This is a genomic window from Burkholderia sp. AU31624, from assembly GCF_020420065.1.
Lineage (GTDB): Bacteria > Pseudomonadota > Gammaproteobacteria > Burkholderiales > Burkholderiaceae > Burkholderia.
On record NZ_JAIZRT010000001.1, the window covers coordinates 973,402 to 1,150,760 of the forward strand.

The following is a 177,359-nucleotide window of genomic DNA, read 5'->3' on the forward strand; positions in this document are numbered from 1 at the left end:
AGTTGCCGACGTCCTCGAACAGCGCGCCGTGCTCGACGTGCCACTCGTGCACGCAGGTCTTGCGGATCGGGTCGAGGAAATCGCCGAGCTCGCGGCCTGCGAACGTGCCGAACGACACGGGCGTGTAGTTCGGGCGGAACGTCGTCGTGCCCGTTTCCGGAATCGTCTTGCCGAGCGCCCCCGCGAGGATCGCCATCCCGTTGATGTTGCCGAGCTTGCCCTGGTCGGTGCCGAAGCCCATCGCCGTGTAGCGCTTCACGTGCTCGACCGACTCGAAGCCTTCGCGTGCGGCCAGCAGGATGTCCGCGGCCGACACGTCGTTCTGGAAGTCGACGAACTGCTTCGGCCCGCGCGCCGCGGCTTCACGGCTGCCGACCAGCCACAGCGGCTGCAGTGCGCCTTCGACGGTTTCCGCGACCTGCGGCGCGACCGCGCGCTGCTCGGCGGTGAAACCCGCCGCCTTCGCGGCTTCCACGCCTGCATCGACCGCGAGTCGCAGCGCACGGGCCAGGCCGAATTCGCCGGCTGCTGCGCCGATGCTCGCTTCCGCCTGCACGGGCTTGCCCGGCAGGAAGCAGGCCTTCTCGTCGTTCCAGCAGGCCTTGCCGCCCGACTGCGCGAACAGGTGCAGCACCGGGCTGAAGCCACCCGACATCGCGACGAGGTCGCACGGCAGCGTCTGCAGCTTGCCGCCGGTCTGGCCGTTCGAGTAGGACGCGACGTCGACCGACGATACGCGCCACTTGCCCGATGCACCCGTCACGACCGCGCCGCTCATCACCGTCACGCCCTGCCGCTTCGCGGCGGCCGGCAGCGCGCCGTTCGACGATGCGCGCGAATCGACGACCGTCACCTTCGCGCCGCACGCCTTCAGGTCGAGCGCGGTCTGGTACGCGCGATCGTTGTTCGTGAACACGACCGCGTTGCGGCCCGGCAGCACGCCGAAGCGATGCACGTAGGTGGACACCGCGCCGGCGAGCATCACGCCCGGCAGGTCGTTGTTGCCGAACACGATCGGCCGCTCGTGTGCGCCGGTCGCGAGGATCACGCGCTTCGCGCGGACCTTCCACAGCAGCTCGCGCGTGCCCTTGCGCATCGACACCGGCAGGTGATCGGTCAAACGCTGCGTGACCGTCACGAGGTTGTGGTCCTGGTAGCCGAACGCGGTGCTGCGCGACAGGATCGTCACGTCGGGCAGCTTGCGCAGCTCGGCCTCGATCTTCTCGACCCACTGCAGCGCGGGCTTCGCGTCGATCTCGGCGCGGCACGACAGCAGGCTGCCGCCGAGCTCGCGCTGGTCGTCGACGAGGATCACGCGCGCGCCGGCCGTGGCCGCCGCATGCGCGGCCGCGAGGCCCGACGGGCCACCGCCGACCACGAGCACGTCGCAGTGCGCGTAGCATTTGTCGTAGCGATCGGCGTCGAGCGCTTCCGGCGCCTTGCCGAGGCCGGCCGCTTCACGGATCTTCTCTTCGTACTTCGGCCACATGTTGCGCGGCCACATGAACGTCTTGTAATAGAAGCCGGCCGGCAGGAAGCGCGACAGCTTCTGGTTGATCGCGTACTTGTCGTTCTCGAGCGACGGCTCCGCATTCACGCTGGACGCAACGAGCCCCTGGTACAGCTCGATCTCGGTCGCGCGTGCGTTCGGCACCGTGTACGGGCCCGATTCGAGCTGCACGACGGCGTTCGGTTCCGCGACGTCGGCCGTCACGATCCCGCGCGGGCGGTGGTACTTGAAGCTGCGCGCGACGAAGTGCACGCCGTTCGCGAGCAGCGCGGACGCGAGCGTGTCGCCCTGGAAGCCCTGATACGTGCGGCCGTTGAACGTGAAGGTCAACGGAATCGCGCGATTGATGCGGCCACCGGTGCCGAGGCGGTCTTTCTGGCTCATTTGCTCGTGCCCTCTTCGTGTGCGTTGCCGGCAGCTTCGCCACCGAACTTTTCGTAGCCCTTGATATCGTAGGTCACCGTGTCGCGGGTGGCCTTGAACCAGCGGCGGCAGCCCTGCGTGTGCAGCCACTGCTCCTTGTGCAGCCCGCGCTTGTTCTCGCGCATGAACACGTACTCGCCCCATTCGCGGTCGGTCATGTTCTCGTTGTTCACGGGGCGCACGATGTCGGCTTCACCGCCGCACGAGAACTCGGATTCGGCGCGCGGCCCGCACCACGGACATTCGATCAGCAACATGTTTCTTTCTCCTGTGTCTGTGCGGTAGCGGTCAGTGCGCGACGGCGGCAGCGCCGTGCTCGTCGATCAGGTGGCCCGTGTAGAAACGGTCGAGCGCGAACGGCGCGTTCAGCGGGTGCGGTTCGTCGCGGGCGATCGTGTGCGCGAACACCCAGCCCGAGCCGGGCGTCGCCTTGAAGCCGCCGGTGCCCCAGCCGCAGTTGAAATAGAGGCCCTTCACGTCGGTCTTGGTGATGATCGGGCACGCGTCCGGCGACACGTCGACGATGCCGCCCCACTGGCGGTTCATCCGCACCCGCGAGAACACCGGGAACATCTCGACGATCGCCTGCAGCGTGCTTTCGATGATGTGGAAGCTGCCGCGCTGGCCGAAGCCCGTGTACTGGTCGATGCCGGCGCCGATCACGAGATCGCCCTTGTCGGACTGGCTGATATATGCGTGCACCGCGTTCGACATGATCACCGAGTTGACGACCGGCTTGATCGGCTCGGACACCAGCGCCTGCAGCGGGTGGCTTTCGATCGGCAGGCGCACGCCGGCCATGTCGGCGAGCGTCGTCGTGTTGCCGGCCGCGACCACCGCGACCTTCTTCGCCTTGATGAAGCCCTTCACCGTGTCGACGCCGACGACTGCACCGCCTTCGCGGCGAATGCCCGTCACCTGGCAGTTCTGGATGATGTCGACACCGGCACGGTCCGCGCCGCGTGCGAAGCCCCAGGCCACCGCGTCGTGACGCGCCACGCCCGCGCGGCGCTGGATCGACGCGCCGAGCACCGGGTAGCGGCTGTTCAGGTTGATGGTCGGCTCGATTTCCTTGATCTGCGCGGGCGTCAGGAATTCGGCGTCGACGCCGTTCAGCCGGTTCGCGTTCACGCGGCGCTCGGTGTCACGCACGTCCTGCAGCGTGTGCGCCAGGTTCATCACGCCGCGCTGGCTGAACATCACGTTGTAGTTCAGGTCCTGCGACAGCCCTTCCCACAGCTTCATCGCCTTCTCGTACAGCGCGGCCGATTCGTCCCACAGATAGTTCGAGCGGACGATCGTCGTGTTGCGCGCGGTGTTGCCGCCGCCGATCCAGCCCTTCTCGAGGATCGCGACGTTCGTGATCCCGTGCTCCTTCGCGAGGTAGTAGGCAGTCGCGAGGCCGTGGCCGCCGCCGCCGACGATCACGACGTCGTATTCCTTCTTCGGTTCCGGGCTCTTCCACTGCTTTTCCCAGTTCTCGTGATACGAGAGGCCGTTGCGGAACAGGCTGAATATCGAGTAGCGGCTCATGTGAGTGATCCTTCGTTTAGCATTCGATGACGTTCACGGCCAGACCGCCGCGCGACGTTTCCTTGTATTTCGTCTTCATGTCCGCGCCCGTCTCGCGCATCGTCTTGATGACCGAGTCGAGCGACACGTAGTGCTGGCCATTGCCCTTGAGCGCCATGCGCGATGCGTTCAGCGCCTTGATCGCGCCCATCGCGTTGCGCTCGATGCACGGGATCTGCACGAGCCCGCCGACCGGGTCGCAGGTCATCCCGAGGTTGTGCTCCATGCCGATCTCGGCCGCGTTCTCGACCTGGTCGGGCGTGCCGCCCATCACCGCGGCGAGCGCGGCCGCGGCCATCGAGCACGCGACGCCCACTTCGCCCTGGCAACCCACTTCCGCGCCGGAGATCGACGCGGTTTCCTTGTAGATGATCCCGATCGCCGCGGCCGTCATCAGGAATTCGACGATGCCGGCTTCGTTCGAGCCCGGCACGAACTTCACGTAGTAGTGCAGCACCGCGGGAATCACGCCGGCCGCGCCGTTGGTCGGCGCGGTGACGACCCGGCCGCCCGCCGCGTTCTCCTCGTTGACGGCCATCGCATACAGGTTGACCCAGTCGAGCATCGACAGCGGGTCGCGCAGCGACTCTTCCGAACGCGCGCGCAGACGATTGTTCAGCTCGGCCGCGCGGCGCTTCACGCGCATCGGGCCCGGCAGGTCGCCCTCGACCTTGCAGCCGCGCTCGACGCAGGCGGCCATCGTGCGCCAGATCGCGAGCAGCCCGGCGCGCACTTCGTCGGCGGGACGCAGCGCGCATTCGTTGCGCATCATCAGCTCGGCGATCGACAGCCCGTGCTCGCGGCACTGGCGCATCAGGTCGTCGCCGGTGCGGAACGGATACGGCACCTCGACCGCCGCGCGCACGCCGTTCACGCGATCGCCGTCGCGGTTCACGACGAAGCCGCCGCCGACCGAGTAATACTCTTTCTCGACGAGCAGCTGGCCGTGCTCGTCGAATGCCTGGAAGCGCATCCCGTTCGGGTGCACGATGCTCGTGCCGCTCATCAGCTTGCGATAGAAGCCGATGTGCTCTTTTTCCTCGAAACGGACGGTCTGCTTGCCGAGCAGCGACAGCGCCTTCTCCGCGCGGATCGCGGCGAGCCGCGGCTCGATCAGGTCCGGATCGATCGTGTCGGGCAGGTGGCCCTCGAGACCGAGCAGCACGGCCTTGTCGGTGCCGTGGCCCTTGCCGGTCGCGCCGAGCGAGCCGTATAGTTCGACCCGCACGCGGCGCACGAAACCGAGCAGGTTCGCGTCCTCCACGTGCGACGCGAAGCGGCACGCGGCGATCATCGGGCCGACCGTATGCGAACTGGACGGGCCGATGCCGATCTTGAACAGGTCGAAGACGCTGACGTTCATCTGGCTTCCTCTGGGTGGGACACACGTGAAATGACGTTGGCGCCAGTACATCAAAGCGTAAAATCGGCCGATAGAACAAAAACGGCATCGGCGTGGGATACCGCCGCCAAGCACCCCTCCGGCAGGCCCGAAAGTGCGTTTTGGCGATGGTTCGCGACGGAAAACCACAAGTCGTGCCGGAACCGATCAGCGACGCTGGCTGCATCCGCCCCGCCCGGCCGCCGTACCCGCATGACCCGTATCAACAGACTGAGTGAGACCGCCCGCCCGGCGTGAAGAGATTGGCCGCGATGACAACCGACGTACCCGCTTCCCCCCTCGCAGAACCCGCGCCGCGGCGTATCCGCTTCGGCATCGTGCTGCTGCCGAACTTCACGCTGACGGCCTTCTCCGGCTTCGTCGACATGCTGCGGCTGTCGGCGGACGACGGCGACTACAGCAAGCCCGTGCGCTGCGCGTGGAGCGTGATCGGCGAGACCCTCGCGCCGGTGCGCGCGAGCTGCGGGATCCAGATCACGCCGTGGGAAACGTTCGACGCGGCCGAGCCGTTCGACTATGTGGTGGTGGTCGGCGGGCTGCTGCATTCGGGGCCGCAGGCGGGCCCCGAGACACTCGACTTCATCCGCCGCGCGGCGGCGGGCGGCGCGACGGTCGTCGGCATCTGCACCGGCGTGTTCACGCTGATGCGCGCCGGCGTGCTCGACGGCTACCGCACCTGCGTGAGCTGGTTCCACTACTGGGATTTCATCGAGCGCTTTCCGTCCGCCGATCCCGACCTGCTGATCGCCGACCGGCTGTTCGTGATCGACCGGCGCCGCATCACCTGTTCGGGCGGCCGCGCGTCGATCGACGTCGCCGCCGCGATCCTGCTGCGCCACTTCGATCACGCAACCGTGCAGAAGGCGCTGCGCATCCTGCTGGTCGGCGAGATGCAGAAAGGCAATGCGCCGCAGCCGCATCCGCCGGGCCTCGAGCCGGCGACGCACCCGAAGGTCAAGCGCGCGATTCTCCTGATGGAACAGCATGTCGGGCGTGCGCTGTCGCTCGACGAGCTCGCGAGCAAGCTCGATTTGTCGACGCGGCAACTCGAGCGGCTGTTCAAGGCGGAAACGGGCAAGAGCCCGCAGGCGTTCGCGAAGCAGGTACGGCTGCGCACGGCCGCGTGGCTGCTGACGAGCTCGGACCGCACGGTGGCCGATATCGCGTCGAGCTGCGGATTCGCGGATGCGTCGCACCTCGGGCGCGAATTCCGCAAGCAGTTCGGCGTGCCGCCTGCGACGTATCGGGAGCGTGGCGGGGAAGTGGCGGAAGCCGGCGCGGCAATCGCGGCGGACGCCGTCGAGGACATCGCCGACTGACGGCGACGGGCCCCCGCTCCTTTTCCAGCCGATCGCGACACGACACTCGAACGCATCGGTTTCGATTCAATTGGAACCGGTTCCAATCAACTTAACCGACGTTGCGCCCCACTAACCGAGGGTTATCCCGGATGCTGTCACGCATTCAAATTTGTATGATGACCACATAACCTTACAAGTCAGAGCACCATGTTCGAGAAAATTCCCGCCCGCGCGATGAGCGACCATGTCGCGCAGCAACTGCTCAAGCAGATCGAAGTCGGCAGTTTCTCCGCCACCGGCAAGCTGCCGACGGAGGCCGTGCTCGCGCAGGAATTCGGCGTGAGCCGCACGGTGATCCGCGAGGCGATCTCGCGGCTGAAGAACGAAGGCGTGGTCGAGCCGCGCCAGGGCAGCGGCGTGTACGTGAACCAGCACGGCGCGATCCGGCCGCTGCGGATCGACTACGCGGAAGCGGTCGAAGCCACGTCGCTGCCGCACCTGCTCGCGGTGCGCCGCGCGATCGAGGCCGAGGTCGCGGCCGAAGCCGCGCTGAACCACACCGATGAAGACATGGCCGACATCGACGATGCACTGCGCAAGATCGACGATGCGGTGGCCGAAGGGCGCGACGGCGTCGCGGAAGACGTCGCGTTCCACCGCACGATCGCGGCCGTCACCGGCAACCCGTATTTCCTGAAGACGCTGCAGTTCCTGAACCAGTACCTCGAAGCCGGCGTGAAGGTCACGCGGCGCAACGAAGCGACGCGCGAGGACTTCTCGCGCCAGGTGCGCGAGGAACACGCGGCGATCGCCGACGCGATCCGCGCGCGCGACCCGATGGCCGCACGCAACGCGGCGCGCACGCACATGTACAACGCCGCCCGCCGCCTCGCGGAAGCCGGTATCTGCTGAACCCGGCGGCCGCCGCGCCGCCCCTCTCCCGAATCGATCAAGGTTGACCATGTCACGAAATGTTGGAGTCATCGGCCTGGGCGCGATGGGCCTCGGCGTCGCCCGCTCGCTGCTGCGCGCCGGCCTGCGCGTGCACGCATGCGACGTGCGCGACACCGTGCTGCAGGCGTTCGCCGCCGAAGGCGGCATCGCCTGCGCGACGCCGGCCGAACTCGGCGCGCAGTGCGACGTCGTCGTCACGCTCGTCGTCAATGCCGCGCAGACCGAAACGGTGCTGTTCGGCGAGCACGGCGCGGTCGCGGCGATGAAACCGGGCAGCGTCGTGATCGCCAGCGCGACCGTCGCGCCCGAATTCGCGGTCGCGCTCGGCGCGCGGATCGAGGCGGCCGGCCTGCAGATGCTCGATGCGCCGGTATCCGGCGGCGCCGCGCGCGCGGCCTCCGGCGAGATGACGATGATGACGTCGGGGCCGGCGGCCGCCTATGCGGGCTGCGAGGACGTGCTCGCGGCGATCGCCGGCAAGGTCTATCGCCTCGGCGACGCGCACGGCATCGGCTCGAAAGTGAAGATCATCAACCAGTTGCTGGCCGGCGTGCACATCGCGGCGGCGGCCGAGGCGATGGCGCTCGGCCTGCGCGAAGGCGTCGATGCCGACGCGCTGTACGACGTGATCACGCACAGCGCCGGCAATTCGTGGATGTTCGAGAACCGCGTGCCGCACATCCTGAACGGCGACTACACGCCGCTGTCGGCCGTCGACATCTTCGTGAAGGATCTCGGCCTCGTGCTCGATACCGCGCGCCGCAGCAAGTTCCCGCTGCCGCTGTCGGCCACCGCGCACCAGATGTTCATGAGCGCGTCGAGCGCCGGCCACGGCGGCGAGGACGATTCCGCCGTGATCAAGACTTTCCCCGGCATCACGCTGCCGCCCGCCCGCTGATTCGACCGACGTACTTGCCATGACCGCTTCCGCTTCCCTTCCCCTGCTCGGCTGCATCGCCGACGATTTCACCGGCGCGACCGATCTCGCGAACATGCTCGTGAAGAGCGGCATGCGCACCGTGCAGACGATCGGCGTGCCCACCGACGGCGCCGCAGGCACCCCGCTCGACGCCGACGCGATCGTCGTCGCGCTGAAGTCACGCACGATCCCCGCGGCCGACGCCGTCGCGCAATCGCTCGCCGCCTACGAATGGCTGCGCGCGCAAGGCTGCCGGCAATTCTTCTTCAAGTACTGCTCGACATTCGATTCGACCGACGCGGGCAACATCGGGCCCGTCGCCGATGCGCTGCTGGATGCGGCCGGCGGCGGCTTCACGATCGCGTGCCCGGCGTTCCCCGAGAACGGCCGCACGATCTATCGCGGCCACCTGTTCGTCGGCGACGTGCTGCTGAACGAATCGGGGATGGAGAACCACCCGCTCACGCCGATGGAGGACGCGAACCTCGTGCGCGTGCTGCAGCGGCAGACGAAGTCGCCGGTCGGCCTGATCCGCTACGACACGATCGCGCTGGGCGCGGCCGCCGTGCGCACGCGGATCGAGCAACTGCGCGCGGAAGGCGTGCGCTTCGCGATCGCCGACGCGCTGTCGGACCGCGACCTCTACGTGCTCGGCGAAGCGTGCGCGGGCCTGCCGCTCGTCACCGGCGGCTCGGGCATCGCGCTCGGCCTGCCGGCGAATTTCCGTCGCGAGGAGCAACTGCCCGAGCGCGACAACGCAGCGTCGCTGCCGCGCATCGAAGGGCTCTCGACGGTACTCGCCGGCAGCGCGTCGAAGGCCACCAACGCGCAGGTCGCCGCATGGCGCGCCACGCGGCCGGGCTTCCGCATCGATCCGCTCGCGGCCTCGCGCGGCGAACCCGTCGTCGACCAGGCGCTCGCGTTCGCGCGCGCGCACCTGCCGCAGCCCGTGCTGATCTACGCGACCGCGACGCCCGACGAAGTGAAGGCCGTGCAGCAGGCGCTGGGCGTCGATGCGGCCGGCCATCTCGTCGAAGCCACGCTCGCGGCGATCGCGCGCGGCCTGCGCGATCTCGGCGTGCGCAAGTTCGTCGTCGCCGGCGGCGAAACGTCCGGCGCGGTCGTGCAGGCGCTCGACGTGAAGTCGCTGCAGATCGGCGCGCAGATCGATCCGGGCGTGCCGGCGACGGCCACCATCGACGCGCAGCCGCTCGGCCTCGCGCTGAAGTCCGGCAACTTCGGCACCACGGACTTTTTCGACAAGGCGCTGCGCGCGCTGGACGGAGCCGCACGATGAGCGACGAAGCGAAACTGCGCGAAGAGATCTGCGTGGTCGGCGCAAGCCTGTATGCGCGCGGCCACGCGGTCGGCAGCGCCGGCAACATCAGCGCGCGCCTCGCCGACGGCTGGCTGATCACGCCGACCGACGCGTGCCTCGGCCGGCTCGACCCGAACGACATCGCGAAAGTCGGCCTCGACGGCCAGCCCGTATCGGGCGGCAAGCCGTCGAAGACGCTCGCGCTGCATCGCGGCATCTACGCGCGCAATGCCGAAGCGAACGGCGTCGTCCACACGCATTCGACGCATCTCGTCGCGCTGACGCTCGCGGGCGTATGGCGCGACACCGACGTGCTGCCGCCGATCACGCCGTACTACGTGATGAAGGTCGGCCACATTCCGCTGATCCGCTACCGCCGCCCCGGTGATCCGGGCGTTGCCGCCGAAGTCGCGGCGCTCGCCGACCAGGTGCGCGGCGTGCTGCTCGAGCGCCTCGGCCCGGTGATGTGGGGACCGTCCGTGTCGCATGCGTCGTATGCGCTCGAGGAACTCGAGGAAACGGCGCGACTGTGGCTGATGACGCACCCGAAACCCGAGCCGCTCGACGCCGTCGCGCTCGACGAGCTGCGCGCCAGCTTCGGCGCGCGCTGGTAGCGACGCGCCGCGCAACGATTCCCATGCCCGCCGTGTGCGCGGGCCCTTCCGTCAGCACACACACGACCGGCGACGTACGCGCCGCCGGCACACGACATCATTGGAGACGACGATGACTGCTCTCGACGCGGCCGCTGGCCGCTCGCCCGCCGCGCCCGCCCATGCCGCGGAACTCGACCGCACCTACAAGAAAGTGTTCTGGCGCATCGTGCCGTTCCTGATGCTCTGCTACGTGGTCGCGTATCTCGACCGCGTGAACGTCGGCTTTGCGAAGCTGCAGATGTCGCAGGATCTCGCGTTCAGCGAAACGGTGTTCGGGCTCGGCGCCGGCATTTTCTTTCTGGGCTATTTTCTGTTCGAACTGCCAAGCAACCTGCTGATGCACCGCATCGGCGCACGCATCTGGATCGCACGAATCATGATCACGTGGGGCCTGCTGTCCGCGTTGTTCGCGTTCGTGCAGACGCCGACGCAGTTCTACGTGCTGCGCTTCCTGCTCGGCCTCGCGGAAGCCGGCTTCTATCCCGGCGTGATCCTGTACCTCACGTACTGGTTCCCGTCGCATCGCCGCGCGAAAATCATCGCGGTGTTCATGTCCGCGATTCCCGTGTCGGGCATCTTCGGCAACCCGCTGTCGGGCTGGATCATGGAGCGCTTCCACGGCGGCTCGGGCTTCCACGGCTGGCAGTGGATGTTCATGATCGAAGCCGTGCCGGCCGTGCTCGTCGGCATCGCGACGATCCTGTATCTCGACAACAGCATCCGCGGCGCGAAGTGGCTCGACGAGCGCGAGAAGCAGCTGCTGGAGGACGAGATCGCCGCGCAGCCGCAGGAACAGCAGCAGCACGGCCATTCGTTGAAGGCCGTGTTCGCGGACCCGCGCATGTGGTGGATGTCGCTGATCTACTTCGCGTTCGTCACCGGTCAGTACGGGCTCACGTTCTGGATGCCGACGCTCGTCAAGTCGACCGGCATCACCGATACGCTGCAGATCGGCCTGCTGTCGGCCATTCCGTTCCTCGTCGCGATCGTCGTGATGAACCTGTTCGGCCACAGCGCGGACAAGCGCCGCGAACGCCGCTGGCACCTGATCGTGCCGGCGCTGATGGGTGCAATCGGGTTTACGGTCGCCGCGTCGTACTCGCACAATACGGCGGTGTCGATCGTGTTCCTGTCGCTCGCGGCGGGCGGCGTGCTGACCTGCGCCCCGCTGTTCTGGTCGCTGCCGACCGCGTTCCTCGCGGGCTCCGCGGCCGCGGCCGGGATCGCGATCATCAACTCGGTCGGCAACCTCGCCGGGTTCGCGAGCCCGTACGTGATCGGCTACCTGAAGGACGTCACGCACAGCACGGCGTCCGGCATGTACGTGCTCGCCGCGATGCTCGTGATCGGCGCGATCGCGGTGTGGCTCACGCCCGCGAAACTCGTGAACCGCTGATTCGGCTCACGAACGATCCGGCCGCCATTCGACGCGGGGCGCCGTGCGCGCCCCGCCCCATTCATTCACAGGACCCGCTGCCATGCCACGCTTCGCCGCCAACCTCTCGATGATGTACACCGAGCACGCGTTCCTCGAACGCTTCGCTGCTGCCGCCTACGACGGCTTCAAGGCCGTCGAGTACCTGTTCCCGTACGACTTCGCCGCCGAGGACATCCGTGCACGCCTCGACGCGCACCACCTCGAACAGGCGCTGTTCAACGCGCCGCCCGGCGACTGGGCCGCGGGCGAACGCGGCACCGCGTCGCTGCCGGGCCGCGAGGACGAGTTCCGGCGCGGCATCGACCAGGCGCTCGACTATGCGCGCGTGCTCGGCAACAGGAAGCTGCACGTGATGGCCGGCATGGTGCCGCCGGGCGCCGACCGCGCACGCCATCGCGACACCTACCTCGCGAACCTGCGGCATGCGACGCAGGCCGCCGCCGCGCACGACATCACGATCCTGATCGAGCCGATCAACCAACGCGACATGCCTGGTTATTTCCTGAGCCGTCAGGACGACGCGCAGGCGATCCGCGCGGAAGTCGGCGCGCCGAACCTGAAGGTGCAGTTCGACTGCTACCACTGCCAGATCGTCGAAGGCGATCTCGCGATGAAGCTCAAGCGCGATTTCGCGGGCATCGGCCATATCCAGATCGCGGGCGTGCCCGAGCGCCACGAGCCGGATCTCGGCGAACTCAACTACCCGTATCTGTTCGCGCTGATCGACGCGCTCGGCTACGACGGCTGGATCGGCTGCGAGTATCGCCCGAAGGCCGGCACGACCGAAGGGCTCGGCTGGCTCAAGCCGTACCTGTAATTCCAGCATTCTTCCGAGGGTAAAGAACATGAAAGTACTGATCACCGGCGGCGCCGGCTTTCTCGGCCAGCGTCTCGCACGCAAGCTGCTCGAGCGCGGCGAACTCACCGGCCCCGATGGCCGCAGCGAGAAGATCGACGAGCTGGTGCTGCTCGACGTCGTCGCGGGCAGCGATTTCGGCGACGCACGCGTGACGTCGATCGTCGGCGACATCGCCGAGCGCGCGGTGCTCGACCGCGCGATCGACACGCAGACCGGCGCGATCTTCCACCTCGCGGCAATCGTCAGCGGGCAGGCCGAAGCCGATTTCGATCTCGGCATGCGGATCAACCTCGACGCGTCGCGCACGCTGCTCGACGTGTGCCGCGCGCGTGGCCATCGGCCGCGCGTCGTGTTCACGAGCTCCGTCGCGGTCTATGGCGGCACGCTGCCCGACGTCGTGCAGGACGACACCGCGCTGAACCCGCAATCGTCGTACGGCGCCGAGAAGGCGATCGCCGAGCTGCTGCTGTGCGACTACGCGCGGCGCGGCTTCGTCGACGGCCGCGTGCTGCGGCTGCCGACGATCAGCGTGCGGCCGGGCCGCCCGAACGCGGCTGCGTCGTCGTTCGCGAGCGGCATCATCCGCGAGCCGCTGAACGGCGAGGAAAGCGTGTGCCCGGTGCCGGGTTCGACGCGGCTGTGGCTGCTGTCGCCGCGCGGCGCGATCGAAGCGCTCGTCGCGGGCTGCGAGATCGACAGCGCGAAGCTCGGCAACAAACGGGTGATCAATCTGCCCGGCCTGTCGGTGTCGGTCGACGAAATGATCGCGGCGCTGCGCGAAGTCGCGGGCGATGACGTCGTGAAGCTGATCCGCCATGTGCCGGACGAGCGCGTCGAGAAGATCGTCGGCAGCTGGCCGGGCCGTTGGGATACGTCGCGCGCGGAAGCGCTCGGGCTGACGGGCGATACGTCGTTCGCGGACGTGATCCGCAGCCATCTCGCCGACGAACGGCGCTGATTCCCGCGCCGCCCGCCGAGTGTGGCGGGCACGGGCTGCCCGGTCGCATCAATGCGGCCGGGCCGATTCCCCGATGGGCAACGACGCGCGTTTCGTTCCGCCCGGCCGCTTCGCCGAACCGGCCGCCCACTGCCATGCCAGCAGGCCCGGCAGATAGAACAGCAGGTCGCGCACGCGGCGAGCGCCGGCCAGTGCGAGACAGGTCGGCGGGTCGAACCCGAGCAGCCCGCCGATCAGCACGAACCCGCCCTCCTGCACACCAAGGCCGCCCGGCATCAGGAACGCGATGCTGCTCACGAGCTGGATCAGCGCCTCGATCGCGAGCGCCTGCGCGAAGGTTGGCTCCGCGCCGAGAAAATACAGCGCGAGCCAGATTTCCAGCGCATAGCCGACGAACTGCAGCGTCTGCCAGATCACGAGATAACGCACGACGATGCCGGTCCTTCTCCAGATCATCCGGATCGACTGATCGGTGCGCGCCGATTCGCCGACCAGCGCCACCACCTTGCCGCTCGTGACGCGGTTGAGCACCCGCATCGCGCGTTCGAACGGCCGCGCGTGCTGCACCAGCGCGAACAGCAACAGCACCGGCACCAGCGCGGCCATGCCGATCGCGAGGTTGCCGGCCACCCGCGCGGCGTCGGACGACACGTGCTCGAGCACGTAGCCGATCGCGACCAGCGCGTACACCAGTTGGCTGATCAGCGTCAGCTGCATGTCGGCGACGAGGCTGGCGACGGCGGTCGCCGGCCGCACGCCCGCCTGCCGCAGCAGGCCGAACGACACGATCTCGCCGCCGATCCGCGCGACCGGCAACAACCCGTTGATCGATTCGCGGATCCACACGAGCTTCAGCATCGTCGCGAACGACGGCCGGCGCGGGCCGCGGATCAGCATCCGCCAGTCCCACGCATTCGCGAGCATCGGCAGGATGTGCGCCAGCGCCGCGAGCAACAGCCCGGCCCCGGCGATCTGCAGGCGATGCAGGATGTCGAGCGGATGCTCGCGCCAGATCAGCCACACGGCGAGCGCGAGCCCGCCTAGCGCCGCCGCCTGCCCCACGTGGCGCAGCCGTGCGTCGCCCCGCGCGGCGTTGCGCTCCGCGGCATCGGCAGCGGGGTTCGTTGGGGTCGTCATGATTCGCTCGCGGGCGACAGCAGCCCTTCCCGGTCGACACGAAAACGCGTGCCGCGCCACACGACATGCGACGAGAAGAAGCTCGACACGAACACGAAGAACTGCAGGAGATCGACGAACGGCAGCCACAGCGCGCCGCGCAGGCCCGCGCCGGTCGCCCGGCTCGTGTTCAGCATCAGCAGCGCCCGCGCGCCCAGCGCCGCGACCGCCAGCCCGCACGCGACGGCCGTGCCGCCGGAGAACAGCAGCGCCAGCAGCGCGAGCGGCACCGGGTGCATCAGCACCGAGCCGGCGTGACCGAGCCGGTCCGCCGCGCGGATCGTGCAGCTCCAGCGCAATTCGTGCGCGTACAGCTTCGCGAACGTCTCCTCGACGCACGCATGCCCGACGACGAACGGCGGAATGACGACCTGCGCGCCCACCTGCCGCACCGCCTCGCCCAGCGCATGATCCTCGGCCAGGTGATGCGCGAAACGCGTGAGCCCGCCGATGCGTTCGAGCGTCGCGCGCGTGATCGCGATCGTCTGGCCGAAGCAGGGCCGTGCGCGCCCGATGAAGAGCCCGGTGATCACGCCCGGCAGGAAATGGTAGTTCGTCATCGCGACGGCGACGCCGGGCCAGAAGCCCGGCGAGGCGATGCCGCGATACACGCTCGTCACGATGCCGACCTCCGGCTGCTGCAGCGCACCGACGACGGCGCGCAAATAATCGCGCTCGACCCGCACGTCGCTGTCGGCGAGACAGAGCACCGAATACTCCGCGTGTTCGAGCATGTTCACGAGATTGGAAATCTTGCGGTTCGGCCCGTAGAGCCGCGCATCGGCGACGACCTTGATGTTCGCGTCGGGGTAGCGCGCCCGCAACGCCTCGACGGCCACGAGCGCCTTGTCGTTCGCATCGTGCACGCCGAACAGGTGCTGGACCGGCCCCGGATAATTCTGCACGAAGAAGCTTTCGAGATGCTGTACGAGTTGCCACTCGTCGCCGTGCAGCGGCTTCGCGACGGTGACGCCCGGATAATCGCGCGGCTCGGCCGCCGCCCGGGAAAAGAACCGGCCGACCAGCACGCTGGCCGTGATCGTGTAGGCAATGCCCAGTAATACGCCCAGCCCGCAGACGATCGACATTGCTCCGGCCAGCTCGCGCAGCACATGCAGCAAAACCATGCTTCTCCCCAGTGGTGACCCGTGCGACCACGACACCCCGGGAGCCGCCGCGCGCACGCAGGGTCACCCGTGCACGCCGCCGTATCGATTCCCGTGGAGCCGGATGTGAAGGACGACCAAGCGACGATACGCGCAATCAGATGACACAACTACCGTGCGGTGATCGATTCCTGTCACGCGCACGTAGCCGCAGGCGAGCGCCGCGCGGAACGCGACGTCGGCAAGCTTGCGGGCCGAAAGGATCGCGGTGGCCAACGCGATGGCGACCCATATACGAAACGTCATCGTGGTGAAAAATGCTTCGGGCACGTGCCATGCAAGCAACGACACCAGCATGAAACACTGGATGAACACGCCGGCCAGCGCGGCGATCAGCAGGTGGGCACGCCATCGCTCGATCGTCGAAGGTGCCATGATGAAAGAGTCTCCCGTGCGGACGACCGCTATCGATCTGAAAGATTCGAAAGGTCGCGTGGGTCAGGATGAAGAAAAGCGACAGTCCAGCGGAGAACGATTGTGGCGACGCCCGCTTAACGTTTCGTTAAGAAAGCGAACGTAGAATCCACTCGACCGATATCGTCCCCGTCGTCCGCAGGAGTCTCCATGTCCACGCCCGCCCGATATGACACCGTTGCGCGCTTGCTTCACTGGCTGATCGTCGCGCTGGTCATCGCGCAATATGCGACCGGCTGGACGATGCCCGACGTGCATCGCGACACGCAGCCCATCGGCCTGATCGCCGCGCACCTCCTCGTGGGCACCGCGCTGCTCGCGGCGATGGCTTGCCGCGTGCTGTGGCGCGTGACGCATCGCCCGCCCGCGAGTGACCTGCCGCCCGCGATGCGCGCACTGTCGGGCGCGACGCATTTCGCGCTCTACGCACTGCTGATCGCGGTGCCGCTGCTCGGCTGGATCAACGCGTCGTCGCGCGCCTGGAGCGTGACGTTGCTCGGGATCGTGCCGTTGCCCGCGCTGTCGGCGGCCGGCTCCGCATTCGGCCACGCGATGGGCGACGTGCACGGCATCCTCGCGTGGGCACTGTTCGTCGGCATTTGCCTGCACGTGGCGGCCGCGCTCGCGCACCGCTTCGTGCTGCGCGATCAGGTCGTGCAGCGCATGATGCCCTGGTGATCGCCACGCTGGCGGCACCGCATGCCATCGCGCGCATGAGCCGGATTGCCGCCGATACCGATACCGTCTTCGTTCCGGTTCATCGCACGCCTGGCCAGCCGCTCATCGCACGCGGCCAATGAGATGATCGCGCCGCCGCGCGAAGCGGCGCGCGATGACGGGCAGCGCGGCCGGCGCCCTTCTGCCGCGTCGAGCGGCGCGAAGGGCTGCCGTACTGCCGTGCCGCGAACACGCCGGCCTGAAGTCGCACAAGACCATGTCGACACCTAGTTGCAGGTCTGCGCCGGCATACCGGAGGCCGGTGCGTGCGCGGCGGCTGCCGCCATCCGGGCCCGGTCCTGCTCGGCAAGCTTCGCTTCCGCCGCCTGGATGTCCGCCGGATACTCGCCGTCGTCTCCCTTCGCCGGGTCGTACCCGGCCGCTTCCAGACGCATCAATTCGTCGCGAACCTGCGCACGCGTCAGCGGCGCGGCCGATTGCGCGAAGGCCGACTGACCGACGATCGCGCCGATCATCGTCAGTACTGCGATATATGTTTTCATCATGAACTCCTTCAATGTTCCGTATCGATCAACCGTGTTGAATCCCTCGAATGCCTGACCTGCAAACGCAGGCGGCTGCGTCAGCTTCCGAAATAGACCGCGCAGAAGCTCGCGGGGCCGACGCAGGCGGCAGAACCCTGGCGCGGCGACATCGTCGCCGGCCTGCCCGCGTCGGATGACGCGGCCGGATCGCGGCCGACCGCCGTGCTGGCCTGATGCGCCGGCATCTGTTCGGCCTGCCGCTGGAACAGCGGGCTCACGTCCGGATACGACGTATCGGTCACGAAGCGCAGCCCGTTGTTTTCGGCGTCGATCAGTTCCTGCCTGACCTGCGCGCGCGTCAGTTCCTGTGCCGACGCTTGCGTCGCGATACCCGCGAGAGAAATCGCCGCCACCGCGGCGGCCACCAGCCAATGCGTGTTCATGTTCCACTCCTTGAGAAGTCAACGAGACGATGTGCTACACCCGTATGACGACGGAGCACGTGCGTTTATTCCCGCGCGTCGCGCGACTCGGATCACGCGGCTTCTCCGGCGCCGGGCGCCCGGGAGGGACGTTCATGCAACTGTCATTCTTTCGTCAGCCGGCGTAACCTGACGTAACGCAGCGCCCGCCGCGCTTCGGGCAGACTGACGTCACCCCTTACGGATCGCCCTTCGATCGATCATGTCCGTCGTTTACGACTATGCCGCCGGCTTGCTGCGCACGCTGTACGACCGCCATATCGACGGCGGCGCGGTGCTCGATCCGGCCGCGTTTCCCGACGCCGAGCGTTTCGTCCGGGCGTGGACCGACATCCAGGCTGAGGCATTCGCCGTGGCGCGCGACATGCCGCGCATCCCGCGCTTTCACGAGATCATGCGCGAGCAGTACGACATCTCGGCCAACGATGCACGCGACTGGCGGATGTTCATCATGCAGGCGTACGGCCAGCCGTTCCCGCGCAACCTGTCGCGCTGCCCGACCGTCGCGTCGATCGTCGCGGCATCGCCGGACGTGCTGTCCGCATCGCTGTCGTTCCTCGCGCCCGGCAAGCACATTCCACCGCATCGCGGGCCGTTTCGCGGCATCCTGCGCGGCTATCTGGTGCTGTCGATGCCGACGCGCGCGGACGGTACGCCGGCCGCCGTGCTGAAGGTCGACGGCCACGAATACCGGCTCGAGGAAGGACGTTTCCTGCTGTGGGACGACACGTTCATGCACGAGGTGTGGAACGACAGCGACGCTGTGCGGATCGTGCTGCTGCTCGATATCCGCCGGCGCGGAATGCCGCGCCTGCTCACGTGGCTGTCGAATGCGGTGATTGGCGTCGTGCGGATCGGGATCAGGATGCGCGGGCGATCGATTCCGGTTTAGCGCGTGTGAGGGGCGTGGCTTCCCGTCACGCCATGCGCGGCGAATCGTCCTGTGCCAGCTCCGTCAGGATCGACGTCAGCGCGCGTATCTTGGGCTGCATCGCACGCGGCGACGGGTACACGAGGAAATAGCCGAGACCGTTGTCCACGACGTCGCCAAAGGGGGCAACCAGCGACCCGGTCGCGAGCCGGTCCCGGGCCATGCGCGGGTCACCGATCGCCACGCCGTGCCCCCGCTCGGCGGCGGTGAGCGTCAATTCGAGCGTGTCCAGTACGAGCCCGGTTTCCGGGTCGACCTGCGTCGCGCCGACGGCCGCGAGCCAGCAGCGCCACTCGTCGTGCCCGGGGGCGGGATGAAGCAACGTGGCCTGCGCAAGGTCGGCGATCGATCTCAATGAAGCGGCCAGCGTGACGGTGCACATCGGTGTCAGCCGCTCTGCAAAGAGCGGAACCGACACCATGCCGGCCCAGTGCCCGGCGCCTCGTACGACGATCGCGTCGACGTCGGTTCCGGCGAAATCCGGCGTGTCGTCCGCCGACGTCTGGATACGCAGCTCGGTCCGCGGGAGTGCGCGATTGATCGCCGGAAGACGCGGCAGCAGCCAGCGGATCGCGAAGGTCGACGGCAACCGCAGCGTGAGAACCGGCGCGACGCCGCTATGCGCCTCCGCGTGGCGTGCCAGTTGCGTCAGGACGTCGACCGCCACCGTCAGCAACGCGCCGCCTTCCGCAGTCAGTGTCAGCCCCGACGCATGACGCACGAACAGCGCGCACCCGTAATGCACTTCCAGTTGCTGCACCTGACGACTCACCGCACCCTGGGTCCGGCAAAGATGATCGGCGGCACGGCTGAAGCTGCCGAGTTCGGCCGCGGCAACGAAGGCCTGGAACGCCGTCAACGGCGGCAGCGCCCGCGTGAGTTCGGCCAGTGGGTATGCACGGGCCGCATGCCCGGGTTGCGGATTTTTCGATTGTTCGGACATCTGTGCATCGCTATCGTGGTTGCGCCGGCTCCGCCTCACCTGTCGCGGCCCGGCTCGTCAACAACCAGCGGAGAAAGAGAATGGACCCATCGTCGAAGGCACTATACACGCGGCAGGTCGACACCTACCTGAAGGCGCTCGAGGGCGGCGACGTCGCCGCGATCTGCGCATTGTTCACGCCGGATGCGCGGATTTTTTCGCCGTTTCTCGGCTGGATGCAGCCGACACCGTTCTTCGAAAAGGTCGTTGCGGCATCCGGACAAAGCCGCATCACGGCGATCGACATCTGTGTCAGTGCGACCGGCGCACGACGGGCAATCGGTTACTTCGTGTACGACTGGGGGCTGAAGGACGGCTCGGCGGTGCAGTTCGAATGCGTCGACGTGTTCGAATTCAACGAAAGCGGACTCGTCGAGCGCATGGTCATCGTCTATGACACGCATCCGATCAGGGCGGCGGTGGGTGACAAGTACGCGTAGTACGACTGCACGATATCTGTCCGGCAAACCTCACCAATGGCTCCGTCGTTCCCGGGCACGGGAGTCAGGATGCATGACGCTGCGGGGTCTCCAGTGCATAGACCCCTCGTTTCGCTGCACATCGGAATGGCGGATCGATCGCCCGCACGTTCGTCAGTTCCCAGCACACGTATCCGGCACACCATTGCTTGCCTTGCGCGCGGGCTTCATCCGGCGTCCAGTCGTGTACCCCCACGACGTCGACCAGCGCGAGCGCGATCCCGTCAGGGTCCTCCTGTCCGTCCTCTCGCAGGAAGATCGTGTTCTGCACCAGCACGAGATCACGCAACGGTATGACCGGCGGCGCCCACGACCGGATTTCGATCCGCTTGCGGCCCGCGACGATATCGTCGACGGCGGGTTTGACGATCGACAGCGCGGATCGAGGCATGGCACGTATTTCCTTCATCGGCCAATGGAAAGCGTACGACTGACGGTCGGCATGGCGGTCGATTCCTGTATGCGATGACGATCCGGCAAGGATTGTTGCCGATTCGCCGGAACGTGTCGACCCGGCCGGATCGGACACGCCGGCGCACCGCGACTACGCGATGCCGGCTTTCCGCCCCCGACGGATCGCCTAAACTACAGACCGTCCCCTCAGCGAGGCTCCTGCCAGCCACCGCCATGGCGCACCTCTTCTTCGCCGCCTCGATCCAGCGGCATATCGAAACGCCCGAGCGCGAAATCGACGCCCACTCGGTCGGCGAAGCATTCGACACCGTTTTCGGCGAGCAGCCGCGGCTGCGCGGCTACATCCTCGACGACCAGGGTGCGCTGCGCAAACACCTGTCGGTATTCATCGACGGCCAGCCGATCCGCGACCGGCAACACCTGTCCGATGTGCTCGGCGACGCCAGCCGGGTCTATGTCGTACAGGCGTTGACGGGCGGATAAGGGGACGTATGCACCAGCACCGACCGCGCACACCTACGTCAGGCCCGCCCATCAGGAGACATCTCACATGAACGATCGACTGCTCGTCGCCACCCGCAAGGGCCTGTTCGTCCTGCAGGCCGACGGCCACGGCGGCTGGACGCTCGGTGAGCCGCACTTCGCCGGCGAGCCGGTCAGCATGGCGCTCACCGACCCGCGCGACGGCACGCTGTATGCAGCGCTCAATCTTGGCCATTTCGGCGTGAAGCTGCATCGCCTGCGCGCCGGCGCCACCGACTGGGAAGAATGCGCGGTTCCCGTCTATCCGCCGCAACCCGCCGACGCCCCACCCGCCGGCGCCAGCGTGAATGCCGGCACCGGCGACGACGACGACGCGCCACCCGGCCCGCCGCAGCCGCCATGGACGCTCCAGCAGATCTGGTCGCTCGAAGCCGGCGGCGCCGACGAACCGGGCGTGCTGTGGGCCGGCACGATTCCCGGCGGCCTGTTCCGCTCCGACGACGGCGGCAGTTCCTGGGTGCTCAACCGGGCACTGTGGGATCGCCCGGAGCGCGCCGAATGGGGCGGCGGCGGATACGATGCGCCGGGCATCCATTCGGTGATGGTCGATCCGCGTGACAGCCGGCACGTGATGGTCGGCATCTCGTGCGGCGGCGTCTGGCAGACAGCCGACGGCGGCGCGACGTGGCGCGTGACCGCCGACGGCATGGAAGCCGACTACATGCCGCCCGAACGACGCGGTGAGCCCAACGCGCAGGACCCGCATCGCGTCGTGCAGTGCGCGGCCAACCCGGACGTGCTGTGGACGCAGCATCACTGCGCGATCTTCCGCTCGACCGACGGCGCCGAACACTGGCGGCGCATCGAGGCGCAGCCTTCGAGCTTCGGCTTCGCGGTAGCCGTGCACCCGCATGAACCGGACACCGCGTGGTTCGTGCCGGCCGTGAAGGACGCGTGCCGGATTCCGGTGAACGGCCGGTTCGTCGTCACGCGCACGCGCGACGGCGGGCGCAGTTTCGAGCAATTCGCGAACGGGCTGCCGAGTGCGCCGGCGTACGACCTCGTGTATCGGCACGGGCTCGCGATCGATGACACCGGCACGCGCCTCGCGATGGGATCGACCACCGGCGGGTTATGGACGTCCAGCGACGGCGGCGAAAACTGGCAACTGGTGTCTGCGCATTTGCCGCCGGTTTATTGCATCAGGTTCGGGTGACGGTTGGCGAGCGGGTCGGTTCGCATCCGGCCCGCTCGGCCCGCTTTACCGCTCAACGCCCGCCATCCGCCCCACCGCCTCCCGCGTCAACGCAATTTCCGCTTCGAGCCAGTCGAGAAACGACCTGACCTGCGGCTCCCGCTCCCGCCCGGGCCGGCACAGCGCGACAAAACGCGCGCCCTCGATCCGCACCGCCGGCTCGATCGGCGTCAATGCCCCATGCGCGACATGCTCGGCAGCCAGCACGGAGCTGAGCAACGCGATGCCCTGCCCGTGCAGCACCGCCTGCAACGCGTAATGCTCGTCGTCGTAGTGACGAAACACCGCGCGCTCGAGCCAAGCGTCGCGGCCGGCCGCGCGACACCACGACACCCAGTCGACCGACACCGGCAGCGGCGTATCCCACACGGTCTCGATCAGGTCGAGCGGCTCGTCCGTGCGATGCGCGTCGAACCCGGCAGCCGCATACGCGCCGAAATACTCGTCGATCAGCGCAATCTCGTGCAGCGCCGGAAACGTGCGCGACGTCGCGCGAATCGCAAGATCGATCCGCGCATCGCGCTCGAGATCTGCGAGCGTGTTGCCGGTTTCGACCTTGATGTGCAGTTGCGGATCGATGCGACGAAACCGGCCGAGGCGCGGAATCAGCCACATTGCGGCGAACGCGGGCGTGGTGGTCAGCACGAGCGTGCGCTCGCCGGCCGCCTCGGGCCGCACCGCGTCGAGCCCGCGGCTCAATGCGAGCAGCGCATCGTGACTCGCACGAAACAGGCGCTCGCCTTCATCCGTGAGCCGCACGCCGCTCGCACCGCGCTCGAACAGCAGCACGCCGAGCCGGCTTTCGAGCGACTTGATCTGGTGCGACACGGCGGCCGGTGTCACGGACAGTTCGTCCGCGGCGGCCTTGAACGCGCCGAGCCGTGCCGACGACTCGAATACACGCAATGCAGTCAGGGGGATTTTCGAGAACACGGGGCCTCGCGGGCCGGATCGGGCCGGGTTGAATTCAATTGAATCGGGGTGAGATTAGGTGAATTGAAGCGGGCGTGCAACGCGAATAGCCTTGCGGGACGTCGCGGTACGGTGCCGCGGCGAGTGACGTCCCACCGGAGCAACAACGTGCAAGGCCTACCGCGCAGGATCACGCAAGCGGTGCTCTACGAAGCGATCGCGATTTCCTGCATCTCGCCCGTGATCGCGGCGATCTTCAAGCAGGACCTCGTCTATTCGGGCGCGCTGTCGGCGACGATGTCGGCGATCGCGATGCTGTGGAACATGATCTTCAACGCGCTGTTCGAGCGCTGGGAAGCGTCGCGTCGTCAGCCGACGCGTACGCTCGGGCGGCGGATTCTGCATGCGACCGGATTCGAAGGCGGGCTGATCTTCATCCTGGTGCCCGTCGTGGCGGGGTGGCTCGATATCTCGTGGCTCGACGCGTTCGTCGTCGACATTGGGCTGTTCGCGTTCTTCTTCTGTTACGCGTTCGTGTTCCAGTGGGCGTTCGATCGCGTGTTCGACGTGCCGGCGGCGACGAAGGGGTCGTGAGTGACGCTGCTGCTATTGCAAGGCGCCGGCCGGGATACACCCCGCCCGGCGTCACGAGGCGCATTACTTATTGACGCAACAGTTGTCGGGGCAGCCAGGGAGCAATGTTATCTCAGCGCGTTTCGCATTTTCATCGTCCTGAACGCTCATGCGCTTATAAACGTAACTATGAACTGCGTAGCGCTCCTGATTCAGCCCGAGATGCACCAACAACTGCCGGGCGGACTCGGCGCGTCTGGCAGACAGCTCTTCAGGATCGGTTTCCACAGGCTCGGCTACGCCGCTCACCCCTACACCTTCGCGAATCGGAAACTGCAACAACATTTTAGATACCCAGCCTGCCAGCTTCTTCGCCTGCTCTTCGCTCACCGTTGCAGAGTTCTGCTCAAACATCAGGTCAAAATTTTGCCCCGGCAAATTCTCCGACCCAACGCAAGCATGCGCGTTTGCCCCCACAAGGAGTAAGACTGCGGCGCTAATCCAGCCAGATAACATATGCCGAAATACTGTCTGCATTCTTTATCGCCATCTCCGGGTTGCTTTGCCCCCACTCTGGGAGAAATCGCGTGATTCCGTACTTTGGATCGCTCGCTCCAAACGTATCCTTGAAGTGAGTACACTCGTGAATAATAGTCGACAACTTCGAGGTAGCCGCACGGCTTCGATCGCGAATCGTACAAAATTCCTCGTGGATGCTTATTGTGTGTGTTTCAGTGTCGGGACCACATACGTGCGCTACAGTGCCAACGTTCTTGTTGGTCGGCAAGCATCCAAGAGACCGATCCAGATCGGGATGGGCCCTCATAAAACTCCCAGGGCCGAGCGATCGCATGACGGCAAGAGTAGCCGTCAATCCAGTGATAAGACTATGACGAATCTCGTGGTCATTCGCGCCAAACCAAGTCCAGACACGTCTACGCTCCTGAGGTGCCCATTCGGCCAATCTATTAAGCCGCTCCTTCACCAGATCGGCTCCTTCATCACGAAGTTGCATCATCAGCTTTCTAAATTCTGCGTCGGTCATGGCCGGGCAGATTGGCGGGCCGTTGAGCGTAAGGAAAACTTTCAGCTTCGATCCCGGCGTGGTGTTCGTCACCGCAGAATCGTGGACGCAAACGTATTCGTTACAGGACATTGCTATTGTCCTCCACGACCTCGAGCCTAAGTTTCTCGGCGCGACGCGTTGTTACTCGTTGGGTATTTCCCTCGAAATCCGTGACACCGCTGACGATCTGACCTGATGCCGTGTAAATGCGGTACTGAACACGCGCGAGCGGGCGGCCACTCTGCTCATCGCACAAGACATACTGCTCGCTGTGCTCATCGTCGGTTGCCAGTGCAGAATCCGTGTGGTTTCGGATCTGCCCGGTCAACGCCGCCGCTTGTTCAGCCGTAAATCGCATCATCATGCCGCGCTGGGCATAGAACACCGGCTGTGGATTGCAACCACAGACGTTGACGTCGCCGCTCAGCGCCCAAGGTTTGCCGTTCGGCCCGGTTCCCGGCCACCGCGGCCCTTTCGGAGCAATAAAGCCCTTCCGTCCGCACGCCGTGCAGTAGGTCTGCATATCCAGTGTCGCGATATGCACGCGCGGGGGCGGATTGGAACAGGTGACGGTTGGCAGGCCTTCCGTGATTGTCGCGCTGCCACCTCGATCACCTTGAGCAAGAAAATAGCGGATCATGCGCCATCCCCCCGCGCGCCGCGTGTGACGGCAAGCTCCGCGACCGTCCATTCTCTATTGGTAGCGTCACCGCGCCAGTTGCTCTCGAGATGCGAGTCGACAACGGCAAACAAATGCGCGGGCAATTTCTGCGTATGCGGCATCCTGATTCCCCTTCGTGAAATTGGTGAGATTAACCAACACCAAAATGCGCGATTCCGAAAGGTTTTTCAATAATACAAGTTCTAAATTCGTATAACTAATTTTTCTTATATTTCTGTCATTCAAATGCCAAGTCGCTCGACCACGGCGCTTGGCAAGCATACAAAAAACCCCCGAACCCAGATAACAACTCTGTCGTTCGGGGGCGCAGGACCACCGTCAAACCGTAGGCTCAGGTGGAAAAAGCCAACACACCTCGCTCAATGCACGCCGAGATAAGCCTTCACCGCCGGCAGGCCCGGCTTGCCGTCGAGCGTCGTCACGCCGGCGAGCCACTTGTCGAGCGCCTGCGGGTTCGCCTTCAGCCACTCGGCCGCCGCCTTGTTCGGATCTTCCTTGTTCATGATCGGCATCATCACGTGGTTCTCGATCGACGTCGTGAACTGCAGGTTCGACACGAACTTCGCGACGTTCGGGCAGCGCTGCGCGTAGTCGGGCGGCGTCGCCGTCAGCACCTTCGCTTCGCCGTAGTTCGGGCCGAACACGTCGTCGCCGCCGGTCAGGTAGTCGATCTTCATCTGCACGTTCATCGGATGCGGCTCCCAGCCGAGGAACACGATCCACTGCTTGTCGCGGATCGCGCGATTCACCTCGACCAGCATCCCGGCCTCGCTCGACTCGACCATCTTGAACTTGCCGAGGCCGAACTGGTTGCCGTCGATCATCTTCTTGATCAGCAGGTTGCCGTCGTTGCCCGGTTCGATCCCGTAGATCTTGCCGTTCAGCTTGTCCGCGTACTTTTGAATATCCGCGAACGACTTCAGGCCGCCCTGGTACACGTAGTCGGGCACCGCGAGCGTGTATTTCGCACCGGTCAGGTTCGGCGTCGACAGCACCTTGATCTGGCCGGCCTTCGTGAACGGCTGGATGATCGGGTCCATCGTCGGCGACCAGTAGCCGAGGAACACGTCGATCTGCTTGCTCTTGATGCCGGCGAACGTGATCGGCACCGAGGCGATCGTCTTCGTCGGGCTGTAGCCGAGCCCCTGCAGCATCGTCGATGCGAGGCCCGTGGTCGCCGCGATATCGGACCAGCCGACGTCCGCGAAGCGCACGTTCTTGCACACGGGCGGATCGGCCGCATACACGGCCGACATCGGCGCGGTTATCCCGATCCCGCACACCGCTGCGATCAATAGGCGCTTCATCTTGCTTCTCCTCAAAGTGATGTCGTTTGCTTGAATGCGGGATCGTTTATTGAAGCCGCGCGCCGCGATCCCGGCAGCGTCGCGGACCATTGGGTCGGTCAGCGCCCCGGCAACCGGCGCTCGTAGCTCGGCGCGTGGCCGAACTGCGCACGATAGGCCTTGCTGAAATGGCAAGGCGAATGAAAGCCGCAGACCGTCGTCACGCGTGCGATCGACGCGTCGGTCGTGCGCAGCAGGTCGCGCGCGCGCTTCAGGCGCAGCGTCAGGTAATAGTGGGTCGGCGACACGTTCAGGTACACCTTGAACATGCGCTGCAGGTGCCGCTGCGACAGCCGCACGAGCCGTGCGAGTTCCTCGAGCGACAGCGGCTCCTCGATGTTCGCCTCCATCAGCCGCACGACCTCGATCAGCTCCGCGCGCGAGAAGCCGACGCGCGCATCGACCGGAATCGGCTGCGTGTCGGTCGAGCTGCGGATGCGCTCCAGGATGAACTGCTCGGATACCTGCGCGGCCAGTTGCTGGCCGAAGCGCATCCCGACGAGGTTCAGCATCAGGTCGAGCGGTGCGGTGCCGCCGGTGCAGGTCAGCCGGTCGCGATCGACGACGAACAGTTCGTCGGCGAAACCCACTTGCGGAAACTCGGCATGCAGCGCGGACAGGTTCTCCCAGTGCACCGTGCAGCGATAGCCGTCGAGCAGCCCGCTCGACATCAGCGCATACGCGCCCGTGCAGATGCCGCCGAGCGGCAGGCCACGTTCGGCGAGCGCCGCGAGCGTATCGCGCGCGCCTTCGTCGACCACGTCGCGAATGCGGATGCCGCCGCACACGATCATCACGTCGGGCAGGTTCGTGTAGTCGAGCGCCTGCGTGGGCCGTACCGCAATGCCGTTGCTCGCGTGCACCGGACTGCCGTCGAGCGAATAGATCGACCACTGGTAGTGATCGGCACGGCCGACGTAGTTCGCCATCCGAAGCACTTCGACGGCGCTCGAGAACGCGATCATCGAAAAGTTCGGCAGCGTCAGGAAGCCGAAATGGGCGAGCGATGAAACCGGTGAAACGCAGGCTGCGGGCGCGACAGCGACGGCGGACGTCACATCGGTCTCCTGGCGAGGAGGTTGCAGGGGGCCAGCCCCGCGGCCGAAACCGCGGAAGCCGTTATTCATTCAGGGTGAGCGGCCGGGGGTGCCGGCCGCCGGAGGCCGGGGGTGCCGGCCGCCGAAGGTCAGGCCTGCGCGGGCGCGGCCTTCACGCGAAACAGCTGCTTGAGGCCCGAGAACAGCGGCGCCTTCACGGTGCCCGGCGCACGGCCGAAGCTTTCGGTGATGCGGTCGAGAATGATCGCGAGCAGCACGACCGACAGACCGCTTTCGAAACCGAGGCCGATGTCGAGGCGCTGGATACTGGCGAGCACGTCGTTGCCGAGGCCGCCTGCACCCACCATCGACGCGATGATCACCATCGACAGCGCCATCATGATCGTCTGGTTCACGCCCTGCATGATCGACGGCAGCGCATTCGGGAACTGCACCTTGTACAGCAGCTGCCACGGCGTGCAGCCGAAGGCCTGGCCGGCTTCGACGATCTCGCGGTTCACGTGGCGGATGCCGAGGCTCGTCAGGCGCACCGCCGGCGGCATCGCGAAGATCACCGTCGACAGGATCCCCGGCACGCGGCCGAGACCGAACAGCATCGCGGCCGGAATCAGGTAGACGAACGCGGGCATCGTCTGCATCAGGTCGAGGATCGGGCGCACGATCGCGGCAACCCACTTGCTCTTCGCGGCCCAGATGCCGAGCGGGATCCCGAGCACGAGGCTGATGATCGTCGACGACAGCGTGAGGCCGAGCGTGATGACCGTCTGGTCCCAGAAGCCCGTCGCGAAGATCAGCAGCAGCGACAGCGTCGTGAACAGCGCGAAGCGCCAGCCCACCCGCCACAGCCCGACGCCGATGAAGATGGCCATCATCAGCCACATCGGGATCGCCTGCAGGCCGTGCTCGACGAATGCCGCGAGCCCCTCGATCGCCTGGCCGATCGCGTCGAACGTCTTGGCGTCGTGGTCGAGCAGGTAGTGTACGGACTGGTCGACCCAGGTACCGAGCGGAATCATTTCAGACATGGGAACCTCGCGAACGCGTGATGGCCTTCAGGATGAGCGCACGATCGACCGAGCCGCAGTAGCAGCCGTCGTCGTCGACGACCGGCAGCGCATTCGGGCTCGCGACCACACGCGCGACGACATGTTCGAGCGACGCGTCGCGCCGGATGGATTCGATCGGGCTCACGGACGGCGTCGCCTGGCCGATCGCTTCGCGCGTGACGAAGCCGCGGATCTTGCGTTGCGCATCGAGCACGAACGCATAGTCGGCACTGCCGTTCAGCGTCGCCGCGACGTTCGCGGCATCGCACTTCGACACGATCGGCACGGCGCCCGTCTGCATCAGGTCGCCGGCCGTCAGGTAGCGGCTGGTGTCGATGCCGTCGAAGAACGCGCGCACGTAATCGTCGGCCGGGTTCGCGATGATGTCCTGCGGCGTGCCGACCTGCACGAGCCGGCCACCTTCCATGATCGCGATGCGGTTGCCGATGCGCAGCGCTTCTTCCAGATCGTGCGACACGAACATGATCGTGCGGCGTTGTTCCTTCTGCAGTTGCAGCAGCACATCCTGCATTTCCCGGCGCTTGAGCGGATCGAGCGCGGAGAACGCCTCGTCCATGATCATCAGCGACGGGTTCACGGCCAGCGCGCGGGCGAGGCCGACGCGCTGCTGCATCCCGCCCGACAGCTCGGACGGCAGCTTGTGCGAAAACGGGGCGAGGCCGACCTGCTCGAGCACTTCCATCGCGCGGCGCTCGCGCTCCTTCTTGCCGACGCCCGCGACTTCCAGGCCGAACGCAGCGTTCGACACCACCGAGCGATGCGGCATCAGCGCGAACGACTGGAACACCATGCTCATGTCCTTGCGGCGCAGCGCGGTCAGCGCCGAGCGGCGCGCCGACGCGACGTCGAGCCCGTCGATCATCACCTTGCCGGCGCTGGGATCGACCAGCCGGTTCACGAGGCGGATCAGCGTGGACTTGCCGGAGCCGGACAGGCCCATCAGCACGAAAATTTCGCCTTCCTGCACATCGAAGGAGACGTTGTGCACGCCGACGACCTGGCCGGTGCGCTTGAGCACATCGTCCTTCGTCGCGCCGGCGGCGAGCATGTCGAGCGCCTGCTGCGGGTTGCTTCCAAATACCTTGCACAGACCTTCGACCACGACCTTGGGGGCATCCATCGAAACCTTCTCCTCGTGTAGCGGGGACTCGCGCTTGTCTTAGCGTGCCTACATAGTTGCCAGAAAAAACCCCGACCTGCCGACGAATTACGACAAACGCTTGCGCAAATACGACACGGCTGCCAGCCCCGCCGGGCGGGCCGCGGCACGCGGCGGCCCCCGATTGCGGCGGCGCAATACGCGCACGGCCAGCAACGGCGGGCATCGCGCGTCGGACTTGTGCGCAGCAGCGCGGCGCATATCGCGTCGCGCGTTGCGCCAATTCGCATCGGGCACGCGTCGCTTTACGACAATTTCACGTCCGATCACGCGCCGATCTGCTCAGACGAAAGCGCCTCGCCTCCACCAATAAAAAGCATGACCGTGCAAAAAGCCGCGCGGCGACACCGGACGGTGCACGCCGCGATACCGCGCCAACCCGGAAAATCCCCGACAGCCGCTGTGATACATTCCCCGCCAACAGGCTGATCGCGACGCAGGCCGCCACGCGGCCACCGTGGTCAGCAGCGCATGCCGGTTCGCCTGCCGGCCATGCCGATACCGCCTCGATCGGCGAACATCCGATCGCAGGCCGATAACGATACGAGAGAGGGAGCAAGGCGAGATGAACTGGGCTTTTACCGCAATCGGCTTCATCGTGGGCGGGATTGCCGCATTGATCGGGGATGTCTCCGCCATCACCGGCGCAGTGCTCGGCGCCGCGATCGGGTTCTGCCTCGACAACACGCTGCAACAGCGCAAGCGCAAGAACAAAGGCACGGCCCCCGATGCGTTCGCGATGCAGGCACCGCCCGCCCAGCCGCCGGTTCCCCTGGCCGAGCGCGTCGCGCGCCTCGAGGCGACCGTCGAGACGCTGACGCGCGAAGTCGCGTCGTTGCGCGGCCAGCTGGCCGGCGCGAAGGCCGGCTCGGCCGCGACCGTGTACACGCCCGCCGGGGCCGCCTCTGCCTCTGCCTCGGCAGCCCCATCCGCATCTTTCCCGCCTTCGGCCGCCCTGCCGCCGCGCGCGCCTGCCCAGCCGGCCGGCGCACGCGCGGACGCACCGGCGTCCGCCTCGGCACCGGCTCCCAGCCCCGTGCGCGCCGCCACGCCGGCACCGACACCGGCCGCCGCGATCCGCGCGAGCGCAACACCTGCCGCCCCGGCCCCCGCACCGTCGGCGCCTCCCGCGCCGCCCAAACCGCGCGAACCCGACCTCGTCGAGCGCGCCTTCCGCGCCGCACGCGACTGGCTGCTCGGCGGCAACACGGTCGTGCGCGTCGGGATCATCGTGCTGTTCTTCGGCGTCGCGTTCCTGCTCAAGTACGCGGCCGACAACAACATGCTGCCGATCGAATTCCGCCTCGCCGGCACCGCGCTCGCCGCGGCCGCGCTGCTCGCGATCGGCTGGCGCGTGCGTGCGCGCCGCGCGGCGTACGGGCTCGTGCTGCAGGGCGGCGGCGTCGGCATCCTGTACCTGACGATCTTCGCCGCGACCAAGCTTTACGCGCTGCTGCCCGTCGGCGCCGCGTTCCCGCTGATGGTGGCCGTGTGCGCGCTGAGCGCGTTCCTGGCGGTGCGGCAGAACGCGCTGCCGCTCGCGTTCATGGGCACCGCGGGCGGCTTTCTCGCGCCGGTGCTGCTGTCGACCGGCCAGGGCAACCATGTCGCGCTGTTCAGCTACTACGCGCTGCTGAACGCGGGCATCTTCGCGATCGCGTGGTTCAAGGCCTGGCGTCCGCTGAACCTGCTCGGCTTCGTCTTCACGTTCACGATCGGCTCGGCATGGGGCGTGACGGCCTACCGCCCCGCGCTGTTCGCGAGCACCGAGCCGTTCCTCATCCTGTTCTTCCTGATGTACGTCGGCATCGCGCTGCTGTACGCGGTGAAGCGCGAACTCGCGCTGCGGCACTACGTGGACGGCACGCTCGTGTTCGGCACGCCGATCGTCGCGACCGCGCTGCAGGCGTCGCTCGTGAAGGACATGCCGTTCGGGCTCGCGTGGAGCGCCGTTGCGCTGTCGGCGTTCTACGTCGTGGTCACCGCGTGGCTCGCGCGGCGCCGCGACCGCCTCGCGCTGCTGTTCGAATCCACGCTCGCGCTCGCGGTGATCTTCGCGACGCTGGCCGTGCCGCTCGCGTTCTCCGGTCCGACGACCAGCGCCGCGTGGGCGATCGAAGGCGCGGCCGTCGTCTGGCTCGGCGTGCGCGAGAAGCGCATGCTGCGGTTCGGCTTCGGCTTGCTGATGCAGGTTGCCGCGGCCGGCGCGTTCTTCACGAGCCTGCTCGGGCCGGCCGACGCCACCGCGCTGCCGGTGTTCAACAGCCCCTACATCGCGATGCTGCTGATCGGGCTCGCCGGCCTGTTCACCGGCTGGTGGCTGCACGGGCGCGGCGAAGCACGTGCGTGGCATGCGTGGATGCCCGAGATCGGCGCCGCGGCCGCCGCATGGGGGCTGCTGTGGTGGGTGAGCGGCGGCCTGCACGAGATCCTCGTCTACGCGAGCCGTCACGTCGACCTGCATGCCGACCGCTTCGTCGTCGATACGACCGCACTGTTCGCGGCCGGCACCGCGTGGCTCGCGCACGTCGCGCGCCGCCGGCTGGCGTGGCCGCTCGCCGAATGGCCGGCGCTCGCGCTGACGCCGGTGCTGGCGTTGCTCGCGCTGCGTGCGTTCGATGCGCACGAAGCGCCGCTGTCGGGGATGGGCGCATTCGCGTGGCCCATCGCCGTCGGCGCAGGCCTTGCGCTGCTGTGGCGTCAGTCGCGCGGCACAGCAGGCGTCGATGCCGCACCGGGCTCGGCGCGCGGCGTCGCGCCATCCCTCTCCGCAGGCATCGTCGCGCCGCTGCATACGCTGATGTTCTGGACCGTCTGCGGGCTGCTGTCGCTCGAAGGCTTCTGGCGCCTGCGTGCGTACGTGCCCGAAGGCGCGTGGAGCTGGAGCGCGTGGGCCTACGGCTTCGGTGCGCTGCTCCTGCTGGTGTCGGGCCCCGGCTCGCGGCTGCGCTGGCCCGTCGCGGCGTTTCCGCGCGCGTACCAGGTGTGGGGTGCGGCGCCGCTCGCGGCGTTGCTGTGGCTGTGGAGCATCGCCAGCGTGATCAGCGACGGCAACGCGGCGCCGCTCTTCTGGCTGCCGCTGCTCAACCCGCTGGACATCGCGCAGTGCCTGGTGTTCATTGCATTCGCCGTGTGGCTGCGCCGGCTGAAGACGCTCGGGTTCGCGTGGCATCCGCGCGTCGTCGACTACGCGGCCATCGCGACCGTGTTCCTGTGGTTCAACGCACTGATGCTGCGCACGCTGCATCACCGTTTCCACCTGGCCTACGACATCGATACCGTGCTGTCGTCGTTCGGCATCCAGCAGGTGTTCATGATCGGCTGGAGCCTGTTCGCGTTCGCCGGGATGTGGCTGACGCGCCGCGACGGCATCGCTCGCATGTGCGCGCTCGCGTCGCTGCCGCTGATCGTCGTGATGTGGGTGTGGACCTTCTACGCGAACTTCACGCAGGACGGCGGAAGCTGGGCACGCGTACCGCTCTTCAACCCGCTCGACCTCGTGCTCGCGGTGGTCTATGCGCTCGCCGCATCGTGGTTCGTGCGCGCACGCAAGCTCGGCTGGTCGTTCGGCAAGTATCGCGTCGAGCTGCTGAGCGCGGCCGGCGCGACCGCGTTCCTGTGGCTCAACGCGATCCTGCTGCGCACGCTGCATCACTGGGCCGCCGTGCCGTACGAACTCGGCGCGATGGCGGAATCGACGCTCGTACAGGCATCGGTGTCCGTGTACTGGACGCTTTGCGCGCTCGCGATCACGATCTGGGCTACGCGCCGCGGGCTGCGTCCGCTGTGGTTCGTCGGCGCCGCGCTGCTCGCGCTCACGGTCGTCAAGCTGTTCCTGTTCGACCTGTCGCACGTGACCGGCATCGAGCGCATCGTGTCGTTCATCGGCATCGGCGTGCTGCTGCTGTTGATCGGGTATTTCTCGCCGCTGCCGCCGAAGGCCGCCGCGCCGCAGGACGACACGCCATGAAACGACTCGCCGCCCTGCTCGGACTGAGCCTGCTCGCGTCGTTCGCGGCGGCCGACGGGCACGTCGCGCAACGCTTCTCGCTCGACCTCGACGGCACCGCCGCGTATTACCAGCTCACCGTGCCGCAGCCCGTCTACGCGGCGAGCCGGCGCGACGACCTCGGTGACGTGCGCATCTTCAACGGCGCGGGCGAGCCGGTGCCGTATTCGCTCGACGCCCCGGCGGCGGCCGCACCCGCCGTCCCGCCGAAGCGCACGCCCGTGCACTGGTTTGCGCTGCCGCCCGCCCGCGCCGACAAGGGCAACGCGCCGCTCGGCGTGACGGTCGGCCCGGACGGCGCGCTGCGCGCGGGCGTCGCCGCACCGGTGCGCGCGAAGCACGGCGCGGATCTCGTCGACCTGTCGCATGCGGACGGCGAGATCGACGCGCTGCTCGTGCACGTGAGCGACGACAGCTACCAGGGGCGTGTCGCCATCGAAGCCAGCGACGACCTGCGCAGCTGGCGGTCGCTCGGCAGCACGCAACTGCTGAAGGTGGGCCACGGCGACGCGATGCTGGTGCAGGAACGCATCGCACTCGAAGGCGCGGCGCCGCGCTACCTGCGGCTCGACTGGCTCGACGGCGCACCCGCGATCGCGTCGATCGACGTCGAAACGCACCCGCGCGACACGCGCGAGACCGACACCGCGTCCGTGCCGCGCCAATGGCGCGACGCGGTGCGCGTGCGGGCCGGCGGTGCCCCCGGCGAATACCTGTTCGACACCGACGGCGCGTACCCGGTCGACCGCGTGCGCATCGACCTGCCGCAGCCGAACACCGTCGCGCGCGCGACGCTGCAGAGCCGCGCCGACCCGCAGGCGCCGTGGCGCGACGTCGCGGGCGCCGTGCTGTTCCGGCTGCAGGGCAAGGCCGGCGAGCAGCGCAATCCGCCGCTCGAATTCGCGGCGAATACGGATCGCGCGTGGCGGATCGTCGTCGACATGCGCAATGGCGGATTCGGCGGCGGCCAGCCGGCCGTCGCGATCGGCTGGCATCCGGCGGCGCTGACGTTCGTCGCGCGCGGCACGCCGCCGTTTACGCTCGGCGTCGGCGACGCGTCGCTCGTGTCGTCGGCCGTGAGCCGCGACGCACTGCTGGTGGGCATGGCGCCCGAAGTGCGGCCCGCGCGGGTCGGCGCGGCGCTGCCTGTGTCGGCGGTAGCGCCGGCGCCGGCCGCCGATACGGATGCCCCGCGCCGCTACGTGCTGTGGGGCGCGCTGGTCGTCGCGGTCGGCGTGCTCGGCACGATTGCGTGGCGCCTCGCGAAAGGCGGCGGCGATACGCGCGGCCACGACGGTTGACGCCGCGCAGCCATGCACACCACCCGTCCACCCGTCTTTACGCGCCGTTTATCTCGCGCGCCGGTTTCTTTCGACGGTCGCAATGCATAACTGCGTACAGTCGTCGCATCGGAACCACGATGCGACGACATGCAGGAAACCTATCCATCGTATGACCGGCCGGTGCCGCGCACACGCGTGCGCCCGGCCCTGCGGCTGAAGCGGCTTTTGCTGCTCTTCCCGATCGTGCTGCCGCTGTCGATCGCATGGCCCGCGCATGCCGACGACACGCCCGCAGCGCCGATCACCGCCGCCAGCACGCCCGAACCCTCGCTTCCCCCGACGCTCGACACGATCGTCACCGCGCTGCGCAACCGCTTTCACCTCGCATACGCCGACGCGCGCACGATCGCGCTCGCGGTGCAGACCGAATCGGATCGCTACGGGCTTGCACCGGCGCTGCTGCTCGCGATCATCGCGGTCGAGTCGGGTTTCGATCGCCACGCAGTCAGTGTCGCCGGCGCGCGCGGGTTGATGCAGGTGATGCCCACCGCCCATCGCGATCTCGTCGCGCATGTGAAGGATCTCTCCGATCCGGCCACCAACGTGCGGATCGGCGCCGCGATCCTCCGCGGCTATCTCGACGATGCGGACGGCGACGTCGAAACCGCGCTCGTGCGCTACAACGGCGGCACGAAGCGCTATGCGCAGCGAGTCGCGCTGCGCGTGCAGCAATTCGATGCGCAGTTGCGTCGTTCGAACGGCGCGGCGAGCGACGCGCTGCGGACGGCCGCGAACCCCTGAGCGCGGCGCTACCGCGCGCCGTCGAGCCGGTAGCCGGCGCCCGTCTCCGTGACGATGTACGCGGGCCGCCGCGAGTCGCATTCCAGCTTGCGCCGCAGATGGCCGACATACACACGCAGGTCGTGCGCATCCTTGCCGTGCGCCGCGCCCCACACCTCGCTCAGCAGGCGGTCGTGCGTCAGCAGCCGGCCCGCGTGATGCGCGAGCGCGGCCAGCAGCCGGAATTCGATCGGGCTCAGATGCACGCGCGCCCCGCCGCGCAGCACCTGGCGATCGCCGAGATCGACGGTCACGTCGCCGAAGCGCACGCATACCGCATCGATGCGCCCGCCGCCCGCTTGCCGCCGCAGGTGCGCACGCATCCGCGCGATCAGCTCGGCGGCACCGAACGGCTTGGTCACGTAATCGTCCGCCCCCGCATCGAGCGCGGCCACCTTGTCGCGTTCCGCGCTCAGCGCCGACAGCACGATCAGCGGCGCGGCCGAGCACGCGCGCAGTGCACGGATCAGGTCGGTGCCGCCAAGGTCGCGCAGGTTCGTGTCCGCGACGATCAGGTCGGGACGTCGTGCGCCGACGGCCGCCACGCCCGCCGCGCCGGTCGCGGCCTCGAAAACATGCATGTGCTCGGCCTTCAGCGCGACACGGACGAATCGCCGGATGAACCTGTCTTCGTCGACGATCACGATGACGATGCCCGATTCGCTCATCCGGCAGCGCCTTCGTCCGGTGCGTGATGCGCGCCTGCGCAAGCGGCACGGTACGCGCCCATGCTCAGGCCCATCCGCATGCCACCAGCACCATGTCGATCAGCTTGATGAACGGGAACGGCAGCAGCACGCCGCCGAGGCCGTACAGCAGCAGGTTCCGGCGCAGCAGCGGCGCCGCGCCGAGCGGGCGATAGCGTACGCCCTTCAGCGCCAGCGGAATCAGCGCGACGATGATCAGTGCGTTGAAGATCACCGCCGACAGGATCGCCGACGCCGGCGACGCGAGATGCATCACGTCGAGCACGCGCAGTTGCGGGTACGTCGTCGCGAACGCGGCCGGGATGATCGCGAAATACTTCGCGACGTCGTTCGCGATCGAGAACGTCGTCAGCGACCCGCGCGTCATCAGCATCTGCTTGCCGATCTCGACGATCTCGATCAGTTTCGTCGGGTTCGAGTCGAGGTCGACCATGTTTCCGGCTTCCTTCGCCGCCTGCGTGCCGGTGTTCATCGCCACGGCGACGTCGGCCTGCGCGAGCGCCGGCGCGTCGTTGGTGCCGTCGCCGGTCATCGCGACGAGGCGCCCTGCGGCCTGATGCTCTCGGATCGTCGCGAGCTTGGTTTCCGGCGTCGCTTCCGCGAGGAAGTCGTCGACGCCCGCTTCCGCCGCGATCGCCGCGGCCGTCAGCCGGTTGTCGCCCGTCACCATCACGGTCTTGATGCCCATCTTGCGCAGTTCCGCGAAGCGCTCCTTGATGCCGCCCTTCACGATGTCCTTCAGCTCGATCACGCCGAGCACGCGGGTGACACCGCCGACGCGCTCCGCCACCGCGAGCGGCGTGCTGCCGCGACGCGCGATGTCGGTCACGACGGCTTCGACTTCGCGCGTGACGTGGCCGCCGTGGGACTCGACGTAATGCTTGATCGCGTCCGCCGCGCCTTTGCGGATCTCGCGCCCCGGCGCCCCGGCGGAAGTCCCCGTGGGGAACAGGTCGACGCCGCTCATCCGCGTCTGCGCGCTGAACGACAGGAACACCGGATGCAGCGCCTGCATGTCGCGCTCGCGCAGGTTGAACCGCTGCTTCGCGAGCACGACGATGCTGCGGCCTTCCGGTGTTTCATCGGCGAGCGACGACAGCTGCGCGGCATCGGCCAGCGCTTCCTCGGTCACGAACGGCGCGGGTACGAATGCCGACGCCTGGCGGTTGCCGAGCGTGATCGTGCCGGTCTTGTCGAGCAGCAGCACGTCGACGTCGCCGGCGGCTTCCACCGCGCGGCCCGACGTCGCGATCACGTTCGCCTGCATCATCCGGCTCATCCCGGCCACGCCGATCGCGGACAACAGGCCGCCGATCGTCGTCGGAATCAGGCACACGAGCAGCGCCACCAGGGCGGTGATCGTCACGACATGGCCAACCTTCATCGCCTCGACCGCGAACGTCGAGAACGGCAGCAACGTGGCGGTGGCGAGCAGCATCACGATCGTCAACGCGACGAGCAGGATCGTCAGCGCGATCTCGTTCGGCGTCTTCTTGCGCTTCGCGCCCTCGACCATCGCGATCATCCGGTCGAGGAACGCCTCGCCCGGATTGACGGCCACGCGCACGACGATCCAGTCGGACAGCACGCGCGTGCCGCCCGTCACCGACGAGAAGTCGCCGCCCGCCTCGCGGATCACCGGCGCGGATTCGCCAGTAATCGCCGATTCGTCGACCGACGCGACGCCTTCGATCACGTCGCCGTCGGCCGGGATCGTGTCGCCGGTTTCGACGAGCACGACGTCGCCCTTGCGCAGGTCGGTCGACGCCATCACTTCGACGACCGCCTTCGCGCGCGGCGCCGCGAGCTTTTTCGCGACCACGTTGTGCTTCGCACTACGCAGCGACGCGGCCTGTGCCTTCGAACGCCCTTCCGCGAGCGCCTCGGCAAAGTTCGCGAACAGTACGGTGAACCACAGCCACAGCGCGATCGCGACGATGAAGCCCGCGGGGGCTTCGGCCTGGCCGAACAGCGCGGCGATCCACAGGATCGTCGTCAGGATGCTGCCGACGTACACGCAGAACATCACCGGGTTGCGGAACTGCGTGCGCGGCGTGAGTTTCCGGAACGAATCCGCGATAGCCGGACGCACGAGTGCGGGATCGAACATCGAGCGCGCGGCCGTGCGCGCATGGCCCGGCTGCGTGGGGCGCGGGCCTGTCACGGGTGCGAGAGACATGGCGGTTTCCTTTTGCCGGCACGCCTCGCGCAGCAGCACCCGGCATCGGTCACGCGAGCCGGCTGCCTGCGCGCGATCTCGCGTGCGGCTTCCGTTTCCATGCAACCATCTTATGAAGGTTCGCGTGAAGATCGCGGCAAAGGATCGCGTCAGGGTATAAAAAGCGCGTAAACGTCCGTTTCGCCGCGGCGCGGCGGGGGTGTCTCAAGGGCCGTACACGAGCGGGAGCGCCACACTCCGCTCATCCGACGCTTACGCGGCAAAGCAGGAAAACGAACCGGCGCGCGACGGTCAGCCGAACGTATAGCGCCCATGCTGACGCGGACGCCACGGCGTCGAGCGGCAACTCGCGGCACCGGCCGCGCGTCGTGCCGCCCAGCCTGCGCCACGGCGCACGTGCTGGCCGCGCCGGGCCACGGCGACCACGCGCGACGGCAACGCATACGCAAGACGCCGCACGGCCGCCACGCGCGCGGCCATGCGCGACGCCGGCGACACGCGGCGCGCCACCTGCGCGACGGGCCGCTTGCAGAGGATCGCGCTGTCGTAGCGCTTGCCGTCGAAGCGCATCACGTCGACGACGTCGAAACCCTGCGCGCCGTAGAACGCAAGCAGGTGCGAAGCGGGATGCGGCGTATCGAGCGCGAGCAGCGCATAGCCGCGCAGCGCGGCCCACTGTTCGGCGAACGCGAGCAGCAACGCGCCGATCCCGCGGCTCTGGCAATCGGGGTCCACCGCCACCTGCCGCACGCTCGCGACGCCTTCGCGCCGGTACAGCGAGCACGCCGACGACGGATCGGTCGCATACAGCGTGGCCGTGCCGATCACGCGCCCGCCGCACACGGCGACGTAGCACTCGCCCGCTTCCGCGCGGCGGCGCGTGACGTCCTCGCTCTGGTCGACGCACGTGCAGTTGAGTCCCATCGCGCCGAGCCGCGCGAACGCGCGATGCAGCATCGGCGTGAGTTGGGCATAACGGTCGAAGGCCGGATCGAAACGCCGCACGATCACCCGATCGGCGCACACGGAAGGCGGCGCGGTGGGGGTGTGTTCGGCGATCGCGTTCCAGGGTATCGACATTGCCTTGCTCCGTGGTTGGGATGCCCGAAGTCTATGAGCGCGCCAGCTGCCCTCGCAAGAAAAAATGTCGTAAAAGTTTGGGGAAATGCATGCGGGAGCGAGGGTTGCGACGGTGCGCGCCGTGGCTCTGCGTGCGTCGGTGCGAACGCATGACGGAACGCCGATCGTTGTTTGCGCAAGCAATGCATCCCGTGACCAGATCACGCGTTGGCGCGTGCCGTTGACACATGCGACGGCACCTTCCAGACTCGCGGGTTCCTTCCCTCACCGAGCGCGCTCATGATCACCTGCTACCTTCGCTACGTCATCGATCCGTACAAGCTCGATCAGTTCGAAACCTACGGCAGGATGTGGATCCCGCTCGTCGAAAAGTTCGGCGGCACGCATCACGGCTACTTCCTGCCGTCCGAAGGGGCGAACAACATTGCGCTCGCGATGTTCTCGTTCCCGAGCCTCGCCGAATACGAGCGTTACCGCGAACGCTCGATGGACGATCCGGCCTGCCAGGCCGCGTTCCGCTACGCGGAGGAAACACGCTGCATCGTCAGCTACGAGCGTAGCTTCTTCCGGCCGGTGTTCGAGTAATAGGTAACGGGCGACGGGCAATGTCCCGACGCATCGCGCCCCTTTTTCCTGACCGGGACGAAAAAAAGCCCCGCCTGCATCCGCGCGGCGGGGCCAACCCATGTCAGTAGAGACATCATGGAGGAGACGACCCCATCTTATCGACCGCGGCCCGCCGTCCCAACCAAGCATTTCTGCTATCGATCTGGGCAGCCGCGCACACGATTGCCCCTGTCGCGCGGCATATCGATAGAACGAAAAGTCGTTTTCAGAGTGGCGGCGGGGTCGTTACCATCTGGTTTTAAGCCTGTGCTTAGCCGGGCAAGCCATCCCCAAGGAGCGCCCCTTGACTGCATTCGATCAACACCGCCGCCCATTCGTCGTCGGCATTGGCGGTACCACCCGGGCAGCGTCGTCGACCGAACGCGCACTGTCGTTCGCGTTGCGCGGCGCGCAAGCGGCCGGCGCGCGCACGCGGCTGTTCGACGGCCCGTTCCTGCATACGCTGCCGCACTACGCGCCCGAACACAAAACGCTGACCGACGCGCAGCGCGAACTGATCGACGCCGTGCGCCAGGCCGACGCGATCATCATCGCGACGCCCGGCTATCACGGCGGCGTCTCCGGCCTCGTGAAGAACGCACTCGACACACTCGAGGAACTGCGCGCGGACGATCGGCCGTATCTCGACGGCCGTGCGGTCGGCCTGATCGTCACCGCCTACGGCTGGCAGGCGGCCGGCACCGTGCTGACGTCGCTGCGGTCGATCGTGCACGCGCTGCGCGGCTGGCCGACACCGTTCGGCGCCACAGTGAACACGCTCGAAACGCGCTTCGACAGCGCCGACAGTTGCTCGGATCCGAAGGTCGTCGCGCAGCTCGAGACGGTCGGCACGCAAGCGGCCGAGTTCGCGCTCGCGTTCGCCTCGCATCGCGCGGCCTCGCACGCGGCATCGGTCGATGCGCTCGCACCCGTGCTGAAGATCGCCAACCAGTAATTCTCCCGCCTTCCACCGCCCGCGCCCGGCCGATTCCATTCGCCGGCGCGGGCGGCGCGCATTCGGACGAGCGGCCACGCGCCGTGCATGTCGACGCCTCTCCCTGCCGCCCTTTCCCCGCACCGATAAGAATTCGGCCCGCCGCGTGATTTGCATTGGCCGAAAGATTGGTTCACGCCGCGAGCGGGTTTTCGTACGCTGAACCTCCGAACTTTCTCCGCGCACGCCATGAACCGTACGATCCGCTACAAGGGCTACGAAGTCGCCCCCGCTGCCGCCCGGTTGCCGAACGGGCTGTTCGCCGCCAACCTGACGATCGAGAAAGCGAGCGGCGGCCCGTCGCCGCGCGCCGTGTCGTTCGACGCAATCGATTTCTTCTTCGAGGAAGAACACGCGCTGGCCTACGCGTCCCGCTGGGGCCGCCTCTGGGTCGACACGAACGCGTGACGCACGCCTTGCCGGCGCGCTATCGTTTGTCGGTAAAGTTGAGCGACATACACCAATAAAATCAATGGCTTACAAAACATATTGCCATGATTGCTCGCATCATTTTGCCATTCAAGAAGAGCAAAAGCCGCTGAATTGACAGGAAATTCGAATACGCGCTAATAGGTTTGATTCCCCCCTCGATGTGGCGAACTAGCGACCGATTTCCGTCAAGATGAGCGGAGCGCTAACAGGCCGTTGAAATACCTCGGCCCGTCCTGCACGCTGTAGGTTCCCGAGAGCCAGATGCAGGTAGCAGAACACGATGTGATGCGAGCGGATGTGGGCGCGTTCGCTGTCCTGCGGCGCCTTGGCCTTGACGATCAGGTCCGCGTGACTGAATACGTCCGCGCCATTCGCGGCGATCCGCGCACCGGCGGCGAGAAAAGCATCGTCGTTCGCGCCGATCCCCTGGCCGGCCCCGGTTTCAATCACGACCTGATGTCCACGGGCGGTCGCTTCGCGCACCGCGACGGGCGTCATTCAGATCCGGTACTCGTGACTCTTGATCTCTTTCGGTACGCCGATACGCATGTCATCCCCCATGGGCGGATTGCACTGCGCATCCCTTTTACATCGCGGGCGGGAATCATCGAGAAGGACGCGCGCCGGCCTCGCACGGCACGCACCTATCGCGATGGGAAAACGTGCTCCGCCAGGAAATCGACGAAGGCACGGACCTTGGGCGCGGGCTGCTGACCGCTGGGCCAGAGAACCCGATATTCGACCGACGGCGCGGCATCCCAATCGAGAATCGCGCGCAACGCACCGCTCGCCAGTCTTTCCTTGACCTCGTAATCGAGCAGGCAGGCGATGCCGAGGCCCTCGCTCGCCATCGCGAGCAGCGTCGTGCTGGAGTTCGACACCATGGTGACCGGGAATCTCGACGCATCCGTCGGCACGTCGTCCGCGAGCGGCCATTGCTGAATCTTTCCGTTGCTCGGATACCGGTACAGCAGCAGTTTGTGATCCTTGAGGTCATGGGGATGCTCGGGCGTGCCGTGCTGGTCGAGGTAAGCCGGCGCGGCGACGATCACGCGACGACACGTCCCAAGCTTGCGCGAGATCAGGCGCGAGTCGTCGGGATAGCCGGTGCGCAGCACCGCATCGAAACCTTCCTCGATGACGTCGACCAGACGATCCGAGTAATCGATCTCGAGTTCGACTTCGGGATAACGCCGCAAAAACGCCGCGATCAACTGCGGCGAGAGCATGCTGATCAGCGGCAGGCTGACCCGCAAGCGGCCTCGGGGCGCCTCGACCGACTGCTGCAACTCGATTTCGGCGGCCGTCAGTTCGTCGAGAATGCGCCGGCATCGCTGAAGAAAGAGCGTGCCTTCCGCCGTGAGGCTGATACTACGGGTGCTGCGATGAAACAGCCGTACGTTCAGGTGTTCCTCGAGACGCGCGACGCTCTTGCTCACGGCGGAGGCGGACACGCCCTGAAGCCGCGCGGTCGCGACGAAGCTTCGCGTCTCGGCAACCTGTACGAAGGACTGCACCCAATTCAGATTGTTCATTGGCAAGAGTCAATCAAACGAGCGATGAGCATGATGCCATCCCGCGAGCGGATCCCATCGGCCATGCGCGTGGCCGCGCGGCTCACCTCGACCGACGGGCCGAACGCGCGCACCACGTGATGAACGGACAGCAGCGGATGAGTGGCTCAATCACGGATACGACGCGTGAAGACCGGCCGACTCCCTGAGCGTAGCGACGACACTTGGAAATGGAGAATACGACAAAGACCCGTTTCGCAACGCGAACGTAAGCGCGCTTTTCATCATGAAGGGTTCAGCGCAGAATCTTATCGTGAAATACCACGAAGCGTTCCCCCGTTCTGCTGCCATGAATGGGCATTGCATCCGGGCAAGAAGGAATTCAGCGCCATACGTCGAGCGTATATCGGATATACGACATCGCGACATCATTCGGATGCTTGAATGAATCGACGCATCGGCGCAATCGATTCCGAATCGAAATCGATGCATGTCCCCGCGCCTTCACATCGAGGCGTCCGGACGTCGAATCATGGGATTTGAGAGAAACCACGTCCGATCCCGCGTGCGAGGCGGAAACCGCTGATTCGAGCGCACGGCGCCGAGTCGCCGCGATACGCGACCACAGTCGAACCGGCATGTCGAGGCGCTCGCCTCGACGCCGCATGCACCGAGAAAAAATGTTGCGGGTGGCTCGTCAACGAACCAGCCCGCAACCAAGCAAAGCACCTGCGATACCTCTTGTCATGCCGTCATGATCGCGCTGCCATTGCCCATTTCAACGGCATATACGAGCGCCAGCCGGCCGAGTTTCAACGCATGATTTCCGGTCGGATCGGAATTCGACAGCGTATCGTTCACGGTATGGATATACGGGCTATCCTCCAAGGCCGGGTTGAACGGAAATGACGCCGGGTATCCTTGGCCATGCCACGAGGCATGATCCGAGGAAGCGAATCCGCTCTCCGCGACCAGAATTTCCTGATCCGGGAAGTAGGTTCGAATCAAGCGTTCGATAAACAGATTCTGCTTTTCGTCCGTGAAGTCGTAGACCAGGCAGAAGTTGTGCTCGTCGCCGACGTAATTCGTCACATCCAGTTGCAGCACGCCCGCCACCTTCACCTCGCGCACCTTGAAATCCTTCGCGATGATGGCGGAGCCCAACAGGCCGAGTTCATTCGCCGAATACGCCATGAACTTGATGGTCAGCACCGGCCTGTAGTCGTTATCCAGCATCACCCGCAGCGCTTCCGTCAAGCTCGCGATGCCGGAAGCGTCGTCGTCTGCGCCGGGCGCCACCGTATCGCTTTCCATCTCCTTCAGATTGCCGACCGTGGAATCGAGATGAGCGCCGAGAATCACGGTGCCGCGCTCCGGCTCCGAACCGGGAATCGTGAGGATCACGGACGACTGCGGCCACGGATGCGTGTATTGCTCGACCACCACGTCCGGACGATGCCGCGCCATGTTGCGCCAGTGATCCGCCAGCCAGTTGGACGAGGCCACGCCATGCGACGTGTTGAAGAACCGGTTGGGGAACGACTCCAGCGCAGAGATCGTCTGCACCACGTTCTCTGCCGACATCTCCTCCATCCACTTCCGAATCTTCGGCGAGTTGGACACTTCGTAATGACGCACGATCGGTGGCCGTTTCATGGCGAACATACTTTCAGACATAGCAAAACTCCTGTGAGGTAAGGTGTTTTTCGTCCAACAAGCAAGGAAAGACTGCCGGACTCACGCATCGAATCCCCGGCATTTCGTCCAACCGAACAAACAACGGAATGACCTGCTTCCGATCCGCGCAACGCGAGCCCGAGCACGCAACGCCAGCCATCGGGTACGCCGTCAACTGCCGACGCCATCCAATCCGATCCTGCTGATGTATTTCCTGAATTGCTCGGCATAGGCGTTATGCCATCGCGACAACGCCGGGCGATTCTTGATCATGTCGTCGATCGACCATTGCAGGCGGCGCTGGTCGAGTTCCCACGTCACCTCGTTGTCGGGGCAAAAGATGTAGAAATCCCCGCTCTCCATGCCCTCGATCATCCGGTCGGCCACCTGATCCGCCTCCCAGGCGCCTTGCGGCTTCGGCGTGTCGGGCGTCATGCCCGGGAAATTCATCGGCGTGAACGTGAAGCCGGGAATCAGCAGATGCGCCGAAATCTTCTCTCCGACGCATTCGCGCAATTCGTGCGCCAACTGCTCCGTCAGAACACGCACGGCGGCCTTCGAAACGGCATAAGCCGCATTCCCGGGCGGCGTCGTGATGCCCTCCTTCGATCCCACGTTGACGATCGCCGACTTCTCCGCCTGTTCGAGCATCACGGAGACGAAAAGACGCTGCATCTCCAGGACCGACCAGAAGTTGACGTCCATGACGTTGTGCCAGGCCTGGTCGTTCCCCCACGGCCCCGCCCGATGCAGGATGGCGGCATTGTTGACCAGCAGCGATATCGGCCCCGACGCGCGCACGAGCTTGAGCAACTCGAATCTCGACTCGTATGCCGTGACATCGCCCTGTAGAACTTGAATGACCGATTCGCTCGATTCGCTTTTCAGCTTCTCGGTCGCCGCCGCCAGCGCGGCCTTGTTCTTGTCGAATAAAACCAGATTCATGCCCCTGCGGGACAGTTTTGCGGCGATCGCCAAACCGATTCCCGATGCGCCGCCCGTGATCACGGCGAGCTTCGCCTTTTGAATGACAGAGTGCGGAGTATTCATGACGTTCGAATAGAAAGTTATTGCATCAGTCACATGACCTCATCCCTGGACGGCACGTCATCCGACGATTCCCCGGGTCATCGGTTTCCCGATGGAATACCACCGGACGATCGATCGTGCCGCGCGTATTCGGCTACGACGTCTCGCGGAACCGGCGGAGCGCCTCCCGCCGGACGCGTTGCCCCGTCAGTTCTTGGCCGCGGTCAACATGTCGGGTTGCGGAACCCCCTGCAGCTTGCCGCCGAAGATCAGGCGGCTGATGACCGCGAGGACCGCGGCGCCCACGCCGCCATACAGCATCACGATGCTGAACCCGTGCACCAGCGCGGCGTGCGTGATGGCCCCGGACGCGTCGGCCGACATCAACGCCGGAAACGCGCGCCGCAATTCGTCGCCGCTGCCCGCCGCCACCTTCCCCGCCATGGCGAGCACCTGCGCATCGTCGAACGACGCCGGCAACGCATGCCTGAGATTGGCCCGGATCCCCTCGAGCAAAATGAATCCCATCAGCGAAATGTTGACCGCGAAGGTAATGAGCCGCGCGCTCATGTCGATTCCCGACGCCATGCCCGCCCGTGCCGCCGGCACCGATCCCGTCACCGCGTTCGTGACCGGGGTGTTGGTGAGACCGAGCCCGATGCCGGCGATGATGCAGCCGGGCACCATCGCCGCCCAACCGGCCTGCAGCGTCGTATTGCCGATCAGCATCAGGAAGAAGCCCACACCGATCGTCATCAGCCCCGCCGGAATGATCACCCTCGCCTGGTAACGCAGCGAAAGGCGCTCCGCCAGGGGCGGAATCAACAGCGTGGGCAGCGTGTAGGCGAGCTGCAGCATCCCCGCATTCACCGCGTCGTACCCCAGCACGGTCCGGAAGTAGATGGGCAGATAGATGTTGAACGGCCAGAAGCTGAAGTTCATCGCGATGGAGCCCATCAGCGCGCCCGATACGTTCCGGATGCGGAACACCGAGAACATGAACATCGGATGCGCCGAACGGTTCTCGATCACGATGAACGCGATGAACAGGATCACCACGGCCGCGATGCCGCTCATGCCGGTCGCCCCCAGGCCGGGCCGCTGCGTGATCAGGTAGGTCAGGCCGAACACGGCGGCGGACAACGTGGCCATCCCGCCTAGATCCAGCTTGCCTGCCTGGGGATTGCGGGATTCGTCGATGCCGACGTAGGTCAGGACCAGGGTCAACGCGACGAGCGGCACATGGACCAGGAAGATCCAGCGCCAGTTCAGCAAGGTGACGATGACGCCCCCGATCAGCGGTCCCAGGCCGAGTCCCACGCCGAATACGAAGCCCCACATCGCGAAGGCCTGACTCCGCTCCTTGCCCTCCTGGAACTGATGGGACAGATTCGCGATCTGGCAGATCATCATCGCGCCCCCGCCGATTCCCTGCAGGAAGCGGCTCGCGATCAGCGTGTAGGTGTTTTCGGCGAGCCCGCAGATCAACGACGCCACGCCGAAGATATTGAGGCTCAGGACGAAGATGCGCCGTCGGCCGTACCGGTCGGCCAGCGTCCCGACGGCCATCAGGACGGTGGTGCACGCGATGGTGTACGCGTTCATGATCCATTGCAGATCGGCGAAATCCGCACCGAGCTTGACCTCGAGCGTCGGCAGGATGATCGGGACACTGGAGATTTCCAGGTGGAACATGACGCCGGCCAGGCATATGGCCGCCAGGGCGAGCATGTTCCGGTAGGCATGAGTGGTAGAAGTCATTCGCATATTCCCGGTGGACGTCGCGTGCGCCACCGACAGCAGGCGGCACACCAGCATGGAATCAACGGCGACGTGGGCAGAACTCGAGCTGGATCGATTAAGGGCGCGACGCGCCGCCGACAGGACTGCACGGCGGAGCATGCCGCTGGAAGTAGCGTATCGCCGGCGGCCCCGACGAAAAACAGGCTCGCGCTCCACACACCCTGAACCGATCAGTCAGCAATTCCGGGCGATCCGCCGCGCTGGTCGGCCATTCGGACCCGCCCGCGCCCCACGGACCGCGGCGCGCCTGCCGTCGGATCGCTCATAGCGCCACATCCCGAGACGCGTGCTCGCGGTCCAGGTCGGACAACTCGCCCGCGCCGGACGCGTCGCCCACCGCCGACAGAGCGTCGAACGCCCTCGCGGGCTCGGCCCCGATCCGGCCGAAGGCGAGCGGATCCGCATAGCGTCGGCCGGGCCCCCGCGTCAGCAGCGCGGGGGCCCGCACCACCCATCGGCCGTCGACCAGCACACCTTGCGGTGCATGACGCACGAGCATGTCGAGCACATCCGCGCACGCGAGACGCATCGACGCCTGCCCTGGGAGCAGACGCAGGTCGTACAGCAGCAGATCCGCTCGCAGGCCCACGGCCACGCGCCCGGTCTCCGGAAACTGCAACGCCTGCGCGCCTTTCCAGGTCAGCACGTCGATGACGTCGCCCGCGCGGTCGTCGTCACGCGCGGGCGCCAGATCGCCCGGCCCCGGCAGCGGCCCCGCGCCCCAGTGCAGCGACGCGCGCGGCCGACCGGTGATATCCGTCCGCGCGATCTCGCCGCGTCGTCCCGGCCGCCCGTCGAGTTCCTGGATGTCGTGAACGACGTTGGTGTGGCACTTGCGCAGATGGCTCCGCTCGAGCGGCGACATCTGCGCCGTCGGCACGATCAGCGTGTGCGCGTCCACCACGTACAGGCTCCGCAGCAACGCCAGCCCCGAACAGCCATAGGCGTCCCGGAACGATTCGGCCCACGGCGCGCCGCCGTCCACGCGAATCACGAATCGCCCGTTGCGCTTCTTCGCGGCCTCGTGCAAACCCGTGAGCAACTGCGTCGATGCAGCGAGCTGAGACCCGACGGCCGGCTGGATCGCCAGCAGCGCGCCGTCGAACCGTCGCATCAGCTTGTCGTAATCGCGCAGACACGCCGCCACGTCGTGTTCGACCGCGCGCGGCTCCGGTCCCAGCCAGATGTCCATGTATTCGCGATAGAGGCTCGCGCGCACGCCGGCCTTCGTGATCAGCGCGATGTCCGCCTCCGCCCGGCGACTGAACACGCCCACCGTCGTCACGCCGCGCATGACCGCCTGACGCAACGCGTCGCCCAACCGCGCCGCGCGTTCGACGCCGCTTGCCGCATCGGACGTGCCGTCGCCATCGACGAGGCAGCCGTTGACGAGGCCGGGCGTGCATACGAGCCCGTGCCCATTCATTCGCGTCGGCACCGACGACGTGGTCGGCGGCGTGATTGCGACGATTTCGTTGTCGCAGATCTCGATGTCCGCGCGCTGCAGCGCGCGGTGTTCCGTATCGAAATAGAGCACGTTCGAGATCGCCCAGACGTCATCGATCACCGCGCCCCATTCCGGATTGTCGGCTGCTGAGAACAATCTGATTCCCCTCTTTCCAAGGTCAAGCGTGAGAAACCGCGACCGCGGCCGCCTCGTCCAACCGTATCGCGCCGGCGGACAGGCCGTCTTCCCGGCGTCGCGCGGCAGCATCCTCGGCGCGGTGCGCGAGTTCCGACAATTCGTCGGGGTCAGCGCGTCTGAGCAGATCGATGACCCGCAGGAATGCATCCCGATCGACCGGTTGCCCGCATCGCGGATGACAGACGTACCAGGCGTCTCCATGACGGAAAAGGTAGCCCGCGTGTTTCGGCAAGCGTTCGAAATCCGCCTGTTCCAACGCCCAGCCGTCCAGCGCTCGTCGATCAAGGTTCATGTCCATTCTCGATATCGAAGGTCCTGGCGAATCAGCCAGATCACCATTTACAAAGGATGACTAACCGATCGTCACGGTGCTCGCACCGATTCGAGCGATCGTGACGAAGCGCGCGTTTCGCCGCGCGCCCCGTCAAACGGCGCGGCCCACGTTCGTGAACGCCGCCGGACCGGCCGCCCTATCCGGCATCAGCCCAGCTCACGCGCGAGGACCCGGGCGAACATCGACACGACCTGCTGGACTTCGTCTTCCGAAATCACGAATGGCGGAGCGAACAGGACGTGCTCGCCAAGCTTGCCGTCGATCGTTCCGCCCAGCGGGTAGCACAGCAGCCCCGACTCCAGCGCGGCGGCGCGCAATTTGAGGCTGCGGTTCGGATCGAACGGGAGCGGCGCCTTGGTCGCGCGATCCTGCACCAGCTCCACGCCGACGAACAGCCCGCGTCCGCGAATGTCGCCGATGTTGGGATGATCGGAGAAGGTGTCGTGCAGCGCCTGCCGCAGTTGGGCGCCGCGCGTCCTGACCGCCTCCAGCAGGTTCTCTTCCTCGATGACGCGCTGCACCTCCAGCGCGGTGGCGCAGGCGGTCGCATGAAACGCGAACGTCTGTCCGTTTCTCAGCGCGCCCGAACCCGCTTCGATCGCGTCGTAGATGGGCTGACGGACCAGCATCGCGGAAATCGGCTGATAGCCGGCGGCCAGGCCTTTCCCGACCGTCAGGATGTCGGGCCTCACGTCATCCTGGCTACAGGCGAACAGGGAACCCGTTCGACCCATGCCGCACATCACTTCGTCGAGTATCAGCAAGACGTCATACTTGTCGCACACCTTGCGGATACGCTGAAAGTAGCCTTTCACCGGCGGCACGGCCCCCGAAGTCGACCCCACCACGGTTTCCGCGATGAACGCGGCGACGTTGTCCGGGCCCAGTTCGAGGATCTTCGCTTCCAGTTCGTCCGCCAGGCGCTGCGCGTAGTCCGCCTCCGTCTCGCCCGCGCGTTGATTCCGATACGCGTAGCACGACGAGACGAAGTTGCCGCTCGCGAGAATCGAATCGAAGATGTCGCGCCGCTGAATGTTGCCCGAGATGCTCAGCACGCCGAGCGTGCTGCCGTGGTAATTCTGCCGTCGCGATATCACCAGCCGCTTGCTGGGCTGATTACGCTCCACGAAGTACTGGAGCGCCGTCTTGAGCGCGATCTCGACGATCTCGGAACCGCTGCAGAGGAAGTACGCCTTGTCCAGGCCCGGCGAGCGTTCGATCAGAAAGGTCGCCAGTTCCTCGGCCGCTTCGTTTCGGAACACGCCGCCATATACGTAGGCGAGTTTGGCCGCCTGCTGCTGCAAGGCCGTGATCACGCGCGGATGGTTGTAACCGAGATTGGTCACCGCCACGCCGCTGCAGGAATCGAGATAGCGCCGGCCCGCGTCGTCGGTGACGTAAATGCCCTCTCCGGACGCGGCCATCGGCATCTTGGTTCGCGGAGAACGATAGAAAACGTGCGTCATCAGTGTGCCCTCGACATGCATGCTGATCCGTTGACGAAAACGATGCGCCCGATCAGCGGCGGCGCATCCCTCAGCCGTGCGTCTCAGTCGCCGACCGGCACCGGCACCGGCGAGAAGAATTTCCGGTAGTCCACCTCGAGAACGGGCTTCAATGTGTCCACCTGCGGCCGCTTGATGTACGAGATGCCGAAGAGCGGACAGTTGGTATGATCGAGCGGCTCGTAATACAGCAGACCCGGCGCGAGAAAATCCTTGAACGCCTCGTGGTCCGGAACGTGATCCTTCGTCACCATGCCCTCGCCGTTGTAGCCGACCACGCAGGCATAGCTCTCGGTCTTGCCCTGCCAGACCGCTTCCGGGGCGAGATTTTCCCCCTCGAAAAAGGCCCGATACGGGTTGATTCCCGCGACGTAGTACATCAGATCGGCCAGACCGTATCCGCCGAACCGATACGGGTTAACCTCGATCGGCACCAACGCGCCGCGATGGACCTTGAACTCCGCATGCATCGGAAACGATCGAAGGTCCAGCCCGAGGCCCTGCAGCGCCGTGAAGAACTCAATGACCTTGCCCGCATAGCGCCGGAAGATCTCCGCATTCGAGTAATACAGGGTGTGGAAATAGGCGGCGCGCGTCGGGTGGGGATGATGGTACAAACCCACGATGCGCGGCACGCCTTCCCGGTCGTAGAAGAGATCCGCCGCCAGTTCGCACGACTCCAGTGACAGCGAATTCCTGATGTCCTCGCCGATGAATTCCTCGACGATGACGGCGTTCCCCGACAGCATGCTGTCCGGGTAGTAGCGTCCGCGCTCGGCCAGCTCGGCCTGAATGTCGCGTTGCACCGCGTTCAGATCGCTGCGATGATCGATCTCCCGCACCCCCGTCGCGTAATACCCCCGGCGCGGTTTGATCACGAACTTCCTGCCGTCATCGAAATTCAGATCGAGCTTCCCGATGTCGCCCGTCGCGCATTCCGCGTAAAAGAAATCGGGAAACAGCGTCGCCACCTTCGTCCTGAACGCGCACTTGTCCTTGAACAGGCCGATGGCGCGTCTGATCGGCGCGCTTTCGCTGCGCGCCGCGACCAGATTCAATCCATCCTCCGATGGGACATACAGGATGTCGTCGACGCCGAACGAAATGTCCCGCCGGACGATCTCGTCAACCGACAGGATCTCGACGTCCTCCCCAGCTTGCCGGAGCCGCGCACTGGCGTATCCATCACTCAAAATGGCGAATTTCTTCATGTTTCGATGTCCTTGAATGGCTGTCGAATGCGATTGACGAGGTGCGCTCCGGCTTGCCCCTTACCTCAGCGGATAGATGGAGTTGCTCGCTTTCTTTTTCTTCGAGAACAGCTTCCTGATCAAGGCGATCAGCAGGTTCTGTTTCCGTTGCGCGCCACCGTTCATGGCGCGCGTGTCAGCATGGCTTCTCGGGTTCATGGTCGGGCCTCTTTGTGGACAATCTCAGGAAATGATGTGGTGTTGGATCAGGCGGGCGATTTCCGCATAGCCCTGATCCGTGCAGTGAACCCGGTCGACGAACAGATCCTCGTGCGCCAGCGGCGAATCCTTGAGCAGATCGTTCATGTCGAAATAATCGACGCCGGCCTCGCGGCAGCCGTCCGCGATCAGCGTCGAGAACGGGCGATGGACTTCCTTGCCCAGGATCTTCCCGAACAGCCGCCAGAAATTGTTCGGACAACTGTCGATGGCATTGAAGATCTCGTTCTCGAACGGCGTCATGTGATCCTTGCTCCAGTACGTCAGGGGCTGCAGCACGAAAACGGGCTTCACCCCGAACGGCGCCAGCAGTTCCTTCCACAACGCCGCCGATCTGACGATTTCACCGGACGCGCGCCGCAGCCGCTCCTCGGCGGGACTGTCGCGGTCGTCGATCACGGTCGCGGTCGGATCGCCGTCGTCCACGTACTCCTCGATCAAGTTGGTCAGCCTGCCCAGCACGCCCTTCTTCGCGCCCGCCTGGGTCCCGCCGCCGCTGCGTCTCCGGAGATCCTGCGAGTACTTGTTCATGTACTGGGTGTACTCGTAGGAGTAGTAGAAGCGCCCGTGATCGGACGATAGGCTGTCCGGCAGTCCCTCCAGCGTGAGCGTGTTCATCCCGCTCAGGATGACCACCCGCTTGAGGCGATCGTCGAAACGATGCCGATGCATGAGGAACAGCAACGCCTCCTGAATCGAGTTGTAGCCGCGGCTGCCGAAATTGAGCCAAGCCTCGCGCGTGATCTCGGACAGGCACGCCGACGTCGTGTAGGCGTCGTGCGTGGCGCCCGTGCCAACGACGTTCGAGCCGCCCACGAGCAGATTGATGGGTCCCGTCTCGGGCAGCGCGCCGACACTGAGGCTGCGGCCGTTCCAGGGACTGTCGCGAAAGCCGAGCGAATCGGTGTTGACGACTTCCGAACGATAATTCGCGGGATGGAAGAACATGGTGTACGGAAGCCAACGCACCTCGGAGATGAAGTCGTCGTAGATCTTCATCTGCGGCGTCAGCCGATACACCTCCTCCAGCGCTTGCTCCGGCGTCATTTTTTTCAAGGTTGCCTCGTCAGAATATCGATTGGATAAATGGAGGGATCAGCCTGTCCCGCCCATGCATGTCGACACTGCACTACCGCCTGAAATTGAAATACGTCTCGCTCGACACCGGCAGACGTATCCTGTGACGATCGTTGAATGTCCGGAACAGCGCTCCGAGCGGCACGACCACGACCACGAACAACACGGAGAACGCGAGCCATCTGATCAAGCTGTTGATTGTCACCATGGGAACTCCCTATTCGAATCGTCGCATCGACGAGAGGCGACGCGCCTCGACATCAATCCAGCGCGAATTCCTCGCGCCAGTCCTTTTCCTCGATCAGTTCCGCCTGATCCGTTTTGCGCAGGATGTACCGCCCGATCACCAGATAATCCATCTGTGTTCTCATGAAGCAGAGGTAGGCGTTTTCGGGGCTTTCGACAATCGGCTCGCCGCGCACGTTGAAAGACGTGTTCACGAGCACGGGGCAGCCGGTCTGTTGGTAGAAGGTCTCCAGCAGGCGCCGGAACGGCACGTTGCCGCTCTTTCCCACGGTCTGCACGCGTGCGGAATAGTCGACGTGCGTCACGGCGGGAATGCTCGACCGGATGCACTTGAGCAACTCGATGCCGTCCAGCGCCTTCTCCTGCTGAGTCAACGCCCGGCGACGCGACTCCTCGACGCCGACCACGAAGAGCATGTAGGGGCTCGGCCCATCCGTCTGGAACCACTGCGATGCATGTTCCTCGAGAACAGCCGGCGCGAAGGGGCGAAACGATTCGCGATTCTTGATCTTCAGGTTGAGCACGCTTTGCATCGTGAGGTTGCGCGCATCGCCGAGAATCGCCCGCGCGCCCAGGGAACGCGGGCCGAACTCCATCGCTCCCTGGAACCATCCGACCACGTTGCCCTGCGCCAGCAGATCCGCCACCTCGTCGTACATCGCCTGTTCGTCCACGCGCCGGAACACCGCGCCGCAGGCCGTCAACGCCGTCTCGATCTCGGCGTCGTCATAGCTCGAGCCGAGCAGCGCGGACTTCATCGAGTCGCGGCCGGCGGCGAGCTTGCGCGGCTGCTTCTTCTCGCCGTGCCAGCCGGCCAGCGCGGCGCCCAATGCGCCGCCGCTGTCGCCCGCGGCCGGCTGGACCCAGATGTCGTCGAAGATGCGTGTCTTCAGCAGCCTGCCGTTCGCGACGCAATTCAGCGCGACGCCGCCCGCCAGGCACAGCGCCTTCTGCCCGCTCTGCATCCGCACCGATTTCGCGAGCAGGATCAAGGTCTCCTCGAGCACGAGCTGGATGGACGCCGCCAGGTCGAATTCGCGCTTGGTGATCAACGCCTCCGGTTTGCGCCGGGGTCCGCCGAACAACTGCTCGAATTTCGGGCTGATCATGCAGTCCCCGACCGCATAGTCGAAATACGCCATGTTCAGCCAGAAGCTGCCGTCCGGCTTGACGTCGATGAGATGGTCGCGGATCGTCTTCGCGTAACGGGGCTCGCCGTAGGGCGCGAGGCCCATCAGCTTGTATTCGCCGGAATCCACCTTGAAGCCGCAGAAATAAGTGATCGCCGAATAGAGGAGTCCCAAGGAATGCGGAAATTCGATATCCCATACCGGGTTGATCGCGTTTCCATCACCGATCCACGCCGAAGTCGTGGCCCACTCCCCGACTCCGTCGATGCACAGCACGGCCGCGCGCGGGAACGGGCTCGGGAAGAATGCCGCGGCGGCATGCGAGACGTGATGGTCGATGTATTCGATCGGCGGCAAGGGTGCATTCGCGCCGAATTGCCTCATCAGCTCCCTGGACAGGGTCTTCTTGACGTTGACCTTTTCGAAGAGCCAGGACGGCAGTTCGGAAACGAACGAGCGATAGCCCGGAAGACCGAAATGGAGATAGGTCGACATGATGCGCCGCAGCTTCTTCTTCGGATTCTCGTAGTAGAAAATCTTCTCCACGTCGCCGATCGAGATGTTCGCGCGCCTCAGGCAAAAATCGAGTGCATGGGCAGGATAGTTCTTGTCCTGCTTGATTCGGGTGAAGCGTTCCTCCTGCGCCGCGCCCAGGATCTCTCCATCGGCCAGCAACGCAACCGCACTATCATGGTAGTAGGCGGACAAACCCACGATGTATGAAGTCATTGGCGGGACTCTCGATGTATTGGGAAGATAAAGTCAGTAGGCGTATACAGCGGGCTTGAATATCTCCGTCCACTTCCTCGCGCGCGGCGTCAATGCCCGGTACCCGGTCCAGACCCTGCGCCATCTTTCGGCGACCAGCCGCGCGTCGCCGGTTCGCACCGCTTCGTCCATGTGCAGCTCGATCGCTTCCAGCGCCAGCGCCGAGTGCCCGGTCGATACGTTGTCGATCGTGTTGTGCAGATCGACGAACAGGGTGCTGAATCCGTAATGCCGAAGCTCGTCGTGCGCGGTCTTGTACGAGCCGCCGACGCCGGATAGTTCCATCGCGAGATTCAGGCCCAGCGTTTCCGCGAGATACGTGCGCGGAAACAGCGCGATGCTCAGCCAGAAGACGGGCACGTCGAACGCCGAATCGCGAAAGCCCGGCCACTGCGCGAATTCCGGCGTTCTGAAATCCGGAAGATCGACGCCCATCTGGCCAATCAGATTCCGGTATATGTTGGGGTGGTTCCAGTCGACGTTCCCGTTTCCGATCTCATCGGCGTATATCTTGAACAGATGCGATCCGATCTGCGTTTCCACCAGGCCGACATTTCCCCACTTCTGCAGCCAGGCCCCATCGATGAAAATCATCGGGCACAGCTGCAGGGCTTCGTCCACGACCTCCTCGCGCGTCTTCTGAACGGTTCGATCCGATTCCGCATAGCTTCTCAGCTGCGCCACGGTCTTCTCGTCGAACCAGCTCCGCAGCCTGTCGCGGGAGTAAGTCTCGAACGGGATCGCGCTGTCGTCGCGCGCCATGCCCGCCGCGCTTCTCGCCAGCCAGCACCGCGCGAAATGTCTCGCGTCTCGATGCGTGCCCGGATCCTGCTCGTTGTTGAGGAGCTTCGTGTACATCGCGCGCGCGCACAACCGGGCCGCCGCAGCCTCTCCCGTGGCGTCGGGATGCATGCCGACGCCACGCGGAGCATCGCGGCCCGGGAACCGCGCCCCGCCCCCGACGCTTCGCCCGATCGAGAGCGACGTACTGGTGCGCGTCGCTGTATCGTCGGGAATGGCTGTGATCCATTTTCGAATCGTCTCGATCTCGGAATCCGAGAACACCCGGAACATCGGTCCGCCGAACTCGATCAGCTTCGTGATCAACAGGCTCTTTTCCGGATGTCCCGGCGCGATCCATCGTGAGCGTTCGAGGGCGCGGACGAAGGCCGACGGATCGTCGATGATCAGACGATCGAATGCGGCCTCGCCTACCTTCAATCGCTCATGGTAGCCAACCGCATGGATGCCCTTGCGCTCGATCAGCCGGATCATGGCGCTGCGCGGCGCGAGGTACTCGCCGTCGAGCAAGGTCCGCAAGGCGTGCTGCCACGCGGTCGAGCACAGCGCGGAGGTCCGGAATCCCGTCAGGATCCGCCGGCGGTACGCGACAGCGGCGGCTGGCGCGCCATCCCCTGTCTGCCGCGCCAGCGCATGCGCGATCACCTGCCGGACGACCCGGTTCAACTCATCACGCACCGCACGCTTGTGCTGGATGTAAGGGCTGTTCGACACGCCGGCCAGCCGCGTCAATGGCTTCGCGATCGTTTCCGATACGTCGAATAACGCCGCGCCGAAAAGCTCGGCGTCGAACCGCTTCGGAAACAAGGACAAGCTCAACTGATACGCAGGCAGATCCCATGACGATGCAACGATGTCGGGATGCGCGAAGAACTTTTCCGACAACACATCGGGCGCATCGAGACCGTACTGCGACAACAGCAGGCGGTAGAGATTCGCGGAATTCTCCCTTATCTGGCCATCGCCGACTTGCATCGCGTGTAGACGATGCACGAGGCTCGCGATGACCTCGTGGGAATTCGACGCATTGCAAAAGTTCTGCAGCAGCGCGCCACGCAGGAGTTCGCGCGGCGCGCATTGCATCAACACGAACCGGACGACATCATCCGTGTTCGCGCCGGCGTCCCATGGCAGCTCCGCAGAGGCCGCCGCCATGGCGTCGAGACTCGCCTCAAATGCCTCGGCCGTCAGGCTCGCGCATTCGTCGACCCAATGGGATTGCCCCGCCATGGCTTCGTCCTGTTTCTGCCGGACGTAATGCTCCGCATGCGCCGACATCCGGCACGGATCGACCGTCACGCTCAAGATGGCGCGACACGTCTGAACCGCCGCGACATGCGAACCATCGGCCCGTGCGTGGATTTCTTCCCAATCCGATTCAGGCTGAATCGCAGCGTGCCTCAACTCTCGATTCGACGAAACTTGGTTCAGATTCAATGGATCGCTCCTTAATCTTCATTTCGACCGAAAAGCACGATTCATCTCCGATATCCATCAATTAGGATACCGTAGAATAAAACGAATTCGGATGACGATTCTCTACGTCTCGACGAATCAGGAAACAACAAGCGCCGCACATGAGGAGCATGTGCGTCGTCAAGTACTCGTCAGCGGGAATCTCTCAATGGTTGCTCGGCGGATGACGCCACTCGGTCACGATCCGGTCTCGCCTCGCCTCGATCGTCTCGAGTCATCGGGACGATGCCATCGATCTACTCACCTCTCGACACAATGCGCGAACGAATCCTGCGCCTTGGTGAACCGATACTAATGGATCGTCCACCAGTTCGGTAGGCGAAGTTTGCGCATAAATGTTATTCACGAAACATCGCCTTGCATAAATTCAGGTAGCGTCGCCATCTGCTCGTTGAATCGAGCAACACTGCGTGATTCAGGACGCGATGCTGAAGTGCACGCGCGAACGCTGCACGCTTCATTGAAGATGTGGGGATTATTTCCGGAAAGCGACGAGTGTCGCCGCTTGAAGGAGACTGCAGCGACGGAATCGCGAAATGCAGCGATCGCGTCCGCAGCTGGATGGGTGGTGGCCGGTCATCCTGGATCGATTCCGCGCATTGCTCTGTTCTACTATACAGCCTTGAACGCGCGCGGAACGAGGAATCATCGCGCCAAGGGATATCTGATCACGCTTGCCTGGCCCGATCGGCTCGATGGGAGTGTCTCCATATACCCGACCATCGGCATTGATGTCGATGAATGGCATGCGCCCAAACCGAATATCGGTGTAGCGTACGAACAGAAATTCAATCCAATGGCGTGCGCGAACCGCGTCGACGCGCCCGGCCACCCCGCATTGCAAGAACTAGACGCATGCGTATCGCCCGCGCCGACGCGCTCATTCACACAAATACACCGACAGATCCATATCGGGCGGATCCGCGTCGAACTCGTAGAACATCTGCCCCACCCAACCGCGATGGTAGGTCTTGTGATTGCAAATATGCAGCAGCACCGCGCCGCGCTGCATGCGGGTGGTTCGTCCCGAAATGAAACGGATCGGGATGACTTCGGCGAGATCCCGTTCCCGCTGGACCTCGACCCACGCGCCGAGCCATTCGTTCACCCCGGACTGCGCCGCGCGCAGTTCGCCCAGATCGGGATACAGCATGTCGCGCCGGGAAGTGAATCCATGCGCCTTGCCTTGCAGGTGGGCTTTCCAGATGAGATCCACCTGATAGTTGTGATTCAGCGTCCCGATGACCGAGCCGAACAGCGTGACTCTCGATCGATGAACTTCTTCCACGGGAACGGCCGCCAATGCATCGAACAGTATCCTGTCCGCCCATGCGTTGTAGCGGACGAGCATGCGGGCGGCTTCAACATCTAACATGTGGGCTCCTGAGCGGGTCCGCTATCGATACGATGCATTGGAACGCCACTGCAACCTCTTCGCTTCGTGGTTGCGTGGCTAGATCGACGCCCGAACGCCGTCAGCCCCGATACGAGCGGGGCGCTGACACCCCGGGCTTGTCCATGCAAGGAACAGGGTCACGCGAGACCGCCTTCGCAGCGCGCGCGTCCTAGACGTGACCGGACCGCCACGCATCACGATGCCATCAAGCTGGTCATACTGTAGACGCTCGCCCGAGGCATGGCTAGGCGTTCCAGACAGTCATGCCTCGAGAGTCTCGAATCTCCTCGGGTGAGCACGCGCATGCGTCTCGAGCGAGCAACGAACCCGCGCGATGTCAATGGTTTTTTTCGTCGATTCGCACGCGATCGGCGCATTCCGCCCGACGCCGATCGTTCCGTCACGCCATGCTCACCGCCCCTCGATCGGTTGTTCGAGCTCTCGCGTGCGCATCCGCTCGGCCAGCACTTGTGCCCGGCCGAGATGCCTCGCCACCACGTCCTCGGCAATGCCGACGAACTGCCTGAGCTTGGCCGGATAGAATTTTGCCTTGGGATACACGGCGTAGAGCGGCAACGACGTGCCCCACCAGTCGGGCAGCAGCCTCACCAGCTTCCCGTCGTCGAAATCGGCGAGCACCATCCACTCCGAGATGAGCACCGCACCGATGCCGAGGCGCGCCGCGACCTTGGCGCCGAGCACGTGATCCAGCGCGAATCGCGGAGAGATCTCGACGCGCTTGATCCGGTCGGAGCGATCGCGCAGATCGATGCCGTTGATGTAGTACGACGTCATGGCGATCCAGGGCAGCTTGCTCAGGTCTTCCGGGGTGAGAATCTCCCCATAGCCGCGAACGACGGACGGGGCGGCTGCCAGCACCCGGCGCAACTCGCCCAGGGGGCGCGCCACGTAGGAATTCTTTTCCGGTTCGCCTGCCCGGATAACGCAATCGATCGCATCCTCCTCGAAGTTCACGGAGCCGTCGCTCAGTCGCCATTCGAGCCGCATCTCCGGGCACGCCTTGAGATACTGATCCGCGAGTTCGATCAGCCACTCCTGCCCGATCGCGGTCGGCACGACGACTCTCAACGTGCCGCTCGACACGAACGCCTGTCCCCGCATCTCCTCCTCGAACTCCGCCATCTGTCCAATCAGACCTCGCGCATATTCGTAATAGCGCTTCCCCGCCTCCGTGAGGTTCATGCCATGCGTGGAGCGGATCAGCAGTTGCGTCTCCAGGTGATTCTCGAGCGCCCTGAGATGACGGCTTACGGTTGGTTGGCTCGTGTTCAACTGCTTGGCTGCCACGGACAGGCTACCCGCCTCGACTATTCTGACGAATGTGCTCATCTGAATAAGGTGACTTCCGATCTCGGACATAGATCTCTCACATATTGGAATTCGCAATGGAGGTGATATTCGAATTAACAACCAATCCCGGCATATTAAAGATCCGGGCAATTCAAAACCCCCAATTCCCGAATGAATCGACGACATGGCGATCAGTCGTCCAGCACCGATTCGGGATGGAGGCTGCCGCTCGCCATTTACGGTATGCGCACTTGTTTAATGGATGCAAAAGCCTTGATTTCGACATCTGGCTCGGCATATGGAGCCATAACGAACGAATCGACGGCGTACGCGCCGTGGCGCCGGCGCATCACGATATGGCGAAGAGAAACGCCCCTCAAGCCGGAACGGTGCGTTTGCGCACATGGTGGGAGGTGTCCATGCGTCCAGGCAACGCTGGGCCATTCGGCGGGAAACCGCATGGCAGGCTCGATATTACGATTAGCCAACGCATGGCGACTTGAAGTCTCCATGGGATCGCCACGCGTCGCACTCGACATCCGCACGGTGAAAACGGTGGCCGACATCGCGCCGGCCCTCGACCATGAATGAGAAATGCGCGGCACGCGGGAGTTTCCTCGCTTCATGATCGACCCTGCAAAAGACTCCGGACGAGAAACACGCCGATGCCTTTACGGGTTCACGAACGGCACGAACCCGCGACAAGGACTTCGGATGGTCGGGTGGGGAAGTCAGGCAATGTCAACAAGCTTTCGAAGAGATTCTACCTGATTCCAATGAAATACAACGTACTTCCAACCGCAAACTCGAGGACGCAGGAAGTCGACGCGCTGTGCGTGCCAGGTCCTGTTCACATTCTCACCAGCGGCCCAAATGCGCAGGCAAGCACGGCGAAGGCGAGATAGTTGCCGGCGAGTTTGTCGTAACGAGTGGAGACGCGGCGAAATGGTTGATGCGATTGATGACGCGTTCGACAATGTTCCGAGTTCGATACAGCATGCGGCTATACCGCCGCCTGGTCTTTCGATTCGACCTAGCGCGCAGCGAGCCCGTGCGCCTCGCGATCGGTTGAGATTTGGTCGTTTTATAAGCCCCTCTGGTTTGTCCAGCCGAAACTGCAACGCAATGTTCTTCGGATGAGGAGGGTTCACGGTGGCGGGCCCGTATTGGGCAGATGGGCGATCGGCCGGCCTACTTGCCGAGGCGCCTTTGCATATCAGCCAGATCACGTCGATTGATCTGAAAAACACCGATCAGCGTGACCCTTATTGCATCTCGCCGTCGTCAAAAGTCGAGTCAAGTTGAGTTGGCTCGGCGTCTCCGCGTGGCTCGCCAGTACATCGGAAAGATGGAGAGTTGTGGTAATTGAGTCTCAAAGATATGGCGATTATCCCGGCTGACATGCACAAAGGCGCACGATGAATAACGCTTATACAAGAATTTCATCTACCGAGTTTAAGGTCGGTCCATTACTATTGAGTCGCCGCAGGGTTGTGCAACATTTTTCTGTAAAAAACGGATCAATCGCGAGTTCAAGCGTCAAACTCGCGTCGCCTCGATCTTCCCGAATGCCCCATGCTGCTTTCGTCTCGTCTCTGCCTTGCTGGCCGAGTGCGACGAAGAGTGGATGAGCGGAAAAATCTATCTCAACATGAACGCGTGATCTGCGCATCTCCGTGGAATTGCCTGAACGGTCTTACAGAAGAAATGTTGCACAACCCTGCAATAGGCCGACAGCGAAACTTGTTGGCTCTGTGCATGCTGCATAAACGCAATGCAAATCGAGTCATTACATTCCAAAGATTGTGTGATGTAGCGAACTGGCCAGACCATGAGGTTGCAGCCCGGCCGCCCGACATCGTCTGGCCGTATCCGGTGGTTGGTGCTAGCGACGTGCCGATTTTGACGCGCATGCGCCAAGACGTCGGTGAGCCCTCTCTGGTTGCGGTTACGGGAACGGAGCGGCAGACCGACCAGCCAATTCGCGCCTGATGGCGTTTACGACGAAGGATGTGTCAGATGATGACGTCAGTGTGCGGCGGTGCAACCTGTGGCTCCACAGTGCGTGACGGCAGCGCGCAGTTGTGATTCGGGCCTCAAGGCAGCGAGATTGGCATCAGGAGCGATCTTGGACGACGGGCGGGTTTGGCAGGCTGTCACGGTGGCCAAGTTGCGTGGGTCGCGACGGCGATGAGGGGTTGCACGGTGTTGCTGGTGCGCGACCCGAGGACGTGTCATCCCTCGTGGCCCGGCAGACCAATGCGGACATCGGCATTGCGATGCTCGACAGGATGTCAGGTGCCGTACAACTGGAGTCTGTTCGCTGTCAGGTACGTATCACAAAAAATTGGGAAGGGAGATATTGCCGTCATCTCCAGCACCAATGCCATTGATCATTCCAATTCACACCGTGATTGGGAATGTATAGCGCAACCAGCCACTGGAGGACGATATGCGAATTGGTGTACCGAAGGAAATCAAGAGCCACGAATATCGTGTCGGGATGACGCCGGTCGCCGTGCGCGAGGCGACGGCCCGCGGACATCAGGTCATTGTCGAAACGCGAGCGGGTCATGGGATCGGCGCCGCCGACGATGATTATCTTGCCGCAGGGGCGCGGATCGGTTCCAGCGGGGAAGAAGTTTTCGGCAGCGCCGACTTGATAGTCAAGGTAAAGGAGCCGCAGGAGAGCGAACTGGCCAGGTTCGCGCCTCATCACATCGTGTTTTGTTACTTGCATCTGGCCGCAGATCGGGAGCTGTCGATGAGTTTGGCTGCCAGCGGCGCGACGTGCCTTGCGTATGAGACGGTGACCTCGGACGAAGGAGGGTTGCCGTTGCTTGCCGGCGGCTCGGAAGTGGCCGGACGCATGTCCATCCAGGTTGGCGCACGCGCGCTCGAGCGGGCGAACGGCGGCCGGGGTTTGCTCCTGGGCGGTGTGCCTGGTGTTGAACCTGCCACGGTAGTGGTGCTGGGAGGAGGGGTAGTTGGTGCGAATGCGGCCGCGATGGCAATCGGTATGGGCGCGAGAGTGGTCGTTATCGATCGATCACTTGACGTGTTGCGACGGCTCACGGTGCAGTTCGGTAGCCGAATCGAGACGGCCTATTCGACTCAGGACGCGATCATCCGCCACTTGCGCGATGCGGACTTGGTGATCGGCGGCGTGCTTACGCCGGGAGCAGCGTCACCGAAGCTGGTGACGCGGGCGATGCTGAGTCAGATGAAACGGGGCGCGGTGCTGGTCGACGTGTCGATCGATCAGGGCGGCTGCTTCGAGACGTCCAGACCGACCACGCATGCAGAACCAACTTATGTCGAGGATGGCATCGTGCATTACTGCGTGCCGAACATGCCCGGCGCGGTTCCGCTGACCTCGACGTATGCATTGAGCAATGCCACCTTGCCTTTTGTTCTTCAGTTGGCTGATCTCGGCTTGAACGAGGCGCTACTGTCAAATCCCCATTTGATGAATGGCCTGAACATCACTCGCGGTAAGATCACCAACCGAGAAGTCGCGAAGTCGATCGACCAGCCATTTGTCGCGCCGGAGACCGCGCTGATTTGAGTGCTAAGCTCGACCGTAGGTTGACGGGCGTATATTTATGCGTGCTCGACTGTCCAAGACAGTCGTCAACCCATCCAGCCGAGTGATGCGAGGCGCGTTCTATTCCGTGCGCTGCAAATCGACATTACTCAGTTTCGCAAAGCAACGCTTCAGGATGTCACTTCTCACCGAGAACACGCGATGCGCATTCCTTATGTCAGCAAGAACCTAGTAGCGTTGGCGGCAATCTGCTTGGCTGCACTGATGTTCGGTCTGGAGATATCGAGTGTGCCCGTCATCCTGCCCGCTCTTGAAACCGTATTGCACGGGGATTTCAAGGACATGCAGTGGATAATGAACGCTTATACCATTGCCTGTACAACGGTTCTGATGGCGGTTGGGACGCTCGCCGATCGCTACGGGCGACGACGCGTCTTTGTCGTCAGCCTGCTGATATTTGGAATTACCTCGCTGGCGTGTGGATTGGCAACGAGCCCGTCCATCCTGATCGCAAGTCGGTTCTTGCAAGGCATGGGCGGGGGCGCGATGTTCATCTGCCTCGTGGCGATCCTATCGCATCAGTTTCAGGAGGGGCGAGAGCGCAGCCGGGCGTTCGCCGCGTGGGGGATCGTTTTCGGCATCGGCTTGGGTTTTGGGCCGATCATCGGCGCAGCGATCATCGCCCTGTCCAATTGGCAGTGGGTGTTCCTGATCCATGTTCCGCTGACGATTGTGACGCTGTGTCTGGTGTTCGGCGGCATGACGGAATCGCGGGATCCCGAAGCTAAACGCCTCGACATACTGGGAATCATTGCACTTTCGTTGTCGGTGTTTGGATTGACCTATTACATCACGCAAGGATCCGACCTCGGCTTCTGGAGTCCGCCCGCGATCGCGATTCTTGCCGCAACGGCCGCAGGGTTCGCAATTTTCGTGCTGGTCGAGAAACTGTCTTCGCGGCCAATGTTTGACTTCTCGGTGTTCAAGATTCCCAATTTCTCTGGGGCGATCATGGGCTCCATGGGTATGAATTTCAGCTTCTGGCCATTCATGATCTATCTGCCCATCTATTTTCAGGGCGCGCTGGGCTACCAAGCAGTACCCGCAGGCCTTTCGCTGCTTGCCTATACGCTGCCTACCGTTCTGGTCCCCCCGCTGGCGGAGCATCTGTCTCGCAGCTATCAGCCACGCATCGTCATACCGTTTGGATTGTTCACGATCGGCCTCGGCTTCATGCTGATGTGGCTGGGTTGCGATGCGGATCATGCGAGTTGGCTGACGATGCTGCCCGGTTTGGCGCTGTCCGGTATCGGTTTGGGATTGACTATCACGCCGGTCACCAACACGACCACAGCGGCCGTACCCAGCAACCGTTCCGGCATGGCGTCAGGGATCGACATGAGCGCCCGCCTGATTTCGCTGGCCATCAATATTGCGCTAATGGGATTTATCTTGTTGAGTGGAACGCTGTCGTACCTGACGAACGCATTTTCCAAAACCTTGGGGCCGGCTCAATTGCGGCTACTCGCGGAGAAAGTGGCAGCCGGAGATTTTTCGTCGTTCCAGACGCGCTTTCCCGAACTGGCTCACCTGGATACGGGCGGTATCGTTCGCTCGGCCCTCGTACACGGTTTCAGTCTTGTCTTGCTGTATGGGGGGATCGGTGTCTGGATCTTGGCGACGCTCAGCTTCGTGATCTTCAACACCGGAAAACGAACGGTCCAGGTTGCCTCGTGAACGATCGATCGAGCCGGCGGATATGACCGGCTTCGCAAGTTCCGAGTACCACCTTCTTGAATGTCCGGTGCCTGACACGTCACTTTTGACCACCGCTGAATCAGCAGTTACGCGATTCGGGCAACGGGCAACATTCGTCGCCTGCGAAGGACTTGCAAATGTTCAGTCACGTCACCGTTGGTGTTAGCGACATCAACCGCGCGTCGTTATTCTACGATGCCCTTTTAACTCCGCTTGGCCTGAAGCGTCGACCAGTGACGCCCGACGGCGGGCCGGTCGCCGTTTGCTGGGTTGAGCAAGGCCGCCCGTTGCCACGCTTTTACGCATACTTGCCGTTTGACGGGCGGCCCGCCGGGGTCGGCAATGGAAGCATGGTTGCGTTCCTCGCCCCGTCGAACGACGCGGTTGCGGCATCATTCGCTGCAGGTCTTGAATCGGGCGGAACGAGTGAAGGGGAACCTGGGCCTCGCCCTCAATATGGCGAGGGGTACTTTGGTGCGTATCTCCGTGATCCGGATGGCAACAAGATTCACATCGTTCATCGTAGCGATGTGACGTAGTCCTATTTGACAAGGTCCGTCGAATGGAGGGCTTGGGCGAGCGATTGCCGCAACTTTCCCGAGACCGACAACGGGCCGACGTCGACCAATCATTCCCCAAGCTTTTCTCGTCGGATCTGGAGACGAGCTCCACACCGGTGTTTCTCCACCGCATACTGTCAAGACCCAGCAATGGTAAAGGCTAAACCTATTGCGGTTGGTGAAATAGTCGCGACCGCCTGGTCGGGGCTAACCACCCACATCAGGAGCCTCGTTACTTGATCTGCACATTGGACGGGAAATATCACTGCCTCAAGATGAGGGAGCGCCAGTACAATTTCTCGCGCCTGATTCGGTGCTTCATTCAGTGCGGTGACTATGCCATCCCAACTCTTGGTTTGGAATATAGATTCGAGCATCGGCAACAGGAACCGCGGATATCGGCCCTGCCGCAGATCGAGAACTGATGTATCCACGTGTTTCCATCGATCAATTGAGTTTTTGGTGTTGGTCGCAGGATTCGAAAAATACGCAGTGATCTCGAAATAAGCAAACTGATGTGTCGGGACCCGGGTGGGGCCAGGTCGGTACCCGAGGTCCGCGTCCGCCTTGACGAAGTCAAGTGCGGCACTACCGTAGTACGCACAAAAACCGGGCAACGTCTTTCCAAACACTGGGGATAAATCGAGTCCCTCCCAGGAAGTAGGTTGATGCGGTATCACATGCAGTGGCCATCGGTACGTACCATACAGGCGGACTTTCGTCTTTTTTGATCCTTTCATTCGATTGTTGACCCTGTTTTCACGGATCGCCGTAAAGAAGCCGGGGTTGATCGGCGTAAAGAGATCAGCAGAAACGGGGTAAAACTCGGATTCGAACGGCTTCAAGATTGCGGTTTTTTGCCGTTTTTCGCAACCCCATTTTGGCTAAAAGCGCCCAATACCCATAAATGGAAAATCCCGGACAAAAACCGCGTCAGGCTGGGCTCTGGACACGTGCGCACATGCCGCTATGCGGTCGGCCGTCGTGTGAAGATCCTCTCGATCCGATGCGCGCGCTGTACCTCGTCATCGTCGAGATAGATTGAGGTCGTCGAAATCGATGCGTGGCGCAGGTTATCACGCACGGTTGTGAGCGTTGCACCGTTGACCAATGCGTTCGTCGCATGCGCGTGGCACATCCAGTGCGGCGTGGCCCGTCCCAGCTTGTCTGCGAGCGGTGGATGTTCAGCCTCGATGGAATCGGCCGCACCATCGAAGAACCGGCGCAGCCTCTGCCGCAAACGTGGCGTGGTGATGCCCCGGGGCTCATCGAGGTGGCCAAGTAGCGGCGTATCAGGCGCCCATCGGGAGGGCGTGATTGGCTGGATCGGCAGCCTTGCATTCGCACGACTCGTGCGAAATCCGATGCGAACTGACTGCTGAGCTCTCAGCATCAAGCCAGACCGCGACGCAAGCGGTTTGGATGTCGCGTCGATCAGGCCGCTACATCGCATTTGGATAATGCGTCATGTCGGTATCAAAACAACACGCCGAGTGTCGTGCAGGATTCGCCCCACTTGGCGATCTATCGACGATTATTCGCTTTTGTATTGTGCGTGGAGCCACACCGATTGCCTGCGCCAAGGTGCCCTTGGACGGGCGTGCATACTCTCCTGGCCTCCACCAGTAACCAGCGAGGTGAATCAAAATATTGATATCGAGCGGAGTAAGCCCCAACGCCTGCTGACGCTCGAAAATGACGTTCGGGAAAGAAGTCCAGCCCGCCTTCGCCAACGGCGCCGACCACTTGGCCGCAACATCTTGTCTACTGCATGGTTGCCTGCGGTTTTGTCGCGACACTCATTTCGTGCTCCCCCGACGTTCATTGCGTTGAGTTAAGTATCGCGACGACGCATCGGTCTTGCAAGATCAGAAGAACGCATACGGGACGCCCTATGCATCTCCCCCTGCGCGTAGTTTGCTGTGTATTAGGCCCCTGCATCGAACTGGGTTCATCTCGTGATCCAGGTATGTGTTTTGGGAGGTCTCCAGTTCCCCCTGGGGCCGACCTAAAGGCCGCCCGGTACAGCTCTCCGAAACGCCCCTGCAAGAACACGAAGCCTCCCCCTATTCGATCATATGGGTTCGCCTTGTTGACTCCGTGACCATTTCGCAACATCACCGGAGACCCAGGGGGTCATGTGCGTATGCCCAGCCGGCTTACCGAACGTCGGGGGCACGACATTCAGTACCGCGCAGGGGCCCCCTCGCTCGTCTTAGATGTCAATCCGCTCGGTTTTACGACCAACGACACCGGCGTGCCCATGGCCGCTCGAAAATACGCGTTTACGGAAGCTATGCAAGAATCTTTCGACCCGTAAACGCATAGCTACGCCATGAGTGACACGCTGCAGGAAGAGCATGCAGCCGCAGATCACGCAATGCGCAACTGGACCTTCGAGAGGCAAGGTCCGGTCCGGATCGGTTCCGATGCGCACATGCAGATGTTCTGCCGCATGCTGCTCGACACACACAATCCGTACAAGCCGGCCGTGATCGACTGGCCGGCGCTCACACCCGCCGAGCTCAAACGGCTCACGTCGCTGCCGATCTGGGACATCGCGGTGCAGACCGAAGGCCGCGCATCGATCCGCGTGGCCACCTATGCGGCGACGATCGGCGATCCGCTGCTGCGCCGCGCACTCGAGATGGACGGCGGCGAGGAAGCGCGCCACAAGGTCGTGCTGTCGAAGCTCGTCGAGGCATACGGCATCCGGCTCGCCCCCGAGCCCGCCTACCCCGCGCCGAAAGATCCCGAGTGGTGGTGGATCGTCACGGGCTTCAGCGAATGCATCGACAGCTTCTTCGCGTTCGGCCTGTTCCGTTCCGCGCAGCGCTCCGGCTATTTCCCGCCCGAACTCGTCGACACCTTCGAGCCCGTGATTCAGGAAGAAGGCCGCCATATCCTGTTCTTCGTGAACTGGTACGCGTGGTACTGGCGCTCGCTCCCGTGGTGGCGCCGACCGTGGTTCTTCGCGCGGGTCGCGGCCGTGTGGGTGCATTTGATCCGGGAGCGCATCGGCATCGCGCGCGGCATCGATTCCGACGGCGTCGCACGTGACGCGAACTTCCCGGCAACCGGCACCGCCGACATCGGCGACGCACTCAATCCGCGCGAGCTGATCGAACTGTGTCTCGCCGAGAACGACCGGCGGATGGCCGGCTACGACAAGCGCCTGCTGCGCCCGACGTTCGTGCCGCGCATGGCGCGGTTTGCGCTGCGGTTTCTCAAGAAGTAAGGCTACCGCGCCGGGCAGACGTCCGGTTGGCCCCGTTGTCCGGCCGGGCAACCGGACAACGCCTTCGTCGACGCTCGAAACCTCGGGCCGCTGAATTCCACCGGGATCCGGGCGCCGGCAACGGCATCGCCAGTATCCGGCGCGCACAGCAAGCGGGACACGACGATCGACGCACCCGTGCTGTTCGGCGGCCCGCGCCCGGGTCGCGTTCGACCTTCGCTACGCGTTCGTCGCACTTCCATGGCGAGCCGCCTCACTGGGGTTACTGCCCGCCACCCACTCGAAGCCGCCCCATCGCATGCGGTGTGGAACCTTGCAGACCTGCATCGACCCGCCGGATGTGGCGCGGCTGACACACTCACTCCCGCCCTTTTTTCTTCAGCGCTTCGGCGCGCGCGGACAAATTGTCACACCCCGGATTTGACAATTCGGGGACGTCGCCACCGAGGCCGGACAGCCCCTTTAACAACCTGTCGCCGCCGGGCGCACCATCGACGCAGGTCACGCCTGCCAGACGGATTTGCCCCGTCGCCGAACCCCATCCGATTGTCACAATCTCCGAAATAGTCAATAGGACAAATTCGAAAGATGAATGGTGACGGTCTGGTTCACCGCCCTGTAGCACTTTTTTACAAATTCAATGGGCCAACCGGCCCGAAACGCCCGTCTCGCGGGCCATTGCGGCGGCCCGGACGCGCAAATCAGCACAGCCCGATGTTCGATATTTCAAATTAAATCTATTTTAAGATAATCCGCAAAATCAATTAAAAACCAAAACATAAACCATAAATTAACAAATTAATGAGATGAAGAACACTTTAACCACTTGCTCACCCCAAATACATTACATTGACGAAAGGATTGCTTAACTCGCAAACGTTTGCTATTTCATTTGTCTTACATTTCGATGCTTTTGTTGTGTAATCCATCACACAAAACAACCGTAACATCATGATTTTTATAAGAAAAATCTAGACACTCGCGGAAGTTTAAAGCCCTTCACTAAACATTCTTACATCTTACAAATACATTCAGAGTCAATGCATCAAAAACGATCTATTAACCATCCTTTAACTTTCAAAACACTCTATTTATCACTTTTTATCAATCTGAAAAATCCTCCTCCAATAAACTCCGCCCATCAATTTTGAGATTCGCGCGAGCGCACGGAGCAATCCTCTAACAAAAGAGACCGGTGTGTGGCGTGCATATTTGGAGGTAGCAGGACATGAACCGCACATACCGCTCGATCTGGAACGAAGCCCTCGGCGCGTGGGTCGCCGCATCGGAACACGACTCGGCACGGGGCAAGCCGAACAAGTCGGCTGTTGCCGTCATCGCAGCAGCTGTACTGGCGATCGGCCTTCCCGGGCTGGCCCAGGCAAACACAATCACCACAAGTAGCTCGTGTCTGACTGGTAGCAACGGCGCAGTCGGCCGCGTCAATCCGGGCGGCACTCAAAACCAGGCCAGCGACGGTTCCGGCACGTATTCGGTCGTGGCCGGCTGTAACGCCAACGGCAACGGCTGGACCGGTGTCACGGTATATGGCTCATTCGCACAGGCGAACGGCAACGGCGCGGTCGCCACCGGCATGCAGTCGTCGGCGGGCCTGTGGGGCGTCGCCGCCGGCCTCGAAACCACCGCGAGCGGCACCGGCGCGACAGCCCTCGGCTTCGGCTCGACGGCGAGCGCACTGAACTCGGTCGCGATCGGCGGCGCGGGCGGCAATGGCTCGACGCCGCTGTCACAGGCAAACTCGACCCTCGCATCGGGAGCGGGTTCGATTGCAATCGGCAGCAATGCGACGAAGGGCGCACAGTCGGCAGCGTCGGATGGCATCGCCATCGGCGGGCAGTCGTCCGTCGCATCGAGTGCCACGTCAGGGATCGCAGTCGGCCGTGGCGCGACCGTCAATGGCGCGTACGGCATCGCTCAAGGCGACGGTGTCACCTCCGGCGCAACGGGCCAGAACGTGGCAATCGGTTCGTCGGGAACGACGGCGAACAGCGGTACGACTGCCGGCGGAGCCGTGGCGATCGGCCGCGGCCAAACGGCAAACGGCAACGGTGCAGTCGCAATCGGCGATCCGAACATTTCGAACGGCACGGGTGCCGTGACGATGGGTGCCAACAATACGGCAGCCGGCAGCGCGGGCGGCACCACCGCCGCGAACGGGGCCGTGGCCATCGGCAATACCAACAGTGCAATCGGTCAGGGTGCGGTCAGCCTTGGCAACAATTCCACTGCAATCGGGCAGGGAACTGTCGCCCTCGGCGACAGCTCCAGCGCAACCGCGCTGGGCGCGACGGCGATCGGCGTCTCCGCAAGCGCCGCCCAGGATTCGACGGCAATCGGCAGAGGCGCGAGCGGCACGGCAGTTGCGTCAGTCGCAATTGGTACAAATGGCCTCGCTGGGCAGCAAGCTGTCGCCGTCGGGAACAACACCAAAGCGACGGGTCAATCCTCCGTGGCGCTCGGTGATACCGCGAACGCTTCAAATCAGCAGGCGCTGGCAATCGGCGCCGGCGCGAACGCATCAGGCGACCGGAGTGTTGCGCTGAGCACGCTCGCCTCGGCGACTGGCAGTCACTCGGTGGCGATCGGCTACCAATCGACCGCGCAGTACACCGACGCGGTCGCGATCGGCAAGGGCAGCGTGACGGGCTCGGCAGCACCGACCACCACCGGCTACATTACGAACCAGGCAGCGCCGACCTCCGAAGTTTCGGTGGGCGGCGGCACAGCTGCGACCAACCGGCGCATCACGAACGTCGCGGACGGCTCCGCCCTGACCGACGCCGTAACGGTTGCGCAGCTCAGCACGAGCAACACCAGCCTTTCCACCGGTATCGCTTCGCTGTCGACTTCCGCCTCGACCGGCCTGTCGTCGGCCAACAGCTCGATCACGTCGTTGTCCACGTCGACTTCGACCGGCATCAACTCGCTGTCCACCGGCATCAGCTCGGTCAACAGCTCCGTGACGTCGCTGTCGACCTCCACGTCGACCGGCCTGTCGTCGGCCAACAGCTCGATCACGTCGTTGTCCACGTCGACTTCGACCGGCATCAACTCGCTGTCCACCGGCATCAGCTCGGTCAACAGCTCCGTGACGTCGCTGTCGACCTCCACGTCGACCGGCCTGTCGTCGGCCAACAGCTCGATCACGTCGTTGTCCACGTCGACTTCGACCGGCATCAACTCGCTGTCCACCGGCATCAGCTCGGCCAACAGCTCCGTGACTTCGCTGTCGACTTCCACGTCGACCGGCCTGTCGTCAGCCAACAGCTCTATCGGTTCGCTGTCCACGGGCCTCAGCTCGACGAATAGTTCGGTGACGTCGCTGTCGACCTCCACGTCGACCGGTCTGTCGTCGGCAAACAGCTCCATCGGTTCGCTGTCCACGGGCCTCAGCTCGACGAATAGTTCGGTGACGTCGCTGTCGACTTCCACATCGACTGGTCTGTCGTCGGCAAATAGCTCCATCGGTTCGCTGTCCACGGGCCTCAGCTCGACGAATAGTTCGGTGACCTCGCTGTCGACTTCGACCTCGACGGGTCTGTCGTCGGCCAATAGCTCGATTACTTCGCTGTCCACGTCCACGTCGACGGGCATCAACTCGCTGTCCACGTCCACGTCGACCGGTCTGTCGTCGGCCACCAGCTCGATTACCTCGCTGTCCACCTCGACCTCGACTGCGATCGAAGCCGCGAAGACGCACTACTACAGCGTCAACGACGGCGGTGTGCAGCAAGCCAACTACGACAACAAGGGCGCAACGGGCATCAACTCGCTCGCCGCCGGTGTAGCCGCCACTGCCGCGGGCGCCAGCAGTGTCGCCGTCGGCAATGCTGCCAACGCAGCCGGCGCAAGCGGCGTCGCCGTCGGCAATGCTGCGAACGCGAGCGCAAGCAACGCGGTCGCGATCGGTCCGAATGCCGTCGCGAGCAACGTCGGCAGCGTCGCGCTGGGCAGCGGCTCCACTACGGCCGCAGCCAACCCGACGCCTACCGGTACCGTCGGCGGCGTAACCAGCACGTTCGCGGGCGGTAATCCGACGAGCGTGGTCAGTGTTGGCAGCTCGACCAACCAGCGCCAGGTCACGAACGTTGCGGCCGGCGAGATCTCCCAGACCAGTACCGACGCAATCAACGGCTCGCAGCTCTTTGCAACCAATGTGGCCGTGAATTCGCTGTCGACGACAGTGTCGTCGTCCAGCAGCGCGATCTCGTCACTGTCGACTGGCCTGAGTTCGACCAACAGTTCGGTCTCGTCGCTGTCGACTTCCACGTCGACGGGGCTGTCGTCGGCTAACAGCTCGATCGGTTCGCTGTCCACGTCGACCTCGACGGGGCTCTCGTCGGCCAACAGCTCGATCGGTTCGCTGTCCACCGGCCTCAGCTCGACGAATAGTTCGGTGACGTCGCTGTCGACTTCGACGTCGACCGGCTTGTCGTCGGCGAACAGCTCGATCACCTCGTTGTCCACCTCGACTTCGACCGGTCTATCCTCGGCTAACAGCTCGATCACGTCGCTGTCGACTTCGACCTCGACCGGCCTCTCGTCGGCCAATAGTTCGATCACGTCGCTGTCCACCTCGACCTCGACCGGACTCTCCTCGGCCAACAGCTCGATCACCTCGCTGTCCACGTCGACCTCGACGGGTCTGTCGTCGGCCAATAGCTCGATCGGTTCGCTGTCCACCGGACTCAGCTCGACGAATAGTTCGGTAACGTCGCTGTCGACCTCCACGTCGACGGGTCTGTCGTCGGCTAACAGCTCGATCACGTCGTTGTCGACTTCGACCTCGACCGGCCTCTCGTCGGCAAACAGCTCGATCACGTCGCTGTCGACTTCCACGTCGACCGGCCTGTCGTCGGCCAATAGCTCGATCGGCTCGCTCTCGACCGGCCTCTCGTCGACCAATAGCTCGGTCACCTCGCTTTCGACTTCGACGTCGACGGGTCTGTCCTCGGCTAACAGCTCGATCACCTCGCTGTCCACGTCGACCTCGACGGGTCTGTCGTCGGCCAATAGCTCGATCACTTCGCTTTCGACCTCGACCTCGACCGGCCTCTCGTCGGCCAACAGTTCGATCACCTCGCTTTCGACCTCCACGTCGACCGGTCTGTCGTCGGCTAACAGCTCGATCACGTCGCTGTCGACTTCCACGTCGACCGGCCTCTCCTCGGCCAACAGCTCGATCACCTCGCTGTCGACCTCGACCTCGACGGGTCTGTCGTCGGCCAACAGCTCGATCGGTTCGCTGTCCACCGGACTCAGCTCGACGAATAGTTCGGTAACGTCGCTGTCGACCTCCACGTCGACGGGTCTGTCCTCCGCTAACAGCTCGATCACTTCGCTCTCGACTTCGACCTCGACCGGCCTCTCGTCGGCAAACAGCTCGATCACCTCGCTGTCGACTTCGACCTCGACCGGTCTGTCGTCGGCTAACAGTTCGATCACGTCGCTGTCGTCTTCCACGTCGACCGGCCTCTCATCGGCCAACAGCTCGATCACTTCGCTCTCGACGTCGACCTCGACGGGCCTGTCTTCGGCAAACAGCTCGATCACTTCGCTGTCAACTTCCACGTCGACTGGTCTGTCGTCGGCCAACAGCTCGATCGGTTCGCTGTCCACCGGCCTCAGCTCGACGAATAGTTCGGTGACGTCGCTGTCGACTTCGACCTCGACCGGCCTGTCGTCGGCCAACAGCTCGATCACGTCGCTGTCGACTTCCACGTCGACCGGCCTCTCGACGGCCAACAGCTCGATCACGTCGCTGTCGACTTCGACCTCGACCGGCCTGTCGTCGGCTAACAGCTCGATCACGTCGCTGTCGACTTCCACGTCGACCGGCCTCTCGTCGGCCAACAGCTCGATCACGTCGCTGTCGACGTCGACCTCGACCGGCCTCTCGTCGGCTAACAGCTCGATCACGTCGCTGTCGACCTCGACCTCGACCGGCCTCTCATCGGCCACCAGCTCGATCGGTTCGCTGTCCACGGGCCTGAGCTCGACGAATAGTTCGGTAACCTCGCTGTCGACTTCGACCTCGACCGGTCTCTCGTCGGCTAACAGCTCGATCGGTTCGCTGTCCACGGGCCTCAGCTCGACGGATAGTTCGGTGACGTCGCTGTCGACCTCGACCTCGACCGGCCTCTCGTCGGCTAACAGCTCGATCGGTTCGCTGTCCACGGGCCTGAGCTCGACGAATAGTTCGGTGACCTCCCTCTCGACCTCGACCTCGACCGGCCTGTCGTCGGCCAACAGCTCGATCGGTTCGCTGTCTACGGGCCTCAGCTCGACAAATAGTTCGGTGACCTCCCTCTCGACCTCGACCTCGACCGGCCTGTCGTCGGCCAACAGCTCGATCGGTTCACTGTCCACGGGCCTCAGCTCGACGAATAGTTCGGTGACCTCGCTGTCGACCTCGACCTCGACCGGCCTGTCCTCGGCTAACAGCTCCATCACGTCCCTGTCGACTTCCACGTCGACCGGTCTCTCGTCGGCCAATAGCTCGATCAGTTCGCTGTCCACGGGCCTCAGTTCGACGGATAGTTCGGTGACGTCGCTGTCGACCTCGACCTCGACCGGCCTGTCTTCGGCTAACAGCTCGATCACGTCCCTGTCGACCTCCACGTCGACCGGCCTCTCGTCGGCGAACAGCTCGATCGGTTCGCTGTCCACGGGCCTCAGCACGACGAATAGTTCGGTGACTTCGCTGTCGACTTCGACCTCGACCGGCCTGTCCTCGGCTAACAGCTCCATCACGTCGCTGTCGACGTCGACGTCGACCGGCCTCTCGTCGGCCACCAGCTCGATCGGTTCGCTGTCCACGGGTCTCAGCTCGACGAATAGTTCGGTGACCTCCCTGTCGACTTCGACCTCGACGGGCCTGTCCTCGGCTAACAGCTCGATCACGTCGCTGTCGACCTCGACCTCGACCGGCCTCTCGTCGGCCAACAGCTCGATCACCTCGCTGTCCACGTCGACCTCGACCGGCATCAACTCGCTGTCCACCGGCCTGAGCAGCACGAACAGCACGATCCTGTCGCTGTCCACGTCGACCTCGACCGGCATCGGCTCGCTGTCCACCGGCCTGAGCAGCACGAACAGCTCGGTGACGTCGCTGTCCACGTCGACCTCGACCGCGATCAACGCCGCGAAGACGCACTACTACAGCGTCAACGACAACGGCGTGCAGCAAGCCAACTACGACAACACGGGCGCAACGGGCACCAACGCCCTGGCGGCCGGCGTGAACGCCAGCGCGGCAGGCGCCAGCAGCGTCGCGGTCGGCGACGGCTCGAACGCGCAGTCGGCAGGCGCGGTCGCCATCGGCCAGAACGCATCGGCAACGGGCGGCAAGGCCGTGTCGATCGGCTCCGGCAACACGGCAACCGGTGACGGCGCGGTCGCGATCGGCGACCCGAGCATCGCAACGGGTACCGGCGCGGTGGCGATGGGCGCGAACGACACGGCGACCGGCAACGGCGCAGTGGCGCTCGGCAACGCGAACACGGCCAACGGCGCGAGCGCACTCGCCCTCGGCAGCTCGAACCAGGCCACCGCGGACAACACGATCGCGCTCGGCAACCAGGCCACGGCAAGCGCCACCGGCGCGCAAGCGTACGGCTCGGCAGCGCAGGCAACCGCCGCCGACGCACTCGCCTTCGGTACGAACGCACAGGCCAACGTCGCCAACTCGATCGCACTCGGCGCGAACTCGGTCACGAGCGCCGCGAACCCGACGTCGAGCGCCACGATCGGCGGCGTCACGTACCCCTTCGCAGGCGGCTCGCCGGTCGGCGTGGTGAGCGTCGGCGCACCGGGCCAGGAACGCCAGATCACGAACGTCGCCGCGGGCCGGATCTCGGCCAGCAGCACGGACGCGATCAACGGCAGCCAGCTCAACGCGACGAACAACGCGATCAACACGCTGTCGACGTCGACCGCGTCGAACGTCGCGTCGCTGTCGACGGGCATCAACTCGCTGTCCACCGGCCTGAGCGCGACGAACAGCAACGTGGCCTCGCTGTCCACGTCGACCTCGACCGCGATCAACTCGCTGTCGACGGGCCTGAGCGCGACGAACAGCAATGTCAACTCGCTGTCGACGTCGACCTCGACCGGCATCGGCTCGCTGTCCACCGGCCTGAGCACGACGAACAGCAACGTGGCCTCGCTGTCGACCGGCGTGACCAACATCAACAACACGTTGAACTCGCTGTCGACGACGATCAACAACAACACGATTCGTTCCAACAACAACAACGGTGTTGCCGCCGACCTGAACGGCAAGGGCAACGACCTTCCGGTCGTCACCGCCGGTTCGAACTCGGTGGCGATCGGCGCGGGCTCCAACGACGGCGGCCGCTCGAACGTGGTGTCGGTCGGCAACGACACGCAGCAGCGCCAGATCACGAACGTCGCGCCGGGTACGCAAGGCACCGACGCGGTGAACGTGAACCAGCTGACGCAGGTGCAGACGACGCTGTCGACGGCACTGTCGGGCCAGCAGGCGCAGATCAACTCGCTGGGTTCGCAACTGCAGCAGACCGACCAGATGGCGAAGCAGGGTATCGCGGCCGTCGGCGCGATGGCATCGATCCCGCAGCTCGATCGCGATGCCAACTTCGGGATGGGCGTGGGTACGTCGACCTTCCTCGGCCAGAAGGCGATGGCGGTCAACATGCAGGCTCGCATCACGGAGAACCTGAAGGCGTCGATCAACGGCGGCTTCAGCGGCGGTCAGAAGGTGATCGGCGCCGGCATGCTGTACCAGTGGAAGTAACGCGTCGCGTCGAGCCGCCAGGCCGCCCGGCCGCCCGGCTCGCCAGCCGTCCGGCCCGCGGCGGCCCCGACGGCCGGACGAGCCCGCCGCGCCACCCGTGGCGGGCTTCAGTCAACCCAAGCATTGAGGATGTAACCGTGAACAAACTCGCTCTTGCGCTCGCACTTTCCGCAACGGCCCTCGCCGCGTGCTCGACCGCATCCGGCCCGACCTTCAGCGCTTCCGAACTGCAGCCGCGCGACGGCGTGCGGACCTTCCAGGTGGACTGCCACGGCCTGCTGTCGGGCCCGCAAACCTGCATGAAGGCCGCCCGCAAGATTTGCGGCGAAGAGCCGGTGCGCGCCGTCGACTCGGCCCGCGCGCTGCGTGACAAATCCGATCCCGCGACGCTCGTGTTCCAGTGCGGCGCGGCGCCGGTCGAGGCGGCTTCGGCCCCGGCCGCCGCGCCGGCGGCAGCCGTCGTCGAACAGGTGAACCTGTCGGGCGACGCGCTGTTCGCGACCGACCACGCAACGCTCGCCCCGACCGCGCGCGAATCGCTCGACCGGTTGCTGAGCGAGCGCGCCGACCACACGTACTCGCAGGTGAGCGTCACCGGCTTTACGGATTCGGTGGGCAGCGACGACTACAACCTCGCGCTGTCGAAGCGCCGCGCCGAATCCGTCGCGGCGTACCTGAAGGCGCACGGCCTGAAGACCGACTCGCTGACGGTCACGGGTCGCGGCAAGGCCGATCCGGTCGCGTCCAACGCGACGCCGGAAGGCCGCGCCAGCAACCGCCGCGTCGAAATCCGCCTGCAGCACTGAGCGGGCCGCCGCCGCGCGCGGCATCCCGCTCCGGTCGCCAGCGCGGCGCCGGGCGCGCACCCGACCGCCGCCGGACCGACCGGGCGCCGCTTCGCCGGCGCCCGTTTCCGTTGGTCGTCGGCTATGTCAAAGTTCGTCACGTCCCGCCAAAACCGGTGGTTTCCGTGCCACAATCGCCGCAGACAGTCGCCGGGGCAGCCTGCCCGAATCGCACGCCGTGCCAGGCGTGCCCGACGACACGCCGGAAACCGGCTGCCGCCCTCGCGAACCCGGTCGCCCGATTCGCCCGCCGCGGCGCACCGGCGCACATGCAACCATGACAATCCACGGCGCGCCGCTTCCAGGCCAGACGCTCGACGCGATGCCCGGACGCACGACGCCGCAGAGGAAACCAACCGGTGACGGACATCAATGAAGCCGCCTCGGGCGGCACCCGCAAGCAACGGCCGGCGGTCGGCATCTCGCTGTTTGCGCGCGACGGCCAGGCGATCTGGGAAAACGGCATACACCAGAACATCGCGTTCCTCGCGATGATGCTCAAGCGCTCGGATCGCGTCGGCCCCGTCTACTTCCTGAACGGCGGCGACGCCAACGCGCTGCCGGCCGGCCTCGAACTCGACGGCCTCGACATCCCGCTCGTGAAGCCCGCCGACGTCACGCACGAACTCGACGTCGTGATCGAAATGGGCGCGCAGCTGCCGGTGGAATGGCTCAGGCACATGAAGGCGCTCGGCAAGAAAATCGCCGCGTTCTTCTGCGGGCACGTGTATGCCGGCCTGTGCGAAACCCCGATCTTCGGCAAACCGTCGGGGCACATCTTCAACGGCGCGCCGTTCGACGAAGTGTGGCTGCTGCCGCAATACGACAAGACCGCCGCGCCGATGCTGCAGACCATCCTGCGCGCGCCGGTCCACCTGATGCCGCACATCTGGTCGCCGTACTTCCTCGATCGCCGCGTCGCCGCGCTCGCCGCGGAAGGCGCGACGTTCGGCTATCGGCCGGGCCGGCGCCCGTGGCACCTGGCGATGCTCGAACCGAACATCTCGGTCGCGAAGTCCTGCCATTACCCGATGCTCGCGTGCGACGAGTTCTACCGTGCGCGGCCGGACGCGGTTCAGCACATGTTCGTCGTGAATTCGCTGCACATGAAGGAGCATCCGACCTTCGTGCACTTCGCGAACAGCCTCGACCTCGTGCGCCAGCACAAGGCGACCTTCGAGCCGCGCCTCGACCTGCCGGGCTTCATGGCGCGCCATGCGGACGCGGTCGTGTCGCACCACTGGGAAAACGGGCAGAACTACCTGTATTACGACGTGCTGTACGGTGGCTACCCGCTGATCCACAACTCGACGCTGATCGGCGACGCCGGCTACTACTACCCGGACTTCGATTCCGCCGCAGGCGGCCGAGCACTGCTCGAGGCCTGGCTGCATCACGACGAACGCCTCGACGACTACCGCGCGAAGGCCGGCCGGCTGCTGCAGTCGGTCTCGATCGACAACCCCGCGAACCTCGACGCGTTCGTCTCGCGTCTGGTCGCCTGAACCGGAGCATACGCATGTCGGACTCCAATGCCCGTCAAGCGCCCGGCGAGGGCAAGCGTCTCGTCGTCGGCGTGTCGCTGTTCGTGCGCGGCGCCGGCCAGTCGCTGTGGGAAAACGGCATCTTCCAGAACTGCCTGCTGCTGATCCTGCTGCTGCGCCAGTCGCCGCTCGTCGCGGAAGCCGTGATGGTGAACGGCGGCGAACAGGTCGCCGATCCGCAGATGATGCTCGGCGAATGGGACGTGCCGCTGCTGTCGATGGACGAAGCGCTGGAACGCTGCGACGTCCTGATCGAAATGAGCGCGCAGTTCGGCGCGGACTACCTGCGCGCGTTCCGCGAGCGCGGCGGCAAGGTCGTCACGATGCGGGTCGGCAACGACTACGTGATCGACATCGAACGCGCGATGTTCAACAAGCCGTCGGGGTTCCTGTTCTCGGGCGCGCCGTACGACGCCGTATGGACGATCCCCGAATTCGAGCGCTCGTGCCTGCACTATTACCAGACGGGCCTGCGCGCGCCCGTCACGATCGTCCCGCACATCTGGCACCCGATGCTGTTCGACAAGGCGCGCGCGACGCTCGGCGCCGGGCTGTCGTTCGGCTATGCGCCCGGCAAGCCGCGCTGGCGCGTGACGATGTTCGAGCCGAACATCTGCATGGTGAAGACGAGCGTCATCCCGATGCTGGTGGCCGAGGAAGCGTATCGGGCCAAGCCTGATTTCCTCGAGTTCGTGCGCGTGTGCAACACGCTGCACCTGAAGGAACACGCGACGTTCGTCCACTTCGCGAAGAGCCTCGACATCGTGAATCACGGGATCACGACGTTCGAAAGCCGCTATGCGGTGTACGAGTTCATGGCCGCCTACGGCGATGCGGTGGTGTCGCACACGTGGGAAAACGCGCAGAACTACCTGTACTACGAGCTGCTGTACGGCGACTACCCGCTGATCCACAACTCGCCGTTCCTCGGCAAGGCCGGGTATTTCTATCCGGACTTCGACTGCCAGGCCGGCAGCCGCGCACTGCTGAAGGCGTTCACCGAGCACGACGCGAACCTCGAGGCGTACCGCGAGCAGTCGAGGCACGTGCTCAGTTCCGTCAGCATCTACAACCCCGAGAACGTCGCCGCCTACACGGACGCGATCGCCACCCTCTATCGCGACGCGTGACGCGCCACCCTTTCCGGACGCCGACATGAACGCACGCCCGTCCCTCACCCGCGCCAAATGGCTGATCGGCTGTGCCGTCGGTTCGATCGCGCTCGGCGCGCACGCGCAATCCGCCGGCGAATCGGCCGACGCGCTGCTCCGCGACTCGGATGCGGTGTTCAAGCAGCTCGATGCCGGCCAGTACGGCGCGGTATGGACCGACGCGGCTCCGTTCGTGAAGGCGCGCATCAAGCAGGACCAGTTCGCGGCCGACATGCAGCATGCACGCCAGTCGGTCGGCACGGTCAGCCGTCGCGGCTGGGCGCAGGTCACGCGCATCCGCTATACGAATGCGGCGACGACGCCCGACGGGCTTTACGCGAACGTCGACTACACGACCACGCTGACGAGCGGCGCGACGGTCTACGAGAAGCTGAGCTTCCGCCTCGAAGATGACGGCCGCTGGCACCTGACCGGCTACGTGCCGCACCAGTCGCAGAATTTCGCGCAATAACCCGCGCGCCGCGCCCCCACGGAGCCGATCCGATGAAACTCAATGTCGCGATAACGATGAACGTGCAGCGCGACGCGACGCAGTCGATCTGGTACAACGGCGCGAACCAGCACTGCGTGTTCCTGTACATGCTGCTGAAGCAGTCGCCGCTGATCGGCGAGGTCTGGCTCGCGCACGACGACGGCATCACCGACTATCCGCAAGCGCTGATGATGGACGCGTTCGGCGACGCGCTGCGGCCGCTGTCGGCCGTCGTCCACCAGACCGACCTGCTGATCGAGATGAATGCGTTCATCGATCAGACCCACACGGATGCCGTACGCCGGCGCGGCGGCAAGTGCGTGTCGTACCGCTTCGGCAACGACTACGTGATCGCGGTCGAGACGATCAACTTCGAGAAGAATCCGTGGCGGCCGAACCCGAACCGCGTGCAGTTCGACGAGATCTGGACCAACCCGCAGCACATGCACACGTGCGCGGCGTATTTCCGGGCCGTCTATCGCGCGCCGGTGATCGAGCTGCCGCACATCTGGTCGCCGTATTTCATCGAGCGCAGCCTCGACGCCGATCCTGAACTGAAGGCGCGCTTCGGCTATCGCAACCACGGCACCGCGAAGCGCATCGCGTTCTTCGAACCGAACCTGAACGTCGTGAAGAGCTCGATCGTGCCGATGCTCGCCGCGAACGCGTGCTACGTCGAGCATCCGGAGCTCGTCGAGCACGTGTTCATGACCAACACGTTCGACAAGAAGGAAAACGTCGCCTTCAAGCATCTCGCGCTCGGGCTCGAGATGGTGCGCGACGGCAAGGCGACCGCCGACGTGCGCGCGCCGTTCGTCGCGTGGGCCGCGCATCACACCGACATCGTCGTGTCCCATCACTGGGAAAACGGCCTCAACTACCTGCTGTACGACGCGCTGTACGGCAACTATCCGCTCGTGCACAACTCGCCGTTCCTGCGCGACGTCGGCTACTACTACCCGGACTTCGAGATCTTCGATGCGGCGCGTGCGATCGCGACCGCCGCGCAGACGCACGATGCGCGGCTCGACGACTATGCGGCCGCGGCCCGCCGCTGCCTGCACCAGGTCGACACGCTCGCCGAGCACAACGTCCACGCGTATTCCGCGCAGATCCGGCAGCTGTTCGACGGCCGCGCACTCGGCTGACCTCCTTCGCACACGGCCCGCCCCTGAATCAGACCGTCCGCAATTTCGTCGGGATCGATTCGATGCAGGGCCCGTTCGTCATCAACCGGCACTGCGCGCTTCAGGCCGAAGCGCTGATCAAGACGGCCGGCCGCCTATCCGGGGCGAGCTCGACACGATCCTGCACGTGATCGCCCCGTTGCCGGACGATGCGACCGCGGTGGACGGCGGCGCAAATGCGGGGCTCGTGTGCGTGCCGATCGCGCATCGGCTGCGTGCGTGCGGCGGCCGCGTGTAGGCGTTCGAGCCGCAGCGCACGCTGTTCCATGCGCTCGGCGGATTGATCGACGGGATGCGGATCGGGGCCACGGCGCGCGGATGATGTCGACGCGGGCCGCGCGTCTCGCGCTGTGGCCCGTGACTGACGTGAACAGGCGCTAGACCAGCACCCGATCGCCGCTTTGCGCGGCGAACGTACGGCCATGCCGCCGCCCCATCCGCGCGAGCACCGCGAAGCAATGCGCCACCGGCCGGCTGGCGCCGCCGGATGACTTGACGAGGCTGTCGGACACGCCACGCGCGATGGCCGAATCGTCGCCGCACGCGCCCGCGATGACGGCCGCGTAATAGTGCCGTGCCGCCAGCTCGCGGCCGCCGGCGTCGAGCAGCGTCATCCGCTGAATGCGGCGCGCAACGGCTTTCAGGCCGTCGAGATACGGCGTGACGTCGATCGGCACCTCGGTCGATTCGGCGCCCAGTTGCCACAGCATGTCGGTCAGCTCGGTGATCGCGACGAGGTCGCGCGCACCAGCCGCCTGCGTGCCCGTTCCGCCTCCGGCCTTCGTCCCTGCCATGCTCAGCCCCTTTGCGATTCGCCCCGGCCACGCGCCGATCACGCCCGACATCGGCGTGCATCCTGCACGCCACCTCGCCGGTTCCCGCGCCGTCACGCGGCGGCCGGCGGCCGCCACGAAAAACGGATGCCCTGCGCCCACGCGACGCCGGCATCCAGGATGATCTGCCGGTCGACCTCGCTCTCCACGCCTTCGACGACGACGTGTCGCGCCCCTTCATGCGCGAACGCGATCAGCCGGCGGAGCTGGTAACGCCCGATCGCGTTGCGCTTGATCATCGACAGGATCGACCGGTCGAGCTTCACGATGTCGGGATTGCCGACCACCAGGTTGTTCAATGCGCTGAAACCGACCCCGAAATCGTCGATCGCGATGCGGCACCCGGCCTGCCGGAAGCGGTTCACGAACGATCGCCCCGCGACGGGATTCAGCGGCCCCGTCTCCGTGATCTCGACCACCAGCCGCGCCGCGACCGACGGCTCGCGCTCGAGCCGCCTGAAGATGGCCAGCCACGCGTCGTCGACCACCGCGCTCGCCGCCGCCACATTGCAGCCGTAGACGGCAGCCGGATCGGCACGCAGCGCGTCGATCGTGCGGCCGACCACGAGCCGGTCGAACCACCGCATCAGCCCGAGCGCCTCGAGGCGCGGCAGGAATGCGACGGGCGGCAGCGCATCGCGCTCGCCCCACCGCAATCGCGCCAGGCATTCCTGGTACAGCACACCACCCGACAGGTCGGCCCGGCACACGGGCTCTTGTGCGAACCCGAGCCGGCTTTCCACGAAACTGCGTACCGACGCAAGGTCGGGATGATCGTCGGGGGCGCCGAACACGAGATCGATTTCGTCACGATTCGCTTCCCGATTCGCCTCCAGGCGAGCTTCGACCGCATTCATCCGGCGCTCCGGCAAATGGCGAGCCGCCGATCGCGGCTCGACCTCAAGAAACATGCGGAGCAAGCCGACCATGACGCGCTCCGCCGCCTACCCGGCCCATCCTGTTATGTCGATCTTTTCCGGGAGCGTACTGTTCGCTTCGGCGCGCCGTCAAAATTCGATATTTTTCAACGATATTCAGTTACTGGAAATACACCATGCGCGCACGATATCGAATGTGCGACAGGCCACACTAACGCAAATTACGGAACCCCGATTCGGATGCTGTTTATTGTTCTCACCTAAACAACCCGATCCGATTCAGATCCCGCAATTTACGGATCTCGAAATCAGGAAATCCTGAATTGATCAGATAAATACCGGCCCGTGAAGCATCGTGTCATCGCCCGCTGCCGGGCCCATCGCGGAGGCCGGCAGCGACATCGAAAATCGGTCGCCGCATGTCATTCGATCATCGCAGCATCCAATTTTATTGTTTCAAACGAATTATTAAATTTTCAAACAGAATCAAACAGCCCTTAATCGATAATATCAATTTAATTCATACGACGAATATCGATTGAACCATTTTTAACAATTTTAAATACTTGTTAACCTCTAAAATGATTTCCGACGGACTTCCCTCGGAGCCGTCAAATTCGTGCCTTCAAAACCGTCGAACCGATCGGGTTCGGCGGTTTCTTTTTTAACGGCACGATTTCGTCAGACATTAGGGCGGGACTATCCCGATGGCGGAATTCGGCGCGACGGTGTGCGTCGCGCGAAAAATCGGGCCTTATGCGGCCGATGTGCCGACCAGGTTCGCGAGCAACGCGTCGTATTCGGCGACGAGTGCCGGATTGGCCGACGTATAGCGGCCGAGGATCTCGCGCTGGCGCCGCGTGTACGCTTCCCAGTCGTCATCGTGCGTATGCAGCGCGCGCAGCAGCGCATCGGCGCCCTGCTGCACGTCGTTGTCGGGATAGTAGTAGCCGAGATCGGGCGCGAGGCTCGCGTTGTGCACGAGCGGATAGCCCTGCCAGCACACGTCGAAATAGAAATAGTTGAGCGGATTCGACCATTGGTGCGACACGACGATATCGGTCAGGTCGGCCAGGAACAGCGGCGTATCGAAGCGCCCGACGAAGCTCGCCTTGCCCGCGCGCACGATGTCGAGGTAGTTCATCAGCATCACGAACTCGGGGCTGTCGTGTGCGAGATGGAGGGCATTCGTCACGTGCGTGAAGCAGATCGCGTCGGGATCGCGCCGATACGCTTCGTCGATGATCAGCATCGGATACACGCAGAACTTCACCACGTCGTGGTTCGGTTCCATCACCGTCAGCCGCTTGCCAGGCTCGCTGCGCGGCCGGTATTCACCGTGCTCGGGCAGCGGCGCGGCGCGCGCACTCAGGAACATCGGATCCCACACGAACGGCACGACGCGCCCGGGGCAGCGGCGCAGCGACTGCAGGAACGGCAGCGACGAGGGCGCGATCTGCGGAATCGCCCACACCTCGTCGTAGCCGCGGTTGATGAACAGTGAATCCCACAGCCGGCGGCCGAACAGCATCGACTCCATCACGTTGATGTACTCGACGCCGCAGCAGTAGCTGACGAGCTTCGCGCCGCGCGCCTTCAGGTAGGCCGTCTGCTCCCCGTTGACCTGGCCGCCGAGCTCGATCACCACGTCGAGCGAATCCTTCATGTCGTCGAACGTGCGCGTGTCGAATACGTGGCGATCCCACGGCAGCGCATCGGTGAGCGGCACATCGGTGGTGTTGACCAGCGTCACGCGGTAGCCGCGCGGCGACGCCATCAGCAGCTTCGCGAGAAACAGCGCGTTCTGCTTGATGCCGTTGATCCACAGGCTTTCGTCGGGGGCACGCAGTCCGATCGTGATACCGATGCGCAGGCCGTTCAGGACAGGAGACGTCATCGTCGGCAGGAGGGAAGGTTGGATGGGGATGGAATGGACGCAGTGTAGCGCGCGATGCGCCGCCCGCGTCAAGCGGCGCTCGCCGGCGGCAAGCCGGCATTCTAGCGGAGCGCCGGCCGCATACTGTCAGGGATGGTCAGCGCGCGGCCGGCGCATGCCAATCGGCGAGACGGCTGTGCGATACTCCGGCGACCCGCCGCGCTACCGGGATGCCGGGGGATGACCGGATGGTATCGGCATCCGGCGCGGGCAGACAACGACCTCGCAGCCGCGCTGCGGAAAAAAATGGCTGACAGAATGGAACGCGACGCCGCGCAAGTCTTCCGGGCAATCCATCACGAACAGGGGCGGCACGCGCCGGAACGCGTGCCCGGCCGCGATGCCGTGCCGACACACCCCGCGCCCGGCGCCCGCCGTGATCCGCTTCGCGGCCTCCGGAGCGCGCGATGATCGTCCTCAGCCATTTCAGTCACGACGCGCCCGCCAGCCTCGAGAATCACCGGCAATACGCGCAGGCGCACGGCTATCGCCACGCAATCGTCGACGCCACCGCGATGCCGCAGGCGCTGCCGCTGCGGCCGCTCCATCGCTACGAATCGCTGCTCCATGTGCTGCGCGGCGCGCAGCCCGACGAACTCGTGCTGCTGCTCAGCGAAGATGCGGCGATCATCGAGCCCGTCGCGCTCGATCGCCTGATGCGCGGCCGCGACATGCTGCTCGTCGATGCGTTCGCGCCCCCGTTGCCGCAGGTCGACGTGCAGATCTGGCGCAATACGGCGGCCGTGCGGGCGATCGTGATGCAGCTGGTGCAACGCTGCAAGCTCGGCAGCGAACCGCGGCTGACCTCGGAGGCCGCGCTGTTCGCGGCGCTCGACACGCATCACTACATGACCCCGATCGACGGGCTGTACCCGGTCATGCCGAGCAGCCCCGACCTCGATCCGATGTGGAGCCGCGAACCGACGTTCGCGATCAGCATCGACGACACGCCGCACGATCCCGAACGGAAAGGCACGGCGCCCCGTTTCCGCGACACGCTCGTCGCGTACGTCAATCGATGCCGTGCCGCCGGCCGGCCGATGTTCTCGTTCGATCACGACGCCGCCCATACGCCGGACGAATCCGCCGAGCGCAGCACCTACAATCCGGGCCGCCCGATTGCGTTGATGACGCTCTACACGCCGAACATCGGCAGCTATGCGCGCGTCGCCGAACGGAATTTCCGGCGTTACTGCGACACGCACGGCTACACGCTCTACGTGCATCGCGACATTCCGGCCGAGATCGGCCTGAACGCGACCGGCAACTGGTTCAAGCCGTGGCTGCTGCATGCGTACCTGCAGCATCACGAATGGGTCGTGTGGCTCGATGCCGACGTGCTGATCGCGGACCAGCAGAAAGCGCTGGCGCCGCTGCTCGAAGGGCGCGACTGGCTGCTCGCGCACGATCTCGGCCAGTGGGCGTTCAACTCGGGCGTGATGGCATTCCGGCGCACCGCGCGCAACGACGCGATGCTGCGCGACATGATGACGACGATCGCCGCGCTGCACGACCGGTCGAGCGTCTATGCGAGCGACGGCGACCAGCTGCATTTCATTCGCGCGATGGAGCGCGACGGGCAATTGCACGGCGAAGGCGTGGCCGATCTCGTCAGCTTCAACACGCCCTGGCTGTTTCGCCGCGCGGACAGCTACATCGTCCACTACTACGGAATGTGGTCCGCGATGCGCGCGCTGATGATGGCGCACGACGACGGGGTGCTGGGCTGACACCGATGTCCGAAGCGGCAAAAGCCGTTCGACGACTACAATCCATTTCTCGAACCAGCCGTGATGGGAGAGCAGATTGGAACAGATCGGGTATTCGTGGCCAACCTTTGACCAGCTCACTCAGTATCTCGTCAAGTCCATCAACCCGAAGCATATTCTGGATATCGGGGCCGGAGGCGGCAAGTACGGGCGCCTGCTCAAGCCGGTCGTGCCGGACTGCCGGTTGACGGCGCTCGAATGCGACGAGGAGACGCATCCGTTCCTGATCGAGAACGGGTACGACGACATCATTTCCGGCGTCAGCGACACGCTCTATGAACGATCGGGCGACGCGTATGACACGGTCATTCTGGGAGACGTCATTGAACACATGCGTCACTCCCACGGTCGCGATCTACTGGAATTTCTCAACTATCGATCGCGGTACATCCTCATCTCGACCCCCGAGTGCATGCCGATGAGCACCGCCTCGTACTTCGAGAGTCACAATTCCGTCTGGCGCCCCGATTCGTTCATGTGGCACGACTTCTGGGCGCATCAGCAATGCGGGATCATGCACTTTTATCTGCTCAGAGGGCACCTCGACTGGAACGCGATGCGTCTCGATGCGCTTGTGGACGCCGCGAATTCTTCAAACCTGTTCAATACGCGCGCCAGCAACGAGCAGGAGTCCGCGAATGAAAACTTGCTCCAGCCGGTCAACCTGACGCTCCATGACTCCCGGTACGTGGAAAAACTCGATGGCGACCAATTTGCCGTATTTCGGCCGATCTGATTTCACGCACGTGATGCGATCCGACATCGACGCATCCAGCCTGCACGACGAATGAAAAAGGAAAAAGGCGCCTCACGGCGCCTTTTTCACGATTGACGGCACGTGCGAGCGGCGCTCAGATCGCCGTCACCGTCGGCGCGACGGCGGCCGGATCGGTAAGGCTGGGCTTGCCGGTTTCGACGTGCCCCGCGATACGTCGCGTCCACCCGGCATTCCCCGCCACCGCGAACTGCAGGTCGTACCAGTGGCTGCTGCACGACAGATCCCAGCGCGCCTCGATGCGCTGCCCGGCCGGCACCGTCAGCGTGCGCGCGGCGCTACCGTACGCGACATCGGTGGCCGTGACCGTGAGCGCGCCGGTGCCGGCGTTGGCGATCGTCACGTACACGTCGCCGTTGGCCGTGTCGTAGCATGGCGTGATTTCAGGCTTCGCGCCGGCATCCGCCGCTGCCGAACCCGCGAAGCGCCGGAAATAGCCGTTCGGCCCCCACACGCTCACCAGGTAGTTGCCGTTCGCGTCGAGCGCCCACGTATCGGTCAGTTGCTTGCCCGCTTCGACCGTATAGCGGCGCGGCATCGCGGTCGCGTCACCCGTATAGACCCAGAAGTGCGCGCCCTGCGTGCCGGTATTCGCGAACGTCAGCGCGTAGCCCTGCGCCTGGAGCTGGCCGGTCACATGCAGTTCGTACGGCAGCGCGCGCGCCGGCCGCGTGCCGGGCTCCTGTGCCGTCACGACCTGTTGCGCGGTGCTGGCCGGCGCGGTCTGCGACGACGCGCGCGAGCACTGCAGGTCCGCCTGCGCGACGTACGCCTGCGTGCTCGGCAGGGTCGGCAGCGTGGCATCCGATTTCGAGAAGTCGAGCGCCGACGTCAGGTCGCCGCAGATCGCGCGGCGCCACGGCGAGATGTTCGTTTCCATCACGCCGAAGCGCTTCTCGATGAATTGCAGCACCGACGTGTGATCGAACACCTGCGAGCAGACGAAGCCGCCCTTCGACCACGGCGAGACCACGAACATCGGCACGCGCGGCCCGAGGCCGTATGGCAGGTTGTCGGCCGTGTACGTGCCGGTCTGGGTCGAGGTCACGACGTTGTGCCGCTCGAGCGACACGTCCACGGTGCTCATGCCGGAGCCCGGCAGCGTCGGCGCCGACGGCGGCACGACATGGTCGAAGAAGCCGTCGTTCTCGTCGTACATGATCAGCAGGACAGTCTTGCTCCACACGTCCGGATTCGACGTCAGCGCATCGAGAATCGTCGACAGGTAGTACGCGCCGTACAGCGGCGTGAACTTCGGATGCTCCGAATACGCGGCCGGCGGCAGCAGCCACGATACCTGCGGCAGCGCGTTCGCCTGCACGTCGGCCTTCAGCTGCGTGATCGGGCGCGTGCTCATCCCGCGCGTCTGCAGCGACGAGCCGGCCGGCGCGTTCACGAAGTTGTTGAAGCACGCGAGCATGTTCGTGCCGTAGTTGCCGGTGAAGTTGTCGAACCCGGTGCCCTGCTGGTAGATCTGCCACGAGATGCCGGCCTTCTCGAGCCGTTCCGGGTAGGTCGTCCAGCTGAAGGGCGGCAGCTTGATCTTGTCGAACGGGTTGTCGATGTAATCGGTGTTGTCGAGCAGCGGGCCGCCGCCCGTGCCGAGCGGGTCGACCATGCCCGTCATCAGGTACATGCGGTTCGGGTGCGTGTTGCCGGGGATCGAGCAGAAGTAGTTGTCGCACACGGTGAATGCATCCGCGAGCGCGTAATGGAACGGGATGTCGTCGCGGACGTGGTAGCCCATCGTCATGTTCGACTTCTGCACCGCCCATTGATCCGCGCGGCCGTTGTCGATCGCGCCGTGCGTCGTCGCCCACGTATGCGGCAGGCCGCCGATACATTGCGCGTTGACGCCCGGGTTGGTCGTGTCGTAGCGGAACGGCGCGATCACGCTCGACGTGTCTTCCTGACGCGGCTGGAACCACACCGGCTTGCCGTTCGGCAGCGTGACCGGGAAGCGGTCGTTGTAGCCGCGCACGCCGCTCAGGTGTCCGAGGTAGTGGTCGAACGAGCGGTTCTCCTGCATGAACACGACGATGTGCTGGACATCCTGGATCGTGCCCGTGACGGTATTCGGCTCGATCGCCAGTGCCTTGCGGATCGATTCCGGCAGCAGTGCGGTGGCGGCGGTCGCGCCGGCGAGGCCGGCGGAGAACTTCAGAAAGTCGCGTCGCGAATGGGTGGCCATGCTGATTGCTCTTGATTGGATTTCTGGTGGAAACGGCCGGGATCAGGAAGCGGGCGAGGAGGCAGGCGCGGTGAAACCGGGCGGGCAGTGCATCTGCGCGGTGGCGACCACGCCGCCGCCGCAGGCGGCCTTCTGCTGCGCGACGGGTGCGGCGGGAGCGGTCACGTCGTCGTTGCAGGCGCCGAGGAGTGCGGTCAGCGCGATCAGGCCAGCGACCGCGAAGGGCCGTAGGGCCGAGTTTCGCATAACGTCTCTCCGTGGATGTGACGACGTGACCCAGGCGCGGATGCGCTGCGGTCATATCGACGGCGAGATGCTAATTTCGACGTGTTACACGATGGTGTCGTGCGGCGGCAGAATCGGTGTGCAGCGGGTGAAAACACCCGTGGTGCGGAATGTGCGGCACTGTATGTCATCAGCGCCGGCGAATGCGTAATTCAATCGAAAGCTTCGTACTGCTGCCGCTTGTCGATGCGATCAAGGCGGCGCTGTCGCAACCACCGGCGCGCGGTGAATCGCGACGCGATTTGCGCGGGCCGGCAGCCGCCGGCCCGTGTCCGACGAAAGCGCTGCTCAGCCTTCCGCCATCATCAGCAACTGCGCGCCATCCGACACCTGGTCGCCGACGCCGTACAGCACTTCCGCGACCACGCCCGCGCTCGGCGCGCCGATCGTGTGCTCCATCTTCATCGCTTCCATCACGATCAGCGGCGTACCGGCTTCGACCTTCTGGCCGGGCTCGACCAGCACCGCGATCACCTTGCCCGGCATCGGCGCGGTCAGGCGGCCACCGCCCTGCTCCGCGTCACCCGCATGCGCGAGCAGGTTGCGCCATTCGTACGTCTCCGCCGTGCCCTGCGTGAACACGTGGAAGTGGTCGCCGTCCGCATACACGCGGCCGCTGCCGCGCACGCCGCCGAGCGTCACGTCGAAATCGAGCGGCGTGGCGCCACGCGTCCACGCGAACGGTTGCGCGGCGGCGCCGCCGATCGCGACGCGCGTACCCGCGCCGTCGTCCTCGTACGTCACCGTCACGTCCGCTTCGCGCTCGGCCGCGTGCCATTCGAGCGTGCGGCGATAGCCGCCGTTCAGCCGCCAGTCCGGCAGCGCGCCCCACGGCGATGAACCCTGTGCACCCGCGCCGCGTTCGCGTGCGAGCAGCGCTGCGCACGCAAGCGCCAGCGTCGCGCGCGGCGGCGCCTGCGGCGCGAACAGCGCGTCGTGGTTGCGCTCGATCAGGCCCGTGTCGAGATCGGCCGTCGCGAACGGTGCGCACGCAACGATTCGCTGCAGGAACGCGGCGTTCGTGTGCAGGCCGACCACTTCACAGGCACGCAGTGCGCGCAGCATCAGGCTCAGCGCTTCGGCACGGTCCGCGCCATGAACGATCAGCTTCGCGATCATCGGATCGTAGAACGGCGTGATCGCATCGCCTTCGCGCACGCCGCTGTCGACGCGCACCGACGCACCGATCGCGAACTCGACGCCGGCCGGCAGCCGCAGGTGCTTCAGCGTGCCCGTCGACGGCAGGAAGCCGCGCGCCGGGTTCTCCGCATAGAGGCGCGCCTCGAGCGCGTGGCCCTGCACGCGCAGTTCGTCCTGCTTCAGCGGCAGCGGCTCGCCGGAGGCGACGCGCAATTGCCACTCGACGAGATCGAGCCCCGTGACCATCTCGGTGACCGGATGCTCGACCTGCAGGCGCGTGTTCATTTCCATGAAGTAGAACGCTTCGCCCGTCATGATGAATTCGACGGTGCCCGCACCGACGTAATTCACCGCACGCGCGGCCGCGACGGCCGCCTGCCCCATCGCCTGGCGCACGTCGTCGTGCAAACCGGGCGCCGGCGCTTCCTCGAGCACCTTCTGGTGACGGCGCTGCACCGAGCAGTCGCGGTCGAACAGGTACACGGTGTTGCCGTGCGTGTCGCCGAACACCTGCACCTCGACGTGGCGCGGGCGCGTCAGGTACTTCTCGATCAGCACGCGATCGTTGCCGAAGCTGCTCGCGGCTTCGCGCTGGCACGATGCGAGCGCCGCCGGGAAATCGTCGGAGCGCTCGACCACGCGCATCCCCTTGCCGCCGCCGCCCGCGCTGGCCTTCAGCAGCACCGGATAGCCGATCGCGTCGGCTTCGCGATGCAGGTTGGACGCGTCCTGGTCGTCGCCGTGATAGCCGGGCACGAGCGGCACGGCCGCCGCGTGCATCAGCGCCTTCGCGGCCGCCTTCGACCCCATCGCCGCGATCGCGTCGACCGGCGGCCCGATGAAGACGATGCCGGCCGCTTCGCACGCATGCGCGAAATCTTCGTTCTCCGACAGAAAGCCGTAGCCGGGGTGGATCGCCTGCGCGCCGCTGGCGCGCGCGGCTTCGATGATGCGCTCGATGCGCAGGTAGCTGTCTGCCGCGGCCGAGCCGCCGATATGCACGGCCTCGTCGCATGCGGCCACGTGTTTCGCGTTCGCGTCCGCGTCGGAATAGACGGCGACGCTCGCGATCCCGAGACGTTTGCACGTCGCGGCGACGCGGCACGCGATTTCGCCGCGGTTGGCGATCAGAATCTTGTCGAACATGGCTTCGGTGTCGTCCGGAAAGAGGGGGTCACGCGCGCTGCGCGATCATTCACGCCACGACGGCGTGCGCTTTTCGAGGAAGGACGCAATCCCTTCGCGCGCTTCCGCGCCGGCGCGGGTGCGCGCGATCCAGTCGGCGGTCTGCTCGATCAGCGTCGCGTCGAGCGGCCGGCCGGCGACATCCGCGACGAGCCGCTTGCACGCCTTCACCGCGTCGGGGCCGTTCGCGACGAGCGTCGCGGCCAGCTTCGCGACGGTGTCGTCGAGCGCGTCGGCCGGCACCGCGTCGTGAATGAAACCGAGCGACGCCGCGCGCGTGCTGTCGAACACCTCGGCCGTCGTGAAGTACCGGCGCGCCGCGCGCTCGCCCATCGCGCGCACCACGTACGGCGCGATCGTCGCGGGGATCAACCCGAGCCGCGCTTCCGACAGGCAGAACTTCACGCCGTCGGCGGCGATCGCGATGTCGGCCGCCGCCACCAGGCCCACGCCGCCCGCATACGCGTCGCCATGCACGCGTGCGATCACCGGCTTGCCGCAGCGATGGATCGCCTCGAGCATCCGCGCGAGCTTGCGCGCATCGGCACGGTTCTCGTCGTCCGAGTAACCGGCCATCTTCTTCATCCAGTTCAGGTCGGCGCCCGCGCAGAACGCCGCGCCTTCCGCGGCGAGCACGATTGCGCGCACGCCTTCGTGCGCGTCGAGCCATTCGAACGCGGTAGTGAGCTCGGCGATCGTCGTCTCGTTGAACGCGTTGCGCACGTCGGGACGCGCGAGCGTGACGGTCGCCACGCGGCCGGCTTCGCTTACCTTGATCGTTTCGTATCGCATCGTTCAGCCCTCCCGGCCGTTACATGCGGAACACGCCGAAGCGCGTGTCTTCGATCGGCGCGTTCATCGACGCGGCGAGGCCGAGGCCCAGCACGTCGCGCGTCTGCGCGGGGTCGATCACGCCGTCGTCCCACAGCCGCGCGCTCGCGTAATACGGATGGCCCTGGCGCTCGTACTGATCGCGGATCGGCTGCTTGAACGCGTCCTCTTCCTCGGCCGACCACGAACCGCCCTTCGCCTCGATACCGTCGCGGCGCACCGTCGCGAGCACCGACGCGGCCTGCTCGCCGCCCATCACCGAGATGCGCGCGTTCGGCCACATCCACAGGAAGCGCGGGCCGAATGCGCGGCCGCACATCCCGTAGTTGCCGGCGCCGAACGAGCCGCCGATGATCACCGTGAACTTCGGCACCTTCGCGTTCGACACGGCCGTCACCATCTTCGCGCCGTGCCGCGCGATGCCTTCGTTCTCGTACTTGCGCCCGACCATGAAGCCCGTGATGTTCTGCAGGAACACGAGCGGAATCTTGCGCTGGCAGCACAGCTCGATGAAATGCGCGCCCTTCACCGCCGATTCCGAGAACAGGATGCCGTTGTTCGCGACGATCCCGACCGGATGGCCCCAGATGTGCGCGAAGCCCGTGACGAGCGTCGTGCCGTAGCGAGCCTTGAATTCGTCGAACTCGGAATCGTCGACGATGCGCGCGATCACCTCGCGCACGTCGAACGGCTTGCGCGTATCGACCGGAATCACGCCGTACAGGCTCTTCGCGTCGTAGCGCGGCGGCTTCGGCTCGCGCAACGCGACCGGCGACGCAATCTTCGGCGCGAGGTGACCGACGATGTTGCGCGCGATCGACAGCGCATGCGCGTCGTTCTGCGCGAGATGGTCGGCCACGCCCGACAGGCGCGTATGCACGTCGCCGCCGCCGAGATCCTCGGCGCTCACTTCCTCGCCGGTCGCGGCCTTCACGAGCGGCGGCCCGCCGAGGAAAATCGTGCCCTGCTCCTTCACGATGATCGACTCGTCGCTCATCGCGGGCACGTACGCGCCGCCCGCCGTGCACGAACCCATCACGACGGCGATCTGCGCGATCCCCGCGGCCGACATCGTCGCCTGGTTGAAGAAGATGCGGCCGAAGTGGTCGCGATCGGGAAACACGTCGTCCTGGTTCGGCAGGTTCGCGCCGCCCGAATCGACCAGATACACGCACGGAAGCCGGTTTTCCGCGGCGATTTCCTGCGCGCGCACGTGCTTCTTCACGGTGACCGGGTAATACGTGCCGCCCTTGACCGTCGCGTCGTTGCACACGATCACGCATTCGCGGCCCGCGATGCGGCCGATCCCGGTGATGACGCCCGCGCCGGGCGCGTCGTCGTTGTACATGCCGTTCGCCGCGAGCTGCGAGAACTCGAGGAACGGCGCGCCCGGATCGAGCAGTTGCGCGATGCGGTCGCGCGGCAGCAGCTTGCCGCGCGACAGGTGCTTGTCGCGCGCGGCCTGGCCGCCGCCCTGCGCGAGCTGTTCGATCTTCGCGCGCAGGTCGGCGACGACCGCCTCGAGCGCGGCGGCATTCGCACGGAAGTCTTCCGAGCGCGGATTCAGTTTCGATTCGATGATCGGCATCGACGGGGCTCCGTTCGCGTGACGTGGGGCGTTACATCGTTTCCGCGAACAGCTCGCGGCCGATCAGCATCCGGCGGATCTCGCTCGTGCCGGCGCCGATCTCGTACAGCTTCGCGTCGCGCCACAGGCGCCCCACCGGGTATTCGTTGATGTAGCCGTTGCCGCCGAGGATCTGGATCGCCTCGCCGGCCATCCACGTCGCCTTCTCGGCCGTGTAGAGGATCACGCCCGCGCAGTCCTTGCGCACCTGGCGAATGTGGTCGCTGCCGGCCGAGTCGAGGTGGCGGCCGACCGCGTACAGGTACGCGCGGCAGGCCTGGAACGTGGTGTACATGTCGGCGACCTTGCCCTGGATCAGCTGGAATTCGCCGATCGCCTGGCCGAACTGCTTGCGGTCGTGGATATACGGCACCACCGCGTCGAGGCACGCGGCCATGATGCCGGTCGGGCCGCCCGACAGCACCGCGCGTTCGTAGTCGAGCCCGCTCATCAGCACCTTCACGCCGCCGTTGAGCTGGCCGAGGATGTTTTCCTCCGGCACTTCGACGTCCTGGAACACCAGCTCGCCCGTGTGCGAGCCGCGCATGCCGAGCTTGTCGAGCTTCTGCGCGACCGAGAAACCCTTCATCCCCTTCTCGACGATGAACGCGGTGATGCCGCGCGAGTTGGCTTCGACGTCGGTCTTCGCGTAGACCACCAGCGTGTCGCAATCGGGGCCGTTGGTGATCCACATCTTCGTGCCGTTCAGCACGTAGCGATCGCCGCGCTTGTCGGCGCGCAGCTTCATGCTGACGACGTCGGAGCCTGCGTTCGGCTCGCTCATCGCGAGCGCGCCGATGTGTTCGCCCGACACGAGCTTCGGCAGGTATTTCTGCTTTTGCGCTTCCGTGCCGTTGCGGTGAATCTGATTCACGCACAGGTTCGAGTGCGCGCCGTACGACAGGCCGATCGACGCCGATGCGCGCGAGATCTCTTCCATCGCGACCATGTGCGCGGTGTAGCCCATGTTCGCGCCGCCGTATTCCTCGGCTACCGTCATGCCGAGCACGCCGAGATCGCCGAACTTCTTCCACAGATCCATCGGAAACTGGTCGGTGCGGTCGACCTCCGCCGCGCGCGGCGTGATTTCCTTCGCCGCGAACGTCGCGACGGCGTCGCGCAGCATCTCGATGTCTTCACCGAGCATGAATTGCACACCGGGCAGGTTGATCATGTCTCCTCCGTCTCCAGAAAGTGTGTGGCACTCACCGATTTCTGAGTTTCGCTCAAATCGAATGAATACCTAGATTCATTGACCTATACAGCATAAATTTTGCACAGTTTCGCGCCTCGCCGGGTTCGGCGTCAATAGTTTTTTGAGTGACACTCAGATATCATGCCGAGATGACAGCCGCTACCGCCGACACCATGACCGCCACCGTCAAAGCCGACCGCGCCGATCCCTCGCGCGCGCCCGCCGGGCGCAAATCCCAGCAACGCGTGCAGGACATTCTGCGCGCCGGCCGGGAAGTGTTCGCCGAAAAAGGTTACGAGCATGCGACGGCCGCCGAGATCGCGCAGCGCGTGGGGGTATCGGAGGCGACGGTGTTCAGCTATTTCCGCGGCAAGCGCGAGCTGTGCGCGCGCGTCATCGCGGATTGGTACGACGAAAACATCGCCGCATTCGAGGCAGGGATGCCGCAGGACGCATCAGTGCAGCAGCAGTTCGCGTTCATCGTGCGCACCCACCTGCGGCTGATGCTGGTGAACGGCACGGGCCTGTGCGCGCTGGTGCTGTCGGAAGGCCGCGCGAAGCAGCATGCGCTGAGCGACGAGCTCACCGCGCTGCAGCGCCGCTACACCGCGCCGCTGATGGACGTGCTCGCGCGCGGCCAGGCGGCCGGGCAGGTGCGCACCGACCTGCCGCTGAGCCTGCTGCGCTCGATGGTGTTCGGGCCGATCGAGCACGTGCTGTGGGATGCGATCCTCGGGCACCGCAAGCTCGATACGGAAACGACGGCCACGCAGCTCGTCGACATGCTGTGGGCGGCCGTGCAGCCGCCGGCGCCGGAACAGGCGGCGCTCGTGCGCTTCAGGAACGAAGTGGCGGAAGCCGTGCGGCGACTGGAAGGCGACAGCACGCGCGGGTGACGCGCGGCGGGCAACGCGCCCGCCGCCTCATCGCCGCTTGCCTGTCGTCACGGGGTTCGGGGCCGCTACGACTCGTCGCCGACGCGCAGCGGCGCGCGGCTCTGCTCGTTGTTCAAATGGACGAACTTGCGCAACAGGCGCACCAGTTCCTGCGAATCGTCCTCCCCCATCCCGTCGAACAGGCCGGCACGCAATTCCTTCACCGACGGAATCAGATGCGTAAGCAGTTCGACGCCCGCCGGTGTCAGCACCAAGCGGCGCTGACGCCGCGGCAGCACTTCGCGCACGATCAATCCCTTCGCTTCGAGCCGGACCGCGATATCCGCGGTCGTCGACGTGTCGAGCGCGACCCGCTGCGCGAGCGTCACCTGATCGAGCCCCGGGCACTCGTAGAGCATCCGCAGGACCGCGTACTGCACCGGCGTCACGTCCCGGCCCAGCTTCTCGTAGAACATCGCAACCGCGATCTGGTGTGCGCGCCGGATCAGGTGCCCGGGTTCGTCGTACAGATCGAGCGGGAAAGCCGGTGCGTCGGCGGGATTCGTTTTTTTCATGAATGAGTCGATGACGTAAGCGGCGCGTGCCGGTGGCGCGCGCCGACGGCATGGCGCTGCCTCGCGCCATTTCCCGGGAAAACCAGTATACCGCTCGCCTTGCCCCCGCCAATCTCGATGAGTACACTGAATCTCATTCAGTACACGGAATATTGAGATGCCGCGTACCAGCGGCATCGACCTGACGGAGACGACGAACGTGTTTCTCAAGAATGCTTGGTACGTGGCGTGCACGCCCGATGAAATCGACGGCAAGCCGCTGGGCCGCAAGATCTGCAACGAGTCGATGGTGTTTTACCGCGCGGCGGATGGCCAGGTCGCGGCGCTCGAGGACTTCTGCCCGCACCGCGGTGCACCGCTGTCGCTGGGATTCGTGCGCGACGGCGTACTCGTGTGCGGCTATCACGGGCTGGAAATGGGCTGCAACGGCAAGGCGGCCGGCATGCCGGGCCAGCGTGTCGGCGGCTTCCCGCCGATTCGCAGCTTCCCGGCGGTCGAGCGGTACGGATTCATCTGGGTCTGGCCGGGCGATGCGTCGGCAGCCGATCCCGCGAAACTGCCCGCGCTGGCGTGGGCGGAAGACCCGGCCTGGGCCCACGGCGGCGGCCTGTATCACATCCGCTGCGACTACCGGCTGATGATCGACAACCTGATGGACCTCACGCACGAAACCTACGTGCATGCGTCGAGCATCGGCCAGAAGGAAATCGACGAAGCACCGCCGAAGACCACCAGCCACGGTGACGAAGTCGTCACGAGCCGCTTCATGGAGAACGTGATGCCGCCGCCGTTCTGGCAGATGGCGTTGCGCGGCAACGGGTTGGCCGACGACGTACCGGTGGACCGCTGGCAGATCTGCCGCTTCGCGCCGCCGAGCCACGTGATGATCGAAGTGGGCGTCGCGCATGCGGGCCACGGCGGCTACGACGCGCCGGCCGACCTGAAGGCGTCGTCGATCGTCGTCGATTTCATCACGCCCGAGACGGACACCTCGATCTGGTACTTCTGGGGGATGGCGCGCAACTTCCGGCCCGACGATCACGCCCTGACCGCCGAAATCCGCGAAGGCCAGGGCAAGATCTTCGCCGAGGATCTCGAGATGCTCGAGCGCCAGCAGCTCAATCTGGAGAAGTGGCCCGATCGCAAGCTGCTCAAGCTCAACATCGATGCCGGCGGCGTGCTGTCGCGCAAGGTGATCGAGCGGCTGCTCGCCGACGAGCTCGCGTCGAGCCCGTCGCGGACCGTGATTCCGGTCGCGCAGGTCAAGGAGGCGTCATGAGCACCGCGACGCTGACGGTCCGCGTGGCCCGCAAGTGGCAGGAAGCGCGCGACATCTGCGGCTTCGAATTCGTCAGCGATGACGGCTCGCCGCTGCCGCGATTCGACGCCGGCGCCCATATCGACGTGCATCTGCCGGGCGGCCTCGTGCGCCAGTATTCGCTGTGCAACCACCCGGAGCACGGCGACCGCTATCAGATCGCCGTGCTGCGCGATGCCGACGGTCGCGGCGGGTCGCGCGCCATTCATGATGCAGTCCGGCAAGGCGATACCGTGCGGATCGGCGTGCCGCGCAATCAGTTTCCGCTCGCCCCCGACGCGCCGCACCACCTGCTGCTCGCAGGCGGGATCGGCGTCACGCCGATCCTCAGCATGGCGGAACGGTTGTTCTCGTCCGGCGGCGCATTCGACATGCATTACTGCGCGCGCTCGACCGACCGCATGGCCTTCGTCGAGCGGATCAACGCGGCCGGGTTCCGTGATCGTGCCCGCTTCCACGTCGACGACGGCGCGCCCGAGCAACGCTTCGACCTGGCCGCCGTGCTCGCCGCGGCGCCCGAAGGCACGCACCTGTACGTATGCGGGCCGCGCGGCTTCATGGATGCGGTGTTGAACGCCGCGCGCGAGCGCGGCTGGGCGGAAGCGCGACTGCACTACGAGTTCTTCGGCGGCGCGGTGGCGGCGTCCGGCGCGGATCGCGCGTTCCAGGTGCGGATCGCGAGCAGTGGCCAGGTGATCGACGTGCCGGCCGAATGCACGGTCATCGCCGCACTGGCGGCAAACGGCGTCGACGTGCTGACGTCGTGCGAGCAAGGCGTCTGCGGCACGTGCGTGACACGCGTGCTGCAAGGCGAGCCCGATCACCGCGATGCGTATCTGACCGACGAGGAAAAAGCCGCCGGCGACCAGTTCATGCCCTGCTGCTCGCGCGCACGAACCGACCTGATGGTACTCGATCTGTAGACGGACACGCCCGACTCGAGGCGGCCCATCACCATACTGGAGACGATCAATGGCGCAACCTGCCCGGCCATCAATCAATACTGCTAAATTCCCGGCCGACCGATGGTGGGTCGCCGCGCTGTCATCCGAACTGACGGACAAGCCCGTCGCCCGCACGCTGCTCGGCCATCCGGTCGTCCTGTTCCGGTTGCCGTCCGGGGAAGTCGGTGCGCTGGAGGATCGCTGCTGTCACAAGTCGCTGCCGCTGTCGTGCGGCTCGCTCGAAGCACGCGGCCTGCGCTGCGGCTATCACGGCCTGCTGTTCGACCGCGGCGGCGCATGCGTGGAGATTCCCGGGCAGGACCGGATTCCGGCCAAGGCGTGCGTGTCGTCGTATCCGGTGCAGGAGCAGGATGCGATCGTGTGGATCTGGATCGGCGCCGACGCGCACGCCCAACCGACCTGCGCGCCGCCACGCTACGCGTTCCATACGGATCCGCAATACCGGTTCGGCGGCGGCCAGTACCATTACGACGCGCCGTATCAACTGATTCACGACAACCTGATGGACCTGAGCCACCTCGGCTATGTCCATCTGAAAACGATCGGCGGCAATGCCCCGCTGCATATGGGCGCGGAAACCCGCGTCAGCAGCGACGGCGACACGGTGACGCTGGTTCGACGAATGCCGGATTCCGTCCCGCCGCCGACCTACACCGCCGCATGGCCGTTCGCGGCCCGCGTCGATCGCTGGCAGGAAATCGAGTTCCACGTGTCGCACATCCGGATCTGGACGGGCGCGATCGACGCCGGCACCGGCGACCTGCACGATCCGGCACGCGGCGGCCTTCACATGCGCGGCTTCCACGGCATCACGCCCGAAACGGAAACGACGACGCATTACTTCTGGACCGTCGCGACCAATCCGCAGCACGACGTCGAGCGCACCGCGCAAACGGTCATCGAGCAATCCGCGGCGACGTTCGACGAGGACAAGGCCGTGATCGAAGCGCAATACCGGAATCAGCTGCGCTTTCCGGATGGTCGCCAACTCGACATTCACGTCGACGCGGGCCCCAACCGTGCGCGGCGCGTGATCGAGCGGCTGCTGCTGCAACCCCAACCCGCGTAAGCATCTTGCCGGCGCGCTAGCGGCGCCTGCCGGCCGCAGCGGGTGTTCCCCGGGGATGCTCGTCAACCCACGCATTCGCTTTCGTCCCATTCGCTACCGCCGGCTTCGATGCCATTCAATTTGATTAGTCATACTATTTTATGAAGGATCTTTGACGTGAGCGCCAATATCCGCAATACGATCGACGAATCCCCGATGAGCGCGTTCCAGACGATGGCGGTCACGGCCTGCGTCGTGCTGAACATGCTCGATGGCTTCGATGTGCTGGCCGTCGCGTTTGCCGCGCCGCACCTGGCGGCCGAATGGAAACTGAGCGGCAAGGAAATCGGCCTGCTGCTGAGTGCCGGGCTGGCCGGCATGGGCATCGGCTCGGTGCTGATCGCGCCGCTGGCCGACCGCGTCGGCCGCCGCCGCATCATCCTGCTCTGCCTCGCGGTGATCTCGACCGGGATGCTCGCCTGCGCGGCCACGCACAGCACGCTGCAACTCGCCGTCGCGCGTGCGTACACGGGGCTCGGCATCGGCGGCATGCTGGCGAGCCTGACCGTGATCAGCGGCGAGTACGCATCGAACAAATGGCGCAGCGCCGCGATCGGCATGCAGTCGACCGGCTACGCGATCGGCGCCACCGCTGGCGGCGTCATTGCAGGCTACTTGCTGTCGACGTGGGGATGGCGCAGCGTGTTCGCGTTCGGCGGCATCCTGACCCTGCTGTCGATCCCGATGGTGCTCGCGCTGCTGCCGGAATCGCTCGATTTCCTGCTGGCAAGGCGTCCGGACCACGCGCTGCAGAAAATCAACCGCATCCTCGCGAGAATGAAGCGCGCACCGATCGACGCGCTGCCGCCCGCGGCCTCGTCGATCGACACCGCAAGCCCCGCGTCGAGCTGGACGGCCGTGCTCCGCGCACCGCTCGCGCGCCGCACGATCCCGTTGTGGATCGCCTTCTTCCTCGTGATGGGCAGCTTCTATTTCGTCGTGAGCTGGACGCCGAAGCTGCTGGTCCAGGCCGGGCTGTCGGCATCGCAGGGCGTCACCGGCGGCGTCCTGCTCAACCTCGGCGGCATTGCGGGCGCCTCGCTCTTCAGCCTGCTGTCGACGCGCTTCGGCCTGCGCAACCTGTTGGGCGCGACCCTGCTGCTCGGCGGCGCGCTGATGGTCGTGTTCGGCGCGAACACGGGCTCGCTCGGCATCGGGATGACCGTCGCGGTGTTCCTCGGCGCGGTGATCAATGCGTGCGTGGCCGGCATGTACGCGCTGTCGCCGACGCCGTACCCCGCCGAAATCCGCACGACCGGCATCGGCCTCGCGGTCGGCATCGGGCGCCTCGGCGCGATCCTGTCGCCGATGACGGTCGGTGCGTTGCTGGACGACGGCTGGTCCGTGTCCCATCTCTATCTCGCGTTCCTCGTGCCGATGGCCGGCGCGGCAATCGCCGTCGTCATGGTGGGCGCGCGGGCCACGGCGCCGCGCCGGCAACGCGACCCGGCGATGTCGTAACACGCGGCGCCAGCCGTCTTGCCGATACCTGTCGGCATCCCGGATTCGTCCGGGTCACTATAAAAATCGATAAGTATTTCTACATACTGTTTGGAGACAGCCATGAAAAAGAAACTGGGCGTCGCGCTCGCGACGGCAATGGCGCTGGCCGGGCCGGCCTGCGCGCAAAGCAGCGTCACGCTGTACGGGATCATCGACACCGGCGTGTCCTACTACAACAACGCCGCGCACGGCGGATCGTTCACGGGCATGCCGACGCTGACCGGCGAGGTGCCGTCGCGGTGGGGGCTGAGAGGCACGGAGGATCTCGGCGGCGGCTACCAGGCCTTCTTCGTGCTCGAAAACGGTTTCCAGCCCGGCAGCGGCGCACTGAACTACGGCGGGCGCCTGTTCGGGCGACAGGCGAACGTCGGCGTGAACGGGCCGTTCGGCGCGCTGACCCTCGGCCGCCAGATGAACATGTCGATGATCGTGCTGACCAATGCCGACGTGATCGGCCCGTCGATTCACTCGATGGCGGATTTCGATTCCTATCTGCCGAACGCGCGCAGCGACAATGCGATCGGCTACAAGGGCACGTTCCACGGCGTGACGCTCGGCGCCACCTACAGCTTCGGCCGCGACGCGGCCGGCCCAGCCGGGCCGTCGGCGACGGGCTGTGCCGGGCAGGTGCCCGGCGACATCGTCGCCTGCCGCCAGTACACGGCGATGCTCGCGTACGACGCGAGCAACTTCGGGATCGCCGCGTCGCATGACGTGATGCGCGGCGGCGGCGGCGCGCTCGCCCCACTGAACAATCCGGCGTACACCGACACGCGCGACATCGTCGCCGGCTACGTGAAGATCGGCCCGGCGAAACTCGGCGCCGGGTGGATTCGCCGCAATCTCGCGGCGGCCGACCACCTGCAGGCCGATATCGTGTTCGCGGGCGGCACGTACTACGCGACGCCCTACCTCGCGCTCGACCTGCAGGGCGTACGCTACCTGCAACGCCGCGAAAACAGCGAAGGCGGCACGAATGCCACGCTGCTCGTCGGCCGCGCGAACTATTTCCTGTCGAAGCGGACGACCGTCTATACGTCGGTGGGCTACATGTTCAACAGCAAGCTGGCGGCGAACGCGGTCGCTGCCGGCGGAACGGTCGGGACCGGGATGAACCAGCTCGGCGTGATGGCCGGCATCCAGCAGAAGTTCTGAACGCCGGCCACCGCGCCGGCGCAGGGTCAGTTGGCGAGCCGGCAGTGCGAGAGCTTCAACCCCGGCAGCACCGGCGCATCGATATAGCCTTCGTTCACGCAACTGAAGCGGAACGCCGCCGACGTGACGAACGGCTTGATCTCGCCGCCGGGGAATTTCGGCTTCAGCGCATCCTGGTCGGCCACGTCGAAATGCGTGTCGAACTGTTCGCCGTCGGCCGTCAGCGCGCCGAAATAGGTGCCGCCCGGGTCGCCGCCCATCCGGATCACGGCGCCGACGAACAGGAGGCGCTTGCCGTCGTACTTCGTCTTCGCGGCGGCCATGTCCTGCGTATAGGCCTCGATCACGGCGCCGTAACGCGCGTCGATCGCGGGCTCGGTGTCCGACGCGGCGCAGGCGCTCTGGTAAACGCCCGCCAGCATCGTGCATGCCGCAAGCGCGGCCGCCGCGAACGGCGCGGAAATTTTTCGCATGGGTGGTCTCCCGTCAAGCGTGGTGGTTGAAGTGATGGAATACGGCGCTTCGGCGGCTGCCCGGCGCAACGCCCGATGAATTCGCTTCCGTTGCTTTAATCGTTCGAATGGCGGAACACGGCTGCAATCACTTCTCCACCCGCAGGGTCGTGTGCGGTGCGCAGCGTCGCACTGAACGCGACGTGACAGGAAGGTGACATGGTGCGGCCCCCGGCTCTCTCATTGAATTTCACTGCGTCTGATTTTGGTCGCTACGGTAGCAGACGACCGACGGCCCGGCAACCAAGGTTCCCATGGCGCAGCCCCCCTCATTACAATTGCAAATGATTCTCATTACATATATTATTCGCGTCCTGGTCATGGCGAAACGCCGCGGCCCGCGCCCCGATCCTTAGCACTCCGTCCTGCATCGATTCATGCCATCCCGCCGAACACCCCGCCGTGCCCGGACCCTGCGTCCGTGGCGCACGAGCCTGCCTGCCCTGATCACCCTGTGCGTCGCGAGCGGCACGCATGCGTCCGCCGCCGAACGCGCTGACGCCGAACCCGTCGCGGCCGCCGCCACACCCGCGCCGCTGGCCGCGCGCGAACTCCCGGCGATCAGCGTCAGCGCATCGGCAACCGCCGATCCGACGGTCGGCTATCAGCCGCGCACCACGAGCATCGCGGGCGGCGACACCCGTTCGATCAAGGAGATTCCGCAATCGGTCGCGGTGGTCAGCAGCAGCGTGATGCAGGACCAGCAGGCGCGCACGCTCGACGACGTGCTCGGCAACATCAGCGGCGTCACGCAAACGAACACGCTCGGCGGCACGCGCGACGCGTTCATCAAGCGCGGCTTCGGGTCGAACAACGACGGCTCCGTGCTCGTCGACGGCGTGCGCACGCCGGTGCTGCACAGCTATCTGGCGACGATCGACCGCGTCGAAGTGCTGAAAGGCCCGGCCTCGCTGCTCTACGGGATGCAGGATCCGGGCGGCGTGATCAACCTCGTCACGCGCAAGCCGGAAGACGCCTTCGGCGGGTCGATCTCGGCCTCGCGCACGAGCCACGGCGGCAGCAGCGCGACGTTCGATCTCACAGGCCCAGTCGGCCACCCGGGCCAGGTCGCGGGCGGCACGCTCGCGTTCCGGCTGACCGGCCAGTACGACACGAGCCGCTACTGGCGCAGCTTCGGCCGCCAGCGCGACGCGCTGATCGCGCCCGCGCTGTCGTGGCACGACGCGAACACGTCGATCGACGTCAGCTACCAATACGTCGACTACACGACGCCGTTCGATCGCGGCACGGTGCTCGTGAACGGCCAGCTCGACGATGCGTTGCGCTATCGCCGCTACGAGGAAGCGTGGTCGCAGAGCACCGGCATTCAGGAAACGCTGCGTGCGCGCGTCGAGCACCGCTTCTCCGATGCGTGGCGCGTGCGTGCAACCTACGGCTGGGGCCGCGATCGTTACGATCAATACATTACCCGCGCCACCGCGTTCAACAGCACCACCGGCGCACTGACGCGCTCATCCGACGCGAACCTCGGGCGCAACGATTCCGACCAGATCGCGACGCTCGGCCTGCTCGGCAACGTGACGCTCGCCGGCATGAATCACGCGATCTACATCGGCGGCGAATACGAGCGGCAGCGCAGCTTCCGCGGCGACACGATCCGCGGCAAGGCGACGAAGGGCTTCAATCTCTACGATCCCGTGTACGACCTGCTCGCATCGGGCGGCACGCCCAACCCGAAGCAGAGCGATTCGCGCTCGCTGGTGCATGCGTATTCGATGGTCGTGCAGGACTCGGTGAAGCTCACCGACCGGCTCACCGCGGTAGGCGGGCTGCGTTGGGAAAACTGGCGGCAGGAATCGGGGATGGGGCGGCCGTTCGTGTTCGCCGACCGCTCGCGCGGCAGCGTGTGGCTGCCGCAGTTCGGGCTCGCGTATGCGCTCACGCCGGCGTTGACCGCCTACGCGAACGTGAGCCGCTCGTTCAAGCCGAACGTCGCCACGAACGTCGCGGCGCCGCTCGCACCGGAATACGGCCGCGTGCTCGAAGCCGGGCTGAAGTTCAGCCTGAAGCCGGCGATCACCGGTACGCTCGCGGTCTACCAGATCGACAAGCGCAACGTCGCGGTCACGGTCGGCGATCTGACGTCGACGATCGGCACCGCGCGCTCGCGCGGGATCGAGCTCGACGTCGCGGGGCAGATCACGCGCCACCTGAGCGTGATCGGCAGCTATGCATACACGAATGCGACCGATCGCGACAGCAACACGCCGCTAACCAACGTTGCGCGCCATACGGGCAGCCTCTTCGCGGTTTACGACACGGCGATCGCTAACCTGCCCGGCCGCTGGCGCTTCGGCGGCGGCGCACGTCTGGTCGGTGCGCGCTCCGGCGACACCGCGAACAGCTTCACGCTGCCCGGCTACGTGACCGTCGACGCATTCGCGGCCTACGAAACGACGATCGGCAAGTTCCCGACGCGCTTCCAGCTCAACGTGAAGAATCTGCTCGACAAGACCTACTACCCGTCGAGCAACAACAACCTGATCATCGCGGTCGGCGAGCCGCGGCTCGTCACGCTGACGACGACGGTGTCGTTTTGAGGGGCTGATGGGCGCGTGGGTCGCAAACCGCGACCCACGCGCAAACCCCGCATCGATGCTCCGCGCTCGCTACGCGGCGGCTCTGCTCCCTTCTCTGCGCAACATCCGCGGCATCAATCCCGGCGCCCCGCAAAAATGCATCCTAGCGATGCAATTCCATCCGATCCCGAACCGCATCGTACGCCGTATGATCGCCCCGGCCTTTTCTCGAGGCTGCCCGTACGCGTCGTCATCTCCATTCGTTCACGCGTTCCGCCACACCAACCCAGCGAATATGTCTCACTTCTCACTCATACTCGTCGTCTCCATGTTGAGCGCCTTCGGCCTGATCGCGTCCGACGTCTATTTGCCCGCGATGCCGTCGATGGCTCATGAATTTTCAATCGGTGCATGGCAGATGCCGCAGACGGTATCGGCCTACCTGATCGCGCTCGCCTGCGCCCAACTGGTCTATGGCCCCCTCTCCGATCGATGGGGACGCAAACCCGTGCTGACTGTCGGAATCCTTCTCTACATTCTCGGCTCGATCGGCTGCGCAAATGCCGGCGGCTTTGAAAGCTTTCTCGGATGGCGCGTGCTCGAAGCCCTCGGCGCGGCGTCCGGTCTCGTCATCGGCCGCGCTATCATCGCCGACACCTGCGACAAGAAGGAATCCGCCAAGGTCTATAGCATCGTGTATCCGCTCGTCTCGCTGTCTCCAGCGATCGCCCCGGCAATCGGCGGCTATCTGGCAGCCTGGTTCGGGTGGCGAAGCGACTTCATCTTCGTCGCCGGATTTGGCCTAGTCTCGCTCATGCTGGCACAGCTTCTTCTGAAAGAAACGCGGCCGCCCGTCACACCGGGACAACAGAGCACAGTGCCGCTGGCCGGCTTTTCCAGCGTGCTCAGGGATCGAACGTTCATCCGATATACGCTCGTCGTCTGTGCGATCTATTGCGCGTGGTTCGTCTACCTGACGCAGTCGCCGTTCATCTTCTCCGGCCTGGGCCTGTCGGAACAGCAAAGCGGCTGGCTCTATCTGCCGCTTACCGCCGGCATCATTTCCGCCAACATGATCTCGCGGCGGATGCTCGATCGGATGTCCTACGACTCGATCGTCGTGGCCGGTGTGTGCTGCTTCGTTGCCGGAGGAATTGCGTTCGCCCTGTGCGAGTCATGGCATTTCAAAAGCGTCGTCGCGATCGTGATACCGATGTTTCTCGTCAGTCTGTCAAACGGATCGTCGCTGTCGCTGGCCGTGTCGGGCGCCATCGCTAGCGAACATGGGCGCGCCGCCACGGCGTCCGGACTGGTCGGTTTCTTCCAGATCGGAAGTGCCTCGCTCGCGGCCACAGTTTCCAGCGGCCTGCTCGGTACCGGCAGCCACGTGCTTGCGACGGCCATTCCGTTCTTCGCGATCGTCGCCGCAGTCGCGATCGTGCCCCGCTGGTACGCCGCTCGGCGCGCGCTTGCAACGCGCAAGACCCTGCCGCATTAACCAGCGCCCCCGGTATCGGCGAGATCCCGGCTGCTACCGAAAGCGGTCGAACGAAGCAGCGATCTCGTCGGTGACTGCTCGAACGCGGGCGGTCCGGTTCAGGTCCGTATGCGACACAAGCCAGACCTGATACGGCGTGGTTCGAGTCCGGTGGGACCAGATGCGTACGAGCGAATCGTCCTCGTGCGCCATATACACCGGAAGTTCGCCTATTCCGATGCCCGACCGGATCGATGTCGCCAGCATCAAGCTCGAACTCACTTGCGCGACGACGCGCCCTCGATCCATCGGCTCGCCGCACAGCGAGTGTCCCTGGTTGGACGTGATGGAGGGCTGGTAGATGACCAGATCATGACCTTCGAAAGCGGATCCGATCTCGGGGGCGCCACGTCCATCCAGATACTCGCGGCTCGCGAACAGCCCAACCTCCCACTCGGCCAGCCTCCGCCGAACAAGATCGGGATTTTCCGGCATCACGGTTCGAATCGCGAGGTCGGCATCGCGTCGCGTCAAATTGAGCACCTGCACGGAAGTCGTCAGGACGACGTGTATTCCGGGACATTTCCGCCGTAACGCGCGTATCGCGGGAACGACAAAATCCATCGCCAGGGAATCGGTTGTCGTCACCCGAACCTCCCCTTCGAGCCGGTCGTCCGAGCCATGTGCTCGACGCTCGAATTCGCACGCCGCTCGCTCCATCTCTTGCGCTGCCTGCAGCGAATGCTCGCCGATCTGCGTCACGACATAGCCGGACGATGTCTTGAGAAAGAGCTTCGCACCCAGCGCCTTCTCCAGTGCCATCAGCCGCCGCCCCACGGTTGCCTGATCGACATCCAGAACGACGGCAGCCTCGCGCAGCGTCCCGGCGCGATGAACCGCCAAAAAGACGCGGGCATCGTCCCAATTCATGAATAACCTTCTCTCTCGTCAAAGCAGTTTTGCATTCTTCGGATGCAATTATACAAGTTGAGCCAATACTCTCCAACAGAGATAATCAGGCCCCCGTACCAAACGGTATATCGCAGTGTTCCGGCAATCGCGATTTCCCTCCCCATACCGAGGGTTAGAAAAAAAAGCCGGCGTATTCGACTCGCTAGATCGTTGTAAATCAAAAAAGCATAAAAAGATGGAAAAGGCAACTCACATTCCGGCCCGATACGACGTTTCGGGAAGCGTTATGAACCTCCTCCGGTCGCTGCACATCGACCACATTTTTCTGGTCCCCGGAAAGATGGTTTATCCGTTGCTTGACGCGATAGACAAGACGCCGGAAATGCGTGGCATCGTTGCCGCGCACGAGACCGGCAGTGCTTTCATGGCCGATGGCTACGCGAGAGCAAGTCGCAAATTCGGCGTGTGTCTCGCCATTTCCGGACCCGGCACGATGAATCTCGTTCCCGGCATGGCGGCTGCCCTCGCCGACCGGATCCCGGTTCTCTATCTCGCCGGCGGCATATCGTCGAATGCCGAGGGAAAAGGTGCTTTCCAGGACGGTACGCTGGGAGGAATTGCCGAAAGCAGCGTCGTACAAAATCTCGTGGACGACGTTGTTGAGCTGAAAAACAAGCACAATCTGCTGGCCGAAATGCGTCGCGCTACTGACGGTCTGAACTGGATGCGCCGCGCCCGTTCATTCATCAGCATCCCGCTGGACGTTCAGCAGCAACCTGCGCCGGCCCCTAACGAGCGCATGCAGCGTCCGTACGCACAAAGTATCGTGGATACGAACCATGTCCCGGCCAACCCGATCGCAGTGCAAGCGCTTTGCAAGCAATATCTCTTTCAGGAAAAGAAGGTCGCATTTCTCGTCGGTGGCCGCGGAAACGATCCAGAGACGGCCCGGGTTCTGCTCAAGGTTGCCGAGTGCTTCAATATTCCGGTTGCGACAACCTTATCCGGAAAAGGCGCCTTTCCGGAACGGCACCCTCTCGCGTTGGGTGTCTATGGATTCTCGGGACACACACGAGCAATACAACTGATCAATTCCGCCGATCTCGATGCGCTCGTCGTTCTCGGCTGCGATCTCAATCAACGCGATAGTCTGAACTGGAGCGACAAGCTGAGCGCCGGCAAGGAACTCATCATTTTCGACGATAGCTTCAATGCGCCGGCAACCGGTCACGTTCCGAGCCGAAGCATTTTCTCCGGCATTACCGCGACCCTCCGTATGCTTGCGCATATGCCGACAGGCGCAACCCGGGAATTCGACAAAGCATTCGCTCATCGGGATGAGTGGCTCGAGCGCGTGAAGCCGGTTCCGCTTTACGATCATCGATTCGAGCCGACCTCGATCGGAAGCGCATCCGATTCGCTTTCCCTCTATCCGGGTGACGTCGTCCGAAGTCTCAGCAACCTCGTGCCCGAGGACACCAACGTTGTCGTCGATTCAGGTGCGCATCGAATCTTCATGGCGCACTACTGGCTCTCGTCCGGCCTCGGAAACTACTTCTCGTCGAGCGCGCTGGCTCCGATGGGCTGGGCAGTCGCAGCCGGAATAGGCGTCAGACTCGGCGCGCCGCATCGTCCCTGTCTCGTGGTGACCGGGGACGGCTGCATGCTGATGCACGGCATGGAGATGCAAACCGCTGCCCGGTACGGCATCAAGGTGATCTTTATCGTCCTGAACAACGCCGCTCACGGCGCGATTCATATCGACGCCATCACCAAGCGGACCGTCGCGGAGCAATTCAGCAAGTTGCCTCGCCACGACTGGACACGGTTCGCCCAATCGGTGGGCGTCCCGGCACGTCAGGTCGATAGCCTAGTCGATCTCGAACAGGCCGTCGGCGACGCATTGGCATGCGACGGTCCATTCGTCATCGAAGTGGCCGTCGGCGTCTTCCCGTCGCCAAACCGCTACTACGCCGAATCCTCGACGGCAATATCAGTGAAACACGCTCCTGCCGACGCGTTCGACGCTCCGTATACAACGGCAATGGACACACCCGAGTGCATCGACTGATGTTGAAAGAACTGGACCGATACGCGACGTTGAAAAGAATGACCCATCCGAAGTGGCCTGCCTGTCTCGGGGCAGTTGCGATCACCGCCTTGTCGATCGCTTCAGGCGCGCGAGCGTCCGAAGGAGGCGTAGAGGTCACGTCGCTTGCGCATACGTCGCAATCCTGGGATGGCGCCGACTACACACGCTATCCGGAGGGTACGCCGCTGCTCGACGTGCAATATGTGCGGATCCCGGCTCACACGATGCTTCCCTGGCACAGCCACGGTGTCGTCAATGCCGTCTATCTGCTGAGCGGCCGCCTCACCGTGGAGAAAAAGAACGGTGAATCCCGGACGACGTTTACCTCGGGACAGGTGATCGCCGACACCGTCGGAACGATTCACCACGGCTACACGACAGACGAACCAGCCGAGATGGTTGTGTTCTTCGCCGGCGCCAAGGGCCAGCCGTTGCGCACGCTGGAAGCAAACTGAATCACCAAACATAAAACATGTCTGAAATCGTTGTCACCGCCATCAACGTAGCGAAACCAGGAAAGGAAGCCGCACTTGAAGCACTGCTGCGCGGCCTCCTCGCCCCGACCGAAGGCGATCCGGGCATGATCCGCTACGAGCTAAGTCGCGATCTGCGCGACCCGCGCACCTTCGTCTTCCACGAGATTTGGGAGAGCCAAGAGGCGCTCGACGCTCACCTGAATACGCGTCACATTGCCGCCTATCGCGCGCTTTCCCCCGAGCTCGTCGAGCGCAAGGAATTGCTTATCACGAGAAAGGTTCAGTAACGCATCGAGATACGCGACGGGAAGCCGACGCCGGAGACGACTCGGCTTCCTTACCTCAGCTGTCGCGCCCATCATATCGCCTCTCCCTCCCCGATCTTCATCGCGTCTATCCGCCAGCCCGGATCGCGACCGATTCGAGTCCAAGCACCATGCAACCCCCAGTCAAAGCGCCGGCTACCGGCGGCGCGCCCTCGCTTCTTGCCGACGAACCGCGCTCCCCCGCCCCCACGCCATGCCCATCATCACGCCCGTTCGGTCAATCGCTGGCGGCGATGACAGGCATCGGGATCGTCAATATGCTGGTCGCGCTCGATCAAACGACCGTCAGTACGGCATTGCCGCAGATCGTCGCGACCTTGGGCGGCTTCGAGTGGTACACCTGGATCGCGACCGCGTATCTGTTGACGTCTCTGATTACCGTACCGGTTTTCGGTCGGCTCGGCGACTACTACGGACGCAAACCGTTCGTAGTCGGGGCAGTCGCGACTTTTACCGTGGCCTCGGTTTTATGCGCATCCGCCCCGAATATGGCTACGCTCGTCGCCGCGCGCGCGCTTCAAGGTATCGGCGCGGGAATGATGACGGGAACCGCGTTCGCGTCCATACCGGACCTGTTTCCCGCGCCGCTGGAGCGCGCTCGATGGCAGGTAGTACTCGCCGCGGCCTATGGCATCGGCACGGCCGCGGGGCCATCCCTCGGAGGTTGGCTAACCGATCGATACGGTTGGCGCTCGACGTTCCTGATCAATCTGCCGGTAGGCGTCGCCGCGCTCTACTTCACACAGCGCTATCTTCCGCGCGTCGCTCCGGCATCGGGAACACGGATCCGCATCGACATCGCCGGCGCGCTGACGCTTTCCTTGTTACTTGCATGCCTGTTGTTCGTATTCGGTAACGAGCTTGACGACATGTCGATGCAACTCCGTTGCGCTGCTATCGCGAGCTTGCCGGTTCTGGTCACATTGTTCGTCCGTTGTGAACGGCGCGCAACCGTACCTCTGGTACCCCTCGAACTGCTGGGCGACCGACGTATCGTGACGTTGCTCGGACTATCCTTTCTGACGGGCGCAGTCATGTTCTCGGCGATCTTCTACGCGCCGCTGCTGCTCCAGAGCGGCTTCGGGCTTTCGGCCACGGCAGCAGGCCAGCTATCGACGCCGCTCGCCGGATCGATCGCGATCGGCAGCCTGCTCAATACGGCCATCGTCACGCGCGTCGAGCGTCCTGCGATCATCGTGCTCGCTGGCTTCTCGATGCTCGTGCTGGCCTGCTATGGCTTGTCATGCGTCGCGCTGACGAACATGCATGCGCTTCTGATCATTTCGTTGTCCGGGGCGGGCGTCGGATTGGGGCTCATCCTCAATAACGTCAATATTTTCACGCAGGAGATCGCGGGGAAGACGCGCGTCGGTATCGCGACATCACTCATCCAGTCCACCCGGATGATCGGCGGAATGGTGGGGCTGTCCGCGCTCGGCGCCTGGGTATCGGCACACTACAAGGCCGGTACGGCCCAGATATTGAACGCGTTGGGTGTGAGGACGCTCGGCGGACACCTGAACAGCCTGCTGGAAGATCCCCAACTGCTCATCGACCCGAAGAAACAGTCCGCCGTCATCGAATCGCTGGCGGGCACGCCGTTCAACGGCCAGCACATCATCGACGTCTTGCGCGGCGCCTTCAGCGGCGTCCTGCACACAGGGTTCCAACTGGTCGCTGGGGCCGCCTTCATTGCCCTTCTGGCCGCATTGACCATCCTCGAGATCCGTTTCAGCGTGGGGCAGAAGGACGACAGCGCGCGTCACAACGCCACCTGAAATCTTCGCGGCCGGCTCGCCCTGCGCGCGTGCCGGTCGCTCAAACTCTCTCAAGCCATGACAATCCGCCCACTCCTGTCAAACACACTTCATGATTTCCTGCTGTTGATCGCTCGCGTGCTGATCATCTCGCTCTATTTGAAAATCGGAATTCCGAAGCTACTCGACTTCGGAGGTGCAGTCGCCTACATGACTCGCATCGACGCCCCGTTGCCGATGCTGTCTGCTGTGATCCTGATCGCAATGGACGTCGTGGTAGCGATTGCGATTCTGATTGGCTTCCATACACGCCCGCTCGCGCTGCTGCTCGCCCTCTATACGCTCGGCGCCGCGATTATCGGGCATCCGTTCTGGGTAATCGACGGCCCTCGACAGATGACCGACATGATTCATTTCTACAAGAATCTGTCGATCATGGGCGGCCTTCTCGCGCTCTACTCGGCGGGCCCGGGACGATTTTCGATTGACCGTGGCTGAGCCGAGCGGCACGGCCCACGCGCTCACGGATGCCAGCGATACACGATCATGCTGGTGCCGTTGTAGTTGTCCTTCGTGATCACGTATTCGCCGGTCGAGCGCAGGTACGCGCGGATCCCGTACATCGAGTCGACGTCGTTGCCGACGTCCATCGCCGACGTGTTCGAGTTGGTCAGCGTCGTCACGAGCGCGCCGGTGTTGAGATCGAACACGTCGACGTTCGGCACCGTGTGCACGTAGCCGACGAACAGGTAGTGGCCGGCCGCCGCGATCGATTTCGGGTTCGCGCTGGTCAGGTTGATCACCGGGTTCGGCGCGGTCGTGTTGCCGTTCTTCCAGCCGTGATAGACCTCGATGTGCCCGTTCATCGCGGTCCAGTCCCAGTTGTTCGCGAGGCCCTGCGCGAGGATCATCGTGTCGCTGTCCGCCTGGTAGACGATGCGCGTCGTCGGCGCCACGGTGCTCGGCACGGGCGTCGTCACCGGCTTGCCCCACGACGGCTTGCCGGTCGCATCGAAGCCCGTCATCGGGTAGCGGGTAATCGCGTTGGTGCCGTTCAGCCCGGCCCACACGTCGCCGTTGCCGTCGATGTCGAAACCGGTCGTGACCTGCAACGTCGTGTTGAAAGGCTTGCCCGGCAGCGAGCCGGCCGGATTCGCGATATAGCCGGTCGCCGGCGTGAAGTAATAGAAATTGAAGTTGCCGGGGTTCTGGCCCGACGCGACGAGAATCCGGTTGCCGCCCACCATCACGAGCTGGCCGAAATGCTGGCCGCGCTGGTAGTCGTTCATGTCGAGGCGCGGGTCCTTCGGATAGGTGAACGGGTCGACCGTGTTCGCGACAAACGTGCCGCCCGCCGAGCCCGTATACACGTTGTTGCCGCTGTAGAAGAACGCGCCGTCGGTCGACGGGTCGGGCGCGGCGATCGCCTCGAAGTTCAGCGCCTGCAGCTTCCATTGCAGCGCGCCCGTCGGGCTGTACGAATGAAGATCGGTGCTGCCGTTGCGCCCGAGATCCCAGCCGCCGCCCCACGCGTTGTTGAGCACGTACAGGTTGCCGCCCGAATCCTTGCCGATGCCGACCACGCGCGTGAAGCGCTTGTCGCCGACCTGCCCCTTGATGCCCGAGGTCGTGTCGAGATAGCCGCCCTGCACGCCGAACGTGCCGATCTGCTGCGGCAACCCGGCGAGGCTGTAGAGCTTGATGTTCATGTCCGGGCCCTGGTCGCCCACCAGCAACTGCCCCGTCGACGCATCGAAATACAGCGCCGACGGCCGCGCGCCGGCCGCCATCTGGATCGTGTTCATCAGCGTGCCGGCGGCGCTGTACTGCACGACCACGCCCGCGCTCATGCGCGCGACCCACAGGTTGCCCGCCGCATCGAGCGCCAGCGCGCCGGGCCCGGTCACGCCGATGTCGCGCTGCCAGACGCCGTCGGTCGTATAGACGCGCACGCGGTTGCCGTAGAAATCGCTCGCGTACAGCAGGTTGCCGGCCGTCGCGAGGCCGGTGATCACGTCCGGGTTCGGGAGGCCCGTCCACGTGCTGACCGGGATACGCAGGTCGCGTTTGTTCGTACTGCGATCGTAGCGGCCGACGGAGCCGCTGCCGAAGTTGCGGTTATAGCCGAGCGCGACGAAGATCGACGTCGCGTTGCCGGTAATCGCGCCGCCCTGGAATTCGTCGTGGATACCGATCGTGCCCAACGTCTGGCCATTCTGGTAGAGCGCGACGCCGCCCGCGTTCTCGTCCCAGCGCGACGACGTATAGATCACGCCCTCGGGCGCGACCCACATCGAGCGCGCGGCATTGCCGACGTGCTGGGCCAGCGTGCCGTACGTGTTCGCGAGCCAGTCGGTCGAGTATTGCACCTGCGCGTGACTCGCCGGCGCCAGCATTGCCATGCACATTCCCAGCAACGCCGCCCGAATTTGTTTCATTGACATGAATAATGCTCCCGAACGTTCAATGGTCGACACTGTAAATCGCGGCACGTGAAATATTGGTGATTCCGGCTAAAGCACATTCGCCGCTCTCCAGAATTATTCACTCCGTTCTTTTTGCCGTCCGGCGCTTTTCCGTCAACGATGGTCAAACCCGCTCACCGCGCCGCAGCAGCTTGCCGGGCGCACGGTTTCGGCGCTTTTTCCCCGGCATTTTCTTCCGACTCACTCAATAAGAATGCGTCATTTTTTCTGAAATACCCGCATGGTCTTTTTCATTCCCCGGAAATGGGCCAAATGATTACAAATCGAAATTGAAATGAAAGAGAAAAAATAATACCCGGTGCAATCGCGTCGTCGCGATTCGGCACGGCGGCATGCGGCGGGGGGAAGGGGGAGGAAAGCGGAATACGGTGGAGCAAACCAAACAACCGCGCGCCGGCCATGCCGGCACGCGGCCGCGATCGTTCAGTTCGCGTCGTCGAGCGTCGGGCCGGCCCAGCCGTCGAGGCATTTCGGCAGCGCGTCGACGACGTCGATCACGCGGTGCCGGTAGTCCAGGAAAGGCGGCGACAGGTCAGGAGCCTTCATGCAACGTTGCCGGCATCGGCTGCGGGCAACGTTGCGTCCGCAACGATCGCTTTACGTCAGAACTTCTGGCGCAGGCCAAGGCTGACGACAGCCTGCGAGCGCGAATCGGACGAGTGGCCGTTCGCCTTGTCCGACACCGACGCGGTCGCGGCCACCGGGTGGCCGAGCGCGTCGAGCGTCATGCCCGATGCATGCTGGTACGCGCCGAGCAGGTACACGCTGGTGCGCTTCGACAGGTCGTAGACGGCGCCGAGCGTGACGTTGTGATACTGCGCGCGGTCGTCCACGCCGTCGACATCGCTGCCGCGCGTGTAGCTGTAGCCTGCGAACAGTTGCGTCTGCGGACGCACGTTCCAGCGCGTGAACACGCCGGCGACGTTGAACGTCGCGTGGCCCGTGAACAGCGACTGACCGCCGCTGCGGTACTGCACGTTGCTGTAGTTCACGCCGACGACGGCCGGCCCGAAGTCATACGTCGCGCCGGTCGCGATGATCTGCTGCGATTGCGCGCTCGCATAGCCTTCGTTGATCGACGAGTTGAACAGCCCGTCGTCGGTGCTCTGCCACTTGCCGGCCGTCGGGTCGGTCGCACCCGTCTTGCTGTTGTCCGACCGCTCGTAACCGACGCCGACGCGCAGCGGGCCCGCCGCGTACGCCGCGCCGACGCTCCACGTATTGCGCTGCTTCATGCTGCCCGGCTGGCTGCCGAAGCCGTACAGCGCGCCGAACGTGAAGCCCGAGTAGTTGGCGCTCGTGTATTTGATCGAGCTGTCGACCCGCGCGGTCTGGTCGAGGTCGTCGATGTCGCCCGGGTGCGCGCCAAAGCCGCCGATGAACGACGACGGGCCGACCGGGCTCACGAAGTCGTCGAGCGACGTGTACTGGCGGCCGAGCGTGACCGTGCCGTAGCGGTCGCTGCCGAGGCCGACGAATGCCTGGCGGCCGAACTGGCGGCCACCCTGCCCCGACGTGCCGTTCGTGATGTCGAAGCCGTTCTCGAGGACGAACAGCGCGCGCATCCCGCCGCCGAGATCCTCGGAACCCTTGATCCCCCAGCGGCTGCCGGACAGGTTGCCGGTCGTGAGCCCGACGCTCGAATGGCCGGTGTACGCACCCGCGGAGCCGACCCGCTCGTTGCTGCGATAGGTGACGCCCGCATCGACGATGCCGTACAGCGTGACGGAGCTTTGCGCGGCGGCGATGCCCGCGAGCGAGAGCAGCAGCGGGGCTGCGATCAGTTGCTTGTTCATGATTGTCGTGTCTCCGGGCGTTGAACCCGTTGTTCTGGCTGTCAGTTGCGAGTAGCGCGCGGGCGACGAGATGTGCCGGCGGTGCGAGGCCGGCCGCGTCCGCGCGCGACGACGCGGCGGGCATGCCCACTGCGGCCGCCATGGTAGTTGGAACCGGTTCCCGTCGAAAGCACAATAATGAAAACAGTTTCTTGCCAAAATCGAGATAGTCGGGCGGGCGACCTTGTGCGCAGCACGCCGCACCTGTACAGCCCGGGCGGGCGCAACCGATAATCGAACGCGCCGCCATCCACCGGGAGTGCCTTCATGCATGAGACGACTTTGCTGATCTTCGCCGCCGTCGCGTTCGTCGGTATCGCGACACCCGGCCCGACCGTGCTGCTCGCGCTGACCAACGGCTCGCGTTACGGTGTGCGCCGCGCGGCCTACGGCTTCGCGGGCGCGATGCTGTCCGACTTCGTGCTGATCGTCGCGGTCGCGCTGGGACTCGGCGCGCTGCTGATGGCGTCGGCGTTCTGGTTCTCGGTGGTGAAGTGGCTCGGCGCCGCGTATCTCGCGTACGTCGGCATCCGGCTGCTGATGTCGAAGGGCTCGCTCGACGTCGCCGCCGCGCACGGCGGCGACACATCCGGGCGCAACGCGTCGATCTTCGCGAAGAGTTTCCTCACGGCGGTGACGAACCCGAAGGGCTATCTGTTCTTCTCCGCCTTCCTGCCGCAGTTCCTCGATCCGTCCGCGCCGCTCGCGCCGCAATACGTCGCGCTCGCGGTCACGTTCGCGCTGCTCGACGGGGTCGTGATGTTCGGCTACGCGCTGCTCGGCGCACGCGCGGTGCGGCTGCTGAAGCGCGCGGGGGCGCTGTGGCTCGAACGCACGTGCGGCGCGATGCTGCTCGCGCTCGCCGGGTCGCTGGCGCTGTACCGGCGTCATGCGGCGTAGGCGCGGATGCCGATGAAAATCGCTGCGCCGCCCCGCTCCGGCTTTCCCGGCCTGTCGCTCCGCCAGATCGAACGCACCGACCTCGGCGCGTGGTACGCATACCTGACGAACCCCGACGTCTACCGCCACACGAGCTGGAACCTGCGCTCGCCCGACGATCTGCTGCCGCTGTTCGACGCCATCGAATCGACGGACCTCGATTCGATCCGGCGTCTCGCCGTGATCGACGACGCATCGGGCGTGCTCGCCGGGACGATCGGCCTGCATACCGTCTCGACCGTGAACCGCTCGGCGGAAATCGCTTACGACCTCGCGCCGTCGCACTGGGGGCGCGGGATCGCGAGCGCGCTGTGTACGTCCGTCACCGAGTGGGCATTCGCCGACGGCTTCATGCGCATGCAGGCCGTCGTGCTGACCAGCAACGCAGGCTCCGCGCGCGTGCTGCAGAAATGCGGCTACCGCTACGAAGGGCTGTTGCGCGCGTACAAGATCGTGCGCGGCACGCCGGGCGATTTCGCGATGTACGCGCGCCTCGCGACCGACTGACACACCAATCGCGGCGTCACACGCCAAACCGCTCACTGCTTCGCATGCGCACGCCATTGGACGGCCTGCGCCGAATTGGCGACAATCGCCGTTCCCTTCCCGACGACCCACCATGAAAATCGCCGCGCTGTCCGACATCCACGGCAACCTCGCCGCACTCGACGCGGTGCTCGACGACGTCCGCCGCCGCGGCGCCGACGTGATCGTCAATCTCGGCGACATCCTGTCCGGCGCGCTCCATCCGCCCGAAACGGCCGACCGCCTGATCGCGCTCGACCTGCCGACCATCAAGGGCAATCACGAGCGGCAACTGCTCACCGGCGATCGCGCGTCGATGCGGCTGTCGGATCGCTGGGCGCACGACACGCTGCGCGCCGATCATCTCGACTGGATCGCCGCGCTGCCCGAACGCATGACGCTCGGCGACGACGTGCTGATGGTGCACGGCACGCCCGACAGCGACCTCGTCTATTTCCTCGAAACGGTCACGCCAGACGGCTGCCGCGCGGCCACGCCCGATGAAATCGCGCGGCGCGCGGGTGACGAACCGGCGTCGCTGATCCTGTGCGGCCACACGCATATCCCGCGGACGGCCAGGCTCGACGACGGCCGGCTGATCGTCAACCCGGGCAGCGTCGGGCTGCAGGCCTACACGGACGACCTGCCGCATCCGCATCGCATCGAGACGGGCTCGCCGCATGCGCGCTACGCGATGGTGTCGCGCACGGCCGCCGGCTGGACCGTCGAATTCCATGCGGTCGAATACGACTGGCACACGGCGGCCGCCACCGCGGCCTCGCGCGGGCGCGACGACTGGACCGTCGCGCTGCGCACCGGCCGGTGCTGATGCGCCCGGCTCACGTCGCGCGCCCTTCCGCGTCACTTCACTCACCGGGAAACCGCACCGCCATGCCCGTTCCGTCGCAACTGCTCTTCCTGCCCGGCGCATCGGGCAGCACCGCTTTCTGGCAACCGCTCGCCGGCCTTCTCACGCATCCGGCCGAGCGCCGGATCGTCGGCTACCCGGGCTTCGGCGACACGCCGCGCGATCCGGCCGTCGACGATTTCGACAGCCTCGTGCGTCATGTGCTGGAAACGATCGACCGGCCGACCGCCGTGATCGCGCAATCGATGGGCGGCGTGATCGCGATGCGCGCGGCGCTCGACAAGCCCGAACTGATCACGCACCTCGTGCTGACGGTCACGTCCGGCGGCCTCGACATGGCCGGGCTCGGCGCGCAGGACTGGCGCACCGGTTTCGCGGAAGCCAACCCGCAGCTTCCCGACTGGTTCCTGACGTTCCGTGCCGACCTGTCGCGGGATATCGGCCGCATCGCGCAGCCGACGCTGCTGCTGTGGGGCGACGACGATCCGATCAGCCCCATCGCGGCCGGCCGGCGCCTGCTCGAACGACTGCCCGACGCGCGGCTGCATGTCCTGCATGGCGGCCGGCACGATCTCGCGGCCGTGCATGCACAGACGCTCGCACCGGTCGTCGACGCGCATCTGCAGCGCGTGTGACACCGCACACGGCAGCTTCAACGGCAGCGCCGGTTTCGATTTCGGCGCACACCTGAAACCGCACCGCTCGCTCACCGCATCCCATCACGCCGCATTCCTCAACGTCAGCCGCGCCTCGAGCCCGCCACCGTCCGCCCGGTTGGTCAGCGTGAGCGTGCCGCCCATCGCCAGCGCGAGCTGCCGCGCGATCGCGAGGCCGAGCCCCGTGCCGCCCGTCTCGCGGTTGCGCGATGTCTCCACGCGCCGGAACGGCTCGAACACCGCGTCGAGCTGATCGTCCGGAATGCCGGGCCCGCGGTCGAGCACGGCGATCACCGCGCCGCCGTCCGGCGCGGCGTGCACGTCGATCTCGGCCGCGCCCGCGAACTTCAGCGCGTTGTCGACGAGGTTGCCGACGATGCGGCGCAGCGCCTTCGGCCGCGTGACAAGCGCGAGCGGCGTGCGGCTGTGCAGCGCGACGTCCTGCCCCGCATCCGTGTAGTCGCACACGATGCTGTCGAGCAGCGCATCGAGATCGATGCGGCGCGCGGCTTCCTCGTTGCCATGTAGCGTCCGCGCGTACGCGACGCCCTCCTTCACCAGATGCTCCATCTCGAGCAGGTCCTGGCGCAGCTTCGCGCCCTGCGCGTCGTCGTCCATCATGTCGGCGCGCAAGCGCATCCGCGTGATCGGCGTCTGCAGGTCGTGCGAGATCGACGCGAGGATCTGCATGCGCTCGGCCATGTACTGCGCGATGCGATCCTGCATCGCGTTGAACGCCCGGGCGGCGCGCGCGACTTCCGACGGCCCGTCCTCGTTCAGCCGCTCGCCCTTCAGGTCGGGGCCGAGCGCATCCGCGGCCTGCGCGAGCTGCTTGAGCGGCCGCGTCGCGAGCCGCACCGCGAGCCAGCAGCACGCGGCCAGCACCGCGAGCTGCAGCACGAGCACGGCCGGCAGCCAGCCCGACAGCGGCACCGTCGACATCGGATGGATGTCGATCGTCAGCGGCGACCCGTCGGTCAGCCGCAGATGCACCTGCAGATGTTCTCGGTCGCCGGGAATCGCGTTCGCGGTCAGCGGGTAGTCGCCGCCGATGCCGTCGGAAATCGAGCGCTCGACGCGCGCCGACAGCCGCGCTTCCGGCGGCGTGCCGGTCTCGCCGGGCCCGAGGATGAACGCGTAGCTGCGCCGCGCGAGGCGCGGCACCCACGCGGCCCGCTCGGCCGGGGGCAGGTGGTCGAGCAGCGCGACCGAGCTCGCGACCTCGCGCTCGATGTAGCCCATCATCAGGTTGGTGGTCGCCTGGTCGCGCTCGGTCACGGTGAGCCAGAACGACAGCGTCTGCGCGAGCGCGAGGCCCACGCACAGGATCAGCGCGAGCCGCGCGAACAGCGAGCGCGGCCAGTGCCACGGGATGCGCGCGCTCATGGCGTACCGTCGACGGCGGTCACGGCCGACGAGAACACATAGCCCTCGTTGCGCAGCGTCTTGATGTAGCGCGGTTCGCGCGCGCCGTCGCGCAGCCGCTGGCGCAGCCGGCTCACGAGCAGGTCGATCGACCGGTCGAACGGATCGGACTGCCGGCCCTGCGTGAGATTGAGCAACTGGTCGCGCGTCAGCACGCGTTGCGGGTTGTCGAGAAATACGCGCAGCAGCCGGTATTCGGCGCCGCTCAGCGCGACCAGCGTGCCTTCCGCGTCGAGCAGGTGGCGCCCGGTCGTGTCGAGCCGCCATTCGCCGAATGCGAGCATTTCGGCCGTTTCCGTCACCTGCATGCCGGGCGGCAGCATGCGCGCGCGGCGCAGCACCGAGCGGATCCGCGCGAGCAGTTCGCGCACCGCGAACGGCTTGGCCAGGTAGTCGTCGGCGCCCATCTCGAGGCCGATGATGCGGTCGGTTTCCTCGCCGCGGGCGGTGAGCATCAGCACGGGCACCGTGCGGAACTTGCCGGCGCGCAGGTCGCGGCACAGCGTGAGGCCGTCCTCGCCCGGCATCATCAGGTCGAGCACGATCAGGTCGGGCGCGCCGTCGTCCAGCACGTTGCGCATCTCGCGGCCGTTCGCGGCCAGCGACACGCGCATGCCGTTCTTCTCCAGGTAATCCGCGATCAGTTCGCGGATCGCGCGGTCGTCGTCGACGATCAGCACGTGGTCGATCTTGTCCATGAGTCGTGGTCGGTGTCGAGGTAGTCGGGCAGGTGATGTCCGCTTTTATACCGCACGGCGGGCATCCGTTTGTATCCCAATGTATCGCGCCGCCGTGACGACACACAACATTGCACACGCGTGGCGCGCCGGACACATCGCAGATACGTCGGCGCCGCTTAATGGGGCCTGTCGAAACCCGTCCGGCCGCCGCCACCGCGCGGCGGCCTCCCGCTCAGGAGAACGCCATGCTGCCCCGACTCAAGATCGCCGCCCTCGTCTTCGCCCTTGCCGCCACGGCCGGGCTCGCCGCCTTCGCGGGCACCCGCGACGACGCGGGCATGCCGACTTCGCAGGCCGGCATGGCCGCACCCGATTTCACCGGCATCGACCGCTGGCACAACAGCGCGCCGCTGACGCTCGGCCAGTTGCACGGCAAGGTCGTGCTCGTCGACTTCTGGACGTACTCGTGCATCAACTGCATTCATACGATTCCGTACGTGAAGGAGTGGGACCGGAAGTATCGCGACCAGGGGCTCGTCGTAGTCGGCGTGCATACGCCCGAGTATCCGTTCGAGCGCGACGCGGGCAACGTCGCCGACGCGATCAAGCGCTTCGGCATCCAGTATCCGGTCGCGCAGGACAACCGCTACGACACGTGGCGCGCGTACGGCAACCAGTACTGGCCCGCGCTGTACCTGATCGATGCGAACGGGAAGGTCGTCTATACGCGCTATGGCGAAGGCGGGTACGACAAGACCGAGGCCGCGATTCGCGGCGCGCTCGCGCAGGCCGGCGAAGGCGCGAAGGGCGGGACGCGCACGCAGTGACGGGCCGGCGTGCGGGCGTGGCGCTTGCCCGCGCATGCCTGCCCGTCGCGGGCGCTCACCCGCGCTTCGCGTCGGCCGCGGCGATCATCGCTTCCCCGATCGCGAGGCTGCCGTTCGCGACCAGCGCGTCGCCGGCGCCGCGGATATCGGCCTCGTCCTTGTTCTGCCCGAGCTTGCGCTTTCCGACGAGCCGCGTGATCTCGATCTGCAGCCCGACGATCGCCTGCAGCATCGCGTCGAGATAATCCGCCGGCGCGTCGCCCATCTTCCACGGCACCGGCTGCGACGCCTCGTGCGTGCGCGTCAGCCGGGCGACCACGCCGCGCACGAACTGCGCGTCGTCGCGCACCGTGATGCGGCCGTGCGCATGCACGACCACGTAGTTCCACGTCGGCACCTGCCGGTGTGCGACATGCTTGCTCGGAAACCAGGTCGGCGAGATATACGCATCGCCCGCGCGGAAGATCACGAGCACCTCGTCGCCGTTCGCGACGTCCTGCCAGACCGGATTCGCGCGCGAGACGTGCGCATGCAGTTCGCCGAGACCGCCGTCGCCGGGCAGCAGCTCGAACGGGATGTGATTCGCGTCGAGCCCGCTCTTGCCGTGCGTGATCAGGCTGCCGAACGGATGCTGCACGATCAGCTCGCGCAGCGCGTCGGGGTTGGGTTCGTTGAAATCGGCGGGGACATACATGGCGGCTCCACGGTCAGGCGGGGGTGGGAATGGATCGGGCGCTGGCCCGTCATGCGCCGATTGTGGCGCCAAACTGGTTTATTCTGTAGAGCCGGTTTGAAACAATTTCAGCAGACCAGAATCATGGCAAGAACGGCCCGGAACGTCGACATACCGTCGCTCGGCGCGCTCGATCGCGCGGCCGGCGACCTGAGCCGCCAGCTCGCGCAGGCGCTGCGCGACGCGGTGCGGCGCGGCGACGTCCACCCGGGCGACGCGCTGCCGTCCACACGGCTGCTCGCCGCGTCGCTGCAGGTGGCGCGCGGCACCGTCGTCGATGCGTATGCGCAGCTCATCGCCGAAGGCTTTCTCGAATCGCGCGGCGGCGCGGGCACGCGGGTCGCGAGCGCGCTCGCGCTCGCCGAGCCGCCGCCCGTCAACGCGCCCGAACCGCCTGCCCGGCACCGCCCGCCGGCACGTACCGGCCTGCCCGAGCCGGCCGCCACCTTCGCGCGGATCGCCGGCGAATTCCGCCCGCTGCCGGCCATGCCGTTCGCGATCTCGGTGCCGATCGGCCTCACCGCGCCCGACGACATCTGGCGCCGGCTCGGCAACCGCCTGCGCGCGCGCGGCGCCGGCGCGCCGTCCGGCTATGCCGATCCGCAAGGCGCGCTGCCGCTGCGCGAGGCGATCGCCGACTACGTGCGCCGCTCACGCTCGGTGCGCTGCCATGCCGACCAGGTTGTGATCACCAGCGGCACACAGCAGGGGCTGCATCTCGCGAGCCAGGTGCTGCTCGGCACGGGCGATCACGCGTGGGTCGAGAATCCGGCCTATCGCGGCATCACCGCGCTGCTCGACAGCACCGGGCGGCGCGACGCGATGGTGCGGGTGCCGGTCGACGCCGACGGTATCGACGTCGACGCCGGCATCCATCTCGCGCCGCATGCGCGGGTCGCATTCGTCACGCCGTCGCACCAGTATCCGCTCGGCATGCCGCTCAGCATGGCGCGGCGCAATGCGCTGCTCGCCTGGGCGCGTGGGCAACGCGCGTGGGTAGTCGAGGACGATTACGACAGCGAGCTGCGCTACGAAGGCCACCCATTCCCATCGCTGCAAGGGCTCGACCCCGACCGCGTGATCTACCTCGGCACCTTCAGCAAGATCCTGTTTCCGTCGCTGCGGCTCGGCTACGTGATCGCGCCCGACGATCTCGTGCCCGCGTTCTGCGGCGCCCGCGTACTGATGGATCGTCATGTGCCGACCGCCGATCAGCACGTGCTGGCCGCGTTCATCGCGGAAGGCCACCTCGACCGCCACATCCGCCGCGTGCGCGGCGTGTATGCGGAACAGCGCGCGCTGCTGATCGACACGCTCGGTGCGCGGCTGCCGCGCGAACGCGCGTGGGTGCAGCCGGGCGATCAGGGCATGCACATCGTGCTGTGGCTCGCGGAAGGGATCGACGACCTCGACGTGGTCGAGCGCGCCGCTAAAGCCGGCGTCGCGGTGCGCGCGGTGTCGCCGATGTTCGCGCCCGGTACCGCCCGCCCGGGGCTCGTGCTGGGCTTCGGCGGGTTCGGTCGCGCGCAGATGGAGGCGGCCGCGCAGCGGTTGGCGGAGGTGGTCGCAATGGCCGCCGGCAGTGCCGTGCCACGCTGACCGGACGGCTTCGAGCGCGGGCGGCGCCGGCCGCGATTCGTCGGGAGAATCGCGCCAGGCCGCGCCGTAAAAGGTTGTCGATGGGCAACAAACGTAATCGTCTGTAAATCCTGCAAGCAAACGGCCGTTTTGGCGGGCGTCGCACGTGTGCCGTTTGCTAGGATCGCGCCTCTTCCATCCGCGCTCCTGCCGCCTTGAATCGCTTCGTGCCGCTTCTCCGAGACGCGTGGCTCCGTTGCCGCGCCTGCGTCGTACCGTTCGCCGCCGTCTGCGGCGCGCGCCTCCGCGCGCTGGGCGCCGGCGCGCTGCATCGCCTGCGCCATCCGACGCGTCGCGGCGTCGCGCTGACGCTCGCCGCGATCCCGGTGCTGGGCCTGCTGGTGCTGCTCGCGTTCGTCCCGTTCACGCCGAGCATCGGCGACATCCGCAAGGCGCGCATCGACCGTCCCGCGCGCGTGCTGTCCGCCGACGGCCAGCTGATCGCCGAGTTCCGGCCCGTCAACCGCGAATGGGTGCCGCTCAAGCAGATCTCGCCGCACATGGTCGACGCGCTGATCGCGACCGAGGACCACCGTTTCTACGCGCATCACGGCATCGACGTGCGCCGCACGCTCGCGGCCGGGCTGCACACGTTCTCGGGCGACCGCCAGGGCGGCTCGACGATCACGCAGCAGCTCGCACGCAACCTGTATCCGGATGAAGTCGGCCGCGCGCCGACGCTCACGCGCAAGGTGAAGGAGCTGATCACCGCGTTCAAGATCGAGTCGGTGTACAGCAAGGACGAGATTCTCGAGACCTACCTGAACACCGTGCCGTTCCTGTACAACGCGTACGGCGTCGAAATGGCCGCGCGCACCTACTTCGGCAAGTCGGCCGACCAGCTCGACATCGTCGAAAGCGCGACGCTCGTCGGGATGCTGAAGGGCAACAGCTACTACAACCCGGTGCTGAACCCGGAGCGCGCGGCACAGCGACGCAACATCGTGCTCGACCGGATGGCGCAGATGCACATGCTGACGCCGCAGCAGCTCGCGAAACTGCAGCGCCAGCCGCTGCGCGTCGACTTCGAGCCGCAGTCGGGGCAGCCCGGCCTCGCCCCGCACTTCGCGGTGCAGTTGCGCAAATGGCTGATCGCGTGGGCCGATCGCAACAACTACGATCTGTACTCCGATGGACTCGTCGTGCGCACGACGCTCGACGCGCGGCTGCAGGACATGGCGACGCAGGCGCTGACGCGGCAGACCGAGCGGCTGCAGGCGATCGCCGACAGCGCGTGGCGCGGCCCGTCCGGCTGCGGGCTGCGCAACGACCTGTTCCGCGGCTTCATCCGCCAGACACCCGACTATCGGCAGGCGCGCGACACGGGGCTGACCGACGTCGTCGCGCTGAAGCGGCTCGGCGCCAATCGCGATTTCATGCGCGCGCTGTGCGAGCGCAAGACGCAGGTGCAGGCCGGCTTCGTCGCGATCGATCCGCGCAACGGCGCGATCCGTGCGTGGGTCGGCAGCCCGGATTTCGGCAGCGAGCCGTTCGATCACGTGTCGCAGGCGCGGCGCCAGCCCGGCTCGACGTTCAAGCCGTTCGTCTATGGCGCCGCGTTCGCGGACGGCATGCGGCCGGGCGATACGTTCGTCGACCGCCCCGTCGCGATCCCGATCGACGGGCGCGCGGTCTGGCGCCCGACCGATGCCGAGCCGCCGACCGATGAGCCGATGACGCTGCGCGATGCGCTCGCGCTGTCGCGCAACCGCATCACCGCGCAGGTGATGCAGCACGAAGGCGCCGCGAAGGTCGCGCAGCTCGCCCGTGCGATGGGCGTGCGCGAGAGCCCGCTCGACGCGGTGCCCTCGCTCGCGCTCGGCACGAGCCCCGTCACGCTGAAGGAGATGGTGTCCGCGTACGGCACGATCGCGAACCGTGGCGTCTACGTCGCGCCGCAGATGATCACGCGCATCGAGGACCGCGACGGCAAGGTGCTCGCCGTCTTCGGCAGCGCACCGCCCGAACGTGCGTTGCCCGAGCCCGCCGCGCAGACGCTGGTCGACGTGATGCGCGATGTCGTCGATCGCGGCACCGGCGCCGACATTCGTTCACGGTATGGCATTCGCGTCGACGTCGCCGGCAAGACGGGCACGACGCAGGACAACGCGGACGGCTGGTTCATCCTGATGCATCCGCAGCTCGTGGCCGGCGCGTGGGTCGGCTTCGACGACGGCAGCGTGACGCTGCGCAGCGACTACTGGGGCGCGGGCGCGCACAGCGCGCTGCCGATCGTCGGCAGTTTCTACGAGGCGGCGCTGCGCGCGAAGGCGATCGATTCGCACGCGCAGTTCTCGCCGGATTTCCGGCCGCGCAGCGCGCCGGCGCCGCGGCGGCGCACGCCGCATCCGGGCCTGTTCGACTGGCTGAAGTTCTTCCGCTGATCGGGGTGCCGGCGCACCACGCCGGCCTCCACGACAACGGCTCGGCCTATCGAAGCGTCGTCGTCGCTTGCCCGTCCGCGTACAGCCATACGGGCACGCCGTCGTCGCGCAAGGCGGCGACCGGTTCGCCCAGACTCCAGCTCCGCGCGACCGCGACACGGCGGACGAACCACGGCATCAGCATCGCGTGTCCTGCGGCGGCGGCGCGATCGTCGTCGAACAGCGCATCGTCACCGATGCGCGTGTAACGCGCCGGATGCAGCACGGTGCCGTCTGCGTGAAGCACCGTCGCACGCACGTCGTTGCCGCCCTCTTCCTCCACACACGCCAGCCAGCCGTGATCGGCGCCCCAGAACAGGCCGGCCACGTCGTCGTAGCGCCCCTGCACGAGCGTCGCGCCCGTCTCGAGATCGCAGATCGCGAGCTGCACCGGCTCGCCCGGCAGGACACCGATCGCGTAACGCGTGAACAGCTCGCCCGGCACGGCTTCGTCATCGGGCAACCACGGCAGCGCGCCCATGTTGACGAAGTCGAACGGTGTCAGCACGCGGCCCTGCCCGTCGACGATCGCGCAACGCCCGTCGTCGCGCCGCACGATATGGCGGATCGCGCCGAGCTCGGTCAGCATGTCCGTCCGTTCGTCGTCGGTCAGCCTGGCGACTTCCGCATAATGCGGCTCGACGACGACGCGGCCTTTCGCATCGACGAGGCCGACGTGGCCGTTGCGCCGCGCGACGAAGGCGCCGCATTCGGACGACCATTCGAGCGCGTCCCACTCGGGCTGCGCGCGCCATTGCCCGTCGCGCCCGATCAACCCCCACCGTTCGCCTTCGGATACCGCCGCGACGGTGCCGTTCTCGAATTCATGCGTATCGTCGAAACGCGGCGGAATCGCCCACGCACCGCGCGTGTCGACGAAGCCCCAGCGGCCGTCCAGGCTCGCGGACGCGACTCCGCCCGTGAAATCGCCGAAATCGTCGAGCGACGGTTCGAGCACCCACGTGCCGTCCGTACGCACGAGCCCGAATCGCTCGCCGACACGCACGCAGGCGACATCGCCGCTGAAATCCCACACGGCGTCGAACGACGGTTCGCGCACGATCCGCATCTCGTCGCCATCGCCGTCGACATCGCCATCGGCGAAGAGCAGGCCGACCTTCCCGTCGCGTTCGGCCCACAGGAGCCGGTCGTCGCGCGCGCCGCTCGTCCACAGGTTCGTCCACTCGGGCGGCACGATCACGTGCCACGCATCGTGGGTTTCACGTCGCACACCCCACAGCCCGTTGCGTGCGCGAAAGCTGAACGTGCCGTAGCCGAGCCGGCCGCCGTGCACTTCGCCGCCATCGAACAGCTCGGCAAACGTCACGCCGCGCGGCGGCTCCTGACGAACGAAATAGTGATGCAACAGGCCGCCGAACCCGAAGCCCCACGCCCAGTCGCGCCAGTCGGGCGGCGACTCGATCTCGAGCGCATCGCGCACGCCGCGCACGTCGCGGAAATCCATGCAGTTCGCGACCTGCCACCACAGCCGCGTGCAGGTATCGCGCTCCTGGTCGATGTAGTCGTTCGGATCGCCGCCGTCGAGCCACGACAACTCGTCGAGATTCGCGGAAAACCGGGGTGCGCCGTGCGCGTTGCCGAGCGCATCGATCGATTCGCCGAGATGCCGGACGACCGCATCGAACTGGCGTGCGAGCGCCGGATCGTCGCCGGGCAGCGGATACGCGACGACGAACAACGCAAGCCGGCTGAGTCGCGCAAGCGCGGCGCGCGCGTCGCTGGTGAGATTTGGCGTGCCGGCATCGCCGAACACGCGCTGATCGGTGATCGCGTCGCCCGCGCCGCCGTCGGCGAGCAGCACGCGCCACAGCAGCGGAAAGTGATTGTTGGATTCCGCGAGCGCGATCGTTCGCGCGTCGTCGCCGTCACCGGCCTGGAGATACAGCCATGATCGATTGCCCATTGGAAGGGTCGCCCTCGTCTTTATTGTTGCTGTTGTCGTGTCGGCGCTCATTATAGGAGCGCGCGATGACGAAGACGGTTGCCCTGTAGAACGCCAGGCGCCGGATTAGTCCACCCGGACGAAGCGGACTTGCTGCGCGCCGTGCACCATCGTCGTCATCGTTCAACGACGGCGGAGCCCGCATGACCCACAGCGCAGTCGCGATCGCGAACCTGCTGTACCGCTACGCGGAATTGCTCGACGCCGGCGGCCTGCCGGGCGTCGCGAAGCTGTTCCGGCACAACGAGTCGCCGGCCGGTTGGAGCACCGGCCGGCGTATGACGCCGCCGCGCTCAGCCAGCCGCGAGCGTGGCAGCCAGCACGTCGAACTCCGACGCCCACGCCGCACGCCACGCGGCCTTCGTCGCGTCGTCCACCCACGCGCCGTCGATCCCGTTCAGCATGAACTGCTTCAGCTCGGCCACGGTGAAGCCGAAATGGCTGAACATCAGCTCCCACGCCTCCGACGGATTGACCTTGTGCAGCGTCGGATCGTCGGTGTTCGGATGGATCTTCAGCCCGAGGCCCGGCATCTTGCGCATCGGGTGCCGTTCCGCCCATTGCTCCGGCGGCAGCGTGCGCAGGTAGTACGAATTCGTCGGCACGACGGTGAAGACGATACCGCGCTCCGCGTAGCGCGCGCACAGCTCCGGGTTGTCGACGATTGTATAGCCGTGATCGACGCGATCGACCTGCAACAGATCGACGGCCGTCTCGACGTTGCGCCACGGCATCCCGAACTCGCCCGCATGCGCGGTCGTGCGAAAACCCGCCGCGCGTGCATTGCGGTAAGCCTTCCAGAACAGCTCCGGCGGCCGGTCGTTCTCGCGATAGTCGATCCCCAGCCCCGCCACTTCATCCGCGCGGTTCGCCTTCATCCATTCGACGAGCGCCACCGCTTCGTCGGGATCCTGCTCGCGGTCGATGCTCGGGATCAGGCGCGCGCCGATCCCGAAGTCGCGTGCGGCGTCGCGAATCCCCGTCACGATCGCGGCCTGCGCATCCGCATACGCGATACCCGACACGCGCACCGTACCCGTCGGATTCCAGAAGAATTCCGCATGCCGGACGTGGTGCGCGGCCGCATCCTCCAGATACTCGTAGGCGATCCGCCGCAGGTCGTCGGGCTGCGTGAGCAGATACCGGTCGAGCGCGCGCAGCACGTGCAGCACGCCGACCGGCTTCTCGCCGCGCGCATAGAACGCGTCGATCTCCGCGCGCTCGATCGGCGCGCCGCTGCGCGCCGCGAGCGCGACGAACGTGTCGTGCCGCACCGCGCCGAGCAGGTGGCAATGCAGCTCGACCTTCGGCAGCGCGTGGAAGAAGGCCCGATGGGCCGGCGTGATCTCGATGCCCGTGCGCGCGGCCGGGACGTTACCTGGTGTTGCCTTCATTGCAGTCTCGTTTTGGGTAGTGCCGATGCGTCGCGAAAGCCGTCTCTCAGTGCGGCTTCACGACGGTCCAGAAGTAGTAGCCGAGCGGAAGCGCGAGCACGACGAGCCCCCACGACACGTCGCGCCAGCGGCCGGCCAGCAGCTTGACGAGCACGTAGCACAGCAGCCCGCCCGCGATGCCGGTGCCGAAGCTGTTCGACATCAGCGTGAGCAGCACCATCGACATCACGGGCAACGCATCGGTGAAGTCGTCGAAATGCGTATGGCGGATCGTCGCGAACATCGACAGCCCGATCAGGATCAGCGCCGGCGCGGTCGCCTCTTTCGGGATCGCGAGCGCGACCGGCACGAACAGCAGCATCGCGGCGAACAGCACGGCCGCCGCCAGCGACGACAGCCCGCTGCGGCCGCCGGCCTCGACGCCCGCCGCCGATTCGATCAGCGCGGTCAGCGCGGGAATGCCGAACACGGGCCCGAGCGTCGCCGCGAGCGAATCGACGAGGAACGGCCGGTTGATGTTCGGCAGGTTGCCCTGTTCGTCGAGCAGGTTCGCCTTCGCGCCGACCGCGAGCGCGGTGCCGAGCGTCGAGAAGAATTCCGCCGCAAAGAACGCGAACAGGTACGGCGCGGCCGCGAGGCTCAACGCGCTGCCGATGTCGAGCTTGAACGCGATCGGCGCGATGCTGTGCGGCAGCGACACGAACGACGCGGGCACATGCGTGACGCCGAGCGGCACGCCGGCGGCGGCTGCCACGAGGATCGCGATCAGAATCGCGCCGGGCACCTTGCGCGCCTGCAGCACGATCGCGACCGCGAGGCCGACCAGCGCGACGAGCGCGCCCGGCCGCGAGAAATCGCCGAGCGCGAACGCGTTGGTCTTCGCGTTCGCGACGACCATCCCCGCGTTGCGCAGCCCGAGCATCGTGACGAACAGCCCGATCGACGCGCCGAGCCCGAGCTTGATCTGCACCGGAATCAGCCGCACCACGACGCCGCGCGCGCCGAGGATCGTCAGCAGGAAGAACAGCACGCCCGACACGCAGGCGATGCCGAGGCCCGTTTGCCAACCGACGTGCTCGGTCGTCGCGAGCGTCACGCCGATGATCACCGAGCCGCCGATGCCGGGGCCGACGAGGAACGGCAGGTTCGCGTAGAGCCCCATCAGCGTGGTGAACAGCACGAACACGATGATCGTCGCGGTCGTCGCCGCACCGCGCTCCATGCCGCCCGTCGCGAGCAGCGACGGGATCACGACGAGCAGGTACGCGGCCGCGAGAAACGACGTGACGCCCGCGATCGTCTCGGTGCGCACGCTCGTGCCGCGCGCGGCGAGCGCGAAGCGGCGTTCGAGCCAGTTGGCCGGCGCGCGTGCCGGCATCGTGTCAGTCGCTGACATGGTGGTTCTCCTGTGATTCCGAATATTGTCCTGTGTCGATTCACGCAGCGCGGTCTTATACTGCCGCGTACCGCATCCCGACCGTTATTGCCCGATGTCGTCCGACCGCTCGTCGCTGCTGCCCGCGCTCACGCTGCGGCAGGTCCAGCACTTCGTCGTGCTTGCCCACGCACGCAGCTTCACGCAGGCCGCGCAGGCGCTGTCGCTCACGCAGCCCGCGCTCACCGCGTCGATCCGCCAGATCGAGTTCCTGCTCGGCGGGCGCCTGTTCGCGCGCTCCGCGCATCGGCTTACGCTCACCTCCGCGGGCGAAGCCGTGCTGCCGCTCGCCGAACGCCTGCTCAACCAGGCGCGCGGCACCTTCGACGACATGGCGCGGCTCATCGGCGAACGCATCCAGACCGTGCGCATCGCGTTCATCCCGTCGGTCGCGGGCCGCCTGCTGCCCGCGCTCAATGCACTGCGCGACGCGCATCCGACGCTGCGCTTCACCCTCACCGACCTGCCGAACAGCGCGCTCGTCGAAGCCGTGCGCGACAGCGTCGCGGATCTCGGCATCGGCGTGCGCGAACCGGACAGCGACGACGGCACGCTGCGCTACCAGCAGCTCTTCGAGGACGAGATCGTGATCGTCGTGCGGCATGACGATCCGCTTGCCCGCGCGAAGAGCGTCACGTGGGCCAGGCTCGTCGATCGCGAGCTCGCGGTGTTCGTGCGCGGCAGCGTCAGCGAATCGCTGCATCGCACCGGCGGCGCCGAGAAGCTGCGCCTGAACGTCACGTACCGGATGGAATACACCGAGCCGCTCTACGCGCTTGCGCGCAACGGTCTTGCGACCGCCGTGCTGCCGAGCCTCTACACGATGCATCTGCACGATCCCGAACTCGTCGCGCTGCGCGTCGACAAGCCGCGCGTCACGCGCGCGATCTCGCTGATCTCGCTCACCGGCGACGATCGCGGCCCGCACGTGCGCGCGTGCCGCGAGTGGATTGCGAAGCACATCTGAACGCCTTCAGGGCAGCTTCGCGATGCGCTCGACGAGCGCCGCGTAGAAGCGGTCCGCATCGACCTCGTTGATCCACGTCGCGTTCGCCGCACGGCCGCTGCGCCCGTTCCAGTCGACGACCGTCTCGCCGAGCGTCCACTGCCCGGTCGTCTCGACCATCACGTTCACCTTGCGTCCGCCGAACAGGTCCGGATCGACGAGATAGCCGACCGCGGTCGGGTCGTACATCGGCGCATCTTCGACGCCGCGCCGCTTCTTGTTGTACGCGAGCTCGGCCTCCATGATGTCCGCGACGATCGCGCCGCAGCGATTGCCAAGCGCGCGGAACGGCGCGACGCGTGCCGGCGTGATCGGCGCTTTCACCGCGACGTCGCGCGGCAGCACGACGATCGGCACGCCGCTGCCGAATACGACTTCGGCCGCCTGCGGATCGACGTAGATGTTGAATTCGGCGGCCGGCGTGATGTTGCCGCGCTCGAAGAACGCGCCGCCCATCAGCACGATCTCGCGCAGCGCGCCGCGAATCTGCGGCGCTTCGACCAACGCGGTCGCGAGGTTCGTCAGCGGGCCGAGCGCGCACAGCGTCACGCTGCCCGGCGCCGCGCGGCTCAGCGTATCGACGAGATACGCCACCGCGTGACCGGCGGCAAGCGGTGCGCGCGGCTCGTGCAACTCGACGCCTTCGAGCCCGGTCTTGCCATGCACGTTCGCCGCCGTCACGAGGTCGCGCACGAGCGGGCGCGGGCAGCCTGCGTAGACGGGTAGCGTCTTCGTGCGGCCGGCCCAGTCGCGAATGATCCGCGCATTGCGTTCGGTCAGGTCGAGCGGCACGTTGCCGGCGACGGCGGTCAGCGCGCGCACGTCGAGCCTATCGTGCGCGCCCAGCGCGAACAGGATCGCGATGGCGTCGTCCTGCCCCGGGTCGGTATCGATGATCACCGTGCGGCGCGCGGCGTCGCCGCCGGCCGCGAACGCGCCCGTTTCAGGCAGCAGCGCGGTGCCGGCCAGCGCGGCGGACAGTTTCAGGAAGGTGCGGCGGGAGGCGATCGGATGGGTCATGGTCGGGCGCTCAGAAAACATGCCGAACGCCGAGCGTCGCCATCATCTGGCGCGTGCCGGTCGACCGTGCGTACGCGAAGATCTGCGCATGGTCCGCGTCGCCGGCCGCCTGCTGCGCGATCACCGTCAGCGCGACGTCGGTGCGTTTCGACAGGAAGTAATCGGCCTGCAGGTTCACCTGGTGCCATCTCGGCCGCTTGTCGATCACGTCGTACTTGCCGTTCGTGAACGCATACGCGGCGCCGAGGAAGAGTTGCGGCGTCATCGTGTAGACGACGTTCACGCCGAGGTTCTGCAGGTGCAGGTGCGAATTGTCGAGGTAATCGTAGCGCACGTCGGTCAACATCGCCGCGAACTGCGCGCGGCCGATCGTGTAGAAGCCGCCCGTGCCTGCGATCCGCTGCCGGCTCGCGTAAGCCGCCGGCGACATCGCGCTCTTGCTGAAAATCAGCAGCGGCGACGCATAGTCGTTCGCGATCGCGCCGTCCTGGTTCGTCGCACTGTACGGATGGTTGTACTGCGCGTAGACCACGCTCCAGCGCAGCGGGCCCTGCTCGTAGCCGAGCCCGAAGCTGTACGCGCTGTTGTTCGCGAAGCCGGTCGCGTTGCTGAAGCCGTACAGCGCGGTGAATTTCAGGCCGTAGTAGACGGGGCTCACGTACTTCACCGAGTTCTGCACGCGGATGTCGTTGTAGCCGTTGTCGTTGTCGCCGATGTTCACGCCGTTGCTCGCGATGATCACCGGCCCGATGTAGTCGTGGATCGCGTCGTACTGGCGGCCGAACGTCAGCGCGCCGTAGGTGCGGTCGGCCAGGCCGACGTAGGCCATCCGCCCGAACTCGCGGCCGTTCTGCGCGGCCGTGCCGGTCATCACGTTGAAGCCGTTCTCCAGCTGGAAGACCGCGGACAGCCCCTGCCCGAGATCCTCCTTGCCCTTCAGCCCCCAGCGCGGGTTCTGGTTCGTGCCGGACAGCGCCTGCCAGGCGTTCTTGCCGCCCTGGTTGGTCGCGAACCCGACACCGGCCGAGATGAGACCGTACAGCGTGATGCTGCTTTGCGCACAGGCATGCGTCGCGAAGGCGCCGAGCATCGCAAGCGGGGCGAGCTTGTAGAGAGTTTTCATCGGGTCGTGTGATCGGTGATGGTCCAGGCGCGGCAGGGTTCCGCGAAACTGGCCTCGACTATACGAACCCGGATCGGATAATAAAAGTTTGCTTTTATTATGGTTCAATAAAACGGATTTATTCTCATCCGCATCGCTCCCGTGCCCGTCTCGCCGGCCGTCAATCCGCCGTGTCGCCGCCCTTCGGCAGCTTCGACCATGCCTTGCGCCCCGGCAACGGCGACCACGCCGGCCGCGTCTTGCGTGCGCTGTCGATCACGACCAGGTAGCGGCCCGCGATCGGCGTGATGTCGCGATCGCGGCGCAGCACCCACAGCGACTTGCCGGCCTCGACGCGCGCCTGGTAGTCGTCGTCGAGCAGGCCGTGCCGGTCGAAGAACGTATTCAGCGACGCGGGAATGCGCACGCATCCTTTCGAGTGCCGGATGCCGAGCAGCGCTTCGAGGCGATCGGGATCGGTCGCATGCATCTGGAAGCGCATCGGCGACACGCCGCCCTTGCCCCACCCGCGCTCGCCGTCCACCCAGCCGAAGTCGTAGATGCGCATGTCGCGGTGCCCATAGCCGCGAATGCCGTTCTCGTTCGTCGTGCCTTCCGCGCGGAAATCCATGTTGTCCGGCGAGTGATGGAACACGCCGAGCGGCGTCAGGAAATGGTCGTACGTGCCCGGCAGCCCGGTGCCGACCGGCGATGCGCCGATCATCATCCACGCGTTGGCCGGCGTCGCGCGGAAGTAGATGAACAGCGCCTGGACGTTCGGCGCGCGGTCGACCATCGCGATGTATTCGCCGGCCAGGTCGCCGAGGTCCGCATCGACGAGCGCCTTCTGGAGACGCTCGCCGTACGCGCGTTGCTCGTTTGCCGGTACGTTCAGGCGCCGCGTGACCTCCTGCGTGAAGCGCTTGCGCATGTCGATCGCGCGCGCCGTCGCATTTTTTGCCTCTTCGGCCGACAGGGGCGGATGCTGGCGCGGCGGTGTCGGTGCGGGTGCCTCGGCCTCGCTGGCGGGCGCAGCGGAAGCGGCCGATGCAGGTGCGGCGGTGGAAGCTGCGGAAGCTGCGGATGCGCCCGATGCACTCGACGCCGGGCTGGCAGGCTCCACGGGATGCGCGTGTGATGCGGCAGGCGCGGGCTTGGCCGCCGACGCACCCGACGATGCATGCGCCGCCGAAGCGGGATGCACTCGGGAAGCTGCCGACGCGGGTGACTCGACTGATGAGGATGACGTAGCGACGGGCGCCGATACGTCGGACGCCGCCAAGGCAGGCCGCTCGACGAGCATGGAGATCGGCAGTGCCGCGGCGATTCCAATACACGCCGTGGCGACACGGGCAAGACAACGCGGCTTCGCAAATCGCCGCGTGAAGCTGAAAGGCATCATACGTTCGAAGCCATCGGCCGATCCGGCCGCCGCATGCTGCGGGGCGGCGCATCTTCCGCGCGAGCCATCGACACGTCCGGCGCATCGTGTGCGCCCGGCGCCGACGCCTCTTCGCGGCGGAGCCGTTCGCTATTGCAACGCGGTCGGTCCGATGGCGGCTAATGAGTCGTCAGGCCCTTCATTTTACGCGTCCCGGCAAGAATCGGCATGGGCGAACGTCGTGGTTTTGCGCTTCGTCACGCTTTGTTTCAACTCGTTGCCGCTTGCTTGTTCGTTACGTGGCAGTCTGATTTATTGGGCGTTCGCGATCTAGACAGAAAGCGGTGTGATTCGCCACGGCACGACTGGGTCTTCAAATCAATTCGGATGCCAGATCACTCCCGATACGCGGTACATGCCGTATGCGCGATGCAATCGCCATCGCATCGCACGCACGCCGCACGAACCGTGCGACATGCGTGCGCAACCCCCGTTTACTTCGAAATGGTTTCGAGCGCGATGCCCTTCGTGCGCGGCCCCATGAACCCGATCGCGGCCATCACGATCACCATCGCGCCCGCGATGAACGCGAACACGCCGAACGTGCCGAATCCCTTCAGCACCGCCGCGATCACGAACGACGAGAAGATCGCCGAGAAGCGGCTCCACGAATAGACGAAGCCAACGGCCCGTGCGCGGATCGACGTCGGGAACAGCTCGGCCTGATACGCGTGGAAGCTGTACGACATGATGTTGCTGGCGAGCGTGAGGCCGATACCGAGCACGATCAGGAATGCGCCCACCGTCGTCTGGCTGAACAGCAGCCCGCAGACGACGATCGCCGCCGCCATCGCAACGATCACCGACTTGCGCTCGAAGCGGTCGGCGATCACGAGGCCGATCAGCGGGCCGATCGGCGCGGCGAGCGCGATCACGCTCGAATACATCAGGCTCGACGTGATCGTGATGCCCTGCTTGATCAGCAGCGTCGGCACCCAGTTCGCGAAGCCGTAGAAGCCGACCGTCTGGAACACGTTGAAGATCGTCATCATGATCGTGCGGCTGCGATACGGCTGCACCCACATGTCGCGGAAGCTGCCGCGCGGCGGCACGGGCTCGGCAGGCGCGGGCGGCGGCAGCGGCCGGCCGTATTCGGCTTCGACCTTCGCCTCGAGCGCACGCATGATGCGATCGGCTTCTTCGACCCGGCCCTGCTGCGCGAGCCAGCGCGGGCTTTCCGGCAGTTCGCGGCGAATCCACCACACGAAGAGCGCGCCGTGTGCACCGATCAGCACGACCCAGCGCCAGCCGTCGAGGCCGAACGGGGCGTGCGGCACGAGCAGGTACGCGAGGAACGCGACCACCGGTACCGCGACGAACCCGACCGCCTGCTCGCACGCGAATGCGCGGCCGCGGATCTGTTTCGGAACGAGTTCGGAGATGTACGTGCCGATCGTCACCATCTCGACGCCGAGGCCGAGACCGACGACGAAGCGCCAGAAGTTCAGCCCGGCGGCCGTGTCCTGGAACGCCATCACGACGTTGGCGGCCGTGTACCACAGCAGCGACCAGGTGAAGATCGCGCGGCGGCCGAAACGGTCGGCGAGGAAGCCGCATGCGATCGTGCCGATGAAGAGCCCGGAGAACAGCGCGGCGATGAAGCTCGCGACGCCCGTGGTGCCGAACAGGCCGTGCGTCGTTGCCGACAGGATTCCGCTTTTCACGAGGCCGGGGGCGACGTAGCCGCTATAGAGCAGGTCGTAGAGCTCGAAGAAGAAGCCGAGGCTCAGCAGGACGACGAGTTTCCAGACGGTGCGGGTGGGCGGCAGGCGGTCGAGGCGAGCCGAGATGGAGCCGGGGTCGACGTGTGAGGATTGGGCAGGTGCCTGCGAAAGGCTGTCCGTTGAGGCCATCGTGGGCGCGTCTCCTGATCGTGTCGTATTGTTGTCCGGCGACCCGCGAGCCGCCATCGGGCGAATCGCTGCATTGTACCGGCAGGTCCGTCTGGTGCGAGCGCACCCCGGCCCCGATATCTCGAACGCGATGACGTGCAGCCCCCGGCCGCCGAACCGCTTCGGATACCCCATTTTTGCGCCAGATAATGTGTAACTTGCGTAACCGTCTGTCGGGTACGGGAAACGCGCCGGAACGGCTATCCGGCGCCATATCGCGGGGGCGCTGGCCCCACCGTCCGGGCCTGGTGCGCCGTTTCGCGCGGGCACGCACCACCGGAATCACCACAAACGGGGTACGCAATCGGTACAACCACGCGTTCCACACCCCGGTAACATGCTACCGGGCCAACCACCGGCTTCCGGGCGCCTTTCGGCGACCTGAATTGTCGGCAAATCGTAAGCATTCCATGTTCATACAACGACTATCCACCTACGCTCGCCGGATCGCCCTGATCGCGCTGCTGCAGTTCGTGGCGATCGCGACCGCGTCGGCGTTTCCGGCGGCCGCCTCGGCACCGAACGCGAGCGGCGTCGTCGCGCCCGTTCCGGCCATCTCGCTGAACGACGCCGTCGCACAGCTCAAGCAGATGCAGGCCGAACTGGACCGCATCAAACAGCAGACCTCGAACGCGTCCAACAGCAAGGAGCTGGACGGGCTCAGCGACTCGACGCAGGAGTTGAGCACCGATGTCGAGAAGCTGCAGAGCGATCTCGTGCCGCAACGTGCGCAGATCCAGGGGCAGCTCGACGTGCTCGGCCCCCCGCCCGCCGACGGCGCCGCGCCTGAAACGCCGGCCGTCGCGAAGCAACGGGCCACGCTGAACGCGCGCAAGACGCAGCTCGACGCGGCGCTGAAGCAGGCCGCCGACCAGAAAGCCAGCCTCACGAACCTGAACGAGCAGTTCGCGAAGCTGCATCGCGGCCTGCTGAAGAACCAGCTCGCGTTCCGTTCGGGCGGCATTTTCAGTGCGCAGTTCTGGCTGCCGCTGTTCCATCTTTCACCGGACGACGCCCAGCGGCTCGGGGATTTCGACGAAGAAATGCTCGACATGCTGCGCTCGTCGTGGGTGCCCGGACAAAAGGCGATCACGGTGCTGCTGCTGGTTGCCGCGTTCGCGGCATGGATCGGCGGCCGCCGGCTCATCGAGCGCGGGCTCGCGTGGTTCTGCGTGAACCGCCTGCCGGCCACCCGTTTGCGCCGCAGCGCGCTGGCGTTGTCGACCGCGCTGTCGACGCTGCTGGCAACCGCCATCGCCGTCCAGATCTTTTACCTCGCCGTCGCGCGCCAATACGACCTCACGCCGGCGCTGAACGATCTGTGGGACCAGTTCGCGAAGCTCGCCGCAACCTGCGCCCTGATCGCCGGGCTCGGCCGTGCGCTGCTCTGCACGAAGCATCCGTCATGGCGCCTGCCCGCGCTCGCCGATCCGGTCGCGCTCGCGATGAAGCCGTTCCCCGGCATCCTGGCCGCGCTGCTGCTGGTGTCCGGCACGCTCGAATCGATCAACCGGATCGTCGACACCAGCCTGTCGGTCACGCTGTTCGGCCGCGGGATCGTGTCGCTCGTGGTCGCGGTGACGGTCGGTGCATCGCTGCTGCGCTCGAACCGTGCGCGCAGCGCGCTCGCGGCCGCCGGCGAAGCGCCCGAGCAGCGCTCGACGCTCGCCGGGCTGATCCATGCCGCCGTCACGCTGGCCATCATCGCGACCCTGATCGCACTCCTGATCGGCTACATCACGGTCGCGCGCTTCATTACCTACGAGCTCGTGTGGTTCGAGATCGTGCTGGGCGCCACCTACATCCTGATCCAGTTGACGCGCGACGCGAGCGAAAGCCTGTTCTCGTCGAGCCTGACGACGGGCCAGCAGATCAAGCACCTGTTCGCGCTCGAGGATCGCCACCTCGACCAGGCCCGCACGGTCCTGTCCGGCTTCGGCACGAGCCTGCTGATGCTGATCGCGGCCATCGCGCTGCTGACGGGCGGCTTCGGCACGACGCCGGGCGACCTGATGGACAGCGCGGTCGCGATGATCGGCAGCCAGCGGCTGCAGAGCCTGAACATCATGCCCGACCGGATCATGAACGCCGTGATCGGGTTCGCGATCGGCTTCTACCTGCTGCGCTCGCTGCGCCGCTGGCTCGACAGCGAGTTCATGCCCGCGCTCGGCATGGATACCGGGATGCGCGTGTCGCTGATCACGCTGTTCACCAACGTCGGCTACGTGCTGCTCGTGCTGATGACGCTCGGGCTGCTCGGCGTCCGGTGGAACAACCTCGCGTGGATCGTCAGTGCGTTGTCGGTGGGTATCGGTTTCGGCTTGCAGGAGATCGTGAAAAACTTCGTGTCGGGGCTGATCCTGCTGACCGAGCGCCCGGTGAAGGTGGGCGACATGATCAGCATCGCGGGCGTCGAAGGCGACATCCGCCGCATCAACGTGCGCGCGACCGAGATCCAGCTCAGCGACCGCTCGACCGTGATCGTGCCGAACTCGCAACTGATCTCGCAGAACCTGCGCAACGTGACGATGGGCAACAGCACGCAGGGCGTCGCGACGCTGGTGCTGACGTTCCCGCTGAACACCGATCCCGAGCAGGTGCGCGACCTGCTGCTCGAAGCCTATCGCTCGCATGCGGCGATTCTCGAGAAGCCGGCGCCGTCGGTCACGTTCAGCCAGCTCACGCCGGACGGCATCACGCTGAGCGTGACGGGTTACGTGTCGAGCCCGCGGATCGCCGGCTCGACGAAGAGCGACCTGCTGTTCGAGATCCTGAAGCAGTTGCGCGCGGCGGGCATCACGCTGTCGAGCCCGCAGATGCTGGTCGTGCAGAACATGCCGGCGGCGGGAGACGCATGACGCGGCTCGCACGCTTGCCGTCGCGCAGATGAACGAAGGGCCGGCACCACCACGCGGCAGCCGGCCCTTTCTCCTTCTACGCAGCGCCCTCCCGGGCGCCCCGCATCACACGTCGAACTTCACGCCCTGCGCCAGCGGCAGCTGACGGCTGTAGTTGATCGTGTTCGTCGCGCGGCGCATGTAAGCCTTCCACGCATCCGAACCCGACTCGCGGCCGCCGCCCGTTTCCTTCTCGCCGCCGAACGCGCCGCCGATTTCCGCGCCGCTCGTGCCGATGTTCACGTTGACGATCCCGCAGTCGCTGCCCGCTGCCGACATGAACTGCTCGGCCTCGCGCATGTCGTTCGTGAAGATCGCCGACGACAGGCCTTGCGGCACTGCGTTGTGCAGTTCGATCGCATCGTCGAAGTTGTCGTAGACCATCACGTACAGGATCGGTGCGAACGTTTCGCGCTCGACCACCGCCGATTGCTTCGGCATCCGCACGATGGCCGGACGCACGTAGTATGCATCCGCGTGACCGACGTCGACGCGCTCGCCGCCCTTCACTTCACCGCCCTGCTCGCGTGCATCGCCCAGCGCCTTCTGCATCGCATCGAACGACGCGCGATCGACCAGCGGGCCGACCAGCGTGCCTTCTTCGAGCGGGTTGCCGACCTTCACCGACGCGTAGGCCTTCTCGATGCGCGGCAGCAGCTGCTCGACCAGGCTGCGATGCACGATCAGGCGGCGCAGCGTCGTGCAGCGCTGGCCGGCCGTGCCGACCGCCGCGAACGTGACCGCGCGCACCACGAGATCCAGATCGGCGCTCGGCGCGACGATCATCCCGTTGTTGCCGCCGAGTTCGAGGATGCCGCGCGCGAGACGCTGGCTCAGCACCTTCGCGACTTCCTGGCCCATCCGCACGCTGCCCGTCGCGCTGACCACCGGCACCTTCTTCGATGCCGTCAGCACCTCGCCGACATCGCGCATGCCGAGCACCAGCTGGCTCAGCTCCGCCGGCGCGACGCCCGGGTGGGTCTTCTCGAACTCGCGGATCGCCTTCTGCAGCAGCACGTGGCATGCGATCGCGGTGAGCGGCGTCTTCTCGGACGGCTTCCACACGACCGAATCGCCGCACACGAATGCGAGCGCGGCATTCCAGGCCCACACGGCGACCGGGAAGTTGAACGCCGAGATCACGCCGCACACGCCGATCGGGTGCCACGTTTCCATCATCCGGTGGCCCGGGCGCTCCGACGCGATCGTGAGGCCGTAAAGCTGGCGCGACAGACCGACCGCGAAATCGCAGATGTCGATCATTTCCTGCACTTCGCCGAGGCCTTCCGACGTGATCTTGCCGGCTTCGAGCGTGACGAGGCGGCCGAGCTCGGCCTTGTGCTCGCGCAGCACGTTGCCGAACACGCGCACGAGTTCGCCGCGCACCGGCGCCGGCACCGTGCGCCACTTGAGGAATGCGTCGTGCGCGGCGTCGATCTTGCGCTCGGCGTCGGCGGGCGTGTCGACGGCCAGCGTCGCGAGCGTCGCGCCGTCGAGCGGCGAACGCGCGGTCAGCGCATTGCCTTTCCACTGGGCGAGATCGATATCGAGCGCGGCAAGAATGTCGTTGAATTGCATCACTTCCTCTTCAGGGACAGATTGATCGGTGCGGCGGCAACGCCGCCCGCGTGATTCGATTGGAGCGCGTTCGCGCGCCCTGTGCAAGCGGATGCGCCGCGCGGCAGGCCCGGTGCGCCATTGGGCGCATCGCGCCGCGCCGCCGCCGGAAGCCCGCCGGACGGCGCGCTCCCGCCTCGCAGGGCACGATCCATGAAACACATTGTCGGTGGCCACAAGTCGGGCCGCTATTGATATTAACTCACGACTTCATTCCGAAAACGCAACACCCGGGCGGGATGACGCCGTGCGTTTCTTCGCTGATATCAGACTTATCCAAGGCCCGTGACCGGGCATCGGCGATGCCGTGACGGTGCACAAGTTGATGACAAAGCCGCATCACCCTGTTCTGAAATATCGTTTGCCGCCCGCGCACCGGGCACACACAATCGTGGCGACGTCGGGGTGCACCGCACCCGGCGCGCCGCCGGCCGCCATCACGGCTGCCGGACGACAGACGAAGGCGACACGCATCGCGGCCCACTCACCCGGCCCGTTTCAGCACCGCATCACCGCGGCCGGCAACGCGTCGCGCTTCGTCACCGAAAAAACAATCCCGGAGACAGCGCCCAGCGCCCGCCATGCATTCAGATGCCCGCCCCGATTCGCCCCGCCCCTCCGGCTCGCCGCCCGCGAAGCCGTCCCTCCACCGTGCGCTGCAGGCACGCCATCTGCGGATGATCGCGATCGGCGGCTCGATCGGCACGGGCCTGTTCGTCGCGTCCGGCGCGTCGATTTCGCAGGCCGGCCCCGGCGGCGCCATGCTCGCGTACATGGTGATCGGCCTGATGGTCTATTTCCTGATGACGAGCCTCGGCGAGATGGCCGCGTTCATGCCGGTGTCGGGTTCGTTCGCGACCTACGGCGCGAAGTTCGTCGACGAAGGCTTCGGCTTCGCGCTCGGCTGGAACTACTGGTACAGCTGGGCCGTGACATTGGCGGTGGAGCTCGTCGCCGGGCAGCTCGTGATGAACTACTGGTTCCCGCATGTGCCGGGCGTCTGGTGGAGCGCGCTGTTCCTCACGCTGATCTTCGCGCTCAACGCGCTGTCGGTGCGCGGCTTCGGCGAAGCCGAATACTGGTTCGCGCTGATCAAGGTGCTGACGGTGCTCGCGTTCGTCGGCGTCGGCCTGCTGATGATCTTCGGGATCATGCAGGGCGGCCCGAGCGCGGGCTGGGGCAACTTCACGATCGGCGACGCGCCGTTCGCCGGCGGCTGGGCGACGATGCTCGGCGTCGCGATGATCGCGGGCTTCTCGTTCCAGGGCACGGAGATGATCGGCGTCGCGGCTGGCGAATCGGAAAACCCGCGCACGACGATCCCGCGTGCGGTGAGCCAGATCTTCTGGCGCATCCTGCTGTTCTACGTGCTGGCGATCTTCGTGATCGGCGTGCTGATTCCCTATACCGACCCGAGCCTGCTGAAGAGCGACGTGACCGACATCGGCGTGAGCCCGTTCACGCTCGTGTTCCGCCACGCGGGCCTCGCGTTCGCGGCCGGCGTGATGAACGCGGTGATCCTGACGGCCGTGCTGTCGGCCGGCAACTCGGGCATGTATGCATCGACGCGGATGCTCTACAACCTCGCGGTCGAAGGCCGTGCGCCGAAGATCTTCGCGAAGCTGTCGCGCGGCGGCGTGCCGCGCAACGCGCTGTATGCGACGACGGCCGTCGGCGCCTTGTGTTTCCTCACGTCGCTGTACGGCGACAAGACCGTGTACCTGTGGCTGCTGAACACGTCGGGCATGGCCGGCTTCATCACGTGGCTCGGCATCGCGGTCAGCCACTACCGCTTCCGCAAGGGCTTCCTGAAGCAGGGCTACCGGCTCGACCAGTTGCCGTACCGGTCGAAGTGGTTCCCGTTCGGCCCGCTGTTCGCGTTCGCGCTGTGCGCGGTGATCGCGCTCGGCCAGGATTACCAGGCGTTCCTCTCCGACAAGATCGACTGGGTCGGCGTCGCCGCGACCTACATCGGCCTGCCGTTCTTCCTCGCGATCTGGCTCGGCTACGCGATCGTGCGCAAATGCCGTCTCGTGCGCTACGAAGACATGGAGATCGCTCCCTGGATCGAACGCAACGCGACGCCCGAGCCCGCCCGCCAAGCTGAAACCGGCTACGCGGGCTACGGCGCCCGTCCGGCCAACCCGACGCCGGGCGCCTGATCGCGCGGATCGGCCTGCACCGCACCGGCCGCCGCCCAGGCGCGGCGGCCGGTGCCCAGACAACCCCCATTCGACGCGCCGCGCACGTTCAGGCAAGATCGACGCGCGCCGCCTGTTTTTCCGCCGTCAAGAGTCAACGAAATCGCATGCAGAACTTCTACGAAGCCACCGTTACCCGCCAGCCCTACCCGCAACTGACCGGCACGATCGACACGCAGGTCTGCATCGTCGGCGGCGGCCTCGCCGGCCTGTGCACGGCGCTCGGCCTCGTCGAGCGCGGCGTGCATGACGTCGTCGTGCTCGACAGCGAACGCGTCGGCTTCGGCGCATCGGGTCGCAACGGCGGCTTCGTCTTCGGCGGCTACAGCCTCGACAACGCCGACCTGCTGCGCACGCTCGGCCGCGACGAGGGGCGCCGGCTGTACCGGCTCACCGTCGACGCGGTCGACCTGATCCGCGCGCGGATCGCGCGCTACGGCATCGACTGCGACATCGTCGACCAGGGCGTGATGCTCGCGAACTGGTTCGACGATCCGTCCCGGCTCGACAGCGTGCGCACGCTGATGAAGGACGAACTCGGCGTCGACTGGGAACCCGTTTCGACCGACGCGCTGCGCAAGCGGCTGAAGACGCAGCGCTACTACGGCGGCCTGTTCGAACCGAACGCCTTCCACTTCCATCCGCTCAAGTACGTGCTCGGCGTCGCGGCGGCCGCGTCGCGCGGCGGTGCGCGGGTGTACGAACGCTCGGCCGCGCTCGGCATCGCGCGCGAAGGCGCCGGGTACGTCGTGCGCACGGCGCAGGGCACGGTGCGCGCGAAGGACGTCGTGTTCGCCGGTGGCGGCTACGCGCGCGGCGTGTCGCCGCGCATCGAGCGCGCGGTGCTGCCGATCGCGACCTACGTTATCGCGACCGAACCGCTCGGCGCGCGCCTGCCGGACGCGATCGACGCACCGTACGCGATCTACGACACGCGTTTCGCATTCGACTATTACCGCCCGCTGAAGGACACGCGCATCCTGTGGGGCGGCCGGATCTCCGTGCTCGACCGCGGCCCCGACGCGATCGCGCGCCTGCTGCGGCGCGACCTGCTGCGCGTGTATCCGCAACTGGAAGGCGTGAAGGTCGACTACGCGTGGGGCGGGCTGATGAGCTACGCGCGGCACAAGATGCCGCAGATCGGCCGCGACGCGGACGGCGTGTGGCACGCGATCGCGTTCGGCGGCCACGGGATGGCGCCGACCACGGTGGCCGGCGAGGTGCTCGCGGCCACGCTGGCCGAAGGCCGGCCGGTGCCGGAAGGCTTCAACGCGTTCGGGCTCACGCGCACGTTCGGGCTGGCGGGCCTCGCTGCCGCCCAGCTCACGTACACGGCGTACCAGGCCCGCGACGCGCTCGCGTCCTGCCGCCGCTGAGCGGCGGCCACGGCGGCCGAAGCCGCCCTGCCGATTAGAGCGGAAGGTCGGCCGGGCGGGAATTTCCCACATGCTAGAATGGCTTTTCCAAGCCGCCGAAGCCACAATAAAGCCACATGAAAGCAGGAAGCAAGGCCGCCACGTCCGACACCCGCGCGCTTCCGTCCGATGCGCGGCGCAAATACGATCCCGAGCAAACCAAGCGCAACATCCTCGACGTCGCCACGCAGGAGTTCTCCGCGATGGGCCTCGCCGGCGCGCGCGTCGATGCCATCGCCGAGCGCACGAACACGACGAAGCGGATGCTCTATTACTACTTCGAAAGCAAGGAAGGCTTGTACGAGGCCGTGCTGGAGAAGGTGTACGGCGACATCCGCGCGCTCGAGCAGGAGTTGCACGTCGGCGACATGGAGCCGCGCGAGGGCATGCGCCGCCTCGTCGAATTCACGTTCGACTATCACGACAAGCATCGCGACTTCGTCCGCCTCGTGTCGATCGAGAACATCCACGGCGCGAAGTATCTCGAACAGCTCAAGTCGTTCAAGAACCGCAACGTCAGCATCATCAAGACGCTCGAGGAACTGGTCGAGCGCGGCGCGGCGAGCGGCGCGTTCCGCAAGGACATCGACGCATTCGACCTGCACCTGTTGATCAGCTCGTTCTGCTTCCACCGCGTGTCGAACCGCTACACGTTCGGCGCCGCATTCGGCCGCGACCCGTCGGCGCCGCGCCTGCGCGCGCGGCACCGCGACACGATCGCCGACGCCGTGCTGCGCTACGTCGCCGCATAAGCAGACGGTTTCTCTGCCAGACTCGAACCGGGCGCGCGACATCCGCGCCCGGCATGCTCTCGTGGGTCAATCCGTCGGCGCGGTCGACGCCAGTGCGATCCGCGCCTTCGCCTCCGGGCTTCCCGCCACGTAATACTTCTTCGCCCAGCTCGAATCGGGTGCAAGCGCGAGCCGCGCATGCGCGCCCGTGCCCCCGTCCGTGCCGTGCTGCTTCGCATTGATCGCCAGCGCCCGCGCGCGATAGTGCTCGTACAGCCGAAGGAATTCCGCGAGATAGATCGCCGCGATCCGCTGGTCGCGGATCTCGAGCAGGTTCTCGTCGTTGTACTGCTCGGAATTGCGGCTCATGTTCGCCGAGCCCGTATAGACGACCGGATTCGCGCCCTCCGCATCGATCACGATGAACTTGTGATGGATCACGACGGGCGGAAAGGCCGGCGCCGGCTCGCCCGGAAACAACCGCAATTCCGGCTCGAAACCCTGCGGCACGGTGGCCGGCGAGAAATACGCGGCATCGATCACGTCGTGGTTGTCGCGGCTGCGGTGGTACAGATCGAGGTTCGCGAGCGTCGCGGCATCGAGCGTCTGGCCGCCCTGCTGCCCGGCATCGGCCTTCGTCGCGCTGCCGACGTTGATCTTGTTCACCAGCCCGAACATCATCAGCCCGCGGTCGCCGGCCGCGAAACACGCGTCGCGCAGCGCCGCGTCGGTCGGCATGAACAGGCAGAAGCACACCGAATGCTTCGCGGCCGCGATCGCGGCGACGATCGTGTCGATCTCGGTGCGCTGCCCCGCCGGCTCCGGCGAAAACGCGAGCCGCACCTGCGCGCTGCCGATCGTCATCGGTGCCGACCAGCCCGCCGACAGCTTCGCCGTCTCCGCGATCGACGGATTCCCGGCCAGCGCATGCGCGCGATCGTTGTACAGCGCGGCGAGCGCGGGCGAGTCGAATGCGTGCAGCACGTTCGCCTGCTCCGTGAGCCCTTCGGTCGTGAAGTTCGCGGAACCGGTCAGCACGCGCGAGGGCGCCGCATTCGACGACGCATCGGTCACGATGAACTTGTCGTGCATGATGTGCGTCTTGTCGCGCGGCGCGAGCGTCGCGAGACCCTGCAGCGCGTCGACGGCCGGCTGGTTCGGCGACGGCAGCGGCGGCTTGCCCTTGCGCGCCGTCGTATGCGCGTCGTAGACGATCGCGAGCGACGCTTCACCGTGCTGGCGCCCGAACGCTTCGAACGCGGGCAGCGCCCACAGCGTGTCGGTCAGGTGATAGACCGCCGACGCCGCGCGCGACGCGGGGTCGAGCATCTCCGCGAACACCTGCTCCATGTCGTTCGCGAGCCATGTGCGCAGCTTCAGCGCCTGCGCGGCGCTCGGCGCCGCATTCGGCGCGAGGCCCAGCGCCGCCACCTGCCTCGCGAAGGCCTGCGAGCTGACCACCGCGCGGTTGAACCACGTGCCGATGCCGTCCTCGATATGCGCGGGCAGCACGACGTCGCACACGCCGGCTTGCGCGTCGAGCACCTGCAGGTTCGCCGGCGTGCCGACGACCGGATACACGTCGTAGCGGAACGCCGCGCCGCGATCCTGCGGATCGATGCGTGCATCCCACCACATGAATTTCTGGATCGGCGCCTGGTCGGTCGGCGCATCGCCCTGCGTGTGTGCGGCCGGGCCATCGAACGTCAGGCGGTTCGGCAGCCAGCTGTTCGGCGCGCGCGTCTTGCCGTCGGCCGACCAGAACCCCGGCGTGCGCCGGATCGCGAAGCCGAGGAAATCGGATCGCGACGCCGCATCGGGCCAGTCGAAGGCCAGCAGGACCAGGGTGGGGGAAAGATAGCTGCGCACGCTGACGGTCATTCGTTGCTCCCTGGCCTGGCGGCCGGTCGAGGTGAATGGGTCAGTCTTGACGGCAGTTCTTCCCTGCGGATGACGGTTCGATGAACCTTGTATGTCGGACGCGCGTCAGTCGCACACGAGCAGCTCGATCCCGCGCGCGGTCAGTGCACGGCGCACGGCCTTGTCGGGCGCGCGTTCGGTCACGAGATAGCGGGCCGCCGCCGTGCCGTTGATCCGCACCGGCGTCACGCGGCCGAATTTCGAATGGTCGGCGACGATCATCGCGGTGCCGGCCGCCGCGATCATCCGGCTGCGCACCTCGGCCGCGAGCCGCGAGTAGTCGGTGCATTCGCCGTCGGGCGTGATGCCGCCGGCGCCGACGAACGCGAAATCGACGTGGTACTGCGCAAGCTGCTGGATCGTGTCGAGCCCGAAGGTGGCGTCCTCGTCGTCGGACAGCTCGCCGCCGAGCAGCGTCACGCGGTTGCCGTTGCGCCGCGCGAGCACGAACGCGGTACGCCAGTCGTTCGTGTAGATCGACAGCCGGTGCCGGTCGGCGAGCGCGAGCGCCACCGCATGCGGCGTGCTGCCCGAATCGATCAGCACCGACGCATCGTCGGGCACGAACTCGGCCGCGCGCCGCCCGATCGTGCGCTTCGCCTCCGCGTTCGCGGCTTCGCGCTCGGACAGGCTCGGCTCGCGGCGATCCGCGGCCAGCGCGCCGCCGTGCGTCATCACGAGCAGGCCGCGTGCGGCCAGTGCGTTCAGGTCGCGCCGCACGGTCTCGCGCGACACGTCGAGCGAGCGGACCAGCTCCGCGACCGACAATGCGCCCGACCGTCCGAGTTCCGACAGGATGAATTGATGACGTTGTTCCGCCAGCATCGCGTATGCGCCCGAGGCGACTGGTTATGGGTAAGCCGGCCATTGTATTACGGCCGTTTGACCGGCATTTGACTGCGGCGGGAAACCCGTCGGGCCGCGTTTCCCGAAAGCGAAATTCTGTATTGCCTGACGCGCGCGAATCGGCGCGGCGCCGGTTGCTACACTTTGCGCTTCGCCGAACGACCGACCAAGCAAAGGGGCTCGCGCCATGTATCGCAAAGGCAGTGTGATCGAAATCCAGTTTCCGCCCGAACGTCTCAACGACGCGGCCGGCGATCCTTACTGGATCGACCTGACGCTCGACGAGGCCCGCCGGCTCTACGAACAGCTCGCCGCGCGCTTCGCGACCGACGCACGCGCCAACCAGCCGCTCGACACGTTCTCGATCGACTGATCGCGGCGGCTTCACGCTCGCCCGCTCCGCATCCCGGGGCGGCGCCCCGCCTTCTCCCGGCACAGCCGGCCGCCTACGCGGCACGCGGCATGAGTGCAGGATTCGACAAGACGCCCGCGTCGCTTCCCCCGATACTGGCCGACTTCACGATTCTGTCCGGCCGCGTCGCGGCCCGCCACGCATGCTGACCTCGCTCGTCGCCGCCGCTTTCGTCGCCCTCTGGTCCACCGGCTTCATCGTTGCGCGGGCAATCAAGCCCTATGCCGATCCGAACCTGTTCCTGCTCGCGCGCTTCGCGGGCACGGCCGCGCTGTTCGGCGCGGTGGCGCTCGTTTCCCGCGCGCCGTGGCCGGCCCGGCGCGAATGGCCGCGCCACCTGATCGCGGGCGCGCTGCTGCAGGGCGTCTATCTCGGCGCGAGCTACTGGGCCGTCGCGCAAGGGCTGAACGCCGGCGTCATGGCGCTGCTCGGCGCACTGCAGCCGCTCGCCACCGCCGTGCTCGCCGTCCCGCTGTTCAACGAGCGCCTGCCCGCGCGCGGCTGGTTCGGGATGGCGCTCGGCCTCGCCGGCGTCGCGCTCGTGCTGGCGCCGAAGGTCACGGGCGGCGTCGCGCCGCCGCCGGGCGCCGCGCCGGCGTGGCTCGTCGTTGCCGTCTCGGTGCTCGCGGTCGGGTCGATCACCGCCGGCTCGCTGTACCAGAAAGGCAAGCTCGCGCAGAGCGACCTGCGCACGGCGGTTGCCATCCAGAACTTCGGTGCGGCCATCGTCGCGGCCATCTTCGTCGCGCTGCTGCACGAGACGCGCTGGATCGGCGCGCCGGCGCTGTGGGTATCGCTCGTGTGGGGCGTTGTGTTCCTGTCCGGCGGCGCGGTCACGATGCTGATGTGGATGCTGCGGCGCGGCAACGCCGCACGCGCGACGTCGCTGCTGTTCCTCGCGCCGCCGCTGGCCGCGCTGCAGGGCTACTGGCTGTTCGGCGAGACGCTCGCGGCGATCCAGCTCGCCGGCTTCGCGCTCGCGCTGGTGGGCGTCGTGCTCGCGCGGCGCTGACGCGGCCGACCGTGTGGGGCGCCATGCAGCCGCGCCCACACCAGCCGCCACGCGCATCGCATACCGGCCGCGCGAACGCCCGTTACACGACATCGCTGCACCCGCCCGGCGCACCGTGCACCACGGCGAGGCGGCCCGTCTCGCCGAAGCAACGCGAAATCGCCGGATCGCACGCCCGGCGCGGCGCCGCGCCGCGATTGCGCTTATGATGGGCGCCTTGATTTCGTTCCGGAACTCCTTTCATGACATCCGCCGATTACGCCAGCCGCCAACGCGCGATCATTGCCGAACTGAACGTCGCCCCGCACTTCGACGCCGAGGCCGAAATCGCCCGCCGCGTCGAGTTCCTCGCGCAATACCTGCGTTCGACCGGCCTGCGGACCTACGTGCTCGGCATCAGCGGCGGCGTCGATTCGTCGACGGCCGGCCGGCTCGCCCAGCTGTCGGTCGAAAAGCTGCGCGCCGGCGGCTACGATGCCCGCTTCATCGCGATGCGCTTGCCGAACGGCGTGCAGAACGACGAAGCCGATGCACAGCGCGCGCTCGCGTTCGTCCGCGCGGACGAGGAACTGACCGTCAACGTGAAGCCGGCCGCCGACGCGATGCTCGCCGCGCTGGTCGCGTCCGGCCATGCGTTCGAGACGCCTGCCCAGCAGGACTTCGTGCACGGCAACGTCAAGGCGCGCGAGCGCATGATCGCGCAGTACGCGGTGGCCGGCGCGCGGCGCGGCATCGTGATCGGCACCGATCACGCGGCCGAGTCGCTGATGGGTTTCTTCACGAAGTTCGGCGACGGCGGCGCGGACATCCTGCCGCTCGCGGGGCTGAACAAGCGTCGCGTGCGTGCGGTGGCCCGTGCGCTCGGCGGCGACGAACTGATCGTGATGAAGGTGCCGACCGCCGACCTCGAGGAACTGCGCCCGCTGCGCCCCGACGAGCATGCGTACGGCGTCACCTACGACGAGATCGACGATTTCCTCGAAGGCAAGCCCGTCGCCGACCACGTGTACGAAACCGTGCTGCGCTTCTACGACGCGTCGCGCCACAAGCGCGCGCTGCCGTACACGATGTTCGACTGGCCGGCCGCCTAAGCCGGCCAGGTTAAAAAAACGCCGCGCGCACCGTCATGGCTGCGCGCGGCGTCTTACTGACGGGCACCGCTACGCGTGGCCGCCCGTCTTCGTCGCCTGCAGCGCACGAATCCGCATCCGCGCACCCGTATCGCTGACCGTCGCGTCGTACATTGCCGCGAGATCGCGCTTGAGCGCGGTACGCGAGCCGCCGTCGAGATACACCATGTGCCCCGACGGATAGAAACGCGCGGACAGGTTCTGCCGCACCTTCTGATCCTCGAGCGGCATCTGCTGCAGGTCGATCACGGTCTGGTAGAACGGCGTGACGAAATCGTAGAGGCCGTTCGCCGACAGTACCTTCAGGTCGACGTTCAACGCCATCACCGCCGCGAGATCGCCGGCCGTGTAGAGGATCACGTTCCCCTGCGCATCGATGCCCTGCTGCGCGCCGGTCGGGTCGGTGTGATGGAAATCCCAGTTCTGGAACGCCTGGTCGTTCAGGTCGGTGAACGCGGAACTCGACGTGAACTTCAACTGCTCGTTCAGGTAACTGTTCCACATCGCCGTATAGACGCCCGTCACGGCCGTCATCGTCGGATCGTTGCCGCCGGAGTTCGGGTCGATCTTGCCGGCGATGCCCGACGAGATCCCGGTCACGCGGCCGTCGTACGAACCGAGCGCCAGCCCCTGTGCCTGCAACAACGTCGTCAGGAACAGTGAATTGCCGCGCGCGTTGTAACCCGCAATGTCGAGCCCCCACGTCTGCAGCGTCGCCGTGTCGATGCCCGTGTATTGCGACAGCTTCTTCACGGCAGCGGGGTCGGCATGCGGCACGTTGCGCAATGCGGTCAGGTAGTCGGTGCGCGCGAACTGCGCGACTTCCTCGACGAACGCGCCGAGATCGGTCGGCGCCGGCGTGACGCCGAGTTTCTTGTGATACCACGCATCGGCCGCGGCGGTCGGCAGCGCGCCGACCGGGTTGCCGGCCTGCCGGTAGTCGAGGATCGACGACTGCAGCGTGATGCCGTTCAGGTCGACGCCGTCCTCGTGCAGCTTGTACGCGAGCACGCAGCTGCGCGCGGTGCCGTACGATTCGCCGAACAGGTATTTCGGCGAATTCCAGCGGTTGTTCTTCGTCAGGTAGCGCTTGATGAACTGCTTCAGCGAATCCGCATCCTGGTCGACGCCCCAGAAGTTGCGATTCTTGTTCGGCGCAACCGCTGCCGAATAGCCGGTGCCGACCGGGTTGATGAACACCAGGTCGCTGTGGTCGATCATGCTGTCCGGGTTGTCCTCCATCTGGTACGGCGCGGGCGGCGTGAACCCCGGCATCGACGTCTTGATGCGCTTCGGCGCGAACGACCCCAGCAGCACGAACACCGACGACGAGCCTGGCCCGCCGTTATAGAAGAACGTCACGGGCCGCGTTTCTTCCTTCGCGCCGTCGGCCGTGAACGCGACGTAGAAGAGCTTCGCGGCCGGCTGCGAACTGCTCGGGTCGACCGTCACGAGGTGGCCGGCCGTCGCCGTATACGCGATGCGCTTCCCGTCGATCAGGATCGTGTGATGCGTGATCGCAGCCGCCTCGGTCGTGTCGGTCACCGAGTCGTCGGGGCCGTTGCCGTATGCGACCGGATCGAAGAACGGCTGGTCGCGCCCGTGGCTCAGCGCGACCGGGTTGATGGTCGGCGGCACGCCATGCGAGTTGTGGTCGCCGTGATGCAGCGGATACACGCCGCCGGAAGATGCGGAATCGATGCCCATCGTGCTGCTCCTGGAGGTGAGAAAAAGGCGCGGACAGGAAGCCCGCGCCATACGGAAAGACGTGTAACGCGGCCGTCAGCTCGACGGCTTGCGCGTCAGGATCGCGGCGAGCTGCGCGCCGTTCGGGCTGCCGAGGCCCGTACACGCATCCCAGCCCTGCGCGGCCGCGTACGTACCGTTCGATCCTTGCGTGATGTCGCGCAGCGCACCCGGATTCTTGTAAAGCACCGGATTGATCCAGCCGGCAGTCGCACCGCCCGCCGCCGCACTCGCCGCCGCATTGATCCGTGCAATCAACGCGGCCCACAGCGGCGCGACCGCGCTCGTGCCGCCCATCACCGTGGCCGTGCCGGCGATCGACACTTCGTAGCCGGTCTGCGGCGACGCGTCGCCGGCCACGTCCGGCACGCCGCGCTTCGCGAGCGGTGTGCTGCTGCCATCGGTGCGCGTGACGGTGAGCCCCTGCTGCCACGCCGGCAGGTCGAACAGCGTGCTGACGCCGCCCCCGCCCGCGCCGCCGCCGGCCGCCTCGTCGTTCCACGTGACCTCGCTGCGGATACCCTGCCCGGGCAGCGCGTCGAGCTGCGTGCCGCCGCAGCCGAGCACGTACGGGCTCGATGCGGGGAAGTCGACATGATCGGCGCCGTCCTGCAGCCCGTCGCCCGAACCGCTGTCGCCCGATGCCGCGCACACCGTGATGCCCTGCGCGGCGGCCGCCTGCAGCACGCGGTTGAACGCCTGCGCGGACTGAGCCTGCCAGATCGCCTCCGGGCCGCCCCAGCTGATCGAGATCACCGACGGCTTGTGGGTCGTGTCGCTGACGGCCGCGTTGACGGCCTGGATGAAGCCCGCGTCGCTGTTCGGCGCGAAGTAGACGGCAATCTTCGCGGCCGGCGCGATCGCGCCGGCGATCTCGATGTCGAGCGCGACTTCGCCGTCCGGGCCGCTCGGGTCGCCGGTCGGCGTGTTGCGGCCGGTGCCGACGTTCACATCGACGAGCGTCGGCGGCGTCGTGATGCCGAGCCCGCGGAAATACTGCTGGATGTCGGCCGCGCGGTAACCGCCGCCGAGCTCGATGATCGCGATGCATTGCCCGGCGCCATCGCCGGCCGGGAAGCCGTACAGCGAGGCCAGTTGGATCGGGGTGAACGTGACGCCCGCCGCACCGCCGCGCGCGGGCTTGAACGGCGGTCGCAGCCGGAAGTGCGGCCGCGCCTGCGGGCGGCTGTCGAGGCCGAGCACGGCCGTGACGGCATCGCCAAGATCGTCGGGCAGCGCGATCGGGCCGGAGCGGCCGCGATACTGGCCGATCGACCGATGCTCGAAGCGCTCGAGCTTGACGCTGAACGCGGCTTCGAACTGCTGGATCGTGCCGGACAGCACGACGACGCTTTCAACGGGATCGACTCGATCGACCGTCAGCTGATGACGATGCGCGAAGTCCTCGGCCTTGCGAATATCGTCGGGATTGGCGGAAAAGCGTTGCGCGAAGGTGGCGCGCGACACCGGTTTCGCTTGCGCGTCGCCGGTGGCGAGCTGGTGAAGCAGCGTATCGAGTTGCCCTTCTTCCTGCCGCCGCAACATGATCGTGACGTGGATGCGTTCTGCCGGATCGCACGGGCCGAGGCACTTGGACTCGGCGACGATTCGGGGTTCACGGTCGGCGTGAAGATGCCTTGCCATGTTCAGACCCTCCTTGGTACCGCGTTGCACGGAACAGCCAGGAAATCGGACAGGGCCGGCGGGAGACGGTTCCGTTCGGTCGGTCGGGTTCGCGCAGCGCGAAGTAACAGGGAGTTTAGAACAGTCAGACGATTTGCGCGCACGCCCTTCTGCGACGGGGCGCACGCGCGGGCCGGCGTTGCGCACGGCCTGCATCGAGTGCGGCGACGCGCCGCGCGACCTGCGCCGGCGCGCCGCCGCATCGGCACTCAGTCCATCGACAGGCGCAGCGCGAAGCCGATCAGCGCCGCGGAAAACGTCCAGCGCTGCACCGTCTGCGCGAGCGGATGCGCGCGCATCCACGCGGCGATCCGCGACGCGCCGAACACGCACGCGAGGTCGAAGCACACGCCGGCCGCCACCAGCAGTGCGCCCAGCTCGAACATCTGCAACACGACCGGCCCGGTCTCGGGACGCACGAACTGCGGCAGCAGCACCGAGCAGAACAGCAGCGCCTTCGGGTTCAGCAGGTTGGTGAGCAGGCCCTTCACGAACGACTGGCGCAGTTCGCCCGCCGAGGCCGCCGCATCGCCGTCGCCGAGCGCGAACACGGGCGAGCGGAACACCTGGATCGCGACATAGGCGAGATAGAGCGCGCCGCCGTAGCGGATCACTTCGTACAGCCACGGCGCGCTGCGAATCAGCGCGGCGACGCCGCAGGCGGACAGCGTCACGTGCGCGGTGCGCGCGAGCGACAGGCCGGCCGCCGCCGCCATCCCCGGCCGCACGCCGCGGCCGATGCTGGTCTGCAGCACCAGCGCCATGTCCGGCCCCGGCACCGCGTAAATGGCCGCCAGCGCGGCGAGATAAATCAACAGCAAATGCGTGGAAATCATGGTCTGCCCCTGTCCTCTTACGACGATATGTTGCCGCCAGAGGGCGAGGGATTATTGGCCATCTTTGGTTCAGGATTGGCGATCCGTAGGGGAATCCGCCACAATCATGAAATCCATAAAAGGATTCCGCCAACATGACCGAACTCGACAAAACCGACCGCGCCATCCTTGCCGCGGTGCAGCGCGACGGCCGCCTGCCGATCGCGCGCCTGGCCGATTCCGTGGGTCTTTCCGAGACGCCCTGCGCGCGGCGCCTGAAGCGCCTCGAAAACGACGGCTATATCGAGCGCTACCGCGCGCAGTTGTCACGCCAGGCGCTCGGTTTCGGCGTCGTCGCATTCGTGCTCGTGCGGTTCGCGACCCACGACCGCAAGACCGCCGACCGCTTCGAGCGGGAAGTCCTTGGCATCGAGCGGATCCTGGCGTGCCACAACGTGGCGGGCACGGCCGACTATCTGCTGCAGGTCGTGGCGCGCGACCTCGACGACTACGGCACGTTCCTGCGCGAATCGCTGCGGATGCTGCCGGGCGTGACGTCGATCGAATCGGCGCTGTCGCTGCGCGAGGTCAAGCACGACGCGGGGCTGCCGGTGCCGTGATGCCGGCGGGTGGCCGCCACGCGCAAGCCGCACCCGGCGCCCGATCCGTCACGTCGACGCCGATCGATATGGGCCGCGTCGAGCCGCACCGCCGCAACACTCGTCCACATTGTTGAGGCCGGCAGCCTATGCGATGTCGGGCGGCTGGTGCGCGCGTTCGAGATCCTCGAGAAACGCTTCCACGAGCGGATTGCCGCGCCCGTTGCGCGCGACGACCATGTGGAACGTCACGTCGTAGCGCAACTGCTCCGGATTGAGCGGCGCGAGCAGTCCCTGCGCGACGTACGGCGCCGCGAAGTGCTGCGGCAGGTAGCCGAGGTGGTGGCCGGACAGGATCAGCAGCGCGACGGCCTCCATGTTGTCGGCGGTCGCGGTCACGCGGTCGGGCGTCGTCGACATCTGCGCTTCGGGCAGCGGATACGAGCGCCACGCCCATTCGAAGCCCGCGACGTCAGCCGGCGTCAGCGCGCCGGCGCCGTCGAACAGCGGATGGCCGCGCCCGCAGTATGCGACCTGGCGCTCGATGAACAGCGGCGTGTAGTGCAGCGTCGGCACCCGGTGCCAGAAGTAGCCAACCGCGATCTGGATCTCGTCGCTCAGCAGCTTCTCCTCGAGATCGCCCGGCGCGCGCACGGAAATCGAGAAACGCACGGCCTCGTCGCGGGTGCGGAACGCGGCGATCGCCTCGGCGATCCGCGCGTTCTGGCTCACCGGCGTATGGCCGATCAGGCCGATGTGCAGCGTGCCGACCAGCTGGCGGTCCATGTGCCGCGCTGCCATCCCGAATTCGTCGAGCGCGGCGAGCAGCTTGCGGCTCATCGCGTGAAACCGCTCGCCCTTCGGCGTAAGCCGGAAACCGCTGCGGCCGCGCTCGCAAAGCCGGTAGCCGAGCCGCGTCTCGAGCGACGAAAGCTGCGCGCTGATCGTCGACTGCCCGACGTTCAGCACCGCCTGCGCGGCCGAGACGCCGCCCGCGTCCGTGACCGCGAGAAACACGCGGATCAACCGCAGATCGAGGGTCGACAGATTCCCCAGCACGTTCATCCCCTTCCATACATCGATGAAAATCGATGTTTACGTCGATATCTTCGCATTCTTCTTTGCGGGCCGAGCGCGTAAAACTGTGCGTCAAGCCGCGTCGCATGATACGGCAACCCCACATCGGAAGAGACAGCCCCATGAACGACCACACCCATTTCCAGCCGCTCGGCGGCAATGAAATGCCGCGCTGCGGCGGCATCGCGACGATGATGCGCCTGCCGCACGTGGCGAGCGCCGAAGGCCTCGACGCCTGTTTCGTCGGCGTGCCGTTCGATCTCGGCACCTCCAACCGCACCGGCGCGCGCTTCGGCCCGCGCCAGATCCGTACCGAATCCGTGCTGCTGCGCCCGTATAACATGGCCACGCGCGCCGCACCGTTCGATTCGCTGCAGATCGCCGATATCGGCGACGTCGCGATCAATCCGTACAACCTGCACGATTCCATCGCGCGCATCGAAGCCGCGTACGACGCGATCCTCGAGCACGACTGCAAGCCGATCACGCTCGGCGGCGACCATACGATCGCGCTGCCGATCCTGCGCGCGATCCACCGCAAGCACGGCAAGGTTGCATTGATCCACGTCGATGCACACGCCGACGTGAACGACACGATGATGGGCGAAAAGATCGCGCACGGCACGCCGTTCCGCCGCGCGGTCGAGGAAGGCCTGCTGCACGGAAACAAGGTCACGCAGATCGGCCTGCGCGGCACCGGCTACGCCGCCGAGGATTTCGACTGGTGCCGCGAGCAGGGCTTCCGCGTCGTGCAGGCCGAGGAATGCTGGAACAAGTCGCTCGCGCCGCTGATGGAAGAAGTGCGCGCGCGCGTCGGCGACACGCCCGTCTACATCAGCTTCGACATCGACGGCATCGATCCGGCGTACGCGCCGGGCACCGGCACGCCGGAGATCGCGGGCCTCACGGTGCCGCAGGCGCTCGAGATCATTCGCGGCGCGAAGGGGCTGAACATCGTCGGCTGCGATCTCGTCGAAGTCGCGCCGCCGTACGACCCGTTCGGCACCACGGCGCTGCTCGGCGCGAACCTCGCGTACGAGTTGCTGTGCGTGCTGCCGGGCGTCGCGTACCGCGACTGATCCCCGCGCCGCCACCTATTCCAAATCAGAGGATTCAGAGGAGCACACATAAAGATGGGGACTTCCGTCAAGCAACCCAAGCGGGCGGCGCTCGCGTCGTTCGTCGGCACCACGATCGAGTGGTACGACTTCTATAGCTACGCGACCGCCGCCGCCATCGTGTTCGGGCCGCTGTTCTTTCCCGGCGAAAACCGCTTCATCAGCCTGCTCGCGTCGTTCGGCTCGTTCGCGGTCGGCTTCTTCGCGCGGCCGCTCGGCGGCGTGATGTTCGGCTACCTCGGCGACCGCTTCGGCCGCAAGCGCTCGCTGCTCGCGACGCTGATGCTGATGGCCGTGTCGACCGTCGCGATCGGCCTGCTGCCGACCCATGCGCAAGCCGGCGTGATCGCACCGATCCTGCTCGTGCTGATGCGCGTGCTGCAAGGCATCGCGGTCGGCGGCGAATGGGGCGGCGCGGTGCTGCTCGCCGGAGAGCATGCACCGGAAGGCAAGCGCACGTTCTTCGCGTCGTTCGCGCAGCTCGGCAGCGCGAGCGGCCTGATCCTGTCGATGCTCGCGTTCGGCGCGATCAGCACGCTGTCGAAGGAAGACATGATGAGCTGGGGCTGGCGCGTGCCGTTCCTGGCAAGCTCCGTACTGCTGATCGTCGGCTTCGTGATCCGCGCGAGCGTGTCGGAGTCTCCCGAGTTCGAGGAAGTCAAGAAGAGCGGCAACATCGCGCAAAAGCCGCTGCGCGAAGCGCTCAAGTACTGGCCGCTGCTGCTGCTCGCGATCGGCGCGAACGTGTACGGCATCGCCGGCGTGTATTTCAGCAACATCTTCATGATCAGCTATGCGACGCAATTCCTGTCGCTCGACCGGTCGATGGTGCTGCATTGCATGACGATCGTCGCCGTGCTGCAGTTCGTCGTGCAGCTCGCGGCCGCGTTCCTCGCGCAGCGCTTCGGCACCACGCGCGTGCTGCTGATCACCGGCGCATGGGCCGCGATCGTCCCGTTCGTCATGCTGCCGCTCGTGCACCTGGGCACGCCGCTGTCGATCACGGTCGGCGTCGGCCTCGCGACGCTCGCGGAATCCGGCTACTACTCGGTGGTCGCAGGCTTCGTCAGCGGCATCTTCGTCGCACGCATCCGCTACACGGCGATCTCGATCGCGTACCAGGTGTGCGGCGCGCTCGCCGGCGGCCTCACGCCGCTCGTCGCGACCATCATCGCGCAGAACTCCGCGCCGCAATGGTGGCCGCTTGCGCTCCAGTACACGAGCGCCGCGATCCTGTCGTCGCTGTGCGTGTGGCTGATCTCGCGCCGCGTGAGCATCGACGATGCGGGCGCGGCGAACCGGAAGGAAACGCCGCTGCCGCGCGGCGCACGCACCGCGTAACCGCTCGCAACGGGCAGGCCCCTCGCCTGCCCGTTTTTCGTTGCACGCCCCGACGGTGCGTCGCACCGCCTCCCGGTTCCACGCTATTCATCGCTTGCCACGCGGACGTCGCGGCAGGCGGGCGCACGCGGTCGCCCTGCCGAACCGCGCACGACCCAGGAGACAAGTCGTCATGACCCGCCCCGACACCCTCGATCTCGGTCGCACCGAATCGGCCCGCCTTGCGATCGAGCACCACTCGATCGACTACATTCCCGAACACGAGCGCCACGCGAAGCTCGCCAGCCAGGGGCCGTTCTGGTTCCTCGGCAACTTCCATTTCTTCACGATCTCGATCGGCTTCGTCGGGCCCGGCATGGGCCTGTCCGCCGGCTGGACGACGCTCGCGGGCGCGCTCGGGATCATGTTCGGCACGATCTTCATGGCGTTTCACGGCTCGCAGGGGCCCGAGATGGGGCTGCCGCAGATGATCCAGTCGCGCGCGCAGTTCGGCTATCGCGGCGTGATCGTCGCGCTGCTCGCGACGTTGTTCGTGTTCGTCGGCTTCAACGTCGTCAACGTGTCGTTGATGGTCGACGGCGTGCACAACGTATTCGGCATCGATGGCGGCTTCGTCGCCGTCGCCGCCGTGACGACGGGCGCGCTGCTCGCCATTTACGGTCATGACCTGATGCATCGGACTTTCACGTGGGCGCTGATCGCGACACTGCCGCTCTACGCGCTCGTGACACTCACGCTCGCGTTCGGCCATGTGACGCCGGCACCCACCACCGTTGCGCCGGTTGCCGCGCCAGGCTTCAACTGGATCGCGTTCGCCACGCAATTCGCGATCGCCGCGAGCTACAACATTTCGTATGCCCCGTATGTGTCGGACTATTCGCGCTATCTGCCGAAAAACACGCGCCGCGCGAAGCTGATCGCCGTGATCTTCGCCGGCGCGTCGCTGTCGGGCACCTGGATGATCGGCCTCGGCGCGTGGCTCGCGCAGAAGCTGCATGCGGCCGATGCGCTGGTCGCGATGAACGACGTCGGCACGTCACTCGTGCCGGGCCTCGGCAAGCTGATCGCGATCGTCTCGCTGGTCGGCTTCCTGCCGATCATCGCGCTCAACGCGTACAGCGCGATGCTGACCGTACTGACCGCCGCCGATTCGATCGTGCCGATCCGGCCGACGCGCCGCGCGCGCGTTGCATCGATCATCGCGATCAGCACGTTCGTGCTTGCCTGCGTATTCGCGATCCGCGGCAACGGCATCGCGCTGCTGCAGACGTTCCTGACGCTGATGCTCTACTTCCTCGTGCCGTGGACCGCCGTGAATCTCGTCGACTATTTCTTCGTGCGCCGCGGTCACTATGCGATCGCGCACTTCTTCGTGCCGAACGGGCTCTACGGCGCGTGGCAACCGCGCGGCATCGTCGCCTACCTCGTCGGCTTCGCGGCGATGGTGCCGTTCTTCTACATCTTCGATGCCGAAGCAAACCGCGAGATTTTCGTCGGGCCGTTCGCTCGCATGCTCGGCGGCGTGGATATCGCGTGGCTCGTCGGCCTGGTCGTCGCGGGCGCTGCGTACTGGCTGCTGTCGCGGTCGCTCGACCTCGCACGCGAACGCCGCATCATTGCCGAGACGCCATCACCCGAGACGCTCACGGGGCCCCTCGAACACGAGCGCGCATGATCCCGCACTGCCCGTGACACCGGGCCCGCCCGTCACGGCATGAATCACGCCGCCGGCCGCCCCGCCCGACCATCGAGCGCGGCGGCCGGCACGCAACCTGCGCGCGTTATTGCACCGCGTTGCGCAGCGTCTTCGCGGCGGCGACCATGTTCGTCAGCGCTGGAATCACCTCCGCCCACTGGCGCGTCTTCAGGCCGCAGTCCGGGTTCACCCACAGGCGTTCCGCCGGAATCCGCTCGGCCGCCTTCTTCATCAGGCCGACGATGTGCTCCTGCGTCGGGATGTTCGGCGAATGAATGTCGTACACGCCCGGCCCGATTTCGTTCGGATACTTGAAGGTGTCGAACGCGTCGAGCAGCTCCATGTCCGAGCGCGACGTCTCGATCGTGATCACGTCCGCATCCATGTCGGCGATCGACGCGATGATGTCGTTGAACTCCGAATAGCACATGTGCGTGTGGATCTGCGTATCGTCCTGCACGCCGTTCGCGGTGATGCGGAACGATTCGACCGCCCACTTCAGGTACTCGCCCCACTGCGCGCGGCGCAGCGGCAGCCCTTCGCGCAGCGCGGCCTCGTCGATCTGGATCACGCGCACGCCGGCCTTCTCGAGATTGAGCACTTCTTCACGGATCGCCAGTGCAAGCTGGTAGCACGACACCGAGCGCGGCTGGTCGTCACGCACGAACGACCAGTTCAGGATCGTCACCGGGCCGGTCAGCATGCCCTTCATCGGCTTGTTCGTCAGCGACTGCGCGTACGTGATCCATTCGACCGTCATCGCCTTCGGGCGGCTGATGTCGCCGAACAGGATCGGCGGCTTCACGCAGCGCGAACCGTACGACTGCACCCAGCCGAACTGGCTGAACGCGTAGCCGTCGAGCTGCTCGCCGAAGTACTCGACCATGTCGTTGCGCTCGGCTTCGCCGTGCACGAGCACGTCGAGTTCGAGCGATTCCTGCTCGCGCACGCTGCGTTCGATCTCGGCGTGCATCGCCGCGCGGTAACCGGCTTCATCCAGCGCGCCGGCCTTGAACCGGCTGCGGGCCTGGCGGATTTCGCCGGTCTGCGGGAACGAGCCGATCGTCGTCGTCGGGAACGCCGGCAGGTTCAGGCGTGCCGACTGCTTCGGCGCGCGTTGCGTATAGGGGCTCGCGCGGTTGCCAAGCTGCGCGTCGATCCGGGCGATCGCGGCCTTCACAGCCGGGTTGTTCACGCGCGGCGACTGGCGGCGCGAATGAATCGCGGCGGCGTTCGCGGCCAGCGCGTCGGCCACCTTGTCGCGGCCTTCGTTCAGTGCGGTCGCGAGGACCTTCAGCTCGTCGAGCTTCTGCAGCGCGAACGCGAGCCATGAACGGATTTCCGCATCGAGCTTCTCCTCGCTCGCGAGATCGACCGGCACGTGCAGCAGCGAGCACGACGGTGCGAGCCACAGGCGATCGCCCAGTTGCTTCGCGAGCGGCTCGAGCCAGTCGAGCGTCGCGTTCAGGTCGGTCTTCCAGATGTTGCGGCCGTTGATCGCGCCCACCGACAGCACGCGCGCGGCCGGCAGGTCCCGCACCAACGCGTCGACTTCATCGCGTGCGTTGATCGCATCGACATGCAGGCCGTCGACCGACAGCGAGCTCGCGAGCGCCAGATTGCCCTGCAGTTGGCCGAAATACGTCGCGAGCAGCACCTTGATGCGGCGCGTTTCGAGCGCGGCGTACGCGGTCTTGAACGCTTGTTGCCATGCGTCGTCGAGTTCCGTGACGAGGATCGGCTCGTCGATCTGCACCCATTCGACGCCCTGCGCGGTCAGCGTGTCGAGCAGCGCGCCGTACACCGGCAGCAGCTTCGGCAGCAGTGCGAGGCGGTCGGAATCGTCCTTCGCCTTGCCGAGCCACAGATACGTGACGGGGCCGAGGATCACCGGCTTCGCGGCCACGCCCTGCGCCTGCGCTTCCGCCAGTTGCTGGAGCAGGCGCGACGGGTCGAGCGAGAAGTTCGTGTCCGCGTGGAATTCCGGCACGATGTAGTGATAGTTCGTATCGAACCACTTCGTCATTTCACCGGCCGCGACGCCGCCGCAGCACGCGGCATGCGCGTCCGCCGACTGCGCCGAACGGCCGCGCGCGACACGGAAATAGTTGTCGAGCACGTCGCCGTGGAAACCCTGCACGCGCTTCGGCAGGTTGCCGAGCGTGAAGCTCATGTCGAGCACCTGATCGTAGAACGCGAAGTCGCCGATCGACACCAGGTCCAGACCGCGCTGGTCGTTCCAGTGACGCTGGCGCAACTCGGCGCCAAGCGCCTTCAGCTCGTCGCGCGACGATTCGCCTTTCCAGTAGCGTTCGAGACCGAACTTGAGTTCGCGCTTCGCGCCGATGCGCGGAAAACCGAGGTTGTGTGTCGTGACCATGAGCTGCCGTCCAGAAGAGAAATTGCATGTCCGGGAGCCATGATAGGGATTTCAAATCATGAAATAAAATGGAATTATTTCATTTATCCATTAAAGTTATTCATGCACCTGTTGCGCGAGCGATATCCATGCTGGAACGATTCCATCTCGTCGTCATTCGTGAGGTCGAGCGCCAGGGCTCGCTGACCGCGGCCGCCCATGTGCTGCACCTCACGCAATCGGCGCTCAGCCATACCGGCATCGATCGACTATCTGGCCGCGTTCGTCGCGCTGGCGCGCGAATCGACGTGGAGCGCGCCACGCATGCTGCGCTAGGCACGCCCCGTTGCAATGTGCGTCAGGCGGCGCGCATGCCGATGCGTTCGCCGCGCTCGACCCACGCGCCGAACAGCAGGCCGATCGTCGTCCACATGATCACCTGCATGCCGATGGCCGCCACGCGGAACTTCCACAGCAAGGCCGCCGGGAACTCGGCCGGCAACTCGCTGACCGACGGCAGCCCGATCTGCACGGCCGCGATGATCGCGACGAACACGAGGCCGGCGACGATCGACGCGTTCCACTGCCCGAGCTTCGCCAGCAGATGGCGGCGCACGCTGACCGAGAACACCATCGTCGCGACCGAGATCGCGATCATCAGGAAGAACAACCCCGTGCGATAGCCGATCGTGTCGGGGTCGCCGACCGACGGCGGATTCGCCGGGTACTTGAGGTTCGGCACGATCACGAGCGCGACGAACGACGCCAGCGCGAGCCACGCAGCCAGCGGCCGTGCCGGGAGACGGCTGCCTCGGCCATACGCGTACGCAAAGACGAGCGAGAACAACCCGCCGAATGCCGCGCCGTAGGTCACGACGCCCGTCAGCAGACCGAGGCCGGCTTGCGTGTGGCGGCTGACCAGTTCGGGTTCCGGTGCTTCGCCTCGGGCGGCTTCGGTTTTTTCCTCGAAGGAGATTGCCTGATCGACTTGCGGTTCGCCGACGATTTTCGCGAAACCGAACGTGAGGAGGCCTGCGGCGATGCCTGCGAGCATCCCGCGCATGAGCAGCTTTCCGACCATCGTGAACTCCGCGTCAGTGGCAGGGGAAGCCGAGCAGATGGCGGCCGTCGTGGACGAACTCGTGGACATACATGCCCGGCACCAGCGACGTCGCGCCTTGTTCCGCACCGACGAAATACAGCGCGAGCAATAGGATCAGGCCGACGAACACGGCCCACGGCAACAGTTCGCGGACGGGGATGGGTGCCGGCACGACCGCCGGCTTCAGCACTGCTTCGCTCATGGATGCACCTCAGGGGAATCGCGCCCCGACAAATGTTGGATGGGTACGAAGGCAGGTCTGGCTTCCGGGATCATGGATCACCGGTTACAGTGGCGCGACCGCGCCGGAATTGCACCGGCTTCCGCGTTTCGTATCGGGCGAATTGTACGCGCGAACGTTCGCGTATTGAAGCGGCGACGGGTGATCGAATTCGCTCGTCCCGGATCATCCGCACAACGACATGAACATGCCTGCCTCGCTGCGCCTGATCGCGCACGCCTCGACCCGGGCAATGCGCACCGGTACGTTTCCCGACGACGACCCGCTCGACGCGCACGGGCTCGCCGACGCCGCGGCGCTGCACGACCGGTGGGCACGCGTGACCGGCGCGCGCGTGCTGTGCAGCCCGGCCCGCTGTGCGGTGCAGACCGCCGATGCGCTCGGCCTGCGTGCCGCCATCGATGACGCGCTGCGCGACATCGACTACGCAAACTGGCGCGGCAAGCGGCTGCACGACCTCGCGCGCGACCTGCCTGACGAATTGGGCGCGTGGATCGGCGATCCCTCCGCGTCCCCGCACGGCGGCGAATCGTTCGATGCAGCGATGCGCCGCGTCGGCACATGGTTGAACGCGCTGCAACACGGCCGCGACATCGTCGCCATCACGCATGCGCCGATCGTTCGCGCGGCCGTCGCGCATGCGCTGCGAATGGATCCCGGCGCGGCAATCCGCATCGACGTCGCACCACTGTCGTGCACGAGATTCGCTGCGTCGCCGCACGGATGGACGTTGATCGCCGCCGACGACCGGCGCGACACTGCGACGTAGCCGCTCGCCGTGTTGCATTGGCAATATCAGGCACGACACGAGCCGACGTGTCGCGTCGTATCGCGATTGCCTGGCGACGTTCACCTTACGCCGCTGCAAGACACGCCGTTCGTTGTCCCTGCTGTCATCAAACTGACTGCTAGCCGAAGCTAGGATCAGTCGCGGTTCCCTTACGAGATACCGTCATGAATCAGCCTGCTTCGTCTGCCCCGAACAATTCGGGTTCCGTCGAGCGCACCAAGCAGCTCGGCTACGCCGTCTTCCTGCTGGTGCTCGCGATCGGTGCGGTGTATATCGCCACGCACCTGATCGACGATCTGTCGCCGATGCGCGAAGGATCGCTGTTCCCGTACCTGATGCTCGGCGCCGCGCTGCTGATCGCGCTCGGCTTCGAATTCGTCAACGGTTTCCACGACACCGCGAACGCGGTGGCCACCGTGATCTATACGCACTCGCTGACACCGAACGTCGCGGTGATCTGGTCCGGCCTGTGGAACTTCCTCGGCGTGATGATCTCGAGCGGCGCCGTCGCGTTCGGCATCCTGCAACTGCTGCCGGTCGAGCTGATCCTGCAGGTCGGCAGCGGTGCGGGCTTCGCGATGGTGTTCGCGCTGCTGATCGCCGCGATCGTATGGAACCTCGCGACCTGGTATTTCGGGTTGCCGTCGTCGAGCTCGCATACGCTGATCGGGTCGATCATCGGCGTCGGGCTGATGAACCAGCTGATGCACGGGCCGTCCGGCACGAGCGGCGTCGACTGGGGCCAGGCGCTCGGCGTCGGCAAGTCGCTGCTGCTCTCGCCGCTCGTCGGCTTCCTGTGCGCGGCGCTGCTGCTGCTCGTGCTGAAAACCCTCGTGCGGATTCCGGAGCTGTACAAGGAGCCGCCGAAGGACCAGCCGCCGCCGTTCTGGATTCGTTGCCTGCTGATCCTGACCTGCACGGGCGTGTCGTTCGCGCACGGCTCGAACGACGGCCAGAAAGGGATGGGGCTCATCATGCTGATCCTGATCGGCACGGTGCCGACCGCCTATGCGCTGAACAAGGCCGTCACACCGGCCGAGACGCAGACCTTCGTGGCGGTCGCGAACCAGGCCGCCGCGACGTTCGGGAAGTACACGAACGGCGTTGCACCGTCCGCGAACCCGCGTGCCGACGTCGAGCTTTACGTCCAGCATCGCGAACTGACGCCGGCCGTGATCCCCGCCGTACAGCAGTTGTCCGCGTCGCTCGCCACCGCCGTCGGTGCATCGGGCTCGATGGCGGCCGTGCCGCAACGCGACGTCGACAACGTGCGCAACACGATGTATCTGGTCTCCGAAGCCATCCGCCTGATCGAGAAGTCCGGCCGGCCCGCGTTCGCCGCCGACGACAAGCTCGCGATCGACAACTATCGCAAGCAGCTCGACCACGCGACGAAGTTCATTCCGACGTGGGTGAAGGTGGCGGTCGCGATCGCACTGGGCCTCGGCACGATGGTGGGCTGGAAGCGGATCGTCGTGACCGTGGGCGAGAAAATCGGCAAGCAGCATCTGACGTACGGACAGGGCGCATCGGCCGAACTCGTCGCGATGCTCACGATCGGCGCGGCCGACGTGTACGGATTGCCGGTGTCGACGACGCACGTGTTGTCGTCGGGCGTCGCAGGCACGATGGCGGCGAACGGATCGGGCTTGCAGTGGGGCACGGTGCGCAGCCTCGTGCTGGCGTGGGTGCTGACGCTGCCGGCGTCGATCGTGCTTGCCGGCGGGCTCTACTGGCTGTTCCGGTCGGTGGCGTAAGCGGTGATGCAGCGGGTGGTCGGGAGGAGCCGGCTACCTGCTGGAGATGATTCGACCCTCGTCCCTCGCTGTTCCGCTGTTCCGTCTCGCCAATCCGACTCGTCGAGGCATTCGGTGCGTCCATGCCGTCGCGAATGCTCACCCTCTCCCTTTCCCGAATTGAAGCGCAAGATCTGGAGCGCGCCGGCGCATCGATATCCGTAGACTGGGCTCATCAACATTTACCGTGGACTCGACCGTGCGGACGACGTGCCCGAAGCATTCCGCACGACTGCATGGCGCCACATTGCTGACGAACCGAGCTATGCCCGTGAACATTGCCGACCTGCAACCCGCCGTCGAATCACTGGAAATTGCGCAACGCGTCGATGCGATCGACTGGACGACTGTCGATGCCGATCTCGATCGCTACGGATGCGCGCGCGCGCCGGGCCTGCTCTCGGCCAGCGAATGCGCGACGCTCGCGTCGCTCTATCCTCACGATGCGCTCTATCGCTCGCGCGTCGTGATGGCGCGGCACGGGTTCGGTCGCGGCGAATACAAGTATTTCGCGTATCCGCTCCCCGCGGTCGTCGCCGAGCTGCGTGCGACGCTCTACCCGCATCTCGCGCCCATCGCGAATCGCTGGAACACGGCACTCGGGATCGACGTCCGCTATCCGGCAGACCACGCGGTCTTCCTCGCTCGCTGCCATGCAGCAGGACAGACGCGACCGACGCCGCTGATCCTGCAATACGGCGCCGACGACTACAACTGCCTCCATCAGGACCTGTATGGCGAGCATGTCTTTCCGCTCCAGGTCGCGATCCTGCTGTCGGCGCCCGGCCGTGATTTCACGGGTGGGGAGTTCGTGCTGACGGAACAGCGACCACGCATGCAATCGCGCGCGGAAGTGGTGCCGCTGACACAAGGCGACGCCGTCATCTTTGCCGTGCACGGCAGGCCCGTGCAGGGAACGCGCGGCGTCTATCGCGTCAACCTGCGCCACGGCGTCAGCCGGATTCGGAGCGGCCATCGCCACACGGTCGGCATCATCTTCCATGACGCGCAGTGACGGCGAGCGGAATACGCACGATGCTCGCAGGCCATCCGTCACGCAGACGGATTTGTGCGGGAAATGCCGCGCATCCGGCATGCCAATCGCTCGTTACCCATCCGGATTCTTTGCAAACGGACATCGGCGCGCGACCAGTTCATCCATCCAATCCGGCAGATGACCGCTTTCGATTCGCTGCAGACCGTCGCGACTCGTCGGATCGACGTCTCAAGTGAGCGACAGGAAGCAGAAGCACTCACCTGTCGCAGCACAAGGTCGATGGGACCCGACCTACCCGCGCGCCACATTCGCCCGCAATCGATCACCCGCATCGGAGGCGAGCCGTGCGTAGCCCGGCAACGTCAGCAATGCGAGCACGCCCGCTGCGACGAATGCCCAGCGAAAGTCGTCGAGTACGTAGTGCATGCCGGCCGCATCGCCCCGCACCAACGCTGCGAGTCGAAGCGACAACGCACCGAACGCGATGCCCATTCCGATCGTCATCTGCTGAGCAGCGCTCCACAACGTGCTGGCCGCGCTTGTCTGCTGGGCCGGGATATCCGCATAGGCCAGCGTCGCGAGCGTCGTGAACTGCATCGACCGCGTCAGTCCGTAGACAAATACGACGAACAGCGTGATCGCCAGTGGCGTCGATGCAGTCAGCCAGCCGCACGCGATCGTGAAGAGGCCGACTATCGTCACGTCGACGAGTGCGACGCGCCGAAAGCCGTAGCGGTCGAGAATCCACGACGTTCCCGCCTTCATCCCGAGATTGCCGAGCGCACTCGCGAGCAGCAGCAGGCCGGACTGGAACGGCGACAGCCCGAAACCGATCTGGAACAGCAGCGGCAGCAGGTACGGCACGGCATTGATGGCCATCCTCGTGATCGACCCGGTGATCACGGTCACCGAGAACGTCGGCACTTTCAATGTCGTGAAGTCGAGCAGCGGATGTGCACAACGTTGCGCATGCCACCAGGCGGCGATGCCGAACACCACGCTCGCGCCCACCAGGACGGCTGCGCGCGTAAAGTGGACGTCCTGCTGGCCGGCCGCTTCGGTGCCGATCAACAGACAGGTCAGCGCACCTCCGGCGAGTACGAAGCCGCCCCAGTCGAGCGGTCGTTGCTCGTCGGCCCGCGTGTTCCGGACGATCAGCCAGGTACAGACCAGTGCGGCAATGCCGAACGGGACGTTCAGCAGGAAGATCCACCGCCATGATGCATAGGTCGTGATGAAGCCGCCGATCGGCGGCCCGACGACAGGAGCGACGATGCCTGGCCACGTGATCGTCGCGATCGCGCGCATCAGCTTCGCCTTCTCGGTGCTGCGAACGACGATCATGCGCCCGACCGGCACCATCATCGCCCCGCCGACGCCTTGCAGCAGGCGCGCAGCGGTGAATGTCACGACACCTTCGGACAACCCGCACAGCACCGACGCACCGGTAAAGACGACGATTGCACTGGCGAACACCGTGCGCGAGCCATACCGGTCCGCGATCCAGCCGCTGATCGGGATGAACACTGCCAGTGCCAGCATGTAGGCCGTCATCCCGAGGCTCAGCGCATTCGGCCCGACACCGAACGAGCGCGCCATTTGCGGTAGCGCGGTCGCGATCACGGTCGTGTCGAGGTACTCCATGAAGAACGTTGCGGCGACGAGATACGGCAAGAAGTCGGTCGTCCGACCACTTTGGGCAGGGCTATCAGTCATGAACGGTGCGGGAGACGGGATACGGCGGACCCCGACCGCCGGCGGTTGCCTGGAAGCACCGGGGATCGGGACGAACGGTGATATTACCCCGAAGGGCTTGCACCCCGCTCTGCAGGGCATGTCGCGCGAATGGACTTTATGCGCATAGATTTTTGTGATGATTTAGCGCTGAGTTTGTTGTGTGTGCCGGCGATCACGTCGATACACCGCGTCGAAGGACCGGTAGATGGTGCAAGATGCCTTTTGCCCGAACACATCAATTGCCAGCCATTTTCGACAAAACATCGCCCATCGTCAGCCATCATCGCGCCATTCGTGGATAAATCGACGTCTGATGGGGACTAATGGGAGGCCGATGGATGTGTGGTCCAGAGAGAGCGTCGGGAGAACATTGGAGGCCTGGGTCGACGCATTCGCCCCCCGGTTTCCGCCAGATCGAGGTGTGGCGCTGGGAAACGTGCCTGGAGGTAGGAGTGACGCGGAGCTGTATCCAGCCTGCTGTCCATCCCGCCGCAAAGCATTTCCGCCGCTGAAATGCAAAAACCCCCGCCTTTCGGGCGGGGGTTTCTGGCTTAGGGAGCCTGACGATTACCTACTTTCACACGGGAATCCGCACTATCATCGGCGTAGAGTCGTTTCACGGTCCTGTTCGGGATGGGAAGGGGTGGGACCGACTCGCTATGGTCATCAGGCAAAGAGGGTTGTTGTGCTGGCTTCGCAGCACAACCAATCTTGGAAGAAGCAGTAGTTTCGTTGGGTTGTGAGGTTGTATCTCACACATACGCGGTAGTTCAACCGCTGTACGTCGAGTGCCTTGCACTCGACGTTCGACATTCGTAGAGCGCTGAAGCGCTAACGACTGTCGAAACAGACTTGTTATAGGATCAAGCCTTACGGGCAATTAGTATCAGTTAGCTGAACGCATTACTGCGCTTACACACCTGACCTATCAACGTCCTGGTCTCGAACGACCCTTCAAGGGGATCTAGT

General features: G+C 65.7%; 142 protein-coding genes, 2 rRNA genes, 6 pseudogenes and 1 riboswitch (1 of these 151 running past the window's edge). Of the genes and pseudogenes, 72 read left to right on the forward strand and 78 right to left on the reverse strand.

From position 1 onward, the window contains the following. The 4 genes in view from LGM89_RS04490 to LGM89_RS04505 are tightly spaced (at most 31 nt apart) and all read right to left on the reverse strand, a layout consistent with a single transcriptional unit that may run on beyond the window. A protein-coding gene (locus tag LGM89_RS04490) for a sarcosine oxidase subunit alpha family protein (protein ID WP_226272394.1) crosses the window boundary here: on the reverse strand, nucleotides 1-1,894 show its 5' portion. Its footprint begins 1,118 nt before the window's first position; only the first 1,894 of its 3,012 coding nucleotides appear in the window; the start codon lies at nucleotides 1,892-1,894; the stop codon falls past the left edge of the window. After that, nucleotides 1,891-2,190 (reverse strand): sarcosine oxidase subunit delta, encoded by a 300-nt coding sequence (locus tag LGM89_RS04495; protein ID WP_089433164.1) that lies wholly within the window; start codon nucleotides 2,188-2,190, stop codon nucleotides 1,891-1,893. Before LGM89_RS04495 ends, LGM89_RS04490 begins: the two co-directional genes overlap by 4 nt. A gap of 31 nt (nucleotides 2,191-2,221) precedes the next feature. Next, nucleotides 2,222-3,466, reverse strand: coding sequence for a sarcosine oxidase subunit beta family protein (locus LGM89_RS04500; protein WP_006480591.1), 1,245 nt, complete (start codon nucleotides 3,464-3,466; stop codon nucleotides 2,222-2,224). A gap of 16 nt (nucleotides 3,467-3,482) precedes the next feature. Then, nucleotides 3,483-4,868, reverse strand: coding sequence for an L-serine ammonia-lyase (locus LGM89_RS04505; RefSeq protein ID WP_089496282.1), 1,386 nt, complete (start codon nucleotides 4,866-4,868; stop codon nucleotides 3,483-3,485). Between the two features lie 290 nt (nucleotides 4,869-5,158). On the opposite strand from LGM89_RS04505, the gene LGM89_RS04510 reads away from it, so the two are divergent. From LGM89_RS04510 to denD, 8 genes are all read left to right on the forward strand, one after another. Beyond that, complete coding sequence (locus tag LGM89_RS04510; protein WP_226272395.1) at nucleotides 5,159-6,226, forward strand: GlxA family transcriptional regulator; 1,068 nt, start codon at nucleotides 5,159-5,161, stop codon at nucleotides 6,224-6,226. A gap of 189 nt (nucleotides 6,227-6,415) precedes the next feature. Then, nucleotides 6,416-7,120 (forward strand): FadR/GntR family transcriptional regulator, encoded by a 705-nt coding sequence (locus LGM89_RS04515; RefSeq protein WP_011354089.1) that lies wholly within the window; start codon nucleotides 6,416-6,418, stop codon nucleotides 7,118-7,120. 49 nt (nucleotides 7,121-7,169) lie between these two features. Continuing rightward, on the forward strand, nucleotides 7,170-8,060 hold the full coding sequence (gene ltnD / locus LGM89_RS04520) for an L-threonate dehydrogenase (protein ID WP_059732557.1): 891 nt from the start codon (nucleotides 7,170-7,172) through the stop codon (nucleotides 8,058-8,060). Nucleotides 8,061-8,079: 19 nt separating this feature from the next. After that, nucleotides 8,080-9,378 carry a 3-oxo-tetronate kinase gene (otnK, locus tag LGM89_RS04525; RefSeq protein ID WP_226272396.1) on the forward strand — a complete coding sequence of 433 codons (1,299 nt, stop codon included), beginning with the start codon at nucleotides 8,080-8,082 and terminating at the stop codon, nucleotides 9,376-9,378. Further along, on the forward strand, nucleotides 9,375-10,013 hold the full coding sequence (locus LGM89_RS04530) for an aldolase (protein WP_226202177.1): 639 nt from the start codon (nucleotides 9,375-9,377) through the stop codon (nucleotides 10,011-10,013). The genes otnK and LGM89_RS04530 overlap by 4 nt, the downstream gene beginning before the upstream one ends. Nucleotides 10,014-10,125: 112 nt before the next feature. Next, complete coding sequence (locus LGM89_RS04535; RefSeq protein WP_226272397.1) at nucleotides 10,126-11,451, forward strand: MFS transporter; 1,326 nt, start codon at nucleotides 10,126-10,128, stop codon at nucleotides 11,449-11,451. 82 nt (nucleotides 11,452-11,533) lie between these two features. Continuing rightward, a complete protein-coding gene (gene otnI / locus LGM89_RS04540; protein WP_226272398.1) occupies nucleotides 11,534-12,310 on the forward strand; it encodes a 2-oxo-tetronate isomerase in 777 nt (258 codons plus the stop codon). 28 nt (nucleotides 12,311-12,338) lie between these two features. Beyond that, the gene (gene denD, locus LGM89_RS04545) at nucleotides 12,339-13,310 is read left to right on the forward strand and encodes a D-erythronate dehydrogenase (protein ID WP_089496277.1); all 972 of its coding nucleotides are present in this window, start codon (nucleotides 12,339-12,341) and stop codon (nucleotides 13,308-13,310) included. A 48-nt stretch (nucleotides 13,311-13,358) separates the two neighbouring features. Here denD and LGM89_RS04550 read toward each other — a convergent pair whose 3' ends face one another. The 3 genes from LGM89_RS04550 to LGM89_RS04560 all read right to left on the reverse strand — a co-directional run bounded on the left by LGM89_RS04550 (nucleotide 13,359) and on the right by LGM89_RS04560 (nucleotide 16,027). Next, nucleotides 13,359-14,447: a lysylphosphatidylglycerol synthase domain-containing protein gene (locus LGM89_RS04550; RefSeq protein WP_226272399.1), complete on the reverse strand. Its 1,089-nt coding sequence runs from the start codon at nucleotides 14,445-14,447 to the stop codon at nucleotides 13,359-13,361. Further along, on the reverse strand, nucleotides 14,444-15,613 hold the full coding sequence (hpnI, locus tag LGM89_RS04555) for a bacteriohopanetetrol glucosamine biosynthesis glycosyltransferase HpnI (RefSeq protein ID WP_226272400.1): 1,170 nt from the start codon (nucleotides 15,611-15,613) through the stop codon (nucleotides 14,444-14,446). The genes LGM89_RS04550 and hpnI overlap by 4 nt, the downstream gene beginning before the upstream one ends. Nucleotides 15,614-15,676: 63 nt before the next feature. Then, nucleotides 15,677-16,027 carry a hypothetical protein gene (locus LGM89_RS04560; RefSeq protein WP_089496274.1) on the reverse strand — a complete coding sequence of 117 codons (351 nt, stop codon included), beginning with the start codon at nucleotides 16,025-16,027 and terminating at the stop codon, nucleotides 15,677-15,679. A 189-nt stretch (nucleotides 16,028-16,216) separates the two neighbouring features. Between LGM89_RS04560 and LGM89_RS04565 the strand changes: the two genes are divergently transcribed. Then, nucleotides 16,217-16,744, forward strand: a complete 528-nt coding sequence (locus tag LGM89_RS04565) for a cytochrome b (RefSeq protein WP_226272401.1) — start codon at nucleotides 16,217-16,219, stop codon at nucleotides 16,742-16,744. Further along, on the forward strand, nucleotides 16,741-16,866 hold the full coding sequence (locus tag LGM89_RS37100; RefSeq protein ID WP_256990071.1) for a hypothetical protein: 126 nt from the start codon (nucleotides 16,741-16,743) through the stop codon (nucleotides 16,864-16,866). Before LGM89_RS04565 ends, LGM89_RS37100 begins: the two co-directional genes overlap by 4 nt. A gap of 144 nt (nucleotides 16,867-17,010) precedes the next feature. Here the strand turns inward: LGM89_RS37100 and LGM89_RS04570 are convergent, their stop codons facing one another. Together LGM89_RS04570 and LGM89_RS04575 are read right to left on the reverse strand one after the other, a co-directional pair. After that, nucleotides 17,011-17,286, reverse strand: a complete 276-nt coding sequence (locus tag LGM89_RS04570) for a DUF4148 domain-containing protein (protein WP_226272475.1) — start codon at nucleotides 17,284-17,286, stop codon at nucleotides 17,011-17,013. An 80-nt stretch (nucleotides 17,287-17,366) separates the two neighbouring features. Then, nucleotides 17,367-17,711 (reverse strand): DUF4148 domain-containing protein, encoded by a 345-nt coding sequence (locus tag LGM89_RS04575; RefSeq protein WP_226202169.1) that lies wholly within the window; start codon nucleotides 17,709-17,711, stop codon nucleotides 17,367-17,369. A gap of 241 nt (nucleotides 17,712-17,952) precedes the next feature. On the opposite strand from LGM89_RS04575, the gene LGM89_RS04580 reads away from it, so the two are divergent. Then, nucleotides 17,953-18,642 (forward strand): aspartyl/asparaginyl beta-hydroxylase domain-containing protein, encoded by a 690-nt coding sequence (locus LGM89_RS04580; RefSeq protein ID WP_089496272.1) that lies wholly within the window; start codon nucleotides 17,953-17,955, stop codon nucleotides 18,640-18,642. 25 nt (nucleotides 18,643-18,667) lie between these two features. Here LGM89_RS04580 and LGM89_RS04585 read toward each other — a convergent pair whose 3' ends face one another. Then, a complete protein-coding gene (locus LGM89_RS04585; RefSeq protein ID WP_226272402.1) occupies nucleotides 18,668-19,624 on the reverse strand; it encodes a LysR substrate-binding domain-containing protein in 957 nt (318 codons plus the stop codon). Nucleotides 19,625-19,704: 80 nt separating this feature from the next. On the opposite strand from LGM89_RS04585, the gene LGM89_RS04590 reads away from it, so the two are divergent. Further along, nucleotides 19,705-20,103, forward strand: a complete 399-nt coding sequence (locus LGM89_RS04590; RefSeq protein ID WP_089496270.1) for a nuclear transport factor 2 family protein — start codon at nucleotides 19,705-19,707, stop codon at nucleotides 20,101-20,103. A gap of 64 nt (nucleotides 20,104-20,167) precedes the next feature. On the opposite strand, the gene LGM89_RS04595 is transcribed toward LGM89_RS04590, so the two are convergent. Beyond that, a complete protein-coding gene (locus tag LGM89_RS04595; RefSeq protein WP_226272403.1) occupies nucleotides 20,168-20,671 on the reverse strand; it encodes an ASCH domain-containing protein in 504 nt (167 codons plus the stop codon). A gap of 98 nt (nucleotides 20,672-20,769) precedes the next feature. On the opposite strand from LGM89_RS04595, the gene LGM89_RS04600 reads away from it, so the two are divergent. Both LGM89_RS04600 and LGM89_RS04605 read left to right on the forward strand, forming a co-directional pair. Then, nucleotides 20,770-21,039: a MoaD/ThiS family protein gene (locus LGM89_RS04600; protein ID WP_043180651.1), complete on the forward strand. Its 270-nt coding sequence runs from the start codon at nucleotides 20,770-20,772 to the stop codon at nucleotides 21,037-21,039. A 67-nt stretch (nucleotides 21,040-21,106) separates the two neighbouring features. Then, nucleotides 21,107-22,255: a WD40/YVTN/BNR-like repeat-containing protein gene (locus tag LGM89_RS04605; RefSeq protein WP_226272404.1), complete on the forward strand. Its 1,149-nt coding sequence runs from the start codon at nucleotides 21,107-21,109 to the stop codon at nucleotides 22,253-22,255. Between the two features lie 45 nt (nucleotides 22,256-22,300). On the opposite strand, the gene LGM89_RS04610 is transcribed toward LGM89_RS04605, so the two are convergent. Then, the gene (locus LGM89_RS04610) at nucleotides 22,301-23,227 is read right to left on the reverse strand and encodes a LysR substrate-binding domain-containing protein (RefSeq protein ID WP_226272405.1); all 927 of its coding nucleotides are present in this window, start codon (nucleotides 23,225-23,227) and stop codon (nucleotides 22,301-22,303) included. A 147-nt stretch (nucleotides 23,228-23,374) separates the two neighbouring features. Between LGM89_RS04610 and LGM89_RS04615 the strand changes: the two genes are divergently transcribed. Beyond that, complete coding sequence (locus LGM89_RS04615; protein WP_089441796.1) at nucleotides 23,375-23,800, forward strand: PACE efflux transporter; 426 nt, start codon at nucleotides 23,375-23,377, stop codon at nucleotides 23,798-23,800. A gap of 63 nt (nucleotides 23,801-23,863) precedes the next feature. Here the strand turns inward: LGM89_RS04615 and LGM89_RS04620 are convergent, their stop codons facing one another. The 7 genes and pseudogenes from LGM89_RS04620 to LGM89_RS04650 form a co-directional block, all read right to left on the reverse strand. Further along, on the reverse strand, nucleotides 23,864-24,193 hold the full coding sequence (locus tag LGM89_RS04620; RefSeq protein WP_226272406.1) for an OmpA family protein: 330 nt from the start codon (nucleotides 24,191-24,193) through the stop codon (nucleotides 23,864-23,866). Nucleotides 24,194-24,275: 82 nt separating this feature from the next. After that, the gene (locus LGM89_RS04625) at nucleotides 24,276-24,896 is read right to left on the reverse strand and encodes a M35 family metallo-endopeptidase (protein ID WP_226272407.1); all 621 of its coding nucleotides are present in this window, start codon (nucleotides 24,894-24,896) and stop codon (nucleotides 24,276-24,278) included. A gap of 28 nt (nucleotides 24,897-24,924) precedes the next feature. Beyond that, nucleotides 24,925-25,485 (reverse strand): hypothetical protein, encoded by a 561-nt coding sequence (locus LGM89_RS04630; protein WP_226272408.1) that lies wholly within the window; start codon nucleotides 25,483-25,485, stop codon nucleotides 24,925-24,927. A 401-nt stretch (nucleotides 25,486-25,886) separates the two neighbouring features. Next, a complete protein-coding gene (locus LGM89_RS04635; protein WP_011354069.1) occupies nucleotides 25,887-26,834 on the reverse strand; it encodes a choline ABC transporter substrate-binding protein in 948 nt (315 codons plus the stop codon). A gap of 98 nt (nucleotides 26,835-26,932) precedes the next feature. Beyond that, nucleotides 26,933-27,931 carry a GlxA family transcriptional regulator gene (locus LGM89_RS04640; RefSeq protein WP_011354068.1) on the reverse strand — a complete coding sequence of 333 codons (999 nt, stop codon included), beginning with the start codon at nucleotides 27,929-27,931 and terminating at the stop codon, nucleotides 26,933-26,935. Nucleotides 27,932-28,059: 128 nt separating this feature from the next. Next, entirely contained in the window at nucleotides 28,060-28,956 is an 897-nt protein-coding gene (gene choW / locus LGM89_RS04645) for a choline ABC transporter permease subunit (RefSeq protein WP_006480571.1), read from the reverse strand. Further along, nucleotides 28,949-30,237: pseudogene (locus LGM89_RS04650) on the reverse strand (quaternary amine ABC transporter ATP-binding protein); the annotation flags it as partial. The gene choW and the pseudogene LGM89_RS04650, both read right to left, overlap by 8 nt. 485 nt (nucleotides 30,238-30,722) lie before the next feature. Between LGM89_RS04650 and LGM89_RS04655 the strand changes: the two are divergent. From LGM89_RS04655 to LGM89_RS04665, 3 genes are all read left to right on the forward strand, one after another. Beyond that, nucleotides 30,723-34,127: a DUF2339 domain-containing protein gene (locus tag LGM89_RS04655; protein ID WP_226272409.1), complete on the forward strand. Its 3,405-nt coding sequence runs from the start codon at nucleotides 30,723-30,725 to the stop codon at nucleotides 34,125-34,127. Then, a complete protein-coding gene (locus tag LGM89_RS04660; RefSeq protein ID WP_226272410.1) occupies nucleotides 34,124-35,467 on the forward strand; it encodes a DUF3999 domain-containing protein in 1,344 nt (447 codons plus the stop codon). The genes LGM89_RS04655 and LGM89_RS04660 overlap by 4 nt, the downstream gene beginning before the upstream one ends. 129 nt (nucleotides 35,468-35,596) lie before the next feature. Further along, a complete protein-coding gene (locus tag LGM89_RS04665) occupies nucleotides 35,597-36,250 on the forward strand; it encodes a lytic transglycosylase domain-containing protein (protein ID WP_226272411.1) in 654 nt (217 codons plus the stop codon). Between the two features lie 8 nt (nucleotides 36,251-36,258). Here the strand turns inward: LGM89_RS04665 and LGM89_RS04670 are convergent, their stop codons facing one another. From LGM89_RS04670 to LGM89_RS04680, 3 genes are all read right to left on the reverse strand, one after another. Continuing rightward, complete coding sequence (locus tag LGM89_RS04670) at nucleotides 36,259-36,957, reverse strand: response regulator (RefSeq protein ID WP_226272412.1); 699 nt, start codon at nucleotides 36,955-36,957, stop codon at nucleotides 36,259-36,261. A gap of 64 nt (nucleotides 36,958-37,021) precedes the next feature. Further along, nucleotides 37,022-39,106, reverse strand: a complete 2,085-nt coding sequence (gene kdpB / locus LGM89_RS04675; protein WP_226272476.1) for a potassium-transporting ATPase subunit KdpB — start codon at nucleotides 39,104-39,106, stop codon at nucleotides 37,022-37,024. A 360-nt stretch (nucleotides 39,107-39,466) separates the two neighbouring features. Further along, nucleotides 39,467-40,255: a GNAT family N-acetyltransferase gene (locus LGM89_RS04680; RefSeq protein WP_226272413.1), complete on the reverse strand. Its 789-nt coding sequence runs from the start codon at nucleotides 40,253-40,255 to the stop codon at nucleotides 39,467-39,469. A gap of 279 nt (nucleotides 40,256-40,534) precedes the next feature. Here LGM89_RS04680 and LGM89_RS04685 point away from each other — a divergent pair, with 279 nt between their 5' ends. From LGM89_RS04685 to LGM89_RS04695, 3 genes are all read left to right on the forward strand, one after another. Further along, nucleotides 40,535-40,840 carry an NIPSNAP family protein gene (locus tag LGM89_RS04685; RefSeq protein WP_089426751.1) on the forward strand — a complete coding sequence of 102 codons (306 nt, stop codon included), beginning with the start codon at nucleotides 40,535-40,537 and terminating at the stop codon, nucleotides 40,838-40,840. Nucleotides 40,841-41,165: 325 nt separating this feature from the next. Then, nucleotides 41,166-41,816 carry an NADPH-dependent FMN reductase gene (locus LGM89_RS04690; protein ID WP_027790596.1) on the forward strand — a complete coding sequence of 217 codons (651 nt, stop codon included), beginning with the start codon at nucleotides 41,166-41,168 and terminating at the stop codon, nucleotides 41,814-41,816. Nucleotides 41,817-42,044: 228 nt separating this feature from the next. Then, a complete protein-coding gene (locus LGM89_RS04695; protein ID WP_011354057.1) occupies nucleotides 42,045-42,263 on the forward strand; it encodes a hypothetical protein in 219 nt (72 codons plus the stop codon). 192 nt (nucleotides 42,264-42,455) lie between these two features. Here the strand turns inward: LGM89_RS04695 and LGM89_RS04700 are convergent, their stop codons facing one another. The 15 genes from LGM89_RS04700 to LGM89_RS04770 all read right to left on the reverse strand — a co-directional run bounded on the left by LGM89_RS04700 (nucleotide 42,456) and on the right by LGM89_RS04770 (nucleotide 61,537). Then, nucleotides 42,456-42,785 (reverse strand): hypothetical protein, encoded by a 330-nt coding sequence (locus LGM89_RS04700; protein ID WP_226272414.1) that lies wholly within the window; start codon nucleotides 42,783-42,785, stop codon nucleotides 42,456-42,458. Between the two features lie 146 nt (nucleotides 42,786-42,931). Further along, the gene (locus LGM89_RS04705) at nucleotides 42,932-43,822 is read right to left on the reverse strand and encodes a LysR family transcriptional regulator (RefSeq protein WP_226272415.1); all 891 of its coding nucleotides are present in this window, start codon (nucleotides 43,820-43,822) and stop codon (nucleotides 42,932-42,934) included. Nucleotides 43,823-44,545: 723 nt separating this feature from the next. Then, nucleotides 44,546-45,478 (reverse strand): M28 family peptidase, encoded by a 933-nt coding sequence (locus LGM89_RS04710; RefSeq protein WP_089496258.1) that lies wholly within the window; start codon nucleotides 45,476-45,478, stop codon nucleotides 44,546-44,548. 171 nt (nucleotides 45,479-45,649) lie between these two features. Continuing rightward, the gene (locus LGM89_RS04715; RefSeq protein WP_089496257.1) at nucleotides 45,650-46,528 is read right to left on the reverse strand and encodes an SDR family NAD(P)-dependent oxidoreductase; all 879 of its coding nucleotides are present in this window, start codon (nucleotides 46,526-46,528) and stop codon (nucleotides 45,650-45,652) included. Nucleotides 46,529-46,714: 186 nt separating this feature from the next. Further along, nucleotides 46,715-48,325, reverse strand: coding sequence for an MFS transporter (locus tag LGM89_RS04720; RefSeq protein ID WP_226272416.1), 1,611 nt, complete (start codon nucleotides 48,323-48,325; stop codon nucleotides 46,715-46,717). Nucleotides 48,326-48,572: 247 nt separating this feature from the next. Further along, on the reverse strand, nucleotides 48,573-50,024 hold the full coding sequence (locus tag LGM89_RS04725) for an amidohydrolase family protein (RefSeq protein ID WP_226272417.1): 1,452 nt from the start codon (nucleotides 50,022-50,024) through the stop codon (nucleotides 48,573-48,575). Continuing rightward, the gene (locus tag LGM89_RS04730) at nucleotides 49,936-50,253 is read right to left on the reverse strand and encodes a hypothetical protein (RefSeq protein WP_179254871.1); all 318 of its coding nucleotides are present in this window, start codon (nucleotides 50,251-50,253) and stop codon (nucleotides 49,936-49,938) included. Before LGM89_RS04730 ends, LGM89_RS04725 begins: the two co-directional genes overlap by 89 nt. 182 nt (nucleotides 50,254-50,435) lie before the next feature. Continuing rightward, nucleotides 50,436-51,755 carry an aspartate aminotransferase family protein gene (locus LGM89_RS04735; protein ID WP_226202150.1) on the reverse strand — a complete coding sequence of 440 codons (1,320 nt, stop codon included), beginning with the start codon at nucleotides 51,753-51,755 and terminating at the stop codon, nucleotides 50,436-50,438. A gap of 83 nt (nucleotides 51,756-51,838) precedes the next feature. After that, on the reverse strand, nucleotides 51,839-53,005 hold the full coding sequence (locus LGM89_RS04740; protein WP_089496254.1) for an ATP-grasp domain-containing protein: 1,167 nt from the start codon (nucleotides 53,003-53,005) through the stop codon (nucleotides 51,839-51,841). 60 nt (nucleotides 53,006-53,065) lie between these two features. Continuing rightward, entirely contained in the window at nucleotides 53,066-53,203 is a 138-nt protein-coding gene (locus LGM89_RS04745; protein WP_179254870.1) for a hypothetical protein, read from the reverse strand. A gap of 24 nt (nucleotides 53,204-53,227) precedes the next feature. Further along, a complete protein-coding gene (locus tag LGM89_RS04750) occupies nucleotides 53,228-54,310 on the reverse strand; it encodes an SGNH/GDSL hydrolase family protein (protein ID WP_089496253.1) in 1,083 nt (360 codons plus the stop codon). 290 nt (nucleotides 54,311-54,600) lie between these two features. After that, nucleotides 54,601-56,445 carry a carbamoyltransferase gene (locus tag LGM89_RS04755; protein WP_089496252.1) on the reverse strand — a complete coding sequence of 615 codons (1,845 nt, stop codon included), beginning with the start codon at nucleotides 56,443-56,445 and terminating at the stop codon, nucleotides 54,601-54,603. A gap of 33 nt (nucleotides 56,446-56,478) precedes the next feature. Beyond that, nucleotides 56,479-58,722, reverse strand: coding sequence for an iron-containing redox enzyme family protein (locus LGM89_RS04760; RefSeq protein ID WP_226202146.1), 2,244 nt, complete (start codon nucleotides 58,720-58,722; stop codon nucleotides 56,479-56,481). Nucleotides 58,723-59,641: 919 nt separating this feature from the next. Then, nucleotides 59,642-60,136 (reverse strand): DinB family protein, encoded by a 495-nt coding sequence (locus tag LGM89_RS04765; RefSeq protein ID WP_089496250.1) that lies wholly within the window; start codon nucleotides 60,134-60,136, stop codon nucleotides 59,642-59,644. Between the two features lie 432 nt (nucleotides 60,137-60,568). Beyond that, entirely contained in the window at nucleotides 60,569-61,537 is a 969-nt protein-coding gene (locus tag LGM89_RS04770) for a LysR family transcriptional regulator (protein ID WP_179254869.1), read from the reverse strand. 26 nt (nucleotides 61,538-61,563) lie between these two features. Between LGM89_RS04770 and LGM89_RS04775 the strand changes: the two genes are divergently transcribed. After that, nucleotides 61,564-61,971: a hypothetical protein gene (locus tag LGM89_RS04775; RefSeq protein ID WP_226272418.1), complete on the forward strand. Its 408-nt coding sequence runs from the start codon at nucleotides 61,564-61,566 to the stop codon at nucleotides 61,969-61,971. A gap of 347 nt (nucleotides 61,972-62,318) precedes the next feature. On the opposite strand, the pseudogene LGM89_RS04780 reads toward LGM89_RS04775, so the two are convergent. Next, nucleotides 62,319-62,503 (reverse strand): annotated as a pseudogene (locus LGM89_RS04780) (IS5/IS1182 family transposase); the annotation flags it as partial. Nucleotides 62,504-62,981: 478 nt separating this feature from the next. Here LGM89_RS04780 and LGM89_RS04785 point away from each other — a divergent pair. The 4 genes and pseudogenes from LGM89_RS04785 to LGM89_RS04800 form a co-directional block, all read left to right on the forward strand. Further along, nucleotides 62,982-63,131, forward strand: a pseudogene (locus LGM89_RS04785) (transposase); the annotation flags it as partial. A gap of 789 nt (nucleotides 63,132-63,920) precedes the next feature. Beyond that, nucleotides 63,921-65,036 (forward strand): alanine dehydrogenase, encoded by a 1,116-nt coding sequence (gene ald / locus LGM89_RS04790; protein WP_089496248.1) that lies wholly within the window; start codon nucleotides 63,921-63,923, stop codon nucleotides 65,034-65,036. Between the two features lie 180 nt (nucleotides 65,037-65,216). Further along, nucleotides 65,217-66,752 (forward strand): MFS transporter, encoded by a 1,536-nt coding sequence (locus LGM89_RS04795; protein WP_089496247.1) that lies wholly within the window; start codon nucleotides 65,217-65,219, stop codon nucleotides 66,750-66,752. A 158-nt stretch (nucleotides 66,753-66,910) separates the two neighbouring features. Then, nucleotides 66,911-67,312: a VOC family protein gene (locus LGM89_RS04800; RefSeq protein WP_089496246.1), complete on the forward strand. Its 402-nt coding sequence runs from the start codon at nucleotides 66,911-66,913 to the stop codon at nucleotides 67,310-67,312. A 158-nt stretch (nucleotides 67,313-67,470) separates the two neighbouring features. On the opposite strand, the gene LGM89_RS04805 is transcribed toward LGM89_RS04800, so the two are convergent. Further along, nucleotides 67,471-68,178 (reverse strand): hypothetical protein, encoded by a 708-nt coding sequence (locus LGM89_RS04805; RefSeq protein WP_226202143.1) that lies wholly within the window; start codon nucleotides 68,176-68,178, stop codon nucleotides 67,471-67,473. Nucleotides 68,179-68,300: 122 nt separating this feature from the next. Continuing rightward, nucleotides 68,301-68,654: pseudogene (locus LGM89_RS04810) on the reverse strand (integrase); the annotation flags it as partial. A gap of 1,014 nt (nucleotides 68,655-69,668) precedes the next feature. On the opposite strand from LGM89_RS04810, the gene LGM89_RS04815 reads away from it, so the two are divergent. The 7 genes from LGM89_RS04815 to LGM89_RS04845 all read left to right on the forward strand — a co-directional run bounded on the left by LGM89_RS04815 (nucleotide 69,669) and on the right by LGM89_RS04845 (nucleotide 84,549). Then, nucleotides 69,669-70,571, forward strand: coding sequence for an aminomethyltransferase (locus LGM89_RS04815; protein WP_089496244.1), 903 nt, complete (start codon nucleotides 69,669-69,671; stop codon nucleotides 70,569-70,571). Nucleotides 70,572-71,799: 1,228 nt separating this feature from the next. After that, complete coding sequence (locus LGM89_RS04820) at nucleotides 71,800-79,368, forward strand: YadA-like family protein (RefSeq protein WP_226272477.1); 7,569 nt, start codon at nucleotides 71,800-71,802, stop codon at nucleotides 79,366-79,368. Nucleotides 79,369-79,505: 137 nt separating this feature from the next. Continuing rightward, entirely contained in the window at nucleotides 79,506-80,174 is a 669-nt protein-coding gene (locus LGM89_RS04825; protein ID WP_226202139.1) for an OmpA family protein, read from the forward strand. Nucleotides 80,175-80,572: 398 nt separating this feature from the next. Further along, on the forward strand, nucleotides 80,573-81,718 hold the full coding sequence (locus LGM89_RS04830; protein ID WP_089496240.1) for a DUF2827 domain-containing protein: 1,146 nt from the start codon (nucleotides 80,573-80,575) through the stop codon (nucleotides 81,716-81,718). A gap of 14 nt (nucleotides 81,719-81,732) precedes the next feature. Then, nucleotides 81,733-82,887: a DUF2827 domain-containing protein gene (locus LGM89_RS04835; protein ID WP_226272419.1), complete on the forward strand. Its 1,155-nt coding sequence runs from the start codon at nucleotides 81,733-81,735 to the stop codon at nucleotides 82,885-82,887. A 25-nt stretch (nucleotides 82,888-82,912) separates the two neighbouring features. Continuing rightward, on the forward strand, nucleotides 82,913-83,380 hold the full coding sequence (locus LGM89_RS04840) for a DUF4019 domain-containing protein (RefSeq protein ID WP_226272420.1): 468 nt from the start codon (nucleotides 82,913-82,915) through the stop codon (nucleotides 83,378-83,380). A 32-nt stretch (nucleotides 83,381-83,412) separates the two neighbouring features. Then, nucleotides 83,413-84,549: a DUF2827 family protein gene (locus tag LGM89_RS04845; protein WP_089496237.1), complete on the forward strand. Its 1,137-nt coding sequence runs from the start codon at nucleotides 83,413-83,415 to the stop codon at nucleotides 84,547-84,549. 416 nt (nucleotides 84,550-84,965) lie between these two features. Here LGM89_RS04845 and LGM89_RS04850 read toward each other — a convergent pair whose 3' ends face one another. Then, nucleotides 84,966-85,382 (reverse strand): hypothetical protein, encoded by a 417-nt coding sequence (locus LGM89_RS04850; protein ID WP_226202133.1) that lies wholly within the window; start codon nucleotides 85,380-85,382, stop codon nucleotides 84,966-84,968. Nucleotides 85,383-85,474: 92 nt separating this feature from the next. Then, the gene (locus LGM89_RS04855) at nucleotides 85,475-86,278 is read right to left on the reverse strand and encodes an EAL domain-containing protein (RefSeq protein WP_226202130.1); all 804 of its coding nucleotides are present in this window, start codon (nucleotides 86,276-86,278) and stop codon (nucleotides 85,475-85,477) included. Nucleotides 86,279-86,348: 70 nt separating this feature from the next. Between LGM89_RS04855 and LGM89_RS04860 the strand changes: the two genes are divergently transcribed. After that, nucleotides 86,349-86,621 carry a hypothetical protein gene (locus LGM89_RS04860; protein WP_226202128.1) on the forward strand — a complete coding sequence of 91 codons (273 nt, stop codon included), beginning with the start codon at nucleotides 86,349-86,351 and terminating at the stop codon, nucleotides 86,619-86,621. A gap of 432 nt (nucleotides 86,622-87,053) precedes the next feature. Here the strand turns inward: LGM89_RS04860 and LGM89_RS04865 are convergent, their stop codons facing one another. After that, nucleotides 87,054-88,196 (reverse strand): DUF2827 domain-containing protein, encoded by a 1,143-nt coding sequence (locus LGM89_RS04865; protein WP_226272421.1) that lies wholly within the window; start codon nucleotides 88,194-88,196, stop codon nucleotides 87,054-87,056. Between the two features lie 446 nt (nucleotides 88,197-88,642). Between LGM89_RS04865 and LGM89_RS04870 the strand changes: the two genes are divergently transcribed. Both LGM89_RS04870 and LGM89_RS04875 read left to right on the forward strand, forming a co-directional pair. Beyond that, a complete protein-coding gene (locus LGM89_RS04870) occupies nucleotides 88,643-89,965 on the forward strand; it encodes a galactosyl transferase GMA12/MNN10 domain protein (protein ID WP_226272422.1) in 1,323 nt (440 codons plus the stop codon). 76 nt (nucleotides 89,966-90,041) lie between these two features. Beyond that, entirely contained in the window at nucleotides 90,042-90,740 is a 699-nt protein-coding gene (locus LGM89_RS04875; RefSeq protein WP_089496233.1) for a class I SAM-dependent methyltransferase, read from the forward strand. A 115-nt stretch (nucleotides 90,741-90,855) separates the two neighbouring features. Here LGM89_RS04875 and LGM89_RS04880 read toward each other — a convergent pair whose 3' ends face one another. The 6 genes from LGM89_RS04880 to LGM89_RS04905 form a co-directional block, all read right to left on the reverse strand. Beyond that, nucleotides 90,856-92,970, reverse strand: a complete 2,115-nt coding sequence (locus tag LGM89_RS04880; RefSeq protein WP_226272423.1) for a phosphocholine-specific phospholipase C — start codon at nucleotides 92,968-92,970, stop codon at nucleotides 90,856-90,858. A 42-nt stretch (nucleotides 92,971-93,012) separates the two neighbouring features. Further along, nucleotides 93,013-93,216 (reverse strand): hypothetical protein, encoded by a 204-nt coding sequence (locus tag LGM89_RS04885; RefSeq protein ID WP_039339629.1) that lies wholly within the window; start codon nucleotides 93,214-93,216, stop codon nucleotides 93,013-93,015. A 327-nt stretch (nucleotides 93,217-93,543) separates the two neighbouring features. Beyond that, entirely contained in the window at nucleotides 93,544-95,541 is a 1,998-nt protein-coding gene (locus tag LGM89_RS04890; protein ID WP_226272424.1) for an acetyl/propionyl/methylcrotonyl-CoA carboxylase subunit alpha, read from the reverse strand. A 45-nt stretch (nucleotides 95,542-95,586) separates the two neighbouring features. Continuing rightward, nucleotides 95,587-96,372 carry an enoyl-CoA hydratase/isomerase family protein gene (locus tag LGM89_RS04895; protein ID WP_089426733.1) on the reverse strand — a complete coding sequence of 262 codons (786 nt, stop codon included), beginning with the start codon at nucleotides 96,370-96,372 and terminating at the stop codon, nucleotides 95,587-95,589. A 19-nt stretch (nucleotides 96,373-96,391) separates the two neighbouring features. Then, a complete protein-coding gene (locus LGM89_RS04900; protein WP_089426732.1) occupies nucleotides 96,392-97,999 on the reverse strand; it encodes a carboxyl transferase domain-containing protein in 1,608 nt (535 codons plus the stop codon). Between the two features lie 31 nt (nucleotides 98,000-98,030). Further along, nucleotides 98,031-99,212 (reverse strand): isovaleryl-CoA dehydrogenase, encoded by a 1,182-nt coding sequence (locus tag LGM89_RS04905; protein ID WP_039339638.1) that lies wholly within the window; start codon nucleotides 99,210-99,212, stop codon nucleotides 98,031-98,033. A 170-nt stretch (nucleotides 99,213-99,382) separates the two neighbouring features. Here LGM89_RS04905 and LGM89_RS04910 point away from each other — a divergent pair, with 170 nt between their 5' ends. Beyond that, nucleotides 99,383-100,129, forward strand: a complete 747-nt coding sequence (locus LGM89_RS04910) for a TetR/AcrR family transcriptional regulator (protein WP_226272425.1) — start codon at nucleotides 99,383-99,385, stop codon at nucleotides 100,127-100,129. 65 nt (nucleotides 100,130-100,194) lie between these two features. Here LGM89_RS04910 and LGM89_RS04915 read toward each other — a convergent pair whose 3' ends face one another. Beyond that, on the reverse strand, nucleotides 100,195-100,683 hold the full coding sequence (locus tag LGM89_RS04915; RefSeq protein WP_089496229.1) for a MarR family winged helix-turn-helix transcriptional regulator: 489 nt from the start codon (nucleotides 100,681-100,683) through the stop codon (nucleotides 100,195-100,197). Nucleotides 100,684-100,882: 199 nt separating this feature from the next. Between LGM89_RS04915 and LGM89_RS04920 the strand changes: the two genes are divergently transcribed. From LGM89_RS04920 to LGM89_RS04940, 5 genes are all read left to right on the forward strand, one after another. Then, nucleotides 100,883-101,962, forward strand: coding sequence for a Rieske 2Fe-2S domain-containing protein (locus LGM89_RS04920; RefSeq protein ID WP_226272478.1), 1,080 nt, complete (start codon nucleotides 100,883-100,885; stop codon nucleotides 101,960-101,962). Beyond that, nucleotides 101,959-102,924, forward strand: coding sequence for a PDR/VanB family oxidoreductase (locus tag LGM89_RS04925; RefSeq protein WP_226272426.1), 966 nt, complete (start codon nucleotides 101,959-101,961; stop codon nucleotides 102,922-102,924). The genes LGM89_RS04920 and LGM89_RS04925 overlap by 4 nt, the downstream gene beginning before the upstream one ends. Nucleotides 102,925-102,973: 49 nt before the next feature. Then, nucleotides 102,974-104,035, forward strand: coding sequence for a Rieske 2Fe-2S domain-containing protein (locus LGM89_RS04930; protein WP_226272427.1), 1,062 nt, complete (start codon nucleotides 102,974-102,976; stop codon nucleotides 104,033-104,035). Between the two features lie 156 nt (nucleotides 104,036-104,191). Further along, the gene (locus LGM89_RS04935; RefSeq protein ID WP_226272428.1) at nucleotides 104,192-105,535 is read left to right on the forward strand and encodes an MFS transporter; all 1,344 of its coding nucleotides are present in this window, start codon (nucleotides 104,192-104,194) and stop codon (nucleotides 105,533-105,535) included. A gap of 102 nt (nucleotides 105,536-105,637) precedes the next feature. Beyond that, complete coding sequence (locus LGM89_RS04940) at nucleotides 105,638-106,732, forward strand: porin (protein WP_226272429.1); 1,095 nt, start codon at nucleotides 105,638-105,640, stop codon at nucleotides 106,730-106,732. Nucleotides 106,733-106,758: 26 nt separating this feature from the next. Here LGM89_RS04940 and LGM89_RS04945 read toward each other — a convergent pair whose 3' ends face one another. Continuing rightward, complete coding sequence (locus LGM89_RS04945) at nucleotides 106,759-107,205, reverse strand: hypothetical protein (protein WP_226272430.1); 447 nt, start codon at nucleotides 107,203-107,205, stop codon at nucleotides 106,759-106,761. A 416-nt stretch (nucleotides 107,206-107,621) separates the two neighbouring features. Here LGM89_RS04945 and LGM89_RS04950 point away from each other — a divergent pair, with 416 nt between their 5' ends. After that, nucleotides 107,622-109,805: a TonB-dependent siderophore receptor gene (locus tag LGM89_RS04950; RefSeq protein WP_226272431.1), complete on the forward strand. Its 2,184-nt coding sequence runs from the start codon at nucleotides 107,622-107,624 to the stop codon at nucleotides 109,803-109,805. A gap of 7 nt (nucleotides 109,806-109,812) precedes the next feature. Next, nucleotides 109,813-111,282, forward strand: coding sequence for a multidrug effflux MFS transporter (locus LGM89_RS04955; protein ID WP_226202107.1), 1,470 nt, complete (start codon nucleotides 109,813-109,815; stop codon nucleotides 111,280-111,282). A 33-nt stretch (nucleotides 111,283-111,315) separates the two neighbouring features. Here LGM89_RS04955 and LGM89_RS04960 read toward each other — a convergent pair whose 3' ends face one another. Then, nucleotides 111,316-112,191, reverse strand: coding sequence for a LysR family transcriptional regulator (locus tag LGM89_RS04960; RefSeq protein WP_089496221.1), 876 nt, complete (start codon nucleotides 112,189-112,191; stop codon nucleotides 111,316-111,318). Between the two features lie 217 nt (nucleotides 112,192-112,408). On the opposite strand from LGM89_RS04960, the gene LGM89_RS04965 reads away from it, so the two are divergent. From LGM89_RS04965 to LGM89_RS04985, 5 genes are all read left to right on the forward strand, one after another. Next, on the forward strand, nucleotides 112,409-114,244 hold the full coding sequence (locus LGM89_RS04965) for a thiamine pyrophosphate-binding protein (protein ID WP_089496220.1): 1,836 nt from the start codon (nucleotides 112,409-112,411) through the stop codon (nucleotides 114,242-114,244). Then, nucleotides 114,244-114,720: a cupin domain-containing protein gene (locus LGM89_RS04970; RefSeq protein WP_089496219.1), complete on the forward strand. Its 477-nt coding sequence runs from the start codon at nucleotides 114,244-114,246 to the stop codon at nucleotides 114,718-114,720. The genes LGM89_RS04965 and LGM89_RS04970 overlap by 1 nt, the downstream gene beginning before the upstream one ends. Before the next feature lie 17 nt (nucleotides 114,721-114,737). After that, nucleotides 114,738-115,028: a putative quinol monooxygenase gene (locus tag LGM89_RS04975; protein WP_089496218.1), complete on the forward strand. Its 291-nt coding sequence runs from the start codon at nucleotides 114,738-114,740 to the stop codon at nucleotides 115,026-115,028. A 149-nt stretch (nucleotides 115,029-115,177) separates the two neighbouring features. Next, nucleotides 115,178-116,845 carry an MFS transporter gene (locus LGM89_RS04980; RefSeq protein ID WP_226272432.1) on the forward strand — a complete coding sequence of 556 codons (1,668 nt, stop codon included), beginning with the start codon at nucleotides 115,178-115,180 and terminating at the stop codon, nucleotides 116,843-116,845. 57 nt (nucleotides 116,846-116,902) lie between these two features. Then, a complete protein-coding gene (locus LGM89_RS04985) occupies nucleotides 116,903-117,322 on the forward strand; it encodes a DoxX family protein (protein ID WP_089496216.1) in 420 nt (139 codons plus the stop codon). A gap of 23 nt (nucleotides 117,323-117,345) precedes the next feature. Here the strand turns inward: LGM89_RS04985 and LGM89_RS04990 are convergent, their stop codons facing one another. From LGM89_RS04990 to LGM89_RS05000, 3 genes are all read right to left on the reverse strand, one after another. Further along, complete coding sequence (locus tag LGM89_RS04990) at nucleotides 117,346-119,268, reverse strand: SMP-30/gluconolactonase/LRE family protein (protein WP_226272433.1); 1,923 nt, start codon at nucleotides 119,266-119,268, stop codon at nucleotides 117,346-117,348. A 465-nt stretch (nucleotides 119,269-119,733) separates the two neighbouring features. Further along, nucleotides 119,734-119,856: a hypothetical protein gene (locus tag LGM89_RS04995; protein WP_413227457.1), complete on the reverse strand. Its 123-nt coding sequence runs from the start codon at nucleotides 119,854-119,856 to the stop codon at nucleotides 119,734-119,736. Between the two features lie 56 nt (nucleotides 119,857-119,912). Further along, nucleotides 119,913-121,106 carry a porin gene (locus LGM89_RS05000; RefSeq protein WP_226272434.1) on the reverse strand — a complete coding sequence of 398 codons (1,194 nt, stop codon included), beginning with the start codon at nucleotides 121,104-121,106 and terminating at the stop codon, nucleotides 119,913-119,915. A gap of 306 nt (nucleotides 121,107-121,412) precedes the next feature. Between LGM89_RS05000 and LGM89_RS05005 the strand changes: the two genes are divergently transcribed. The 4 genes from LGM89_RS05005 to LGM89_RS05020 all read left to right on the forward strand — a co-directional run bounded on the left by LGM89_RS05005 (nucleotide 121,413) and on the right by LGM89_RS05020 (nucleotide 124,112). After that, nucleotides 121,413-122,045 (forward strand): LysE family translocator, encoded by a 633-nt coding sequence (locus tag LGM89_RS05005; RefSeq protein WP_226272435.1) that lies wholly within the window; start codon nucleotides 121,413-121,415, stop codon nucleotides 122,043-122,045. Between the two features lie 12 nt (nucleotides 122,046-122,057). Next, nucleotides 122,058-122,591: a GNAT family N-acetyltransferase gene (locus LGM89_RS05010; RefSeq protein WP_226272436.1), complete on the forward strand. Its 534-nt coding sequence runs from the start codon at nucleotides 122,058-122,060 to the stop codon at nucleotides 122,589-122,591. A gap of 112 nt (nucleotides 122,592-122,703) precedes the next feature. Beyond that, entirely contained in the window at nucleotides 122,704-123,438 is a 735-nt protein-coding gene (locus LGM89_RS05015) for a metallophosphoesterase family protein (protein WP_226272437.1), read from the forward strand. Nucleotides 123,439-123,500: 62 nt separating this feature from the next. Further along, nucleotides 123,501-124,112: an alpha/beta fold hydrolase gene (locus tag LGM89_RS05020; protein WP_226272438.1), complete on the forward strand. Its 612-nt coding sequence runs from the start codon at nucleotides 123,501-123,503 to the stop codon at nucleotides 124,110-124,112. A gap of 84 nt (nucleotides 124,113-124,196) precedes the next feature. Here the strand turns inward: LGM89_RS05020 and LGM89_RS05025 are convergent, their stop codons facing one another. Both LGM89_RS05025 and LGM89_RS05030 read right to left on the reverse strand, forming a co-directional pair. Beyond that, on the reverse strand, nucleotides 124,197-125,519 hold the full coding sequence (locus LGM89_RS05025) for an ATP-binding protein (protein ID WP_089496209.1): 1,323 nt from the start codon (nucleotides 125,517-125,519) through the stop codon (nucleotides 124,197-124,199). Next, the gene (locus tag LGM89_RS05030; RefSeq protein WP_034190595.1) at nucleotides 125,516-126,256 is read right to left on the reverse strand and encodes a response regulator; all 741 of its coding nucleotides are present in this window, start codon (nucleotides 126,254-126,256) and stop codon (nucleotides 125,516-125,518) included. Before LGM89_RS05030 ends, LGM89_RS05025 begins: the two co-directional genes overlap by 4 nt. 227 nt (nucleotides 126,257-126,483) lie before the next feature. Here LGM89_RS05030 and LGM89_RS05035 point away from each other — a divergent pair, with 227 nt between their 5' ends. Then, the gene (locus LGM89_RS05035) at nucleotides 126,484-127,065 is read left to right on the forward strand and encodes a thioredoxin family protein (RefSeq protein WP_226272439.1); all 582 of its coding nucleotides are present in this window, start codon (nucleotides 126,484-126,486) and stop codon (nucleotides 127,063-127,065) included. Between the two features lie 55 nt (nucleotides 127,066-127,120). Here LGM89_RS05035 and LGM89_RS05040 read toward each other — a convergent pair whose 3' ends face one another. Then, on the reverse strand, nucleotides 127,121-127,759 hold the full coding sequence (locus tag LGM89_RS05040; RefSeq protein ID WP_226202092.1) for an FMN-binding negative transcriptional regulator: 639 nt from the start codon (nucleotides 127,757-127,759) through the stop codon (nucleotides 127,121-127,123). Nucleotides 127,760-127,882: 123 nt separating this feature from the next. Here LGM89_RS05040 and LGM89_RS05045 point away from each other — a divergent pair, with 123 nt between their 5' ends. Both LGM89_RS05045 and LGM89_RS05050 read left to right on the forward strand, forming a co-directional pair. Next, a complete protein-coding gene (locus LGM89_RS05045) occupies nucleotides 127,883-129,397 on the forward strand; it encodes a PLP-dependent aminotransferase family protein (RefSeq protein ID WP_226272440.1) in 1,515 nt (504 codons plus the stop codon). Between the two features lie 194 nt (nucleotides 129,398-129,591). Further along, the gene (locus LGM89_RS05050) at nucleotides 129,592-131,820 is read left to right on the forward strand and encodes a penicillin-binding protein 1A (RefSeq protein WP_226272441.1); all 2,229 of its coding nucleotides are present in this window, start codon (nucleotides 129,592-129,594) and stop codon (nucleotides 131,818-131,820) included. 46 nt (nucleotides 131,821-131,866) lie between these two features. Here the strand turns inward: LGM89_RS05050 and LGM89_RS05055 are convergent, their stop codons facing one another. From LGM89_RS05055 to LGM89_RS05065, 3 genes are all read right to left on the reverse strand, one after another. After that, nucleotides 131,867-133,783 (reverse strand): WG repeat-containing protein, encoded by a 1,917-nt coding sequence (locus tag LGM89_RS05055; RefSeq protein ID WP_226272442.1) that lies wholly within the window; start codon nucleotides 133,781-133,783, stop codon nucleotides 131,867-131,869. A gap of 332 nt (nucleotides 133,784-134,115) precedes the next feature. Then, entirely contained in the window at nucleotides 134,116-135,216 is a 1,101-nt protein-coding gene (gene add, locus LGM89_RS05060) for an adenosine deaminase (RefSeq protein ID WP_089496204.1), read from the reverse strand. A gap of 46 nt (nucleotides 135,217-135,262) precedes the next feature. Next, complete coding sequence (locus LGM89_RS05065; protein WP_226272443.1) at nucleotides 135,263-136,612, reverse strand: NCS2 family permease; 1,350 nt, start codon at nucleotides 136,610-136,612, stop codon at nucleotides 135,263-135,265. A gap of 94 nt (nucleotides 136,613-136,706) precedes the next feature. On the opposite strand from LGM89_RS05065, the gene LGM89_RS05070 reads away from it, so the two are divergent. Then, nucleotides 136,707-137,618 carry a LysR family transcriptional regulator gene (locus tag LGM89_RS05070; RefSeq protein ID WP_226272444.1) on the forward strand — a complete coding sequence of 304 codons (912 nt, stop codon included), beginning with the start codon at nucleotides 136,707-136,709 and terminating at the stop codon, nucleotides 137,616-137,618. A 6-nt stretch (nucleotides 137,619-137,624) separates the two neighbouring features. Here LGM89_RS05070 and LGM89_RS05075 read toward each other — a convergent pair whose 3' ends face one another. From LGM89_RS05075 to LGM89_RS05090, 4 genes and pseudogenes are all read right to left on the reverse strand, one after another. After that, a complete protein-coding gene (locus LGM89_RS05075) occupies nucleotides 137,625-138,677 on the reverse strand; it encodes a nucleoside hydrolase (RefSeq protein WP_226272445.1) in 1,053 nt (350 codons plus the stop codon). Nucleotides 138,678-138,687: 10 nt separating this feature from the next. Continuing rightward, the gene (locus LGM89_RS05080) at nucleotides 138,688-139,800 is read right to left on the reverse strand and encodes a porin (protein ID WP_226272446.1); all 1,113 of its coding nucleotides are present in this window, start codon (nucleotides 139,798-139,800) and stop codon (nucleotides 138,688-138,690) included. Between the two features lie 160 nt (nucleotides 139,801-139,960). Next, a pseudogene (locus tag LGM89_RS05085) lies at nucleotides 139,961-141,266 on the reverse strand (hypothetical protein). 388 nt (nucleotides 141,267-141,654) lie between these two features. After that, nucleotides 141,655-143,073 carry an MFS transporter gene (locus LGM89_RS05090; RefSeq protein ID WP_226272447.1) on the reverse strand — a complete coding sequence of 473 codons (1,419 nt, stop codon included), beginning with the start codon at nucleotides 143,071-143,073 and terminating at the stop codon, nucleotides 141,655-141,657. 449 nt (nucleotides 143,074-143,522) lie between these two features. On the opposite strand from LGM89_RS05090, the gene LGM89_RS05095 reads away from it, so the two are divergent. Next, nucleotides 143,523-145,970 (forward strand): DUF3772 domain-containing protein, encoded by a 2,448-nt coding sequence (locus LGM89_RS05095; protein ID WP_226202068.1) that lies wholly within the window; start codon nucleotides 143,523-143,525, stop codon nucleotides 145,968-145,970. A 105-nt stretch (nucleotides 145,971-146,075) separates the two neighbouring features. Here the strand turns inward: LGM89_RS05095 and LGM89_RS05100 are convergent, their stop codons facing one another. Beyond that, nucleotides 146,076-147,587, reverse strand: coding sequence for an aldehyde dehydrogenase family protein (locus tag LGM89_RS05100; RefSeq protein ID WP_069252500.1), 1,512 nt, complete (start codon nucleotides 147,585-147,587; stop codon nucleotides 146,076-146,078). Between the two features lie 620 nt (nucleotides 147,588-148,207). Between LGM89_RS05100 and LGM89_RS05105 the strand changes: the two genes are divergently transcribed. The 3 genes from LGM89_RS05105 (at nucleotide 148,208) to LGM89_RS05115 (ending at nucleotide 151,994) form a co-directional block, all read left to right on the forward strand. Next, nucleotides 148,208-149,788: an amino acid permease gene (locus LGM89_RS05105; protein WP_226272448.1), complete on the forward strand. Its 1,581-nt coding sequence runs from the start codon at nucleotides 148,208-148,210 to the stop codon at nucleotides 149,786-149,788. Between the two features lie 146 nt (nucleotides 149,789-149,934). Next, on the forward strand, nucleotides 149,935-151,203 hold the full coding sequence (locus tag LGM89_RS05110; RefSeq protein ID WP_089475571.1) for an NAD(P)/FAD-dependent oxidoreductase: 1,269 nt from the start codon (nucleotides 149,935-149,937) through the stop codon (nucleotides 151,201-151,203). A gap of 116 nt (nucleotides 151,204-151,319) precedes the next feature. Further along, nucleotides 151,320-151,994: a TetR family transcriptional regulator gene (locus LGM89_RS05115; protein ID WP_011353990.1), complete on the forward strand. Its 675-nt coding sequence runs from the start codon at nucleotides 151,320-151,322 to the stop codon at nucleotides 151,992-151,994. A 66-nt stretch (nucleotides 151,995-152,060) separates the two neighbouring features. Here LGM89_RS05115 and LGM89_RS05120 read toward each other — a convergent pair whose 3' ends face one another. After that, nucleotides 152,061-153,854, reverse strand: coding sequence for a phospholipase D-like domain-containing protein (locus tag LGM89_RS05120; RefSeq protein WP_226272449.1), 1,794 nt, complete (start codon nucleotides 153,852-153,854; stop codon nucleotides 152,061-152,063). Nucleotides 153,855-153,959: 105 nt separating this feature from the next. Next, a complete protein-coding gene (locus tag LGM89_RS05125) occupies nucleotides 153,960-154,718 on the reverse strand; it encodes a DeoR/GlpR family DNA-binding transcription regulator (RefSeq protein WP_039339705.1) in 759 nt (252 codons plus the stop codon). 208 nt (nucleotides 154,719-154,926) lie between these two features. On the opposite strand from LGM89_RS05125, the gene LGM89_RS05130 reads away from it, so the two are divergent. From LGM89_RS05130 to nadE, 3 genes are all read left to right on the forward strand, one after another. Further along, complete coding sequence (locus tag LGM89_RS05130; RefSeq protein ID WP_006480515.1) at nucleotides 154,927-155,112, forward strand: hypothetical protein; 186 nt, start codon at nucleotides 154,927-154,929, stop codon at nucleotides 155,110-155,112. 181 nt (nucleotides 155,113-155,293) lie between these two features. Then, the gene (locus tag LGM89_RS05135; RefSeq protein WP_089426693.1) at nucleotides 155,294-156,163 is read left to right on the forward strand and encodes a DMT family transporter; all 870 of its coding nucleotides are present in this window, start codon (nucleotides 155,294-155,296) and stop codon (nucleotides 156,161-156,163) included. Between the two features lie 242 nt (nucleotides 156,164-156,405). Next, the gene (nadE, locus tag LGM89_RS05140; protein ID WP_089496191.1) at nucleotides 156,406-157,254 is read left to right on the forward strand and encodes an ammonia-dependent NAD(+) synthetase; all 849 of its coding nucleotides are present in this window, start codon (nucleotides 156,406-156,408) and stop codon (nucleotides 157,252-157,254) included. Nucleotides 157,255-157,323: 69 nt separating this feature from the next. Here nadE and LGM89_RS05145 read toward each other — a convergent pair whose 3' ends face one another. From LGM89_RS05145 to LGM89_RS05155, 3 genes are all read right to left on the reverse strand, one after another. After that, entirely contained in the window at nucleotides 157,324-159,000 is a 1,677-nt protein-coding gene (locus tag LGM89_RS05145) for a S10 family peptidase (RefSeq protein ID WP_089426691.1), read from the reverse strand. Between the two features lie 75 nt (nucleotides 159,001-159,075). Then, a complete protein-coding gene (locus tag LGM89_RS05150) occupies nucleotides 159,076-160,683 on the reverse strand; it encodes a protease pro-enzyme activation domain-containing protein (protein ID WP_226272450.1) in 1,608 nt (535 codons plus the stop codon). 248 nt (nucleotides 160,684-160,931) lie between these two features. Next, nucleotides 160,932-161,558 (reverse strand): LysE family translocator, encoded by a 627-nt coding sequence (locus LGM89_RS05155; protein ID WP_089475577.1) that lies wholly within the window; start codon nucleotides 161,556-161,558, stop codon nucleotides 160,932-160,934. 134 nt (nucleotides 161,559-161,692) lie between these two features. Between LGM89_RS05155 and LGM89_RS05160 the strand changes: the two genes are divergently transcribed. Further along, complete coding sequence (locus LGM89_RS05160; protein WP_046549763.1) at nucleotides 161,693-162,157, forward strand: Lrp/AsnC family transcriptional regulator; 465 nt, start codon at nucleotides 161,693-161,695, stop codon at nucleotides 162,155-162,157. Between the two features lie 126 nt (nucleotides 162,158-162,283). On the opposite strand, the gene LGM89_RS05165 is transcribed toward LGM89_RS05160, so the two are convergent. Further along, nucleotides 162,284-163,195 (reverse strand): LysR family transcriptional regulator, encoded by a 912-nt coding sequence (locus tag LGM89_RS05165; protein ID WP_226272451.1) that lies wholly within the window; start codon nucleotides 163,193-163,195, stop codon nucleotides 162,284-162,286. A gap of 140 nt (nucleotides 163,196-163,335) precedes the next feature. On the opposite strand from LGM89_RS05165, the gene speB reads away from it, so the two are divergent. The 3 genes from speB to LGM89_RS05180 all read left to right on the forward strand — a co-directional run bounded on the left by speB (nucleotide 163,336) and on the right by LGM89_RS05180 (nucleotide 167,347). Beyond that, nucleotides 163,336-164,292 (forward strand): agmatinase, encoded by a 957-nt coding sequence (speB, locus tag LGM89_RS05170; RefSeq protein ID WP_226272452.1) that lies wholly within the window; start codon nucleotides 163,336-163,338, stop codon nucleotides 164,290-164,292. Between the two features lie 54 nt (nucleotides 164,293-164,346). Further along, a complete protein-coding gene (locus tag LGM89_RS05175) occupies nucleotides 164,347-165,672 on the forward strand; it encodes an MFS transporter (protein WP_226272453.1) in 1,326 nt (441 codons plus the stop codon). 172 nt (nucleotides 165,673-165,844) lie between these two features. Further along, the gene (locus LGM89_RS05180; RefSeq protein WP_226272454.1) at nucleotides 165,845-167,347 is read left to right on the forward strand and encodes a purine-cytosine permease family protein; all 1,503 of its coding nucleotides are present in this window, start codon (nucleotides 165,845-165,847) and stop codon (nucleotides 167,345-167,347) included. A 106-nt stretch (nucleotides 167,348-167,453) separates the two neighbouring features. Here the strand turns inward: LGM89_RS05180 and metE are convergent, their stop codons facing one another. Then, nucleotides 167,454-169,748 carry a 5-methyltetrahydropteroyltriglutamate--homocysteine S-methyltransferase gene (gene metE / locus LGM89_RS05185; RefSeq protein ID WP_226272455.1) on the reverse strand — a complete coding sequence of 765 codons (2,295 nt, stop codon included), beginning with the start codon at nucleotides 169,746-169,748 and terminating at the stop codon, nucleotides 167,454-167,456. 68 nt (nucleotides 169,749-169,816) lie between these two features. Between metE and LGM89_RS37360 the strand changes: the two are divergent. Beyond that, nucleotides 169,817-169,984: pseudogene (locus tag LGM89_RS37360) on the forward strand (LysR family transcriptional regulator); the annotation flags it as partial. A gap of 101 nt (nucleotides 169,985-170,085) precedes the next feature. On the opposite strand, the gene LGM89_RS05195 reads toward LGM89_RS37360, so the two are convergent. Together LGM89_RS05195 and LGM89_RS05200 are read right to left on the reverse strand one after the other, a co-directional pair. Next, nucleotides 170,086-170,808 carry a CbtA family protein gene (locus LGM89_RS05195; RefSeq protein ID WP_226272456.1) on the reverse strand — a complete coding sequence of 241 codons (723 nt, stop codon included), beginning with the start codon at nucleotides 170,806-170,808 and terminating at the stop codon, nucleotides 170,086-170,088. 13 nt (nucleotides 170,809-170,821) lie between these two features. Next, nucleotides 170,822-171,031: a CbtB domain-containing protein gene (locus LGM89_RS05200; RefSeq protein ID WP_006488502.1), complete on the reverse strand. Its 210-nt coding sequence runs from the start codon at nucleotides 171,029-171,031 to the stop codon at nucleotides 170,822-170,824. A 32-nt stretch (nucleotides 171,032-171,063) separates the two neighbouring features. Continuing rightward, nucleotides 171,064-171,206: riboswitch (cobalamin riboswitch) on the reverse strand. Nucleotides 171,207-171,251: 45 nt separating this feature from the next. On the opposite strand from LGM89_RS05200, the gene LGM89_RS05205 reads away from it, so the two are divergent. The 3 genes from LGM89_RS05205 (at nucleotide 171,252) to LGM89_RS05215 (ending at nucleotide 174,671) form a co-directional block, all read left to right on the forward strand. Next, nucleotides 171,252-171,839, forward strand: coding sequence for a histidine phosphatase family protein (locus LGM89_RS05205; RefSeq protein WP_226272457.1), 588 nt, complete (start codon nucleotides 171,252-171,254; stop codon nucleotides 171,837-171,839). Nucleotides 171,840-172,024: 185 nt separating this feature from the next. After that, complete coding sequence (locus LGM89_RS05210; RefSeq protein ID WP_089496182.1) at nucleotides 172,025-173,617, forward strand: inorganic phosphate transporter; 1,593 nt, start codon at nucleotides 172,025-172,027, stop codon at nucleotides 173,615-173,617. 310 nt (nucleotides 173,618-173,927) lie between these two features. Next, nucleotides 173,928-174,671: a 2OG-Fe(II) oxygenase gene (locus LGM89_RS05215; protein WP_226272458.1), complete on the forward strand. Its 744-nt coding sequence runs from the start codon at nucleotides 173,928-173,930 to the stop codon at nucleotides 174,669-174,671. A 273-nt stretch (nucleotides 174,672-174,944) separates the two neighbouring features. Here LGM89_RS05215 and LGM89_RS05220 read toward each other — a convergent pair whose 3' ends face one another. The 3 genes from LGM89_RS05220 to LGM89_RS05230 form a co-directional block, all read right to left on the reverse strand. After that, nucleotides 174,945-176,369: a DHA2 family efflux MFS transporter permease subunit gene (locus LGM89_RS05220; RefSeq protein WP_226272459.1), complete on the reverse strand. Its 1,425-nt coding sequence runs from the start codon at nucleotides 176,367-176,369 to the stop codon at nucleotides 174,945-174,947. A 579-nt stretch (nucleotides 176,370-176,948) separates the two neighbouring features. Then, nucleotides 176,949-177,061 (reverse strand): 5S ribosomal RNA (rrf, locus tag LGM89_RS05225). A 188-nt stretch (nucleotides 177,062-177,249) separates the two neighbouring features. Further along, nucleotides 177,250-177,359, reverse strand: a 23S ribosomal RNA gene (locus LGM89_RS05230); the annotation flags it as partial.

Bases quoted from the DNA above. Each gene is read 5' to 3' on its own strand.
- LGM89_RS05145 (WP_089426691.1), bottom strand. From the start codon at position 159,000: ATGGGCATCGATTCCGCATCTTCCGGCGGCGTGTATCCGCTGCATCAC.
- LGM89_RS05000 (WP_226272434.1), bottom strand. From the start codon at position 121,106: ATGAACAAGCAACTGATCGCAGCCCCGCTGCTGCTCTCGCTCGCGGGC.
- LGM89_RS04925 (WP_226272426.1), top strand. From the start codon at position 101,959: ATGAGCACCGCGACGCTGACGGTCCGCGTGGCCCGCAAGTGGCAGGAA.
- LGM89_RS04550 (WP_226272399.1), bottom strand. From the start codon at position 14,447: ATGACGACCCCAACGAACCCCGCTGCCGATGCCGCGGAGCGCAACGCC.
- LGM89_RS04975 (WP_089496218.1), top strand. From the start codon at position 114,738: ATGTCTGAAATCGTTGTCACCGCCATCAACGTAGCGAAACCAGGAAAG.
- LGM89_RS04500 (WP_006480591.1), bottom strand. From the start codon at position 3,466: ATGAGCCGCTACTCGATATTCAGCCTGTTCCGCAACGGCCTCTCGTAT.
- LGM89_RS05175 (WP_226272453.1), top strand. From the start codon at position 164,347: ATGGGGACTTCCGTCAAGCAACCCAAGCGGGCGGCGCTCGCGTCGTTC.
- LGM89_RS05065 (WP_226272443.1), bottom strand. From the start codon at position 136,612: ATGTCAGCGACTGACACGATGCCGGCACGCGCGCCGGCCAACTGGCTC.
- LGM89_RS04910 (WP_226272425.1), top strand. From the start codon at position 99,383: ATGACAGCCGCTACCGCCGACACCATGACCGCCACCGTCAAAGCCGAC.
- LGM89_RS04565 (WP_226272401.1), top strand. From the start codon at position 16,217: ATGTCCACGCCCGCCCGATATGACACCGTTGCGCGCTTGCTTCACTGG.
- LGM89_RS04710 (WP_089496258.1), bottom strand. From the start codon at position 45,478: ATGTCTGAAAGTATGTTCGCCATGAAACGGCCACCGATCGTGCGTCAT.
- LGM89_RS04995 (WP_413227457.1), bottom strand. From the start codon at position 119,856: ATGAAGGCTCCTGACCTGTCGCCGCCTTTCCTGGACTACCGGCACCGC.
- LGM89_RS05090 (WP_226272447.1), bottom strand. From the start codon at position 143,073: ATGGCCTCAACGGACAGCCTTTCGCAGGCACCTGCCCAATCCTCACAC.
- LGM89_RS04505 (WP_089496282.1), bottom strand. From the start codon at position 4,868: ATGAACGTCAGCGTCTTCGACCTGTTCAAGATCGGCATCGGCCCGTCC.
- LGM89_RS04740 (WP_089496254.1), bottom strand. From the start codon at position 53,005: ATGAAGAAATTCGCCATTTTGAGTGATGGATACGCCAGTGCGCGGCTC.
- LGM89_RS04990 (WP_226272433.1), bottom strand. From the start codon at position 119,268: ATGTCAATGAAACAAATTCGGGCGGCGTTGCTGGGAATGTGCATGGCA.
- LGM89_RS04730 (WP_179254871.1), bottom strand. From the start codon at position 50,253: ATGGACATGAACCTTGATCGACGAGCGCTGGACGGCTGGGCGTTGGAA.
- LGM89_RS04700 (WP_226272414.1), bottom strand. From the start codon at position 42,785: ATGACGCCCGTCGCGGTGCGCGAAGCGACCGCCCGTGGACATCAGGTC.
- LGM89_RS04735 (WP_226202150.1), bottom strand. From the start codon at position 51,755: ATGACGCACGTTTTCTATCGTTCTCCGCGAACCAAGATGCCGATGGCC.
- LGM89_RS04655 (WP_226272409.1), top strand. From the start codon at position 30,723: ATGAACTGGGCTTTTACCGCAATCGGCTTCATCGTGGGCGGGATTGCC.
- LGM89_RS04715 (WP_089496257.1), bottom strand. From the start codon at position 46,528: ATGAATACTCCGCACTCTGTCATTCAAAAGGCGAAGCTCGCCGTGATC.
- LGM89_RS04915 (WP_089496229.1), bottom strand. From the start codon at position 100,683: ATGAAAAAAACGAATCCCGCCGACGCACCGGCTTTCCCGCTCGATCTG.
- LGM89_RS04770 (WP_179254869.1), bottom strand. From the start codon at position 61,537: ATGTCCGAGATCGGAAGTCACCTTATTCAGATGAGCACATTCGTCAGA.
- LGM89_RS04970 (WP_089496219.1), top strand. From the start codon at position 114,244: ATGTTGAAAGAACTGGACCGATACGCGACGTTGAAAAGAATGACCCAT.
- denD (WP_089496277.1), top strand. From the start codon at position 12,339: ATGAAAGTACTGATCACCGGCGGCGCCGGCTTTCTCGGCCAGCGTCTC.
- LGM89_RS04755 (WP_089496252.1), bottom strand. From the start codon at position 56,445: ATGACTTCATACATCGTGGGTTTGTCCGCCTACTACCATGATAGTGCG.
- LGM89_RS04850 (WP_226202133.1), bottom strand. From the start codon at position 85,382: ATGGCAGGGACGAAGGCCGGAGGCGGAACGGGCACGCAGGCGGCTGGT.
- LGM89_RS05035 (WP_226272439.1), top strand. From the start codon at position 126,484: ATGCTGCCCCGACTCAAGATCGCCGCCCTCGTCTTCGCCCTTGCCGCC.
- LGM89_RS05025 (WP_089496209.1), bottom strand. From the start codon at position 125,519: ATGAGCGCGCGCATCCCGTGGCACTGGCCGCGCTCGCTGTTCGCGCGG.
- LGM89_RS05080 (WP_226272446.1), bottom strand. From the start codon at position 139,800: ATGAAAACTCTCTACAAGCTCGCCCCGCTTGCGATGCTCGGCGCCTTC.
- LGM89_RS04885 (WP_039339629.1), bottom strand. From the start codon at position 93,216: ATGCGAAACTCGGCCCTACGGCCCTTCGCGGTCGCTGGCCTGATCGCG.
- LGM89_RS04600 (WP_043180651.1), top strand. From the start codon at position 20,770: ATGGCGCACCTCTTCTTCGCCGCCTCGATCCAGCGGCATATCGAAACG.
- speB (WP_226272452.1), top strand. From the start codon at position 163,336: ATGAACGACCACACCCATTTCCAGCCGCTCGGCGGCAATGAAATGCCG.
- LGM89_RS05220 (WP_226272459.1), bottom strand. From the start codon at position 176,369: ATGACTGATAGCCCTGCCCAAAGTGGTCGGACGACCGACTTCTTGCCG.
- LGM89_RS05070 (WP_226272444.1), top strand. From the start codon at position 136,707: ATGTCGTCCGACCGCTCGTCGCTGCTGCCCGCGCTCACGCTGCGGCAG.
- LGM89_RS04560 (WP_089496274.1), bottom strand. From the start codon at position 16,027: ATGGCACCTTCGACGATCGAGCGATGGCGTGCCCACCTGCTGATCGCC.
- LGM89_RS04845 (WP_089496237.1), top strand. From the start codon at position 83,413: ATGAAACTCAATGTCGCGATAACGATGAACGTGCAGCGCGACGCGACG.
- LGM89_RS05055 (WP_226272442.1), bottom strand. From the start codon at position 133,783: ATGGGCAATCGATCATGGCTGTATCTCCAGGCCGGTGACGGCGACGAC.
- LGM89_RS05030 (WP_034190595.1), bottom strand. From the start codon at position 126,256: ATGGACAAGATCGACCACGTGCTGATCGTCGACGACGACCGCGCGATC.
- LGM89_RS04590 (WP_089496270.1), top strand. From the start codon at position 19,705: ATGGACCCATCGTCGAAGGCACTATACACGCGGCAGGTCGACACCTAC.
- LGM89_RS05155 (WP_089475577.1), bottom strand. From the start codon at position 161,558: ATGATTTCCACGCATTTGCTGTTGATTTATCTCGCCGCGCTGGCGGCC.
- LGM89_RS04775 (WP_226272418.1), top strand. From the start codon at position 61,564: ATGGAGGTGATATTCGAATTAACAACCAATCCCGGCATATTAAAGATC.
- LGM89_RS05210 (WP_089496182.1), top strand. From the start codon at position 172,025: ATGAATCAGCCTGCTTCGTCTGCCCCGAACAATTCGGGTTCCGTCGAG.
- hpnI (WP_226272400.1), bottom strand. From the start codon at position 15,613: ATGGTTTTGCTGCATGTGCTGCGCGAGCTGGCCGGAGCAATGTCGATC.
- LGM89_RS05010 (WP_226272436.1), top strand. From the start codon at position 122,058: ATGAAAATCGCTGCGCCGCCCCGCTCCGGCTTTCCCGGCCTGTCGCTC.
- LGM89_RS04745 (WP_179254870.1), bottom strand. From the start codon at position 53,203: ATGAACCCGAGAAGCCATGCTGACACGCGCGCCATGAACGGTGGCGCG.
- LGM89_RS04660 (WP_226272410.1), top strand. From the start codon at position 34,124: ATGAAACGACTCGCCGCCCTGCTCGGACTGAGCCTGCTCGCGTCGTTC.
- LGM89_RS04965 (WP_089496220.1), top strand. From the start codon at position 112,409: ATGGAAAAGGCAACTCACATTCCGGCCCGATACGACGTTTCGGGAAGC.
- LGM89_RS05160 (WP_046549763.1), top strand. From the start codon at position 161,693: ATGACCGAACTCGACAAAACCGACCGCGCCATCCTTGCCGCGGTGCAG.
- LGM89_RS04750 (WP_089496253.1), bottom strand. From the start codon at position 54,310: ATGACGCCGGAGCAAGCGCTGGAGGAGGTGTATCGGCTGACGCCGCAG.
- LGM89_RS05135 (WP_089426693.1), top strand. From the start codon at position 155,294: ATGCTGACCTCGCTCGTCGCCGCCGCTTTCGTCGCCCTCTGGTCCACC.
- LGM89_RS04705 (WP_226272415.1), bottom strand. From the start codon at position 43,822: ATGAACAATCTGAATTGGGTGCAGTCCTTCGTACAGGTTGCCGAGACG.
- LGM89_RS04580 (WP_089496272.1), top strand. From the start codon at position 17,953: ATGTCCGTCGTTTACGACTATGCCGCCGGCTTGCTGCGCACGCTGTAC.
- LGM89_RS04605 (WP_226272404.1), top strand. From the start codon at position 21,107: ATGAACGATCGACTGCTCGTCGCCACCCGCAAGGGCCTGTTCGTCCTG.
- LGM89_RS04960 (WP_089496221.1), bottom strand. From the start codon at position 112,191: ATGAATTGGGACGATGCCCGCGTCTTTTTGGCGGTTCATCGCGCCGGG.
- LGM89_RS04890 (WP_226272424.1), bottom strand. From the start codon at position 95,541: ATGTTCGACAAGATTCTGATCGCCAACCGCGGCGAAATCGCGTGCCGC.
- LGM89_RS05125 (WP_039339705.1), bottom strand. From the start codon at position 154,718: ATGCTGGCGGAACAACGTCATCAATTCATCCTGTCGGAACTCGGACGG.
- kdpB (WP_226272476.1), bottom strand. From the start codon at position 39,106: ATGTTCGATCCCGCACTCGTGCGTCCGGCTATCGCGGATTCGTTCCGG.
- LGM89_RS05110 (WP_089475571.1), top strand. From the start codon at position 149,935: ATGCAGAACTTCTACGAAGCCACCGTTACCCGCCAGCCCTACCCGCAA.
- LGM89_RS04575 (WP_226202169.1), bottom strand. From the start codon at position 17,711: ATGAACACGCATTGGCTGGTGGCCGCCGCGGTGGCGGCGATTTCTCTC.
- LGM89_RS05105 (WP_226272448.1), top strand. From the start codon at position 148,208: ATGCATTCAGATGCCCGCCCCGATTCGCCCCGCCCCTCCGGCTCGCCG.
- LGM89_RS04630 (WP_226272408.1), bottom strand. From the start codon at position 25,485: ATGATCCGCTATTTTCTTGCTCAAGGTGATCGAGGTGGCAGCGCGACA.
- LGM89_RS04900 (WP_089426732.1), bottom strand. From the start codon at position 97,999: ATGCCGATCATCGAATCGAAACTGAATCCGCGCTCGGAAGACTTCCGT.
- LGM89_RS04570 (WP_226272475.1), bottom strand. From the start codon at position 17,286: ATGAAAACATATATCGCAGTACTGACGATGATCGGCGCGATCGTCGGT.
- LGM89_RS04840 (WP_226272420.1), top strand. From the start codon at position 82,913: ATGAACGCACGCCCGTCCCTCACCCGCGCCAAATGGCTGATCGGCTGT.
- LGM89_RS04870 (WP_226272422.1), top strand. From the start codon at position 88,643: ATGATCGTCCTCAGCCATTTCAGTCACGACGCGCCCGCCAGCCTCGAG.
- LGM89_RS04720 (WP_226272416.1), bottom strand. From the start codon at position 48,325: ATGCTGGTGTGCCGCCTGCTGTCGGTGGCGCACGCGACGTCCACCGGG.
- LGM89_RS05095 (WP_226202068.1), top strand. From the start codon at position 143,523: ATGTTCATACAACGACTATCCACCTACGCTCGCCGGATCGCCCTGATC.
- LGM89_RS05040 (WP_226202092.1), bottom strand. From the start codon at position 127,759: ATGTATGTCCCCGCCGATTTCAACGAACCCAACCCCGACGCGCTGCGC.
- LGM89_RS05120 (WP_226272449.1), bottom strand. From the start codon at position 153,854: ATGACCGTCAGCGTGCGCAGCTATCTTTCCCCCACCCTGGTCCTGCTG.
- LGM89_RS05100 (WP_069252500.1), bottom strand. From the start codon at position 147,587: ATGCAATTCAACGACATTCTTGCCGCGCTCGATATCGATCTCGCCCAG.
- nadE (WP_089496191.1), top strand. From the start codon at position 156,406: ATGACATCCGCCGATTACGCCAGCCGCCAACGCGCGATCATTGCCGAA.
- LGM89_RS05045 (WP_226272440.1), top strand. From the start codon at position 127,883: ATGGCAAGAACGGCCCGGAACGTCGACATACCGTCGCTCGGCGCGCTC.
- LGM89_RS04765 (WP_089496250.1), bottom strand. From the start codon at position 60,136: ATGTTAGATGTTGAAGCCGCCCGCATGCTCGTCCGCTACAACGCATGG.
- LGM89_RS04835 (WP_226272419.1), top strand. From the start codon at position 81,733: ATGTCGGACTCCAATGCCCGTCAAGCGCCCGGCGAGGGCAAGCGTCTC.
- LGM89_RS04635 (WP_011354069.1), bottom strand. From the start codon at position 26,834: ATGAAGCGCCTATTGATCGCAGCGGTGTGCGGGATCGGGATAACCGCG.
- LGM89_RS04535 (WP_226272397.1), top strand. From the start codon at position 10,126: ATGACTGCTCTCGACGCGGCCGCTGGCCGCTCGCCCGCCGCGCCCGCC.
- LGM89_RS04895 (WP_089426733.1), bottom strand. From the start codon at position 96,372: ATGCGATACGAAACGATCAAGGTAAGCGAAGCCGGCCGCGTGGCGACC.
- LGM89_RS04695 (WP_011354057.1), top strand. From the start codon at position 42,045: ATGAACCGTACGATCCGCTACAAGGGCTACGAAGTCGCCCCCGCTGCC.
- LGM89_RS04725 (WP_226272417.1), bottom strand. From the start codon at position 50,024: ATGCTGCCGCGCGACGCCGGGAAGACGGCCTGTCCGCCGGCGCGATAC.
- LGM89_RS04530 (WP_226202177.1), top strand. From the start codon at position 9,375: ATGAGCGACGAAGCGAAACTGCGCGAAGAGATCTGCGTGGTCGGCGCA.
- LGM89_RS04815 (WP_089496244.1), top strand. From the start codon at position 69,669: ATGAGTGACACGCTGCAGGAAGAGCATGCAGCCGCAGATCACGCAATG.
- LGM89_RS04515 (WP_011354089.1), top strand. From the start codon at position 6,416: ATGTTCGAGAAAATTCCCGCCCGCGCGATGAGCGACCATGTCGCGCAG.
- ltnD (WP_059732557.1), top strand. From the start codon at position 7,170: ATGTCACGAAATGTTGGAGTCATCGGCCTGGGCGCGATGGGCCTCGGC.
- ald (WP_089496248.1), top strand. From the start codon at position 63,921: ATGCGAATTGGTGTACCGAAGGAAATCAAGAGCCACGAATATCGTGTC.
- LGM89_RS05205 (WP_226272457.1), top strand. From the start codon at position 171,252: ATGAACATGCCTGCCTCGCTGCGCCTGATCGCGCACGCCTCGACCCGG.
- LGM89_RS04820 (WP_226272477.1), top strand. From the start codon at position 71,800: ATGAACCGCACATACCGCTCGATCTGGAACGAAGCCCTCGGCGCGTGG.
- LGM89_RS04670 (WP_226272412.1), bottom strand. From the start codon at position 36,957: ATGAGCGAATCGGGCATCGTCATCGTGATCGTCGACGAAGACAGGTTC.
- LGM89_RS04905 (WP_039339638.1), bottom strand. From the start codon at position 99,212: ATGATCAACCTGCCCGGTGTGCAATTCATGCTCGGTGAAGACATCGAG.
- LGM89_RS04585 (WP_226272402.1), bottom strand. From the start codon at position 19,624: ATGTCCGAACAATCGAAAAATCCGCAACCCGGGCATGCGGCCCGTGCA.
- choW (WP_006480571.1), bottom strand. From the start codon at position 28,956: ATGTCTGAAATGATTCCGCTCGGTACCTGGGTCGACCAGTCCGTACAC.
- LGM89_RS04865 (WP_226272421.1), bottom strand. From the start codon at position 88,196: ATGACGTCTCCTGTCCTGAACGGCCTGCGCATCGGTATCACGATCGGA.
- LGM89_RS04855 (WP_226202130.1), bottom strand. From the start codon at position 86,278: ATGAATGCGGTCGAAGCTCGCCTGGAGGCGAATCGGGAAGCGAATCGT.
- LGM89_RS04945 (WP_226272430.1), bottom strand. From the start codon at position 107,205: ATGCGAAAAATTTCCGCGCCGTTCGCGGCGGCCGCGCTTGCGGCATGC.
- LGM89_RS04985 (WP_089496216.1), top strand. From the start codon at position 116,903: ATGACAATCCGCCCACTCCTGTCAAACACACTTCATGATTTCCTGCTG.
- LGM89_RS04685 (WP_089426751.1), top strand. From the start codon at position 40,535: ATGATCACCTGCTACCTTCGCTACGTCATCGATCCGTACAAGCTCGAT.
- LGM89_RS05150 (WP_226272450.1), bottom strand. From the start codon at position 160,683: ATGGCAAGGCATCTTCACGCCGACCGTGAACCCCGAATCGTCGCCGAG.
- LGM89_RS04950 (WP_226272431.1), top strand. From the start codon at position 107,622: ATGCCATCCCGCCGAACACCCCGCCGTGCCCGGACCCTGCGTCCGTGG.
- add (WP_089496204.1), bottom strand. From the start codon at position 135,216: ATGAAGGCAACACCAGGTAACGTCCCGGCCGCGCGCACGGGCATCGAG.
- metE (WP_226272455.1), bottom strand. From the start codon at position 169,748: ATGGTCACGACACACAACCTCGGTTTTCCGCGCATCGGCGCGAAGCGC.
- LGM89_RS04495 (WP_089433164.1), bottom strand. From the start codon at position 2,190: ATGTTGCTGATCGAATGTCCGTGGTGCGGGCCGCGCGCCGAATCCGAG.
- otnK (WP_226272396.1), top strand. From the start codon at position 8,080: ATGACCGCTTCCGCTTCCCTTCCCCTGCTCGGCTGCATCGCCGACGAT.
- LGM89_RS04800 (WP_089496246.1), top strand. From the start codon at position 66,911: ATGTTCAGTCACGTCACCGTTGGTGTTAGCGACATCAACCGCGCGTCG.
- LGM89_RS05075 (WP_226272445.1), bottom strand. From the start codon at position 138,677: ATGACCCATCCGATCGCCTCCCGCCGCACCTTCCTGAAACTGTCCGCC.
- LGM89_RS05200 (WP_006488502.1), bottom strand. From the start codon at position 171,031: ATGAGCGAAGCAGTGCTGAAGCCGGCGGTCGTGCCGGCACCCATCCCC.
- LGM89_RS04930 (WP_226272427.1), top strand. From the start codon at position 102,974: ATGGCGCAACCTGCCCGGCCATCAATCAATACTGCTAAATTCCCGGCC.
- LGM89_RS05020 (WP_226272438.1), top strand. From the start codon at position 123,501: ATGCCCGTTCCGTCGCAACTGCTCTTCCTGCCCGGCGCATCGGGCAGC.
- LGM89_RS04680 (WP_226272413.1), bottom strand. From the start codon at position 40,255: ATGTCGATACCCTGGAACGCGATCGCCGAACACACCCCCACCGCGCCG.
- LGM89_RS05005 (WP_226272435.1), top strand. From the start codon at position 121,413: ATGCATGAGACGACTTTGCTGATCTTCGCCGCCGTCGCGTTCGTCGGT.
- LGM89_RS05115 (WP_011353990.1), top strand. From the start codon at position 151,320: ATGAAAGCAGGAAGCAAGGCCGCCACGTCCGACACCCGCGCGCTTCCG.
- LGM89_RS04795 (WP_089496247.1), top strand. From the start codon at position 65,217: ATGCGCATTCCTTATGTCAGCAAGAACCTAGTAGCGTTGGCGGCAATC.
- LGM89_RS04955 (WP_226202107.1), top strand. From the start codon at position 109,813: ATGGGCGCGTGGGTCGCAAACCGCGACCCACGCGCAAACCCCGCATCG.
- LGM89_RS04880 (WP_226272423.1), bottom strand. From the start codon at position 92,970: ATGGCCACCCATTCGCGACGCGACTTTCTGAAGTTCTCCGCCGGCCTC.
- LGM89_RS04940 (WP_226272429.1), top strand. From the start codon at position 105,638: ATGAAAAAGAAACTGGGCGTCGCGCTCGCGACGGCAATGGCGCTGGCC.
- LGM89_RS05180 (WP_226272454.1), top strand. From the start codon at position 165,845: ATGACCCGCCCCGACACCCTCGATCTCGGTCGCACCGAATCGGCCCGC.
- otnI (WP_226272398.1), top strand. From the start codon at position 11,534: ATGCCACGCTTCGCCGCCAACCTCTCGATGATGTACACCGAGCACGCG.
- LGM89_RS04980 (WP_226272432.1), top strand. From the start codon at position 115,178: ATGCAACCCCCAGTCAAAGCGCCGGCTACCGGCGGCGCGCCCTCGCTT.
- LGM89_RS04510 (WP_226272395.1), top strand. From the start codon at position 5,159: ATGACAACCGACGTACCCGCTTCCCCCCTCGCAGAACCCGCGCCGCGG.
- LGM89_RS04665 (WP_226272411.1), top strand. From the start codon at position 35,597: ATGCAGGAAACCTATCCATCGTATGACCGGCCGGTGCCGCGCACACGC.
- LGM89_RS04860 (WP_226202128.1), top strand. From the start codon at position 86,349: ATGACGCGCTCCGCCGCCTACCCGGCCCATCCTGTTATGTCGATCTTT.
- LGM89_RS05015 (WP_226272437.1), top strand. From the start codon at position 122,704: ATGAAAATCGCCGCGCTGTCCGACATCCACGGCAACCTCGCCGCACTC.
- LGM89_RS04620 (WP_226272406.1), bottom strand. From the start codon at position 24,193: ATGTTTGAGCAGAACTCTGCAACGGTGAGCGAAGAGCAGGCGAAGAAG.
- LGM89_RS05130 (WP_006480515.1), top strand. From the start codon at position 154,927: ATGTATCGCAAAGGCAGTGTGATCGAAATCCAGTTTCCGCCCGAACGT.
- LGM89_RS05195 (WP_226272456.1), bottom strand. From the start codon at position 170,808: ATGGTCGGAAAGCTGCTCATGCGCGGGATGCTCGCAGGCATCGCCGCA.